We start from the raw sequence: 230686 nt of genomic DNA, 5'->3' as shown, positions 1-230686 counted from the left end.
TGGTAATGATGCTGGCTTAGGTTTAGTGGGTGAGTCTGGTGGACAAATGCCGCAACGTCGTCGTTGGTCTGATTTTGAACTCGCAACCTTGTCTTTTGGCTACGGCCTAATGGTGACGCCGCTACAGTTGGCTCAAGCCTATGCCACCATTGGCTCTGGCGGCGTTTTTCGACCCATTTCAATTATTAAATTGCAGCAAGCCTCGCCTGGCGAGCGAGTCTTTGAACAAGTTAAAGCAAATGCAGTATTAGAAATGATGGAGTCGGTTATTCAAGAAGGGGGTACCGGAAGAAAGGCCGCGGTACCCGGCTTTAGAGTAGCAGGTAAAACTGGTACCAGTCGCAAGGCTGTTCGTGGCGGTTATGGTGACGACTATGTTGCTATATTTGCAGGGGTTGCCCCTGTGAGTGACCCTAAACTGGCGATAGCTGTATTTGTCAACGAGCCGAAAAACGATCGCTATTATGGTGGTGACGTTGCTGCCCCTGTTTTTTCCAAAGTGATGCACGGTGGTTTGCAATACCTCAATGTCGCTCCAGATGACAATAGCAAGCACGTCGTTAAAGCCAAGGGAGGCAGCAACAATGAAACCTGATTTGTCTTCATTATTGGCTAAGTTTGCGATTTCTATCGCGCCAGATCTTAGTTTTAATGAGTTAACCCTGAATAGTCGTGAAGTGCTCACCGGCGATATATTTGTAGCGGTTAAAGGACATCAAGTTGATGGGCGCAATTATATTGATTCAGCCATCGATAACGGCGCGGTCGCCGTTATTCTTGATGCAGATGAAGAAAAGCACCATGGTCATATTGACTGGCAGAATAAAGTACCATGCATTCATTTTTGGCGGCTAAATAAGCAGCTTTCGCAGTTGGCCTCAGCGGCTTACTTTCCCACTGGTAACCCTTTAACTATTGTTGGGGTCACGGGCACAAACGGCAAAAGTACCGTCACCCATTATATTGCTAATTTAGCCAACTTAAGCGGTATGCGTGCTTCGGTCATGGGCACCTTAGGCAACGGAAAACCGGGTGAGTTACAAGCTACTGAGAACACTACCGCTGACGCAATAACTATTCAGCGTCAGTTAAGTGAAATGCACCAGCAGGGTTATCAATTAGTTGCGATGGAGATTTCTTCGCACGGCTTAGTGCAGCAACGGGTAGCGAGTGTGCCCTTTAAGGTGGCGATCTTCACTAACTTGAGTCGTGATCATCTCGATTACCACGGCACTATGGCTGAGTACGGGCGAGCAAAACAGGCCTTGTTCGATTGGCCAAGCTTACAATGCCGACTCATAAACGCCGATGATAGTTTTGGTAAACAGCTGTTAGAACATTACCCAACTGCTGAAGCATTGTCATTAGAAGACAGTCGAGCACAATGGCAAATTGGCGACCTTGCGTTTACTGAACAAGGTGCCAGTGGTTACATTGTTAGCCCCGAGGCCAGCCACGAAAAAGTGTTATTTACCAGTCCCTTATTAGGCCGCTTTAATGCCGAAAACCTCTTGTGTGCAGTAGCCTGCCTAAGCCACCTAGGTGTCGAGTTGTCATCGTTGGTGGAGTTATTACCAAAACTGAATGCGGTACCAGGGCGCATGGAATTGTTCGCCGGTAAATGTTCGGTAGTGGTAGATTATGCACATACCCCCGATGCATTAGATAAAGCCTTGTCTGCGTTACGCCAGCATTGCCGAGGAGCGCTTATTTGTATCTTTGGTTGCGGCGGCGATCGTGACAGGGGTAAGCGACCACTGATGGCGCAGGTCGCTGAGTTACACGCCGATCGAGTTATCGTCACCGATGACAATCCCCGCTTTGAAAATGCCTTAAGCATCGTTGAAGACATACTATTAGGTTTCTCTAAGCCTGAGGCGGTAACGGTCATCCACCAACGTGCCGACGCGATTGCCCACGCTATTACGCACTGCGGGGCTAAAGATATTATTTTGGTGGCGGGCAAGGGCCATGAAGATTATCAAATAATCGGTGCCGAAAGCTTAGATTATGACGAGCGAGTCGTGGTGCGAGACTTAGTGGGGCAGCCATTATGATCCCACTCATGTTATCTGAGCTTTTGGCGCCGTTAAATGCCCAACTAATCGGCAACGATTGTTTAATTCAAAGCGTAGATACTGATTCGCGCAAAGCCATGCCAAAAGGTCTTTTTGTTGCTCTAAGTGGTGAAAACTTTGATGGCCATCAGTTTGCTGAAGCGGCAATACAACAAGGCGCATTAGCGCTAATCGTTGAGCAAAAACAAGCCTTGCCGGTTCCGCAGTTGTTGGTGGCCGATTGCCGGCTCGCCCTCGGGCACATTGCCAGTTATTTACGAGATAAATTGCAGCTGCCTTGTTGCGCGATCACGGGTAGTAACGGTAAAACCACCGTCAAAGAAATGTGCAGTAGCATCTTATCTCAAGCAAAGGATGTGTTGGCGACCCAAGGTAATTTCAATAATGACATCGGTGTCCCCTTATCGCTATTGCGAGCCACAGAACAGCACCAAGTAGGGGTGCTTGAGTTAGGGGCAAACCATATTGGCGAAATCGCTTATACGGTGAATTTGGTTAAACCTAAAGTGGCACTGATTAATAATGTGTCGGCGGCCCATATTGAAGGTTTTGGTGACCAAGCAGGAGTGTTAAAAGCTAAATCAGAGTTGTTTCAAAATCTCAATGCTGAGCAGTTAGCTATTTGCGAAGCCGGTAGTGATTATCAGCAAACGCTGATGGATGCCGCTAAACCCGCTAAGGTGCAACTGTTTTCGCTAGATGATTGTAAGGCCGATTACTATGCCAGCGATATTGTTTCAATGGGTGTCCAAGGTAGTCAGTTTACCTTGAACACTCCTTACGGTATGCAAACCGTACAGGTCAATATGGCGGGTCAACATAACGTGAAAAATGCGGTGGCGGCGTCGGCGCTTGCGTTGGCGATGGGAGCGACCTTAAGTGAGGTTCAGCTCGGCCTCGCTCAATTGGATAATGTACCGGGAAGAGTTAACCTGCAGCCGCTTAGCCAGCAGGTTAGCCTTATCGATGATAGTTACAACGCCAATCCTGCATCCTTTAAGGCTGCCATAGATATTTTAGCCAGTTTTGAGGGGCACCGCTTTCTTGTTGCTGGTGCAATGGGAGAGATGGGGCAAGATTCTGAGCAAGCCCATAAGAGCGTCGTGCAGCAAGCGCTTGACAGTGGCATCAGCTTGTATTCTTATGGCGCGTCTTTTGAATCGGCATTGGCTGATTTAGGGCAACTAGAGCGGTTTTTTGATTCCCATGAACAGCTTGTTGAACAGTTAACTGAAGCATTAAAACAAACCAGCCAACAGCCATGTTTGATATTGGTTAAGGGTTCTCGTTCAACGCATATGGAAAAAGTCGTCCAGCACTTACAACACAATTTTAAGAAGGGTTTCGAATGTTAGTTTGGTTAGCGGAATATCTGCAGCAATACTTTGGTGGATTTTCGCTATTTGGGTATTTGACGTTTCGTGCGATTGTTAGCGTATTAACGGCTTTGGTGTTTGGTCTTTGGATGGGGCCGAAATTGATCCGCCGTTTACAACTGTTGCAAATTGGTCAAACCGTAAGAAATGATGGGCCTGAGTCTCATCTCAGTAAATCAGGCACTCCTACTATGGGCGGTGTGTTGATCATCGCTTCGGTATTTTTGTCTACCTTGCTGTGGGCTCGATTAGATAATCATTACGTGTGGGTAATGTTATTTGTATTCGGTAGCTATGGTGCGATTGGTTTTGTAGACGATTACCGAAAAGTGATTCGTAAAGATCCAGCAGGCTTAATTGCTCGTTGGAAGTACTTTTGGCAATCGGTCGTAGCCTTAGTCGTGGCCACTTATTTATTCTTTAGTGCCGATTCTGCCGCACAGACGCAATTGGTACTGCCATTCATCAAAGATATTATGCCGCAGTTAGGGTGGTTATTTATCCCCTTAACCTACTTAGTGATTGTTGGCAGTAGTAATGCAGTGAATCTGACCGATGGCCTTGATGGGCTGGCGATTATGCCCAGTGTGATGGTGGCCTCGGCATTTGCGTTAATTGCCTACCTTACGGGCCATGCTAATTTCTCCAGCTATTTATTTATTCCTTATATTCCAGAAGCCTCTGAGCTGGTCGTGGTGTGCACCGCGATGGTGGGCGCAGGTTTGGCCTTCCTTTGGTTCAATACTTACCCTGCACAAGTTTTTATGGGCGATGTGGGTTCGTTGGCTTTAGGTGCTGCGCTGGGCGCGGTGGCGGTATTAGTTCGCCAAGAGTTACTGTTGGTGATTATGGGCGGAGTTTTTGTGATGGAAACGGTGTCGGTTATTTTGCAGGTGGGCTCGTATAAGTTGCGCGGGCAACGAATATTCCGCATGGCGCCGATTCATCATCACTACGAATTAAAAGGTTGGCCTGAGCCACGCGTTATTGTGCGCTTTTGGATCATTTCCTTGATTTTAGTACTGATTGGTTTAGCTACCTTAAAAGTAAGGTAAAACAGAAGGTTGAGTTGTTATTGTGAGTAAATTGCAGCCACAAAAACGTTACGCAGTCGTTGGTCTTGGAGCCAGCGGGATGAGTAGTGTGCGCTTTTTACTTAGCCAAGGCATCTCTCCTTTAATTTGTGATACCCGTATTTCCCCTCCAGGCTTGACACAACTAGCAGACAATTTGACGGTGGTTTGTGGTGAGCTGCCTTTACTTCAATTACTCGACTGTGATGTGGTGATTGTTAGTCCAGGGGTAGCGCTGGCTCACCCTGTATTGCAAAAAATTGCCGAGGCCGGCGTATCGTTGATTGGTGACGTAGAGTTATTTTGTCACTATGCGCTGGCTCCGATAGTCGCGATTACCGGTTCTAATGGTAAAAGCACCGTCACCAGTTTAGTGGGAGACATGGCCAAGCAAGCCGGCATTAACGTGGCGGTTGGCGGTAATATTGGGGTTCCCGTACTCGATTTATTGGCTGACGATGTGCAACTGTATGTCCTCGAGTTATCCAGCTTTCAACTGGAAACGACGGATTCTCTCGCAGCTTGTGCAGCAACGGTGCTAAATATTAGCGAAGACCATATGGATCGCTATCAAGGTTTAGCAGACTACATCGCCGCTAAACAGAAAATATACCAGCACGCTACAACCGCCATTGTTAATTTGGATGATGCCGACTCGCAACCTCATGTTAATGCCAAGCAAGTCATCAGCTTCTCGTTGACCTCAGCGGGAGATTACAGCCTAAGTGATAATCAGCAGCAATTGATGAAGGGCGAGCGAGTGTTACTTGCTACCGAAGAGCTTCCTTTAGTGGGTACGCACAACTATGCAAACATTTTGGCAGCCTTAGCGCTAGCAGACGCAGCGGGCATTGCACTTGAGGCCTGCTTAATCGCTATCAAACAATTTGTTGGTTTAGCGCATCGTTGCCAACTGGTCTCGCGTAAGCGAGGCATTAGTTGGATTAACGATTCTAAAGCGACCAACGTAGGGGCTACCATTGCCGCGCTTAAAGGCCTAGTTCAAGCTCGGCAGCAGTTATGGTTGATTGTAGGCGGTGACAGTAAAGATGGCGATTTAAGCGAGTTAGCAGGGCCGCTGGCAGCTGTCGCTGGCGTGGTGGCCTTTGGTAAAGACAAACAACGCTTTAAAGATATTGCGGCCAATACTCTGTTGGTCGACAACCTTGAACAAGCGCTCACTTGGTGTAAGCAACAGGCTAAAAGCGGAGATACGGTGTTGCTGTCACCCGCTTGCGCTAGCTTAGATATGTACCGTAACTTTGAAAATCGTGGGCAGCATTTTTGTCAGTTGGTGGAGGCGCTATGAAAATAATGGCTAAACCACTATGGTTCACTCATCTACTTGCCCTCGTTAATCCTGAGGCTAAAGATGTCAAAGAACCTTTACTGTTTGACCGACAGTTACTGTGGCTAGCGTTAAGCTTGATGGTAGTAGGCTTGGTGATGGTGTCTTCAGCATCTATCCCTGAAGGCATTGCCTTAAGTGATGACCCATTTCGTTTTACTAAACGCCATGGTATCTACTTGTTGTTATGTTTGTGCACCATGGCCGCGGTGGTTCAAATACCGATGTCATGGTGGCAATCGCATAACGCAAAATTACTTTTATTGGCGGGCTTGGCCTTAGTCTTAGTCTTGCTGGTGGGGCGTAATATTAATGGCAGTAGTCGCTGGATAGGCCTAGGCCCAATCAATATTCAGCCAGCAGAATTCTCTAAGTTGGCCTTGTTTACCTATCTTGCCGGTTATTTAGTTCGGCGGCATGAACAAGTTCGTGAAAACCTAAAAGGCTTTTTAAAGCCTTTAGTGGTGTTTTTCATGCTGGCGGTATTGCTATTAGCACAGCCCGATTTAGGCAGCGTCATCGTGATGTTTGTTACCACAGTAGGCATGCTGTTTTTAGCGGGCGCGAAGCTCATTCAATTCTTTGGCTTAATGTTTACCGGCATTGTGGCGGTAGTGACCTTGATTATCGCAGAACCTTACCGAATGCGCCGCGTATCTTCATTCCTAGACCCTTGGCAAGACCCCTTTGGTAGCGGTTACCAATTAACCCAGTCGTTAATGGCGTTTGGCCGAGGCGATTGGCTAGGAGAGGGGCTCGGTAATTCTATACAAAAATTGGAATACTTGCCTGAGGCACATACCGACTTTGTGGTGGCGGTATTAGCCGAGGAGCTTGGCTTTATTGGCGTCTGCGGCGTATTGCTTCTGCTGATTTTACTGGTGATTAGAGCGATGAAAATTGGCCAAAAAGCCTTGTTGGCCGAGCAAGCATTTGCTGGCTATTTAGCTTGTGGTATCGGCATTTGGTTTAGTTTTCAAACGATGGTGAATGTGGGGGCCGCATCCGGCTTAATGCCCACCAAAGGGTTAACGCTTCCGCTAATTAGTTATGGCGGCTCGAGTTTATTGGCAATGTCGATAGCCATTGCCATGTTGTTGCGAATTGATCATGAACTTCGATTGGCGAAATGCCAAGCCTACACGAGGGAAGCCCATGGTTAAGCAAGATAAAGCAAAATTATTAGTCATGGCAGGCGGTACTGGTGGGCACGTATTTCCTGGCTTAGCGGTGGCCGATTATCTTAAGCTGCAGGGCTGGGATATTTCTTGGTTAGGCACCGCCGAGAGAATGGAAGCCCAGTTAGTGCCCAAACACGGCTACCCCATCGATTTCATTAGTATTCAAGGGGTGCGCGGCAATGGTTTACGCCGTAAATTGGCGGCACCTTTCAAATTGTTGAATGCGGTGCGCCAAGCGGTCCGTGTGATTAAGCGTTATCAACCTGATGTGGTGTTAGGCATGGGCGGTTTTGCCAGTGGCCCTGGTGGGATTGCTGCTTGGTTGATGCGCAAGCCTTTGGTATTGCACGAACAAAATGCCGCCGCTGGCTTAACCAATAGAATGTTAGCAAAAATTGCCTCGCGGAGTTTGATGGCATTTCCTGGCGCCTTGCCGTGTTCTGCCAAAGCGCAAGTGGTTGGCAATCCAGTGCGTGAAACCGTGTTAGCCCTACCGCTAAAAACGCTCAGTGAACAGCGTGATTTCAAACTGTTAGTGATTGGCGGAAGTTTGGGCGCTGAGGTGTTTAATCAACAGCTGGCAGCCGGTATAAAACAAAGCGGATTAAACCTCAATATTTGGCATCAAGCGGGCAAAGATAAGCAGCAAAGTGCCATTGATGCCTATGCGGCAGCGTCACTTGCTGAAAGTTTGAGCGAACAGCCCAAGATAGTAGAGTTTATTGATGATATGGCTGCAGCTTATCAGTGGGCTGATGTGATACTCTGTCGCGCTGGCGCGCTAACTGTCTCTGAAGTCGCTGCGGCAGGTATTCCGGCTATTTTTGTGCCCTTACCTTATGCGGTTGACGACCATCAGACAAAAAACGCCCAATTTTTGGTGGCAGCCGATGCTGCTCGATTATTAAAACAGAGTGAATTTTCAGCGCAAAATATTGCGAGCCTACTTAATGAATTTGCCGATCCTGCATTGCGTTTAGCCTGTGCTCGCAATGCGCGACAGCAGGCTACTGTAGACGCAACTGAAAAAGTGGCTGCAGTATGCCAAGCGTTAAATAAGAGTAATAGTTAGATGAGTAAAGTTGAGTTAGCCAAGTTACGAACCATGATCCCAGAGATGCGAAAAGTGAAACGTATTCATTTCGTAGGGATCGGTGGTGCCGGTATGGGCGGTATAGCAGAAGTGTTGGCTAATGAAGGCTATCAGATTTCAGGTTCCGACCAAGCAGAAAGTGCAATGACAGAGCGCTTACAAGCGGTGGGCGCCGAAGTGTTTTTCTCACATGACGCTAGCAATATCGACGGCGCTAACGTGGTGGTGGTTTCTACCGCCATTCGCGAGGACAACCCAGAAGTGCAAGCGGCTAGAGCTGCGCGTATTCCGGTGGTTCGCCGTGCTGAAATGTTGGCTGAGTTAATGCGTTATCGCCATGGTGTTGCGGTTGCTGGTACGCACGGTAAAACTACCACCACCAGTTTAATCGCCAGTATTTATGCTCAGGCCGAGCGCGATCCTACTTTTGTTATTGGTGGCCTACTAAATAGTGCCGGTACCAATGCTCGCCTAGGTAAAAGCCGCTATTTGATTGCTGAAGCCGATGAAAGTGATGCCTCATTTTTGCATCTTCAGCCTATGGTTGCAGTCGTTACCAACGTTGAACCCGACCATATGGAAACCTATGGTGGCGACGAAGCCCAATTACATGCCACCTTCATTGAATTTTTACATAACCTGCCATTTTATGGTGTCGCGGTGATGTGTATCGATGACCAAGGTGTACAAACTTTACTGCCACAAATTGGCCGCCAAATTATTACCTACGGATTCTCTGACAGCGCCGATGTGCAAATACAACAGTTTACACAAAATGGTGACCGTTGTTCATTCAGCGTATTAAGAGAAGGCCGAGCAGAACTGGCGATTACCTTAAACATGCCGGGTGAACATAATGCGCTTAATGCTGCGGCGGCTATTGCTGTGGCCACTGAAGATGGCATTGAAGATGCCGCGATAGTTGAAGCGCTAAATAGCTTCGCAGGAATTGGGCGTCGTTTTCAACAATATGGCGAATTTGCCACCGGTAATGGTAATGCACTACTGGTCGACGATTATGGTCATCACCCTACTGAAGTTCTCGCTACCTTAAAAGCGGCCCGCGCTGCTTGGCCAGAGCGCCGCTTGGTCATGGCTTTTCAGCCACATCGTTATACCCGTACTCGCGACCTGTACGAAGACTTTGTTGATGTATTGGCGCAAGTTGACAGCCTATTGCTGCTAGAGGTGTATTCAGCCGGAGAAGACCCAATAGCCGGTGCCGATAGCCGCGCTTTATGTCGTAGTCTTCGCCAGCGTGGTTTAGAGCCTATCTATGTTAAACAACCCAGTGAATTGAGTGGCTTATTAGCCGATGTGATTCAAGATGGTGACGTCGTGCTTACTCAAGGTGCAGGAAATATTGGCGTGTTAGCTCGCCAGTTGGGTGCAATGCAATTACAAATTGAACAACTTAGAGGTAGTAAGTCTTAATGGCTAGCTTAGTGGTTAACAAAGTCGCAGTATTATTCGGTGGTGATTCTGCCGAACGCGAGGTATCGCTAAAATCCGGTAATGCCGTGTTATCTGGCTTGCTTCGCGCGGGTATCAATGCCCAAGGGATTGATACTAAAGGCTTTGATTTAAACCTCTTAAAACAAAGAAAATATAGTCATGTATTTATTGCTCTGCACGGCAGAGGTGGAGAAGACGGCACCTTACAAGGGGCCTTAGAGTATTTAGCTTTGCCCTATACCGGCAGCCGAGTATTAGGTTCAGCCTTAGCCATGGACAAAATACGCTGTAAGCAAATCTGGCAAAATATGGGTTTGCCAACAGCGTCTTACAAAGTGGTCGAGAAAGGTCATTACCGGGCCGGTGAGGCTGCCGATATTTTGGCTGAGTTATCTGGTAGCGTGATTGTTAAGCCGGCCTTAGAAGGGTCTAGCATCGGCATGGCCAAAGCGGATACCGCAGAAGAGTTAGAGGAAGCCATCACTAATGCGTTTGAGTATGACTCTCGAGTGCTTATTGAACAATGGATTAGCGGCGCGGAATATACGGTGGCAATCGTTGGTGAGCGGGTATTACCGTCTATTAGAATGAGAACGCCGCATACTTTTTACGATTATAACGCCAAGTATCAAAGCTCTTCGACAGAGTATTTTTGTCCCAGTGGTTTAAGTGATGCTGCCGAACAGCTGTTGGCTGATATTGCGATGAAGGCATTTAAAGCGGCAGACTGTGAAGGCTGGGGGCGGGTTGATTTTATGGCCGACCAACAAGGCAACTGGTATTTGCTTGAAGTGAACACATCGCCAGGCATGACCGAAAAAAGCCTAGTGCCAATGGCCGCTAAGCAAGCAGGCATGAGTTTCGACCAGTTAGTGGTCAGTATTTTAGATTTGGCCCATTAATCATGGAAATGACTCCACTGCAAAAGCAGAAATTAGCCTACTGGGCTGGAGTCGCCTTTTTTGTGCTGGTGCTATTGGCTTTAAGTTGGGGGCTGCATTCAGTTTATCTGAGTATCAGTGATAAACAGCTCAGCCCGATGAATCGTTTATTGGTATCGGGCAAGCGTGAGTTTGTGTTGGACCAAGAGTTGCAACAAGCGCTGGCAGGTTTACCTGAAGCGGGGAATTTCTTTAGCCTTGACGTTTCTAAAGTCAAAGCTGAGTTAGAGCAGTTACCCTGGGTAGAACATGTAACAGTACGCAAGCAATGGCCGGATAAGTTGTCGGTAAACTTGCAAGAGCAACAAGTGGTCGCTCGTTGGAATAATGCGGCCTTATTGAATCAGCAAGGGCATATCTTTGATGCGCCTCAGCAAAGAGTCAGTGAGGTGTTGGTCAATTTAAGTGGGCCAGACGAACAGGCGGCAGTGGTATTAGCCACTTTTAAACAGCTACAGCAAGTGTTGCAGAGTGATGGTTTAAGCATTGCCAGCTTAGCGCTAAATGAACGGCATGCTTGGCAAGTTAGTTTGGCAAACGGAATAGTATTGCAGTTAGGCAAAGAAGATAAGCTCAATCGTATTGCGCGCTTTGTCTCAGTTTACCCACAGCTAAAACCAGAGGCTGTGGCTTATGTGGATTTACGGTATGACACGGGTTTTGCAGTGGGATGGAAGAAACAGGAAGGCTTGGCGATAAATGACCAAAGTAACGGATAGAAAACTGATAGTTGGCCTCGATATTGGCAGCGCTAAAATCACCGCGTTAATCGGTGAGGTACTGCCTAGCAATGAGATGAGCATTATCGGTGTGGGCAGTCATCCGGCAAAAGGCATGGACAAAGGTGGCGTAAACGACCTTGACTCAGTCGTTAAGACGGTTCAGCGTGCCTTGCAAGAAGCTGAGTTAATGGCGGATTGTAAAATCAGCTCTGTCTACCTTGGTGTTTCTGGCCGCCATATTCGCTGCTTGAACGAAAAAGGCATGGTGCCAATCAGCGACGAAGAAGTCACCCAAGACGATGTGGATAATGCTATTCATACGGCTAAGTCGGTCAAACTGCCTGACGAGCACCGTATTTTGCATGTACTGCCACAAGAGTTTGCCATCGATTTTCAAGAGGGAATTAAAAACCCAATTGGTTTATCGGGGGTGCGAATGGAAGCCAAAGTACATCTGATTGCTTGCCATAACGATATGGTAAAAAACATTGTTAAGTGTGTTGAACGCTGTGATTTGAAAGTCGACCAGCTCATTTTTTCAGCCTTGGCTTCCAGTTACGCGGTGCTTACAGAAGATGAAAAAGAGCTCGGTGTATGTGTGGTTGATATTGGTTCTGGCACCATGGATATCGCCGTTTACACCAGTGGTGCTTTACGCCACACCTCAGTGGTTCCTTTTGCGGGCACTTCAGTGACTCGCGATATTGCCACCGTATTTGGCACACCGCTAAACGATGCCGAAGCGGTAAAAGTTCGCTACGGCTGCGCGTTAGGCAGTATGGTCAGTCGCGACGATACGATTGAAGTACCTAGTGTGGGCGGAAGACCTTCACGTAGCTTGCAAAGACAGACTCTGGCCGAGGTGATTGAGCCGCGTTATACCGAGCTGTTTGGTATGATCAAAAGCAAACTCGATGAGCTGGCCGACGATCTGCAGGCGCAGGGCACAAAATTACAATTAGGCGCTGGTGTAGTGTTAACCGGTGGTGCCGCTCAAATTGAAGGTGTAGTAGAATGCGCCGAGAAAATTTTACAGTGTCAGGTACGGGTTGGTTCTGCCAACAATGTAGCTGGCCTAACAGAATACGTACAAGCACCTACTTACTCTACAGCAGTAGGTTTGTTGCATTACGGAATGGAAAATCAGACTGAAAAACCAATTGAAGTGAAAAACATCAGTAGCGTTGGCAATATTGCGAAGCGATTGCACAGTTGGTTTAAAGGTGAATTTTAGTTTTTGCTAATTGGCAAAAATAAAGCGGAGAGAGAACTATGTTTGAGATTATGGATAGTCATACCGATGAAGCGGTAATTAAAGTTGTTGGTGTTGGTGGCGGCGGTGGTAATGCCGTTGAGCACATGGTTGCCCAATCAATTGAAGGTGTAGAGTTCATCACCATCAATACTGATGCGCAGGCACTACGTAATTCAGGGGCTGACAATACTTTGCAAATTGGTGGGGCCATCACCAAAGGGCTAGGCGCTGGCGCAAACCCAGAAGTAGGGCGCGAAGCTGCTATGGAAGATCGTGATGCGATCATGAGCCAGTTGCAAGGTGCCGATATGGTGTTTATTGCTGCTGGTATGGGTGGCGGTACCGGTACGGGTGCAGCGCCAGTGGTTGCCGAAGTGGCTAAAGAGCTGGGTATTCTTACCGTAGCGGTAGTCACTAAGCCGTTTGGATTTGAAGGCAAAAAGCGTACTAGCTATGCCCAACAAGGTATTGAGCAACTGAGTAAAGATGTTGATTCATTGATCACCATCCCGAACGACAAATTGCTAAAAGTATTAGGCCGTGGCGTATCTTTACTCGATGCATTTAAAGCTGCCAATAATGTATTACTGGGTGCGGTACAAGGTATTGCCGAGCTAATTACTCGTCCAGGTTTAATTAACGTGGATTTCGCCGATGTTCGCACGGTTATGCGCGAGATGGGCACTGCGATGATGGGAACCGGTATCGCCTCTGGTGAAGATCGCGCTGAAGAAGCGGCCGAGTTAGCGATTTCAAGCCCATTGCTTGAAGATGTTGATTTAGCGGGTGCTCGCGGTATTTTGGTTAACATTACTGCTGGTTTCGACATGAGTATTGAGGAGTTTGAAACGGTAGGTAATGCGGTTAAAGGTTTCGCCTCTGAGAACGCAACTGTCGTTGTTGGTGCCGTTATTGACCCAGAAATGAGCGATGAGTTGCGGGTAACGGTCGTCGCCACCGGTATTGGTGCTGAACGTCGTCCTGATATTTCAATTGTTAAGCCGCAGGCAGCAGTTAATGCTGAGCCCGTAGCGCGTACTATGCCAGCAGATTCAGCTCCAATGATGGATGAGCCTGCAGCGGTAGTAAATGCTGAGCCTCGCAGTATCGGCGGTGATGGCGATTATTTAGACATCCCAGCATTTCTGCGTCGCCAAGCAGATTAATCTGTTGGTGGTTGGTGAAGTTTTGGTCAAAAGTTTGTGACTTACCTCAAACTTGTGGTAACATGTCAGACCATTAACGTTTAATTGGTCGTAGAGCAGAGGAATTTTTATGCTTAAACAACGGACTCTTGAAAAATCTGTACAGGCAACAGGGATCGGTTTGCACTCTGGGCACAAGGTCACAATAGTATTGCGTCCTGCTCCAGCGAACACTGGTATCTTGTTTAACCGTACTGATCTGGATCCAGTTGTAACGATCCCAGCCAAAGCCGAGCTAGTGCGCGACACCATGCTTTGTACTTGTCTTATCGATGATGCGGGCAACCGTATTTCAACGGTAGAGCATTTAATGGCTGCGCTTTCTGCCTTAGGTTTGGATAATGTAATTATCGATGTTGATGCGCCAGAACTACCGGTGATGGATGGTAGCTCAAGCCCATTTATATTCTTATTACAATCAGCCGGTATTGCTGAGCAATCTGCCGCAAAGAAATTTATCCGTATCAAGCAAGCGATTCGTGTTGAACATGAAGACAAGTGGGCTGAACTATTACCAAATAGTGAAGGCTTTAAAATTGACTTCTCTATTGATTTTGACCACCCAGCAATGGAAGGTCGCAATCAAGAAATTTCAATGTTGTTTTCTGCCGATAAGTTTGTAAAAGATATTAGTCGTGCCAGAACCTTTGGTTTCATGCGCGATATTGAGTATTTGCAATCTAAAAACCTAGCATTAGGTGGCGGATTGGAAAATGCTATTGTGTTAGACGACTATCGCATTCTTAACGAAGATGGCCTTCGTTATGACGACGAGTTTGTAAAACACAAGTTGTTAGACGCCGTCGGTGATTTATATATGGCAGGTTTGCCTATTCTTGGACACCTACGCGCTCACAAGTCAGGACATGCACTAAATAACAATTTGGTTCGTGCTTTGCTTGAACAGCAACATGCTTGGGAAATTGTCACATTTGAAGACAAAGCCGAAGCTCCAGCTGCATTCCAACAACCGGTTTACAGCTTCTAGTAAAATTTTGGTCGGCGCTGGCTAACTCTCTCCGCTCAGCGCTGCTAATTTTTCCAACTTTTCCCGTAGTTCATCAGGTACGTGTTTTGCTAATTCTGTGATATGTTTAGCTGCTTGGGTGCTTAGCTGGCGTTTTCCAGTGCTTTTTACTTCTGCTTCTGGTTTAATGCTCTTCAATTCGGGATTGATTTTTAGCTCCAAACTGACAACGCTTGGTATGGCTTTACGCAACTCAGACAGTAGTTCAAATCTGAACTGCTTTAATCTGGTTAACCAGGCTGCACTTGGGGCCTGAACAATAGCAACTCCTTGGCGCATATTGACGATACGGCATTGCTGTAGTTTGTAACGTGACAAAATATCGTTACCTAACTGTTGCAACTGCAAACGTTGCTGCAGCGGTTGTTCGATTTGAGCAAACTGCTTTTGCAGAAATATCCGCTCTATCGAAATCGGTTGGTGTTGCCGTTTGGACATTATAATTAGCATTTATCTATGAAATTAAGTTTAGTATACGCCCATAAAGGTGAGACCAGAACTGTTCGTTTTAATCCATTGCGCTTATTTTGGCTGGGTTTTCTCGTGGTCGCACTGATCTGTAGCATTGGCTTGTGGGGCGTTCAGCAATATCAAAATTTGGCTCGACAACAAATTGGCTTGTTAAGTCAGTTAGAGCGTTCGCAGGCAGAGCCGAAACTGGCCCAGTTTGAGCAATCCCTGCGTCACCAATACAGCCAACTGGCAGTGCGGGTTGGCCAAATGCAAGTTGAAATGACCCGCTTAAACGCTTTGGGTGCCCGTCTGATTGAAGATACCGAGTTAGCCGCTGAGTTTGACTTTTCTGCTACGCCACCGATTGGTGGGCCAATGTTAGATATTGATAACTCAAATCACGCCAATAGCAGTGTATTCTATGACTTGTCGCAACTTGAGCGACAAGTGGATTCGAAGAAAAAGTCTCTGGCCCTGCTTGAATCTTGGCAACAGAGTCACCATCTAGTAACTAACAGCTTTATTTCTGGTTGGCCAGCTAAAGGCCCAGGAATTTGGATATCTTCGCCATTTGGTACGCGAGTCGACCCTTTCACTAAAAGAAAGGCCCGTCATAAAGGCGTAGATATAGCAGGTAAAGAAGGTACAAAAATTCGCTCCGTAGGAGCAGGCGTGGTGGTGTGGGCAGGCAGTCGCTTTGGTTACGGTAACCTCGTCGAAATTGAGCATGGTAACGGGATGGTAACCCGCTACGCGCATGCTAAAGATGTATTAGTAAAAGAAGGTGATGTGATAAATAAAGGGGATGAGATTGCACTCATGGGCAGCACTGGCCGCTCTACTGGGTCTCATGTCCATTTTGAGGTTCTCAAAAATGGACAAGCTCTTAACCCAAGTAAATTTATTTATCGCAAAACCAAGACCTAGAAAATTGGATTTCGTCTTAGCAAAAGTAGTGTTTCATGATTAGTAAATTAGTAACGAAAATCGTTGGTACTCGAAATGACCGTACCATCAAAAAAATGCGCAAAGTGGTCACTAGCATTAATGCCTTTGAACCTGAATTTGAAAAACTGTCTGCTGAAGAAATTAAAGCCAAGGCGGGCGAGTTTAAATTACGCGTAGAACAAGGCGAGAGTCTTGAAGCTATTCTCCCAGAAGCTTTTGCTGTGGTGCGTGAAGCCTCTAAGCGGGTTTTTGGTATGCGTCACTTCGATGTGCAAATGATGGGGGGCATGGTTCTCAATGATAACCAGATTGCTGAGATGCGTACCGGTGAAGGTAAAACCTTAACGGCGACGCTTCCTGCCTATCTAAACGGGATTACCGGTAAAGGCGTCCACGTGATTACCGTGAACGATTACTTAGCCCAGCGTGATGCCGAGTGGAACCGACCTTTATTTGAATACTTAGGTTTAAGTGTCGCAGTTAATATTAGCGGTATGGACCATCAGGTTAAGAAAGAGGCTTACGCCGCTGACATTACCTACGGAACCAACAATGAATTTGGTTTCGACTACCTACGTGACAACATGGCTTTTGCGCCCGAACAACGCGTGCAACGACCATTAAACTACGCGGTAGTGGATGAAGTGGATTCGATTCTTATCGATGAGGCCCGTACGCCGTTAATTATCTCTGGCCCTGCTGAAGACAGCTCAGAGTTATACAAAAAAATTAATGACGTTATCCCCCTATTGGTGCGCCAAGAAGAAGAAGACACTGAAGAGTTGATTGGTGACGGTCACTTCACGCTTGACGAGAAAAACAAGCAAGTACACCTTACCGAGAATGGTCAGATCTTCGTTGAAGAAACGCTGCAGCAACGTGGCATGTTAGAAGAGGGTGACTCTTTATACAACGCCGCCAACATCAGCTTATTACATCACGTTAATGCAGGCTTACGCGCACACACCTTGTTTGAGCGCAACGTAGACTACATTGTTAGTGAAACGGGCGAAATTGTTATCGTTGACGAGCATACTGGCCGTACTATGCCTGGTCGTCGTTGGTCTGAAGGTTTGCATCAAGCCGTAGAGGCGAAAGAAGGGGTTAACATTCAAAATGAAAACCAAACCTTAGCCTCGATTACTTTCCAGAATTACTTCCGCTTGTATGAAAAGTTATCGGGCATGACCGGTACCGCGGATACTGAAGCTTTCGAATTTCAGTCAATCTATGGCTTGAACACGGTGGTTATTCCTACCAATAAACCGATGGTGCGTGATGACCAAGGTGATCTGGTTTATTTAACGGCAGAAGAAAAATATAACGCGATTATTGAAGACATCCGCCAGTGTGTTAAGGCCGAGCGCCCGGTACTAGTGGGTACCGTGTCTATCGAAAATTCTGAGTTATTATCCAATATTCTTAACAAAGAAAAAATTAAGCACAACGTACTCAACGCTAAATTCCATGAGAAAGAAGCTGAGATCGTGGCTTGTGCGGGTATGGCTGGCTCAGTCACTATCGCCACAAACATGGCTGGCCGTGGTACCGATATTGTATTAGGTGGCAGCCTGCAAGCCGACTTAGCCGCGCTAGGCGAAGATGCTAGCGAACAGCAAATTGCCGACGCTAAAGCCCAATGGCAAGTGCGTCACGATGCGGTGTTAGCTTCGGGTGGTTTGCATATTATTGGTACTGAGCGTCATGAATCTCGCCGTATTGATAATCAGCTACGTGGTCGTTCTGGTCGTCAAGGTGATGCTGGTTCAACCCGCTTCTACTTGTCGATGGAAGACAGCTTGATGCGTATTTTTGCCTCAGACCGGGTAACTGGAATGATGAAAAAATTGGGTATGGAAGAAGGTGAAGCCATTGAGCACCCTTGGGTGACTCGCGCTATTGAGAATGCTCAGCGTAAAGTAGAAGGGCGTAACTTCGACGTGCGTAAATCCTTGCTTGAATTTGATGATGTGGCCAACGACCAACGTAAAGTGGTCTATGAGCAACGTAATGACTTGATGGACAGTGACAGCATTACCGAGACCATCGATGTGATCCGTGAAGATGTTTATTCAGCGGTGATCGACGAGTACATTCAGCCTCAATCTCTTGAAGAAATGTGGCAAGTGAGTGAGCTTGAGCAACGCTTGAAGAGTGATTTTGGCTTAGATTTACCGATTCAGAAATGGCTAGACGAAGATGATAAACTGCATGAAGAGAAGCTTCGTGAAAAAATCCTCGAAGCGGCAGTGGCTGAGTACCAGCTTAAAATAGATAAAGTGGGTGCTGATCCGATCAAACAATTTGAAAAATCGGTGATGTTACAAACCCTTGATCAGCTGTGGAAAGAACACTTAGCGGCCATGGACCATTTGCGTCAGGGTATCCATCTACGTGGTTACGCACAGAAAAACCCTAAGCAAGAGTACAAGCGCGAATCCTATGAGCTGTTCACGCAGATGCTAGAAGTGCTTAAGTTAGACGTGATCGGCATTTTAAGCCGGGTTCAGGTACAAGATCCTGAAGAAGTCACCGCCATGGAAGAAAAACGTCGTGAAACTGAACGACGTGCCATGGAGATGCGTAATCAGCAAGCTCAAGAGCAATTGCAACAAGAGCAGCAAGCAGGGCCAAGCGGGAAACCGGTCACTCGTGAAGGCCAAAAAGTGGGCCGTAATGACCCTTGTCCTTGTGGTTCGGGTAAAAAATTCAAACAATGTCATGGTAAATTGTCATAGTTTGAAGGCCTAAGTGAAAACAACAAGGAGAGCATCAGCTCTCCTTTTTACTGTCTCAATTAAATAAGCAAACCAGGAGGGTAGCCTTGAAAACGGTCAATGTGGCGGTGGGAGTCATCGTTAAAGGTGAGCAAATATTATTAAGCTTGCGCCATCAGCAGCAACATCAAGGCGGCAAGTGGGAGTTTCCCGGCGGTAAAATTGAAGCGCAAGAAAGTGTTGTTGAGGCGCTGGCCCGCGAGTTGCAAGAAGAACTGCTCATTAATATCGCCCACGACAGCTGCGAGCCTCTAATTCGCATTGAGCACGACTATGGCGATAAACGAGTATGTTTACATGTTTATACCGTTAAACGCTTCTCAGGGGAGCCTAAAGGGGCTGAGCAGCAGGAGATACGTTGGGTCGATAAAGCCAAACTGGCAGACTACCAATTTCCGGCCGCTAATCAGGCCATTTTACAGGCCATCCAACAAAGCGAGCTGTAGCAAGCTCAAGTTAAACATGCCTATAGCACTGAATGCTTACAGCCGGCATGCTCGAAGTTGAGAAACAACACAGCTAAGGCTATTAGAAAACTAAACAGAGGGGTCGCCTGGTCGAGCAAGGCTCAAGCTTAAAACTGCCAGCTGTCGGGTTTGTCTTCGTCTTCAACCAGTTCTTGTCCAGCGATAAACTTCGCTTCACTGGCCCATTCGCCAAGATCGATCAGTTTACAACGCTCACTGCAAAAGGGGCGAAACTCACTGCTGCTATTCCACACAACATGGGTATCACAAGTGGGGCATTTAACTATTGGGTCTGATTTTTTCATTAGGCAATCTTACAGCAAAATAGGCGACAGCTAATATCTTCAACTTCTAGATTAGCGGCGCTGATAAATTTAATCGCAAAGCGGTGTTTATGACCGCTCACCGTGGGGTAGGCTTGGTATTTATTGTCTACTTCAATCCGCAGTAACCCACAATCTTGAGCCATCCCTTGGTAAAAGCCCTTGGTTGCCACTACCGCGATAGCTTGGTGCTGCTCTCTCAGTAGCTGCAGTAATTGGCTTATCGCCGCTGCGACTGGCTGCAAGGGCTTTAACCAGAGCGCAACTTGGCTGTCGATCTGTTCGGGTTGTTGATTAAGCCAATAGTGCAAATAGGGTAAATCGAAGCTGCTATTGCCACCAGGCAAACATAGTCGCTGACGAATATTAGCCAATAGCCTATCGTCTTTTAAATGATCTGATACCCGTGCGTGTTTGGCGATGGTACTGATTAAGCTTTTCACTTGCAGCAGTAACTGTTCAATTTTACTGGTATCAACATTCGGCAAGGCTGCCCATTGGGCTAACTTTTCAGCCTGTTTGCTTAAGTCTTTTTGAAGATCACTGCGCCATTCGCTGCGCTCTAATACTTCTGATACCTCAAACAGTACTCTGAAAAATTGTTGCTGCTGCAAGGGATGCTGCAAGGCCTTAGCCAGCATCAGTTGCTCAAACAATTGCTCTAAGCGTAAGTAATTTCTTACTTTCTCATTTAAGGGGTGTTCAAATATCAATGTTGCCATGTCTATTTAATAACGCTGGGTTGAAGATGACTTATCTAAACTAGTGTAACCATTGGTGTTTCAACTGTCATGGCTTTTGGCAAGATTAAGGTAAAAGCGGTGTAACTCGGCGACCTTATTGGTTAAATTCACTAGGCTGCTGTCGTTTACAATCACATCGTTGGCCGCGGCCAGCTTATCTTGGCGGCTCATTTGCGAATTGACAATTTGTTGCGCTTGTTGTTCGCTCACTTTGTCCCGTTCAATAGTGCGGTTAAGCTGAGTGGCTAGCGGCACATCAATCACTAATACTCGGTCTACCAAGGTGTGTAGTTGGTTTTCTAATAGCAGCGGCGCAACTAACAATTTATAAGGGCCGTTTACAGTGGCTAATTGCTGCTGCATCTGTTGGCGAATCAAGGGGTGTAGCAGCTGATTTAACCACTGTTTTTGGCTGGGGTGTTGAAAGATAATCTGTCGTAGCGCTGGGCGATTAAGGCAGCCATCGGCTAACAATACTGGTTTGCCAAAATGCTCGGCAATTTTAGCCAGCGCCGCTTGCCCCGGCTCAACGACCTGGCGGGCGACTACATCGGCGTCCACCACGGGCACACCTAGCCGTTCAAACTCGGCCGACACTTGGCTTTTGCCGCTGGCGATACCGCCGGTTAGTCCTACGATCATGGGGGCCTCCACCTAAATTTTTGGCTTGAGTTTTCGCTTGAGTTCAGGCTTTAGATAACACTTAGCGCGCTTCAAGCTCAAGCCAGAGGCTCAAGCTCAACACTGCTAAGGCTTAGTGTACCAAGCCAATATAGCTAAAATACCAGTGTTGTATGGCGTCGCCAAAGAATAGGTAACACACTGCGCCAATGGCTAAATAAGGGCCGAAGGGGATCGCTTGGCTTTGCTTGTGTTTAGCCAACACCATTAAGCCTATGCCAACGCTGGCACCAATCAGTGAAGACAGCAATATGGTTAAAGGCAGGGCTTGCCAGCCAAACCACGCGCCGATCATCGCCAATAGCTTAAAGTCGCCGTAACCCATGCCTTCTTTACCGGTGAGTAGCTTAAATAGCCAAAACAAGCTCCATAAAAAACCATAACCAATGGCAGCGCCGAGTACTGCATCTTGCAGGTTAACAAAGTTTGCATCCAGATTAATCAGTAAACCTAACCACAGGGTGGGTAGGGTGATTTGATCAGGCAAAAACATGGTATCTAAATCTATCAAGGCCAAGCACAGTAAAATAATGCAAAAGATACTGGCCAGTACAAACTGAATGCTAAAGTCAAATTGCCACCAACACGCCAAGGCAAAGCCAGCGCTAGCAAGCTCTACCAGCGGGTAGCGGGCGCTAATGGGGGTTTTACAATTGGCACACTTGCCGCGCAATAACAGCCAGCTTACTACTGGGATATTTTGCCAAGCGGTGATCATGCTTTTACAATTAGGGCAGCAAGAGCGTGGCACCATTAGGTTATAAGTTGCGTTGGTTTGCCGGTCTGAGGGTTCCGCTGGCTGAGCATCATCAGCCAAAAAGCTGTGGCACTCAGCCTTCCACTGGCGTTGCAGCATAATCGGCAGGCGATGAATCACCACATTAAGGAATGAGCCAATACACAGGGCGAATAATAAGCAGAAACCCAGCGCGGTGGCTGGGTAGAGTTCAATAAAAGTATCCATGTTTAACCGACAACTGATCCAAGTTTAAAGATAGGTAAATACATTGCCACTACCATACCACCTACCAATACCCCTAGCACCGCCATAATCAGCGGCTCAATCATGCTGGTTAAGCCATCTACCGCATCATCTACTTGCTGTTCATAAATGTTAGCTACCTTGTCTAACATGCTATCTAAAGACCCTGACTCTTCACCAATCATCACCATCTGGGTGACCATATCGGGGAAGACATTCACGGTACGCATCGCAATATTCATTTGCATACCACCAGTCACTTCAATGCGCACTGCATCAATGGCGTTGCGATAAACTACATTGCCCGAGGCGCCAGAGGCTGAACGCAGTGCATCAATCAACGGGATACCGGCGGCAAAAGTGGTAGACAGGGTGCGGGCAAAACGGGCCATGGCGGCTTTATGTAAAATCGGATTAATCACTGGGATTTTTAGTACAAAGCGGTCGGTGGCATCTTTCACCGCTTGTGAGCGTCTATGGGCTTGTACATATCCGACTATTATTGCGGCTATGGCGCCAAAAATCAGCGGCCAATAGTCTTGTAAGAAGCGTGATATGCCTATCACAAATTGGGTAAAGGCCGGTAGCTCAGCGTTAAAGCTGGCAAAAATCTCTTCAAATTGGGGGATCACAAATAGCAACAAAATCGTTGTCACAATAATCGCCACGATAATTACTGTCACTGGGTAAAACATCGCTTTTTTAATTTTAGATTTAAGTGCTTCGGCTTTTTCTTTATAAATGGCCACCCGGTCGTAAATAGTCTCTAAGGCGCCACTTTGCTCACCGGCTTCAATTAAATCACAATATAAACCATCAAAATAACGCGGGTGCTTACGTAGGGTCTCTGATAAGGCTGTACCCGACTCGACCTCGGCGGCAATTTCACTGATTAGCTCACGCATCGCTGGCTTTTCGACACTTTTTGAGATGATGCCAAAGCTTTGTACCAGCGGTACCCCGGCCGATAACATGGTAGCAATTTGCCGTGAGACAATTGCAATATCCATAGCATTAATCTTGTTACCCAATTGGCTAAGAAAGCCTTCACTTTTCTTTTTTACTTTAGTAACAGTAATGCCTTGACGGCGCAGTTCGGCTTTTACTTGGCTGATGCTTTCTGCTTGGTATTCCCCCCCCACCTTGCCGCCTTTACGGTTGATGCCACTCCAGTTGAAGGCGCTAATTTTTTTTACGGCGATTTTTCGTTTAGTGGGGGTTGCAGTAGCCATAACATCCTTGCTAACAAAGTAGTGCAAAACTTAAAAATTAATTCGTTAAATTTATCAGATAATTACCAAGAGAAAATAGCCAATTTATACATTTGTGACTCGCTCCACCTCTGATAAGCTAGTTACGCCTAAACGGGCCTTTTCTAAGGCGGACATGCGCAGTGAATACATGCCCTCACTAACCGCTTGTTCAGAAATTTGAATCGAGTTGCCCTCGGCCATAATGAGCTTGGCAATGGCCGAGCTCATGGGCATCACTTCATAAATACCTACTCGGCCCTTAAAACCGCCGGTGCATTTTTCACAGCCCACCGGGTCAAATAATTTTATGCCGGCTTCTACTTGGCTTTGAGTAAAACCCACTTTAGGCAGTAAGTTGGCCTCTATCATCTTGGGTTTTTTGCAATGCTCACACAGGCGGCGTGCTAGGCGCTGAGCGATAATTAAACTGACTGAGGAGGCGATATTAAAGGCTGGTACGCCCATATTTAACATGCGGGTGAGGGTTTCAGCAGCCGAGTTAGTATGCAGGGTGGATAATACCAAGTGGCCGGTTTGCGCCGCTTTAATTGAAATTTCGGCGGTTTCTAAGTCACGAATTTCACCCACCATCACTACATCGGGATCTTGGCGCAAAAATGCCCGCAGCGCACTGGCAAAGGTTAAACCAGCGCGATTATTAATTTGTACTTGGTTCACCCCTGGTAGGTTAATCTCTACCGGGTCTTCGGCGGTTGAGATGTTGATCTCGGTAGTATTAAGAATGTTTAAGCCGGTATATAAAGAGACGGTTTTACCCGAGCCGGTCGGGCCGGTGACCAATATCATGCCCTGTGGGCGGGATAAGGCATCTAAATAGAGCTTTTTCTGCGCGTCATCGTAACCGAGTATATCTATGTTTAAGTTAGCCGCTGAGGAGTCGAGAATACGAATCACGATTTTTTCGCCCCACATGGTGGGTAGCGAGTTAACCCGCATATCGATGGCTTTATTACGGCCCGTTTTAAGCTTGATGCGACCATCTTGTGGCAAACGGCGTTCGGCAATGTCCATGCGCGCCATTACTTTTAAGCGCGCTGAGAAGCGGTTGGCCAAGTTGATTGGTGGGCTGGCTATTTCATGCAAAATGCCATCGATACGAAAGCGAATCCGGTATTTCTTTTCGTAGGGTTCAAAGTGTAAATCAGAGGCGCCGCGGCGAATCGAGTCCATTAATATCTTGTTAATGTAAACAACAATCGGTGCATCATCTTGTTTGTTGTCTTGTTTCTCGTCTAGCCGGGAGTCTTCATCACTAACTTCTAGGCCACTGATGTCGTCATCAGAGATGTCGCCTAAATCAAGGTTAGCGCTATCATCAACTAAAGACTGAATCGCCTTAAATAGCTTGGCTTCTTCAACCAATAAGGCTTCAACATGTAGCCCAAAATTAAAACCAAAATCTTCTAGCGCGGCAACGTTGCTAGGATCTGCCATAGCCACATAAAGGGTTTGATTTTGACTATAGACCGGTAATACGTGATGTTTAAAGATTAATTTTTCATTGAGAAAGTTTTGCGGGATCTCAGATAATTCGATGGCATCCAAGTCTAGCAGCGGAATGCCAAACTGGCTCTCACAAAATTCAGCTAATTCTCGGCTAGAAATGAGCTCGTTTTCTACCAGCACAGTGCTAAAAGCGCGCTGTTCTTGCACACTGCGTTTATATAGTTCTAGTAGCTGGTGTTCTTTTTCTGGAAAAGAAACGGCCAAGCTAGAGGCTAGGCCGTTTATGCTAACGTTTTTCAACAAATACTACCGCTATTAATCTGATGCTGCTGCTGGGCCAGGAATGTCGAGCGTAACATCACTAGGTATTACAGTACCGCCACAAAGATCTGGGTAGCACGTAGAATCTGCTAAGGTGAACCAAGTAATACGACCAGAAGCTTCTTCGTGTGGATATATAATATAAGTTTCACCTGCTAAGCCGTTGGCTGTAACAGCAGTCGCAGTAATTCGGCCAGTACCGTCAGTTACTGCGATTGATGCAACAGAGCCTTCTGCTGCTCCAATATCCGCAGGTACTCCATTCAGTCCTTCATTACACTCGCCCGCCTGCACACTGTATCCAGTTTGATGACATAGCTCTATCGCTGTTTTATAAGGACCTGTCGAAGCCATCACTTCAGTAAAACGAGATTTGGCTGTATAAGTTTGATATGCAGGCAGTGCTACAGCAGCCAAGATGGCTACAATCGCAACTACGATCATCAATTCAATTAGGGTAAAACCTGACTGCTTGTTAGCAGCTTTGGCTTGGAGGTTTTGTAGTGTTTTCATTGCGTCTTTCCTTTACACAAGTTTTAGAAGTTGTTTTCTTTACCGTTTTTTCTATCAGGGCTGATTTGAAATTATAATTATTTCAGTATCTTCCTTGATATTACGATGCTATAAACTAGATGCTTATTAGAGCATACGTACTATATTAGTATAGTTTTTTTTAAAAAAACGCAATCAAATCGTGATCTTAGCAACACAGTTGCAGACTTAGCTGTACATAAAGCTATACAGCTAAATGTGCTTATCCACAAAAATTATGCGACAAATCTCATACTTAGGTCTAGCGCCTTGACATGTTTGGTTAACGCACCCACTGAAATGAAGTCGACCCCTGTTTCTGCATATTGGCGAATCGTGGCTAAGGTCATGTTACCTGATGCCTCTAGCTTTGCTCGGCCCTTGTTAATCGCCACTGCTTGCTGCATTAGCGCCACGCTGAAGTTATCTAACATTACAACGTCACTGCCTGCTTCTAGTGCTTGTTCAAGCTCAGCTAGGTTTTCAACTTCTACCTCAACCTTTTTACCCGGTGCCAGTTGGCGGGCCTTATCGATGGCCGCTTTAATACCACCACAGGCCATAATGTGGTTTTCTTTAATTAAGAAGGCATCGTTTAAGCCAAAACGATGATTGGTACCTCCACCACAGGTAACCGCGTACTTAGAAGCATAGCGCAAACCGGGCAAGGTTTTACGGGTATCGAGTAATTTGCAGTGAGTACCTTGCAATAAATCCATGTATTCGGCCACTTGGCTGGCAATGCCAGACAAGGTTTGAATAAAGTTAAGTGCTGAACGCTCGCCGGTTAACAAGATGCGCGCCGGCCCGGTTAAATAACAAAGGGCTTGGTTTTCTACTACCTTATCGCCGTCGGCGACCAGCCACTCAATTTCGACTTGCTCACCTAACTGGCGAAACACTTCATCGGCAAAGGCTTTACCGGCAAATATGGCGGGCTCACGGCTGATAATTTTGGCTTTGCTGATTTGGCTGTCGGGGATCAAAGCGGCGCTAATATCCAATTGTGGGTTTAGGCTACCCAAGTCTTCGATTAAAGCGGCGGTGACGTTGTCCCGTAATTGTTCGGCATTCATGCATCGGTACTCGGCGGTTAAGAAGAAGTTAATATATAGCCTATTAGGCTAATTGCGCGGCATTTTAACTCAGAAACTTGCCACTTGCATGGTCAAATCTTAGCTTTATTATAAACCCCTTATAGCGATAAGTGATCAGCGGCAAGCCATATAGAATAGAGCCTTACCTTAAGCCTTAAGTTTTAAGCCTTAAGGTAAGGCCTGTAGCGCGCTTAGTTCTTGGCTTTTAGCTTGAGGCTTATAGCTTATAACTTAAGCCTTACAGGTAAGGCCTGCAGCGCGCTTAGTTCTTGGCTTTTAGCTTAAGGCTTATAGCTTATAACTTAAGCCTTACAGGTAAGGCCTGCAGTGCGCTTAGTTCTTGGCTTTAAACTTAAGGCTTAAGGCTTATAACTTAAGACTTATAGCTGATTAACTTTTGGGCGTTCTAAGCGGATAGCTAGCTGCATTTTAGGAGTATTTATTGAAGATTAACTCGCAACACCAATTAAGCGCAGCACAGCAGGTGCCTAGCCCCTTTTATAACCAACGGCCCGGCTGTGAGCCCAGCTTGTTGGTGATTCATTGCATTAGCCTACCCGAAGGGCAGTATAACAATGGCCATATCGATGCGTTGTTTAGCGGTTGTTTGGATTGCTCACTAGATGCCAGTTTTGCCGATTTGGCGGGTTTAGAGGTGTCAGCGCATTTACTGATTACCCGCGAGGGCGAACTGAAACAATATGTGCCATTTAATCTGCGCGCTTGGCATGCGGGGGTCTCTAGCTTTGAGGGGCGCGAGGCTTGCAACGATTACTCCATCGGTATTGAGTTGGAAGGCACCGACAGCAGTGAATTTACCACTGAGCAATACCTTAGCTTGCAGCAAGTGACTAAAGCTTTGCTGGCGCATTACCCGCAACTGTCTAAACAACGCATTGTTGCCCATAGTGAGATCGCGCCGGGGCGAAAAACCGATCCCGGTAGCGGCTTTGACTGGGATGTTTATTTAAATGGGCTGTGAGTCGCTTGGTTTGCTAGGCTAATTGGCTTACTATTTATGGCGATGGAAGGCGTTTTTGGAGAGTTATCAGCTACATGTCATTAATATCACTGTTATTAGCACTCAGTTTAGAGCGGGCCAGACGCATTGGTGCAGATTGGTGGTGGCAGCATGCCTTTCATTGGTGGCTAAAACGCTTTGATAGTGCCTCGGCCTTTTGGCAAATTACTATGGCGGTGTTGCTACCTAGCTTATTAATGGTTTACCTGCAACTGAGTTTGAGCGGTTGGTTATTTGGCTTGCCCAGTTTGGCTTTGTGGATTTTTGTACCGCTTATTACCTTGGGTTGCCCGCCCTTGCAGCAAGGTTATCGTGACTACTTGCGCTCGGCTGCAGAAGGCAACGAACAAGCCTGCAGCGAATTTAATCAACAGCTATTAGAGCAAATACATCCGCTACATCAGGTAGACCCTGAAGAATCTATCGCCATTTCAACCGGTACTCAGCTAATGTGGTTAAACTATCGTTATTATTTTGCGGTGATTTTTTTCTACGTATTAGCAGGCCCAGCTGGGGCCTTGTTTTATGCTTGTAGTCGCGGCCTATACTTGCATAAGAGCATAGAGGTACAAGCTCTCTCGCCAAGCATTAACACCTTTATGCATTATTTAGATTGGCTGCCTAGCCGCTTAGCCAGTCTTTGTTATTTAGCCGTAGGCAACACTAATCAAGCCATTACGGTGTGGTTACCGTCTCTAAAAGACCGCCAGCACAGTAATGGTTACTGGTTAACTAAAGTGGCGGTAGCGGCAGAGTTATCTGAACAAGAACATGATAGCGAAATGTTATGTGTTGCTACCACCTGCCGTTTTGTTAGTTTAGCGAAACGCGGCATTATGTTGGCGATAGCGATTATCGCTGCACTCACCATTGCTGGCTGGCTAATCTAAGCCAGGGTTGCAGCGCTTCGTCGCTGCGATTTTATTTCACATTCCCTATTTATCTTCCCGCTGTTGTTTACATTGTGGCGATCTAGTTCACAAAAAAAGGTCAGACCAAGTTTATTTGTATGACAAATGTGTTTACAATACTTAGGCCTTTATGCTTACAGGTTTGATGTAGATCAATTTTTCTGGACAGGGTGTTTCGTATTTGTTAATTTGCTGCGTGTAAATTGGTAATACCAATATTGATTGAATGGAAATTGATGAACTACCAACAAATTAAACCGCCAAAACTTGCCGATGTAATTGCAAAGCAATTAGAGCGAATGATCTTAGAAGGCAGTTTACCGCCTGGAGAGCGTTTGCCCGCAGAACGTGAATTGGCTAAGCAGTTTGATGTATCGCGACCTTCGTTGCGTGAGGCTATTCAACAATTGGAAGCCAAAGGATTGGTAATACGCAAGCAGGGTGGCGGTACTTATGTACAGCAGAAACTGCGTGAAGCGCTCACCGATCCCTTGTTTAATTTATTGTCCAATCATGATGAAAGCCAACTAGACTTGCTAGAGTTTCGGCATGCAGTTGAAGGTATTTCTGCTTATTACGCCGCCTTACGAGGCACCGAAGCAGACTTAGAAAAAATACAGTTGTGCCACGAGCAAATCGAACTGGCTCAACTAGATGGTAATACTGAGCAAGAAGCAAAAGCGGTGTTGAGCTTTTATGAGGCGATTACTGAAGCATCACATAACTTGGTGTTGTTTCATCTAATCAGAGGCTTAAGTCCATTGTTGGAAAAGAACATCATGGACAACTTTAAGGTCTTGTATACCCGCCCCAGTGTGGCCGAAAAAATACGCCTTCATCGGGTATTGATGTTACAGGCCATTTTGGATGGTAAGCCGGATGATGCGCGTGAAGCTTCACATAAACACTTAGCATTTATAGAAGAAACACTATTACAAATTGAGCGAGAGGAGAGCCGCGTAGAGCGTTCTAATCGTCGTTTAAAACAATTGAAAGTTTAACTCAAATCACTAGCCTGGCTAGTGGCTTGAACAATGATAAATAACTGATAAGGAAACAGCCATGTCAGAGGTACTGAAGCATGATGTTGACTCACTAGAAACCAGTGAGTGGATCGACGCCATTGAATCTGTGATCCGTGAAGAAGGCGTTGAACGTGCCCAGTTCTTGTTAGAGCAGGTCATTGCTAGCGCTAAGATCGACGGTTTAGCCGGTCCGGGTGGAGCAATTACTAGCGATTACATTAATACTATTGCGGTAAGTGACGAGCCAGAATACCCAGGCGATAGCGTGATTGAACGTCGTATCCGTTCTATTATTCGCTGGAACGCAATTATGATTGTATTGCGTGCTTCTAAGAAAGATTTAGACCTTGGCGGCCACATGGCGTCTTATCAGTCTTCTGCAGCCTTTTACGAAGTGTGTTTTAACCACTTCTTCCGTGCGCGCAATGAAAAAGACGGCGGCGATTTGGTGTACTACCAAGGCCATATTTCTCCAGGTATTTATGCCCGTGCCTTTGTTGAAGGGCGTTTAACGGCTGAGCAGCTAGATAACTTCCGTCAAGAAGTGGGTGGCAACGGCTTAAGTTCGTACCCGCACCCTAAATTGATGCCTGAATTTTGGCAGTTTCCTACAGTATCTATGGGTCTTGGCCCTATCTCGGCGATTTATCAAGCGCGCTTCTTAAAATACCTAACCGGTCGCGGTTTGAAAGACTGTACTCAGCAGCGAGTATACGCCTTCTTAGGTGATGGCGAGATGGATGAGCCAGAATCACGCGGTGCAATTTCTTTCGCCGCTCGTGAGAAGCTAGACAACCTATGTTTCTTGATTAACTGTAACCTACAGCGCCTAGATGGCCCAGTAATGGGTAACGGTAAAATCATTCAAGAGCTAGAAGGCCTATTTAAAGGCGCTGGCTGGAATGTGATTAAGGTGGTTTGGGGCAGCGAGTGGGACAGCCTATTGGCTAAAGATAGCTCGGGTAAATTATTGCAATTGATGAACGAAACCATTGATGGCGATTACCAAACCTTTAAAGCTAAATATGGTGCCTATGTACGTGAGCACTTCTTTGGCAAATACAGTGAAACTGCTGAATTAGTTAAAGACATGTCTGATGATGAGATCTTCGCCCTGCGTCGCGGTGGCCATGATCCTGTTAAACTTTACGCAGCCTTTGATAAAGCGCGTAAAACCGCAGGTGTACCTACGGTTATCTTAGCTAAAACTGTAAAAGGTTATGGCATGGGTGAAGCGGCGCAAGGCAAGAACATTGCCCACGGCGTGAAGAAAATGGACATGAACTACGTTCAGCAGTTCCGTGACCGTTTAGGGGTTGATGTTAGCGATGCAGACTTACCTAACTTGCCATATATTGAATTGAAGCCAGGTACCGAAGAGTATGAATATTTACATGCTCGCCGTACTGAATTAAAAGGTTATACGCCAACCCGTTTACCTAAGTTCACTGAAGCCTTAGCCATTCCAGAGCTTAGCGAGTTTGATGCCTTATTGGGTGAGCAAAAACGCGAAATCTCTACCACTATGGCTTACGTTCGTGCCTTGAACGTGATGTTGAAGAACAAAGGTATTGGTAAAAATATCGTGCCAATTATTGCCGATGAAGCGCGTACTTTTGGAATGGAAGGTTTGTTCCGTCAAGTGGGTATCTACAACCCAGGTGGTCAGGTATATACCCCACAAGATAGGGAGCAAGTGTCTTATTACAAAGAAGACACCAGCGGCCAAGTATTACAAGAAGGGATTAACGAGTTAGGTGCAATGAGCTCATGGGTGGCAGCGGCTACTTCATACAGCACCAACGACGTGCCAATGATTCCGTTCTACATTTACTACTCTATGTTTGGTTTCCAACGTGTGGGTGACATGTGTTGGATGGCGGGTGACCAACAAGCGCGTGGTTTCCTATTGGGTGCTACTGCCGGTAGAACCACCCTCAACGGTGAAGGTTTGCAGCACGAAGACGGCCACAGCCTGATCTTGGCTAACACCATTCCAAACTGTATTTCTTACGACCCAAGTTTTGCATTTGAAGTGGCGGTTATCTTACAAGACGGTTTACGCCGCATGTATGGTGAGCAAGAGAATGTTTACTACTACCTGACGTTGATGAACGAAAACTACCATCAGCCAGCGATGCCTGAAGGTGCTGAAGACGGCATTCGTAAGGGTATTTATAAGTTTGAATCTAATAAGGGCAGCAAAGCTCAGGTTCAATTGCTCGGTTCTGGCACGATTATGCAACAAGTACTTAAGGCCGCTAAAATCTTGAGTGAAGAGTATGACGTTGCCTCTGAAGTATTCAGTGTTACTTCATTCAACGAGTTAACGCGTGAAGGGCAAGCGGTTGAGCGTTTCAATATGCTAAACCCAGATGCGGCCGAGCAGGTACCGTTTATCACTGAAACCTTAAGTGATTTACCTACTATTGCTGCCACTGACTATATGAAGCAATACGCTGAACAGGCGCGTGCTTATATTCCTGGTAGCTACAAAGTACTAGGTACCGACGGATTTGGTCGTAGTGATAGCCGCGAAAACTTGCGTCGTCACTTTGAAGTGAATTCAGATTACATTGTTGTAGCCTCGCTCACTGAGCTAGCTAAAGCTGGAACAATCGATAAGAAGTTAGTAGGCGAAGCCATTGAAAAATACGGCATCGACACTGACAAAGTTAACCCTCTCTACGCGTAAGGGCGAAGTGATATGAGTATTGAAATTTTTGTACCAGATATTGGCGATGATGAAGTTGAAGTGACCGAAATTCTTGTCAATGTGGGCGACAGCGTAGAGTTAGAGCAATCGCTTATTTCGGTTGAAGGCGACAAAGCTGCCATGGAAGTTCCTGCTTCTCAAGCCGGTATTGTCAAAGAAATTAAAGTGGCGGTAGGCGACAGCGTTGCCACTAACGCTTTAATTATGATTTTTGAAGCTGAAGGCGCAAGCGCAGCGGCTGAAGCTCCGGAAGCTGAGGCGCCAGCGGTGTCTGCAGCGCCAGTAGCTAGCGCTGTTGAGCTGGTACACGTACCTGATATTGGCGATGATGAAGTAGAAATTACTGAAATCACCGTCAGTGTGGGCGACGTCGTAGACGCTGAGCAAACGCTAATTTCTGTAGAGGGCGACAAAGCCGCTATGGAAGTACCCGCACCGTTCGCTGGCACGGTTAAGTCGATCAGTGTGGCTGTGGGTGACAATGTGACCACCGGTTCATTGATTATGGAATTTGAAGTGGCGGGTTCTGCTGCTTCGGCTCCCGCTCCAGTGGCAGACACGGCGCCTGCGGCACCCGCTGCTAAGCAAGAGCAACAAGTGCTGATCCCTGATATCGGTGACGACGAAGTTGAAGTGACCGAAGTAGCGGTAGCGGTAGGTGATAGTGTTGAGCTAGAGCAAACGCTGATTTCTGTAGAGGGCGATAAAGCTGCTATGGAAGTTCCGGCCCCGTTTGCGGGTGTGGTTACCGCGGTTAAGGTTGCGGTAGGTGATAAGGTGAAAACTGGTTCACTGATTATGATGTTTGAAGTGAGCGCTGCAGCGCCTGCTGCTAGTGCGCCTGCGGCGAGTGCTCCTGCAGCACCCGCGCCAGCAACTAAGCCCGCTGCCGCTCCGGCTAAAGCGGCCGCACCCGCTAAAGCTGAGGCGTTTGTAGAAAATAATGCTTACTTCCATGCATCACCGGTTATTCGCCGTTTAGCCCGTGAATTTGGCGTTGATCTAGCCAAAGTGAAAGGCTCTGGTCGTAAAGGGCGTATCGTTAAAGAAGACGTACAAGCTTACGTTAAACAAGCCGTTAAAATATTAGAGTCTGGCGCTAAAGCTGGTGGCTCAGGTATGGACGTAGCGGCTTGGCCAAGTGTCGATTATTCTAAATTTGGTGAAGTGGAAGAAGTTCCATTATCACGCATTCAGAAAATCTCTGGCCCTGCATTACATCGCAACTGGGTTAAAATTCCTCACGTTACTCAATTTGACGAAGCGGATATTTCAGAAATGGAAGCCTTCCGTAAAGAGCAAAACGTGATTGCTGAGAAGCAACAGTTAGGCTTTAAGATCACCCCATTGGTGTTCATGTTAAAAGCAGCAGCAAAAACCTTAGAAAGTTTACCTAAGTTTAATTCTGCCTTATCTGATGACGGCAACAGTCTGATAATGAAGAAATACATCAACATTGGTATTGCGGTAGATACGCCAAATGGCTTAGTGGTGCCAGTAGTACGTGATGTGAATAAAAAAGGTATTTACCAACTGTCTGAAGAGCTGGTTGAGATCTCTAAGAAGGCGCGTGCTGGTAAACTCACTGCGTCAGATATGCAAGGCGGCTGTTTCACCATTTCAAGCTTAGGTGGCATAGGCGGTACCCAATTTACGCCAATTGTAAATGCCCCTGAAGTGGCTATCTTAGGGGTGTCTCGTAGCGAGATGAAACCTAAATGGAACGGTAGTGAATTTAAGCCGAAGCTAATGTTGCCATTAGCCTTGTCTTACGACCACCGAGTGATTGATGGCGCCGACGGTGCGCGCTTCATCTCTACCTTAAGTGGTTTGCTAGGTGATATTCGCCGACTAGTACTTTAGTAATAAGAGCTGGATGTTTACCATCCGGCTCTTCTTTTTTATATCGATTAACCGTAAACTCAGTTTAGCTGTATGTATAAACAACATACCCTACAGCGGCTTAACAACATAACAATACCAAGAGGTCATCAATGAGTAAGGAAATCAAGACCCAGGTGGTAGTACTGGGTGCAGGCCCTGCAGGTTATTCTGCTGCCTTCCGTGCTGCCGATTTAGGTTTGGAAACGATAATTGTAGAACGCTACGCAACCCTTGGCGGCGTATGTCTAAACGTAGGCTGTATTCCATCAAAAGCATTGCTGCACGTAGCTAAAGTGATTGAAGAAGCTAAATCACTGGCCGAGCACGGCATTGTATTTGGTGAGCCGCAAACCGATATTAATAAAATCCGTACCTGGAAAGAGAAAGTGATCAGTCAGTTGACTGGTGGCCTCGACGGTATGGCTAAAATGCGTAAAGTGAAAGTTGTTCAGGGCCTAGGTAAATTTACCGGCGCTAACTCTTTGCAAGTTGAAGGTGATGATGGCGTTACTACCATTAATTTCGACAACGCGATTATTGCTGCTGGCTCGCGCCCAGTAAAACTGCCATTTATTCCGCATAATGACCCGCGTGTTTGGGACTCAACAGATGCGCTAGAACTTAAAGAAGTTCCAGGCAAATTGTTAGTACTAGGCGGTGGTATTATTGGTTTAGAAATGGGTACCGTTTACGGTGCGCTAGGCAGTGCCATTGATGTAGTAGAATTTGCTGACCAGCTAGTACCAGCAGCAGATAAAGATGTTGTTAGAGCTTACACCAAGAAGGTGAAAGACAAGTTTAACATCATGCTAGAAACTAAAGTTGTGGCGGTTGAGTCTAAGACAGACGGCCTATACGTGACTTATGAAGGTAAACAAGCCCCGCATGAGCCAGTGCGTTATGACGCTGTACTGGTAGCGGTAGGCCGCGTACCAAACGGCTTAGGCTTAGACGCTGAAAAAGCCGGTATTACGGTGACTGAGCGTGGCTTCATTGAAGTGGATAAGCAGCTGCGCACTAACGTGCCTCATATCCACGCGATTGGCGATATTGTGGGGCAACCTATGTTGGCACACAAAGGGGTGCATGAAGGCCACGTAGCGGCTGAAGTTATCTCTGGTAAGAAACACTTCTTTGATCCTAAAGTGATCCCTTCAATTGCTTACACCGAGCCAGAGATGGCATGGGTAGGTCTTACTGAGAAAGAAGCTAAAGCTCAAGGTATTAACTACGAAGCCTCGGTGTTCCCATGGGCTGCTTCGGGGCGTGCAATCGCTTCTGATTGCGCCGAAGGCATGACTAAGATGATTTTTGATAAAGAATCTGGTCGAGTTATTGGTGGTGCGGTCGTGGGTACTAACGGCGGTGAATTGCTTGGTGAAATTGGCTTAGCCATTGAGATGGGTTGTGATGCTGAAGACATCGCGTTAACTATCCACGCTCACCCAACCTTGCATGAGTCGGTAGGTTTAGCGGCAGAAATATTTGAAGGAAGTATTACCGACCTTCCAAATGCGAAAGCCAAGAAAAAGAAAAAATAGACTCTGATAGTGTAAAAAACTACAGTTATAAAGGCAGCTTAGGCTGCCTTTATTGTTTGTATTTCAAAGGAATGACTCTTGATGCAGCTGATGCGAAACAGTTTATTATTAATGCTGCTTTTGGTGATTACCTGCAGTGCTGTGGCTCGCCCTAAGATAGGTTTAGCTCTAAGTGGTGGGGGCGCCAAAGGCGCAGCCCATTTAGGGGTAATTCAGCTTTTAGAAGAGTATCAGATCCCGGTTGATTATGTGGCGGGGACCAGCATGGGGGCCTACTTTGGCGCAATGCTGGCAATGGGGCATAGTGCTGAAGAAATTGAAGCGATGACATTTTCTATTCACTGGGAAAGTGGCTTTGTTGATGAGGTTACTCGCAGCGAACTGTCGTTGCGTAAGAAGAAGCAGCAAGATAACTATCAAGTCGCGCTACCTTTAGGGCTTAGTCAAGAAGGCATTCAATTGCCCAAGGGCGCTGTGCAAGGCCAAACCATGGCTGAAATTTTGCGCTTTGCCACCAGTAATCTAGAAGCGTTAGCCAGTTTTGATGAGCTAGCGATACCGTTTCGAGCGGTGGCTACCGATATGGCAGAGATGAAGCCCTATGTTATACAGCATGGTGATTTAGCGGTAGCGATGCAGGCGAGCATGTCGGTGCCGGGGGCGCTACGCCCAGTTGAATTAGACGGTAAACTGTTATCTGATGGCGGAGTTGTCAATAACATGCCGGTTGATGTGCTCAAAGCCATGGGTGCAGATATTATTATTGCGGTAGATATTGGCTCACGCCTTAAATCACAGGATCAGCTTAATAGCGCTGTAGATGTGGTAGACCAGCTTTCTATCTATTTAACGCGCTCTGGCACAGAGCGGCAGATAGCGTTATTAGACGTAGGGGATTTGCTGATCTCTCCAGATATGACAGGTATTGATACCGCTGATTTTTCTGCCATGCCACTGGCTTTAGCGCGCGGTAGAGAAGCAGGCAGAGAGCCTATCTCCAAATTGGCGCAGCGGATTGGTGCCCATGACTCGCAGCAATATATAGCCTATCAACAAACGATTCAGCAGCGCAAAGCCAAGCTAAAATTACATGAACAGTTTGTGGTGAGTCGCATTGAGCTAAATAATCATTCTAGTTTGAGTGATGCGGTTATTTTAACCCGTTTACAGCTTAATCAGGGAGAATTGCTATCTAAGGCAGAGTTAGAACAAAAAATTGGTCAACTGTATGCATTAGGTACCTTTGAGCGAGTGGATTACCGAATCAGTACCGAGCAAGGCGACAATGTTATTCACCTTGATACTACCGAAAAGAGCTGGGGGCCTGGTTATTTGGATATGAAAATTGGCTTACAAGAAAACTTTTCAGATAGAACCGAAGCCAATATAGGTGTGGGGCTAACCTTAACCAATTTAAATGGGCTTGGCGCAGAATGGCGCAACGAAGTTGAAATTGGTTCGATTAAGCGGTTGTATACCGAGTTTTACACCCCGATTACCGAGAATTTAAAATACTCATGGACCGTTTCGGCAGAATATGACAAAAGAAATCGGCGTATTTATGACATCACCGAAGATTTTGATTATCTAGAAGCTGGCTTTACAGACCTAAAATTTCGCACCCATATCGCTTGGAATTACCAGCCTTGGCAAGAGTGGTCTCTAGGGCTAGCCGCCAAGCGCGGTAATATTAAAGTGAACGGTATTGCTGCGGAAGCAAATTATTGGCTTTATGGCCCCTATTTTAAATTTGATTATGACACGCTGAATAGTTGGGCGTTTCCCACGAGCGGAAAAATGTTGGATCTGAACCTCACTTTATATAACGAAGATGTGGATGATTTTTCTAGCGTATTAGCGCCAAGCTTTGAAATGCGCTGGAAGTATCCATTTGGTTGGAACAAACACCACCTCAATTGGTTTGGCGAATATGGTAGCAGTGGCAGTGATTTTATAATTCCAACGGATGCACAAGATCTTGGTGGTTTTCTACGCTTATCGGGCTTTACCTACGAGCAGCTGTCGGGACGCTATAAAGCGCTCACAGGCTTGATGTACTTTTATCAGCTGCACAGCTATCAATCGCCGCTTTTCCAAGCGCCAGTTTTTGTTGGTGGGTCTTTAGAAAATGGCGGTGTTTGGAATAGTTCCAGCGACATTTCATATAGCACTGCGTTGTGGGCCGGTAGCGTGTTTGTGGCTTTAGATACCAGCACGTTAGGACCGATAGTTTTGTCCTATGGGCACAATAAAACCGAGCAAACTTTATATTTATTTATTGGCAATGACTTCTAAATACGTAACAAATGTGAATAAATTGTAACTTTTAAGCTTGTGGCTAAAGTATAATATTGCGTTTAAGCTGCTGTTTAATAAGTGTTAAATGGTTTTTTTAGCGGCGTTAGCTAAACGTCGATATTTTAATTTATAGTTAAAACAGCTATAATCTCAGCCCGATGTGGCCAGCCAAGTCATTGGCCCACTCATATGGAAATCCCCTACGGGCATTATTACAATAAGGAGCGAGCCGTGCTAGAAAGCTACCGCAAACACGTCGAAGAGCGTGCTGTTGAAGGTATTGTACCTAAACCCCTCGATGCTGAACAAACTGCAGGATTAGTAGAGTTATTAAAAGCTCCGCCAGCGGGTGAAGAGGCATTTTTACTAGATTTATTAGCTAACCGAATTCCACCAGGTGTTGATGAAGCTGCTTATGTAAAAGCGGGCTTTCTTGCCGCCATTGCTTCAGGTGAGGTAAGTTCGCCGATCGTATCTCCTGCTTATGCTACTGAGTTATTAGGTACCATGCAGGGCGGTTACAATATCGAGCCACTGATCTCATTATTAGATAACGCAGAGCTAGCGCCGATTGCTGTTACAGCATTATCTCGCACCTTATTGATGTTTGATTCTTTTCATGATGTGGAAGAAAAAGCCAAAGCGGGTAATAGTTTCGCTCAGCAAGTTATGCAAAGTTGGGCTGACGCCGATTGGTTCTTAAAACGCCCTCAAGTGGCCGAGAAATCAACCCTTACCGTGTTTAAAGTGACCGGTGAAACTAACACCGATGATTTGTCTCCAGCCCCTGATGCATGGTCTCGCCCAGATATTCCTCTACATGCTTTAGCGATGCTAAAAAATGCCCGTGACGGTATCGAACCTGATCAAGCTGGCAGCATTGGCCCTATGAAGCAAATCGAAGCCCTTAAACAAAAAGGTCATCCTTTGGTTTATGTGGGGGATGTGGTCGGTACTGGTTCATCACGTAAATCAGCGACTAACTCTGTGCTGTGGTTAATGGGCGATGATATCCCCAATGTACCTAACAAGCGTGGCGGTGGATTCTGCTTAGGCGGTAAAATTGCACCTATCTTCTTTAACACAATGGAAGATGCCGGCGCGTTGCCGATTGAACTCGACGTAGAAACCTTGAACATGGGCGATGTTATCGACATTTACCCATTTACTGGCGAAGTGAAAAAAGCCGGAACCGATGAAGTGGTTTCAACTTTTGAGCTAAAAACCGACGTATTACTTGATGAAGTGCGTGCTGGTGGCCGTATTCCACTGATTATCGGCCGTGGTTTAACTGACCGTGCTCGTACCTCACTTGGATTGGCTCCTTCAGAAGTCTTTAAACGCCCGCAAGACGTGGCTGCTTCAAGCAAGGGCTTCACCCTAGCGCAAAAAATGGTGGGTAAAGCCTGTGGTGTAGCGGGTATTCGTCCTGGTCAATATTGTGAACCGAAGATGACGACCGTGGGTTCACAAGACACAACCGGCCCAATGACCCGTGATGAGCTAAAAGATTTAGCCTGTTTAGGTTTCTCTGCAGACTTAACCATGCAGTCTTTCTGTCATACCGCGGCTTATCCTAAGCCGGTAGATGTGACCACTCACCATACCCTACCAGACTTTATAATGAATCGTGGCGGCGTATCATTGCGTCCTGGAGATGGTGTCATTCACTCTTGGTTAAACCGCATGTTATTGCCTGATACCGTTGGTACGGGGGGCGATTCGCATACTCGTTTCCCAATTGGTATTTCGTTCCCTGCGGGCTCTGGTTTGGTGGCGTTTGCCGCGGCAACCGGTGTTATGCCACTAGACATGCCTGAATCTATTTTGGTTCGCTTTAAAGGTGAAATGAAACCAGGTATTACTTTACGTGATTTAGTACATGCCATTCCTTATGCTGCGATTAAAAATGGTTTGTTAACCGTTGAGAAGAAAGGTAAGAAAAATGCCTTCTCTGGCCGCATTTTAGAAATCGAAGGCTTAGAAAACCTAAAAGTTGAGCAAGCCTTTGAATTGTCTGATGCTTCAGCTGAGCGCAGTGCCGCAGGTTGTACCATTAAGTTGGCTAAAGAGCCAATCATTGAGTACTTAAACTCTAACATTGTTATGTTGAAGTGGATGATCGCTGAGGGGTATGGTGACCGTCGTACTATTGAGCGCCGTATCACTGCTATGCAAGAGTGGATCGCTAACCCTGAGTTGATGGAATCGGATAAAGACGCTGAATATGCTGAAATTATCGAAATCGATCTCGCCGACATCTCTGAGCCAGTATTGTGTGCGCCAAACGATCCTGATGATGCACGCTTGCTGTCTGAAGTGGCCGGTCAACAGATTGATGAAGTGTTCTTGGGTTCTTGTATGACTAACATTGGTCACTTCCGCGCAGCGGGTAAGTTACTGGATAAACATACCGGTTCTTTGCCAACACGTATGTGGGTTGCACCGCCAACACGTATGGACCAAAAGCAGTTAACTGAAGAAGGTTACTACGGTATTTATGGACGTGTAGGTGCGCGTACTGAGATCCCAGGTTGTTCACTGTGTATGGGTAACCAAGCACGAGTGGCTGATAACTCGACGGTGGTATCTACCTCTACGCGTAACTTCCCGAATCGCTTAGGTACGGGTGCCAATGTTTACCTTGCATCAGCTGAATTAGCCGCAGTGTCGGCTATTTTGGGCAAGCTGCCAACTCCTGAAGAATACCTAGAGTATGCGAAACAAATTGATGCTACCGCAGCCGATACTTACCGTTACTTGAACTTTGATCAAATTAGCGACTACACAAAAGTAGCCGATGAAGTGATTATTCAAGCAGCGGTATAGTTTTTCAGCTAGTCCAAAAAGCGTAGCCTTTAGCTACGCTTTTTTATGTCTGAAATTTGTTTACGCACCGACGGCTCCAATCGTTATACGCATCCATTACCTCAATCTTAATCCTTCCATTATCTGGTTAGTTTTCCCTTCGGCTTTAACGATATTTTTATATATAAAATGGCAAATAAAAATCATTTTAAGATTTTATACGGTGTTTGATCATGTTTTTAGGCGCTATATGCTGTTTTTGTGGATAATTACAGTTATTACTGGTATAACTTTTGCGCTACATTGTACTAGTTATTCTCTTGCGGTTGGAAAGAAGTATGTCCTTTAATGATGTTGTTATAGTTGGCCCTTTGGCCGTAGATATGAGCCAAAATAGTATTACATTTAAGGATAAAAGTGCCTATTTGGGACCATTAAGAACCCACTTGTTGGGGTATTTATGTAAACATGTCAATCAAGTTGTTGGCAGAGACGACTTGTCTGATGCAGTCTGGGGACGCAGTGTTTCAGACCATACAATTAATCAGCATATCTCTCAGCTACGAAAAGTGATTACCACTTTAAATAATACCGACTTAACCATCGCCACAATTCCTAAAAAGGGGTACATCGCGCGTTGTGAAGCCGTCGCTCAAAAAGATAAAGCTAAACCAATTTTAGTTCAGCCAAAAGTATTGCTGTTGAGTGATTCTGATACTTGCCAGGCCTTACAAGCCCAGAAGGCGAACGGCGAGCTGAAAAACGTAGAGCTCTACTCTGAGATCTCGCGGGTACAAGAAAAGCTAATGACCAGCGAGTTTCAGCTGCTAATTGTAGATGTTGATTTAGCCAATGCAGAAGGCTTTAAGTTAATCAAGGCGATCAGAACTGGCCAAACCTTAGCCAGCTCAGATGTTGCGGTAATGGCCTTGGCGGCTGAAGCAGATAAAAAGCTAATGGGCTTTAATGTGTTAATGGATGTTCAAGGCTTGGCTCTAAAACCTATAGACGGTCAGCTATTAGATAGACAAATAAAGTCTGCTCTTGGCGCTCGGTTTAAGCTCAAGCCTAATGCTGCTTATGAATTAGTGCCTACTATGTTTAATCAGTGTACCGAGCTACACTTACAGTCAACTTGTGCAAATAATTAGACTGGTAGTATGGAACTGACAATACGCCGTTCGTTAGACGGCGTTTTTTTTATCGATTGTGGCGATGAGCAAAGATGTTTTGCTATGTGGTTAGAGCGAGAGCTTAACAATGACCGTGATTTTGTAGCTCAGTTGCTTGGGCGCTTAAAGTGTTTACAAGCGCTAGACGAGCTTCGTATCGATAGTGCGGAGTTTAGGTTTGTTGCGAATCGAGATGAGGTGCTTATTAAGGTTTCCACCGATACGCTGGGTGAGGACGTCATCGACCAGCTTGATGACCTGAATCTAGATGCGGCTGAAAGTGCCTGCGGTTATGACGACTTCCTGTTGTTATTGCAAAACATCATCGATTATTAGCTTGGTGCAAGCGCGCTAAGCGTGGCTGAGCTTTTTACCGCTCCCTACTGTGTTATCTAATTTTCCATAGTCATCAAGGTACTATGGGAAATATAGGCCTTAGGTCTTACTCACTTATTCCCTCCCAAATGTTTAACTGCACTCTATTAGGGCTTTTTAGTCTCGACTGTTTAATGATTGTTCCAAGTTGGGTCAATGTTAAATTTTTGTGCTCTATATTGGTGCGCCAAGCTTTGCCGTGAAATTGCAATTTTAAATTAAGTTGTTGTTTTTAATGGTTTAAATTGTTGTGGCACACACCTTGTTAGTAACTAACTAAGACTGGTTAATCGATGACTCTTTGGAGGAGTTAAAATGAAACTAATAAGTGCGATAATTAAGCCATTTAAACTAGATGATGTTCGCGAAGCTATCGCTGAAGTGGGTGTTGATGGTTTAACTGTATCAGAAGTGAAAGGTTTTGGCCGTCAGAAGGGCCACACCGAACTTTACCGTGGTGCTGAATACCAAGTGGATTTTTTACCAAAAGTAAAATTAGAAATTGCCACTAGCTCAGAAAATGTTGACCGAATCATTGAAGCTATTTCTAGTGCTGCTTACACCGGCAAAATTGGTGACGGTAAGATTTTTGTTTATGACTTAAGTAACGTTGTACGTATTCGTACTGGCGAAATGGATGCAGAAGCTATTTAAGGGGGACCTAAATAGCTTATTAATAGGGATTACGGGGAAGTAATTATGGAAAACGAAATTTATCAACTGCAGTACGCAATGGACACCTTTTACTTTTTGGTGTGTGGTGCGTTAGTAATGTGGATGGCAGCGGGTTTCTCGATGCTAGAAGCTGGCTTAGTTCGTGCTAAAAACACCACAGAAATTCTAACTAAGAATATCGCGCTTTATTCTATCGCTTGTATCATGTACTTGGTATGTGGTTATTCAATCATGTACGGCGGTGGTATTTTCTTATCGGGTATCGAAGCTTTTGATTTAGCGGGTGTTATCGCTGATAAACAAGACGCTGGCTTTGATGGCGGCAGCGTATACTCAGGCGCTTCTGACTTCTTCTTCCAAGTAGTATTCGTTGCAACGGCAATGTCTATCGTATCTGGTGCGGTTGCTGAGCGTATGAAGCTTTGGGCTTTCTTAATCTTCGCTGTAGTGCTAACTGGTTTCATCTATCCTCTAGAAGGTAGCTGGACGTGGGGCGGTGCAGACGTATTTGGTTTATACAACCTTGGTGACCTTGGTTTCTCTGACTTCGCTGGTTCTGGTATTGTTCACTTAGCCGGTGCCGCTGCTGCATTGTCAGGTGTATTACTACTAGGTGCTCGTAAAGGTAAATACAGCAAAAACGGTTCTGTTAACCCAATTCCTGGTTCAAACATGCCGCTAGCGACTGTGGGTACCTTCATCTTATGGATGGGTTGGTTTGGCTTTAACGGCGGTTCTGTATTGAAACTGGCCGATGCTGCAAGTGCTCACTCTGTGGCGATGGTTTTCCTTAACACCAACGCAGCTGCAGCTGCGGGTGCAATTACTGCGCTTATCGTATGTAAGTTAACGTGGGGTAAAGCTGACCTAACCATGCTTCTAAACGGCGCGTTAGCAGGTCTAGTAGCAATTACTGCTGAGCCTTCTACTCCTACAGCGCTTCAAGCGACGTTATTCGGTGCGGTTGCTGGCGTATTGGTAGTGGCTTCAATCGTGTTCTTCGACAAGATTAAGATTGATGATCCAGTAGGTGCTATCTCTGTTCACGGTGTTGTGGGTCTGTTCGGTCTATTGATTGTTCCACTAACTAACGACGGTGTAAGTTTCTCTGGCCAAATCATTGGTGCATTAACCATCTTTGGTTGGGTATTTGTTTCTAGCTTCATCGTATGGAGCATTCTGAAAGCGGTAATGGGTATCCGAGTTACCGAAGAAGAAGAGATGAACGGTATGGACTTACATGATTGTGGTATCGATGCATACCCAGAGTTTGTAACAGTAAAATCTTCTAACTAAGAATATTTAATTATCAAAAAGGCCTGCATTAGCAGGCCTTTTTTTGTTTTAAAACATAGTCAATCCCTTTTACCCGTGCTAATCTAAAGCCAAATGATAACGATTTGTATTTAACTTGTTGTGAAAGGATTAATTCGTGAAAAATACACCATTCTCTTCATTAATGGCTTTAGTTGTATCACTGGTGGTTGCTATACCGGCGTTTGCTGCTGAAGAAGTTAACCTTTATTCGTACCGTCAGCAAAGTTTGCTACAACCGCTTACTGATGCGTTTACTGCAGAAACGGGCATCAAAGTAAATGTTGTTCATGCAGAGAAAGGCTTGACCGAAAAAATCAAGGCGGCGGGTGCCAATAATCCAGCCGATTTAGTGCTTACTGTGGATATTGGCCGTTTGGAAGAAGTTCGCGCAGCGGGCTTATTTGAGCCTGTTAATTCAGCTTTGATTAATGAGGTTATTCCTGCGCATTTACGCCACCCCGAAAACCTTTGGTTTGCATTGACTACCCGCGCTCGGGTTATCTATGCACATAAAGATCGGGTTGCAGCTGGGGAGTTAAACTCGCTGAATGATTTAGCGGACCCTAAGTGGAAAGGGCGTATTTGTACTCGCTCTGGTAAACACGTCTACAACATTGGGCTTATCGCTTCGGTTATCGCAGAAGACGGTGAAGCTGCTGCAGAAACATGGTTGCGTGGCGTTAAAGATAATTTGGCTCGTAAACCTCAAGGTAATGACCGCGCTCAAGCTAAGGCCATATTTGAAGGTCAATGTGATTTAGCCATCGCTAATCGTTACTACATGGGCAAAATGTATTACAACACCAAAAGCCCCGAGCAGCAGCAATGGGCAGAGAATATTCGTGTTGAATACTTGGACCAACAGGTGGGTGGTCGTGGCCAGCACATCAATATTTCTGGCGCAGGTTTATTGAAAACGGCTAAAAATAAAGCCAATGCTATTAAGTTACTCGAATTTTTAGCCGGTGAGCAAGCACAGGGCCTTTACGCTACCGCGAATTTTGAAGAGCCGGTTCGTCAGGGAATTCAAACCGATGAGTACATTGAGAGCTTAGGCGATTTTAAAGCAGACCGTATATCTTTGCAGGCGGTGGCAGAGCAGCGCGCAGCAGCAGCACGTTTAGTTGACCGTGTTGGCTTTGATATGTAAAGGTTGATAAACTTAGTTTATATTACCAAGCTTTATAAAGCTGACCTTGGGTCAGCTTTTTCTGTATTAACGACAGCCGGTCTGTTTGGAAACTATGAGTAAACCCTCTACACCCCATTCATTTGGATTGGTTACAGCTGCACCTCAATTTGACCGTTGGGTGTGGATAGCTGTAAGTATCGCTTTATTGGCCTTTGTTCCTGTTATCACTTTGGTCAAATTGTCTTGGGCGAATAACCTGGAAATTTGGCAGCATTTACTCGATACGGTGTTTTGGATTTACGTAAAAAATACGGTGTTGTTATGTATTGGGGTGGCGTTCTTTACGAGCCTAATCGGCACCGGCGCCGCGTGGTTGGTGACGCGTTTTGATTTTCCGCTTAAGTCGATGCTGGTCTGGGGCTTATTGTTACCTTTAGCCGTACCTAGCTACATCTTAGCTTTTGTTATTACCGATCAATTGGAGTATGCAGGCTTTGTACAAAAAAGCCTGAGGGCGTTATTTGGTTGGCAAACAGCTCGTGATTACTGGTTTCCTGAAATACGCTCTATTCAAGGGGCTATAGCGGTACTCAGCTTAGTATTATATCCCTACGTATACTTATTAGCGCGCGCCGCATTTGTAGAGCAGGCCGCACAACTTTTCGAAATGAGTCGCTGTTTAGGTAAAAGCCAAACGCAAAGTTTTTTCAACGTTGCCTTACCTTTAGCGCGACCCGCCATTGTTGTCGGGGTGACGCTGGCGTTAATGGAGACGATTAACGAATATGGCACCGTAGAATTTTTTGCGGTACCAACACTAACCGCTGGTATCTTTGACGTTTGGTTAAATATGAGCAGTCTCTCCGCTGCTGCGCAGATTGCAATGATGTTGGTGAGCTTTTCCATTTTGTTACTGGGCTTAGAGCGCTATAGCCGTAATGCCGGTAAGTTCTACAAGCTAACTGGCCAATCTCCAGCCATGTTTGCAGAGCCGCTAAAAGGAGCAAAAGCTTGGCTGGCAACGGGGTTATGTCTGTTGCCGATTGGTTTAGGTTTCTTATTACCGATTGCGGTGTTGAGCAATTACGCACTGCGTAATCTCGACTCTGGTTTAGAGCAATACATGAGTAGTGCTTGGAATAGCTTCTCGCTCGCGGCAATGGCAGCCATCGTTACCACGGTGTTAGGTTTATTGCTGGCTTATGGTGTGCGTCTATCGAAAAGCGCCAAGATGCGGAGCATCGCCGAGGCGGCGACCTTAGGTTACGCCATCCCTGGGGCGGTGTTGGCGGTAGGGATTCTTTACCCTTTAGGCTTGTTAGACAACGCCCTAGATCGTTTAATGACGGCGTGGTTTGATTATCCGCTTGGCTTGCTATTTACCGGTACTGGCGGGGCCTTAGTTCTGGCCTACTCGTTACGTTTTATTGCACTTAGTTATCGAACTCTGGATGCCAGTTTAAGTAAAATTACCCCAGAAATGGATGACGCTTCTCGAGTGCTGGGAGCGCAATCAGGTAGAACACTATGGCGTATTCATTTGCCATTGATTCGACCTAGTTTATTGACAGCGATGCTATTGGTGTTTGTTGATACCATGAAAGAATTGCCGATAACGCTTATTTTACGGCCATTTAACTTTAATACTTTATCCACTCAAGTGTGGGATCTTGCTTCGCTTGAACAATTGGAGCAAAGCTCATTAGCGGCTTTGACCATTTTGTTGGCGGGTATTATCCCGGTGATTATTATGAGCCGAAACATTGGTTCATCAGGCTCTGGCCGCAAAGGAAACTAAAACAACAATGAGTATTGTGTTACGTCAAGTTAATCACTTTTACGGTGAGCAACAAGCACTTAAAGACATTAATATTGAGGTTGAAGAAAACCAAATAGTCGCCTTGCTGGGGCCCTCTGGTTGCGGTAAAACCACCTTGTTACGTTTAATTGCAGGTTTAGAGCGTTTGCAAAGCGGTGAGTTGTATTTGCAAGAGGCATTAGTCGCTTCTCCTGCCACGGGGACCCACCTTCCGCCGGAACAGCGGGCTATCGGTATGATGTTTCAAGACTATGCATTGTTTCCACACATGAGTGTTAGGGCTAATATAGAGTATGGTTTGCGCAAGCAGCAAAATATTGCCCAGCGTCGCCAATGGATCGAAGACAGTATTGATAGTATGGGAATGCAAGGCCTACTAGAGCGTTATCCGCACACCTTATCTGGCGGTCAACAACAACGTGTAGCATTACTTCGCGCGTTAGCACCAGAACCTAATACCATGTTGTTAGACGAGCCATTTTCAGCGCTAGACGAACATTTGCGCCAACAGGTTAGAGAAGAAACCCTAGATATTCTTAAAAAAAGCAATACTCCAGCGGTAATGGTGACTCACGATCCCCTTGAAGCAATGTTCATTGCTGATCGCATTGTTGTTATGGAGCAAGGGCGTATTGTGCAAAATGCCTGCCCGCAAGATATTTATTTGCATCCGGAAAATGCTTTTGTTGCCGCTTTATTTGGCCCCAGTAATCGTTTTGTGGCGAAGGTTAAAGCAGGCAGCGTAATGACACCTTTGGGTGAGATTACGGTTAAGCATATTGCTGACGATCATCCGGTAGAAGTGATTATTCGTGCTAAGGATGTAGTGGTACATCAATTGGAGAACAGTGAACTTGTTGAAGCCACTGTAATATCGGTACATGCAATGGGCAATGAAACTCATTTTAGATTGCAGTTGGCCACGATGCCTGAGCGAGTTGTTCATGCGCGAATGCGGGATCACTGGCAAGCGATGTCTGGTACAAAAGTGTGGTTGTCAGTAGAAAAAGATGCGGCGTTTATTTTCCCCAAAAGCTAGCTTTTGAGGAAAACTTCAAACCGTTTACCCTATTTCAAATAGGTCTTTCACTGATTGAAATACGCTGGCGATATCAACTTGGCGAGTCGGGGTGATAAAAATGGTATCGTCGCCGGCAATGGTACCTAATATGCCCTCAGCCTTACCTAAAGAGTCAAGCAGCCTAGCAATAAGTTGGGCGGCGCCGGGGCTGGTATGAATAACGATTAAAGCATCATTAAAGTCCATTTCTAGGACTAAAATCTTTAGCTGACTAGAAACCGTCGGAACCCCTAGTTCAGCGGGTAAGCAATAAACCATTTCCATTTTGGCATTACGGGTGCGGACCGCGCCAAACTTACTCAGCATTCGTGAGACTTTTGACTGGTTTATATTTTCATAACCCTGATCTTGTAGGGCCGTTACAATTTCGGCTTGTGAGCCAAATCGCTCTTCTTTTAATAGTGATTTAAAGGCTTTTACTAATTGTTCTTGTTTGTCGCTATACTTCATCGGAGGTCCGAGCTTATAAGTCCGCGTTTATTGTCTCCAACTTTTTATGCTATATCAACTTTATTCTAGTTTTGTGCATATAAATGCATAGCTAAACACACTATTGGAGCGTGAGTTTTATCTATTAGTTGTTTGCATAGCTAAAGCTGCATTAAGATAGGGGCTACTCGCTATCATGTGTAAATGATTATGTGCTTAAAATCGCTATTATTTGTTCCGCTTTTTTTCGTTCAGCTTAGTTACGCGGCAGTGCAACCGCTACGCGTGGTCACTGAAGCCTCTTATCCGCCTTTTGAATCATTTGATGAACATAAGAGCATTGTCGGTTTCGATATTGAATTGGCGAAGGCGATTTGTCAGCAGATTAATCGCCAATGTGAATTTTATCACCAACCCTTTGACAGTCTGCTAAGCAGTATTGCTGCAGGGCATTACGATGTAGCCATCTCTGCTTTAGATATCACCGAACAGCGTAAACAGACGGTGAGTTTTAGCGATGCGTATTTTGTTAATACCGCTGTTTACTTAAGCACTGCAGGTGTTAATGTCACCGAGGGAGCGGCGGTAGCGGTGCAAAGCGGTTCGAGTTTTCAACGCTTTTTACGTAGCCAGCGGCCCGCGTTTTTATCCATTGCTTACCCCAGCTACCAGTTAGCTTTAAACGATTTGCAGCAAGCAAAAATCGATGCGGTATTTTTAGATTCTGCCGCCGCTCACTATTGGTTAGCCCAGCACCCGCAATTTGTCATTCAAACAGAAGAAAGCTACCCCGCGAGTGGTTTGGGTATGGCTGTATCACAGCAAAGTGTCGATCTGCTGAAGCAAATCAACCATGCGCTTAAAGTGTTAAAAAATAATGGTAACTACCAAACCATATACCAATCCTTTTTCTAGTGACAAACACTGTTAGACCAAGGTCTTAAGTGAGATTGTTAAAGTGTGATTAAGGCAGGCTTTTTCTGTTTTATAGTTGCTTTAAAAATGTTGCTAAATTGTATTTTGATGTGGATTCGGCTATCGTGTTTGCTGTCTGTAAAGACATCCCCTCTACAATTACAAAAAAGCATGGAGAAGTTGGATGAAAGTTGCCGTATTAGGTGCCGCTGGCGGAATTGGCCAAGCCCTTTCATTACTATTAAAAACCCAGTTACCTGCTGGTTCTGAACTTTCGCTTTATGACATCGCCCCAGTTACACCTGGTGTTGCTGTTGATTTGAGCCACATACCTACCCAGGTGGCTATAAAAGGATTTGCAGGCGAAGACCCAACACCAGCACTTGAAGGTGCTGATATCGTATTAATTTCTGCTGGGGTTGCTCGCAAACCTGGTATGGACCGCTCAGATTTGTTCAATATCAATGCAGGTATTGTTAAAAACCTGATTGAGAAAGTGGCAGTTACGAGCCCTAAAGCCTGCATCGGTATTATCACTAACCCGGTTAATACCACGGTACCAATTGCTGCTGAAGTGCTGAAAAAAGCCGGTGTTTATGACCCTGCAAAATTGTTTGGTGTAACTACACTTGATGTTATTCGTTCAGAAACCTTTATTGCTGAAGCAAAAGGTTTAAACCCTGCAGACATCAAGCTTAATGTTATCGGCGGGCACAGTGGCGTCACTATCTTGCCATTGTTATCGCAACTAGACGGTATTTCATTCACTGATGAAGAAATTGCCGCGATGACCACGCGTATTCAAAACGCTGGTACAGAGGTGGTTGAAGCTAAAGCGGGTGGCGGTAGCGCTACCTTATCTATGGGCCAAGCCGCTGCACGTTTTTGTTTGTCCTTAGTGAAAGCGGCTCAAGGCGAAGATGTGATTGAGTGCGCCTACGTAGATGGCGGTAGCGAACACGCTAAATTCTTCGCTCAACCGGTGCGTTTGGGCCCACAAGGCGTAGCTGAAATCTTACCTTACGGTGACATTAGCGCTTTTGAAAAAGCGGCTATTGACGGCATGTTAGATACCCTACATGGCGACATCGATAAGGGTGTCGAGTTTGTATAAACTCTCAGCCTAAACGATGATAAAGGAGTGCTTGCACTCCTTTTTTTATACCAGCAAAAGGGCCTTCAGCTTTTTGCCGAGGTGCCGATAGCTTAACTGTTAGCAGAACGCTGTTAAAAGATAGGAACGGCAAATGAATAAGCAATTAATTAGCTTTATGCTGGTCGCAGCATTAACCCTGCCCGTTATGGCAGAGTCCATTGATTCTCTGTCAGTGGATGATGAGCTCGATGCCGAGCAGCAAGCTGCTGTGCCAGTCGATCCAACAGAATATACTAGCCCCTCAGATATTGGTGCGGTGCAAATCTATAAACAAGCTGAGCTGATCTCATGGATTAACAATAACCAGCACTTGGCTCGAGTAAAAGCCGATGAATGCCAGTTGGTTGAAGATATTGGTGCTCGTGCAGAGAAAGTGGCTATACCGGCTTATCAATTTTTGTGGGGCGACATGTTAGCTTGGGGCGTTTGTGTTGACCCAAACCCTGAACTTGGCGTTATGTATATGTGGCGAGCGGCCAATCAAGGCTTAGCCGCGGCAATGGAGCAGCTAGGTCGCTATTACGCTACCGGTACGTTAGTACAGCAAGATTATGCCAAGGCAATTCCTTTACTGCGCGAAGCCGCTGGCCAAGGTTTTTTACCTGCACAGCTAAGATTGGTGGCCTTGTATGTTGAAGGCAAAGGCAGTCCTTATGATTACGAAGACGCCTATCGCTGGCTTCATCACTCGATCATTGCTGATAAAGCGGTGCACCGTGAAGCTAGTTTACTGCTGGCATCTTTAGCCAAGAAGATGCCCAATTATGTGGTTGATAAAGCTAAAGCAAGCAACCAACCCTACTAAAGGCCTGCCCAAAGCATTACCATAGGACTATTCTATAAAGGATAGTCCTTTATTTGTTTAATTTTGGCAGGTTAGTTAATGCAAAATCAGGCTGTGTCGGCCACCTTAAAATCGACCCTCTTGGCTGCTCTCAATGAAGAGATGGCGCCGGTGTCTAAAGATTGGTTACACGCTTTGTGTAGCCCTGAAGAAAGTGCGCAATTTGGGGCTACCTTAGCTCACTTACTTGAAGAGGGCCTCTTGGTAACCACCCGCATCGGCGCGTTTACCTTACCAGAACGACTAGGCTTAGTGACGGGGACTATTATTGGTCATAGAGACGGTTTTGGGTTTCTTAAAACCACTCAAGAAGGTAGCGATTTATTCCTACCCGCCAAAGAAATGCGCAAGGTCTTCCATAATGATTTTGTGTTGGCCGCTCCCTCGAGTATGGATAAGCGTGGTCGTAGAGAAGGACAAATTGTTAAGCTACTGAAACAGCGTAAAGTTGAATTGGTAGGGCGCTTTTTTGTTGAAGGTAACCACCGTTATGTGGTGCCTGATGATTCGCGTATTAACCAAGATATTTTAATTGCCAAAAGTGATACTGCTGGTGCTCGTCAAGGCCAAGTGGTAGTGGTTGAAGTCATTAGCCGACCCTCTGCGCCGAAATTGGCGGTGGGTAAAGTTATCGATATTCTTGGTGAGAAAATGGCGCCTGGCATGGAAGTGCAAGTGGCGCTGCGTAATCATGATATTCCCCATGAATGGCCAAAGGCTGTTAGCAAGTCCGTTAGCAAGCTTGAAGAAGAAGTCGACGAAGCCGCTAAACAACAGCGAGTAGATTTACGTGCTCTTCCATTGGTGACGATTGATGGCGAAGATGCGCGAGATTTTGATGACGCGGTCTACTGTGAAGCTAAAAAATCGGGAGGCTGGCGCTTATGGGTCGCCATTGCTGACGTGTCTTACTACGTCAGACCTGACTCTGCACTTGATAGAGAAGCCTTGCTGCGTGGTAACTCGGTCTATTTTCCTGACCAAGTCATTCCGATGTTGCCTGAACAGCTATCCAACGGATTGTGTTCGCTGAATCCACAGGTTGATCGTTTGTGCATGGTGGCAGAGATGACCATTTCCGCTGCGGGACGATTATCTGGCTATAAGTTTTATGAAGCAGTGATGCACTCTCATGCGCGTTTTACTTATAACAAAGTAGCTGCGATTTTAGAGGGTGATGAAGCCCTAATTGAACGTTATGCCCAGCAAGTGCCGCATCTAGAAGAGCTACACCGTTTATATAGCGCATTAAAAGTGAGTCGCGCGCAACGTGGTGGCATAGAGTTGGAAACCCAAGAAACCCGCTTTATTTTTAATGCACAGCGAAAAATTGAGCAAATTGTTCCGCTGACTCGTAATGATGCACATAAGATGATTGAAGAGTGCATGATTCAAGCAAACGTGGCGGCGGCAAAGTTTGTTGAGAAGCAGCAACAAGCCATTTTATACCGGGTTCACGATAAACCGGGTAAAGAGCGTTTAACTAATTTTAGAGGCTTTTTAAATGAACTTGGCCTACCGCTAGGTGGCGGGGACGAACCTCAACCTAGTGATTACTTTAAATTGGTTGCAGATATCCAACAGCGCCCTGATCTAGAACTTATTCAAACGATGTTGCTGCGCTCGATGATGCAGGCTGTTTATCAGCCCGATAATCTTGGGCATTTTGGTCTGGCACTAAAATCTTATGCGCATTTCACCTCACCAATTAGGCGTTATCCTGACTTATTGCTGCATCGAGTGATCAAGTATTTGGTCAACAAGCAAGATACCGAAGCGGCTGGTAACACCATTAGTAATAAGTGGACCCCCACTGGCGGATACAGCTACTCAGAAGATGAGATGGAAAAGTTTGGCGAAAACTGTTCAATGACCGAGCGACGTGCCGATGACGCCACACGAGAAGTGTCAGATAGTTTGAAATGTGAATATATGCTCGATCATGTGGGGATGGTTTATTCAGCGACCATTGCCGCGGTAACGGGTTTTGGCTTCTTTGCGCGTTTAGATGAGTTCCATATCGACGGCTTAGTACACATCAATTCTTTACGTGGCGATTATTATCATTATGATGCAGCACGCCAATTGTTAGTGGGAGAGAAAACCGCTAAACGTTTTCGCATTGGTGATGCGGTAATGGTGAAGGTAGCGTCAGTCAATATGGCGGACCGAAAAATGGAATTTATCTTGGTCAACAAAGACGGCCAAGAAGATGAGTTTGACCGGCCAAACCGCAGGGCTAAACCTAGCAATCCTCCTCGTGGTAAGCGTTTTGCCGCCAACCGAGAAGAAGACGCTAGCGGGAAGCCAGCAACGGCCAAGAAAAAGCCGCGCCATCGCGATACCAAAAATAAAGGTAAACGCCGCCAACCGAGTGCTGTTAGTGAGACCAATAAAGACTCTGGCACAGAAAATAAAGGGGGTTTTAGCCCTTGGCAGCAGCGTGACCCAAAAGCCAACAAAGCTAAAGGCAATAATGAGTCGGCTAGCCCTAAGCGTAAAAAACCGAAAAAGAAACGTAAGCAACGCCCTGGTAAACAAGAGCGCAGCGCCGCTAAACAACAGAAGAATCAATCATGAGCCAACAAGTAATTTATGGTTTGCACGCTGTGCAGGCTTTATTAGAACGAAGCCCAGAGCGAATTATCGAAGTATTTGCTTTAAAAGGTCGTCAAGATGAACGGCTACTTCCTTTGCTTAACGAGCTTCGTCGTTTAGGGGCATCGGTGCAGTTTATGCCACGTAAGGCCCTAGACGACAAAGCCGAAAGCACTCAACACCAAGGCATTGTGGCTCGGGTTAAAGCGGGGCGAGGGTATAACGAACACGATCTTAAGCAATTAGTTGAATCAACGACAGCACCGCTATTTTTGATATTAGACGGTGTCACCGATCCGCATAACTTAGGCGCTTGTTTACGTAATGCCGATGCTGCTGGAGTGGTGGGGGTGATTGTACCTAAAGATAACTCGGTGCAGTTAAATGCCACGGTTCGTAAGGTGGCCAGTGGCGCGGCTGAAACCGTCCCTCTAGTGGTGGTGACCAACCTCGCCAGAACGCTGCGAGAGTTGCAACAAATGGGCGTGTGGGTGGTTGGCACCGCTGGCGAGGCCGAACAGTTTATTTACGACACAAAGTTACAAGGCCCTATGGCTATTGTTATGGGTGCTGAAGGTACCGGTATGCGCCGCTTAACACGTGAAACCTGTGATGAGCTAATCAAGCTACCCATGCTAGGGGCTGTATCAAGTTTAAACGTCTCTGTCGCTGCGGGAATTTGTTTATTTGAAGCGGTTCGTCAGCGTCGCTAAGCCCCCACTTGTTTGCTGATTAAAAGCCACTGAATAGTTAATCTAGCAGTGGCTTTTATTTAGCTTGATTAAATTCTCACCTTCGCATAGAATCAGCGCCCCTAAAACAGTCATTTTACTTTTAGTTCCTTGCCTCTTCGGTTCGACTGTACCATGAACGAGGCTATAACCCGTAGGGAGCAATCATGCGTCATTACGAAATCGTATTCATGGTCCACCCAGACCAGAGCGAACAAGTTCCAGGTATGATCGAACGTTATTCTGCAGTTATCAATGATAACGGCGGAAACATCCATCGCTTGGAAGATTGGGGCCGCCGTCAATTGGCTTACCCAATTGAGAAGCTGCATAAAGCACACTATGTTCTTTTGAACATTGAAGCCAGCGCAGAAGTTGTCGATGAATTGGAAACTGCTTTCCGTTTCAACGATGCTGTTATCCGCAACATGATCATGCGCACTAAGTCTGCTGTTACAGAGATGTCTGCAATTGCTAAAGCTAGAGATGAGCGTCCAGCTCGTCGTGATGATGAGCGTCCAGCTCGTCGTGAAGAAGCTGAAACAGCAACTGAAGAAGCTCCAGCAGTAGAAGCTAAAGAAGAGTCAGCTAGCGAAGAATAAGACGCATGTCTGAAAATAGGTTGGTTTTGCAGGGGCGGGTATTACGCGCACCTAAACGCTCTACCAGTCCAGCCGGTGTTGCTCACTGCCAGTTTTGGTTAGAGCATCGTTCGCAGCAGCAAGAAGCTGGATTTTCGCGCCAAGCCTATTGTCAAATGGCAGTAGTTGCAAGTGGCGATATTTTGAAGCAAGATTCATCGCATATAAGTATGGGGTGTGAGGTAAAAGTAAGTGGCTTTTTAAGTAGCCACAAAGCGGCCAACGGTACATACCGATTGGTACTTCATGCTTCTGAAATTGATTTGTTATCACGAGGATAATGTTATGGCACGTTTTTTCCGTCGTCGTAAATTCTGCCGCTTTTCAGCGGAAGGTGTTGTAGAGATCGACTATAAAGATACTACAACATTGAAAAACTACATCACTGAAAGTGGTAAAATTGTACCTAGTCGTATTACTGGTACAAGCGCTAAATACCAACGTCAACTTGCACGCGCTATTAAACGTGCTCGTTACCTGGCTCTATTGCCATACACTGATTTACATAAGTAAATTCTTGTATGCGATTGGCCTAACTCAATCGAATATTTCGAGGAAAGGTAATGGAAATTATTTTATTAGATAAAATCGCTAACTTAGGCGGTTTGGGTGATCAAGTTAATGTTAAAGCAGGTTACGCACGTAACTTCTTGATCCCACAAGGTAAAGCTGTACCAGCAACTAAATCTAACGTAGAAGTTTTTGAAGCTCGTCGTTCAGAATTAGAAGCTAAGTTAGCTGAAACTTTGAAAGTATCTGAAGCTCGCGCTGAAAAACTAAACGCTCTAGAAGCGATTGTTATTGAAGCTAAAGCTGGTGAAGAAGGTAAACTATTTGGTTCTATCGGTACTCGCGACATCGCAGACGCTATTACAGCGGCTGGTGTTGAAGTAGTGAAATCAGAAGTTCGTCTTTCTAACGGTGTACTACGTAACACTGGTGAAGTTGAAATTGTTATTCAAGTTCATACAGACGTTAGCGCTACTGTTACTCTACAAGTTGTTGCTGCAGAATAAATTTCTGTTCAATTGCTTGATAAAACCGCGCCTCGGCGCGGTTTTTTTGTATATTAACTACTATTTTGGTTTATTGTGAAAGATAGTCAGCACTTATCCGGTTTTTGACTGTAGAAGATATTAGCGAAATATAACAAGGAGTGTGATCGTGCGTTTAATCATGGTACTGGTGATAACTTTATTCAGCCTATCATCGCTAGCTAAGAGTAGTTGGTCAGAAATAGCAGCACAGGCTAAGGGACAAACCGTTTATTTCAATGCTTGGGCTGGCGCTGATAATATTAATGCTTATATTCGTTGGGTTGCCGAACAGGTAAAGCAGCAATACGATATTGAATTAAGCCATGTGAAAATTACTGATACCGCTAATGTAGTTAGTCGAGTTTTAGCCGAAAAAGTGAGCGGAAGAAGCCAAGGTGGCAGTGTTGACTTGGTATGGGTCAACGGCGAAAACTTTCGTAGCTTAAAACAAGCAGGCTTATTATTCGGGCCATTTAGCCAACAGTTGCCGAATTTGGCATTGACCGACCAAACTAATCCCGCACTTCTCTATGACTTCACTCTTCCTGTGGAAGGTTTCGAATCGCCCTGGGGCGGAGCGCAACTCACCTTTTATTATGACAGTGAGCGCCTGAAGCAAGCGCCTAAGTCGATGGCTGATTTAGTTACTTATTTGAAGATTAACCCCGGGCTGTTCACTTACCCTGCGCCTCCTAGCTTTTACGGTTCAACCTTTATTAAACAGGCATTGTTGGAGACCATCGCTGATCCTGCTCAGTTATATCAGCCGGTAAATAAACAAACCTTTGATGATGTGACCGAAGACTTGTGGGCCTTATTGGACGAGCTGCATCCTTTGATGTGGCGTCGCGGTCAAAGCTTTCCAAGCGGCAGCGGACAAATACAACAACTGGTCAATGATGGTGAATTGAGTATTGGTTTTAGCTTCAACCCTAACGATCCTGCTGCGGGTATAGAACAAGGTTTATTACCTAACTCTATACGCAGTTATGTTCATGACAGTGGCACCATCGGTAATACTCACTTTGTTGCTATTCCTTTCAATAGTGACGCTAGCGCGGCGGCGATGGTTGTGGCGAACTTCTTGCTGTCTCCTGAAGCACAAGCTCGCAAAGCCGATTTAGATTATTGGGGTGACCCCAGCGTACTAGATCTCAGTAAGCTATCGGAACAACAGCAACAGTTTTTTGCTAAACAGCAGAGCAGCTTAGCAAGCTTAAGCGCCGAAGATAGAGCTAAAGTATTGGCTGAGCCCCACGCTAGTTGGGTGGGCTTATTGGAAGCCGAATGGTTGCGCCGCTATAGTCGATGAGTTTTTCGAGAAAAAAAACGATGGTAGTATTTCCACTGATAACCAGTGGATTGCTGCTGTTACCGTTAATTTTCGGCTTTATCGATACATTGTTACCGGCTTTTGGCTATTTTCCGTTAGCGGGACACCGCAGCTTTAGTTTCTCTGCATGGCAGAATTTGTTTGCCCAGCCTGCATTGTGGTCTGGCATTGCCTTAAGCTTGTTTAGTGGTTGGGCTGCAACCTTACTTTCCTTATTTAGCGCCTTTTGGATAGCAATGCACTGTTATCACAGCGCTTGGTGGCGGCTATTAGAAAAAAGCCTAGCGCCATTCTTAGCCATTCCTCATGCGGCAATGGCGATTGCCTTATTGTTTTTATTGGCGCCTAGCGGCTGGATTATGCGCTGGTTATCACCTTGGTTGACCGGCTTTGCTTATCCGCCAATGTGGACCACCACACAAGACAGTTGGGGGATTAGCCTTATTCTAGCGTTGTGGATAAAAGAGCTGCCATTTTTACTGCTGGTAGTGATGGGAGCCTGCTCACAGCTGCCAGTTAAATCGAGCTTAGCGATTGGTCAAAGTTTTGCCTACTCAGCAGCGCAAGTGTGGCGCAGCGTGCTGATCCCACAGTTGCTTAAAAGGATACGCTTGCCACTATTTGCAGTGTTAGTCTTCTCACTCACCGTGGTTGATGTGGCGCAAATTATCGGCCCCAGTCATCCGGCCACATTGGGTTTACTCGTGTGGCAGTGGTTTAGTGATAGCAATATAGAGATGCGTTTAACGGGCGCCGCTGGTGCTTTATTGTTGTTGGTGGTGGTGTTATTCAGTTTGGCTGGCGCTCTGCTATTGGAACAACTCTATCTTAGGTTGAATTTGCGACGGACTATGCAAGGCATTCGCCTTAAAGCATCGAGCGCGACACCTGCGCGGGTCTTCTTACTGATTACCGTGTTGATACTTGCCTTAAGTGTGCTGCTTATTGCTATTTGGTCTTTTGCGTGGCGCTGGCGCTTCCCTGAGGGGCTGCCGTCACAATGGAGCCTACATTATTGGCAGCAAGCAGAAACCTATCTCTACCAGCCTTTAAGCAGTAGTTTGTCTATCGCAATGTTATCTGCGGGGCTTAGCTTAATCTTGGTTGTAGGGTGTTTAGAATTTCAACACCAACGCCGACAACATTCAGGCTGGTGGTCGCTGGTGATGTACTTACCGTTATTGTTGCCACAAGTAGTGTTTTTGTTTGGTATGCAGGTGCAGCTATTTAAGTTCCACCTCGATGGTCTGTTTATTAGCGTGGTATGGGCACATTTGGTGTTTGTTTTACCCTATGTGTATTTATCGTTAGTCGATAATTATCAAAGCTATGATCAACGCTACGTGCAAGCGGCGGTGAGTTTGTCACAAAGCTATTGGCGTAGCTTTTGGCGGGTAAAAATCCCCATGCTAACTAAACCTTTACTGCTGGCTTTTGCGATAGGTTTTGCGGTAAGTATTGCCCAATATTTGCCGACTCTGTTTGTTGGTGGCGGGCGAATTAGCACCTTGACTACTGAAGCAGTGGCATTAGCGTCAGGGGGGGATCGCAGAGTGACTGCGGTCATGGTCATTTGGCAGATATTGTTGCCGCTAACGGTATATAGCTTTGCCATCATCTGGCCCAAATGGCGTTATCGTCATCATCGAGGAATGTAAGTATTGCTAACAATCAACAATTTTAGCCTGCAGTCAGCTGAACAGCGATTAATGGCTGACATTAACTTAAGCGTGGCGCCAGGAGAAGTGTTAACCATCATGGGGCCCAGTGGCTGTGGCAAATCTACTTTTTTGGCGGCTATTGCAGGCACCCTAGATGCTACATTTAACTGTAGCGGAAACATATTATTGGCAGGGGTGAATATTATTGATTTACCCCAAGCCCAGCGACAAGTGGGGATATTGTTTCAAGATGACTTGCTGTTCCCACATTTTAATGTAGCGCAAAACCTTCAGTATGCTTTAGCCAAGTCACAGCAGGCCGATGCTAAACGGATTATTGCTCAGGCTCTGATGGATGCGGGTATGCAGGGCTATGAATTGCGTGATATAGCGAGTCTCTCTGGTGGTCAAAGAGCCCGAGTTAGCGTATTACGTAGCTTATTGGCCCAGCCAAAACTGCTGTTACTGGATGAGCCATTTAGCAAGTTAGATAGGCCTCTGCGTAAACAATTTAGACAGTTCGTAAAAGAGAGAATTGAGCAACTTAATATTCCCGCTATCTTGGTTACCCACGATCGTGACGATAGCTTACAGGGAGCGCCTGTAGAATTGTTTAGCGGTGTTTGACGTTCTTAGTATTAAGTATTCGTTGATATTTTGCCGCAGTAGCGGGTTAAGCATATACTCTCAATGAGCCAAGCTGTTGCTGTTTAGCTTTATTTGATAAGCTAAAGTTACCTGAGGCTTATTGTTGTGGAGCATGGGCTACAGGGCTCAATTCATGGGATTTATAAATAACAATAATGAGGACGAAGATGAACAAATTGATACTTGCTATGGCAATGTTACTTCCGTTTGTTGTATCAACCGCTAATGCGGCTCCAGCCAAAGCGCCTTTGTGCGCAGCTTGTCACGGTGCTGAAGGTAAAGCGATGATACCGGGTTATCCCCACCTAGCTGGTCAGAATGAGCAATATTTGATTTCTTCTTTGAAAGCTTATAAAGACAAGCAGCGCAATGGCGGCCAAGCGGCAATAATGCAAGCCCAAGCTGCGGCACTCAGTGATGCTGAAATCGCAGAGCTTGCGGCTTACTTCTCAAAAATGTAAGTCATTCTCTTTATCACTAGGCCAGCCTTGAGCTGGCTTTTTTGTGGCGCGAGATCACAGTGTTTTAATAAGCAGCATCACAACAAAATGTTACTTGGTGTCATCTCCATAATCCCGCATAATAGGCGCCAGTAAAAGACAACCGCAATGATAGATTATGGCAGCCACAGCGCCCCCTCGTAAATATAAAGAGAAAGACAAGAAGCCTAGAGACTCTCAGGTAGATCAGCTGAAAACACCTCCTCACTCCCTTGAAGCGGAGCAGGCGGTACTAGGCGGTCTGATGCTGGACAACAATGCTTGGGATAACGTCGCCGAGCAAGTGGTTGAGCAGGACTTCTATCAGCGCGCTCATCAATTTACGTTTGCTGCTATGACTCGCCTTGCAGAGGCTGGCCAACCGATCGATTTGGTGACCGTTTCAGAAGAGTTAGAGCGACAAGAGCAATTAGAAGATATCGGTGGTTTTGCTTACTTAGGTGAAATTGCCAAAAATACACCGAGTGCGGCGAACATTCGAGCCTACGCCGAAATTGTGCGAGAGCGAGCGGTGACCCGGGAATTGATTGCGGTAGCCAATGAAATTGCTGACAGTTGTTATGAGCCGGCAGGCCGTAAGAGCAGTGATTTATTAGATTTTGCCGAGAGCAAGGTGTTTAAAATTGCTGAGTCGCGGGCTAACGCCAACGAAGGCCCAAAAGAAGTGAAGGGTCTATTAGCAGCAACCATTGATAAAATTGAAGAACTATATAAATCGCCGAACGACGGTGTAACTGGTGTCTCGACTGGTTTTGCTGATTTAGACAAGAAAACAGCAGGCTTGCAAGGCTCCGACCTAATTATTGTTGCTGCCCGTCCATCGATGGGTAAAACTACCTTTGCGATGAACTTATGTGAATACGCAGCAATGACCCAAGATAAACCCGCTCTGATTTTTAGTTTGGAGATGCCCTCTGAGCAAATCATGATGCGGATGTTGGCCTCGCTTGGGCGAATTGACCAAACTAAAATCAGAACCGGCGCCCTAGATGATGACGATTGGGCAAGATTATCTTCTACTATGGGTCTTATGGCCGAAAAATCTAAGATGTATGTGGACGACTCCTCTGGCTTAACCCCCACCGAAGTTCGCTCTCGCGCCCGTCGTGTGGCGCGAGAAGAAGGCGGGCTTAGCATGATCATGATTGACTACTTGCAACTGATGCAAGTGCCGGGTCTTAGCGACAACCGAACCTTAGAAATTGCCGAAATTTCTCGCTCGTTAAAATCTTTAGCAAAAGAGCTAAACGTGCCGGTAGTCGCTCTTTCACAGCTTAACCGTGGTTTGGAGCAGCGGGCAGATAAACGCCCAATTAACTCAGATTTGCGTGAATCAGGCTCAATTGAGCAGGATGCCGATCTCATTATGTTTATTTATCGTGATGAGGTATACCACGAAGACTCCGCGAATAAAGGCATGGCAGAGATTATTATCGGTAAGCAGCGGAATGGTCCTATTGGTAGAATTGCACTGACCTTCCAAGGCCAGTTCTCTCGCTTTGATAACTGGGCGGGTGAATTTTACGATGACGAATAAAGCTTAATGAATATAGCTAATGCTGCCGTGTCACTATCGGCACTCCAGCATAACTTAGCAGCGCTGCGCGCTTTAGCGCCAGCCAGTAAAGTGTTGGTGGTGATCAAGGCTAACGCTTATGGGCATGGCATGTTGCAGGTAGCTAAATGCTTACAACAATATGCTGATGGCTTTGCGGTTGCGCGCACGAATGAAGCTTTAACGCTGCGACAAGCGGGTATAAACAGCAAACTATTAGTCTTGGAAGGATTCTTTGACGAAGCCGAAGCATTGATATTAGCCAGCAATGATATCTCTACGGTTATTCATAGTGAGCAGCAATTAATCCAATTAGAAACACTCAGGCTGCCAAACCCTCTTGATACCTGGATTAAGCTAGATACAGGAATGCATCGTTTAGGTTTGTTACCCGAGCAGTTTACCGCGCTGATGCCTCGCATAGAGGCTTGCCACAACATTCAAACTAAGCCTACTTTTATCAGTCACTTTGCTTGCGCTGATGAGATTGAACATCCACTGAATCGTAAGCAAATCGCTGAGTTCAATGATCTCTGTGAGGGTTATGATGTCGAAGCATCGCTAGCTAATTCTGCTGGCATTTTGTTGTGGCCAGACTCACACAAAGATTGGAATCGACCTGGTATCTCTATTTACGGGATATCGCCGCAGATTGACAATACCGGCAAGGATCTTAACTTACTGCCGGTGATGACTTTGCAATCCAATTTGATTGCTGTTCGTGAGCATCCTAAGGGTGAAACGGTGGGTTATGGCGCCACCTGGCAAGCAGAGCAAGATACTCGCTTGGGCGTGGTGGCAATGGGTTATGGTGATGGCTACCCTCGAAGTGCCCCTAGCGGTACACCGGTTTGGGTTAACGGGCGTTTAGTCCCTATTGTTGGTCGCGTATCGATGGATATGTTATGTGTTGATTTAGGCGCTAAGGCCACTGATTCTGTAGGTGATAGGGTGGTACTATGGGGGGCCGAGTTACCGGTGGAGACGGTAGCAAAAGCAGTAGGAACCATCGCCTACGAATTGGTCACTAAACTTACCTCACGAGTTCGATTAAGTTATATAAAGTAGTATTTACAAGTGCTTGCTTTTAGGCTATTAATTGGGTGCTGGTTTATTAATCTATTATTCAATAGGTTTTAACTATCAAACTGATTGATTATAACAATTCGTTTGTTCGATGAAATTAGCGCATTATTTGTAGCGATATTGATAACCCAAATTAACAAGGAATACGAAATGAGTGTTTTAGTTGGTCGTCCTGCTCCAGACTTCACTGCCGCAGCTGTTCTAGGTAATGGCGAAATTGTTGATAGCTTTACGTTAAGTGAGCATATCAAGGGCAAAGCCGCAGTAGTGTTCTTTTACCCACTAGATTTTACTTTTGTTTGTCCTTCTGAGTTGATCGCTTTTGACCACCGCTTTAAAGATTTTCAAGAGAAAGGTGTTGAAGTGATTGGCGTTTCTATTGATTCTCAATTTTCTCACAATGCATGGCGTAACACTGCGATTGAAGACGGCGGTATCGGCCAAGTTCAATACCCGCTAATTGCAGACGTTAAACACGAAATCTGTAAAGCCTATGATGTTGAGCATCCTGAAGCGGGTGTTGCATTCCGTGGTTCTTTCTTGATTGATACTGCTGGTGTTGTTCGTCACCAAGTAGTCAACGATTTACCACTAGGCCGTAACATCGATGAAATGTTGCGTATGGTTGACGCATTAAACTTCCATGAGAAGCACGGCGAAGTTTGTCCTGCACAGTGGGAAGAAGGCAAAGAAGGTATGGATGCTAGCCCTGAAGGTGTTGCTAAGTACTTATCTGCAAATGCTGAAGGCCTATAAAAAGGCGTTAATTTTTACTGAATACGAAGCTCGCTTTTAGCGGGCTTTTTTTATGCCCTAAATCTCGCTTTTATCCCGATTGTCAAATAGACCGTGAGCCCTTAAAAGGTTGTTTGCGCTTAGCAACTGTACTGATATTGGTTTTTTCGCATAAGCTTATTGTGGGTGGTGGCTTGATTGCCCCCCTTTCGAGCATAGGAGATTTCAACAATCATGAATCAATCCGAATTAGCTTTAGTATTAGCAGGGCCTATTTTACGTCGCGTATCTCAACATCAAGTGGGTATTTGGTTGGCTACCTCGCAAGCCGTTTCGTTGAGTATTCGCTTTTGCCCTGAAGACCAAGCTGCGATTGAGCTTAATCCGGAGCAGATAGATGACTCAGTGCACACGCTCAAAGCAGGCGAAAACATTTACTATCACTTGTTAGACATAACACTGGCGCTGGCCTTACCCTTAGAAACATGGATTGCTTACGATTTACGGTTACAGGTAGATGGCAAGCGAGAATGGCTTTGTTGGCAAGACTGGGCGCCAAATTTGGTGTATCCAGCATATTCATTGCCTGGTTTTAGGGTACCGGGTAGGGTCAAAAACTTACTGCATGGTTCTTGTCGTAAGCCCCACCATAATAGCAGTGATGGTTTGGTGAGCGCTGATGCATGGTTGGCTAAAACACCACCACAAGAGTGGCCTAGTTTGCTAATGATGAGCGGTGACCAAATTTATGCTGATGATGTAGCTACGCCGATGTTGCTGGCGATTCACCAGTTGATTAAACGTTTGGGCTTTAGCATTGAGAGTTTCAGTGATGCCGTTATTAATGATAGCCAGCAACTGCACAATGATGAGCCATACTATTTACAACGACAACACTTGTTACCGCGCGACTCGAATCAAGAGGGGGCCTATAAGGCTCTGTTTTCAGGGGTGAAAAAGCCTATATTTACCTCTGATAATGCTAATAATCATTTGATCTCTTTGGCAGAAGTCTTAGCCATGTATTTGTTAGTGTGGTCGCCCAGTGTATGGCAAAACATAGATTTAAGCCCGCCCGAAGATTTGTTGTCAGAACATCGAGATAACTACCTTAAACAGCAGCAAGTTATCGCGAAGTTTTCAAAGGGACTCGCTAAGGTGCAGCGGCTAATGGCGCATTTACCTTGCGCCATGATGTTTGACGACCATGATGTGACCGATGATTGGAATTTGACGGCCGCTTGGGAGCAAAGCGCCTATGGTCATGCCTTTTCTAAGCGGATTATTGGTAACGCTTTATGTGGATACTTCATTTGCCAAGGTTGGGGGAATGCGCCAGAAAACTTCTCAGCGGAATTGCTTGCTCAGGTACAAGCTAGCCTGGCAAAACCCGGCGAAGACGCCCATTTGGCAATTATCGATGATTTTCTTAGCTTCCCTCATTGGCACTATCACTGGGATACTCAGCCAAGCTTAATCGTGTTAGATACACGAACCCACCGTTGGCGCTCTGAGCGTAATCTAGCCTCGCCGTCGGGGCTGATGGATTGGGAATCTTTAACCAATTTACAACAGCAGTTGCTTGGTCAAGAGGCGGTAATAATGGTGTCACCCGCGCCGGTTTTTGGGGTGAAGTTGATAGAAGTGATTCAACGGATATTTACCTGGTTTGGCAAACCCTTGTTGGTGGATGCTGAAAATTGGATGGCTCACCCAGGCTCAGCCAATGCTTTATTAAATTTGTTTCGACACCCTAAAACCCCTAATCATTTTGTTATTTTGTCAGGGGATGTGCATTACTCTTTTGCTTACCGAGTCGAATTTAGAGGGCGTCATCGTGGACCCGATATATGGCAAATAACCAGCAGCGGTATTAAAAATGAATTCCCAGCAAAGCTGTTGGATGTGTTTGATCGGCTCAATCGTTATTTGTATTCGCCTAGATCGCCGTTAAATTGGTTTACTAAGCGTAGACGGATGAAAATCATACCTCACCGTCCGCAAGGCGCAGCCCGTGGAGAGCGTTTATTAAATGCCGCTGGTATTGGTTTGTTAAGGCTAAACGCCGACGGCTCACCCAGTGAGGTATTACAATTAGTTGAAGAGGGGAAGGTGATTGCCTTTGAGTTAGAAGAGCAAGCTGCGCGCTGGGAATAGCGGCAAAATAGTATGGTGAAGCCTAGCTAGTGATTGAGCGTGCAATGCTGAGTTATCCGCGGGGTTTAAAGCGCGTCGTGGGCTTGTCTGCTGTGAACTCTCAGCGTATTTGTTCAGTTGTAAGCCACTATTGGTGAAAGCTTGTTTCATCTTTTGAGCGAAATATTTAGGCGGGTTCAAAGTTTACTCGATTGCTAATAGCTTCGCTCTGTAACAAGGCCAATTAGGTTTAAGATTACCCACTCGCTGTGCTCATTTCCGAGTGCTTATGCCTAGCCGTAACAAAAGGTGAAAAATGCAATTAAAAGATAAATGGGCGCTAGTCACTGGCGCAAGCCGCGGTGTCGGCTTGCGCGTTGCTAAAGCCTTAGCTGCCGAAGGCGCTAAAGTTATTGTGCATAGCCGACAATTAGATAGCTCTAGAGCGGTGGTTGAACAGATTGAAGCAGCTGGTGGGCAGGCTGTCGCGGTTGCGGCTGAGCTGTCGAAACGCGCCGATGTGCAGCGTTTAATTGCCGAAGTAAACACAATTACTGCTGCTCACTTGGCTATTTTGTATAACAATGCCGCAATCATGACTCCGTGGTCTGATACTTATCAAGTGAGCGCAGACGACTACGCAAACAGTTTTGAGGTTAACTGCATTGCCCCAGCCAAGTTATGTGATGCCTTTATACCACAGATGATTAAACACGCCTTTGGTCGAGTCGTGAACGTGACCTCGGGCATTGCCGACCAACCACAGTTAATGGCCTACAGTTGTTCAAAAGCTGCCTTAGACCGCTATGTTCGCGATATGTTACCTAGCATCAGTGGCACTGGAGTGGTGATGAGTCTGATGGACCCTGGATGGTTACAAACAGATCTAGGCGGTGAGCAAGCACCTAATCATCCTGATTCCGTGATCCCTGGAGCGTTAGTGCCTATTTTACTGGCCAGTGATGCGCCAAGTGGTCAGCAGTATAATGCCCAAGATTACGCGCAATAGAATGGGCTAAACCTATACGGATATCAGGGGGGAATTTGCAATCCCGCCATTTAGTTGCTTTATTGCTACTAGATGGCGTTTTTTTGTCTAAACTAAGCTCAGGTGCGTAATTTGATTACTTTACCCTGCCTTTACATGCTGATATGTTGGATATTTAAGCTGTCGGGTTGCAGGACTGCGCCTAACAGATTTTACTTTACATAGCCCTGAGCATTTTAGGGAAGCGAGTGAACGCTTTCTTATTTGGAGGTTTGGATGACCGAACGAGAATTGCTGTCCCGTGTTAACGAACTACCTAGAATATCTCAAGTGGTACAAGAGCTGGTTGATATGCTTAATCACCCAGACTGCGAATTTTCAGCACTAGCCAAAAAAATCGCGATGGACCAAGTGATTAGTGCTCGAGTACTCCGTTTATCTAATTCTGCGCATTTTGGTCGAAGTAGAACCATTGCGTCAATTAATGAAGCGGTTATCCGTTTAGGATTAGCTCCTTTAAAGACGATGATCGTTGTTTCTTGGCTTACCGGCGCTTTCCCCAAAGTTAAAAACCTTAACTTGCGTGATTTTTGGTGTGATAGCTTTGAAATCGCCACTATTGCTAGCAAAATGGCAGAAAAGCTGTCGATCGATTCAAATGAAATGTTTACCGCAGGGATCCTCCATAATATAGGCGATTTGATGATTTATACCTTGGTGCCAGATGTCGCCAATGAGATAGCGATTCGTCAGGCCAAAGGGGAAGACCGGATTGCTTTACAGCAAGAATTATTAGGTATTAGTTACGATAAATTAGGTGCCGAGTTGGCTCGTCAGTGGAAGTTTCCGCCTCGTCTGGTTGATGCTATTGAATTTCACATCACGCCTGAACAAGCAAAAATAGAACCGCTTCGAGCGTTTATATTGCATTTTTCTTGCCAAATCCATCGTGACTGGGATGCACTAGAGAGCGAAGCCGCAAAAATAGACTATTTTGCCAGCCACGCCAATACTGGACGATTGGTTTTACCCTCATCTTTTTACCTTACCATTGATAAAGTGCGAGGGCAGGGGCGAGAGATGGCGGTACAAATGACCGCTTAAACCGATTAAGCGTTTAATAGCTGACGGCGTTTATGTTTTAATAGGCGGGTACATTAGCTAGCGGAACCCCCTGTGACCTCATCAAATGAAAAGCGCCTAAATAAATTTATCAGTGACTCTGGATTTTGTTCGCGCCGAGAAGCCGACAAATTAATCGAACAACAACGAGTAACGATTAACGGACAAAAGCCCGAGCTGGGAACAAAAGTTCAAGTTGGAGACAAGGTCGCGGTTGATGGGAAGCTAATTAAAGCGATTGCCGGTAATAAATCAGACCGTGTTTATATTGCCTACAATAAACCTGTTGGCATAACCAGCACCACCGAGCTGCATGTTAAAGGTAATATGATCGATGCCATTGGACATAAACAACGTATTTTCCCGATTGGTCGCTTAGACAAACCTTCTGAAGGTTTGATTTTTCTCACTAGTGACGGCGATATAGTGAATAAGATCCTACGTGCCGAAAATGCCCATGACAAAGAATACGTAGTAACCGTAGATAAGCCCTTAAGTGAGCGTTTTGTCGAGCGAATGTCTCGTGGTGTACCGATTCTGGATACTGTTACTAAGCCTTGTAAAGTAAGAGTTAATAGTAAATTTGTATTTACCATTATTCTCACTCAAGGTTTAAACCGACAAATTCGCAGAATGTGTGAGTACTTGGGTTACGAAGTGACCAAACTGAAACGTACTCGGATCATGAATGTACGTTTAGATAATTTAAAACCGGGCCAATGGCGCAACCTCACTAGCAGTGAAATGGCCGAGATTAATCAAGCGGTCGCCCACTCAAGCAAAACCGCTCCTGAGCTAAAGCCCGCTTCTGAAAAAGTCATTGTTGTGAATAAGAATGCCACTCAGCCGAGGCGTAACAAATTGCAACAGGCCCAGGCTAAACGCAGTGGTAAGCCGATTTTGAGCTTAAAGAAAAAAGCCCCTTAGCCTTTGCTTAATGTAGCTGGAGAGAGTGATGTTCCTTTATTTGGGCCTTCTTGATGATCGATAAACAAGCGCGAAGCTATTTAGCTGAAATGGGCATTGATGTTTGGCAAACCAGGCCTACAGTTGCGAGTAAAACTATTACACCACTGCCTGCATGGCCTTTAGTGATTGTGGTTGAGCCTTTAGTGCTACAACAGCATCAAGATCTATTTAAAGGGATCGTTGCAGCAATGAAGCTGGAGTGGGAGGCTATTTGCTGCGTCAGTCAGCAACATTTCCCACAAGGATACCAAGGCTGGGTTTTATGGGCTGATGCCAATACACCGCCTGCGGCTCATCCACATGTATTACAGTGTGATCCCGAATTGTTGGCGTCAGATCGCCAAGCTAAACGTGTTTTATGGCAACAAATATGCACTCAGATCCTAGCCCCCAAATAAGCCCTTTGTCAGTGATGGATGTACCGGCGATGCTAAATATCGAGCAGCAGGCCCATACCCATCCTTGGAGTCGTCAGTTGCTAAGTAGCAATTTTGGTGGTTTATACCGAAACGTAGGTTTATGGCAACAAAACCGACTACTGGCTTATATTATTTTGCGAGTTGTAGCCGGTGACGCTGAGCTGATTAATATTGCCGTAGACCCTGAATACCAAGGTCAAGGTTTAGGCAAGCGCTTAATCTTAGAAATGCTTCAGCTGGCTAAGCAGCAGCAATGGCAGCAAATACTGCTAGAAGTGAGACAAAGTAACCATGTAGCTCAAGCTTTGTATACCAATGTTGGCTTTATTGAAATAGATCGGCGCAAAGCCTATTACCCTTGCAGCGAGCAAGGGCGAGAAGATGCGTTAATTATGCAGTTGTTCTGCGTTGACTAGGCTGAACACTTATTTACCAATGCCACTGAAAGTGCAGACCTTGGTAATTACTGCCGCCTTTAATCCGACCAAACAACGATGAATTTTCGAAAATGCCTGAGCGGTGGTGAATGTTATAACCTAGCCACATGTTTTCCATTTCAGGTTTTCTAAATAAATCACCTAAGTTTAAGTCAAGCGAGAAGTCCAAATAGTTAAGCAGCTTACTTGGCTTGTAGCCTTTACCGTCTTCGGCTAACTCTGACTCTTCAATATAGGTAATATTTGTGGTGTAAGATAAACCTTCAGCCACACCAAAACGCCAGCGCAATGGCCAAGTAAAGGTGTAGTAAGCCTTAAACGCCACAATGTATTCTAAGATAGGTTCTTGCACCTCAGAGCTGTGGTGATAAGCCAGACCCGGAGTGAGGTAAACATCAATTGGGAACCCTAATAAAGTCTCACTCAGTAGGTGACCATAGAAAATAGAACTTAACTGATTATTGTACTCATCTTTCTCTGCGTTAAACCTAATGATTTCACTTAAGTTAGAGGGAGTAGCCCAAGCATGAGAAACCCGTAAATAGCCTTTCGGCCAGTCACCTGATGTTGTTTGGTATTGTTTATTGAAAAAACTTATACCTAAGAAGGTCTCTAGCTGAAAATCTTGATCGATAATCTCAACTTTTTGGGTTTCTTGGCCAAAGTAGGTACCACCAACACGGCCTACCAAATAGAAATCGCGCCAGACTCGATAGCGCATATTGATTCCCGCTTTCAAATCGATATCGGCTTGAGTTTCAAATAGCTCCAGCCCATAGTAACGAGTATTGTAGTCACTGCTTTTTAGGTGGGCTGTCGCATAAGGGGCAAAATACCAATCTTTATAATATTTTTGCCATGTTAGCCCAAGGTTGGTGTGAAATTTACCGGTATCATCACTCAGTAATTCTACGTTAAATGAATAATCTGGTTTGAATCGCCATTGACTACGCACGCCGTAATCAATGCCATCTCCGCGAATTTGGTTTTGATAATCTGCTGGAATATCAAAGAAGCGATAGCGGCCCATGAGGGCAATATCGAAATCATCTTCTTTCCATAATTTATAACCGGCTTCTAAACCATCTAAATAAACCCGATCGCCTTTGTAAAAAAGCAAAGGCACTATATCGGCTACGCTATTGGATTCAGATTGAAAAGGAATGGTGGCGTTGCGAAAACCAAAGGCGATGCCCCAATCGTTATTCATCGGCCCTTCAAGCATTTTACTGGCGGAGCTAGTAAAGCTTATCGATAACAATGCGGCGAATAATAACTGAGTGATAATTAATTTAAGGCGGTGCTTCACCGATTGTTTCGTCCATGTTAGCGGCTTCTCGTGCCAATATTGTCGCACGGCTCACCGATAAACTAAAGCTCGCTTCAGATAAGGGCATGAAATTACCCTTTTTTAATGTTTGTTGCGCTACCCATATTTGGTTCATCTCAAGCACCAAATAGCTAGAGATTGGATATTCTTCATCAAAGATAACAAACATGGAGGGGTAGGTATAAAGCTTAAAGCGAGCGGCAAACTGTTCGTGTCGCCGGTCAGTATCGATATTCACCTGCACTTTTACGTGGTCTTTTAGTAACGTTTTTATCTGGGGATTATTAAGATAGTTCTGCTCAAATCCGATGCAGCGCTGGCAAGCTTGACGGCGTAAATAAAGAAAAACCGGTCGCTGGGTCAGTTTAGATTCACGAATTGCCGCATGATAACCGGATATGTCAAATAGCCAGCCATCTTTAGCGCTGACCCCACGGTCTTTAACGTGATAAATGAAAATATAACTCAGCGCTGCACCGCCAAGTGCAATTAGCAACAGGCTAAAGACGACCTTTTTAATCGGTTCTAAGCGCATTAGTGGATAATCCTGCCTGTCATTATTGCTCGTGAGTGGTAACAACCTTAACTAAGTTATCGGCTTAATTGTAGTAAGCTTTAATGACGTGAGTAAACCTAAGCGTAATGACGGCTTTTGATAATCTTAACTTACGCCTGTTGTAATCGTGGTTCAGGCTCTAAAGCTTAGCTGATGCTTTGGGTAGGCGAGCATTGATACTGTCGGTGATGTCCTTTCCCTTTGTCATTGAGACTATGCTTACATTGTTAATGCTGGTGCTAACTGCGCGATGAGCCGTGAAATTCATGGCACTAGTGACTGCCATTTTTAGCGCGCTTTTATCAATTTTTAGGTTTCATCCATAAATCACATTATTGGCCGGCAGAGGCAAACTTTTAGAGAACAATGAAAATAAAAAAGCCCTGTAAATACAGGGCTTGGTTTAAGCAGGTTTTAGCAATATTTTATTTACTAAACTCAAGTACTGTTAACTGCTCACCCAAGTAGGCGGTGTTGTTGCCTGGTGTTGGGTAAAGCTGAGCACTACGGCTGCCATCATCGTTGTCGGCTAGCGCGATGTTCCAGTCAATGCGTTTACCTTTTAGGCTGTCAACCGGCAGTTCAATAGCAAATTGCATAATTGTACCGTCTTCATTCCAGTTAGCTACCCGCTTACCTGGGAAGGTGTTTTTCTGGAAGTCTTGGCCGACAATGCTGCGTAACTGCACGAACTCTTCACCAACTTTAATAAAGATTTCTATGTTGTCAGCTTGCCAATCGTCGCCGCTAGTAACTGTTTTGCTGTCACGACGATGTACTACGCCATACAAGGTGTTACCAGAGTAAGCCACGCGCCAGCTGCCACTAATAATATCTTGGCTTGGAGGCGTTTGGTCTGCAGAGTTTAGCTGGTTAAAGGCAAACGGATAGTGATAAGCATTGGCCCATTGTGATGGGTCAAATGCGGTATTGGCATCTAGACCTTCTACAGGCTCTGCTTTGAAACTGACAACTTGGCCTTTTAGCTTGTCACTGATTTCGGTGTTTTGAGCAGTAAAGAATACCTCACCAAAATCGTGTCCTTGCCAACCGTTGTTAGTACCAGGTACAGGGTACAGTTGAGCGTGGCGACCAGCATCGGAGCCTGCGTCATTATCAGCTAACGCAATATTAAAACCTAATGTCGTACCTGATAAGGTATCGGTTTGCTTAGGTGTGATTGAAAACTCTAATACCGTACCGTCTTCGTTCCAGTAGTTTTTGATATCGGCTTGGAATGCAGTAGGTGCAAATTCTTCACCAACTAATGCGCGAATTTGCGCAAACTCTTCACCAAAACCTAGGAATACTTCAACAGAGTCGTTTTCCCATACTTGAGCTTTATTACTGATCACCGTTTTGTCGTCTTTACGTTCTACGCGCCCATACAAGGTGTTGTCGTCGTAAAGTAAGGCAAAGCGACCCGAAATATTACTCTCTGCAGGTAAGGTTAAATCTTTACCACCCAATTGGTTATAGGCAAATGGGTAAAATACCGCATTGACCCATTTTGCAGCGTCACCGTCTAAGGGCATTGCCTGCTTGGCTTCATTACTAATAAAGGCTTCAAAGCGACGACCTGTGTCAGCCATGGGTGCAGGTGGCTCCCAATCAAACTTACCTTGGGCTTTATCGGCGAATACTTTGTTTACGGCTAAATAAGCGGGTTTCTCTTTATATTGCTTATCAAACATTAGGCCATGGTCGTAACCTTTAAACCAAGATGGGATCCAACTGTATTTATCAGTAATACCCCAAGTGGTTAAAAAGTTAACGCTATCGTAGTAGGCGGTAAGTTTGGCCAAATCTTCATACATATTGGCTTGCTGTTGCAAGGCACGGTCTGTCGCTTCACCTTGGATTCGAATATCAATTTCGGTGAAGTGAAATTCTAAACCCAGTTCCTGAATGCGCTCGATATTAGCGGCAATATCGGCCACGCGAGGTTGAACACTCGCGACGAAGTGAGCTTGCGTACCGATACCATGAATTGGCACCCCTTGATCTTTCAATTTTTTCGCTAAGCGGTAGGCTGCATTGGCTTTAGGGCTTTTACCTTCGGTCGAGTAGTCGTTGTAAACTAAAATAGCATCAGGGTCGGCTTTGTGAGCAAATTCAAAGGCTTTGGCGATGTAATCTTCACCTATGGCGTTGTACCAAATGGTTGGCCGCCAGCCTCCGTTATCATCTAAGGCTTCGTTTACTACGTCCCAGTATTTCACCTTGCCCTTATAATGGCTAACCACTGCAGTGATATGCTCTTCCATGATTTTAAGCATTTCTTCTTTAGAGAAATTGCCTTTTTCTAGCCAGTCAGGGTTTTGAATGTGCCATACCAAGGCGTGGCCACGAACGGTCATATTGTTCTGTTGGGCAAAGTCGACCAGTTGATCTGCTTTGTCAAAGGTGAATTGACCACGCTCTGGCTGCAGGTAGCTCCATTTCATTTGGTTTTCTGGGGTGAGCTGATTGAATTCGCGCGCTAGCGTTTCGGCAAACTGCTTATCTTGTAGATGACGGGTTTCTAATGCTGCACCAATAAATGTTTTTTGGTCTTTGACCAAATCACGAAGGGGTTCGGCGTTTACTTGTAATGCACACAAAGCCGCTGCGAGTGCAGCCACTTTAATCAGTCCTGTTTTAAATGCATGCTGTCGCATGAGTCATACTCCTTAAACTATTTATAGCTTCGGAGCTACTTTAGCCTTCCATCATTATAAGTAGCACTGCGAAACTTAATAATGGGATTGCGAAAACACACTAATGTGAACTGTTTCAAATTTGTAAACAAACTGATGAAAAACTTCTATTTAATAGATGCTTAGTTTAGTTGTGTAATGCGTTTTTTATCAGGTAAGACATTTCGCTAAGAGGGAAATAACAGGCTGGAATCGAAAAAACGTATTATATTTTAGTCTTTTGTCGCGCCTTCTTCGGCATCGGCTGGCTCTACTTGGCTTAAGTTTGCTACTGCTTTTTCTGCTTCTAAGGCTGCGCGTTCGGCTTTGGAAATGTAACGAGGTTTATTGCTTTTTTGATTTTTAGCATTCATTTTTTTCTGCTTTTTCTTCAAGGTGTCGTTTATTTTCTTCTTACGATTCATAGTATTTATCTCCGCACACTTGCTTGATGGCTCAGAGCATAGCAAATTTCTGTTTTAGCTGCTCAGTAAGTTGAGTATGAATAGGTTTAGTCAATTTACCCTAGCGCTTATTAAGTCATTGTCGTTATAGTCGTACACAAGCTGGTAAATGGATCTGTCGATGAATACTCACACTCCGCTAGGTAAATTTAAGTATCGATATCAATTGGGTAAGCAAAGTTATGGTTTTCATAATTTAGCCGACTTGATGGCCGAGTTGCCGCTTAAGCAATTTTTGCAGGAACCCTTAGTGCCCTACGAGCGCGATGAGGTAAGTCGCCTAATTATTGATGAGCATAATGCTGAGGCTTTTTTAGCGATATCCCATTTTACCGTGGGGGATTTTAGAAATTGGCTACTGAGTGATCAGGCAAGTAGCGCAATGCTGGCGCAGGTCGCCGCGGGTATTACTCCTGAAATGGCCGCCGCGGTGAGTAAAATCATGCGTAATCAAGATTTGATTCTGGTGGCTAAAAAATGTCGAGTGGTTACTGCTTTTCGCTCTACCATAGGGTTAGCGGGGCATTTTTCCACGCGTTTACAACCTAATCACCCTACCGATGATGTCAGAGGTATTGCCGCGAGTATTATTGATGGCCTAATGTATGGCAGTGGTGATGCAGTAATAGGCATTAACCCTGCTAGCGATAATGTGGCACAAACGGTTAAGCTGTTACATCTCATAGACGATGTTCGAACTCACTATCAAATTCCGACCCAAAGCTGCGTATTAACCCATGTGACGAATACAATTGAAGCTATAGAACAGGGCGCACCGGTTGATCTGGTATTCCAGTCAATCGCGGGAACTGAAGCGGCCAATGCTAGTTTTGGGCTTAATCTCGATTTATTAGCCCATGCGCAGCAAGCTGCATTAAGTCTTCAGCGTGGCACCGTGGGCAATAACCTCATGTATTTCGAAACCGGCCAAGGCAGTGCTTTGTCGGCCAACGCTCATCATGGCTTAGACCAACAAACTTGTGAGGCAAGAGCCTATGCGGTTGCACGTAAATTTGATCCTTTATTGGTTAATACGGTCGTAGGTTTTATTGGACCAGAGTACCTATACGACGGAAAACAAATCACTCGAGCTGGCCTCGAAGACCATTTTTGCGGCAAATTGTTGGGCTTACCGATGGGCTGTGACGTCTGTTATACCAACCACGCTGAGGCTGACCAGAATGACATGGATAACTTATTAACCTTATTGGCGGTGGCGGGCTGTAACTTTGTGATGGGAGTACCGGGATCTGATGACATTATGCTTAATTATCAAAGTACGTCTTTTCATGATGCCTTATATATTCGGCGTGTATTGGGGCTTAAACCGGCGCCTGAGTTCGATAGTTGGTTGCAGAAAATGGCTATCAGCAACGCTGGGCAGCCGTTTAGTTTACAAGACCAGTTGCCAGCAGCGTTTAGCCAATCTTTAATCGAACTCTCTCAGCGAAGGTAAGCAATGACTAAGCAAAAAAACATAACAACCGTCAAACAGGACGACTGGCATGAGCTTAAGCAACTTAGCGATGCGCGTATCGCCTTAGGGCGAGCAGGAGTAAGTTTACCGAGCCAGCATCAATTAGCCTTTCAATTGGCCCATGCTCAGGCACAAGATGCGGTGCATTATCCTTTAGCGTTGGCCGAATTAACGAGCCAACTAGAGGATGTGTTTACTGATTCAGCCCACAGCATTATTAGTTTGCATTCTAAAGCCACCGATAGAGCGAGGTATTTACAACGGCCCGATTTAGGCCGCCGTTTAGATGCTGATTCAGTTAAACAGCTCGAGTCTGTCGCGACTAAACAGCGTGTTGACTTAGCCATCGTGATCGCCGATGGTTTATCAGCTTTAGCGATATCACAACATGCTTGCGCCTTCTTAGGTTGCCTATTTGAGCGATTTGAGCAAGATCCACAAGCTTGGACATTGGCGCCTGTGAGCATTGTGCAGCAAGGGCGGGTGGCGATTGGCGACGAAATAGGTCAGTTGCTTAATGCTGATGCAGTATTGGTTTTGATTGGTGAGCGCCCTGGTTTAAGCTCGCCCGACAGTATGGGCTTATACATGACTTGGCAGCCAAAGTTAGGCTTGAGTGATGAAGCGCGAAATTGTATCTCTAATGTAAGAACTGCCGGTCTAAGCTATCAGCAGGCGGCCAACAAACAATATTATTTATTGGCTAAAGCCAGATCGCTGAAGCTATCAGGCGTTGCACTTAAAGAAGATTATCAAGCGGAGGCATTGGTGAACTCGAGCCCGACCCAACTGGCTTCCAGTGAAGAAGATAGTTGAAGCTTGACGCAACAACTAGCTACTAGCTTCCTTGCCGGTCATCTAAATGAATATTTACGCAGCTTGACTTAGCGCCTGCTGGGCTTGTTGTTGCAGTTGCTCGGCCAAATCGAAAGGTAAGCGTAGCGCATACGCCAAGCTATCCAGATGGGCTTGTTCTGTCGCTTGGTCTAAATCGATAGCAAAGCAAGAGATTAAGTACAGTTCTGACTTTTGCTCAATGCTTGCTGCACTAGCGGCCAATTCTCCCACTGATACCGGATTGCGCATTAGTTCAAACAAGGTGTTTTTTGTTTCATTGCTTAAAGCCATTTGCTCGACCGCATCAAAGATCCGCTGTTGCTCTATTTCGTCAATATGCCCGTCGGCCTTTGCTGCTGCTATCATGGCCTTGACTAAAGTTAGCTGAAAGTCATCGCTCAAGGTCGCTGGTGAGCTAAAACTCGCCTCGTTAACTTGGCTTAGGCTCGTGCTAGAGTGGCCTTGGTCTGAGGGCTTTGACTGCTTCTTCCAATTACTGAAGGCGCTATAAGCTAAGCCGCCTAGCACTGCTGCACCCCCATAGGTGGCCGCTTTACCTGCCACTTTGCGTGCAGATTTATTACTCACCAGTAAAGCCATTAGCCCACCAGCCGCCGCGCCGCCCACTAATCCACCAGGTATATTGTTAGTGATTGAGCCCAGCACGCCGCGTTCACTTCCATTTTGCTGATTTTGTGGGGAGCCCGATGGCTGCCCTCCCATAAATTGGTTTAATAGATTTTTAATCGTCATTACGGTATCTCCTCTCGCTGAGTATTAGTCATCGCCGTTTAGGAAGCCAAGAATATGCAGCAAGCTCGTGAACAAGTTGAAAATAGCGACAAACAGCGAGGTGGTCGCCATGATGTAGTTGGTTTCTCCACCCTGAATAATGTTGCTAGTTTCATACAAGATTAAGCCAGACATAAGTAAAACAAACATGGCCGAGACACCTAAAGACAGCGCAGGAATAGCAAACACTATTGCCCCTATGCCAGCAAAAAATGCCACGATAATGCCTACCATTAAGAACCCTCCCATAAAGCTGAAGTCTCTTTTGGTAGTAATCGCGTAAGCTGATAACGATAAGAAAATTACCGCGGTGGCTACCATTGCTTGGGTTACGATCATGCCACCATTAGGCATGCTTAAATAAGCGGTTAATATTGGCCCGAGCGTTAAGCCCATAAAGCCAGTTAGGGCAAATACACAGACTAGGCCCCAGCCACTATTACGGCATTTCACAGTGGCATAGAGTAGGCCGAAATAGCCCACCAAAGTGATTATGATGCCAGGATGCGGCAGGTTTAAAGCCATCGATAGTGCAGCACTGGCACCACTAAATAGTAGAGTCATAGATAACAAGGTATAGGTATTGCGAATTACCTTGTTACTCGATAGCGCTGAGCCTCCCGCTTGTAGAACTGCATTGGAGAGCGGTTTGGTACTCATCTTGTTTCTCCTTCTTTAACTTCATCTTGGTGTTCTTCCGCGAACTCAAATAGCTGTTCGTCGATTCCTCCATACTCTGAGAACTCGTTATCCAAAGGGTCGGTTTCTTGATGTTCGTCGTCGTAGTCTGCCGAGCTAAAACTAGGGGCTCGTAAGGCTTTATTGCGCATGCGGGCAATGCGCCGAGTCACCGAGCGACTGGCTCGGCTAGCTGCTCTATCTATAGCTACGTAAAGCTGGCTTTGAATGTCTTCGATTACCACATCTGCTTGACCCGCTAATTTGACCAGTATTTGACAGCGTTTGCCGGCAGCGCCTTTGGCTTCTTTACTATCGGAAAGCTTTACCGCAATGCGCATGATGTTGTCGTATTGGGAGCCCAGCGCGAAGTTAATGCGCCGGCGAATGTACTCTTGTAAAGAGTCACCTAAGGGGAAGTGTTGGGCGTGCATATCAATTTTCATGGTGCCAGGCATAATTTGCTCCTAGGTCATTCAGGGTAATTTGAGTCACGAGCCTCTACCTTAATAGTCTTTGATACTTAGGTATACTCGAATATACTTTCCTTATGGTTCGTAAAAAACGAAGTATTTACTGATGCTTAATTACAAACACCTACATTATTTCTGGGTAGCAGCAAAGCAGGGCGGTATTGCTCGAGCCAGTGAGTTATTGCACATCACGCCGCAAACCATTAGTGGTCAAATTAGCTTATTGGAGCAGCATTTTGGGGATGCTTTGTTTCGCAAGGTAGGCCGAAACTTAGAGTTGACCGAAACCGGTCGTCTAGCCTTGAGTTATGCCGATGAAATCTTTTCGTTAGGTGATGAGTTAGAAGATGCGCTTCGCAACGGCCCAGCCGAACGACCGCAAGTGCTTAAAGTCGGTATTGCCGAAGTGGTGCCTAAAACCATTGCTTACCGTTTGTTGGCGCCAGCCTTACATTTATCGGACTCAGTGCGAATGGTGTGTAAAGAAAACACCCTGCAAAGCTTGTTGGCAGAACTGGCACTTAATCGTTTGGACATAGTATTAGCCGATGGCCCTGTACCGCCGGGTTTAGGTATTAGAGGTTTTAACCACTCGCTGGGTGAAAGCGGGATCAGCTTTGTGGCCGTGCCTGAGTTGGCCGTTACGCTAAAGGCTAATTTTCCCGCCAGTTTAGATGGCGCTCCCTTACTTATCCCGAGTGATATTAATTTGCTGCATGTGCGTTTGTTGCAATGGTTTGATAAACAAAATATTCACCCGCTGGTGGTGGGAGAGTTTGACGATAGCGCGTTAATGAAAACCTTTGGGCAAGCGGGCATCGGTGTTTTTACAGTACCTAGCGCCATCGCTGATGAAGTCGTTAGTCAATATAATGTTCAAATCATCGGCAGCACTAACGCTGTGCGCGAACAGTTTTTTGCTATTTCGGCTGAGCGGCGTATTTCTAATCCTGCCGTGGTGGCTATTACTGAGTCTGCAAGAGAGTGGTTAAAGTAGGCCCGCAACCACAAAGCGCTGCTCGAAGGTCAATGCGTGCTTAACAACAACGCTATAGGATTGCTATGGCTGGTTTGTCTTCCTTATCCACCGTTGTGTTAAATAGCCGCTTAGGCCTTGTAGGCCTTTCTTCGTTGGATGTTCTGCCGTATTATTAGCGCCCTTTATTGGTAATGGTTAAGTTTATTTTGTCGAATTCAGCTACCCTACAGCAACTACGTGCTGGCCAACTTATTGGCATTAAACGCCTCCAGTTAGCTGAAGGCTTAAAGGTATTCCCGCCCGAAATATTCACCTTAGCGGATAGTTTAGAGATCCTTGATTTATCTGATAATCAGCTGAATGACTTACCCGATGATTTACCTCGCCTAGTAAACTTAAAAATTCTATTTTTGTCGAATAATTGCTTTGAGCATATTCCTGGTGTTTTACAGCATTGCCCTAAGCTAGAAATGATAGGCTTTAAAGCGAATAAAATCAGCCAAGTAGCAGAGGGGTGTTTGCCGGTAAACACCCGATGGCTAATTCTCACTGATAACCAAATTAGTCGTTTGCCCAACTCTATGGGCCAGTTAAGCCGTTTACAAAAGCTGGCTTTAGCCGGTAATAAACTGGCAGAGCTGCCAAGTAGTATGGCGCTGTGTCGTAGTCTTGAGTTAGTACGTTTGTCTGCTAATAGCTTAAGCGCTTTGCCCGATTGGTTACTGCAGCTTCCTCGTTTAGCGTGGTTAGCTTTTGCTGGGAATCCTTTTAGTAGCAAGAACTACACCGATAGCCCGATGCGCACAGTGAATTTTGCCGATCTTGAGTTAGCTGAGCAGCTTGGTGAAGGAGCCTCGGGTTTCATTTATAAGGCGCGTTGGTTAAACCAGCCGTTGGCGTTAAGTGGTCTCAGCAAAGAAGTTGCAGTAAAGCTGTTTAAGGGAAATGTAACCAGTGATGGTTATCCAGAAGATGAACTTAAATGCTGCTTAACGGCAGGCGAACATAGCAACCTAATTAAGGTGGTGGCGCAAGTCAACGAGCCTGGAAAAATGGCCTTGGTGATGGAGCTGATCCCTAGCGATTTTTACAACCTAGGTTTGCCGCCTTCTTTGCAAACTTGTACTCGAGACACCTTTGAGCCAGTCACTCAGTTTTCGCTAGAAATACTGATGAAAGTGATCGGGAATATGGCTAAAGCCTTGCACCACTTGCATTCTAATCAGGTGAGCCATGGTGATGTATATGCTCATAACACCATGTTAAACCAGCAGGCAGAGCTATTGTTCGGTGACTTTGGTGCAGCATCGCATTTGGCAAATTTGCCAGTTTTGCAGCAAGAAGCGATGCAAGCAGTAGAGGTGCGGGCGTTTGGCTGTTTGTTAGAGGATATGTTAATCCATACCAAAGCTACTAATCATGCAGACCAAGCGCTAATCGAGACGCTGGTAGAGCTGAAAGAAGATTGTATGCAAAGTAATTTGAGTTTGCGCCCTAAGTTTGCTGAGTTAATCACCACACTTGAAAATATCTCCAGTAAAATCGCTGAGCTGCCTAGCCATTAGAGCCAACCGTAAACTGTAAGCTTTAAGTCGAAAGCTGTCAGGTTTAATTGGGTTTGGCAGATGAATGGTGTTAACGAAAATGGTCGATTTAGCTAACACCATGGCAATCAATCATTTTTGTAGACTTTTTTAGCAATATTAATAAAGTCCATTCTATTAATATGGATAATTGAATTACACTTTAAGGTAATTTTGTCCCCTTAAGGCCTGCGGCATGTCAGCCATTCAATTTCCCCACTTTGTTAAGTCAGATCCATCTTCAGCGTGCCTAGTTGAGGGTATCGCGCATATTGAGGTCATCAATCATAAGGTGATTAAAGTACGGATTACCTCCCAAGTAATCGTTAGCGATTCAACTGTGGCACAACAGCTTGTGATGATACCTCAAAGCTATATTGAGCCTGTTTCGAGTTCAGCTACGCATTTAGATACCCAATGTTTGCGGCTCAATCATAGCGGCGGACAGCTGCAGGTAAACCTGTCAAACGGCCAGCCTCTGGTAAGTATTGGTTTATCTTGTATCGAGCTGCAAGCTGATGGAGAACAGCATCTGGCTCAGCATTTTGTTAGCGATGGTGAACAAGCCTTTTATGGCCTAGGCCAATACCCTGACGGGATCTTTAACTACCACAGTCAACGCCGCGAAATATGCCAGTCAAATAAAGGCATTGCTGCCCCCTTGCTGCTTTCAACTAAGGGTTATGCCATTTTATGGAATCAACTGTCGTTTACCGAGTTTACGAGTCGAGATAATGGTTTTAATTTTAGTAGTGAAGCTGGCGACTGCATTGAGTTCTACTTTATTTATGGCCCAGAGTTTGAACAAATCATTCAGCAATATCGGCGTTTAACTGGCGCAGCGCCATTGTTTGGTCGCTGGGCTTATGGTTACTGGCAAAGCAAAGAGCGCTACGTTAATGCCGAAGACTTGCTCGCTACGGCTAGACGCTATCGTGAGAAAAACATTCCCATCGATAATATTGTGCAAGATTGGAAGTATTGGGGAGACCTAGGCTGGAGCGCCATGCAGTTTGACCCACAAACCTTTGGTGATGGAGCGGCAACTATTGCCGAGCTTCACGCCATGAACTTTAAGCTGATGGTATCGATTTGGCCAATAGTGGGTAGGGGGAGTCCGGTATTTAATCAGCTCTTAGCGCACGGCCATTTATTTGAAACCGAACATTGGGCTGATGGCCATATTTACGATGCCTATAGTCAACAAGGGCGCGACATCTATTGGCAGCATGTTAAGCAAGGCTTGATGGATTTAGGTGTGGATGCGCTATGGATGGACGGTACAGAACCTGAATTTATCTCCACTCAAAATCCAAAAGATGGCGTTGAGTTTTGTTATCAGCAGCGTGACACAGAGTTAGGTTCATGGAAAAAAGTACTTAATGGCTACTCGTTAATGACCACGCGAGGCGTTTACGAAGCACAGCGAAAAGATATAGCTGAAGGTGCTGAAGACAAACGGGTATTTACCCTTAGTCGCTCAAGTTATTTAGGGCAACAGCGTTATGCTGCGGCCTGTTGGTCGGGCGATATTAGTGCTACTTGGCAAGTATTGCGTCAGCAAATTCCAGCGGGTTTAAATTTGTGTGCTGCCGGATTACCTTATTGGACCACTGATATTGGCGGCTTCTTTACCAGTGGTTTTGGCGCTAATTTCCCAGAGGGGGTAGATGATGATGCCTATAAAGAACTCTATGTGCGCTGGTTTCAATTTGGCGCATTTTGCCCGCTGTTTCGCTCTCATGGGGCGAATACTCCGCGTGAGATTTATCAGTTTGGCGAGCCGGGTGATTGGGCCTTCGATGCTTTGTTAAAGTTTGATAAATTGCGTTATCGCTTGTTGCCTTACATCTATTCGCAGGCGTGGCAAGTGACTCAACATGGCGGCACAATGATGCGTTTGCTAGCGTTTGATTTCAGGCAGCAACGCCAGTTACACAATATTAGTGATCAGTTTATGTTTGGTCATAGCCTGATGGTTTGCCCTGTGACTCAGCCGATGTTCCACCAACAACAGCTACAGCAACAATTGATTGAATGCTCATGTCTGCAAACTGAAGAAGGGATGTCTGGGCTGATTGAGCAGCATTATCGAGATGACAGCTTTATGCAGCTCGTCAGTGAGCATAGATGTGACACCTTAGACGGAAACTGGGCGGGCGGGCCGCCAGCTGGTTTGCCCTTAAGTGGCTACAGTGTGCGCTGGGCAGCTCAGCTTACCGCGCCGGTTGATGGTCATTATGATTGGTTAATACATGCCAATGACGGAGTACGTTTTTACCTAGATGGAATACTGCTGATTGATAGCTGGCAGCAACAAGCACAAGTTAATCACAAAGCTAAAAGCCAATTACAGGCGGGTAAAAGTTATGCATTGGTGGTGGAGTATGCTCATTGGCAAGGTTCATCAAAATGCAGCCTTAGCTGGGCTCACCGTGGTTTAAGTCAAACTAAAACGCAACTGTACCCTGCTGAGCGAGAGGTGGTGCTACCGGATGGGGTCGCTTGGTACAACTACTGGAATAAACAGTGTTACCTAGGCGGACAAACCCTATTTATGGCGACCCCGATAGATAGTATGCCTTTGTTGGTAAAAGCGGGGGCCATCATTCCCCATGGCCCTGATGTGCAATATCATGATGAGCTCCCTTATGAGCCATTAAATATTCAAATCTATGCGGGTCAAGATGGCGAATTTATCCTGTATGAAGACGAAGGCGATAGTTATCGATATGAGCAAGGTAAATACAGTGAAATTAGTTTTTTTTGGCACGATGCTAAAGCCTGTTTAGAGATTGCTGAGCGCCAAGGCAGCTATAGCGGTATGCAGCAGCAACGCCATTTTGTGATTACCCTTATCAGCGCCAGCGGTACACAGCGACAAAACGTTGGTTATCAAGGAGAGGCGCTAAGTTTGCAGTTTTGAGTATCGGTTGAGTATGTTGTGGCTGGGTAGAACCGTATTTAACTGATTCAGCCATTGTTTTGTCCTTGAGGAACGATGTTATCGCAGAGTAGTTATTATTTTAATAAACTAAACAATTACTTGGCTTTTTTTCTATACTAATCGTCATCTGCTAATGGCATTTAATTGAGTGCTGAGCGTTAAATAACCAAGAGAACAGGGATATGTTGAATCAAAAAGGATTTGAACGCGGTGTGCTAGAGGCTGCGGTAAAAATAGGGTTATTGTTTGTGTTGGTGGCGTGGTGTTTTGAGATTATTAGACCCTTTATTACCCCGGTTGTTTGGGCAATGATTCTAGCGGTTGCTTTAAATCCTTTATACATAAAACTTAAAAACATTTTAGGTAAGGGCGGGCTAGCTGCCACCGTGATTGTGCTGGTCTCGCTGGCGATCATTTTGCTGCCAGGAGTAAAAATCACCACGGCAGCAGTAGATAGCATCGCTGCCATTAGCGATAAGATTCAGCAGGGTACTTTTGAAATACCGCCTCCATCGGAATCAATCAAAACCTGGCCCTTGGTCGGTGACAAATTACATCAACAATGGAGTTTAGCAGCCAGTGACCTTCAACGTTACTTAGTCGGTTATGCCAGCCAAGTGGGTGATATAGCTGGAGCGGCTTTGAGTTTTGCGGGGGGGCTTGTGAGTGGCTTACTGATGTTTTGCTTTTCGGTGATCATTGCTGGTGTATTTATGGCAAACGGTGAAAAGTCGGTACATGGTGCGACATTGCTAGCGAAAGCTCTTGCCGGTGATCACGGACCTCAGTTAACCAATTTAGCCAGCAATACCATTCAAAGTGTAGCTAAAGGGGTCTTAGGGGTAGCAGTGATTCAAGCTGCATTATTGTCTATTGGTTTTTTTGCGGTGGGTGTACCTGGCGCTGCGATTTGGTCGGTATTGGTATTAGTATTGGCCATTGCCCAGTTACCACCGATATTGGTGGTTTTACCAATAATCTTATATGTGTTTAACAATGAATCGACGACCGTCGCAGTTGTTTTCGCTATATGGAGCGTATTGGCTGGATTTAGTGAAAATGTATTAAAACCTTTGTTGTTAGGTCGCGGTGTTGATGTGCCTATGCTAGTGATTTTGTTAGGGTCACTAGGTGGAATGCTAATGTCAGGATTTGTGGGATTATTTTTAGGTGCGGTAGTTCTGGCGGTAAGCTATCGTATTCTACTCGCTTGGTTAGAATTGAATAATCAAGCTAGCACCGATTAAGTCTTTTTGTGTATTTACACGCCAATTTACAACGGAAGTAAGAGAAACATTGATGTCTGAACAAAATGAGCAAGCCCTAGCCACCACCAAGCCCAATCCCATTCGTAATAGCTCTTTAGTTGTGCTGTTACTTTGTGCGCTGGTGTTCATTGTTTATGTGGTCGCTGATCGGGTAACCCCCACAACAGATAACGCTCGGGTCTTTGGATTTGTGGTTCCAATATCTGCCTCGGTGTCGGGTAAATTGGTGAATGTGAGGGTTACGAGTAACCAGCTGGTAAAAAAAGGTCAACCTTTAGCCAAAATAGCGGAAGAAGAATACATCTTAGCAGTAAACCAAGCTGAAGCAGCCTTGGCCACTGCCGGGCAAGAAATCGGCGCAGGAACCGCGGGGGTGTCGGCTGCGCAAGCTCGCTTACTTGAGGCTACGACCTCCTATCAATCGGTGCTAAGCGATGCCAATCGTTTGTTTGCTGTAGAAGATAAGAATGTGGTGCCGCAGCAAAATATTGACCGCGCGCGCAGTGATGTGGCTAAAGCCAAAGCGGGGGTGGCTAAAGCCACCGCCGAGTTAGAACAAGCTAAACATAGTTTAGGGGCTAGCGGTGAAGACAATCCTAAGTTGCAATCGGCCATTGCTAAATTAGGTAAGGCACGTTTAGATTTGAGTAAAACGGTGATCTTAGCGCCGGCCGATGGTGGTGTGACTAATCTACAGCTAGACGCAGGCTACTATGCTAACAAAGGGCAGCCGCTAATGACCTTTGTTACCACCAAGGATGTATGGATTGAAGCGTACATGCGTGAAAATAATATCGCGCACATAAAAGAAGGGGACCCGGTGGAGATTGCGCTAGACGTAGCCCCAGGCAGAATATTTAAAGGTCAGGTTCGTTCTATCGGCTTTGCCGTCAATTTTGGGCAATCCAACAACTTGGGAAGCTTACCTTCTATCCCTCAAACTGCGGGATGGTTACGCGACCCGCAGCGATTCCCAGTGATTATTCAGTTCAGTGATGAAGATGCACATGGCCTGCGTAGAATAGGCGCTCAGGCCAATGTTACGGTATATACTGAAGGCACCGTTGTCATGAAAACTCTCGCTAAACTCTCATTACGAGTGAAAAGCTGGCTGTCGTATGTCTACTAGTTTCATGCCTGAGCAAATTCAGCATGATAGCTTGAAACGGCATATGCTGCGTTTTAGCATTACCAGCTGTTTAATATTGGTACTAGCTGTAAGCGTTGAATGGAGCATGTCGTTTGTAACCGCATTATTCGTAGCGCAGTTTTTGTTACCCGGTAAACCCCCTTTACGTCTTAAAATGGTGAAGGTTCTAGCCTTGGCTGTTTTAAGTTGTTTTGTCGCGGGGCTGGCTATTGTATTGGTGGCTCAACCCTACCCAATACTATTGATGATAATCATCGCTTGGTGCCTGTTCTATGTATTTTATCGCGCTAATACAGGCTTAAATGAGCTGGTGGTGTTGTTTTTGTTGGTGGCTATCATTGCTTTACCACTGTTAGCCAGTATTAGTCGAGCAGTTGCTTTAGGCTTTGTGGTCGATTTTATGCTGGCCTTTGTTTTTGCATTATTGATTGTTGCCTTAGTTCAATATTTAGTGCCAGTAGATGATAGTTTTGCTAGCAAAACTCCGGCTGCCCCAGTAAGTGTTGTTGGCACTGACGTAGCGATTCGCAAAGCCTTGGTCAGCACTATGGTGGTGTTCCCTTTGGTGGTTTACTTTTTTGCTTTTGATAAACTCACTGACTTATTGGTTGTTATCTTCGTGGCTATTTTGGCACAGCATCCAGAGCTATCAAAAGGTGCCAAAGCTAGTGTGGGCATCGTGTTCACTAATATTTTGGGCGGACTGATCGCCATTGCGGTGTTTAATCTATTAGTCGCCGTGCCGCACATGCTGTTTTTAACGCTGCTGGTGCTGCTCAGTTTTATGCTGTTAGCCCAAGCCATTTATTTACACCCAAAAGGGGCGATAGTTGCTGCTGGTTTATCGGCCTACCTGGTGATATTAGGTAGCACCATAGGCAGCGATGGTGGTTTAGCCAATGAAAAATTTGTCGGGCGTATTGTTCAGTTATCGATGGTGGGCTTATACATTGTTGGTAGCTTTTATTTGGTACACAAACTTGATGTTTTTAAGTTGTCTAAGCGCGGCTAAATGTTTGTGATTTAGTACCATATATAGGTGCTTATTTAAGGAGTATGTAATGTGGGATGAAAGATATAGCTCTGAAGAGTATGCCTATGGAACACAGCCAAACGAATTTTTAGCCGCTAATTTTGCCGATATTACTCGAGGTCGTGTTTTGAGCTTGGCTGAAGGAGAGGGGCGAAATGCGGTTTTTCTGGCCCAACAGGGCTTCAGCGTCACTGCCGTTGATTCTTCATTGGTGGGTTTAGCTAAAGCGAAGAAGCTCGCCGATAAACATGGGGTGAGCATTGAGCTTGTTCATGCAGACCTTGCTGATTATGATCTAGGTGAAAGCAAATGGGATGGGATCATCTCTATCTTTAACCCTTTGCCTTCAGCCTTAAGAGCTCAGCTGCATAACCAAGTGGTTGGCGCGTTAAAGGCCAATGGGGTATTCCTGCTAGAAGCTTATACGCCTAAGCAGCTTCAGTTTGCAACTGGTGGCGGTAATTCATTGGATGTAATGCAATCTAAAGAGTCATTACAGGCTGAACTAAAGGCCTTGGAATTTACACACCTTCTCGAATTAGAGCGTATTGTCGTAGAAGGTATTTATCACACTGGTAAGGGCGCAGTAGTGCAGGCGATTGCTTGTAAAACTCTTTAGATATGCCAGTAAGGTATGGCGACCTTAACCACGATATTAAGTGTGATAGCTTCCGATGTGGTATGCAATGTTTTATCGAATAAAGCCAGCGACAGTCGCTTTTAGTGATTAACTCGAACAATGGCAATAAAAAAAGGCGCTAATCTAGCGCCTTTTTTATCATCGAGCGTTTAATTTACTTGAAGCGTCGAGCAACTAATCCCAACAGCGCCAAAGCAAATAACGCAATGCTACCAGGCTCAGGAACCGAAAACTTAATGTTGTCGATAGCGCCTGAACCATTTAGCTTAATACGTATCGAAGCCACCTCCGCTACATCAAAGTTCAAGCGATCCCAAGTATTGTCTCCGCCAGTATGCGGGGTGAAAAACTCGGTAGGGAATAATTCATTATTCTGCGCATCAAATAAATGAATTGCATTTTCCGGTGTATAGCCGTTTTCAGCCAATTCGATGTCGAAGAAGTCGATGCTCTCTAAATACACCGAGCTTGAAAAATTAATAGTGAAATAACCCGCTGGGCGGCTACCTTCATCATCAGGGTTTTGACAGCTGAGAAGATCACAGGAGCTGGCGTTCTCATGGATAATTAAAATATTACCTGGGTTAGAAATGCCCAATGATGGGTTGTTAATATTAGTGAACGGTGACTCAAGGTCTGGGTCTTCTGTTTGCAGTAAACTTGAATCGAATATAACTGCCATATTATTTTGATTACGCGCCACATTCGTCGCATTAATCGTCACGCCGTAATTGAGCTGGTACTCGTTATCTACGATGGTTCCGTTGCTTAACTCGTTAAAGTCGATAATGGTTGCGTAACTAATCGTACTGCAACATAAGGCTGCAAATGACAATACAAGGTGCTTAAAATTCAAAGTAGAGTTCCTGATTTAACTGATACGACCAGTTAAAGGCAAAAACTATACCAAAGTGAATGAACCCTTGTGTGGCCGCTCTTTTCTTATTATTTTTATTGATAATAAGCGCTATTTGTAAAGAAAGCTGACAAGTTCTGGCTTCCCCGGTTTTTGCTGACTTAGCCGCTGATTATTGATGGGGTGGTACCGCGCAGGGCTGGATATACGAGCGATTTACAGTCATCAGACTAAAAGTCTAGTGAAGCGCATGCCTGCCCTTGCATTTTAACCATAGGGCTGAATACCACATCGGGTGCTGTTTCCCGCGATTGGGAGCAATATATCGGTGTTCTTAAGGGCTTTTTAGGTCTGCTGCTAAAAGCACCGATTGTTTATCAAGGCTAGATCGGCGAAAATAGCCGCCAATTACGATTAACTAAACGCTGGGTGATTGTGCTGTAAGGGCCAAGTTGCCGCTTTGCTGCATCCTCGCGTTACTCAACTAGAAGAATCTATTCGATGTCTAACGCTTCACTGTTGCATGATATTTCTTGCAGAAGAACCTTTGCAATCATTTCTCACCCGGATGCGGGTAAAACCACCATTACTGAAAAAGTATTGTTGTTCGGAAATGCGATTCAAAAAGCCGGTACGGTTAAAGGCCGCGGTAATGCTACGCATGCTAAATCTGACTGGATGGAAATGGAGAAAGAGCGTGGTATTTCGGTCACCACTTCGGTAATGCAGTTTCCCTTTAACGATTGCATCGTAAACCTACTGGATACGCCTGGACACGAAGACTTCTCGGAAGATACCTACCGAACACTTACTGCGGTTGATTCATGTTTAATGGTGATAGACGCCGCCAAGGGTGTAGAAGATCGTACCCGCAAATTAATGGAAGTGACGCGTTTACGTGATACACCGATCGTAACCTTCATGAACAAACTGGACCGTGATATTCGTGACCCAATGGAGGTCATGGACGAGGTAGAGAGTGAACTCAACATTATGTGTGCGCCCATCACTTGGCCCATCGGTTGTGGCAAGTTGTTTAAAGGTGTTTACCATATTCTGAAAGATGAAGTGATTTTATACCAAACAGGTAAAGGTCACACCATCCAAGAGCAGCAAATAATCAAGGGTTTAGATAATCCAGAGGTTGAAGCTGCAGTGGGCGAAGAGTTAGCTGAACAAATGCGTGAAGAGCTCGAGCTGGTATTGGGCGCTTCTAATGAGTTTGACCAAGAGCTATTTTTAACGGGTGAACTCACCCCCGTATACTTTGGTACGGCTTTGGGTAATTTTGGTGTAGACCATATGTTAGAAGGTTTAACTAACTGGGCGCCAGCCCCTAAACCACGTGCTACCGATATAGGTGAAGTAAGCGCAAGTGATGACAGTTTTTCGGGCTTTGTGTTTAAAATTCAAGCCAACATGGACCCTAAACACCGTGACCGTATTGCCTTTATGCGCATAGTATCAGGTGAATACAACAAGGGAATGAAAATGCGCCATGTGCGCTTAGGCAAAGACGTCAGTATTTCAGATGCGGTAACCTTTATGGCGGGCGACCGCAGCGCCGCCGAAAAAGCGATTGCTGGCGATATTATTGGCTTGCACAACCATGGCACGATTCAAATTGGCGATACCTTTAGCCAAGGTCAAGCGATGAAGTTTACCGGTATTCCAAACTTTGCCCCTGAAATGTTCCGCCGTATTCGCTTGAAAGATCCCTTGAAGCAAAAACAGTTGCTTAAAGGTTTGATTCAACTCTCTGAAGAAGGTGCAGTGCAGTTATTTCGCCCAATGCGCAATAACGATTTAATTGTTGGCGCGGTAGGTGTATTGCAGTTTGATGTGGTGGTTCATCGCCTACGTACTGAATACAAAGTAGAAGCGGTATACGAGGGTATTAGTGTAGCCACTGCGCGTTGGTGTGCTGGTGATGACACTAAGAAATTTGAAGAATTTAAGAAAAAAGCGCATGACAACTTGGCCCTAGATGGTGGTGACAACCTTACTTACCTCGCGCCTACAATGGTTAACTTAAACTTGGCCACTGAACGCTACCCTAGCGTTAAGTTTTTGAAAACCCGCGAACACTAAATTTGTCATCATTACTGACGCATAAAAAAGGTCGCAATTGCGACCTTTTTTGTGGCTATTGGATAGCCTCACACCAATACTATTGGTTCAGTGGTGATATTATTCACGTTCTTTAGTATAAGGCACACCAATCGCCTTAGGCGCTACTGCTTTGCCTATGAATCCGGCTAATAAGAACACTGTTAGCACGTAAGGTATGGCTTCAATGGCCTGTACTGGAATGGTAAAGTCGCCAATTGAAACACCTTGTAAGCGAATAGCCATGGCATCCAAAAAGCCAAATAACAAACATGCACCTAAGGCGGTAAAAGGTCGCCACTTACCAAAGATTAGCGCAGCCAGTGCCATGTAACCTTTACCTGCACTCATATTAGGGATGAATTGTGCGGTTTGCGCCACCGATAGGTAAACCCCACCAATGCCCACCAGTAAGCCACAAATAATCACCGCGCTATAACGCATCTTGACCACTGAAATACCAGCGGTATCAACCGCTGCTGGGGATTCGCCAACCGCTCTTAAGCGCAGCCCAAAGCGGGTTTTGAACATCACATACCAGGCTAATGGCACGGTAATTAGCAGCAGGTAAACTAAGGCCGAGTGGCCGCTGACCAGTTCAGAGTAAAGCAAACCAATCACTGGAATATCTGCCACTGCATCGGCACCGGGTAAATGGATTGGGGCAAATCTAGCATCACCACTTAACGCGGGCGTTTGTCCACCTTTGTGAAACCAATGGCGGCCCAAAGTCACAGTTAAGCCAGCCGCTAAAATGTTGATGGCCATGCCACTTACTACATGGTCACCGCGATGGGTAATCGTAGCGAATCCATGGAGCAGTGCGAGTAGCACTGAAATAGCCACACCGGCTAACAGGCCTAACCATGCTGAGCCTGTAACATGAGCGGTGGCTGCGCCAACAAAAGCGGCCCCCAGTAGCTTACCTTCTAGGGCAATATTTACAATGCCAGAGCGTTCGCAGAACATACCTGCTAAGGATGCAAAAATTAGCGGTGTTGCAACTCGAATAGTTGCATCTAGCATTAAGATTATCGTTTCAAACATCTTAAGCAGTTCCTTCTGAATGGCTTTGCTTTTTCCCAAAAATTTTCAGGTAGCTGCGCTCAAGTGAGGGTTTAAACATGTGCTCCAAAGCACCAGAAAATAAAATCACTAAGCCTTGGAGTACCACCACAATGTTACGGTCAACGCCGTATTCAAAGCTCAGCTCAGCACCACCTTGATAAAGAAAACCAAACAGTAAACTAGCTAACAGCACACCTAGCGGGTGGTTACGGCCCATTAATGCAACCGCTATCCCAGTAAAACCAAAACCTTCAACGAAGTTGAGTTTAATTTGGTGCAGTTCACCTTGTAAGACGTTAAGTCCAAAGAACCCCGCCAACATGCCCGATATTAGCATCGCTACTACAACAGTTTTCAGGTAGCTAATACCAGCGTAGCCCGCAGCACTGGGGTTTGACCCCACAGAGCGAACTTCATAGCCCCAACGTGTTCTCCAGATAAATAACCATACAAAGACACAACAAAGCAGCGCAAAGATGAAGCTCAAATTTAGCGGGCTACGGGACATGCTAATGCCAAACCAAGCGAGCATTTCGTGCATTTTAGGTAACCACGAAGATACCGCAAATACTCGGCTTTCAGTCGCCATGGTATCGTCTGGCTTTAATACATCTACCAGTAAGTAGGCCATTAAAGACGCTGCGATAAAATTGAACATGATGGTAGTGATGACAATGTGCGAGCCGCGTTTAGCTTGTAAGTAGGCCGGAATAAACGCCCAAGCTGCACCAAATAAACCACCAACAATAATGGCCACCGGAAACACGATATACCAAGGCATATATTCGCCCAATGTTAAGCACACTAGGCCTACGCCCAGCCCGCCTATATAGGCTTGGCCTTCACCTCCGATATTAAATAAACCTGCGTGAAATGCCACTGCTACCGCTAAGCCAGTAAAAATAAAACCGGTGGTGTAGTAGAGGGTATAACCAAAGCCCTCAGCGTAACCAAAAGCACCAGTCCACATTACTTTTATAGCGTCGATAGGCGAAATGTCTATATACATAAACAATAGCGCCGACACCAGAAAAGCTGCAAATACGTTAATAGCAGGTAATAGGGCAACACTTACCCATGCAGGTACTTGTGCTTGACTCATAACCCGCCTCCCTGAGCAGTGTGCTTAATATGCTCTGGCACAATGTTGGCCATCATTAATCCTAAGGTTTTTTCATCAGCTTGCTCGGCACTAACTTCACCGACAATAGCACCGTCAAATACCACTAAAATACGGTCTGCTAGATTGATGATTTCATCCAGTTCTACAGAAACCAGCAGTACTGCTTTACCGGCGTCTCGCGAGTGAATAATTTGCTGGTGAATATATTCAATCGCACCGATATCTACACCGCGAGTAGGCTGGCCTACTAATAAAATGTCTGGGTTTTGTTCCATCTCTCGAGCTATGACCAGTTTTTGCTGGTTCCCGCCAGAGAAATTTGCAGTTTTCAGATTGCTGTCACTGGGGCGAACATCCCATTTCTGCATGCTTTCTTGGCAGGCGTGGTCAATCGCGCTTTTATCTTGCAACAAGCCGTTGTTGTATTGTTCGAGATGATGATAGCCAAGAATGTAAGCTTCTTTTGCCGCAAACTTATTGATCAAGCCCTGTTTATGTCTATCTTCGGGAATATGACCCACCCCCATGGCTCTTACTTCACGAGGGTCTTTGGCGTGCTCATGGCTAATGTGTTTTCCATTGAGGCTAATGCTGCCGCTAGCGGGTTTAAGAATACCGCTAAGTAATGCCAGTATTTCAGATTGTCCGTTGCCCGAAACCCCAGCTATACCGACTATTTCTCCGGCTCGCACCTTGAAAGAGACCTCTTTTACTCGGGCGACACCGGCTGCGTCGGTATAGCTGAGTTGGTCCACTTCAATGAGGGCTTGTTGAGGTTTGGCTTGGCCTCGTTCTACTTGTAGCAGTACTTTTCTGCCTACCATGAACTCGGCAAGCTGTTCTTGATTGGTTTTTGCTGTGACGACATGTTCTACCATTGCACCTTGGCGCATTACCGATACGTTATCGGTAATCGCTAATACTTCGCGCAACTTATGGGTGATGATCATTATCGTCGTGCCTTGATCGCGTAATTTACCCAAAATAGTAAACAGGTGATTGGCTTCCTGAGGGGTCAACACCCCTGTGGGTTCATCAAGGATGAGGATTTTGGCATCTCGATACAGCGCTTTGAGGATCTCTACCCTCTGCTGAAGACCTACCGCTAGATCGCCAACTAAGGCATCTAAAGGCACATCTAGGCCGTAATCTTTGGCCAATTGTTCTAGTTTTTTACGCGCTTTGGAGAGGCTAATGTCTAACTGCCATCCGCCTTCTGCGCCTAAGACAATATTCTCTAATACAGTGAAGGAGTCTACCAACATGAAATGTTGATGCACCATGCCAATACCCGCGCTGATCGCTTCTTGAGAATTTTGCGGTTTATAGGGCTGGCCGTTAACTCGCATTAAACCTGCATCGGCATGATAGAAGCCGTAGATAATGCTCATTAAAGTGGATTTACCGGCACCATTTTCACCAATAATGCCATGAATTGTGCCTTTGGGAACTGCCAGATCGATACTGCGATTAGCGTGAACGCTACCAAAGCGTTTATCGATTTTTTCCAGTTCAATGGCAAAATCAGCTGCTTGTGTCAATTTAGATTTCCAATATCTAGCGAGTAAAAACACGCCAACTCGAGGTTGGCGTGGTGGCTAAGCGCTTACTTAGTAGTTACAAGTATTGTCAGACATGTAGTCATGAACGCTAATCTTTCCAGCGATAATGTCAGCTTTAATAGTCTCAACATAGGCTTCTAATTCAGGCGTGATTAACGCGGCATTGTGCTCATCTTGAGCCCAATCAACAGCATCTTCTTTTAGACCTAAGGCTTTGATACCGGGCTGCCAAGTATCGTTCATGCCTTCTTCCCAGGTGCTGTAGGCTACGGCGCCCACTTTCTTAACCATAGATGTCAGCATAGTGCCTGGCTGCAGGTGGTTTTGGTTTGAATCAACGCCAATCGCGAGTTTACCCGCGTCTTTTGCTGCTTGGTATACACCTAAACCGGTTCCACCAGCTGCTGCGTAGATGACATCAGCGCCTTGAGAAAATTGCGATTTAGCTAGTTCAGAACCTTTCGCTGGATCAGCAAAAGCCGCTGGCGTTGAGCCGGTCATGTTTTCCAGTACTTTGATATCAGCGTTGGCATACAAAGCACCTTGTTTGTAACCACAAGCAAATTTACGAATCAGTGGAATATCCATTCCACCAACAAAGCCAACGGTCGCTGTTTTAGAGGTTTTAGCTGCTAATGCGCCGACCAAAAAAGACCCTTCGTGTTCTTTAAACACCACCGATTGAACGTTTGGCTTATCAATTACCATGTCAATAATAGTGAAATTAGTGTCTGGGAACTCAGTGGCAACTTTCTCAACGGCAGATGCCATATTGAAGCCCACTGCGACAATTGGGCTAAAACCGCGGCTGGCTAGGCGACGTAAACCTTGCTCTCGTTGCGCTTCGTTTTGTGGCTCAAATTCGCGAACATCAACGCCTTTGTCTTTTTTGAATACTTCAACGCCGTTGCGGAACACTGCTTCATTGAAAGATTTATCAAATTTACCGGCGGTATCATAAACAACGGCTGGTTTAGCGGCCAAAGCGCCAAAAGATGCTACTGCTATAGCTGCAGCAGTTAGGTTGGTGGTGAATTTTTTCACGTTAAACTCCCTGTTTGTATGGAAACGTCTACTCTAATTACATCAATATGACTAGTTTGACTTGAGCGCTGTGCAGTCTGCGGTGACACCAATAGCTTGCCTAGAAGCACTTATATTCAATTGCCTATGCATTTTTGGCGATGACTTGGCCATCAATGCAGTAAGTATAATCTATAAGTAGAGGCTTGGTGCGCTGGACTAGATTGCCTGACTCATTAAGTGTAGTCCGCGTCGCGTCATGAAATTATTTTATGTTAATCCCTGCAATCACTATAAAATAGAGTGATTGAGCTTTAGGGTAGGGCTAAGGATAAGTGAATTCAATATCGTTTCCCTAGTATTTCTCTGAATCAATAGCCGAATTAAGAGATATTACCTAGTTATGTGGGTAAAATTCGCATAAACGTTGTGTTAGCCAGCTTAAGGGAAGAATATGTTTGCAGGTATGCTCAAGTTTTTTCGAGATAAGTTAGCAGGTTACGACCATTGGCTAGCGATAAATGGGTTAGATAAGCCTTGTCGTAGCTGTATACCCCAAGAGCATGATAAAACTGTTCATGAAAAAACTGATCATGAAACAATAGGGCAATAGTTAATATGGCTTGGTTTGATACGCATTGCCATTTAGATTTCTTGCCGTTTAGTGACGAGCTGGCTAAACACTTGACTGAGTTTGAGCTGCACGATATTCAGTTATGTATGGTGCCAGCGGTGGGTCCACAAAACTGGCAAACCGTTCTCTCCTTAGCTGAACATCCCATGCTCAAAGTGGGCTTAGGTTACCACCCGTGCTTTTTAGAACGGAGCGCATTATTGGGAAAGCCTGAGCAATTGCTACCGCAGCTAGATACGCTAGACCAGCTAGTTTACAAGCATCGGCAAACACTTAGCGCATGGGGAGAGTGCGGCTTAGATGGCCGTTTTCCTGAAACCCTCGCTCATCAAGAGTTTGCATTTGTTCAGCAAATTGTCGCCGCCAAAAAACATCGACTGCCTCTATTGGTGCACTCTGTTCGTTTGCACGACCGCCTTGCTCAGTTGATTAAACAGCAGCAATTTGATGTGGGGGGTATTATTCATGGTTTTAGTGGTAGCTATACGCAAGCCAGTCGGTTTGTCGATTTGGGCTTTAAGATTGGCGTGGGCGGCGGGATCACTTGGCCTCGCTCAGAAAAAACCCGTAAAGCATTGCGTCGCTTACCTATCGATGCTTTAGTTTTAGAGACTGATGCCCCCGATATGCCGCTATACCAAATGACAACAGAGCATAATACTCCGTTGCATTTGGCCGCTATTTTTCAGTGCTTGAGTGAGTTACGCAGTGAGTCACACGATCAGTTAAAACACATGCTTTGGTCTAATAGCCTTCAAGTATTAAACTTAAGCACATGATCTTGGTTGACCGCCGCGACCGCGGCATTGACTAATTCGCTACCCGTCATTAGTTTTTGGCTAGCGCCTAACCGCATTGCAGGGCTTACGCCTTGTTGATCTGGAATCACGTAATTAAAAAGGGCTCGGTTGATTTCAAATAGTGCATCGACAGAACTGGCACTTTTCAGCTGCTTCGACATATTTTCTTGCAGATGTGTGAAGTAGTTTTGGCATGCTTCTGGTTGCGGCAATGAAATAGGTGCGGGGACTTGCTGAACAGAAGTAATACCGCAAAAAGCGCCAAAGTCTGCAGGAAACCAACGGTCGTTCCACCAACCGACTTTATTGCCGGTGGTCCCCATATCAGATTGGGTACGAGGGTGGCGGTATAGGTAAAAGATTTCAGCTCTTTGCTGTTTGATTTCGTCTACACAGCACATCAATGCCGCACCTCGAATACTGCTTTCATGCTCAATATAATGATGAAAATTTTCACTATGTTGGGTAAAACCCGAGAGCAGTTGAAAGTGTGCATAAGCACAAACCGAGGGTTGCAATAGTTTGGTTCCCCGCAAGTTTACTGTAGGCCCATAGTGTAAATCTTCAAAATGATAACGGTTTAATGTGAGTTGATAACGTCGCTTTAGCGCTTCTACGATTGGGCTTTCGGTTAGCGAGGGGAGCAACGTTGAGGCTTTTTGCTGGTAATAAGCATTGTCGTTCAGTTCAAGCTGAGTTTGATTGTGGCTATGAAGTAATACGTAACCCGAGTTCACTTCGGTAGAGCATAAGGTCCAAATTTTCTTTTGTTCAGAAAATGCATGTATCTGACTTTCGGTATGAATCGCAATAAAACTACCGTTTAAGCTTTTTTGTTCTTGCTGGCGAGTATAAAAGCGTAAGCAATGAAATAGTCTTTGTAGTAATTGATAATAAATTTTGGGTGCAATACTTAGCTGCTGCATTATTTTCTGCGGGCTATGCCCCAAGCTTAAACTATTGAATAATGTAGCTAATTGCTCCTCTCCTTTGATACTGACCTGAGTAAAAACTGACTCACATTGCCGACATTGATAACGTTGGCTATTGGCACCTGTTTTACCATAGCGCTTAACGCCAACACTAGGGCCGAGGAAGAAACCGGGTTCGCAATTACCGCATCCGCAGGGCGCTTTGCTGAGGTATTGCTTAGCACGCTCGTCAATAATGCGATTAACGCTTTCACTGTCTACCAAAGGGGGATAGCTGCCACAGGCTTTGCAATGCAGGGCGGGGTAACCCAGTTGGAAGCTTTCAGCCAAATAATCAGCGCTTTCGACTAAACCAAAATTCTGGCAGCGACAGTTTTTACAACAATTGTAATGCAGCCTGAAGTGTAGGGCTGCAGAGTCTTGCACTGCTTTTGCAGTTTTCAGTTTACTACTTGGCACACAGAAGTCCTTTCAACACTTTTGGTTATCATCTTGTTGTTGCATAGTTATTAACAATAATCTGGTGACTTTCATCACAAATTTTAACCGGTTTAATACCTACACTGCCCATCGTTAACTGATTGAGTTAAAAACAAGCAGCCTCTTTTACCTCTATTTTAAAAAGTAAAAGTACTGAGCCGTTCAGTCAGTTTGTCATTACTTTGTCATCTTAGGCAATTAGTGAATACTTATCAACATATTGGGTTATTAAGCGATGGGAATGCTTATGTAAGTCATTTTGGTTTGATCTGGCTATCATTTTGGGGCAGAAGCCACGGTATGATTGCCGACGAAAATATTGCCACGTTTGGTTTTTTAAATGAGATTGTCTCAATTAGCTACGAAGCGTGAATAAATACTATATTAAATGTTGTGCTAGCTCATCGAAACATCTCGAGATCGAGCAACGCGATGTTGATTCAACTGAAAGATAACTAAACAATTAGGGACATGTATGAACAGTACAGTAATGAGCTTAGTGGGTGTGATTGCGCTACTTGGCGTTGCATTTTTGCTCTCCGACAATAAGAAAAAAATTAATAAGCGCACTGTGTTTGGTGCGTTTGCTATCCAAGCTGGCTTTGGTGCTTTTGTATTGTACCTTCCATTTGGTCAAGATGTACTTGCTGCGGTATCTGGCGGCGTGCAAGCGGTTATTGATAGTGCACAAGCGGGCATTAACTTCTTATTTGGTGGTTTAGGCACCGACGCCATGTTTGGCAACGGTGTCGGCTTTGTATTCGCAATCCGCGTATTGCCTATCATTGTATTCTTCTCTTCATTAATCGCAGTGCTGTACTACTTGGGCATTATGCAGAAGATTATTTTGGTCATTGGCGGCGCACTACAAAAAGCCTTAGGCACTAGTCGCCCTGAGTCTATGTCTGCAACGGCAAATATTTTTGTTGGTCAAACAGAAGCGCCAATTGTCGTTAAGCCGTTCATTCCAAAAATGAGTGAATCTGAATTGTTCGCCATTATGGTTGGTGGTTTAGCTTCAGTAGCAGGTTCAGTACTAGCAGGCTACGCCGGTTTAGGTGTAGAGCTTAAGTATTTGATTGCGGCTTCTTTCATGGCCGCCCCCGGCGGATTGTTGATGGCTAAGATCATCAAGCCTGAAACCGCTGCTTCAGAGCAAGATATGGAAGCCACTTTAGCCGAAGAAGAACGCCCTGCAAACGTCATTGATGCAGCAGCATCAGGTGCGTCAACGGGTTTACACTTAGCCTTAAACGTAGGTGCAATGTTATTAGCCTTTATTGGTTTAATTGCCTTGCTTAACGGTATGGTGGGTGGCATTGGTGGTTGGTTTGGTGTTGATAACCTGACGATTGAGCTTATCCTAGGCTACATTTTCGCGCCGGTTGCTTGGATTATTGGTGTGCCATGGGCTGAAGCGGTTCAGGCAGGTAGCTTTATTGGTCAAAAACTGGTGGTAAACGAATTTGTCGCTTACATCAACTTTGTCGAGATTCGTGAAACCTTATCAGAGCATACTCAAGTGATTATCACCTTTGCGCTATGTGGTTTTGCTAACCTTTCATCAATCGCTATTTTACTCGGTGGTTTGGGTAGCATGGCTCCCACCCGCCGCAGCGACATTGCTCGTTTAGGCCTTAAAGCAGTTGCTGCTGCTTCATTGGCTAACTTAATGAGTGCTGCACTTGCAGGTTTCTTTTTCAGTCTGCTATAGCTAGTAGGGCTTCTTGGTAAATTGCCAAGAAGCCGTTATCAGCCTTGTCTATTACTCGTCTAGTAATAGCTTATATCTTAAATTTTGAGGAATAGTTATGTCTCAGTCTATAAACGCTGTTGCGCGTCAGGCCCTTTCGTTGATGGACCTTACCACCCTAAATGATGACGATACGCGTGAAAGTGTCGCGGCATTATGTGCTCAAGCTAAGTCGGCTCAAGGACAAGTGGCTGCAATATGTATATACCCTCGATTCATCCCGTTTGCGCGTAAAGTATTAGCGGAACACGGCGCAAGCGATGTAAAAATAGCTACAGTGACTAACTTCCCATTGGGTGAAGATGACGTGGCCTTAGCGGTTGCCGAAACCAAGGCTGCAGTCGCTTACGGTGCTGATGAAGTAGATGTGGTCTTCCCATGGCGGGCGCTAATCGCGGGTAATGAGCAAGTAGGCTTTGATTTAGTTCAACAATGTAAAGCCGCTTGTGGCGATGCCATCAAGTTAAAAGTCATTATTGAAAGTGGCGAGCTTAAAACGTCAGCATTGATCGCTAAAGCCAGTGAGTTGGCGATTAAAGCCGGTGCAGACTTTATTAAAACGTCTACCGGAAAAGTACCGGTTAACGCAACTCCTGAAGCGGCAGAAATCATGTTAAATGCGATTGCTGAGTTTAACCCTGACTGTGGCTTTAAAGCTGCCGGCGGAGTGAAAAGTGCCGAACAAGCGAAAATTTATCTCGATATTGCCACTAAAGCACTGGGTGATGAATGGCTGAGCGAAGCGCACTTCCGTTTTGGTGCCTCAAGTTTGTTAGCTGCATTACAAGCAACAATTTCTGGTGATGAAAATGCTCAAGCAGGCGCTGGTTACTAAGGTTAGTCCCGTTTAAGGAATGCTTATGTTGTTACCTCAAGAAATAATTCGACGTAAACGAGATGGCCAAGTGCTATCTCTGGCAGAAATCCAATTCATCGTTGACGGTATTACCAATGGTCAACTGAGTGACAGCCAAATAGGCGCTTTTGCTATGGCGGTCTATTTCAACAGTATGAATGCGAGTGAAGCTACAGCTCTTACTTGTGCGATGCGTGATTCCGGCCAAGTACTCAATTGGGATCACCTCAACTTGCCAGGCCCTGTAGTCGATAAACACTCTACTGGCGGTGTAGGGGATTTAACGTCATTAATCTTGGGGCCAATGGTTGCAGCTTGTGGTGGACATGTGCCGATGATTTCGGGGCGGGGCTTAGGCCACACCGGCGGAACCTTAGACAAACTGGAAGCCATTCCTGGATATTCAATCAGTCCAAGTTCACAGCAATTTGAAACGATCGTCAAAGAGGTTGGCATTGCCATTATTGGGCAAACTGGCGAATTAGCCCCTGCCGATAAGCGTCTTTATGGGATCCGAGATGTAACCGCGACGGTAGAATCTATCCCACTGATTACTGGGTCGATTCTTAGTAAAAAGTTGGCTTCTGGCCTTCAAGCCTTAGTGATGGACGTTAAAGTCGGCAGTGGAGCCTTTATGCCTGATTATGCTCAGTCTAAAGCCCTTGCTGACAGTATTGTTGAAGTGAGTAACGCGGCGGGTGTTAAATGTTGCGCCTTGCTGACCGATATGAACCAACCTTTAGCACCTAGTGCCGGTAATGCGGTAGAAATAGCCGAGACTTTGAGGTACTTAAAAGGGGATACCTCGGCGCATCGTTTGCATCAAGTCACTACTGCTTTAGCAGCAGAAATGCTGTTATCGAGCGGCTTAGCAGAGAGCCAACAACAAGCCGAACAAAAGCTTGCCGACAGTATTAGCTCGGGAGCGGCTTTAGAGCGTTTTGCCAAAATGGTGAGCGCCTTAGGCGGCCCAAATGACTTTGTTGAGCGTAGCGAACACTATTTACCGCAAGCAAAAGTGATTAGGCCTGTAATGGCCAAGCATAGCGGTATGGTGAAACAACTGGATTGCCGAGAGCTAGGTATGGCGGTAGTCGGCTTAGGTGGCGGCAGAAGTGTGCCAGGAGCGGCGATAGATCACAGCGTGGGCATTACTGAACTCGTAGAGTTAGGGGATGTGGTTGACCAAGGGCAAAACTTATTGATGCTGCACGCCGATGACGAAAATGCTTGGCAAGCGGCAGCAAAACAAATTCAGCAGGCCATCAATCTTGATGACCCTAGCGCAGAGCTGGCCGATGTAAACCCTGTTTATCAGCGGATTGGCCCGCAGTAAGGAGTTCCTATGAAACGTGCAATTATTTTAATGCTAGATTCTTTTGGTATTGGCGCTAGCGATGATGCCGAAAAATTTGGTGACCAAGGTGCCAACACCATGCTGCATATTGCTGAGCAATGTGCCCAAGGTAACGCAGATATAGGCCGTTCAGGTCCTTTGCATATTCCTAACCTTAATCGCTTAGGATTAGGAAAAGCCTGTGGCGAAAGTGGTGGGGTTTTTCCGCCAGGTTTAGATGCTGACGTTACGCCAACCGGCCATTATGGCTATGCCGCCGAGATGTCTAGCGGTAAAGATACACCCAGTGGTCACTGGGAAATCGCCGGGGTACCGGTATTGTTTGAGTGGGGGTATTTTAGTGAGCCAGAAAACAGTTTCCCGCAGAGCTTGCTTGATGAATTAGTGGAGCGTGCGGGACTACCCGGTTACTTAGGTAACTGTCATGCCTCTGGCACTGAAGTATTAGAGCGCCTAGGTGAAGAGCACATGGCTAGCGGTAAGCCGATATTTTACACCTCTGCTGATAGTGTGTTTCAGATTGCCGCTCATGAAGAAACCTTTGGCTTAGAGCGTCTGCTTAAACTGTGTGAATTAGCCCGTGAACTGGTTGATCCTTACAACATTGGCCGAGTGATTGCGCGGCCGTTTTTAGGTAATAATGCAAGCGAATTTGCTCGTACTGGTAATCGTCGCGATTTATCGGTATTGCCGCCGGCTCCCACCTTATTAGACCGTATGGCTGAGTCGGGTGGTGAAGTGGTTAGTATTGGTAAAATTGCCGATATTTACGCTCAGCAAGGGATTACTCGCAAAGTAAAAGCGACCGGCCTTGAGGGCTTGTTTGATTTAACCTTGAGTGAGATGGCACGGCAGGTAGACAACAGTATCATTTTTACCAACTTTGTCGATTTTGATTCTTCCTATGGTCACCGCCGCGATGTCGCTGGCTATGCTGCAGCGCTTGAATATTTTGATCAGCGCTTACCTGAACTGTTAGCGCAGTTGAGTGATGACGACATTGTTATTCTTACTGCCGATCACGGTTGTGACCCTACTTGGCCTGGCAGCGATCATACCCGTGAACATATTCCGGTTATTTTCTATGGCAAAAATTTGGGCGCTAAAAATGTCGGCAAGCGTGATACTTTTGCTGACATTGGCCAAACCATTGCAGATTACATGAGATTGCCTGCCTTAGAATATGGCAGCAGCTTTTTACAAAAATAATACCGAAAGTGGTAAGCCAATGGCTTACTGCTCTCACACTAACTTTTATTAGGAGACTATATGGCTACCCCTCATATCAACGCTAATCCAGGTGATTTCGCAGAAACGGTATTAATGCCAGGCGATCCGCTACGGGCAAAACACATCGCTGAAACCTTCTTAGAAGATGTGGTTGAAGTTACAGGTGTACGTAACATGCTTGGTTATACCGGCACTTACAAAGGTAAACGAGTATCGGTAATGGGCTCAGGCATGGGCATTCCAAGCTGTTCTATCTACGCCCATGAGCTTTACACCCAATACGGTGTAGAAAATATCATTCGTGTAGGCAGTGCTGGTGCTGTGAGCAATGATATTAAGTTGCGTGACGTAGTGATCGCTATGGGCGCCTGTACTGATTCTAAAGTAAACCGTAGCCGTTTTAACGGCCACGACTTTGCCGCTATTGCCAACTATGAGCTGTTGCGTGCCGCAGTAGATAGCGCTAAAGCGCAAGGTATTGATGCCAAAGTAGGTAACATTTTTTCAGCTGATTTGTTCTATTCACCTGAGCCTGAAATGTTTGATGTAATGGAAAAACACAATGTTTACGCAGTAGAAATGGAAGCGGCAGGCCTGTATGGGGTAGCCGCAGAGTGCGGTAAAGCGGCTTTATGTGTAGTGACTATTTCAGATCATATTCGCAGTGGTGAGCAAACTACTGCTGAAGAGCGTCAAACCACCTTCAATGAGATGATCACCTTAACCCTTGAGTCTCTGCTTTAATCTTTCACTGATTGCTTCTAGCGGCGATGTCCGCTAGAAGTTTATTTGCTTGCTTGGTTTTCTTTCGTCGCGCCCTAGCGTTAATGTTGAACAGGGTCGCTAAATGGCGTTTTCGCGACAATACCCTCGTTAACAAAAATCCAATGCTAATCGACATTAAAAACATAATCATGATCTTAGATTGACCGCGAGTGATGTAAGTATTTGCTTCGGCAAGTAAGGCTGTGTGTTCAAGGGTTATTCGTAAATACCCTAAGTTGTCGCCGTTTTCTCCCCGTATTTCGGCAATATAAGGTCGCCTGCCTAATCCTTCTAAGGGAGTATGGCTATTTCCGGCCAGCGGCAAAATTTGAGACAGTGGCAAGGCCAGTTGTGAAGCGGCTAGGCGTAAACCTTGATGGTTATATATGGTAGCATCTTTAACAAAGTGCTCTTTAACTAAGGCGTTGACTAATTCAGTGAGGTCATCTTGGTTGTTTTCGCCAATATAACCGGCAGCGTTTAGGGCTGCGAGTGAAGTCAGTGAACGGGCCAGTTTTTCTGTTTGGTTTTCTATTAACTGTTCACCACTGTGTTTTAAGTCAACGTAGTAATAAAGTACCCAAACACAACACGCAATAGCTAACAGCAATTGGGTAAATTGGATAATTCGATAGCGTCTAACAGCTGATTTGGCCACAGTAACCTCTTTTTTATGCCTAAAGCCATTGTAGGTGCTTGCCAAACCAAAAAGCAATACGCTATCTTGATGCGCTGCAATTTTGTTACTAATAAGGAATTAGTTTGCAATCACCACATCTTCTAGACAGCTTGCCGCAGTCATTAACTCAATGGTCTGTGGCATTAAAGCAATTCCCTTATCAAGTTTGCCCAAATCAAGGTTTGCTTGAAACGGATGAGTCACTCTCTGGTGCCTATATATTGGTGTGGGCAAAGGATTTGCTCATTCCCGATTTCGCGGTTCTTCGCCCTTTGTTTGAAGAGTCTATGTCTTTGCATTTATGCGGCGTTATGCCCGAAGCGGGCAACATTTGCGTATTGTTGCGCAGTGAAGCCGATACTCAGTGGTGTAAACAGAAACTTAAAGACCTTGAACTGAGCTTTGACTTAGTGGTGTTGGATGCTTTACCAGACTTAAGTCAGCCGGGTGTGGTATTGATGGATATGGACTCAACCACCATTCAAATTGAGTGTATCGATGAAATCGCGGCATTGGCTGGAGTCGGTGAGCAGGTGAGCGCGGTAACCGCCGCTGCAATGCGCGGTGAATTAGATTTTGAACAAAGTCTACGTAGCAGAGTGGCCTTATTAGAAGACGCGCCAGAGAGTATTCTTAGGCAGGTGGCTGATAGTATGCCCTTAATGCCGGGTTTGGAGTGCTTAATTAAAACTGTGCATCAAGCTGGCTGGAAAGTTGCCATTGCTTCTGGCGGTTTTACCTATTTTGCAGAACGTTTACAGCAAGATTTAGGCTTTGATTTCGTACAGGCAAACTTATTAGAGATCACCAACAAAAAGTTGACCGGACAAGTACTGGGTGATGTCGTTGATGCGCAAGCAAAAGCAGATATCTTAGCTCAACTTAAACAGCAGTACTCGGTGAGTCAAACAATGGCCATTGGCGACGGCGCCAATGACTTGAAGATGTTAGCTGCTGCTGATTTTGGGGTTGCTATCCATGCTAAACCGCTAGTTCAACAGCAAGCCCAGCTAGCGATTAAACACAGTGATTTAGATGGGGTTGTCTGTATTTTGCAAGCCGCTAAATTGCTAACTCGATAAACTAAGTTCTTGCTCTGATGTAACGCTCAAATTAAAGCGTTGCATCAGTTCTTCGGTGACATCGGTCACTTCAATAACGCCTGCAACACTCCACAGCTCATCTTCTAATTGTTTGGCCCTATGTATTGCATAGTGGCTGATGTAATCAAGCTCACGCTGGATATATTCGGTGTCTGGGCGGCCAACTCTGGATAGTTGTAATGAAAAACAATGAACCAAGCCTCGCCCTAAACTTAAATTAACAAATTCCCGTAATTGGCTGGGAGAGCTAAAGCTTTCGGCGTTGCGCACCGAAACGAGTTTGTCTTTTCGCTTGTGAATGACGGCGATAATTTCAATTTTTTCTGGGTTATCGCTTGGCGCATGGCTGCGAAGTTGGGTGGCCAAGAACGAGGCTAAATTATCACTGGCTAATAACTGGCTAAGGTCAGCCTTATGGGTACTGGTGTCGATATTAAATAGTTCGTCAGCACTATGGCCTAATGAGCCATAAGCAATACAACCTACATCTAAGCTACCCGGTACCTTGTTGATGAACATGGCTCTACAAAACAGCGGTGCGCACACAATTTGCCGTAAGGCGTCAGATAATCCCGCAACTATTTTTCCTTCAGGAACGGTTGCCAATTTGTTCAGGTTATTGTCGATTAACTGTGTGAAAAAACGGCTTCCTTGGTGCGTTTGCCCTTTTTGCTCAAGCGCTTTTAAATTATAAATGGTATGGCTGACATTACAGTTGGTGACCAGATATTTTAAGTTAACTAACTCGAAGTTTTTGGCGATTTTTTGAAATTGTGGCAGCGCTAAACTGACGGTATCACCGGTTTCATAACTTAGTGGTGCTTCTACTTCTATCTTCATCCCGCTCACTGAGAAATCACTCGTCCAAGCGGCTTCTTTATTCCCTTCGAGCTCTACTTCTACTAAAGAGCGATACTGATAACGCATCTCTTTGCGAAGCTGTAAGTACTTATAGTTTACCTGCTCAAAGGGCGGAATAGCTTGCTTGCTTTGATTAAACAATGCCAACTTATTAGGGTTGCCTGTCAGTGGGTAATGATGCTGGTAGGTCTGGTCTACATACTGACTGGTAATATCACTGAGCAAGCCAACCATCGCTAAATTTTCGAGCGCTTTGGATACGCGTTCAAGTGAAATTTTAGAATCTTTTTTGGGTAGCGGTGAACTGACCTCTGCATCACTGGCTTGTGCGGTTTGCCACTGAAACTTAAATATTTTCCAGCTGGGTTTACGGCTGCCAAAGGCAAAATAGAGTTCTTTTAATTCAGGGTGTTCGGCCAGTTCTTCTGAACTGGCAGAATAGAAAAACAGCTTATTATTCGCGGTATGAGTAAAGCAATAAATCAGACTTTCACCCTGGGAGGTCGCTTGGTAACGCATCATTCGTGGTGGGTGGAATAGCTGCGAAAGGTGGCTGTTGTTGTTCTCATCTCGCCAATAAGACAGGGCATCCAAATTATTCTGAGTGGCTAGGGCATAACAGAGTTGAGCGGGTAACTCGCCGGAAAAATACAAAGGAATACTGCTGAGTCGCGGCATCAGGTATTGTTCATACCCTTTGGTGATCACTGCGGCTGTAATGTTATCCACATCAACCCGGTAGCGGCCTCGGTAGGAGTTCAAAAAGGTAGCAAAGAAGCTATTAAACTCTTCACTTGGGTCAACCACGATCATACGTACCCATTGCTGGTCATCTTTTTGGTCAATACCTACGACTTGATATTCGCAACCCGCACTAAGGATGCGATTGACGAATTCTTTCTCTAACCCTGTGAAATAGATAAAGTAATGCTCACCTGGAGTAAATACTCGCTGTCGATCAACTTTAGCGCGCAAGCCAGAAACCGACATATTTGAGGTTCTCGCATCAAACAGCACCCCATCAACGCCGGCCATTTTTAATGGCGCGGTTAAATGCATTCTCTCTTCACTACGTCCAATGTAATGACCTAAACGCACGGCACGGGCAATAATGCTTTTTTGGCGGCGAGCAGCGGCTTGTTGGGGGCTAACATTGTTCTTCTGCATCACCTTTAAGTTGTTCTCAGTGGTTTGCAGCTTCTCGTAAATACCTAGGGTGTATTGGTCTCGATATAGTTTAAGTTGTTGTTTAAATACCTTAATCGCAACGGCATCTAAAAAATGGCTGATACCTTGATAGTGAAATTCTTGGCAGTCGCCGTCTACCTTACCACGCAAGTCTATTAAACGTTGGCAGGGGGCCGACAGGCGGTTCATCTCCATTTTTAATAAAAAACGTTCGTTGTTGGATAGATCCTGAGTGGCACGACTAAACACCTGGTTAAAGTCGCTGCTTCCCATTACCGGTAATAAACGTTCAATTATCGCGTTGTGCTTGGTATCTGGCATGCCGTTAGTATTGTTCCTAACTGTGTTGTTTTTCTGTCAAATCTTTGGCTTAGTCATTAGACTAAGCAAAGTTTGTGCCCTTAGCTTGAGCTAAGGCGAGTGTTTTGAATACTATTTTAGCACTGGAAGCGTTGGTTCTTTGAAGTATGCAACAAAGTTCAGCTGATCCGGTCGCTAGCGTGGAGCGAAAATGGCAAAAGTGAAAACGGCTTATGTTTGTAATGATTGTGGAGCCGATTTTCCGCGTTGGCAAGGGCAATGCGGCGAGTGTAAAGCTTGGAATACTGTTAGCGAAGTGCGCTTAAGTGCTGCGCCCGCACGGAATGACCGTTTTAGCGGTTATGCCGGCACCAATGTGGGTAAAGTGCAAACCTTAGACAGTATTGATCTTGCCGAGTTACCTCGATTTTCTACCGGTTTTAAAGAATTTGACCGGGTGCTTGGTGGTGGGGTCGTGCCGGGAAGCGCCATTTTAATTGGTGGTAGCCCTGGAGCGGGTAAAAGTACCTTGCTACTGCAAACCATGTGTGGTCTGGCCCAAACCATGGACACTTTGTATGTCACTGGTGAAGAATCTTTACAGCAAATAGCGCTGCGTGCACAGCGTTTGGGCTTACCCAAAGACAAGCTTAAGCTGCTCGCCGAAACCAGTGTTGAACAAATTGGCCAAGTCGCGTTGGAAGTTAAACCCAAAATGATGGTGATAGACTCCATTCAGGTAATGCATATGGCGGATATTCAATCAGCCCCTGGTGGGGTAAGCCAAGTGCGTGAAAGTGCCGCATGGTTAACCCGTTTTGCCAAGCAGCACAATATCGCGATGTTTATGGTGGGTCATGTGACTAAAGATGGATCATTGGCTGGTCCTAAAGTTCTCGAACACTGCATTGATTGCTCTATCATGTTAGAAGGTGATGCCGATGGGCGCTTTCGTACCTTGCGTGGAAACAAAAACCGTTTTGGTGCGATTAACGAATTGGGTGTCTTTGCCATGACAGAGCAAGGTATGCGTGAAGTGTCCAACCCTTCAGCTATCTTCTTATCACGAGGCCAAGAAGCGGCGCCTGGCTCGGTGGTAATGGTTGTGTGGGAAGGTACTCGCCCGCTCTTAGTGGAGATACAAGCCTTGGTCGATTACAGTCAAATGGCTAACCCGCGACGGATTGCGGTTGGTTTAGAGCAAAATCGCTTGGCGATGCTGCTGGCGGTGATGCATCGCCATGCCGGTGTGCAGATGTCTGATCAAGACGTGTTTACCAACGTCGTGGGCGGTGTACGGGTGGCTGAGACGGGCGCCGACTTAGCCTTGCTGGTTGCGATGATCTCGAGTTTTCGCAATCAAATATTACCGCAAGAATTAGTGGTATTTGGTGAAGTGGGTTTATCGGGAGAGATTCGCCCAGTGAGCAATGGTCAAGAGCGCTTAAATGAAGCCGCTAAACACGGCTTTAAACGTGCTATTGTCCCCTCGGGCAATCGGCCTAAGCAGCCAATTGCTGGATTAGAGGTCATCGCTGTGGGTAAACTAGCTGAAGCCTTAGAGGCGGTTTAATCTGCTTCTTGCTGCTGGTCTACCAAGTGCTCTAATTCTCGATGTAATAAGCCATCGTCACCTAGATTTAGCTCAATTAAGCGTTTCAGATGGCTAACGCTCTCAATATCAATATGAATACAACGTAAGCCGAGCTGATCGTTACGCACGTGCTTAACTTCCACATCCATAGTGATGCTCAATTCTTCTACAGCAACATCGCTCAAACTAAAGCTTAAGGTGAGTTGCGTCAATTCCGCATCCCAGTCATTAGGCAGCGTAACTAGTGCACCTTGCAAGGATAAATCCAACAACTGGCATGACCATGACTGCTCCCCATGGTTTAGGTAGGCGGGGCGGTCAAAGAGTACTCGCAAAAATTGCCGACGCTCATGCATACAGGTTTCCTATTTGTCTTTTAATCTAAGTGTAAGCCTAGCTTAAATAGGCTTTATTTGCAGCTAGCACTTTATTGTTTGCGGCTAGGCCTCAGCAATTTTTACTCAGTATGTGATGCTAATTCGACTATCCTCGATAGGGGACATAAGGGACCGGAATTCGGCGCGGCTGCAGATATTGCTATATTAAGTTAGCCTATCGGTTAGCGGCCATTTGTAGTTTCCTTTATCTCAAATCACTCTAAACAAGGCGCTAAGCAATTGACGTAGCATTTGCCTATGCTTATTTGAGTTGCAGTGCTAAATAATCACGATATGAAGAATTCACTATGACCAAGACACGCAATCAACTGTCTATTTTACTGATTCAGATCCGCGATGATGTAGATACGCGCATTGAAGAGCTGGCGAGCTTTAGTCATTTTTGTGGTTTACCCGTAGAGCAATTCACTGTGCTCAACGTATTTGATACACCTCATTGTGAAAATTTCGCCGTGGAGGATTTTGATGCAGTACTGGTGGGAGGCTCTAGTGAGGCGAGCGTTCTGCAGCCAGAGCGTTACCCCTTTGTGCTCGATATCCAAGAATTACTGCTACGCTGCATTGAGAAAAAAATAGCGACTTTCGCATCTTGCTTTGGTTTTCAATTAGCGGTTTTGGCCTTAGGAGGAGAGATCCATCATCAGCAGCAAGGCTTTGAGATGGGAACTTTGCCAATAAAGTTAAGCGGTTCAGCGGCTAGTGATCGTTTATTTACGGATTTACCTAACCCTTTTATGGCGGTGTCGGTCCATCGTGATAGTGCTTGGCAAGTTCCTGATAGCTGCCTAGCCTTGGCCTATACTGAGCAATGCGTACACGCTTTTAAACATAGTAAGGCGCCATTTTGGGCAAGCCAGTTTCATCCAGAGGTCAATCGAAGTATTTTGGCGCAGCGCTTAACTCAATTTAGTCGGCACTATACCAAGGGTTTTCAGCACTTACAGCAGCTACTGGCTGCTGTTGAAGAAACACCGCATAGTAATGCTTTGTTAGCTAAGTTTATTGATAGGGTGGTACTTAAATGAATGTTGGCCTAAGGCCTTGGTTGCTTTTGTTAGCCGCCAGTTTGTTGATGGCGGCGAAACCAAATCTTGGGGCTTTTCGCTCTCCACAAATATGCCAAGCGGCTATTGCCAGCTTACAAGGAGTGAAAGCAAACCAAGTAAAGCTCTACCGTAATCTTAAAGAGGGCTGGCAATTTAGTTTGGATCACCTCGGTAAAACCGATAGCTATTTGTGCCAATTACAAGCCGACACGGTGCTTTGGCGGCGGTCTCAAGATAGCCGTTGGCAACACAGTCCCAGTATTCGTTATCAATTTAATAGCAGTGCTAGGCAATTGTTTATTCGCCACTATTTAGGCGAAGCACAGCTTGCTGAATTTAGTTTTCGTAGCAATGACTTTTATTAACGGCATGGCTTATCATTGACCGTTTTAGTCAGATGATGACCTTATCTGCTTATTTTTAGTTTAAAATTTTTGTTTTTGTGTTTTATATAGTTTAAAAATCTTGATTGGCTGTTCATTTACTTGTATTCTTTCGCGAAAATTTATTCACCTTTAATGAATACAATCAGCAGTTATCTTGATTAGAGTGATTTTCTATGCGTGATGCGGAGTCGGCACAGATGCCAAATACCAGCCAATTAAAGCCTCAAAAACATGCTAGCGCGTGGAAGTTCGTATTACCGTCTTTATTAGGCATTTTCCTTTTCATGTTGCCGTTACCCTATGATGGCTCTTACACCATTCCGGTGGCTATTTTAGCTAAATCCCTCGTGGCCGCCTTGGGCGATAGCGCTCTGTGGATGCTGGTTGGCTTAATTAGTATTAGCGCAGTCATGTCAAGTTATGTGCTATTCGCTAAGCCCCGCTGGTTAGGCAAAAATGCTTTGCTTACTTCGTTATTTCAAGTGTCTAAAGCTTGGTATGCAGTGAGAATGTTGGGCTGGTTGTTGGTAGTGGTATGTGCCTTTGAACTGGGTCCTGAAGCCCTTTGGTCGGGGGATACCGGCGGCCTGATATTGGGCGATTTATTACCAACCTTACTGAGCGTGTTTATTTTTGCCGGTTTGTTACTGCCTTTATTGCTGAATTTTGGTTTACTTGAGTTTGTGGGAACGTTAATGAGTAAAGTGATGCGTCCAGTATTTGGTTTACCGGGGCGCAGCGCTGTTGACTCTATGGCATCATGGCTAGGCGATGGCAGCGTAGGTGTATTACTAACCAGTAAACAATACGAAGAGAAGCATTATACTCAGCGAGAAGGGGTAGTGATAGCGACAACATTTTCAGCGGTATCCATCACCTTTAGCTTGGTCGTCTTAGCTCAAGTAAACTTAGAACATATGTTTGCGCCATTTTATTTAACGGTGTGTGTAGCCGGTTTTGCTGCAGCCATTATTGTGCCCCGCTTACCGCCCTTGTCTCGCTTTAAAGATCAATTTATCGACGGCAGTGAACGGGATAAAGACGAAGCAGTGATCCCTAGTGGTTACAACAGTGTTACTTGGGGTTGGCAGCTTGCCTTGCAACAAGCGAGTCGAGCCAGTCATCCCAAGCTGTTGTTTAAGCAGGGCATTCACAATGTATTAGACATGGTGTTAGGTGTATTACCGGTGATTATGGCAGTAGGCACTGTGGCGCTAGTGGTAGCAGAATATACACCTGTGTTTAGTTTGTTGGGTAAGCCGTTTATTCCTCTGCTGGAGTTACTGCAACTTCCTGAAGCCGCCAAAGCCTCAGAAACTCTAGTGGTTGGCTTTGCCGATATGTTTATCCCTTCGATTTTGGCCGCGTCCATTGAGGCTGACATTACTCGCTTTGTTATTGCAGCGGTATCGGTAACGCAATTGATTTACTTGTCTGAAGTGGGGGCGTTAATCATGGGCAGCCAGTTACCGGTTAAACTTTGGCAGCTGTTTGCTATTTTTCTGATTCGCACTTTGGTGACCTTGCCGATTATTACGTTAATGGCGCATCTCTTTTTTAGTTAATTAGGCTTGCTTTACCGGTGAGTAAAGTGAGTGTTTTTTGGTGCTAAAGTCGCCAAATTTTTTAGTACCGGAGAATAAATGACTTATCACGCTGCCGTGTTTGATATGGATGGACTGTTACTGGACAGTGAACGCGTATCATATGACACCTTTGCTGAGACTTGTGCTGAGCTTGGCATTGAATTTAAAGAGCAGGTTTATTTGGGAATAATCGGTACCAATGCTGGACAGATAAAACGAATTTTGTGCGCTGGCTATGGTGATGATTTCCCTTATGATGAAGTTAGGGCGTGTTGGTTGGAAAAGTATCACGCTATTACTATGCATCAAGCGCTACCGATCAAAGATGGGGTTGTAGAGTTACTGGCTTGGCTAAAAAGTCAGTCGATACCATTGGCCGTAGCGACGTCTTCAGGCAGGCCTGCAGCCGAAGCCAAATTACAGCATGCAGGCTTAAGCCAATATTTTGATAGTGTCTCAACGGGTTGCGAAGTTAGTCATAGTAAGCCCCACCCAGAAATATTTTTAATGGCCGCCAGTGCGTTAGATACACAACCACAGCATTGCTTAGCGTTTGAAGATTCTGACAATGGCGTGCGGGCGGCGGTGGCAGCTGGCATGCGGGTTTACCAAATTCCTGATCTTATACCGCCTAGCCCTCAGTTAAAGCAGCTTGGCCATCAAATTCGTCACTCCTTGGCGGACGTTTTAAGTGAATTAAGCTAATAGCGTTTTTTTGACGCTAAGTGCTGGCATTGTTTTTGCTCATTGAAGATTATTAGAATCAGCAATGAGCAAATTATGATTGAACTTCAAATCAGTAACGATGTACAAGCCTGCTTGCCGCGTGAGTTACCTTCTTTAGAAAACGCCTCAGTTCGCCACAGCTGGAGCGCCCATGCCTTTGCTGTTGGCCGCCATGAATGTTTAGCGGTTATTGAGCGCGCCAGCGGTTACGTTATGTTGTTCTTCAATCTTAGCCAAGACGATTACCAACACTTCGCGCGGGTTTGGCAACTGCGTGTTCTTACTGAAGCGATTGCTGTCGCCGATTTACAAGATGAAGAGATTGATGCCCTCAAGCAAAATATGCTAGCGGATTTTCAGAATGTCCTGGTCACTGACGGGGTTAATCACCCAGTTGCGCCTCAGTTAGCAAAAGTAAAAGCCTTGGTATTGGCCATGGCCAAACGCGAAGCAAAAATACCTCAGCAACAAATGGATGAATTTCGTTGGGGGGTCATCTTGAACGATTACGCTCAGCGTCAAGCTGGCCTGAGCCCCTATCAAAAAATGCAGCAGCAATGGCAAGCAATGGCGGCATCGGCGCAATGTCGTCAATTAGCAGCAAAGCCTGCTACTAAAATGGTCATACACTAGGCTAAAGTTGTTCAAATAACTTGCGGCCAAGTTTTATTTGCTGCTTAATCAGTTCTTTAAGCGAATGATTGAGCAGTAAATTGGCCTTATCTTCATCTCATCAAACTCAGTTTTACCTGGGCTTATTTAGCTCTGTGGCAGCCTCTTGCATGTTTGCTTTTCTGCCTTGGTATATTCATCAATTTCCTTTAGACCAAAACAGCGGTAATTGGCTGGCAGCGCAGCGCATAGTATGGAGTTGTCTGTTGATGCTGGTGGGGCTGCTATTGATGAAACAGCTGCCATTAGTGTTGAGCCAATTGAGTAAAGTAACAGCTTGGCCGCGATTGATACTGGCATCAGTACTGGTAGGTTTGCAGTTTTGGTTATTTATTTGGGCTCCAGCTAATGGTCAAACTCTTCCTGTAGCCTTAGGCTATTTTTCTTTACCTTTGGTATTGGTATTAGTAGGGCGATTTGTTTACAAAGAGCGGCTCAGTCGCTTGCAATGGAGTGCTGTGAGCATTGCCGGTGTGGGTGTTGCTTACGCCTATTTAAAGGCTGATGGTTTGTCTTGGGTGGTATTGCTGGTGGCTTTTGGTTACCCCTTATATTTTATGTTACGCCGTAAGTATCCTTTGCCTAGCCACATAGCCTTTACTATCGATAATTTGTTGTTATTACCTTTGGCTGTGCTTTATTTATTTTTTAGTGACGGTGTCAGCCCAGAACAAAGCCACATGGTCACTTTTTATCATCACTTCCCCTGGTTATATTATTTTGGGTTGGGCCTTGCTGGCACCATCCCCATGTTGTTGTTTTTATTTGCAGCTAATCGCTTGCCAATGAGTTTGTTTGGTCTAATGGGCTATTTAGAGCCCATCTTAGTATTCAGTGTCGGCTGGCTGTTGGGCGAGCGTTTGTCAGCTGAACAATGGCCAACCTATTTGCTCATCGTTGTTGCCCTAATGCTGTTGGCTATTGATGGTGTCAGACAAGGGTTTAGGCGGCGTAGGCCTAGTTAAAGTTTAGACTGACGGTTACTGGACGGTGATCACCGCCAACGGAGGCGAGTACTTTTGCCTGGGTGAAGGTAAACGTTTGGGATGCTAAGACGTGATCAATTCTAGCACCGTGCCATGAGGTGTATTTAGTGTAATTAATACTGCTACCCACCAAATCAATAGCGTTATTTAGACCCGCTAAATGGCGCTGATAAAGGTTTTCTTGGGTGGTCATATTGAAATCACCCGCAGCGACAAAAGCGATTTGCTGCTTAGCCCACGAGGCAATTAAGGATGCTTGCATGTTGCGAGCAAAGTGCAAATTCGCAAACTCTTCTGCTTCAACACTGCGATGAAGCAGTGCGTTAATGGTAGGCCTTGGCGTGTCCATATGGATATTGGCTATGCTCAGTGTTTTATTGCCAATTTGGGTATGATAGAACACCGCAAATTTACCCCAGCCGCCGAAGGTTTCTCTAGAAAGGCTGCCTTGATGTTCAAGAGGTGTTTTACTGACCGTGCATAAGTGGTCACAATGGCTATACCAGGAATCGTCAAAGACTTGCTCAACCCGTTCGGGTTTAGATTCCTGCATGAAAACAATATCGGGTTGTATCTCTTCGACCAATAAGCGAATTTTTTCAGAACTCGCACCATTGCCGTTATTTAACGACAGTATAGTGAGCTGGCCAACTTGTTGATTGGGCAGCTGTAATTGTAGATCTTGAAATTGAACAAAAATAACGCTGGTTAAGGCCCAAACCAGATATTGCCATTTAACCATCTGAGCTAACAACACTGTGGGAGCCAAAATGACCAATAAGGCCCACCAGCGAGGTGAGAACAGCATTAAGTAACTTAAGGATATGCCCCAAGTAGTATCGGGTAAATATTCTAAGGCTACAATTAGCGCGGCCAACAGTATGCTAGCTAATGAAACTAGCGTAGAGCTTGTTCTTAAAAGTGTATTCATTAAGTTACTGGAGCTTTCCCTGATCAATATAGGAGCAATGCATTTATGGCGAGCGCAACTGTCACAATATAGCAAACCGATGCCGTTTAGGTGTAATTAAAAACGCTTGTTGGTCGCCCCACTAATAACGTAAACAATTGCTAACAGTGTATATGCCGGTTTTTTGCGCTTATTGGGGGATTTGTTAAAAACTAAGTTGCTTTCATATCTTATCTAGGCAAGGATCTAGAGCGTAAATTGAACTCGACATAGAGTTCTTAAGCGATAGAAAAACCAAGGTGGCTATTTTGTTCCAACTGTTGTTGATATTGTTCGGCTCGGTGGCACTGTATTACTACAGACGGGATAGTAATGAGCGGGTTTGGTTACGTTTACCTACTTTCGAAGACTACCTGCGTCACAGTCTGCAACAAGCTGAAAATGGCGCCCAACATGCTTGTATCTATTGTCATAGCGATCAAACTTGGGAATACGGTTTAGCCAGTTTAATGGATTATCGTCGAGAGTGTGTTTGTTTAGGTTGCGGCCATCGGCTTTGGCGTAAAGAGCAACAAAGCTTGCCTCTCTAATCACTCAATCATCTCTTAGAATATTTAACAGTACCGGTGAGTTGAGTAAAGCCAAACGTTCGATTCGGCAGCTTATAAACTGATAACGCTTCCCCTGATGTTTTATCCCTAGCTCAATATTATCACTGGGCGGACCCAGCGCTTCTAAGGTATGAGGAATGCTCTCCAGCATCACATGTGCAATGTCTCGGCGAACGCGCATGCCAAATTGGGCTAATGAAGGGTCATTGGCGATAGCTTTAAATAGGTGCTGATAAATCTGGTTGATAGCTTGTATCCTGCCAGCATAAACAGAGTAAATATATAAACCGGCTGGCTCACTAGGTAACGCCAGCATCTCTGGTTTTACGTCTGTTTCATCTATTTCGCAGTGCAGTAATTGCTCAAAGTATTTTGGCTTAACCCTTAATGCATAGCTGTGCCCAGCCAGTTGCCCAAAGTAGAAGTAATAGCTAACTAATGAACTCTCGGTATTTTGCAGTTGTTGTAAGTACTGTGGGTCCCATTGCTCGCAACCAAAAGACAAATTGGCAATATAATGGCTAAGGTGTTGGCAGCTACGATCGGCCAGTTCATCAGGTGGGCATACTTGTTGGTAGCGTAGATCTTGTTGCGGCAGGTAGGGGTGTGCCCCTAGATAGTGTTTAAACTTAGCGCGAGCCACTAATAACTTATTCATCGCATCAATGGACGGTAAGTTCTTTGAGTGAAACTCAGCAGCAGTGATAATTTGGTAGGGCTCATCACCAAAATAACGAATGATTTCAAGCTGCCGATTTAAACTAGGTTCTACTTTACCACGCTCCCAGCGGCTAACCGCTAGTGGGTCTAAATCGCCAAACTCAGGGCTAAACGCGGTTAATACTTGGCACAACTGTTCCTGAGTTAAATCTGCTTTTTTACGCTGCTGCTGAATGTAATCGGATATATTTTTATAGTTGGTCATTAGATGTTAGCAAAGTATTGTTACTATTGATTTTATCTTAGCAGAACTTTTGTTCTCTCCCCATCTTGCTACGCCCATATACCTGTTGTTGGTAGCCCTAGGCATTCGCTGCATAAAACTTTTTATGGCGTGCCCTGATGTTTATTTGAGCAATTGATTATCTTTATCTCATCAAGTATTTCAATTAGCGAGAGAGATTAATGCATAAACTAGGTAGCTCTATCAGTATCATTTTATTAGCCGGCACAGTATTAGTTGGCTGCGCCTCAACCGATGATGAAGCGAATTCGAATCAAGGAATGAAAACGGGTGCAATAGGTGGAGCTCTAGTGGGCTTGGTGATGGGGGCTGTAACCGGTGAAGCTGATCTTGCTGTAAAAGGTGCCGCAGTGGGGGCTGCCGCAGGGGGGGTTAGTGGAGCGATGCGCGATTACGAAAACCAACAAGAAAATCGCCGTACAGACACCACCGCACAGGCAATCAGCCAGCCAAATACGGTTATTTTGAATGGTGATAGCAATAGCAAGCAAGGTGATCATCTTAACAAATTGTTAGGGCAGTGGCAGGTAAGCATTTGGGCTATTAAGCCTGACGGTAGCACTATTGAAGCGGAAGGTTTAGCGAGTGGAAAAATGTTACAAAGTGATACCGCTACCATCGAATTAGACCAACTACACATGGCGGGACAGCCGCTTGAACTGCAAGCGAGCACCTCCATTAGTTATAGCGAGCAACAAGGCCATCAACTTAGAGTTAATGCTTCATCTTTAGATAATGAACAGCTGTATGCTGGTGAATATCAGGCGGGCATGAATCGATTTAGTTACTATCCTTTAAGTCAGGTTAAAAACAATAATATGCGTATGGAGTTACGTGTGGTTAGCCCACAGCTCTGGTTAGTGGAAACGTACGCCCAGCAAGGTAATGAAGAAAAGATGATTCAGTCTTACCGTTTCAGTAAAGCTGGGTAAGCGGCTGACTGAATAAATAAGGCTCATTAGAGCAATGGGCCTTAGCTTGTTTACTGTCGGTTTCACGTCTCTAGGCTGGTAAACTGCACCGGCCAAGTTTGCCGGCGGCCGGCTTGTTTGGCTTGGTATAAACCTAGATCGGCTCGCTGTATCCAATCATCTATGCTTTCATCATCTTTTATGCAAGATATACCAGCACTAAAGCTTATGCTGAGTTGCAGTGGTGCTTCACGCTGCGAGATCGCCTCAACCAGCTTTTCACTGGCTTGATAAGCCATATCAAAGTCTGCGTCGTGCAATAAAATCAGAAACTCTTCACCGCCATAACGAAAAACGCGGTCGTTACCCCGAGTGTTATTTTGCAAGAAATGGGAGAACCATACCAAGATTTGGTCGCCTGCATGATGCCCATGCTGATCATTGATGAGTTTAAAGTGGTCTAAGTCCAATAAAATGAGGGTGGCTTTAATACTACTACGTTTGTGTTGTTGTTTGGCTTTTTGCAGCTCGTCAAATAAGGCGCGGCGGTTGTAACAGCGGGTTAAGGAGTCTTTGAAGGCGAGTTCTTTAAGTTCGTTGTTTTGCTTCACTAATACTCTGGCTAAGCCCCAAGCAAAAATGTGTGAAGCCACTACGCCAAGGCTAAAACGGATCCCTTGATGGATCCCAAGATGTAAGGTGCCTAGGATAATGGCGACAAGGCTAACCAATAATACTAAGCGTTCAGCAACTTTTAGAGGCAGGTGAATAAAACAAGCCAAAATTAGCGCTGGTACAAAAAACTCCCCATGCATGCTGTCCTGAGTAAGGGCCAATAATACAGGAGGGATGGCTAACAACAAAAACCAAGCATCTGCCACTTTGTAGCCCTGAGAGTTTGGCTTGGTAAAAAGAAGAAATAAGGACACCAGAATAGCCAATGCACAAGGCAGAATACTCAATCCATACCAAAAAATGCCATCAACTAAGTGGTGAATTGAAAAATAGGCACTAGGAATGAAACCCGCTAAGTGCATCACTAAGCTCATTTTTCTTTCTGTAAATTCTGCTGGAGACCAGTCAGACACCATAGAGTTGAACCTTTGCCAAACAATCTAATTGATGAGGAGGACAGCTAGCCTTATGTTATTAAAAGTAAACTCATTTTGCCTGTCCCGTCAAATAATTAGTGATGATGGTTTTTTGCTCGCACCCGTCGTGTCCCTTCTAGATGTTCTAAGGCTTGGTGTAAAACCAATTGGATAAAGGCTTGCAGGGCCAAGCAAGTATGTCGGTTTTTAGTATATGCAGCATACATTGGCCTCCATAGTGGTCGTTCAAATGAGCGTAGTTGTACAAACTGTTGCCTTGCATAGTGCTCTACGGCCCAATAAGGCATAGCTGCTACCCCCATACCCGCTGCCACCATTTGCAATAACATGGCAGGGTTGTCGGCATGTTTCCATTGCTGAACTTGGATCTTGGCTGGCTGCAAAATATGCTGATATAAGTCGAGGCGTTGTAAGGCTATGGGGTAACTAATGATGGTTTCTGATTTTAGATCCAATGCCTGAATACTGGCTTGTTTACTGAAGTGATGTTTAGGTGGAAAAATGAGTACCATTTCATATTCAAACAAGGCTTTATAATGGATTTGCTCCTCTATCTTCACGCTAGATGTAAGCAGTAAATCAGTCTCTCCTTGCTGTAGTAAGGGCAGTCCGTTGTAGTCTTTATCTTGGCAAAAGTGACTACTTATTTCAGGCCATGCTTGCTGAAATTGTTGCAAGCTGGGTAATAACCATTGAAAACAAGCATGGCAATCTACGCTTATATTGAGTCGACTCTGTTGCTGATGAGGTTGCAATAATTGCTGTTCGGCTTTTTCTATTAGCGGTAAAACATGTTCCGCTAACTTGAGTAATTGACTACCTTGTTGGGTTAGCTGCAAGGGGTGCTGTTTTCTGACAACCAATGTCGCGCCAACCCGTTGTTCCAGGTCTTTTAGTTGATGAGACAAGGCTGAATCGGTAATGAATAATTTGGCTGCAGCGGATTTTAACGAAGGACCACCAGCCAGAGCTTGTATGCTACGTAGGTGTTTCAATTCGAGCATCGTTATTTACCCTTGGCATTTTGTTAAATGTGATATCAGAGCTTAGATAGCGAGCCATAGCTTGTATAGATGACGTGATGCTTGCTTATCTTAACTTGAATATATTTCACCTGAAATTAGTCACTGTGATGAACGCGCCCCTTTTTAGACCTATAAAGCAAGGGTTGTTGAAATATATTCATTTTGGTTTGCGTTTTTTTCAATTGTGTTACTACACCTTGCTAGCCACTATTGTTCTATATACATCTAGACGGCTAAAAGGATATTCAGATGAGTACAACACATATATTAGGCTACCCACGAATTGGCAAGCAGCGAGAGCTAAAATTTGCACTAGAAGCTTATTGGCGAGGCGAATCTTCGCAGCAGCAATTACTTGAAGTGGGGAGAACAATTCGTCAGAAAAATTGGCAAGTTCAGCAAGATAGCGGTCAAACATGGGTAACCGTGGGCGATTTTGCATGGTACGACCAAGTACTTAATACGTCGTTATTGTTGGGCAATATACCGGAGCGTCATCAAGTCGATAATCTTAACTTAGACAGTATGTTTGCTATCGCTCGTGGTCAGCAAAGCTGTGCTTGTAATCATGCCGCTTCTGACATGAGCAAATGGTTTAACACTAATTACCATTACATTGTGCCTGAATTTTCCGAGAGCAGCTGCTTTAGCCTACAGTGGCAGCAGTTGTTCGATGAGATTGAAGAAGCGCTAGCACTGGGGCATGCGGTTAAGCCGGTGATTCTTGGTCCGGTATCTTACCTATATTTGGGCAAAAATGACGACGCTGCGACAGCCGGTTTTCAACGTTTATCACTGTTACCGCAGCTATTAAAGGTTTATCGTGAAATCTTTCAGAAAATGGCTGCTTTAGGTGTTGAATGGGTTCAGCTAGACGAACCCGTATTGGGTTTAGAGTTAGAGCCACAGTGGCAAGAAGCGCTTTTAGATGCTTATCGTACCCGCATTAGTCCAACTAAGTTACTGTTAACCAGCTATTTTGCCGACGTACTCGATAATGCCGATGTCATTAAACAATTAGCGGTAGACGGCTTGCATCTTGACCTGAGTGCGGCACCAGAGCAACTACAGCAAGTGCTTACTTGGTTACCTGAAAAATGGGTGTTGTCGGCAGGGATAATTAATGGGCGCAATGTATGGCGTGCTAATTTGCCAGACTTAATTGAGCGCTATCGTTCACTAAAAGTACGTTTAGGCGAACGCTTATGGCTTGCTTCATCGTGTTCTTTACTGCATAGCCCGCTAGATTTAGACAATGAAGATGGTTTGGGTGATGCCAAGTATCGTCTTGCATTTGCGCAACAAAAGTTGACTGAACTACAGCTATTGGATGACGCTATTAGTGGTGATGCTGATGCTTTACGGTTATCTCGTCAATACAGCGCAGCCTTACAAACACTTAACAAAAAGACCAACTCAGCGCTTCAGCGACGCCTTGATCAGCTTAACCCCGAACAGCGCCAACGTAAATTGACCTTTATTAAACGTCAAGCAATTCAGCAGCAAAGTCTGCAGTTACCTCTGCTACCAACCACGACTATTGGTTCGTTTCCGCAAACTGATCAAATTCGCCGCCAGCGTCGCGAGTATAGAGTGGGTACTTTAAGTCAGGTTGATTACGATGCCGCGTTGGCCAAACATATTGCTGATGCGATTAAGCGCCAAGAAAAGCTTGGCCTTGATGTATTGGTGCATGGAGAAGCGGAACGAAACGACATGGTGGAGTACTTTGCAGAGTTGTTAGATGGCTTTATTGTTAGCCGTTTTGCTTGGGTGCAAAGTTATGGCTCTCGCTGTGTTAAGCCGGCGATTATAGTTGATGATATTGAGCGTTCTAAACCGCTCACTATTGAGTGGACTCACTATGCTCAATCTCTCACCACTAAGCCGGTGAAAGGTATGTTGACTGGGCCTGTGACTATTTTAACTTGGAGTTTTGCTCGAGAAGACCTCAGTCGTGCTGAGATTGCAGAACAAATAGCTTTAGCTTTAAATGATGAGGTCAATGAGTTACAACAAGCAGGCATCAAGGTGATTCAAATTGACGAGCCGGCCATTCGCGAGGGGATGCCGCTTAAACGTAGCCAGTGGGAAAGCTACCTAGATTGGGCTGTATCAGCATTTAAATTATCAGCCGCTAGCGCTAAACCTGAGACTCAAATTCACACACATATGTGTTATAGCGAGTTTAATGACATTATGCCTGCTGTAGCTGCACTGGATGCTGACGTGCTAACTATTGAAACCTCACGCTCTGCCATGAGCTTGTTACAAGCCTTTGAGCACTTTGCTTATCCTAACCAAATTGGGCCCGGAGTATATGATATTCACTCGCCTAATATTCCAAGTGTGGCTGAGATCAAAAACTTGATTGATAAAGCTGCACAGTGGATCCCTTTGCAACGCTTGTGGGTAAACCCTGATTGCGGCTTAAAAACACGAAATTGGCAAGAAACTGAAGCGGCGTTAGAAAACATGGTACTGGCTACTAAAGAACTGCGGGTTAATTGGCCTAAGGGCCTAGCATTATGATCACTTAGTGTCACTTGCTGAAGCTTATAGCCCCTATAACTTAGGGGTTATTTGGCCAATGACTCCGGAGAGTTTTGCGCCTACACTAAACACTATCTTGTCGTGTCGTGAGTTTCTATGCCAAAGGCAAAGTTCATTTCTGGTGATATCTTCCGCCACATTGTGGTGATGTCTTCCACCAATGCTATTGGTTTAACCGCTTTATTCTTAGTTGATCTAGCCGATCTGTTTTTTATTAGTTTGTTGGGTGAAGCAGAATTAGCCGCCGCGGTCGGTTACGCTGGCACGATTGCTTTCTTTACTACCTCTATTTCGATTGGCCTATCTATCGCTATGACTGCCTTGGTCTCCAAGGCGATAGGTCAACAAGATAAGGCTCGAGCCAAACAATTAGTCACTAACATTTTATTTACCGGCTTTTTGATCAGTGCGTCTTTTGCTGGTTTGGTGTGGTATTTCTCACCCGAATTGTTAAGCCTGATTGGCGCAAAAGCTAGAACCCATGAACTGGCGGTAGGCTATTTGCGTATATTATTACCGTCATTACCTGTGCTGGGGTTAGCTATGAGTGCGGGAGCAGCCTTGCGCTCGGTTGGGGATGCTAAGCGGGCTATGTGGTCTACTCTTGCAGGTGGCGGTGTTAACGCTATTCTCGACCCGATATTTATCTTTGCTTTGGGTCTGGGCCTACCAGGCGCGGCTATCGCGTCGGTAATTGCACGGTTTGTGGTGGCAGGCGTGGCATTGTCAGGGGTGGTCTATAAGCATCAATTATTTGCTAGGTTTAGTGTTACTAAACTATTGGAAGACTTACGCGCTATTTTAAAAGTGGCTGCCCCGGCCATGATGACCAATGTAGCTACACCTTTGGGTAATGCCTACGTTACCGCAGCAATTGCGGTTTTTGGCGATGCCTATGTGGCTGGTTGGGCGGTGGTGGGACGAATAATGCCAGTGGCTTTTGGCATGATTTTTTCTTTATCGGGGGCGATAGGTCCGATTGTGGGGCAAAATTTTGGTGCGCATAATTACTCAAGAGTACGAGAAGCACTCACCAAAGCCTTGTGGTTTAACGGAGGGTTTGTGATCGCCGTGTCTTTCATTTTATTGCTTAGTCAAAATCTCATTATTAAGGTCTTTGGTGTTGGCGGTGAAGCGGCCACTGTGATTGGTTTTTTCTGTACTTGGATAAGCTTTAGTTTTGTATTTAACGGCGCCATGTTTGTGGCAAACGCTGCTTTTAATAACCTAGGTTACCCTAGTACCTCTACCATGATTAATTTCGGCAAGGCCACCTTAGGCACCATCCCCTTTGTTTATTTAGGTGGGCAGTGGTTTGGTCCCTTGGGAGTTCTTGGCGGGCAAGCTGTGGGCACTATTGTATTTGGTTTATTAGCCTTGCGAATGGCCTATTACATATTGGACCGTGTAACCAACAAACATCAAATTCACATAGCTGATCAGGAGCAAACGTTAGAGCCGAATGTTCCACTTACACCATTTAGCTCTAGTCGTGCTTATATGTGTGCAGAGGCTGAGGTAGATGGTATGAGCGCAAAGCAGACCGACGTTATAGATAGCAAAAATTAAGCGGCTGACAGTGGCTGAACATTGAAGCGGTCACCCAGCATATTAAGTAGCTCAACCTGACCGCTAATTACCGCCACTATTATCTTACCTTGCCGATGTTCAGCACTAATTACCACTCTGCCTTGCTGGTTTTTAACTTGGTTTTTAAGTAGTAAAGCGCGCAAGTGGTAGGGGTTATCATCAGGATAATAGAGAATGGTAACGTCAGTTAAATTGACTGTTTGAGTATTCATGTCTATCCCTCGGCTTTGCTTGTCTCCCTATCCAAACGTTAGCACTACAGGAATAGATCACTGCATTTATTCGCTACGAGAGACTCGTATGCTGTAAACAATCGTTGACTTATCTTTTGGGCTCGCTAATCTGGCTGAAAATTAGCGAGGCGATTTATGACACATCCAACTCCGGCGAGCATGCTGTTTTTCGATTTAGACGATACTTTGGTTGACGATACGGTGGCTACTGAAGCGGCGGTTATTGCTTTGTTTAAGCATTACCAACCCGAGCAACTGTCAGATGCCTTAAGTCACTGGAAGCGCGCACTTAAATTATATTATCCAGCATTTTTGCAGGGTAAATTACCTGCTGCAGAAATGCGTCAAGCTAGAATTCGCGAAGCTCTCCAGCTTCCAACAATCAGCAGCGAACGGGCAGAACAAGCTTTTGAGTACTTCATGCAACAATACATCGCCGCTACCCAGCTTTATCCTGATACTTTAGTCTGTTTAGAAGAACTACTACAGCATGGCTGGCGCTTAGCCTTGGTGTCTAATGGGCCTGAAGATATGCAACAGCGCAAGGTTAAGGCTGCTGGCTTACAGCCTTATTTCGAGTTTGTATTGACTGCAGAAGTCGCTGGAGCTGCAAAACCTGATGCGGCTATTTTCGAGCAGGCTTTAGCGCGCGCCAAGCTAAATGCAAACGCTGGTTGTTATGTTGGCGATAACTTAACTAATGATGCCAAGGGGGCAGTAGCCGCAGGGCTAAGCAGTGTTTGGTTGCAACGTCAATCGACAATCAGCCATGAGTTTCAGCCTTTGGCTGGCGTAACCTGGAAAATTTCAAGTTTGGCTCAGTTAACCCAGTGCATAAGCTTAAGGTAATTGTTTTGTTTTTTGGTCTGAATGGTTTGGTGAAGGGGTAACATGGCGATTAGCGGTTTATGGAATTGGTTGGCTGACAGTTTACGTTTTTATCGACAGCATTTTATCCCTTTGGCGTTGATGGTGTTGCCTTTTGCCATCCCTTTCGCCGGTATACAAAGTGGTTATGTGCAAAACTTGCCTGAGCAACCGACGACCCATTATTGGATGTTTGTGGGTTTAGGTTTGTTAATGCAACCGGTCTACCAAGGTGCCATCATCCTGTATATGCGTGGTCAAATAAAGCAACAGGTTTGGTCAATCAGTCGCTGTTTTCAAGCCTCTTTAAGCATCTGGCCAAGTTTGTTCTTGGTCGTGAGTGTAACTTTTGTTTTAGTCATGTTAGGCCTTAGTTTCTTCATTTTGCCGGGGGTTATCATTGCGAGTCGTTTGATTGTGGCTGATATACATTGCGTGTTACATAAAGCTTCACCCATGCAGGCAATTAGTCAAAGCTGGCGTCAAACCGAAGCCTATAAATGGCCACTGTTGGCTGGGGTGATTATTGTTGCGGGTATTACCACTATTCCAGTGTGGGGGATTCATCATTGGTTACTTGAACAACATGCCAGTGGCGTTTTAATATTTGCAAATCGGGTGATTGGCCAGTTGCTTGAAACACTATTATTAGTATTTGCCTATCGGGCTTACAGTGCAATTAACACTACTGCTGAAGAGTAGTCGTTTTATTATTGATACCAGCATCAAAGAAGCGAAACCCTAGACATAACTTACTCTGCAGTAAATTGTTGGTTGCTCTGCAGTGTATATCCGGCCTCAGTCAGCCGTTGTACTAGCGGTTGTGGTTCAAGTTCATAGAAGCTGCATAATTCACTAAAGCTAGAAAATTCATTTCTAATTTGCATATTAATAATACTAAGAAGAATATGAAGGTCCATGGTTTGAACCCGTTCTTGATCTAACATTTAGATGCTCCTTTAGTGAATTTGGGCTGAGTTTAAGCCCCATTTCAACCACGCTTTTTCGTGGAAGAAATAGGCCACGCTATTTACCGCTGGTTCTACGATGGCGACTAAACCGCCAATCATCATATCACCGGTCAATAACCAAGTGACCAAAAAGGCGATGGTAAAGTGCATGCTGGCAAAAGTAAGTGTTTTAGTCATCGTGTTGTTCCTCTTATTTTCTATATCTAAATGATAATCATTATCATTTAGATATTCAAGAAGTTTATCTGTTTTTTTATGTAACGCTGTGCTCATAACTTAAGCACATGTTTGATTAGTTGGCTTTGCTAAATTTTTGCTGAGTTGATGTATACTTAAAGCTCTAATAGTGGCGCATTTATGCCACTATTCGCGAAATCAGGAATGGACTATGTTTCGACGTTTTAATGTGTTCTGGGTGCTGCTGTTAGTCGCAGGTTGTTCCACCATTATTGTTAATCAGTTTGACCAGCGCTTTGGTAAAGCGTCGGTACAAACGCGTATGTATTCTGAGAGTTACCCTCCAGCGGCTGAGTTTATTAGTGATGTAAAACCGATCCTCGACCAACGCTGTGTCATGTGTCATGCCTGTTACGACGCGCCTTGCCAATTAAAGCTTACCTCAGCAGCAGGTATTGACCGCGGAGTGACAACAGCGAGGGTCTATCATGGTAGCCGGGTAACTGCAGCACCAACCACTCGTTTGTATACGGACGCTAGGTCTACTCAAATGTGGCGACAAAAAGGGTTTAATCCGGTACTGAACGAGCGCATTCAAACTGAGCACGCTAACTTGGAAGCGGGGGTTATGTACCAAACGCTTCAACAAAAGCGTGTTTATGGCGAGACCACAGACGAAATATTAGATCCTAAAGCTTATGATTTTTCACTTGATCGCGCTCAGCAATGTGTCGGTATAGAAGGTTACGCCAAGGTACAGGCCTCTCACCCTGAATGGGGCATGCCATATGGTTTACCCGCAATTAGCGATAAAGAGTTTGATACATTAACGGCTTGGTTAGCCAGTGGTGCGCCAATGGCAGATGATTTAAGTGCTCATCATAAACTCACTGATGAAGTTGAACGGTGGGAAGCTTTTTTAAATGGCGATTCTTTAAAAGAACAGCTAATGGCGCGTTATATCTACGAGCACCTGTTTATTACTCACCTGTATTTTGGTAACGATTCAAACAGTCGACCTGCATTTTTCAAAATGGTGAGGTCTCGTACCGCTCCGGGTAGCCCGATTGATGAAATTGCTACCCGCAGGCCTTACGATGACCCCGGTGTTGACAAGGTGTATTACCGCCTAGCGCCAGAGCGTGAGAGTATCGTGGTGAAAACGCATATTCCTTACCGCTTAGATCAAGCCCGTGCTGACCGCTGGACCGAGTGGTTTTTAAGCGATCAGGTGCAAGTTAGTGAATTACCCAGTTATCAGCCTAGTGTTGCGGGTAACCCTTTTGTTGCTTTCAAAGATCTCACGGTAAATGGTCGCTATCGTTTTCTGCTAGACGACGCTGAAACCTTTATTATGGGTTTTATGAAAGGGCCGGTTTGTCGCGGGCAAGTCGCGCTTAATGTCATTCAAGATCATTTCTGGGTGTATTTCGCTAATCCTGACAATGGTTATGAAAAGCAGCAGTCTCTATTTTTAGCTGACCAGAGTGAACATTTGCGCATGCCTTCTGTTGAGCAAAGTAACGTATTACCAATAAGTACTTGGGTAAGTTATTCAAAGCGCCATCATAAGTATTCGCAAGCTAAATTTAATGAAATTAAAAATTGGCTGCAAGAAGGTAAAGAATCACTCGATCTTCATTTGTTATGGGATGGTGATGGAGCGAACCAGAATGCGGCACTAACTATATTTAGGCACTTTGACAGTGCTAGCGTAGTAAAGGGGACCGTCGGAAAACAGCCTAAAACGGCATGGGTGATTGATTATTCTTTGTTTGAACGGATTCACTATTTATTAGTCGCCGGCTTCGATCCCTATGGCAATTTAGGGCATCAATTAGTGACACGCCTATACATGGACTTTTTACGCATGGAAGGTGAGTTTAACTTTGTGTCTTTGTTACCCGCTGAAGTGCGTTATGACGAAATACGTAGTTGGTATGTGGGGGCAGATAAAGAAATTATTAAATTTGTTGAAACGCGCCCAGAAGAAGCCTTTTTCAAAAGCTCGGTTCAATATACCGATGACCGCGATTACAAGAGCCAGTTACACAATCAAATTCGGCAACAACTAGCGAAGGTGCTAAGTCGTAAATACCAGATGAGTGCGCTTAACTACTCTAGGGAAGTGGCCGACTTTGCCACGCAATTAGAGGTTTGGCAAGGAGGCTCGATTAAGTGGCTACCTCAGGTAGTGTTTATTCAAGTCGATGACCCTGATGTGGCTGAACCAGCGTATTTCACGTTATTAAGGCATAACGCTCATGCTAATATTTCTAGTTTGTTTTTAGAAAATGATAACCGCTTACCTGATCAAGATACCGTGTCGGTTTTACCGGGCTTAGTGGGGGCTTACCCTGGTGCATTTTGGCAAGTCCAAAAATCTGAACTTAAGCAGTTACAACAGCAATTAGTGCAAGTGAGCAGTGAAGAAAGTTATCAAGCCTTTATGAAGCGTTATGGTATTCGCAGAACCAATCAAGAATTTTGGCCTTACAGCGATCGTTTACATAAGGCCTATTTGCAAGCTGAGCCCTTGGATTCGGGCATATTAGATTATAGCCGTTTAGAGAACCGTTAATCTCAGCGCCTCTAATCAGCTCAGGTTTACTTGGGCTTATTGGGCTTGAGGCAGTACCCAGAATAATGCCAGTGGAATAACAATTAAACTGGCTATGTTGCCTAACATTACGATTGAAGCGACCCGTTGAGGCTCAACCTTATATTGCTCGGCGACGATAAAGTTGAGCACTGCTGGTGGCAATGCGGAAAATAGAATCAGGCAAGACTGCTGTAATGGGGATAAAGGTAATACCAATATAGCGATACCCGCGCAGGCCAGGCCACTCAAGGGGCAAGCAATTGCCCCCAAGAGGCCTACTCGCCAATCTTTTAGGTTAACGTCGATTAACCTCACTCCTAGCGTAAACAGCATCAGAGGCACAGAAATTTTGCCAAGCATCTCGATAGGAATAGCCACGATGGCGGGTAAGCCTAAACCTGATGCGCTCCATAACAAGCCAGCTGCTGCGGCCACGATGACGGGAATGCGCAATGTACTGAATAACTTGGCATTTGACTCAATAAAGTACAATCCCACTGAAAAATGCAGCACCATTTCTACCACAAATAAAATCACCGCAATGGGCATAGCGGCTTCGCCAAAAGCCAGAATAATCAGCGGCAACCCTAAATTACCCGCGTTATTAAACATCATCGGAGGAAGAAAAGTACGGGCTTTTAGTTTGCAAGGTTTTAGTATGGGCCACAGAAGTAAACCTGAGCCCAGCACCACCCAAATACTGGCCACAAGTAGTTCTGAGTAATCAGCCAGCTGCAGCTCGGTGGTGGCTAATACCGAAAAAACCAGCGCAGGGCAGAATATTTCCATATTCATTCGATTAGCGGCACTAATATCAGGGCGATGTTTACGTCCATAGAGTAGTCCTAATACCACGATAAGGACTAGCGGAGCCACAATATTAATTATTTGCCAGATCACAAACTCTACCTGTAAGTAAATGCTCGCTCAGCTTAGCAGAAAAAAGATTTAACACTAGTTAGCGAAAGGGCTAATGCTTGAAGCTTGCTAGTGCAGGCGTTAAGCAGCTATGCTAAATAGTATTGTTTAATCAAAGAGGCATCGATGTTTAATCGTTCAGGTGTATTTGTGTCACTGATTATCGTTTGCATACTGGGTTTACCTTCAGCCGCAGCTGAAGATGAATTTGATATGGATATGGATATGGATTTCCCTGAGCCAGATATCAGTGAAGCTTTTCCTGAACAATACCCAGAACAACCAGAGGCGGAAGTGTTGCCTGAAATAGACGCCCCAGAAGTAGAGCTGCCGATAGCTCCTCCTCCCGGAGAAGTTATCCCGCCTGAAGAAATTTTACCGCCGATCATTGTATTGCCTCCGCCAATTTATTGGTTAGATGATCCTTGGGATAATTGGTATCCTCACGATTATCCGCGCCATTATTATCGGCCAGCGTCTATTAGTGTTCGGGTCAATGGTGGGGTGAGAATTCGTATTGTTGATAGTGAGCAGCGTACCTTGGTCAATGACACTTTGTCCGAAGGGGCTTTTATGCAATGGCAAGGCCAGGCTCCTTTTGCCGTAACAGTGAGTGACCCCGCGTTAATCGCCATTAGCTACCAAGGAAAAACAATTGATTTAAGTGCTTACAAAGAAGCTGAAAGTGCCTATTTTCAGGTGCCGCCGAATCCGTAATCGTGAATTTAGTTATAAAAAAACAGAGTTTGTGCTCTGTTTTTTTATGCTGAAGCCTCGGTCTACTTGCTTGGTGGTGTGTAGCCTTCAATATCAACTTCACCATCTTCAAATAAGTATTTTACCATTTCAGCTTGTAGTAGTTCTCGATCGTCTTGATTCATCAAATTGAGTTTCTTCTCGTTGATGAACATGGTTTGTTTTTTCTGCCAATCAGTCCAGGCTTCTTTACTGATGTTGTCGAATACGCGTTTACCAATATCACCGGGGATCAATTGAAAATCTAAGCCATCGGCTTCTTTTTTTAAACGTTGGCAAAATACTGTTCTAGCCATAATTATCCCTTATTGCTATATGGTGGCTTAAGTTGTCCCGAGCCGAGCTTATTAAACACAGCCTCAATGGAAACCGTGCTGATCTGTGAACATTTCAGTTAAAGCGCTTTAGCGGCAATGTTTAACAGTTTTTCGGTAACTGCGGCTAAGCCGACTTTCGACGGTTGTTGCATGTTATACCAAAGATGTTGATTGCCTTCCATTACTTGTAAAGTCGGCGCTTCGCTTAGCTCAATTAAAGAAGCTTGAATATCTAAATGGTAATGACTAAAAGTGTGGCGCAGTGGAGCCAATTCATAAATAGCGTCAGCGGACATATTCCGCTGGCTTAACCATTCAGTGATACTGTCTTCTAGCTCTATTTCAGGAAAACAGTATAAGCCGCCCCATAGGCCTTGCATGGGGCGTTGATACAGTAAAAATTGCTGACCCCAGTGTAAAATTAGCATTTGTACAGGTTTTTCAGGGAGTACTTTTTTAGGTTTTTTCCCTGGGAAGTCGGTTTGTCGCTGAAGCTTTAGTGCTTGGCAATCTTCGGCGACAGGACAGTCTTCACAGCGTGGTTTACTGCGAGTGCATATCATTGCCCCTAAATCCATCATGGCTTGATTATAAGCGGTGGTTTGCTGCTTGGGAGTATTCGCTTCGGCAAGCACCCATAATTGATTTTCAACGGGCTTTTTACCTGGCCAACCGGCAATGGCTTGGTGGCGCGCTAATACCCGCTTTACGTTACCATCTAAAATGGCATGTTCTTGACCTAGCGATAGCGATAACACCGCGCCAGCGGTAGAACGGCCTATGCCGGGTAGGGCAATGACTTGCTCGATACTTTCAGGAAATACGCCCTTATAGTCGTTGGCAATGGTTTGTGCTGCTTTGTGCAGATTACGCGCACGTGCGTAATACCCCAACCCCGTCCAGAGGTGCAGCACTTCGTCAGTATCGGCTTGTGCAAGGCTGGTTACGTCAGGGAAGCGCTGCATGAAACGTTCAAAATAGGGGATCACTGTGGCGACTTGAGTTTGCTGCAGCATAATTTCAGACAACCACACCTTATAAGGGGTTTTGTCTTGTTGCCAAGGCAGGTGTTTGCGTCCTGCACGATGGTACCAATCCACCACTCGTTCAGAGAAGGCTGGAATATAGTTGCTCATGATGGGGATATTAGCTCAAATAATGGGTAGGTAGGGAGGTGGTAGATTTCATAACCTCCATAGAAAAGGCCGAACTGACATCGGTAAAAGCCAAACGTTCTATCAGCTTTTTGTAAACCTTGTCGTAATCATTAATGCTAGGCACTACCACTTGCAGCAAGTAATCGATACTGCCGCTCATTCGATGGGCTTCAATGATCTCTGGAATGTCTAGAATCGCTTGTTTGAATTGATCAAGCCATTGTTGATCATGCTGTGAAGTTCGAACGCTAACAAACACGGTGACACCTAAGTTAAGTTTATTACGATCTAACAGCGCTACTTTGTGGCGAATAAAACCGGCTTGCTCAAGTTTTTGGACCCTTCGCCAGCAAGGGGTTGCAGACAACCCAACCCGCTCGGCAATGTCATTGAGCGGAATACTCACATCTCGTTGCAGCAAATCGAGTATCAACTTGTCTTTACTATCGAGTTTCATATTTTACACATTGAACAATTAGTGGAAGTAAGTTCTATTTTTACGCGCTTAGCTTGAATTAACAACCGCTAACTTTGTGAGGCTAATTGGGTTTGGAGAACAAGGCCTGCTCTAACCAAAGCGCTTTGCTTGCATCGAAGCCACCTAGCTTAACAAACTCGGCTTTGCTGAGATGGCCGCGAAACTGCTCAATCATCATTGCGGTAGAGCGTTGGTTTGCTTCAATCCAGCAATCAGCTTGACTAAACTCACCTTGGTTTTGTGGTTTATTATTTAACATGACAGGCGAGAATCGCCAAGGTCGCCCAGGAATGTACTCGCCTTCTACGGAGAGTTTTTCAGTGCCAAAAGCAATCTCTATTTGATGAAAAATACCGAGTTCTCCACCCAAAGTGAAATCGATATCTATGCGGTTGTTGGCACATTCAAGTTGCAGCGATAAGTGTTGCCCATCTGAGGTTTTACGCGTTTGCTTTGGCTGGCCAAAGCGATGTAATAACCAAGATAAGGGGTGGCTGGAGGTTTCTAAAAACCATTGCTCAAGGGTGAATTTAAGCGGCAAATTAACTTGCGAGCTTAGTGTTATATGAACGGGTTGTGATTGTTCAGCGACAATGCGATCAACTAATCTAGCGCTGGCAAGATGGCTAAAGGCGTAGTTCACCCAAAGTCTTTCTGGCCAAGTATAATCGCTTGTTGAAGGGCTCAAGCCCAGCAATGGCTTCTCGCAAATAATGGCGCAATGCTGAAAATGTTGGATAAGGGCTTGGTGAGTCACAGCAGGGCTTGCCACAATCACCAAATCCACGGTGGGGATTTGCTGAACGTCATTACAGGCGTGGGCTATGTTGTGTTGCTTTGCTAGATGTTGAGCTTTAGATAAATCTAAATCGACAATGGCGCTGACGTCAATATTGCTGTTACGCAGAGCGCCTAAATGCACCAAGCCCCAATTACAGCCAATAATCGCCGCTGAGTTAATCTGATACTTGTTATCATTTGCTACCACTGGTTTATCTCTACGTGTTGGCTTTTGCTGCAACCACAATAAAGCGAGCGCCTTTAGCTCCCGCTTTTACAAAATGGCTTTGTCCTGGATGAATGCAATGGGAGTCGCCAACTTGCAAACGCTCGGTTTGCTGCTCTTTGCCATCGACTAAGGTGATGTGTAATTCGCCACTCAGTAAGTAATAGACTTCTTCGGTGTTAATATGCTGATGCAAACCAATGCTGGCGTTCGCCTCGAGACTTGAATCCATGACTAGCTCGATACCGCTGTGTAAAATGCCTTCTGCTTTGTCTGGCTCTTCACTGTATATCCAGGTGCCATCTAAACGTCCTTCACCTTGCATATCATTGGGTGCCTCAGGGTTTAAATGGGCTGGTTGGTAAACCACAGAGGCCATATTTTTAGCTTGCTTAAAACTCTGCCCGTCACCTTGATAAGCGGGGGCGTCACCATCATGAAATTGCTGTTCGTGAAATACTCGTGAAGAGGGTTTTGATTTCATGTTTGTTTCCTTAATGGTGTTGCGTTTAGTGTAGTTCAATCGCCTAGCGGGGAGAAGTGCAAACTCAGTTTAACAATCACTGGTTTTAATGGTGACCGAAGGGCCGCTGCCATTTTCTTGATTGGTGTAAAGCGCATGGCAATTAAAAAAAACACTTTTGTCGGCTAAATCCTCAGAGTAAAAAATGTAGATACGGTTAAGTGCGGTAGATTTATCAACAAAAAATGGGGCTGCATCGTTATCTGCTATGATGGTGGTTAGCGCCACTGAGTCAATATCTAGCCAAGCTTGCACCTGTTGATTGAGTTCTTCAAAACTATCGCCACCATCTACCGCGGGGTAACCGTTGTATATCGGCAAAGGGTGACCAAGGTAGGTGATTTCAGTATTGCCCGTCGTTTTGTTTTCTAAGGCTGACTGAATATAGACCAGCCTTAAACCTTCCTGCATTGCCCCCCCAAGGGATTCCAGAATGGCCGTTTTACTATCGGTTTTTAAGTTAATAAATTTGGGCGCAACTACCACAGCCAACACGGCTAGAATAATCATCACCATAACCAGCTCAATGAGAGTAAAAGCTTGCTGGCTCCAGCTATTAATTCTCACTCCTTGAACCTCCCTTTGATTGTATAATGATCCGTTTATTGTTTTATTATAGATATTAGGTAACAAATCGGAGTATTTATGCTGGAATTACGCCCTTGTTGTGAGCACTGTAAAACAGACTTAGCTACCAATGCGACTAATGCGATGATCTGCGCTTTTGAATGTACTTTTTGCGTAGATTGTGTCGAGCAGGTATTACATAATGTTTGCCCTAATTGTGGCAGCGGCTTTTGTTCTCGGCCAATTCGGCCTAAGCACGATTGGGTAAATGGCAATAACGTGGAAAATTACCCAGCCAGCTCAGCGATGGTGTTTAAACCGGTCAACTCTGCAAGTCAGCAAGCCTTAATAAAGCGCTTGGCTGGCATCTTACCCGAGCAGCGTTAACAGAAAACTTCTCACGCTTTGGCGTGCAAAGCTTGCACAAATGTCAGAACTTTGGATAATGCCAGCCCTGTTCTACATTTAGAATGTCCCTGCAAAATCTAGTCTGGAATTATCATGAGCGAGCAAGACCAAAATTCATCTCCTGAGGCCTCTCAAGAGCAAGTCGAAGACAAACGACTTCGCAAAATTCGTAGCTTTGTAAAACGCGAAGGTCGCTTAACTAAGCGCCAAGAAAACGCGTTGACCGAGTTTTGGCCAAGCTTAGGCTTAGATTATCAAAAAACCAATTATTCGCTCGAGCAAGTGTTTGGCCGTGATGCTAAAACGGTATTAGAGATTGGTTTTGGTATGGGTGCATCTTTAGTCGAAATGGCAAAAAATGCCCCAGAGACTAATTTTATTGGGATTGAAGTTCACCGCCCAGGTGTGGGCGCTTGTATGGCCGATGCGATTGACGCAGAGATTAAAAACCTACGGGTATTTGAGCACGATGCGGTTGAAATTTTAAACGATAGCATTCCTGATAACAGTTTAGACACCGTGCAATTGTTCTTTCCTGACCCATGGCATAAATCTCGCCACCACAAGCGCCGTATTGTTCAGCTTGAGTTTGTTGACGTATTGCGCAAAAAACTAAAGATTGGTGGTGTATTCCATATGGCAACAGATTGGGAAAATTACGCAGAGCACATGCTTGAAGTAATGCAAGCAGCGCCAGGCTATAGCAATACTTCTGAAACGAACGACTATGTGCCACGCCCTGACTGGCGCCCACTGACTAAATTTGAAAACCGCGGCCATCGATTAGGCCACGGTGTATGGGATTTAATTTTCGCCCGTAAAGCGTAAGCTTAATCCGTAAAACAATTAAGGAGGTCGTTTAGAAATAAACGGCCTTTTTTTGTAACCTGCCAGTGGTCAAGATTGTCAGTTAGTAGACCCTGCTGTTTAGCATCACTTAGTGATTGCTCAAGCTCAGTCAAGCCTAAGCCCGTTAAGTCAATAAACTCAGCCTTAGGAATGTCCTCAAATAAGCGTAAGCGATTTAAGAAGAATTCAAAAGCCAAATCATCAGCGTCGACAGACCACTGTTTAAACATAAAATCACGGCTTGCTTCTAAGTAACCTTTTGGGTGTTTTACCTTCTCAGTTCTGATTAATTGCTGATTCGTTAAGTCAGTAATTTTACCGTGAGCACCACAACCAATACCTAAGTAGTCGCCAAAACGCCAATAATTAAGGTTGTGCTGTGAACGATCATTTTCACGACAATAAGCAGACACTTCATACTGATCAAAGCCAGCCTGTTGCAGTTGCTGATGACCTTGCTCATAAATATCCCACAATAAGTCTTCATTGGGCAGTTTAGGTGGGCGAGAGGCAAAGGCCGTGTTGGCTTCGATAGTGAGCTGATACCAAGACAAATGGCTAGGCCCAAGAGCAAAAGCTTGTTGTAAGTCTTGCATCGCTTGCTCAAGGCTTTGATTGGGAAGTCCATGCATCAAATCGAGATTAATTCGCTTAAAACCCGCCTGCTGAGCAAACTCAAAGGCGCGCATCGCTTCATCACCGTTATGAATTCTACCTAGCTTAGCTAAATGTTGCTGCTGAAAGCTCTGTACCCCAATGGATAAGCGATTCACTCCAGCCTGGAAATAGCCTGCGAAACGGTCTGCTTCTGCGGTACCGGGATTTGCTTCCATCGTCACTTCTGTGAGTGGGCCAAGCGTTAAGCGTTGTTTGATACCATGCAGTAAGTCATCAATGGCGTCGGCAGAGAGTAGGCTAGGCGTGCCTCCGCCAATGAAAATACTATGTAATGCCCGCCCGTTCATTGCTGGGAAACGGGCTAAGTCTGCGTCTAAGTCTGCCAGTAAGGCTTGGATGTAAGCCGTTTCAGGAAGCGCTTGTTTTAAGCCATGGGAATTAAAATCACAATAAGGGCATTTTTGTACACACCACGGTACATGAATATATAGGCTTAGCGCGGGGCTTAGCGTTAGCATATCTCGGTTTCCATCTGAGCAAGCAACTGGCGCAGCGCCTTACCGCGATGGCTGAGAGCATTTTTTTCCATTTTAGTTATTTGTGCGGAGGTAGCTTGGTGTTGTTCAACCCAAAACACCGGATCGTAACCAAAACCGCCGGCTCCGTGGATTTGTTCTGTGATAGTTCCACGCCATTTGCCATGGCAAATCAGCGGTGCGGGGTCATCGGCATGGCGCAAATACACTAATACGCAGTGAAACTCTGCACCACGTTGCTCTTTGTGAGCATCTTGCATGGCGTCAAGTAGCTTTAACACGTTGTCGTGGTCACTGGCATCGCTACCTGCATAGCGTGACGAATACAAACCTGGCGCACCATTTAAGTAATCGACCGCCAACCCAGAATCATCGGCTATGGCGGCTAAGCCGGTAATTTTTGCGGCATGACGCGCTTTAATAATGGCGTTTTCAACGAAGGTTGTACCGGTTTCTTCAGCATCCTCAATGGCAAATTCACTTTGGGCGATGATGTGTTTTTGCAAAGGCTTAAGTAGGTCTGACAATTCGGCTACTTTGCCTGGGTTACCCGTGGCGAGTACAACTTTTTGCATGAGGGATCCTATGATTGGTTTGACGGATGAGGCATATACTATGCGAGTAAATGGTTAGCAATAAGCCCTAAGTAAGTCGATCTAGTCTGATTGAAGCGCTATGGTGCTAATCAACGTAAAACTTTTGTTGAAACTCGAGTGTTTGTTGGCGTTTACCGTCATCGATGATGATTTTAAAACGAAAGGTTTCTTCATTGCTATGGCGCAGTTGTGCGATGTAGTAAACCGACTCGCCTTCACGAATTTCTTTAAATTCTAACTCGCTTTGGCTACCAATTAGGTTACGTGCGGTTCCGGAGATTTTTACCGCAACCGCGTTTTTATCTGCTGACTTGCTGTCTAACACTGAAATATTAATCAAGCCGTTATAACGGCTACGCTGTAGACCATAAATTTTGGCCACTTCAGCAGGGATAAAGGTAGAGTTAAAAGCGACATAATGCACTTCATAATCACCTAAAATGGCTTTTTGCTCTGCATGACTGGGTAGGGTAAATAACATCAAGCTAGAGATTAAGCTTATTAGCAAAAACTTACTCATAGTGGTGACCTTTTAAACAAATGTGGTTTTAGTATAGAAAGACTTTAGTCAACAATCCTTACAACAAAGCCGCAATAATCTCTGGTATTGTCGTTGGGTTGGTGATGCTCACTGTTTTGTGACGGCCAAGCTCACCGCGAACAATTTCGACGTGTGATTTAGCCACTTTACATTGCTTGGCTAAATATTTAATTAAATGTTGATTGGCTTTACCGTCAATAGGAGGCGCGGTAATGGCGATTTTTAGCGCTTCGCCATGCAAGCCTATAATACTGTCACGGCTAGCCTTAGGTTGCACGTAAACCTGTAATAGCAGGTTTACGCCATCTTGACTGACCGCGGGCATTTATAACATCTGCCAAAATGGAATCCAGCCGCTTAATAATATATTTAAAAAATTAAGGGCAATAAACAATACCAATACCGATAAGTCGAGACCGCCTAATGAAGGTAGAATTTTTCTAATAGGTGCCAACATCGGTTCGGTTAACTGACCCAGTACATATTCAACCGGGCTCCGCCCTTGGCTTACCCAACTAAGAATGGCCCGCAGTAAGAGTACCCAAAATACCATCATGCCAGCTTCTTTAAACATATTTACCACTGCTAGAATAGCTAAGGTGGGTACATCTATGCCGCCGGTCATCAGCATTAATATTGCCCATTTTGCAGCCACCACCAATAAAGCAATCACCACCGCTGCCCAATCAACACCTGCAAAGCCAGGAATAATGCGGCGTAATGGCACCACCAAAGGATTAGTCGCTTTTACTACAAACTGACTAAGAGGGTTGTAAAAATCAGCGCGAGCTAATTGTAACCAAACCCGTAGCAATACGACTATTAAATACAGGTCAAAAACTGTTTTTATAAGAAATTCAAACGCTTGCATAACTTCCTCAAAACTTATTAAAATAAACTTTCCATTTCTTTACCGCGTTCAATGGCGGCGTCCATGGCGTTAGTCACAATAGTACGTAAACCTTGTTCTTCAAATACTCGAATTGCTTCAGCAGTTGTTCCTCCCTTAGAAGTAACATTGGCCCGCAGTGTCGCTAAATCAAGGTCTGGATTAGCTGCAACGAGCTCGGCACTGCCTAAAGCGGATTGTTGCACCAACATCCGCGCTTGCTCGGGGCTAAAACCTAAGCGCTCTGCGTGTTGCTGCATGGCTTCCATAAACAAGAAAAAGTAAGCCGGCGCGCTGCCTGCTGCTGCAATGATATGATTTATTTCATCTTCTTGTTTTACCCAGCAGGTTTCACCCACGGCTTGCATCAACTGTTCAGCAGCCTGGCTTTGCTCAGCGCTAACATCACTTGGAGCATATAAACCAGTCATACCTCGGCCCACTAACGCGGGGGTATTTGGCATAGTACGCACAATCGATACCTGTTCACCGAGCAGACCTTTTAAGCGCTGTACACTAATGCCAGCAGCAATCGATACGAATAACTTGTCACTTAAGTCTGTAGCTTGCTCGGCGATGGCTTGGCATACCACAGCCATCAACTGAGGCTTTACGGCTAATACAATGAGATCACTTTGCTCAATAGCCTGACTATTATCTCCAGTGACATTTACACCAAATTGCTGTTGTAGTTTTTGTTGTTGTTCAGAATTTGGATCGCTAGCGGTAATACTGCTAGCACTTGCGCCGTTAGCGATTAGGCCGCCAATTAAACTGCTGGCCATGTTGCCGCCACCGATAAACGCAATTCGAGCTGTCATGTTGGTATTCCTTTGTTATTTATTTAGCTACGTTGGCCAAATATAGCGCTACCGACTCGTACCATGGTGCTGCCATGATTAATTGCGGTATTCATGTCGCCACTCATGCCCATGGAAAGGGTATCGACACTAGCATATTGCTGTTGCAGTTGAGAAAACTTTTTAGCCATCGCGGCAAATTGCGTCTCTAACTGTTGATTATTTTCTACCTGTTGCGGAATAGCCATTAAGCCTCGTAAGCAAAGGTTGGGTTGTTGCGCCACGTGCGCGGCGAGCTCGTCAACTTGGTCGAGGCTAAGCCCTGATTTTGTCGACTCTTGGCTAACATTAACTTGTAGGCATACTTGTAGCGGGGGCATACCCGCTGGTCGTTGTTGATTTAAACGATCCGCTATCTTGGCACGGTCTAAGGTTTGTAACCAAGCAAAATTCTCTGCAACCAAACGTGTTTTATTGGATTGTAGTGGGCCAATAAAGTGCCATTCTATGGGGTCATTTAGCCAGTCTTGCTGACGACTTTCGACAATTTTATCTACACCTTCTTGCACATAGTTTTCACCAAATAAACGCTGGCCAGCTTGATAAGCTAATCCAATATCTGACAGAGGTTTAGTTTTACTAACGGCCAATAATGCAACAGCATTAGCCGGACGATGTGCTTTATCTAACGCTTGCTGAATTTCGTGGTTAACAAATTGAAGTGCTTGGGTAATACTGCTCATAGTCTCAACGTCGAGGAATTGAATAAATGGATGTTACCGAATTACTGGCCTTTAGTGTAAAACATAACGCGTCAGATCTACACCTATCAGCTGAATTACCGCCAATGATTCGAGTTGATGGTGAAGTTAGAAAAATAAACTTACCTGCGCTTGAACATAAACAAGTTCATAGTTTGATTTATGACATTATGAACGACAAACAGCGAAAAGAGTATGAAGAGAACTTAGAAATCGATTTCTCGTTTGAGGTTCCAAGTATTGCTCGCTTCAGGGTTAACGCCTTCCAACAGAACCGTGGTGCAGCAGCGGTATTCAGGACGATTCCTTCAGAAGTATTGACCTTGGATCAGTTGGGCGCGCCTGCGATCTTTCGCACAATATCTGAGCATCCTCGTGGCTTGGTATTGGTGACAGGGCCTACGGGTTCGGGTAAATCAACCACGCTAGCGGCAATGATCGATTACATTAACGAGCAGCGCCATGAGCATATTCTTACCATTGAAGACCCGATAGAATTTGTTCACAAAAACAAAAACTGCTTGATCAACCAACGGGAAGTTCACCGAGACACCCATAGCTTTAATAACGCATTGCGTTCGGCACTGCGTGAAGATCCCGATATTATTCTGGTGGGTGAATTACGTGACTTAGAAACCATTCGTTTAGCACTAACCGCAGCTGAAACGGGTCACTTAGTATTTGGCACCTTGCACACCACCTCAGCAGCTAAAACCATTGACCGTGTTATCGATGTATTTCCAGCGGCAGAAAAAGACATGGTTCGTTCTATGTTGTCAGAGTCATTACGCGCAGTAATCGCCCAAACTTTACTTAAAAAGCTTGGCGGTGGGCGAGTGGCCGCACATGAAATAATGATTGGTATTCCGGCTATTCGTAACTTAATCCGCGAAGATAAAGTGGCGCAAATGTACTCTGTCATTCAAACTGGTATGGCGCATGGTATGCAAACCCTTGATCAAAATCTTAAAGAGTTGGTAAACCAAGGCATGGTGTCTTATGAAGACGCTAAAACTAAAGCCGCTGATCCCAACAATTTTTAGGAGGAGCTATGTTACTCGATGATCTATTAAGCGATATGTCAGAGCGCAAAGCATCAGATTTGTATCTTTCTGTGGGGGTCCCGCCGAGTGCAAAAGTGAGTGGCCGCTTAACCCCGTTAAATGAACAAAAACTCATGCCTGAGCATGTGATGGCGATGTTGGCGACTATTCGTACTCCTGCTCAGCTTGAGGCTTTTGAACATGGTCGAGAGGCCAACTTTGCTATCGCGCGCAAAGGCTTAGGCCGCTACCGGGTGAGTGCATTTTATCAACGTGAACAGCCAAGCATGGTGATTCGCCGTATTGAGACAAATATTCCCAGTTTTGAGCAGTTGCAATTGCCGCCGATTCTTAAAGAAGTTGGCTTGTCTAAGCGTGGCTTAATTTTGTTTGTGGGGGCAACGGGGGCAGGTAAGTCTACCACTCAGGCCAGTATGATTGATTATCGCAACCATAATTCTAGCGGCCATATTCTCACCATTGAAGATCCGGTAGAATTTATGCACAAACACGCTGGTTGTATTGTTAATCAGCGCGAAGTAGGCATCGATACCCCTTCGTTTGAAGAGGCCTTAAAGAACTCACTGCGTCAGGCTCCTGATGTGATTCTAATTGGCGAAATTCGTACCCGCGAAACCATGGAGTTCGCCTTACAGTTCTCTGAAACTGGTCACCTTTGTATGGCGACGCTGCACGCCAACAATGCTAACCAAGCTTTAGATAGGATCATGCACTTAGTACCAGAAGAGCGGCATCGCCAGTTGTGTTTCGATTTGTCGTTTAACTTGCGGGCAATTGTGGCGCAGCAATTAGTGCCAACAAGAGATGGCAGTAGTCGACGCGGCGTATTTGAAATTTTGCTTAATACCCCCTTAGCGGCTGACCTGATCCGTAAAGGTGAAATGCATAAACTCAAAGAGCTGATGACGAAGTCTCGTGAGCAAGGGATGTTAACTTTTGACCAAAGCTTATTTGAGCTATATGAGTCCAGTGTGATCGGTTACGCCGAGGCGATTGCGCATGCTGATTCTCCTAACGATTTACGTCTATTGATTAAATTGCATGGCACCGATAAATCGAATAGTTTAGACAGTGGTATGTTAGACGGTGTTACCGTCGATTTTTAAATGCATAAAGTAAAGGAGCATTATGTTAGCGGTTATTTCACCAGCTAAAACTCTCGATTTTAGTTCCGAGTTGCCCAGCCATAAGCATACTCGGCCAAGCCTGATAGAGCATAGCGCCGAGTTAATTGATGTGGCTCGACAGTTGAGCCCAGCAGATATAGCCAGCTTAATGAAAATCAGTGATAAATTAGCAGGCTTAAACGCCGCGCGCTTTGCTGATTGGTCTGCTGAATTGCCAGAAGAGTATGCCCGCCAAGCTATTTTTGCTTTTAAAGGTGATGTCTATACGGGGTTAGATGCCAGTAGTTTAAGCGCTCAGCAATTGGATTACGCGCAACAACATTTACGTATTTTGTCGGGCTTGTATGGTTTGCTAAAACCCTTAGATTTAATGATGGCTTATCGGCTGGAAATGGGAATTAAACTAGGCAACGCCCGAGGCAATAACTTGTACCAATTCTGGGGTGACATTATTACCGAGCAGCTGAATCAAGCCTTAGCTGAACAAGGTGATAATGTATTGGTTAATCTAGCATCGAATGAATATTTTAAGGCGGTGAAGCCTAAACGGTTAAACGGCAGTGTTATCACCCCCATTTTTAAAGATCAAAAAAATGGTCAATATAAGATTATTAGCTTTTATGCAAAGAAGGCTCGCGGACTAATGGCGCGCTATATGTTTGATAATAAAGTGTCTAATCTCGAGCAACTTTGTGCGTTTGATTCCGATGGTTACTATTTCGACGAAGTCAGCTCTAATGCGACAAACTTAGTGTTTTTACGTGACCAAGTTAACGCTTAACCAGCCTAGTTTTTACTACCTGTTTACATATCCTCAGCAAGTGAATTGATTACACTTAATAATTGATTCACTTGTGATTTACGCCAAGGCCTGCCAAAATCAGCTTTATAACCGCCAAAGAGTGGTATGAAAGGGTAAAGACTGGCTTATTTTTCTCAACGTAGTGACATGAATGTCGCATTAAGGCCATACGGAGATAGTATGAAAAATAAGATTGCATTGGTTGTAACATTGGTTGGCGCAGCAGCCTTATCGGGTTGTTCAAACGCGCCAGAAGGGGATGCTGGAATATTGTGCCCTGCTATTGGCGCAGGGTTTGGTGGTATCGTTGCTGGCGGCGCAGGGGCTGTTGGTGGCGGTATTGTCGGCGCGATGTTTTGTGCAAATCCCGACAAAGACGGTGACGGCGTAGCTAATAGCCAAGACGAGTGTCCTGATACTCCAGCTGGGGCTGTGGTGGATGAGCGCGGTTGTGAGATCGTTGAAGAAGTGGTTGTTGTCGAAGAAGTGATGGTGGAAGAAGTAGTAGTGGTTGCAGTTGCAGCAGCAGTACTTATTCCAGAATCTTGTGAGCAATACGTGATGGTTGAAGACAACCAAGTGGTTGGTTTTGAGCACATTTTGTTTGGCTTTAACAAAGATGAATACGACGCAGAAGAGCAACAAAAGGTTGAGTGTATTGCTAAAACCATTATTGCTAATGAGTTAACTATCGACGCTGTTGGTTATACCGACAATATCGGTAATGACGAATACAATATGGCATTAAGTGTACGTCGTGCAGACAACGTAGCTGATGCTTTGTTGGCCGCAGGTGTAACAGCCGACCGTGCGGTAGAAGAAGGTAAAGGCGAAGCAGCACCTGCAGCTAGCAACGCGACCGAAGAAGGACGCGCCCATAACCGTAGGGTTGAAGTTCGGGTTTATAACTAATTAAGCCATTACCATAAAAAAAGCCACGCATTGCGTGGCTTTTTGTTACTGAGTGATCGCCATTAAAACAAGGTTACTTCTTGGCTTTTTTAGCCAGTTTCTTAGCGCGACCTTTAGCGCGCTTTTTAGCGAGCTTCTTATCCACCACGGTTTTAGGTTTCTTCTTCTTAGCGGGCGCAGCTGAAATTTTGTTAGTAGGGCGCAAGCTGTCAATTACTCTGCGTTTAATGGGTTCTTCGGTATAACGTTCAGCCTTAGCTAATGCCCCCATGTCATGGGCTTCCACTAGGTTAATTGCTATTCCTTTACGTCCTGCACGAGCGGTACGACCGATACGGTGTACGTATACATCGGGGGTGCGCGGAAGGTCGTAGTTAAAGACATGACTAATTTCTGGAACGTCTAAGCCTCGTGCGGCAACGTCAGTGGCAATGAGAAACTTTACGTCACCGTCTCTAAATGCCTGCATGGCTTGGTTACGTTTATCTTGCGCCATTTCGCCGCGTAAGTATGAAGCCTTTACATCATCACTTTGTAAACGTTCTGCAAGGGCGTATAAGCGCTCGCGAGTTTTTACAAATACGACACAGCGTTCAATATCTTCATGCAGTAAATAGTGGCGAAGCAATTGATACTTGTGCTCAGCATCATCACAAAAATGCACTAATTGATGAATTTTTGCTCGCTCGCTACGTGGAGAGTTTATTTCAATCTGTTGTGGTTCTTGCATTACCTTCTCGGCAAAACGCAATAAACCGGCGCCTTCCAAAGTGGCAGAAAACAACGCTGTTTGCCCACGTTCGCTGGTGGCATCACTGATGGTTTCCATGTCTTTAATAAAACCCATGTCTAACATGCGATCGGCTTCGTCAAGGATCAATACTTCGATAGCTTGGCAATCGAACACTTTGTAGGTGATGTATTCCATTAAACGACCAGGGGTCGCAATCACAATGTCGATATTGCTTTTGAGTTGTTCAGCATGCACATCGTATTTGACCCCACCGGTGATATCGATAGTGGTAAGGTTAGTATGGGCGGTGGCTAGACGAGCTTGCTCGGCGACTTGCATCGCTAATTCACGAGTCGGGGTTAATATGAGTACTCTACCTGGTCCAGCTTTGCGGCGTGGGTAATCCAATAAGTGTTGGATTGCCGGCAATAAAAAAGCCAAGGTTTTGCCGGTACCGGTTGCGGCACTGGCTAATACATCTCGACCGTCTAGCATCGCAGGGATCGTTTGCTGCTGGATCAATGTGGCTTTAGTTAAGCCCATCTCGCTAACAGCTTGTAAAATTTGAGAGTCTAGGTCGAGGTCTTCAAAGGTCATTAGAAAATCTACCAATTTGTGAGGCGCCATCGACTTGAATCAAAAGCGCGGGTCATTTACATTCGCGGCATAGTATAGCGCCAAACAGAGGCAAGCAAGAAGTGATCATGCATAAACAACGTTCAGGCTTCACTTTTAAGCAGTTTCATGTAGCACATGATCAGTGTGCCATGAAAGTGGGAACCGACGGGATCTTATTAGCGGCTTGGTTGCCTATGGAAGCAGCCTCGCTAATTTTGGACGTGGGAACGGGCACAGGCCTGATCAGTTTAATTTTGGCTCAGCGTACTAAGGATAGCGTGCAGATTGACGCGATTGACATTGAAGCAGATGCTTGCCGGCAGGCGCAACAGAATGTTAAACATAGCCCATGGCCGAATAAAGTGATGGTACGCCAACAAAGTATGCAGTTATTCAAGCCCAGTTATGCCTATGATCTTATCGTGTCTAACCCCCCCTATTTTCCTGCAGGGCAAGAATTTGACAAAAAGCGGCAATTGGCTCGCCATAGTGGTGAGTTGAATGCGCAACAGTTTTTTGCGGCCGCTGAAAGCTTGTCGCATAACGACACCCATATTGCCTTGGTATTGCCTTGTGATGTTGCTGCCCGCTGGTTGCTTTGTGCAGAAAGTCACCAGTGGTATCTTGAGCGGCAAGGCGTGGTAAGTTCGGTTATGGGTAAAGCGCCGATCCGTAATCTTCTGCTGTTGTCTCGTAACAGTAAAGCGATAGCTGTTGTCGAGCAAATCCTTATCTATCAAGAAGATAAACGCTACTCATCGCAGTACGTTAATCTTTGTGGTGAATTATATTTAAAAATGTAGGTTATTTGGTTGTTGAGTTGGATCAATTGCCGTTAATGTAGCCTAATGTTCTGGTTTATTGTTTATATCTCGTGCTATATACTGCTTCGCTTAAAATTATAATCGATAGCAAACTACAACGGGGAAAACACATGACCAAAGCGCTTGGATCATGGAATACAATTAGTTTAGGGATGATGGTATTTGCCTTCTTTTTAGGCGCAGGCAATTTGATATTTCCACCTATGGCTGGGATGTTAGCAGGTGATAACCTGTTAGTGTCTATGTTAGGTTTTTTGGTTACCGCTGTAGGCTTACCACTACTGGGTTTACTGGCTATCGCTAAAGCGGGTGGTGGTATTGTTGAATTAGGGCGTTATTTGCCGAGTAAAGCGGCTAATGCCATCGCACTCGCCATTTACCTGGTGTTAGTACCTATGTTTGGTATTCCCCGAACCTGTTTGGTCGCTTATGAGCTGGGTTTAGTGCCGTTAGTGGAGAATGCAAACCAGTTAACGCTAATCGGGTATTCACTGTTTTACTTCTCTGCAGCTTTGTTTTTTATCTTACGCCGTGGTGGCCTGATAGACAGTGTGGGTAAGGTGATTACTCCTTTATTGGTGATGTGTATTGCAGCCATAGGTTTTGCGGTTTTTAAGCAACCTTTTGCAGAAATAGCGCCAGCTCAGCAAAACTTTGCCTCAATGCCATTTGGTCAAGGTTTCATTGATGGTTACAACACTATGGATGCCTTAGCAGCCTTGATGTTCGGGGTGTTGATGATTGACGCCCTAAATAGTAAAGGTGTTACCGGAAAAGCTGAGCAGTTTGGCTATTTAGTTAAAGCCAGTTTAATTGCGGCCACTGGCTTAACGTTATTCTACGTGGTGTTGTTTTACCTAGGTGCTACGGCGACAGGGGTCGCACCCGAAGCGAACAATGGTGGTGAAATTATCGTCGCTTATGTTGGCTTTTTGTTTGGGCCTAAAGGCCAATTGTTGTTATCAACCGTGGTTGGTTTAGCCTGTTTTACCACGGCAATTGGCGGTATTTCATCGTTCTCAACCTATGTTAATAATAACTTTAAGCTATCTTACAAAGTGACGGCTATTGTTACCGCTGCATGTTGCGCATTGGTTGCTAATATCGGTTTAACGCAATTGCTGGTAGTGTCTATTCCTATTCTTATTGGTATATACCCAGTGGCGGTTGCGTTGATTGCGTTTAATTTGATGGTGTCTTTGTTTAAACGTCCAGAGATGTCAGCGCGATTAATCGTGGGGGTAGCTGCAGCGTTTGGTTTGTTAGATGCGATTAAAGCCGCAGGTGTGGACATGGACGCGTTTAATATTTTGCCTGGGTTCTCGCAAGGCTTTGCATGGCTGCTACCAACCTTAGCGGCGGTAATTGTTAGTGTTCTAGCACGCCCAGTAAAAGAGCAGGTAGTCGAAACAGCTTAAGCTACTGAAAGACAATATAGCCGCATTTATTGGGCGGCTATATTGTGAAAGAGCGTTAGTTAACACCGAGTTGCTTTAGCTCTAAGCGTATTTGTTCACACCAACGTTGAATACGACTATCACTGGCGTCATATTGGTTTTCGTCATCTATGGCTAAACCGTAAAAAAATTCACCGTCTTCGGTTAGCGCTTTAGAGGCTTCAAACTCATACCCTTGATTAGGCCAGAAACCGATAAAGTTGGCCCCTGAGGGCGCGAGCTGTTCGAACAGCATGCCCATGGCATCTAAAAACCACTCGCTATAACCCACTTGGTCACCCAAACCGAACAGAGCAATGGTTTTATTTTTTAAATCAAGACTTTCTAGGTTATCCCAGACTGCTTCCCAATCTTCTTGTAATTCGCCATAATCCCATGTGGAGATCCCAAGAATCAGTAGCGAATACTCGGACATTTTATTTATATCGCAGTCTTTGATGTTAAACATGTCGACCTGGTCTTCGCCAAATTCAGCCTGAATTTTTTCGGCCACTATCTCGGTGTAGCAGGTAGAAGAACCATAGAAAAGGCCAATACGCATGGTTAAACATCCTTTAGGGTTGATAAATTTCGCGGGCAGTGTACCAAAAGCCTTAACTAACACCAATATACAGGCTGTGTTGCTCAGGCTTACAGTGGAACAATATGCCAAATAAACAGATAAGTGACGGCTCTAGCATCCATGTCGATCGCTTTATAGAACAATTGTGGTTTGAACATGGTCTCGCTGACAATACCCTGAATTCTTACCGTAATGATTTGCAACAATTAGCCAGTTTCTTAGCCCTGAAAGATATTAAGCTTGAGCTGGCAACAGCCATAGAACTGCAGAGTTTTATTGCCTCACGCTATGAACTCGGCCAAAAAACAAGCACAGCGGCTAGGCAGCTTTCAAGCTTACGACGTTTTTATCGATTTCTAGTACAGCAGCAATTTAGGGCTGATGATCCGACTGCTTTATTGACCCAGCCCAAATTAGAGAAAAAGTTACCGGGCACATTAAGCGAAGCTGAAGTTGATGCCTTATTGGCTGAGCCGCAGATTGAAGACCCGATCCAGCATCGAGATTTAGCGATGTTGGAAGTGCTGTATGCTACCGGTCTTAGGGTAACAGAATTGGTGAGTTTGCAAATGGAGCAAGTAAGCTTACGTCAGGGCTTAGTGAGAGTCATCGGTAAGGGGGGCAAAGAGCGTTTAGTCCCTTTAGGCGAGCAAGCTGTGGACAGCATAGAGCAATATCTACGTCAGGCTAGGCCGATGCTTCTCAATAGCGAGAGTGATGTATTGTTTCCTAGCTCACGTGGTCGTCAAATGACTAGGCAGACCTTTTGGCATCGAATCAAGCGTTATGCGAGTTTAGCGGGGATTGCGAGTGATATATCCCCCCATACACTGCGTCATGCTTTTGCTACTCACCTATTAAATCACGGTGCAGATTTAAGAGTGGTGCAGATGTTATTAGGACATAGCGACCTATCTACTACCCAAATATATACTCATATCGCAAACCAGCGTTTGCGTTCGGTTTATCAACAGCATCATCCTCGTGCTTAAGCGAGATGAGAATAAGTTTGTAATTAAATTTTGCAATTACATTATAGAGGCGGTAAGTTTTGCAGGGTTTGCACGGTCTGCTTAAACACCCCTAATTCGGAGAAAATTTAATGAGATTATCCAAGGCCTTATTGTTGTCGTTCAGCCTTTTCGGTTTAAGCTTAAATAGCGCGTGGAGCGACGACAGTGCAGAGCTAAGCAGTGAGCAGCAAATTAGTGTGTTGCAACAACAGGTAAAAACCTTAGAAAGCCAGCTTAATACATCTGCAAAGTTGGATAGCAGCAAAACTAAGCACGTCATTGAGGCGCGTCTAGGGGTAAAAGTTGATGCAATAGCCGAAACACCATTAGCGGGCATCTATGAAGTAGCAACTAGCCAAGGTATGTTTTATGTCAGTAATGATGGCCAGTATCTGATTCAAGGTAGCTTGTTTGATTTGGTTAACCGCGTAAATCTAACCGATGCAAGTATGGCTAAAGTTCGGATTAAACAGCTCGCTAGCTTTGAAGACGACATGATTGTGTTTAAAGCTAAAGATGAAAAACACGTGATTACGGTATTTACTGATACTAGCTGTGGCTACTGTCGTAAGCTGCATAACGAATTGTACACCTACAAAGATAAAAACCCTCAAACTAAGAAAATTGAAGAGTTACCCGGTTACACCGATTTAGGCATTACGGTACGTTATTTAGCCTTTCCTCGCGGTGGGGTCGATTCACCAGTATATGGTGAAATGCAAAGTGTGTGGTGTGCTGACGATAAAGCGGCTGCCATGAGCTCGGCCAAAAATGGCCGCTCCATTGCCAACGCTAGCTGCAATAATAATGTTATTCAGCAATACCAATTAGGCGAAGCCTTTGGTGTGCGTGGTACCCCTGCCATGGTGTTAGAAGATGGCACCATGCTGCCAGGTTACCGACCTCCTGCAGCACTACTTGACTATTTAAACCAAGGTTAAGCTTTTTTGCTGCTATCAGGCTCCTGCTTTTTGTTATAAAGGGGAGCCTTTTTTATTTCACTTAAATAGAGTAGCCAATTACGTGTTATTACGCCGCCGAGACAATTTCGATACCCAATCACTGCCCGCTGAGTGGCCAGAACTGATTAAACAAGTGTATGTGCGTCGCGGCGTAAAAACAGCCGCCGACGTTGAGCGCCGAGCCCAAGCCTTGCTGCCGTTTCAAGGCTTACAGGGTATGGATGATGCCGTTAATCTACTTATTGATAATTTACAGACAAGAAAAAAAATAGTTATTGTTGGTGACTTCGATGCCGACGGTGCCACCAGTACCGCGGTGTTAATGGCAGGCTTGCCGCAGTTTGGTTTTCGCGGCGTAGGTTTTTTAGTGCCCAACCGTTTTGAATATGGCTATGGCTTAAGCCCCGAAATTGTCGAGCTAGCTGCCGCCAAGGGAGCAGAGCTAATTATCACTGTCGATAATGGTATCTCGAGTTTATCTGGGGTTGATAAAGCGCAATCACTGGGTATTCCAGTGTTAATTACCGATCACCATTTACCCGGTGAACAGTTGCCCAAAGCTGCAGCCATTGTTAACCCCAATTTATCTGCTTGTGCTTTTCCTAGCAAAAACCTTGCAGGGGTAGGGGTGGCATTTTATCTGTTAATGGCTTTACGCAGTAAAATGCGTCAGCAAGACTTATTTGCCAAACAAGGCTTGCTAGAGCCTAATATTGCCAGTTTATTGGATCTTGTGGCCCTCGGTACGGTTGCAGATGTGGTGCCGCTAGACAGCAATAATCGCATCTTGGTGCATCAAGGAATACAGCGGATTAGAGCGGGGGCCTGTCGGCCTGGCATTCAAGCATTAATCGAAGTATCGGGCAGAAATAAAGCCAATATGGTGGCCAGTGATTTAGGTTTTGCTATTGGCCCACGCTTAAATGCAGTAGGGCGGCTAGATGACATGAGCTTAGGGATCCACTGTTTACTGAGTGATGACATCCATCACGCCCGTCAATTGGCCAGTGAAATGGATAGTTTAAACAGTGAGCGTAAAGACATAGAACAAAGCATGCAGCAAGAAGCGCAAGTCAGTGTTAGTCAGCTGAGCCTAGATGCTGAAAGCTTGCCTAAGGCGCTGTGTTTGTATCAAGCTGACTGGCATCAAGGCGTAGTGGGGTTGGTGGCTTCTCGAATCAAGGAGCAGCATTATCGGCCGGTATTCGCCTTTGCCGATGGTGATAATGGCGAAGTGAAGGGCTCTGGTCGTTCCGTGGCGGGGGTGCATCTGCGAGATTTATTAGAGCGGATAGATACTCAACACCCAGGCTTAATTAGCAAATTTGGAGGCCATGCCATGGCTGCGGGCTTATCACTACCCCAGTCGCGTTTTGCCGAGTTTAAAGCGTGTTTGGAAGAAACCGCCAAAAGCTTCATAGATGAAGACTGCCTGACTCATACTTTACTGAGTGACGGTGAATTACTCCCTGAGCAATTGGTCTTAGCCTTTGCCGAAATGCTACGCGAATCAGGGCCGTGGGGACAGGGTTTTCCAGAACCCTTGTTTGATGGTTATTTTGAGCTGTGTAGCCAGCGAGTGGTAGGCGAAAAGCATTTAAAGATGAGCGTTAAATTACCAGGCATGAATAATGAAATTGATGCCATTGCCTTTAATGTTGACCGCAATATTTGGCCCAACGCTAGCTTAAAACAGGTGCAGCTAGTGTATAAGTTAGATGTGAATGAGTTTAGAGGTCGCCGCAGTGTGCAGCTAATGGTAGAGCATTTAGCCCCTGCGTAAACTTACTATATTTGGAGAACAGTAGATGTCTGAATCGTTAATAGTTATTTGCCCAAGCTGTAAAGCGGGTAACCGTTTGCCTCTATCACGTATGGGGGAGCAAGCTAAATGTGGTAAATGTAGCCAAGCCTTGTTTAATGGCCAGCCTATTGAGGCTGATGAGGCGAGTTTTGCCCGCCACATTAGTGGTGATTTACCGGTAGTGGTCGATTTTTGGGCACCGTGGTGTGGCCCTTGTAAAAGCATGGCGCCGGCTTACCAGCAAACAGCGGAGCAATTTGCCCATAAAGCGCAGTTTTTAAAAGTGAATACTGAAGAGCAACAAGCGCTAGCGCAGCGCTATCAAATTCGCTCTATCCCTACGTTAATGTGTTTTAGAGGCGGTAAACTACTTGGCCAACAAGCGGGTGCTTTACCTGCACAAGCGATGCAGCAATGGATTGAGCCGTTTATACAGTCTTAAGCGCTAAATGTAGACAAAAATGCCCAAGCTAATTGCTGGGCATTTTTAGGGTTAACCGCGCACTAAGTTTTGTAAGTGGATGATCGCCTTTATCGCATTCTCAAAAGAAAAAACAATATTAGGCTCTGCTAGCTGAAGGCTTTCGAAGTGTTCAGGCTCAATAAGTACGGCTTCGTGTATCGCACCTTGATAATCTATTAAAGCCCAGTCCAATAAACTGTAGGCGCCGGCATAGGCATAAGAAGAACTAATTCTGATGACATTTAGGTTTGCTACCGTGTCATGCTTCACCTTCCAAGTAAATTCACCCACACGGAAAGCGTCATCACCAACAAGCTCATAGGTGGCGGGTTGAGGTATGATTAGTTGCGCTATCTGGTCGACCGTTTTATCGGTAATTGAGCCTTCAGCAATCAAACTATCCTCGCTATCAACCACGATCAGTGCTTGCGTGGGGACCGATATTACCTTGTAACCAAAGCCTTCAAAGTGCGCGTTGTTCCAACTCCAGGAAACGTCTTCAATATTCAGTGCCTTATTTAGTGCGCCGTCTTTTGAAAGGTCAATTTGCTCAGCGTAAAGCTTGAAATTGGTATCGATACTTGCGCTGGTTATAAATAAGTGGTCATCCATTACTTGCATTTGGTCGCTTGAGCTAAGCCAAGACGCGTTATCGACTAGATTCCAAGATGTTCCATTCCAGATGTCTGAGCGAGTTGACTGGGTATAGCTAATCTCTTCTTCGAAGGTGTTATTTTCAGGGGAGTATTTGACTGAGTATGGCTGTGGGTCGTTGGCAAATACATCAATGTTTATGGTATTTTCTTCGAAATGGTTCGCTGCATCGTCGGAGCTGTTAACAATGTAGCTATTTTCCCAGCTTAGTATTTGCTGGTATTGTTCAAGGGTTAACTGACTAGGAGTTAACACCGGGGGATTGGTAGTTGGAGGATCGATAGGGTCTAATTTACTGCCGTCTCCGTTGTCACCACCTCCGCAGCCAGCTAACGATAAACCAAAAGAGAATGTCAAACAGACTAATAACGTGCGCATCCTATATCCTTATATAATCAAATGACTTCATTGTCACTAACGATGAAGTGCGCAGATAATGACATAAAACATATTAATGTTTAAGTTATATTTTCATCAAGGGATTATAATTAGGTGCTGTCGGTACAGTTATTTTTCTTTAGTTGTTTTGGGGTCGTTCGAGCTAGCTTTCATTAAGATTAAAGTTAGCATGATTTTACTAGGGACCAGCAACAGTAAGCCCAGACCGATGATTCCGGCGATAATCTGCACGCCTTGTACGCCCATGCTAACGCTAATATCAGTAAACATAGCCAGGCCAACCCCGCCAATAACTAACATTAGCCCAAGGGTCATCACGCTATACAGCACATACTTCCAAGATTGTTGAGTCACCACTAGCTGCCATTTGTCTTAGGTTATGAGTGTATTATTCAGCAGGCCTTGCTTTGCTATATTGCGCTAGCGCAGTTTATTGAAAATCTTTTGCATCGGCCGCTGTAAATGATGCTTTGTCTAGGGTTGTGTCTACAATTGCTTGGTTGTTCCATCTCAGCGAACCTCGCACTAACCAGTGTGAATTAATTAGTGGGGCTTGTGGCATAGAAACAATCACCTGCAGTTCTTGTTGGTCGGCAGTTTTGGTATCAAGTAAAAAACGAGAAGGGCTTAAGGGATGAACGGCAGAAATTAACACTATGCCTTTTATGTAGGCGGGCTGTTGTTTGTTTAACGCGTCCTCAAGTTGTTGTTCATCGACAGTAATAAAAGGGCTATTAGGCGACCATGTATAATAGCAAAAAAGGGCGATCAGTAGCGCCATGACTATCGGGATTCGCTTATCGATATTTTGAGGGTCTTTTGCCAAAATGATCCACCTGTTTGCTGATATTTTCTTAGCCTAACATAAGTGCACTGAGGCTAGAGGGATGTTTAACGTTATTATCCCTATACCTGTGATATAACAGACCTAGTCTGATAATACCCGCTTTGGCTTGCGCTAATTTTTTATCTGTTCTACCGCTGGTTGATTTACTCAATCGCATTCTGCCGGATTAAGTGGCGATAATCAGTACTAAAGTGCGAGGTAATTGAGCCTAAGCTATTGGCATCGGCGTTAATCCTTTTTAGACTCAAGCCACTATTTTTACTTATAGAGACTTCTTATGGATATTAGTTTTGATCATGCCAGTACTTTAATTCAGCAAGCTTTGAGCTTAGCCAGTCAGCAGCAAGTAAATATTGCAGTGGCTGTCGTAGATGCCCACGGCGAATTGGTGAGTTTTGCGCGCATGGATGGGGTCGCTTTTCATGCCGCGGTGTTGGCGCAAAACAAGGCTTACACCTCGGCGCGTGATCGCCAGCCCACGGCAAACTTGGCAGCTTGGGCTCAAGATACAGGTAAAGACCTTGGGTATTGGAGTGATCCCCGTTTTACTGGTATTGCAGGTGGTGTCCCTATTTATTTGCAAGGGCAAGTAGTTGGTGCAATTGGTGTCAGCGGCATGAGTGAGCAAGACGATGCCGCTTTGGCGCAGGCGACTATTGATGCTTTAGCCTAACAGAGTTCAAACTTTACCGATTAGTGTGGATCTTTGGTTTGCGCTATTGAGTTATCTCTCATACTATTTCCCGTCAATCTATTTGACACTACTCAAGCGTGGTTCAGTATCTCGCTGCTTAGCTTGAGGGGAAGGCCCATCTGAAAGCTCAGCTTAACCAATCCTCAATTATCCATAGATATGGGGTGATTTGTGAATAGACTGTTTTGCTTAAGCTTAAGCTGAATAGGTTTAGATGCTGCTATTAACAAAGCGGCTAAGGCCATTTGGCTTAATGGCACCCGCTTATATTTAAGCAGAAGTTAACATTAAGCTTGCTCAGATTGAGTTTTAGTCGCTCAAGTCATAGGGCGAAAATGCTTTTCGAAGCAAAATGAAAAATACAGGGAAGTAATATGAGTGTTGGAATGAACAAGCCTTTGGCTCAATCTATCAAGCTAAGCTTTTTGGCTTTGCCGTTGTTATTGAGTGCCTGTGCTGGCGGTGATGAAGAGTCCGCAGCGTTTGTTTCTGAACCAGCGGTTGTAGCTAAAAGCCTTAGCCTAGATGAAGGTAATACGCACTTAGTTGAGGGCGACACCAGCCAATTACAGATAAATATCGAATATGAGAATGGTACGAGCAAGCGTCTAGCAGCTTCTGACATTAGTTGGGCATGTGACTCATCAGCGGTGAACATAAATAACAAGAGCTTTTTAACGGCTTATGAAGTCGGTGAAGCGACATGTACCGTGACTTGGGAAAAGTTAAACCTAGCGGTAGGTTTTACGGTAAGCGCGGAACAAATTTTGGTGGATTATATCGCCATTTTGCCGCAAGGATCGTTGGTTATGCCTTTGGCTACCAAGCAAAGTATTCAACTTATTGGCTATTTTTCAGATGGCTCAAGTGAAGCATCTCCGAGTGATAGTCAGTTTAGTTGTGATAGCGATGTAGTAAGTGTTGATGCCAAAAATGTACTCACCAGTAACAGTGTCGGGCAGGCAACTTGCACCGCTACGTGGCAAGGAAAGAGCAGCGACTTATTGGTTACTGTGCTTGCGCCATCAGCAGATAACCATAAACTTTCTTTATCTTTTCTCGACCATTTACGTTACTCCGATAAAGATTACAGCCGTTTTTCTGCTTGGGTTGATCAAGCGGTAGCAGGTAACCCCGGTTATGGCTTTTCTCCTGTTGATGCTGTCTATATGTTCTACCTCACTCAAGATAAAAAATATATCGATCTAGCGATTGAGGATGTGGAAGCTCAGGTTGTTGCGGCTGAACAAAAGATGGCCGAGAACGACAAACCAAAAACCAGCTTTGACTCTTACTTATATGTTGGTGATTTCATCTCTGAGTTAGCCTATACCTACGATTATGGTTATGACTTACTCACCGAAAGTCAAAGAACACGTTGGAGAAACTACGCCGAACAAGCTATCTGGAATGTGTGGAATCATAAAGACGCTCAGTGGGCGGGGAACGCTTTCCCATGGAGCGGTTGGGCTACGACTAATCCCGGTAATAACTATCACTTTAGTTTTTTGAAAGCGACCATGACTTGGGCCTTAGTTGATGAAAATGAGACTTGGTTAGCGCTGCTAAACGATGACAAATTACCTAAGTTGGTTGAGTACTTTGCTCAATTTGAAGGAGGAGGTAGCCGAGAGGGCACCGGTTATGGTGTCGCTCAGGGTAAACTATTTGAGCTTTATCTTATCTGGCGTGATTCGGTCGGTGTTGATTTGTCTGCAGAGTCACAGCATACCAAACAGACTATCGATTATTGGATCCATGCTACAACGCCAGGTCTAGAAAACTTTGCGCCAATAGGCGACCAATCTCGAGTCTCATTTCCGGTTTTCTTTGATTACCATGAAAATCTAGTGCACCGTGCGGCATCACTGAACATTGGTAGCGATGAAGCTAAACGTGGTAAGTGGTGGTTAGACAATAATTCTGTAGAGCAAATACGCTACGGCTTTAATTTGCATACCACCTTGTTGCAGCAAGAACTAAATGAGTTGGTCCCCAGTGATTTGATTTACCATGCAACCAGTGCAGGACACATATTTGTTCGCTCTTCTTGGAATGATGATGCGACTTGGTTATCTGCAGTGGCTGGCATCTATGATGAGTCTCATGCTCATCAAGACCAAGGCGCATTTAGCCTGTTCAAAGATGAGTGGTTAGCGGTTACCCAAAATATTTGGTCGCACAGCGGTATTCATCAAGAAAGCGCAGTACACAACATTATACGCTTTGAAGAAGCGGGTGAAATTATTCCCCAAAAACGGGGTACCGAAGCCAGCATGACTTACAGCGTTGATGGCGCAGACACCACCATTAACATGGACCTGAGCCAGATATACCCAGCCTATGACTCGATTACTTCTTGGCAACGAGAAATTCGCTTTAGCGATCGCCAAGTGGTGGTGAGTGACCAATGTGTTGTGGCAAATACTGTCTCTGCTATTTGGCAAATTAATTTGCCAGTAGAGCCAATCGTACAAGCTAATGGTTCGATACTCGCAGGTAACTTATTGATAACTCCAATTAGCCCCGCCAAACCTTCGGTGAAAATCGTGAATTGGCAGGACGTGGATGCAAAAGAGTACCTAGAACCACGCTATAAGTTAGAGCTAGAAAGTGCTGACTGTAGCTACCAAGTGCAGTTAGACATAGTCAATTAGTCGCTAACTAAGCAAATCAACTAAAATGGGAGCTCAGAGAGTTCCCTTTTTTACTTGTGCTTAAAGGCTAAAATAAAACAACAGCAATAGCAGTAAGGCCGCCAGCAATAGCAGATTACCATCGCGTTTTGCTTGTTGTATTTGAGTGGTATCAGTCACTCGCATCGGCGTATGTTTAAGGTAGATAAATTCGATTAGAAACCATGCCATCGGCAACAGCAATAAGGGGTAAGCGCTATTAAGGCGATGTGCTAAATAGCCTGTGGTAACTAGGTTTAGCAAATGAAATGAATATCGAGCTATCGCTCGCCAACCAAAGCGCCTACTGCTGTGTATATAACTGAGTTGGCCACAGTATTTACAACAGCAAGGCGACGCAGAGCCTGACAAATACTTAGACCAAAATTTGATGCCGCACTGTTGGCAAGAGGCACATAAAAACATCCAATACCGCTCACTTTCTCTGTAAACATATAGTCATTAACACTAAAGCTAAGCAAACTGTGACGAACAGTCAAGGGTGTTGTATTTACGCCAAGCTTATCTATTTGTAACCACTTTCTCGCAAACGCTTGTACACGGTATTACGGCTCACACCAAGCTGTTGTGCGGTTTTAGATATGTTGCACGACAGTGATTGGTATAGCGCTACGATGTCATCATTGGTGGCGGTTTTATGAGTGTCTGCCTCATTATTAAGTGGCGCAACCGAAGGAGTAAACGCTTCAACATTCGTGGCTTTGCTGGCTAAATCAGCAAAGAAGTCGTCGGGTAAGTGAGGTAAGTCAATCGCTTGATTGTCTGACATGGCTTGAGCAATTTGAATCACACTGACTAACTGACGAATGTTACCCGGCCAGGGATGCTGACAAAAGCTATGCATTGCCCGCTCGGTGATCAGCGCATCTTGCGGGGATTCGGCGTAGTAATTAAGTAAAAACTGGATCAGGTGTTGGCGGTCACTACGATGGCGTAAGGCTGGCAGTTCGATGTTTAAACCGCTTACTCGGTAATATAAATCTTGGCGAAAACTACCCGCTTCTACGTCGTCTTTTAGATTGCGGTTGGTAGCCGATACCAGTTTAAAGTCCACTGGATAAGACTCTGTACTGCCTAAGGGATTAACTCGACGCTCTTGTAATACACGCAGTAATCGCGCCTGCACGTTAAGTGGCATGTCGCCAATTTCATCTAAAAATAGGGTGCCTTTGTCGGCCTTGCGAATTAGGCCAATATAGCCCTTGCTGCTAGAACCAGTGAAAGCCCCTTTTTCATAGCCAAATAGTTCTGATTCAACCAATTCTTGCGGAATAGCTGCGCAGTTTACCGTTACCATATTCTGTTTACTGCGTTGACTCGATTGATGTAGCGCTTTGACAAACACTTCTTTACCAACACCGGTTTCTCCGCGAATGAGAATGGGGATGTCTTTGTCTACAATGCGTTTACTTTGCGCGACGGCTTTGGCCATTACCGGGTCACCTAAGCTTAAATCATCTAGCAAGAAGGATTGTTTTTCAGAACGATGTTGCGGCTTGGCGGTCGAGTTACTGTTTAGCAGAGTTCTAAAGTCGAGTACTCGTGGTTTGGCTTGTTTAGGCTTGTGTAAAATACCATGAACTCGGAACTGTTGACGGGTTAACAAGGGAACTTGAAAGCTCTCCGGTTGGTTAATTAATTGACCAACGCTCACATCAAAAAGCTCACTGATATTCACTAACTTTAAGTCGGTCGCCAATACTAACTCAGCGCGCCGGTTGGCTGAGATAACCAAACCTGTTTCGTCAAAAACGATCAGTGCAGACCACTGGCTATCAATGTTTTCTGGGCTGGTATTAAACCGAAGCAAAAAGTGTTCATTATTGAAATGAGATATAATCAGTTGGTTTTCAACTGCCTGCGACATGATTTTTACCATGCCCAAAGTATGAGACTCAGGTAAGTAGGTATCACTGGATATATCAATCACCCCGACCATCTCCCTATCTACACCGTATATAGGTGCAGCTGAGCCAGTCATAAAGCGATTAGCGACTAAGAAGTGTTCGTCGTGATGAATTTGTACCACACTACCGGTTTTTATGGCTGTACCAATGGCATTGGTGCCTAACACCGGCTCTTGCCAGCCAGTGCCAGGGGAAAATATCTCGTGGTGTTGTTGTTTAAATCGTTGTTCACCCCAGCTTTTTAGCACGTAACCTTGATGGTCTGCCAGCATCACTTGACTGTTACTATTGGCTAATAAGTTTTCGTAATAGGGCAAGACTTGGTGATGAGTGGTTTCGAGTAATTGATGATGTTGTTCCAGTAAACAAGATAGATCTCCGACAGATTTATGCTCAAGCTCGGGCTCACTGTGATGGGTTAGGCCTGACTCACGGCAGCGCTGCCAAGAATGTTTAATTAAGGCTTCATGCTCCAAATACCACTGCGATTTTTCGCTCATCATCGTCCCTTCATCAGCATCACATCTGCTTGTATGACCTGTATCCGGCCTGAACTTTCGCATACGAACATTAACTGGTCAAAGTTTATTAACAAAATGTTCACATTGATCACGTTTTATGAACATGTTTATTTTCAATAAAAAACGTAAATATTTTAATTTTATTTTAAATCAGTGGTTTAGTTTCATTTGGTGAATGTGGCATGGCTCTAGCAATACCTTTCGTAGATTTGCGTATTTGAACACAGTGCGAACATTGTTCAGCACGAACGTTAAAGGAGAGCCCCCACCCATGTCACTGACATTGGAAAATGTAACAAGGATGGTTGATGGCCAATACTACATAAATAAAGCCAGCCTCAATTTTGAGCCGGGTTCGTTTAATGTATTACTTGGTCGCACCCTGTCGGGTAAAACCAGTTTGATGCGATTAATGGCCGGATTAGATAAACCTAACTCTGGTCGTGTGCTGATGAATGGTTTAGACGTCACTGGCGTGTCGGTACAAGAACGTAATGTATCGATGGTTTATCAGCAGTTCATTAACTACCCCAATATGACGGTGTACGACAATATTGCCTCGCCATTGCGTTTGGCTAAAGAATCAGAAGCCACCATTAAGAAGCGGGTAATGGAAACCGCCGAGATGTTGCGGATTACCGATTATCTTTCACGCTTGCCTTTAGCGCTTTCTGGCGGTCAGCAGCAACGAACCGCGATGGCTCGAGCGTTGGTAAAAGATGCCGATATCATTTTATTTGATGAGCCCTTAGTTAACTTAGATTACAAGCTGCGTGAAGAGTTACGTCAAGAAATGCGAGACTTGTTTGCACAGCGTAACACCATCGCGATTTACGCGACCACAGAGCCCAACGAAGCCTTAGCGCTGGGTGGCACCACCACCATATTGCATGAGGGCTGTGTGGTGCAAAGTGGTCCCACCGCAGAAACTTATCATTCGCCTTGCAACGTAACAGCCGCCGCGTTGTTTAACGAGCCGCCAATTAATTTGATTAGCGGAAAAATGAGCACCACTGAAGTGACCTTTGATGACAAGGTGCACTTCCCACTAAATGCCGATCTTAAAGCCTTGGGCGAAGGCGATTACCAGTTTGGTATTCGCCCTAGCCATTTAAGCTTACTCCCTAAAAATGATGATGACCTAGAGATTTCAGTGCAGGTGGAACTCGCCGAAATTTCGGGCTCAGAAACCTTCTTACATGTACGTAACGAGCATTTTCAATTAGTGCTGCATCTCTCTGGCGTGCATTCCTACCAGGTGGACGAAAAAATTAAAATTTATGTGCCTACCCACAAGCTGCATGTATTTGACCAAGCAGGGCAACTCATTCAGGCCTCGAGCCGCCGCATAGAGGATCATTATCATGGCTGAGATCCAACTCAAATCACTGGCTCACTGCTATGACAAAAATGCCGAGCAGCCGCAATACGCTATACGAGAAATGAACCACGTATGGCACAAAGGCGGAGCCTATGCCCTGTTGGGGCCATCGGGTTGTGGCAAGTCAACCTTGTTAAATATTATTTCAGGTTTGTTAGAGCCATCAGACGGTGAGGTATTGTTTGATGGAGTGCGAGTGAATGACATTCCACCGCAAGAGCGCAACATTGCCCAAGTGTTTCAGTTCCCCGTGGTGTACGACACCATGACCGTATATGACAACCTCGCTTTCCCGCTGCGTAACATGGGCGCGAGTAAGGCCAAGGTGCAATCAAAGGTGGGTGAAATTGCCGAAATCCTTGAGCTTACCGCGGTACTCAATAAAAAAGCCGCCAACCTGAGTGCCGATGAAAAACAAAAAGTCTCTATGGGGCGGGGCTTGGTGCGAGATGATGTATCCGCCATTTTGTTTGATGAGCCACTTACGGTTATCGACCCGCATTTAAAATGGAAGCTACGCCGAAAGCTTAAGCAAATTCACGAGCAGTTCAACATAACCATGGTCTACGTGACCCACGATCAACTTGAAGCCTCTACCTTCGCCGACAAAATTGCGGTGATGTACAACGGCCAAGTGGTGCAATTTGGCACGCCCCGAGAGCTGTTTGAGCAACCTAACCATACCTTTGTGGGGTATTTCATCGGTAGCCCCGGCATGAACCTGCTGGAGGTTGAGCGTTGCGAGCAAGGTGTGTGTTTTGGCGAGCAAAAGATAGCCCTTAGTCATAATGAGCTGGCCGCGGTTAACGCCACTACCTCAACCAACCTAAAGGCGGGTATTCGCCCCGAGTTTGTGCATGTATGGGACAAACCCAATGGTAATGCATATCAAGCCGAAGTGCTGTTTGTTGAAGATTTGGGTACTTATAAAATTCTCAGTTTACAGCTGGGAGAGCAGGTTATTAAGGCTCGCCTGCAAGAAGACCAAAGAGTACCGCAGCAACTTGCTTACATCAGCTTTCCTGAACAATGGCTGATGTTATACATCGACGAATACTTGGTGGCCAAGGAAGATAATCATGATTAAACCCTATACCAATAAGGCGTGGTACTTGGTATTGCCAGTGTTTGCGCTGGTTGCCTTTAGCGCCATTATCCCCTTAATGACGGTAGTGAATTACTCCATTCAAGACATTTTTGATGCCAATACGCGTTATTTTGTGGGCACTGAGTGGTACCGAGAAATCCTTAACGATACGCGCTTGCATGATTCACTGTTACGCCAATTTATTTTCTCTGGCTCGGTGCTGTTAATCGAAATTCCTCTAGGTATTTTGGTGGCATTAATGATGCCGGCTCGAGGCCCTGGCTCGGTGGCATGTTTGCTCACCTTAGCGCTGCCTTTGCTGGTGCCACTTAACGTGGTGGGCACCATTTGGCAGATCTTTGGTCGAGCTGATATTGGCTTATTTGGTTGGGCGCTTAATAGCTTGGGTATTGACTACAACTATGCCTCTAATCCGATGGATGCGTGGTTTACCGTATTGCTCATGGATGTATGGCACTGGACCTCGCTAGTGGCCTTGCTGTGTTATTCAGGCTTGCGTGCGATTCCTGATGCTTATTATCAAGCGGCCCGTATTGACCGCGCTTCAAACTGGGCTGTATTTCGCTTTATTCAATTACCGAAGCTAAAAAATGTGCTGCTGATTGGTGTACTGCTGCGCTTTATGGACAGCTTCATGATTTATACCGAGCCCTTTGTGCTTACCGGTGGTGGCCCAGGTAACTCAACCACTTTCTTAAGCCAAACCCTAACCAAAATGGCTGTAGGCCAATTTGATATCGGTCCGGCTGGGGCGTTCTCGATCATTTACTTTTTAATCATCTTGTTAGTCAGTTGGCTGTTCTACACCGCCATGACCCATAACGACGGTAAGTAAGCACTAGCGAAAGGATGCAACTATGAATATCAAAAAAACACTGGGAATGAGCCTATACATATTGTTCCTACTGTTACCCATTTATTGGCTAGTGATTATGTCGTTCAAGGGTAATCAAGAAATTTTGGGTGGCTTAAGTTTTTGGCCTGAACATTTCACCGTAGCCAACTACGTGACCATTTTCAGCGATGCCAGCTGGTATATGGGTTACGTTAATTCGATTTACTACGTGTCGCTGAATATGGTGATCACCTTGGCGGTGGCTTTGCCAGCGGCTTATGCCTTTTCGCGATTTCGCTTTATTGGTGATAAGCACTTGTTCTTTTGGCTGCTTACTAACCGTATGGCACCACCGGCGGTATTTTTGCTGCCGTTTTTCCAGCTTTATTCTTCGGTGGGTTTATTCGATACCCACATTGCGGTGGCCTTGGCGCACTGTTTATTTAATGTGCCATTAGCGGTGTGGATTTTGGAAGGATTTATGTCGGGCGTACCCAGAGAAATTGATGAAACCGCCTACATAGACGGTTATAGCTTCCCCCGCTTTTTTGCCAAAATTTTTATCCCACTTATTCGCTCGGGCATTGGGGTTACGGCTTTCTTCTGCTTCATGTTTAGTTGGGTAGAGTTGCTATTAGCCAGAACGCTTACCTCGGTAGATGCTAAACCGATTGCTGCAGTCATGACCCGCACCGTGAGTGCCTCGGGGATTGATTGGGGCGTATTAGCTGCGGCAGGGGTATTAACCATTTTACCCGGCGTATTGGTTATTTGGTTTGTAAGAAACCATGTGGCAAAAGGTTTTGCCCTCGGACGGGTATAGGAGAAACAACATGAATTGGATGGCATGGACTACTCCATCAGCATTATTTTTTACCGGCATTGGTTGCATTTTATTTGCCATGACCTGCTGGGAATTAAAGAGCCCTTGTGTAGCAAGAAAAGGGTTTTTACCGATCACTACCACCCGTGGTGATCGATTGTTTATTGGTTTATTGACCAGCGCGTTTATTCACCTTGGCTTTATTGGGATGACTGAACTGAGCATCTGGTTGCCGTTTTCGGTAGCGGTGGTGTGGCTGATTATTGTAATGAAATGGGGGTGACCAGCACAAAATTTGAGAGCAAAAAGGATGTGCGATGGCATCAAAAAATGCCTTAGAAAAACAACATGCACTTTAAAAAACAAAAGGAATGAAGAAATGCCCTACAACAGAAAATCAGTGTTTAAGCTGGCTCGCCTGAGTGTAGCCATGGTTATTGCCGGATGCAGCAGCTTAGCCCTAGCAGATCAATACAGCGATGCTGCCAAACAATGGGTAGGAGATGAGTTTACGCCTTCAACCTTAAGCCAGCAGCAGCAAATGGATGAGATGGCATGGTTTACCGAAGCGGCAAAACCATTTCGCGGTATGGAAATCAATGTTGCCTCAGAAACCATTACCACCCATGAATATGAAAGTAAGACCTTAGCCAAGGCGTTTTTCGAGATTACTGGGATCAAGGTTAATCATGACTTGATCCAAGAAGGTGACGTGGTAGAAAAACTGCAAACGCAAATGCAGTCGGGTCGTAATATTTATGATGCCTACGTAAACGATTCAGACCTAATTGGTACCCACTTCCGTTACGGTAAAGTGGTGCCCATTAGTGATTTTATTAAAGGCGAAGGTAAAGAGGTGACCTTGCCAACCCTAGACTTAGAAGATTTTATTGGTTTGAGCTTTACTACAGGCCCAGACGGAAAAATCTACCAACTGCCAGACCAACAGTTTGCCAACCTTTATTGGTTCCGCGCCGATTGGTTTGAACGTAGCGATCTAAAAGACAAATTCAAAGCCGAGTATGGTTATGAGTTAGGCGTGCCACTTAACTGGTCAGCCTATGAAGACATTGCCGAGTTCTTCTCTGAGAAAGTAAAAACCATTGATGGCGAGCGAGTCTATGGCCACATGGATTACGGTAAAAAAGATCCATCTTTGGGCTGGCGCTTTACCGATGCTTGGTTATCAATGGCGGGTGCCGGCGATAAGGGTATTCCAAATGGTATACCGGTAGACGAGTGGGGGATTCGTGTTGAAGGGTGTAACCCTGTTGGCTCAAGTGTTGAGCGGGGTGGTGCTACCAATGGCCCTGCGGCCGTTTACGCAACATCTAAGTACGTTGAGTGGCTTAAAAAATATGCGCCACCAGAAGCGCCCGGTATGACCTTTGGCGAAGCAGGCCCAGTGCCAGCTCAGGGGGCGATTGCTCAACAAATCTTCTGGTACACCGCCTTTACCGCGGATATGACCAAACCGGGTTTACCGGTGGTGAACGAAGATGGTACGCCAAAATGGCGTATGGCACCTTCGCCACGCGGCCCCTACTGGGAAGAGGGTATGAAGTTGGGGTATCAAGATACCGGCTCGTGGACGTTCTTAAACTCCACTCCGCTAGACAGACGCCAAGCAGCTTGGTTGTATGCGCAGTTTGTGGTGTCTAAATCAGTATCACTTAAGAAAACCTTAGTGGGCTTAACGCCTATTCGTGAGTCAGATATTAACTCGCAAGCGATGACCGACGCCGCGCCTAAACTAGGTGGTTTGGTCGAGTTTTACCGCAGTGATGCGCGAGTACAATGGACACCCACCGGCACCAACGTACCAGACTATCCAAAACTGGCACAGCTTTGGTGGCAATATGTGGCTGAAGCCGCCAGTGGTGAGAAAACTCCGCAACAAGCCATGGACGGCCTAGCCGCAGCGCAAGACAAAGTGTTAACCCGTTTAGAGCGCAGCGGTGCGCAAGGCGAGTGTGGTCCGAAGCTTAATCCTAAGCAAGACGCCTCTTACTGGCTAAACCAACCTGGCTCACCCAAAGCCAAGCTAGCCAACGAGAAGCCGCAAGGTAAAACTATTGCTTATAAAGATTTAATCGCCCAATAAGCAAGCGTGTAAGTTAAAAGACTCAGCCTTGGCTGGGTCTTTTTTTTTAGCTTTTAAAGTTGGGATAAATAGCAAGTCTGGTTTTAAATAAGAGTCAACACTTTTGAACTTGCTAGGTATATTTATTCAATCTTTCTTCGTGTGCCTTTATAGGTCTCCTTCTGTCTTTGTTGGGCTCACGTAACTGCAGTCTTGCTATTTCTTTTTCTATAGAATTTATATTTTTGACCTTCCCAACCTTTACACTCTCAGCCAACTTCCTTCTAAAGCAAAAAACTGTATCAGACCCTTTTCTTGAGAGGCGCTTTACCAAACTTACCCTAAGTTCACAGTGATGAGTTTTGTGGTGTTTTGGCTTGCGCTTGCCTTAAGGCTGGCCAAGCCTGTGCACCATTTTTTACAGACCTGGGGATAAACTCATTAACAAAAAGCTGCTTCTATTAGCCTATTCAGGTTTTGTCAGCTATTAGTTTATTTTTAGCTTGGGCTCAGCTTTCGTCAGTATTCTCACGACTTAGCGGTGTGGCGTCTTGTAGCTCTCTTTAACATTTCTATGACAGCCCGTATTTAATGCGAGATAAGAGGAATATGTCTTATGTCACGCTCTTCCAGCTTTACTCGAATGATGGATCCGTTGATTACTCTGGAGTCACTGCCGGGGATTAGCCATGGCGATATAGCAGCGCTGCGGCAAATAAATATCTTCTCGGTGAGCGATTTATTGCACTTTAAGCCTGTTCACTATGCCCAGATTCTAAAAGCATATAGCCAAGGTTTGATTAATCACCATATAGAGCGGGCGGCCTACTTGAAGGACGAGTTTGCTGTAGTTGAAGCGTCTGCCGTTGGTTATTTACCTCCAAATTCCTTGCGCGAACTAAGCGCTATGTCAGCGCAAATCTTGGAAAGCTTCTTCGGTATTGTGTCAATTAATGAACTGGCAGAGTTTGGGCTTTATCATGCCGCTCAGCATTATTTAAAGCAACCAGAACAAGGCTTCGATGAGGCCCCTTCTGCGCCTGATGAGCTTATGCCTGGGATGATTGGTAGCACTCATAGTAGCGTTCGTTTCTCTAGCTACGTGAAGGGACAGAGATATCAACTGCAAGGGTTACGCATAGATGCTCAAAGCTCTGATAATAGCTTTGCCGGCCAGTTGATGAGTGAAAGCGTGTCGGCGCTCATGGAACAAAAGCCACCGCTAAGTTTCTATCTTGGATACATTGTTCACCTTAAGCAATATTGGCGCAACATGGGGACACATTTAGGCGAGGTTATTCACTCGTTGGCGCTAGCACCCGGCGAGTCGCGCAATATTGCCGTGATTGACTGGTATCGCAAACAAAGCTCTAGTAGAGGCGAGACCACGCGGATTGACGAGCAACTAAGCAATAGCATGACCCACACTCGGGCCCTAGATGAAGTGACTCAAGCTACGGCTTTGGAGCATCAACGTGGGCAAACCAATAGCGAGGCCTCTACCAGCTCGGTGGGTACTGGTTTGTCTGCCGGTGTCGGAGGTGGACGCTCCGGTGGGGGCAGCGCCAGCGGCACCTTGCCACTCAAAGAGCTGACCGGTATTCCGATGGATCTAGACCTCTCTGCTGCCAGTATTTTATCCAGCGCTGGCGGTGCAGGGGGCTCTGCAGTGTTTTCGCATGTGGCTCAAGAAGGGGTGGTGCAAACCGAGACCAACTCTACCCGGCAACTGGTGTCTGAGTTGCAGCAGAACATTACCGACCGCAGCGTGCAAAACGCCTCATCAATGCGCTCTATTCGCTCTTCGGTGGTGGTGACCGATGAACAACAAGAATCTGAGCAAATCACTACCCGTAATGTTACCAATTACAATCATATGCACGCCTTAACCGTGCAATATTTTGAGGTGCTACAGAAGTATCAAGTAGAAATAGATACGCTCGATTACACCCCGATCATGTACTTGCCCTATCGCCCCATCACTTTTGACTTCGAGTTTATCCGTGCCCATTGGCGGGTATTGCAAGCCTTAGTGAAACAGGATTCAGCACGGCTCTATCAGCGTTTTGCTTCAATCATAGAGCGGCCTGATTATTCGACAGAAGTGATTGATATCAGCAGCGATCTTTCTGTTACGGCGATCACCGCTCATATTGTCACCCTTGAAGATAGTCATTGGGCCTTGATCTACCGTAACAGTAGCTCGGTTGAACACCGGGTGACGGGACTCGGGCCTAAAATATCTCGCGATGTTGATTTCAGTGGTCGCGACCGCATGCGCTTGGGTGACTTAGTTTCATTGGAAGTGACGGCTGTTTTACCTCCAGTAGCAGGTAGCCCGGATTTATCTCATATTCAATTTATCAAAGCTGAATTGGATATGACCATAGTCGATGAGGGGGGGGACCAAACTAAGGTGAGTCTATCCGTCCCGCATACTTCGCTTGCTCGGGACTCTAAAGTACTGTTTTCTGATTTGAAATCTGAAGTGATTAGTGCGCTTGAGCAGCAAGCGAGCATTGTCCCCTTGGATTACATTAAAGAGATTGAGTTGTTTTTTAATCGACAGCGTTATGCTGCTACGCGTTTATTGATTTTTACGACCGAACGCGAGCAGTTAAGTGCGGTGCTAGAAAGTCTCCACATCCAATCGGATCTTCATCCACCATTACCCTTGATGGAGTTGGCTTCCGCCACACCGGTGGGCTTCACCGAGAACTTCATCATTCTTAAGCTTCATCAGTCGGAACAACAAGCGGTAGAGCAGTCTTTGGTGCTGAGTGAAGCCGTGAGTACGGTTCACGGTAAGGATCAGCAAGCTTCTTTTAATCGGCCACTATCTGGGCGCATAAAAGTACGAAAGCAGGGAGAGTGTTGTCAAATAGAAATAGAGTTGATGTCTTCAGCGGAGCGCAGCAGTGATGACATCATTGCAGAAATTACCCTACGGCTGCATGGCCAAGGTCCGAGTTATCAGGGAAGTGGCTTTATCCGAGAACCTAGCCCTGACGGAGAACTAAGCATTTCACTTCACAAGGTTAGCTTGGATTGGCAGGACACTAAATTTGAGCTTTATAGTGAGTTTCTGAATCAGGGTAAAGTGACCCACTATGACTTAGAGGGCGTCATTAGCCCCGCTGTTGCCGAGCCTCATCCTTTACGTTCAAGCATCGACTGTTATTTAAGAACACTGCGTAGCAGCTTTGTAGATCTCATTGGCCAACAGCGCGTTACCGACACCATTTATCTTCCTTCGGCCGGTGTCTTTGGGGAAGCAATACTAGGGCGGGCAAATAGCGCAGAGAAGATAGATGCCAGTCGTTATTTCAATTGGCAAGACTCGCCTATCCCGCACACAGCCTCAGAGATAGCCGCCATTCAAGCGGGGAGCCGTGACAGCGGTATCCCCGATATGAATGCCACGGTAACCGACGGCAATCTCAGCATTATGCCGCCCACGCCTTTGCCCAACTCACAGACCGCCGCCGCGACGTTAGCCGCACTGGGCACGCCAGGACTATTCCGCGATGCTTCAGGCAGTGCCTTATTAAGCTCAACTTTATCTACCTTGGCCGAGGTGGCACTGCAAACCGCACAACACGCTGGAACACTGGCGGGCGATGCGCGCAGTGATGCTTTAAATAGTGCGGTTTCGCTAGGTCAACAAGTATCCGATGTGTTGGCCAGTGTTAACTCCAAGCCATCTGGTCCATTAGCCAATCCTAGCAATGTGACAGAAGCGGGAGCGGGAATTAACCAGGGGTTGGGAATTAATAACAGTAATCAAAATGCCTTTAATGGTGAGAATTCTAGTCAAAACAATAACCATAACCAAAATGCCAATGCCGCGAACAATGAAACTAACGTTGCTACCGGTGCTAGTGCTGGTGCTAGTGCAGGATCAGGAGCTAATGCAGGCGCAAATGCCGGGGCGGGAAGCGCTTCAGGTGGTGGCTCAGGAGGGAGTGGCGGAGCTGGACGTGGTGGAACACAAACGGAAACCGTAAATGTCACGCTAAGGGGCTTTGTGCCCAGCCAGTTATGGGCTCTGTCAAACGCCTTTGATATAAACGAAATGTCAGTCACATCCGTGGCGAGCACTTTGGTCGATATGAAAGACTTTATCACGACGTTGATCAGTGAGGGCTGGGATAAAGCGGTAGCCAAAAGTGAGCTTGGCAACACTGAGTGCGCCGATTTGTTACGAGCAATATTCCGATTTGAAGGCGATGACCGAGGGTTTAGCGAAGGTGATGCCCAGGGTATCGGTTCCATGTTCGAGTTGAGCGCCCAAGTTAAGTTGAATAAGGCGACGGGCGAAATTAGGCAAGTGACAGAACAAAATAAGGCCTTTGGAACTCCAGGCTTATATACGCAGTTAGACTCTACGGGGGATGTTGGTGACGTTTGGTGGGCTGAAGGTAAGGAGGCTGACGCGACGGTATTCGATAAAACCGACGTTCATCTTGACGACAAATCGCTGCTAGAGCTAGGGGCCAACGGAAGGACTTTGACTTTGGCAGTGTTAGGGGCGCGGCCTTACGCACCTTATGATGGCGCGAGTTTTGGCGAAATGAAGAGCACCATAAAGTTAGGCGATTATGTGGACTTTGAGTTGCCCTTAAAAGATGTGTTTACCGCCGTAGTCGACCGAATTGGTCTTGGCTCTGTTCACGCGCTGTTTGAAGTGAGTTTCAATTGGGAGCATGGTCAACTGAGGGTGTCTGTCGCCGCGGAACACCAGTATTTTCCTTGTTATGAAGTTATCGTTGACTACGCTGGTGAGTCGACCACGGTTTATACTTTTGATGCGAGACAACATGGTCAAGGGCCGAGCTCATTATCTCGCTCAAAACAAAGCCAAGAAGGTAAAGTTACGAGGCTGTAAGAAGTTTCATCGGTGGGCTAGGGTGGTTTGGTGGAGTTTTACCGCAGCGATGCACGGGTACAATGGACACCAACCGGTACTAACGTGCCAGACTATCCAAAACTGGCGCAGCTTTGTTAGCAGTTAAGTTCAAACTGTAGGAGGCATGTATCTGGAAAGAAGGGCTTAGATAACGAAGTGACTCAGCCTCGTCATAAGCTAAATGGATTTTTATTAAAAGTTAGGTGAAAAAGCTAAATGCCGATATCGAAGAAACTACGACTGAAATTAAGCCTAAGGTAATATATTTTTCGCGCCTTCTAAGGCCAAATAAAAAGAGTGTTATAACTATAAGTATACTGGCTATGCCAAATATAGCTCCTACACCAGCTGCACCTATAGCTCCCCAACCGTCAACATTTGCCAATTCCAATAAAACTGTCGCTTGAAAGATAGACATAATGAGAGAAATACTGAAAGTGAAATTTTTCTTTTCTTTTCTATTTACGTGATTCATACCATATATTCTTCATGAAATCTCACTTAGAGGAAACTAACTGTTGGACGAAATGTTAGACGCATCGTCAAGGGTGAGAGCTTGTGCGACCCAATAGTCTTGATTCTCCGTGTACCAATTTACGTGCCTTGACAAGCCGTCTAAGTCAGGGAATGTAAAAGCATCATTTATGCCATAGTGATTCAGTTCGAACCCTAGTTCTTTGACATAATTTTTATCAATAACGATTAATTCAAGCTCGTCTTCGTAATGTAAAACCTCTCCTAAAGGTTTATTGGGTTGACCATGAGTTGTAAAAACACCACCTTGCCTTGCAATTCTTGGGACGACACCATTTGGCTTAAATAGCGAAATGCTATCGTAGTCTTTGGGGGGGACATGTTGTGGAATGAGTATCTTATGAGGTTTATAGCAATAGATATGAGAGTCAGATTCATACTGATGTGTGGTAGCGAAATACGCGGCAACCATAGGATTGTAGCTCCAATCTAATAGCCTAGTTGCCAAGCCATGATGTTGTGCTGTTGCCAACCAATCCCAATCATTTTCAGGAGCATTTGTAACATATTCTACAGCTCGCCTTTTCCAGGCTTGAAGAATTGTCAGGTCATCAGATTTGTTGTAGGGCTCTCTCCCTGCTTTAGGTGTCAAAACCCAATGTGGGTCGGCGTGCCCTCGAAAAACCCAACGATTGGATTTGCGGTAAACCGACAGTATTTCGTGTAGTTCAGAAAAACTAGACACATTGTGAATCTTCAATATTACCTCCTGAAATTTAACCCGTGTCTACTTTATCGGGGGAAGATCACTTCCTTGCTTAAACATGGAAATCACAGCCTCTTTATTCATATGATTAAAAGCAGACTACCACCTTTCCTAAACTACATCAGCCATCTAGCTCTAAAAGTAATAAAAATATCATCAATAAAGACGGAATGCATTTGGGGAAAGAAAGAAAAGCAATTTACGTGTATACAATCACAGTGCTTTGTTGGTTTGAGCTTACTAAAGCTAAGAGTAAGCAGGAGTTTGTTTGCTGCTTAGTGTCGCCGAAACTACATGCGTTTAATCAAATACACTGCCGATATTGGCGCTAGAGATAAATCGGGGGTTTTGCTTTAAGCGTTGATGCAAACGCTCTAGTTGGATAGCGTCACTGTATTTGGGGAATACACTCACATCGGCCAGTTGCTGGTGGCTTAATTTGCTCTGTCGCCATTGACTCCATGCCGAGTTAAGCAATAGTCGTTCAGTGTCGCGGATAACGCTTTTAAACCGATAGCGTAAAATAATGTTACGAAGTACTCGGCGTAAACTGTGGTGTTGTTGCTTAATGGCCAAGCGATGCAGGTACTCGTAAAACGATAAGTCTTCTTCGCTTTTGGGGCTTAGTTGTTTTATTGCTGAATGGCTAACAACCTGTGAAAAGTGAAAGTTAGAGATGTTGTTTAGCTGCATAGCCATATAGGTGCGGTAACATTTGGCGCAGCGTCCGCAGTTACTGCGTGGATCCTTCCAGCATACCCATAAGTTATTTAGTGCCTCTGGCTTGCCTTTAATTACGGCAATTTTGGCGGCGCGGTCAGCCTCTAAACCTAGGTGCAAAATTTGGCATGATTCAGTAGACCAAAGCGGGTCTAGCAAGGGGTGACTATTGGATGGGTGAATGGCGTCGTAGGTTACCGCCCCACTTAAAATCATGCTGTTAGGGTTGAGTAGTAAACTAACACTGGCTAAAGATGCGCCAAAGTTGGCAAAGCGAGCTAGGCCTGTCCATCCGGTAAATTCTTTTAAATTGCTTTCAACACATATCAGCCGTTTATTGAATAAATCAGCGGTTTTTTGGCAACGGTTTACTAAGTGTTGCCAAGAGGCAAGCGGCATTGAAAAATCAAAACCATTAATCAGTACTAGGTTGTCTAGCCTATTGGCATGTTGGATAAGGTTGTAGGTGCCGTCGACCCCACCAGAAAAAAAAGCGCTGTGGCCAAGCTGGGTGGTAGAGGTATGAAAGGCTTGGCTGGTGGCCGATATTTTAATGCGCTTAAAGATGGGGTTCCAAGCGTGCATGATGGTTTGAATGTGTGGCAGCTTTTCTAGCAAGCTTGCCGATACATAATATTGCCGATCAATCTCGATATCTTCGCCTAAAAACATCGCGGGTATGAGTGCTGAGCATAAAAAGGGGCTGGCATCGTTGCAGGCTATTAAGCAGTCGCTACTGGTTTTAAACCACAATGGAAACGGCCCTAACATGGCAGATATTTTCTGGTATTTAGCGTGTTTTTTTAGCTCAAGCTGATGGATGCGCATAGGGCTTAATGCCGTATAACCATTTGCTTAAGTTTGTGGGCATACCCATGTAAAATGAGTTCATCAAATTGGTTTGCAAGCTCCCGTAGTTGGAAGTTTCGTTTTATATGTTCTAAAGCCTTAATCATTACGGTGTCGTTAATGGCTTTGGCTTGCTCTATATTTTCGTCTAAAAATTGCAAGTCGTGCACATTGTAGAGCTTTAAGCCGCTGAGTTTCTGCTTAACCATTTGGTCGGTGAGAGTGGGGAAGGTGTCGGTGTGAATGCCTAAAGTGCGAAGGCTGCTCATGGTTCGTAGGCATTTTTCGCATTCGCCGCAATTGTAGCCATCATCGTGCCAACATACTCGCAAAATGGCCAAGTAATCGGGGTCATTGGCTAAGGTTTTTAATTTATCAATTCTACGAGTATTCGCACCATGATGGATAATGTGGGTATGCTGGTTACTCCAGAGACGATCGGTAATATAGTTTGACCCTTCAGGTATGTTGTTTTGATAGGTCAAGCCTGCCGCAATAAAACACTTCTTAACGCCAAGCGCTAAGGCAATGCTAGATAAACCACCGCCAAAACATACCCCCCAATTAAGTTTGTTTTTATAGCCTAAAAATCTCACATTGGTTTCACAAGGGATCAGTTGCTTGCCTTGTTTTGCTAGGTATTGTTTATTGCAGGCGAATGCTTGTTGGTAAAGCGCATCGCTGTTGAGTTGCATGTCGATACCTTTAGCAAACAGTAAGTAGTCTATCTCTTGTTGTTTTTGCTTGTAGGTGTAGGTGCCATCGATTCCTCCTGAGAAGAAAGAGACCGTATCGTTGCATGTATTGGCTTGTTCGCAGGGAGTGCCGCCAATAATGTTTACGGGGTATAAGCGATGGCCTAGATAGGGTTGCCAATGACTAAAAATGCGTTGTAGTTGCTCTAAATTCTCGACAAGTTTGGGAGAATAGTAGGCGCTACTTTCTAGCTCGATGTCTTGATTGTTCGCCATGCTAATCAATAAACTAGCAGCGATGAAGGGGTCGGCACTGTTGGTGAGCGGCACGTTTTCTGGAAACTTGTACCACAAGTCAAAGCCGTTACAGTTTGCGCGTAAAATGGAGTAGCCCGAATGCTGCTCTGTGCGAATGGAAGAAATCTTCATGAAGCCCCCTTGCTTAACTGTAAAGCCTAGTGCTTTTAAAGAAAGTTACCAATCTGTTAGCCGAAAAGCCGCGTTAAGGAGGAATATAAAGTGTTATCAGAGTCTGTTGTTGTTTACAGCTGTCAGGTGATTTTAATCGTCAATCAGAAAACATAAATGTCTTCCTTGGTCATCGGCTTTCTTTAGGCGTTAAGAGGTTGGATTGCTGGGGGGCGACAAACCAATGCTGAACCACAGCAATGATTAACAAAAGACATGTTAATCATTATTGGGCAGCAGTGGCAGATTACGACGCAGTGCTTATATATCGTTTAAATAGGCTAAGCAGACCGCGGTGGCACTGGTTCGGTTTTCTACAGCAAGCTTTTGGAACACCGGTTCAAGGTGCTTGTTTACGGTGCGCGGACTCATGGTCAGTATTTGGGCAATTTCTCGATTGGTTTTGCCTTGGGCTAACCAAAATACCACTTCAGACTCTCGCTCGGTTAAGTTAAACCGTTGCCGCAGTGAATCGCGAATGCTCTGTTCGTCGTTATCGACTAAGCGTAATAGATGTTCACCGGGTGACGATTGTCCCAAGTAACGCACTTGCAGAGGCTTAGATATTTTTTTTACAGATAAGAGGCTGTGCTTTTCGGGGGCGTGAGTGAGCCATTGCCTCAGTTGTTGGCAAACTATGTCGGCAGTTTCGCTTGCTTCAAAGTCAACTGAAGAGAGGATTAGTTTGGCCTTCGAACTCGTCCAAATCACTTGCCCTTTGCTACTGAAGGTAAACGTAGCTTGACCCATTTCATCTAGGGCTCCATGGGCACTGCGTGTTAGCCGGGCATTGTGTAAATGCACGGTTATCCGGGCAAACAGTTCATCGAGTTTTATCGGTTTGTGAATATAGTCGACGCCGCCAGATTCTAGGCCTTTGATCACTGACTCGCTGTCGCTTAAACCGGTCATGAATATTACCGGTATATCACTAGAATCACTGTTTTTCTTCAGTAATTGGCAGGCTTCAAAACCGTCCATGTTAGGCATTAATGCGTCCATCAGAATTAAATCTGGATTAATCCGTTGGGTAATATTTAAGGCTTGTTGTCCGTCCATGGCAACCAGTACGGTGTAACCTTGTTCGATTAAGGCGGTGTTTAACATGCCTAAAGATTCGGCAGCGTCGTCGACGACTAAAATAATACCTTTTGAATCTGTTGTACTCATACGGCTAGTACCTTCTTACAAAAATTCTCGATGTTGGTGACGTTATATTGGGCTAAATCTTTTCTTAGCTCGCTGGTAATGTTGACCGCTGTTGAGTCTTGTTCCAGAACATCAAGCAGCTTATCGATGCCTTGAATAAAGCCCAGTTGCGCCATGTCTAATATTTCTTGTAATTGTTGGCGGTGTTGATCGCTTAGCGCAGTCTTAGAGCCTAAAGCTTGATAGTCGCTTGCTTGATGCTGTTTAACTGGGTGGTAGTTCCAGCCAATGGCTAAGGCCTTGGCTATTTTTTCTAACAGCGCATTGTCGCGTATTGGTTTTGCTAAATAGTCATCGTGAAGTGGTCGTGCGTTCGGGCTTGTACTCGGTCCTAACTGAGGTGCTTCGGTCGCATCGGCAGAAACCATAATAATGGGGGTGTTTATTCCCTGTTCACGTAATTTTTCGAGCAGCTGCCAACCATTCATTCCTGGCATAGAAATATCAAGTAAAAATAAATCAATGGTTGATTTATCAAGGGTGTTTAAGCAGGCATGAGCGTCGGTCGCCTCGAGCACCACAAAGCCTAAGGGGGAGAGTATTTCGGCCACTAGGCCGCGATGGTTAGGGTCGTCATCCACGACCATTACTGTTTTACTGGAACCATTAATTGAACTAATTCTGGCTTGAGCGGGAGGCTGACAGGTGTCTTTGTCAATGCTAGACAGCATTAAGCTTAATTTGAAGCAACTGCCTTCACCCGGCGTGCTGCTTAAGCTGATATTTCCTCCCATGATGTCAGTGAGCAGTTGGGTGATAGTTAGCCCAAGCCCAGTGCCTGGTATTTGCGGCAAACCGGGTTTACGGACCCGTTCAAAAGGCTTGAAGATCCTATTTTCATCTTCTTGTTCAATGCCCACTCCGCTATCTTGGATAACAAATTCGGCTACTTGGCTACGATAGCTAACGCTGAGCGATACACCACCTTGTTGAGTAAACTTCACCGCATTAGAGAGTAAATTTATGAGTATTTGGCGCAGGTGAGTTTCATCAGCGACTACCCAGTGGGGTAAAAATGGGCTTGGCGTATAGCTGAAACTAATGCCTTTTTCCTGAGCTTGCAGGCTAAACATATCGACCAGGTCGTCAATTAACTCGCCAATGGCCACTTGGTCGCGTTGTAGCTCCAATCGGCCCGCTTCAATACGTGATATGTCTAGCAAGCCTTCAATGATGTCGGCTAAGTGCTCGCCACTGCGTTTTATTAGCGATATTTTTGCCGCATGCTCGCTGGATAGCCCGGCTGCTTTTTCTAGTAGCTGGGCATACCCTAATATTGAGTTGAGTGGCGTTCTCAGTTCATGGCTAATACCTGTGAGGTAACGGCTTTTCGCTTGGTTAGCTGATTCAGCAGTATCCTTGGCTTGCTGCAGGGCTTTATCGGTGGCTTCATGGGCCGATATCTCGTGACTCAGCAGTTTAGTTTGGCGCATCGACTCATCTAACGCGAACTGACGGCTGTCGTTAGCTAAAACAAATAGCCACACTAATACCCCAACAATAATCATCAATAAAAAGAATACTTGGCTGAGGGTTGCCGAAATGGCTGCTTTGGTGGTGAGGTCTGTAATAGGAATGCGCAAATAGACTAAGTAAAACAAACCGGCAATCAGTGTGGCTATCAGCCCTAATAGTCCAGAGAATTGTAGTAGCCGGGTATTCATTAAAGACGACACCGCCTTAGGAAGAATAAGCGCCATGAATTGACTGAGTTGCTCACCAAATCGGGCTTTTTCTTTGCACTGATCATGGCAGCGGGCATCCAAGGTGCAGCACAATGAACAGATGGCGCCACCATAAGCGGGGCAACTGGCTAAATCTTCAATCTCGAATTGGTTTTGGCATACCGTACATTCGCCTTGGTGTTTAAATTGCAGGCTTGATTCTCGTGCAATGTAGTAGCGACCCTTGGTGGCAATGGCGATCAGTGGCGAGCAGATAAATGCCACCGATAGGCCGATAAAAGGCGACAAAGCCTGAGCGGTATCACCTAGGTTTCCGGTATAGCAAACAATGCCAAAAAATGAGGCAATAATCATCGAACCCACCCCCACTGGATTTATGTCGTAGAGGTGTGCACGTTTAAATTCTATGTGCTTGGGGCTATAGCCAAGCGGTTTGTTAATCACTAAATCGGCGACCAGTGCACCTACCCAAGCGACCGCGACATTTGAATAAATTCCTAGTATGTCTTCGATAGCAGAGTAGATCCCCAGCTCCATAATCAGCAAGGCGATGATCACGTTAAAGACTAACCAAACCACTCGGCCGGGGTGGCTATGGGTTAGGCGAGAGAAAAAGTTAGACCAAGCAATAGACCCAGCATAGGCGTTAGTAACATTAATTTTGAGCTGGCAAATCAACACAAATATCCCCGCTAACGACAGAGCAACGATCGGTGATTGGGTCACATAGGAAAAAGCGACTTGGTACATTTGAATAGGATCGCCCGCCACGTCGGCACCCACACCAGCATTAATGGCCAATACCACTAAAAATGAACCCAAGAGTATTTTTATTGCCCCTACGATTATCCAACCAGGGCCTGCACTAAGTAGCGCTACCCACCAGCACGCGCGGTGTTTTTGTTTCTTCTCAGGCATGAACCTTAGGAAGTCGACTTGTTCGCCAATTTGCGCCATCAAGGAGAATAAGACTCCTGAAGCTGCACCAAACAAATGCAAATCAAACTGGCCTGGCGAAGCCTCTTGGTGACCTTGGTATTGCAACCAGTTGTCTATTGCGCTTGATTCGTGCCACAGAATAAATATAAAAGGGGCAATCTGCAGAACTAACCATAGCGGTTGGCTCCATAGTTGAAAGCGGCTAATGAAGGTGATCCCATGGGTGACTAAAGGGATCACTACAATAGCGCTGATCAGGTAACCAATACTTAAGGGGATGCCAAATAACAACTCAAGAGCAGAGGCCATGATCGCCGCTTCAATAGCAAAAAATATGAAGGTAAACGAGGCATAAATAAGTGAGGTAATGGTGGAGCCAATATAGCCGAAACCTGCACCACGAGTGAGCAGATCAATATCTACCCCGTAACGCGCCGCATAGTATGAAATTGGTACACCACAGAAAAAGATGATGGCGGATACCACCAGTATCGCCGCGATAGCGTTATTAAAACCAAAGTTGAGCATCAGTGCGCCACCAATGGCTTCTAATGCGAGGAACGAGATAGCGCCTAAGGCGGTATTGGACACTCGGGCTACCGACCATTGCCGCGCACTTTTAGCGGTGAACCTAAGCGCATAATCTTCTAGCGTTTGGTTTGCCACCCAGCGGTTATAGTTTCTCCGTGCTTTGAATACGTGCTGGTCTTTCATCCTTGAAGTGCCTTTTCAATGGTTGCCTAATTACCTTAAGCATTAATCAGGCCGTTGCTACCTGTCTATAATGTTAAAAATGTTATCAAATCAGTTGCTTACAGATTTTCTATTATCTTTATTATCACTAATTAGTCTTTGCATTAATGGATATCTGACACTAAAGCAATCTCTCCGATTCTGGTATGCGTCAAATGACGTAGGGCGCTAGAGCAATTGGCTCATTTTGCTCGGCGTTTAAGTTTTGCATGATGGTAATCACCAAGTACGGACACTTTGTCTTACAACCTCAGTAGGGATACCACTATGCAAAAACTCGACAAATCAGGCTTAAGCAATTCGCTGCGCCGCCAAATTTTAAAGGGAATGATGGCATTGCCTGCTGCCATGCTGGTTTCGCAGCTCAGTTTTGCGGCTGCTTTAAGTACTGCAGAAGTGAATACCACCGGACTAGCAGTGACTGACGATACCGTTAAAGTGGGTATCCTGCACTCGGTAACCGGCACCATGGCGATTAGTGAAACAGGCTCGGTGCAAGCAGAAATGTTAGCCATTGAGCAAATCAACGCAATGGGAGGCGTGTTAGGCCGTCAGATTGAATATGTGCAAGAAGATGGCGCCAGTGATTGGCCGACCTTTGCTGAAAAATCTAAAAAATTGTTAGTTAAAGACAAGGCCGCAGCCGTTTTTGGTTGTTGGACATCAGCCTCTCGTAAAGCGGTATTACCCGTGTTTGAACAGTATAACGGTATGTTGTACTACCCGACTTTTTATGAAGGTTTGGAGCAATCACCTAACGTTATTTACACCGGCCAAGAAGCTACTCAGCAAATTATTGCAGGTATTGATTGGGTAACAAAAACCAAAGGCGCAAAAAGTTTCTTCCTACTGGGCTCTGATTATATTTGGCCACGAACCTCTAACAAAATTGCCCGCAAGCATATTGAAAAATTGGGTTTGAAAGTCGTGGGCGAAGAGTACTACCCGCTTGGACATACTCAGTTTAACTCGGTGATTAACAAAATTAAGCTGAAAAAACCTGATGTGATTTACGCCATTGTAGTGGGGGGGTCTAACGTTGCCTTCTACAAGCAGCTTAAAGCCGCGGGCATTGACATGACTAAGGAAAAACCACTGGTACTCACCATTTCAGTGACTGAAGACGAAATCTTAGGTATTGGCGGTGAAAACATCCAAGGTGCTTACGCAGCGATGAAGTACTTCCAAAGCTTAACCAACCAAAATAACGAAGAGTTCGTAGCTGCCTTTAAGAAACGTTGGGGCGACGACATTGTGATTGGTGATGTAACTCAAGCGGCTTACTTAGGCCCTTGGTTATGGAAGGCAGCAGTAGAAAAAGCCGGTTCATTCGACATTGATAAAGTACGCGCAGCGTCTCCTGGTTTAGAGTTAAAAACCGCTCCAGAAGGTTACGTACGAGTACATGAAAACCATCACTTATGGTCAAAAACTCGAATTGGCCACGCTAAAGCCGATGGTCAGTACGAAATCGTCTATGAAACTGAAGAACTGATTGAGCCTAATCCATTCCCGAAAGGTTACCAATAAGCAATCGTAGTGGCCTGCACTCGCAGGCCACGCTCTCTTTTCGCTTAATTTCATGAGGGATTTGAAATGTTTGCCGATTATACCAGTACAGAGCTTACCGCTATTTTTGCTATGCAGGGATTTGCCGGTCTTATCTTGTTTTCTGTTTTTGTTCTTATGGCGTTAGGGCTTGCCATCATATTCGGCCAAATGGGTGTGATAAACATGGCGCATGGCGAGTTTATGATATTAGGCGCCTATATCACCTACTTATGCTCTCAATTATTTAGTAATTATATGCCCGGTTTGTTTGATGGTTACTTTTTTGTAGCCATGATTTTGGCCTTCTTTGTCACCGGAGCCTTAGGAGCGCTGGTTGAATGGGCAATGATTCGCCACCTTTACAAACGCCCATTAGATACCTTACTAGCCACCTGGGGTTTGAGCCTCATTCTACAGCAGCTTTATCGTACCGTATTTGGCGCGCGTGAAGTTGGCGTAAGCCTACCGGATTGGTTGATGGGGTCGTACGCCATAACAGACATTATCGAAGTGCCAATAAACGGCATATTTGTGATGGGGCTAACCATTGTTATTACCTTTGGCGTTTACCTATTAATGCAAAAGTCACGCTTAGGTAAACAAACTCGTGCGGTTGTGCAAAACCGCGCAATGGCCGGGGCTGTCGGAATTAATACCGAACGCGTAGACCGCTATACCTTTGCGCTAGGTTGCGGCATCGCTGGGGTGGCCGGTTCTGCTTTCACCATGGTGGGGTCGACCGGACCAACTGCTGGCCAGCTATACATTGTGGATACTTTCTTAGTGGTGGTATTTGGCGGTGCATCTAGTTTATTAGGCACCGTAGCGTCAGCGTTCACCATTTCTCAGGCGCAATCCACCATGGAGTTTTTCCTCAGTGGTTCTATGGCCAAAGTACTGACCTTGTTAACCGTTGTGGGCATCTTAATGTTGCGCCCTCAGGGTTTGTTCTCATTAAAAATACGTCGATAGGGAGAGCTATTTATGTTGTTAACTCAAATACGTGCCCAATCCAATAAAGTGCTCGCCAGTAATGACCTTTGGAAGTACTTGCTATTAGCAGCGATCCTGTTTGTGGTGCTGCCATTAGCCTTAGATATATTTCGTTTAAACCTCATCGGCAAATACCTTACTTACGCATTTGTCGCCTTAGGCCTAGTGCTATGTTGGGGCTGTGGCGGAATTTTAAGCCTAGGACAAGGGGTATTTTTTGGCCTAGGTGGTTATTGCATGGCAATGTTTCTTAAATTAGAAGCCTCTAGCCCTGAAGCTACTGCGATTCAGTCTACACCGGGTATTCCTGATTTCATGGATTGGAACCAGCTAAGCGAACTGCCGTGGTTTTGGCAGCCATTCCATAGCTTTGGTTTTACCCTGTTCGCGGTGATTGCAGTGCCCGTTATATTTGCCTTTATTATTGGTATTGCGATGTTTACCCGTCGCGTTGGCGGTGTATATTTTGCAATTATTACCCAGGCCATCGCTGCCATTTTGACTATCTTGATTATTGGTCAGCAAGGGTATACCGGTGGTGTTAATGGTATTACCGATTTACGTACCCTGATGGGCTGGGACATTCGTAGTGAGTCTGCCCAATACATATTGTATTTCATTAACGCTTGTTTGCTGTTCACCTGCTTGTTTATTGGGCTGTACGTTAAGAAATGTAAGTTAGGCCGTTTACTGGTCGCCATGCGTGAGAAAGAAGATCGGGTAAGGTTCTCTGGTTATAACGTGGCAAGCTTCAAAATTTTCATCTTTTGTTTAGCTGCTGCCTTTTCGGCAATTGGCGGTGCCATGTTCACCTTACAAGTGGGCTTTATGTCGCCATCATTTGTTGGGATTGTGCCATCCATTGAAATGGTCATCTTCTGTGCGGTCGGTGGGCGCTTATCACTACTGGGAGCCATTTACGGCACCTTAGTGGTTAATTTAGCCAAGACCAGCTTTTCTGAATCCTTTCCTGAGCTGTGGCTATTTGCCATGGGAGCCTTGTTTATTGGCGTAGTGATGGCTTTTCCTGATGGCTTAGCCGGACTTTATCAAACCTACATTCAACCTTGGTTTAAGCACTTCATTAATCGCGACAAAGTGGGGTTGAAACCGCCTACAGCGACCTTGGATGCAACACCACCTGCGCCAAGTGCTGAACCCGCTTCAACCACGGGGAGTTATCAAAATGCCTCAGCCTAAACAAAAAACCAATAGTAAAGATTTTGTATTGAGTATTGAAGATCTCACTGTGTCTTTCGACGGATTTAAAGCGGTAGACAATCTGTCTTTATATGTTGAGGAGCAGGAGATTAGAGTAATTATTGGGCCCAATGGTGCCGGTAAAACAACAGTACTGGATTTGATCTGTGGTCGAACTAAAGCAACCACTGGCTCAATAAAATTTAAGCAAAAAGAGCTAACCAAGCTTAAAGAACACCAAATTGTTCATGCAGGAGTAGGGCGCAAATTTCAAACCCCGTCCATTTACGAAGACTTGAGTGTGTTTGAAAACCTAGAAATTTCTTACCCCAAAGGGCGTAACGTCTGGGGCGCATTAACCTTTGTGCGAGACCAAGCAGTCAAAGACAAAGTGCTTGAGATTGCTGAAATGGTGTTTCTTAGTGACAAATTACACGAGTCGGCCGATTTACTCAGCCACGGTCAAAAACAGTGGTTAGAGATAGGCATGTTGCTGATTCAAGACCCTGAACTATTGATGTTAGACGAACCGGTTGCGGGGATGTCGGTGGCCGAGCGCAAACAAACCGCCTCATTATTGCAGCGTATTACTAAAGACCGTTCGGTATTGGTGATAGAGCACGATATGCAATTTGTTGAAGACATTGCTGATCGGGTAACGGTATTACACCAAGGAAAGGTGTTGTCTGAAGGCTCGATGCAGCGGGTGAAAAACGATCCCAAAGTGATTGAAGTTTACCTAGGACATTAAGGAGAGAGTGAATGCTTGAAATAACTGATTACCACGTGGCCTATGGCCAAAGTGAAGTGATATCGGGGATGAACTTTAGCCTAGAAAAGAACGAAATCGTGGCGATTTTGGGGCGCAATGGCATGGGTAAAACTACCTTGATGAAATCGCTAATTGGCATGATTGGCAGCCGAAGTGGCGAAGTGAAGCTAGATGGTAAGGAACTGAGTGGCCAAAAAAGTCATCAGCGAGTGGCCTCTGGCTTGGGCTTTGTGCCTCAGGGGCGGATGATTTTTTCTACCATGACGGTGCAAGAGAATATCGAAACGGGGTTAACCAGTGTTGGTAAAAGCAGTGTGCCCGATGACCTTTACAGCATCTTTCCGGTGTTATGGGAAATGCGCCATCGACGCGGTGGCAATTTGTCTGGAGGGCAGCAGCAACAATTAGCCATAGCCCGAGCCTTGGCCAGTAACCCAAGTGTGCTGCTACTGGATGAACCTACCGAAGGTATCCAACCCTCCATTATCAAGGACATGGCCAAAACCCTTAAACAAATTCGCGATCAGCGTGGGCTATCGATAGTGGTGTCTGAGCAGGTATTAAGTTTTGCGCTTGATGTTGCAGATCGCATTGTAGTGATAGAGAAAGGCAAAATTGTGCACGACGTAAAGCGTGACGAAGTAGATGAGCAACAAGTTGCCGCCTATTTGTCTGTGTAACGGGCTATTAGGCGTAGTTTATATTCAAGGAGAATAATCATGGCAGAAACAATAATTAAAGTGGACTTAAAACAATCGGCATACGATAACGAAAAATTGCATAATCGTTGGCATCCCGATATTCCTATGGCGGCTACAGTAAAGCCGGGCGATGACTTTATTCTGGAGTGTATCGACTGGACTGGTGGCCAAATCAAAAACAATGATGACGCTTCGGATGTGCGCGATGTTGATTTATCTCAAGTACACTTTTTAACTGGACCTGTCGGTGTAGAAGGGGCAGAACCCGGTGATTTGTTAGTGGTTGATATTCTAGATATTGGCACGTTTGATGATTCACAGTGGGGCTTTAATGGCTTCTTTTCTAAACAAAATGGTGGCGGGTTTTTAGATGAACACTTCCCCGAAGCGCAAAAGTCGATTTGGGACTTTAACGGCATGTTTACCAAGTCTAGGCATATCCCTGGGGTAGAGTTTGCAGGCTTGATACACCCCGGTCTGATTGGCTGTTTGCCCGACAAAAAAATGTTGGATGAATGGAATCGCCGCGAAAAAGAGTTATTTGATACCAATCCTGAGCGGGTGCCAATGTTAGCCGCCTTGCCTTATGCGCCTACTGCCCACATGGGACAAATGAAGCCTGATGAGGCTAAAGTAGCGGCCGAAGAAGGCGCTAGAACCGTGCCACCACGTGAACACGGCGGCAACTGTGACATTAAAGACTTATCGCGCGGTTCGAAAATCTATTTCCCTGTTTATGTTAAAGATGCGGGCTTGTCTGTAGGCGATTTACACTTTAGCCAAGGCGACGGCGAGATCACCTTCTGTGGTGCAATTGAAATGGCCGGATGGATCCATTTACGCGTTAATTTAATTAAAGATGGCATGTCCAAGTACGCGATTAAAAATCCTATTTTCAAACCGAGTCCAATTACTCCGCGTTACGACGATTACTTGATTTTTGAAGGTATCTCAGTGGATGAACATGGCAAACAGCATTATTTGGATGCCAACGTGGCTTATCGACAAGCGTGTTTGAATGCCATTGAATACCTCAAAAAGTTTGGTTACAGCGGAGCGCAAGCCTACTCATTGTTGGGAACCGCGCCAGTGCAAGGGCATCTTAGTGGGGTAGTCGATGTGCCGAACTCCTGTGCCACTTTATGGTTACCTACCGACATATTTGAGTTTGATATTAAACCCAATGCTGATGGTCCCACTAAATACTTAGATGGCAGCATCGATATGCCCTTAGCGCCAGACCTAGATAAGTAAGGAGCACTTATGCCTGTTTATGACTATAAATGTGCCGATCATGGTTTGTTCTATGAACTGGCGGCGATGGACGACAGCGCTAAGCCGGCCGAATGTCCGCAGTGTGCGGCCCTTTGTGCACGAGTGATTGTTCTACCGCCATCAGTATTAGATATGGCGGCAGAAACTAAACAAGCCATCGAGCGCAATGAAAAAGCACGTCACGAGCCGCAGCACTCTACCAGTGATACTCGGGCAGAGAATGCTGAGAAGCTTAAGAAAGGGTGCGGTTGTACTCATACCAAGCGAGGTGGGTCTAAGCTGCTCTATACGGCTAGCGGTGAGAAGATGTTCCCATCAATGCGACCTTGGATGATTAGCCACTAGAACAGTAGGTCGTCGTATACAAAAGTAGGCCTTGGCCTACTTTTTTTATGGCCTTATTTAAACATGGCTAAGTTAAGCGGCACGGCTTCACCCAACCAATAAGCGTGCTCGGTGTGGTCTTTTAAATCATCACCGGTTTGACCATGTACCAATATAGTCAAACCTTGTCGCTGGGCATCTAAGTAAGCAATTAGCCTATCAAAGTGCTGGTGGTTGAAGCTGATTTGGCAGCTCCAGCGCGGGTGAGGCCCCACTTCAGTTTGGTGTAGACGGCCTATTTTTAATTTGAACCGATCTGCTACTTCGAGACATAGGTGTTGAGCTATGTTGAGCGTATTTGCGTCATAGTAAATATGCGCGTGGTAATGTTGGTAAAGGTTCTGGGGGTAAGTATTCACTTTAGGAGCTCCTAGCAGGGCAGTGATAGAGCGTTCGCTTTTTTGTGTGGTTGATTTATACTAGCGAGCATTAATGGCCATAGGGGCCGTTTGATAGTCATTATGAGGGGTTTTATGGCTAAGAAACAAGTCACACCGTCGGTGCTGGTGCATGACCATGGTCGCGGACAAATTAACGACAACGCGATAAAAGCTTTGGTCACCAGTTCGCTGTTTAAAAGCAAAGTGGAACGGCCGAAAAAAGGTAAAGGTTCATATAATAGAAAGGGGCATAAGCTGAAGGGCAATGCCCCTTTCGACATCTTGGCGTTCAGATTTATTTAAACGCCTGTTAATAGGCTTTGTAGCTGTTTAAGTGAACTCACCTCATGATGAGGCTCGATTCCTTCAGGTTTGGCTTGCCCATGGCGATTCAGCCAGCAAGTATCAATACCCGCGTTAATCCCACCTTGAATATCCGAATGCGGATTATCACCGACCATTAAAATAGCGTCTTTTGCAGGATATTGCATGTGCTTAAAAGCATGCTCAAAAATCGCTACATGTGGCTTAGCAACACCGACTTGTTCTGATATTACCAGCGGGAAGAAATAATCTTTTAAACCTGTTCGCTCCAAGCGAATGGTTTGTAAGGCAGTAAAACCGTTAGTGATAATGCCCATATTCACCTTTCCTAATAAGGCGTCTACCAAATCTTTGGCACCCGGTAGCAGGCGACATATTTCGGCCATAGCGCTTAAAAATGCACTGTTTAATTGCTGAGGGTGAATATTTAACTTGCGAGCCCAATGACTAAAGCGTTGTTGTTGTAGGTCAGTGGCCGAAATTTTACCCGCTTGATAGTCAACCCAAAGCGGTAAATTTTTGGTTTGGTAAACATGATAGTCTTGCTCACTAAAGTCGACGTTATAACGAGAAAACATTAATTTGAGCCCCGCAAAGGCGTCAAAATCAAACAATGTCTCGTCAGCATCAAACAGTACCCATTGATACCTCATCTAACCCTACCTAAGTGTATGTATAAGAAGCCTATCATGGTGGGGCAAGCGATGAAGCTTGTCAAAGTGACTTAATCGTTCTCTGGTATTAAGGCATTGGCGATTAGGCTCTTTCTGTTCAGCTAAATGTTTGACCTTATTATTGTTGAGTCTCGAGTTCTGACTGACACCTTGCTTGGTGACCAATTGAACTCGCTTGTAGCGCTTGCAATTAACCAAGAAAGGAGTACAATTCCGCGGCTTCAATTAGCGGGGATCCCATTTAGGGACCTTACATTTTATAAACTAGTATGAGGACGATATGGTTACCATTCGTTTGCAACGTGGCGGCGCAAAAAAGCGTCCATTCTATCAAGTAGTTGTTACTGATAGCCGTAATTCACGTGACGGTCGCTTCATTGAAAAATTAGGTTTTTTCAATCCGATAGCTCGTGGTCAAGAAGAGCGTATTCGCTTGGAACAAGACCGCATTGATCACTGGGTTAGCCAAGGCGCTGCGGTTTCTAACCGTGTAGCTAAGCTAATCAAAGACTCTAAAGCAGCATAATTCAGTTTTTTGGTGGAGTTAAGATGAGCAATACAGAACAGCCCATCGTTATAGGTCGCTTAGGTGCCGTATACGGTATTAAAGGTTGGCTTAAAGTTAACTCGTTCACTGAAGACGCAGAAGCTGTATTTAACTATCAGCCTTGGTTGATAGGTCGTTCTGGCGAATATACTTCAATTGAAGTGACAGAATGGCGGCGACACAGCAAATCTTTCATCGTTAAGCTTGCGGGCTTTGATGTAAGAGAACAAGCTCAAAGTTTGACCGGAATGGATATTGCGGCTTTGCCGGACGTTCTACCGGAGCTGGCTGATGATGAATATTACTGGCGTGATCTTATGAACATGCAAGTGGTTAATCGCAGTGGCTATAACTTCGGACATGTAACCGATTTAATGGAAACAGGTTCTAATGATGTCTTGGTTGTGAAAGCCAATTTGAAAGATGCCTTTGGCAAAAAGGAACGGTTAATTCCGTTCATAGAGTCTCAGATAATTGATAACGTCGATCGCGAGTCTCAAACTATTACTGTTGATTGGGACCCTAGTTTTTAGGTTCCTTTATGGCTGAACAGACACCACAATTGTGGGTGGGAATAGTCAGTCTATTTCCTGAAATGTTTAATGCTATAAGCGAGTATGGTGTAACTGGGCGTGCGGTAAAACGCGGCTTAATAAAGATTGAGTGTTGGAATCCTCGTGATTTCACTCATGATCGTCACCGTACGGTGGACGACCGGCCTTACGGCGGTGGCCCTGGTATGTTAATGATGGTGCAGCCCTTACGGGATGCTATTCATGCTGCCAAACAGGCTGCTGGTGATGGGGTTAAGGTGATTTACATGTCACCGCAAGGGCGTACCTTGAAGCAAGATGGAGTAATGGAGTTAGCTCAACAGCAAAAGCTGATTATAGTTGCTGGTCGCTATGAAGGCATTGATGAACGCTTGATTCAAGCTGAAGTTGATGAAGAATGGTCGATTGGGGATTATGTGTTAAGTGGTGGTGAGCTGCCAGCAATGAATATGATAGACGCCGTCTCACGGTTAATTCCGGGAGTTCTGGGGGATAAAGCTTCAGCTGAGCAGGATTCATTCTCTGATGGATTATTGGATTGTCCACACTATACTCGTCCAGAGGTTTTGGATGGGCAAGCAGTGCCCCAGGTATTGCTAAGTGGTAACCATAAAAAAATCGATGAATGGCGCTATAAACAGGCACTTGGGCGAACCTACTTGAGGCGACCGGAGTTATTGGAGAATCTAGCTCTGACTGACAAGCAAGAAAAGATTCTTGCTGAGTTCATCCAAGAGCAAACGCCCTTGGATAATAAATAAAGATTCAGTTAATTCTAGGAAATAGTAATGAGCAATATCATTAAACAGCTCGAAGAAGAGCAATTGAAGCAAGACGTACCTGCGTTCGCCCCTGGTGACACAGTAGTCGTTCAAGTTAAAGTAAAAGAAGGTAACCGTGAGCGTTTACAAGCGTTTGAAGGTGTAGTAATTGCTAAGCGTAACCGCGGTTTACACTCTGCATTTACTGTACGTAAAATCTCAAACGGTGAAGGCGTTGAGCGTGCATTCCAAACTCACAGCCCGATAGTTGACAGCATTACTGTTAAGCGTCGTGGTGACGTTCGACGTGCTAAGCTTTACTACTTGCGTGAACTTTCTGGTAAGAAAGCACGTATTAAAGAAAAGTTGGCGACTAAATAAGTCTACTTCTTCGAGAATAAAAAGCCCGCTAATGCGGGCTTTTTTTATGTTCGTTAAAAGGTTTAGGCGACAACTTGTAATACTGAGTTTTCGCCATCAACACCATTGGCTTCGTAACTGTCGGCCACCCAGTCATTATCGTAAGCTTCTGTACCATCACTTAGGCATAACTTGTATTTGAACTGGTAACTGGTCTGCTGGTCGGTTGGCACGTTTACTACCACCTTGAACTTACCGTTTTTTAGTTTGGTTAGTTCGATAGGCTCCCATTGATTAAACTCTGCCAGCAAGAAAATTTGCTGAGCGTCTTGGCTGGCTACTTTTTCAATTTCAAAGGTAACTTTTACTTCAGGCTTCGATTTAAGATACTGTTTTTTTAACGGCATGGTGTCTCCTCCCAGAGATATTGTAAATCCGTATACAATGTGACCAAGTTGATTCTTTCAAAAAAGTGAGAGCTAGGTCAACTGTTGATTAATATTTTTACAGTTGAAAGTGCTGCTTAAGTATCTGCCCTGTGAAAATGGTTTTTAGATAATAACCCCTTGGTAGTGTTTCAATTAGCCCTCCATTGGGGCCTATTGCAGCAGTGCGAGCCTTGTTATTAGCGGCCTTAGGACGTAATTGCAGTACTTGTCCGTGGCGGGCTGTTATTTGATCTATTTGGCCAAAAGTGATCATTTCCATCAATTCTTCCCAATCTGATCGGAGCAGTTGCTCTTGCTCGACATTTGGGCTCCATAGGATCGGATTTGCCACAATGCGTTGATCGATAGGGATCTCTCGCTCCGCTAATATTGGGATCCACAATACCCGCGAAAGCTTATTGTATACATTGCTGTTGTGCCAAGTTAAACCTGCAACATTGGTGAGGGGGGTAATACATACATAGGTGCTTTCTAGTGGCTTGCCCTTTGAGTCAATAGGGATTGTTTTCAGCTCTATGCCTAGTTCAGGAAAATCTTGAATAGGTTTACTGCCAGCGCTTGCGCCTAAGCACCATTCAATCAGTTGACCTCCCCAGCCTTTTTCGCGCTTAAAGTCAGCGGGCACCTTAAAGCCTTGTTGTTGCGCTAGTTCTCCTAGAGTTAATCCAGCTAAAGATTGCGCGCGTTGATAGAGTTCGGCTTCACTATTAGGTTTATTTGTCATGCTTAATTCAAGCTTGCTAAAAATACTATTGTATAGAAGCTAGTCAGTAATTGCAGTACCAAGAATAAAGCCTGTTTTTCTTTGTTAAGTTATTGAATTAAATAGCTTTAGCGCTTTTTGTTCGTGGCGTTGACTTGAATGATGACAGTTATTCATGGCTATCTATGAGTTACACACAGGTTTATGCACATAATCTTTGGATAACTATGGCTAATTGTTATTAACTTGGTTTTTATTAACAGCTAAGGCTGATTTAACTAAGAATGACGATAATTGAAACAGAATTTTAAGACTAAATGCTGTTAGTTCTAGATTGTTTGTTTTTTGAGCGTTTAAACTTATGTACAAGTCTAAGCCTGTATTATTTACTGCTAACAGTTGGTGTTTGTGTTTAACTTGTTGTATTTAATCATTTTTATTGCATTTTCTTTTGTTGGTTTTAGAGGCTTAGTTACTTATTTGTAGTCGTTACTGGCTTTTACCCCAAGTTATCCACAGACTTTCTCACAGATAAATCGAATAACTTCACTAAACCTTTGTTATTACAATTTAACGCCTTTGTGATTGCTGTATTTGCCGCGCTAGACGATCTGTGAAAGAATCAGTTTATCTATAGTTTTTTAGCTGAAGGTTGTTTCAGTGATTGATGGGGATGGTTATCGTCCCAACGTTGGCATCGTTATTTGTAATCAGCGTGGTCAGGTATTGTGGGCACGTCGATATGGTCAACATTCATGGCAGTTTCCTCAAGGTGGTGTAGATGAGGGTGAATCTGCTGAACAAGCGATGTATCGTGAGTTACATGAAGAGGTCGGCTTGTTGCCGCAAGATGTAAAAATTCTAGCAACAACCAGACATTGGCTACGTTATAAATTACCGAAACGCCTAATTCGTTGGGATAGTCCGCCGGTTTGTATCGGACAAAAACAAAAATGGTTTTTACTGCGTTTAGTGGGTAAAGAATCGAGTATTAAATTTGATTGTTGTGGTCATCCTGAATTTGATGATTGGCGCTGGGTAAGTTTTTGGTATCCGGTTCGGCAGGTGGTGTCGTTTAAACGCGAAGTGTATCGCAGAGCGTTAAAAGAATTTGTGAATATCGCTATGCCTTATACACGACCTGAAAGAACGCCACCAAAGGACAAAAGACGACGTTTTAAGAAACGCAAAGGAGCTTAACGAGTGCTAGGAGAGTTACGAGCCATTGTTGAACAGGTAAGCAATGCCGATACTCTCGACGGTGCTCTGGCGATCCTTGTAGAGAAAATACGTTTTACTATGCAAACTGATTGCTGCTCAGTTTATGTTACAGATGAGCAGCAACAAAACTTGGTGTTACGGGCTACCGATGGCTTAGCATTAGAAGCTGTTGGGAAAGCGTTTGTGCCGCTCGGAGAAGGCGTTGTTGGCCAGGTCGCTGTTCGCGAAGAGCCGATAAACTTAGCTGATGCTCGATTAAACCCGCATTTCAAATATCTTCCCGAAACCGCTGAAGACGGTTTTTTCTCATTTCTTGGTACTCCGATCACCCACCAGCGCAAAGTACTGGGCGTATTGGTGGTGCAACAGTCTGAAACTCGAAGTTTTGACCAAAGTGAAGAATCCTTTTTAGTGACTTTAGCCGCCCATCTGGCGGGGGTGTTAGCCAATACTGATATTCAAGCAGTCCTTAGTGAACCAACTAAACACAAGTGGACTCACGCCATTAAGGCGGGATCTAGCTCTAGTGGAATTGCGATTGCTAAAGCGTGGATAAATCGCTCTACAGCTGCTTTAGAGCAACAACAAGTAGACGTGTGTGACGATATTCCCCATCAAATAGAGCGCTTCAATTCAGCGCTTATTGTCACTCGTGAAGAGTTTCATAGTCTTGCCATTAAATTGTCCGAACAATTACCTAAAGACGTAGCGTCTATTTTTGATGTTTATCAGCATATGCTCGCTGATGCGAGTTTGGCCGGCGATATTCGCAACAAAATTGAAGAAGGTTATCAGGCGGAAGGGGCTTTACGCTTAGTGATTGAACACTATGTTAAGCAGTTTCAAGAAATGAATGACCCTTATTTAAAAGAGCGTGCGGTAGATGTTAAAGATGTTGGTTTACGTTTATTACACGCTTTAGAACTTGGCCCTGATGTCGAGTTATTACCCACCGAGCCGGTTATTGTTGTGGCCGAAGAAGTCACTGCCACCATGTTTGCACAGATACCTCGGCAACTTTTAGCCGGTGTTGTGTCTCAACGGGGGGCCGCTAATTCTCATGCGGCTATTTTGGCCCGAGCCATGGGGATCCCTGCATTAATGGGGTTAAGTTTTAATGTTAATAAGCTGCGCGGTTGTGAATTAGTGTTGGATGGGTATTCAGGTGAGCTGTTTGTTGAACCTGAACAAATTATTAAAGATGAATACACTGCTCTATTAGTGCAAGAAAGCGAAATTAATAGTTTAGTGCAGCTGGATTTAGATAAGCCTGCAATAACGAAAGATGGTTTACGGCTTGAGTTGTTAATTAATGCAGGGCTAAGTGCAGATAGCGATATTGCAATAAATGCCGGGGCTGATGGCGTGGGGTTGTATCGCACAGAAGTGCCTTTTTTAATGCAAGATCGTTTCCCTTCTGAAGAAGAACAATTTGTTCGCTATCGCGATATATTGAGCCGTTACCAAGGGAAAGATGTTTGTATGCGAACCCTGGATGTTGGGGGCGACAAGCAATTACCTTATTTTCCTATTGTTGAAGAGAATCCTTTTTTAGGCTGGCGTGGGATTAGACTGACACTTGATCATCCAGAAATATTTTTAGTGCAAGCCCGAGCAATGTATCGCTCATCCATTGAGTGCGGTAATTTGTCGATCATGTTACCGATGATTAGTTGCCTAAATGAAGTTGACGAAGCGTCTCGTTTACTGGAGCAAGCTTGGGCAGAAGTTGTTGAAGAATTGCAGCTGAAAGAGCCCCCGATTAGACCTAAACACGGGGTAATGCTGGAAGTGCCTTCAGTATTATTTCTGTTACCAGAGTTAGCCCAACGGGTCGATTTTTGGTCGGTAGGTAGTAACGACTTAACCCAATATTTATTGGCTGTAGATCGTAATAATACTCGGGTCGCTGAGCTATTTGATACTTTTCACCCGGCCGTGGTTAGGGCGCTTAACCAAATCATTGAGCAAGCCAATGTATATAATACACCGGTTAGCTTTTGTGGAGAGTTGGCTGGCGATCCGGTTGGGGTTCTATTGGTCATTGCGTTGGGGTATCGTCGCTTGAGTATGAGTAGCTTCAATTTGGCAAAAATCAAATACATTATTCGTCATATAGAACATAGCGATTTGTTTGATATGAAGGAAAAAATCCTTAAATGTCAAAGCGGTTCGGCTATTTATACTTTGTTATATGAGTATTTAGAACAACAACAAATGTCACAGTTAGTACGTGTTAGTAAACATTAACCTTCTTCGCATGCGTGAAAGCTTGTTTCATGGCGTAATTCGCTGCAAAATGCCCATTCTTTTTAATTCTTAAATAGAGCAATTTATCGTGTCTACACCTTTGCAATTCCCTGAGATTGACCCGATCGCTATTAGCATCGGTCCCTTAGACATACGCTGGTACGGTTTAATGTACTTATTCGGCTTTCTATTTGCGATGTGGCTGGGTAATCGTATGGCCGATAAACCCGGCAGCGGTTGGACGCGTGCTGAAGTCAGTGACTTATTGTTCTATGGTTTTGTGGGAGTGATTATCGGCGGCAGAGTCGGTTATGTGATGTTTTACCAATTCCCTCAATTTTTAGATAATCCTTTATATTTATTTAAGATTTGGACTGGCGGAATGTCTTTCCATGGCGGCTTGTTAGGTGTGATTACCGCGATGCTGTGGTTTGCTCGCCATACTAAACGGCACTTCTTTACGGTGGCTGATTTCATTGCTCCCCTGATCCCCTTTGGCTTAGCCACTGGTCGCTTGGGCAACTTTATGAATGGCGAGTTATGGGGGCGGGCCACCGATATGCCTTGGGGGATGATTTTCCCTACAGGCGGTGCGGTAGTTAGACACCCTTCGCAACTGTACGAAGTGGTTTTGGAAGGGGTTGTACTACTGATTATTTTGCTGGCTTACGCAAAACGTAAACCGCCGATGGGGGCTATTTCAGGCGCGTTTTTGTTAGGTTATGGTAGCTTCCGATTTATTATCGAATTCTTCCGTGAGCCAGACAGCCATTTAGGTTTGTTGAGTTTAGGCATGAGCATGGGGCAGATTTTGTCATTGCCGATGATCATATTCGGAGCCTTGTTTATCGCATGGGCTTACCGTCGCAACACCACAGAGAGTAAAGCATGAAACAGTATTTAGATCTTTGTCAACGAATCGTGGACCAAGGTACCTGGATCGAAAATGAACGTACCGGCAAACGTTGCTTAACCGTTATTAATGCTGATTTAGAATACGATGTGGCGAATAATGAGTTTCCGTTGGTCACCACGCGGAAGAGTTATTGGAAAGCGGCTATCGCAGAGTTACTGGGCTATATTCGAGGCTTGGATAACGCGGCTGATTTTAAAGCCTTAGGAACACCAACATGGTTAGCTAATGCTAATGAAAATGAAGCATGGTTAAACAACCCCGCGCGTAAAGGCGATAACGATATGGGGCGTGTTTATGGTGTTCAAGGGCGGGGGTGGCGCAAGCCAGAAGGTGGTACTGTAGACCAACTTAAAAAGATTGTGGATGACTTATCAAATGGCATTGATGACCGTGGTGAGATTTTGTCATTCTATAACCCCGGTGAATTTCATTTAGGCTGCTTACGCCCTTGTATGCATACCCATACTTTTTCGTTGTTGGGTGATACTTTGTACCTTACCTCGTCTCAGCGCTCGTGTGACGTGCCGCTTGGCCAAAACTTTAATCAGATCCAAGTGTTTACATTTTTGGCTTTGATGGCTCAGATTACCGGGCATAAACCTGGTAAGGCTTACCATAAAATTGTGAATGCACATATCTACGAAGATCAGCTTCAGCTAATGAAGGATGTTCAGTTAAAACGTGAGCCTTTTGCTGCCCCCAAATTGCATATAAACCCCGATATAAAGTCGCTGAAGGACTTGGAGACATGGGTCACATTAGATGATTTTGAAGTGACGGATTATCAATTTCACGACCCTATCGCTTACCCCTTCTCGGTGTAGCCCCTTTTAAATCGCAGCTGAGTTATTTGTTAACTCAGCGATGTCTACTTCTCAGTTTTTCTGTTAACCAATGGTTAAACTGTTGTTTTTCTGCCTTATCATCGGAAATTCCGATGATAAGCGTAGCTACAAGTGAATATCTTTCATTACATCACTGAGTAAAATACTTAGTTCATTTTACTCAGTGAGCTGTTATGAAATCATTTATTGATCGTTTTCTTCGAATGGAAGCTGCCGGCGGCATATTATTAATGCTTGCTGCTGTGGTGGCTTTGTTTATGGCCAACAGCGCTTGGTTATCTCCAGCCTATTTTGCTTTTCTAGATACGCCTTTTCAGGTGCGTATTGCTGAACTCGATATTAATAAGCCATTGTTGTTATGGATTAACGACGGCTTAATGGCCATTTTCTTCTTGGTCATTGGCTTGGAAGTTAAGCGCGAAATGGTTGAGGGGGCACTCTCTTCGAAAGAGAGGGCTTTGTTACCGGTAGTTGCTGCCGTTGGTGGCATGGTTGTCCCTGCTGCTGTATACCTTCTGTTTAATATTGGGGATGCTGAACTCGCCAAAGGCTGGGCAATTCCTGCTGCTACAGATATTGCTTTTGCACTGGGAGTCATGGCTTTATTAGGTAAGCGTGTGCCTGCCAGCTTGAAAGTATTCTTATTGGCATTGGCTATTGCTGATGACTTGGGAGTTATCGTGGTTATCGCCTTATTCTACACCAGCGAAGTCGCGATTATGCCGTTGGTGTGGGCTGTTGCGGCAACGCTAGGTTTGTGGATGCTAAATAGGCGTGGCCACGCAGGCTTAAGCGCCTATATGTTGCTTGGCCTAGTGCTGTGGGTTGCGGTACTTAAATCTGGGGTACACGCTACCTTAGCCGGTGTGATTGTAGGCTTTATGATTCCAATTAAGGCAAGCACCGGTGGCTCTCCCTTGAAGAAGTTAGAGCATGCTTTACACCCCGCCTCTAGCTTCTTCATTGTGCCTATTTTCGCGTTTGCCAATGCGGGAGTGCCGCTGGCAGGTATTAGCTTAGAAAGCTTTCAAAGCCCGCTTGCTTTAGGTGTTATCCTTGGCCTGCTGGTTGGTAAACCTCTAGGTATTTACACTTGCAGTCGCTTAGCGATTCGCGCAGGTTGGGCTAAGCTGCCAGAGGGCGCGAATAATACCCAATTACTCGCCACTTCTATGTTGTGTGGTATTGGCTTTACGATGTCTATTTTTATCTCTTCACTTGCCTTTGCTGGCCAAACTGATTTGATAGGGCTATCGCGTTTAGCTATATTGGCTGGGTCGGTTACTGCAGCGTTGCTTGGCTATGGTTTATTGCATTGGTCAACCCGTGAAGAAGCCGCCAAGTTGGCTAGTAGTCAGTCGGGAGAAAACAACAAATCTCTCAGTGCGTCTTCCGTTTAGATTCGTGAAGGCCGAACGTTATTAATCATGCAAACCCCGTCAAGGGGTTTGCTGTTAGGTAAGGCATGTCACATTTAAACTATAACCACTTATATTATTTTTGGATGACCTATAAGCGCGGCTCCGTGACCGCGGCAGCTGAAGCTTTATTTCTCACCCCCCAAACAGTTACTGGCCAGATCAAGCAGTTAGAGCAACGCTTAGCGGGAGAATTATTCATTCGCCGTGGCCCTAAAATTACGCCTACAGAATTAGGCCAATTGGTCTACAAATACGCGGATAAAATGTTTAGCCTTAGTTACGAGATGCTGGATATTGTTAACTACTCTCAACAAGAAAAATTGTTGTTTGAAGTTGGGGTGGCTGACGCACTATCTAAACGTTTAGCAAGTCGAATTCTTTTATCGGCAGTGCCCGCTGATGGAAATATTCGATTGCGTTGCGTTGAATCAACCCACGAATTATTGTTATCTCAACTGGCAGAGCACAAGTTAGACATGATCCTTTCTGATTGTGGCTTAGACCATGCTCAGCAAGATGGCGTATTAAGTAAAAAACTGGGTGAAAGTGGTATCGCCTTTTTTGCTAATGAACCTTTACCCTTGTTACCCTTTCCTGCATGTTTAGAGCAACGTAGTTTACTGTTGCCAGGTCGACGTAGTTCCTTGGGCAGAAAACTTTGGGCTTGGTTTGATGAGCTAGGGTTAAAAGTATCGGTATTGGGTGAGTTTGATGATGCTGCCTTAATGAAAGCTTTTGGCGCTTATACCGATGGTATTTTTGTTGCCCCCGCTATTTATACAGAAGAAATTTTGGCTAACCCTAATACCCACTTATTAGGTATCACTAATGAGCTAACAGAAGAGTACCACCTGTTGTTTGCTGAGCGCATGATTCAACACCCTTCGGTTAAGCAGCTATGTAATAGCGATTTCTCTACCTTGTTTTCTGGGAAACAGCAGTTACAGAATGTCGATGAAATTCTGAATTTTAGTCGCCGCTAAGCAACGCGCAGCGGTAAATATTCTTATAATATTTATGAACAAATTTAACTCAATAACAAGAAGATATGTCTGCGCTTGTTAGTGAGGCTTATATCAAATAAATTGGTTTGACCTTGGTTGTTTATTTGAAGCTAAGCATGTTTAACACTTATCTTGCTTAATTATTGCTCTCCCAAGCGTTAGTCTACGCGTTAGCAAAATCACAAAACAATATGTTGAGTCGTCGTGCAATTGCCTAAGCGCGTTTCGCTGCGAACTCCCTACAATAATAATTGTTGGCATAAAGACCAACATCAAATGTTTCTGGTAACTCTTTGTCTTGGTTGTATTTAAGTTTCCATTCATTGAGCTGTATTACAGAAGCCTTGTTAAGCCTAGGTCCATCTCAACCTGGTTTAACGAGTGATGCCTAGGCATCTGCGCGCAGAAACAAACGGTAGTTGGGTAATAAAAATTCGGTTAACACTAAACTTTCCCATGTTTGGCTTCTGTATTTTAATCAGCGAGTAAGCGTATGAGTGGCCTAAGGGCTACGAGTACGGGAAAGGAAGCAAATCATGAAAAAGGTGTTCGCCATCAGTATGGTGGCTGCGTCGATCTCTGCGCAAGCAGAAATAGCCGCTACCCATATATATCATAATCACATGCCAAATTTTTGGCCTTACTACGACATTAGCCAATATGACGGTTTATCTATCGGGGAGCCGGTTCGTTATACCTACGATGGGCAAGTCATTAATCTAAAAAATAATCCTCCTGCTAATTACACATTTTTTATACCAGGTAGTGGCGCTCCGATGCCACATGATGATTTAGTCTCGTATTATCAGCATCATGCGAAGAAAGGGGCGTATTTAAGCTGGCCCATGGATACCGCCAAAGGCAACAATGGTAATCATCCGCAAAGCCAAACGCACGTTACCATGTCTGCATCGGTGATCAATAACGTGCAAAGTTTTGCCGAACTTGGCAATTTAGACGGCTACAATTCTGGGTGGGGGGCATATTGGCGTGATACCCAAAATAGTACTAAAACCAGTGGTGGGTTTAATGCTTTAGATACGATTCACTTTTCTGGGCACCATACGATGGGGCCGCTGGTAGGTAATGAATATTTCTTAAAAGATTTAATCTACCAAAACGTAACACTTGCCCAAGACTATTTTTTGGGAGATTCATTTAAATCTTCCAAGGGCTTTTTCCCGACAGAGTTGGGTTTCTCTGAGCGGATCATTCCGGTATTAACCAAGTTAGGTATTGAATGGTCGGTATTAGGCAACGTGCACTATTCAAGAACCCTGCGAGACTACCCTTACTTAAATGACCCCGGCAAAGATACCCTAATCTCCCCTCCTAACCGTGCTGATTTACAAAATGTCAGTGATATTGGTTCATGGGTAGATCTGCACATGTTTAACGAACAACAAGTTACCCATAATAAGTTTCCGTTTGCTTCTATTCCACATTGGGTGCAATACGTCGATCCTAATACTGGTGAACAGCATAAAGTAGCGGGTATTCCTGTAGAGCAAGCTAGCTCTTGGGAAGAGGGCTATCAATGTAAAGTGACGGCTGATGCGATAAAAGCGTTTGAAGGGGATGCCGCATCTATTGGCAGAACCCAATACTTTACTATCGCCCACGATGGCGATAATTCTGCTGGCTGTGCGGGTGATGGTAATACTTGGGCAAATTCGGGTAATGTCACTTATGCCGACAGCGCAGTGCGAGGCATGGGAGTAGATGAGTATCTACAAGCTTACCCTATCCCCGCGGATGATGTGGTGCATGTGCAAGACGGATCTTGGATTGATACCCGTGATTCGTCGGCAGATCCAACGTGGTATCACTGGCATATTCCTATGGGGGTTTGGCGTGGCCAAATGGCCGAGTTTAATACAGCTAATGGCACTGATTTTGTCGCTAGTCGTGAGCATATGGTGTCGCTTGAACTCGGTTACCATTATTTAGAGCGCAACTTTGCTTTATTACAGGCCGCAGAAAACTATGCTAAAACCGCAGAGCAAATTTGGTTGGACAATAATCCAAATTATTGGAGCCCAAGTACCGCTCGCGATAATGAAGTGACCTACCCAGGTAATCAATTAAACCCCTGGATGATGTCTTTTCCAGTAAAAGGCGACGTCAACAACAACTACGCGGGTGGGGCAAACCCTGCTGAATTAGGCTGGTATTTCTTACTTGCTTCTATTGATTCAGGCTTTGGTTACTACGACGAGAATGTTGATGATGGTGTAAAACCGACGGTTTCGTTTAACCAGTCTTTGCATTTCACTACACCTTACGTAAACGCCAATATTAGCCAAGATAAAACCGGCCCGTCTCTTTGGTGGCCGCAACGTTATCCTTATAACCCCGGCAGTGCCAACTCAAGTAAAGCGGAAGGGTGGGCAACGGTTTATGCCGATACCAAGTTTGCTATTTACACCTACGGCTATGATGTGAGCAATATTCAGGACATTCAAGTCAAGGTTCGAGTGCACAAAGACAAATGGGCAACGGCTACCGATAAAACCTTTAAGTTATATGACCCTAGTGCGCATAGTACCGATCCAAATGTTGACCCCTCTAGAGTGGGTGAATGGCAAAGCTTCAGCATGAACGAGCGTGACTTAAGCGGAGATATTAATGGTGTAGATTGGCAACCCTCTGGTAAAGAAATGTTTGAAGTGGTGCCCGCTGAAAAAATCGGCAACATGTATTTCACCTACATTGATCAATACCAAGAGCAGTTATTGGATTACTACATTGAAGCCACTGATAGTAAGGGGAATGTTACCCGTTCTGACATTCAGCAAGTGTATGTGGGGGCTGGTCAGTTTAGCAGTGTAGGCGGAAAAACCGTTGAAGACGTAAACGGCGCGATTGCGGGCGAAGCGGTATTCTTTACCGATACTGTGGTTATTGGTGATAAACGTCCTGTGGCGGTGATTGATGCGGTTGGTGGTGACGTGGACTTAGGCACTGTAGTGACCTTAAGCGCTGCAGGATCTAGCGATGAAGAAGGCCCCATTGCTAGCTATTTATGGAGCACTGGCGAAACGACCCCTTCGATTACTCTGACTCTTGATGAACGTAAAACCGTATCAGTTACGGTAACCGACAGTGTCGGGCAAAAAGCGTCAACCAGTATCACTTACCGTATCATTGGCCAGTCGGTAACTACGACTCTTTATTACCAAGACAATAGTGGTTGGGGACAAGTATGTTTGCACTACACTATAGACGGCGCAATCACTTGGACAACTGCGCCAGGCGATCCAATGCACAGTTTGGCTGACAACTGGTATAGCTTAACGGTTGATTTAGAAGATGGAAGCCAACTAGAGTTTGCTGCCAATAATTGTAATGGGGTGTGGGACAGTAACGGTGGTCAAAACTACCAGGTTGAAGAAGGCAGCTGGAATGTTGCTGCGGGTGCTATTGCTGCGGGTATTCCAGATGGTTTAGACTCAAACGTGGCTCCGGTTGCACGCATTAGCCCTGCTAGCCAAACAGTGGCTAAAGGCACAGTGCTAACGCTAAGTGGCGCGGGTTCGACTGATAGTGATGGTTCCATTGCTAGTTACAATTGGAGTACGGGAGAATCTACCGAGTCAATTTCAGTGACCGTTAATGAGACTCAAACCATTAGCCTATCGGTGAGTGATAACCAAGGAAAAACAGCGAATACTTCAGTAACCTTAACGGTTGTACCTAATAAAGCGCCTGTAGCGAGTATTTCACCTGCGAGCCAAACCGTTGCAGTGGGAACTACCGTAAACTTAAGTGCTGCGGATTCAAGTGATGAAGATGGAGCTATTGCCAGCTACTTGTGGAGTACCGGTGAAACGACGAGCAGTATCCAGGTCGTTGTTGATGTGTCTAAAACCTTGAGCGTAACGGTTACCGACAATGAAGGCGCCACCGCTACTGCTGAAGCAGTATTAACGGTGGAAAGTGATGAGAACGCTAAAAACTTCAATCAACTTAACTTCCGTGGTACTGCAAACGGTTGGGCTGCAGCTGCGATGAACTTGGTTGCCGATAATACTTGGCAGTTAGTGGTTGAATTTGATGGTCAAGCTAATCAACGCTTTAAGTTTGATGTGAGCAATGACTGGAGCCAAAACTACGGTGATAGCAACGCTGATGGAGTATTAGAGCAAACGGGTGGAGATATCTTCACTACGGTATCAGGTTCTTATTTGGTTGAAGTGAACGATCAAACTTTGGCGTATAGCCTTACAGAGTTGAACGCAAACCAAGCGCCAAGCGCAATTATTGGCGCCTCTGCGACTCAGGTAGATATTGGTCAAAGCATTACTTACAGCGCTGCTGGCTCTAGTGATAGTGACGGTACTATTACCGGTTACCTATGGAGTAATGGCTCTGTAAGCGAAACCACTACGGTTACTTACAGCACGCCAGGCTCACACGACATGAGCCTAACAGTGACTGACGATGGAGGTAAAATCGGCCAAGCATCGGTAGTGGTAGAAGTGGTTGACCCTAACGCTAATTATACGGCTAACTTAGCTCAGTTATATTTCCGTGGTACTGCCAATAATTGGCAAACCACGGCAATGACATTAGTGGCTGATAACACTTGGCGAACTACGGTGAGTTTTGATGGCCAAAATGATCAACGTTTTAAGTTTGATGTAAATGGTGACTGGTCAACTAACTTTGGTGATAACAACAATGATGCAGTGTTAGATCCGTCCGGTGGAGACATCTTCACAGAAGTGGTAGGCAGTTACCTTGTTGAGGTGAATGACACCACCATGCAATATACGATTGTTGCGCAATAGCAATACTTGTATATAAGCCCTTAAGCCGCTAAATAGCGGCTTTTTTGTCGGCTAAAGAAGGGCTGAAAATGGGGTTTATCTAGCGAGCGTAAATCATTTCACGTATAGTTTGCTCAACCAATGTCATTGAGTATGAAGATGAATATACAAGACATGCAGAAAAATGCTGAACCGGCATTAAAACTACTTAAAGCGCTGGCTAATGAAAGTCGCTTGATGATTTTATGTAATCTGTTAGAAGGCGAATTAACGGTAGGCGAATTGAACCAGCGCGTTGAATTAAGCCAATCGGCCTTATCACAGCACCTAGCTTGGTTACGTAAAGATAATTTGGTGGCTACCAGAAAAGAATCGCAAACGGTCTATTATTCGTTAGCGAGCGACGAAGCAACCGCCATATTGGCACAGCTTCATAGCATGTACTGCCCAGACTAAGTCTGTTTGATAGATATAAAAAAACCGGCATAAGCCGGTTTTTTTTCAAGCGCTTTAAATTAAAGTGCGTTGATTTTAGCAACAATGCGGCTCTTATGACGAGCGGCTTTGTTTTTGCTGATCAAACCTTTAGACGCGTAACGGTCTAAGATAGGTTGAGCAACAGTGTATGCTGCTTGAGCTGCATCTTTATCGCCTGCTTCGATAGCTGCAATAACTTTTTTCAAATTAGTGCGCATCATAGAGCGGCGGCTAGCGTTATGCTGACGACGCTTTTCAGCTTGGATAGCGCGTTTTTTAGCTGACTTAATATTAGCCAAGGTTAACTCCTGAACTTTGTCTTGGAATTATGAATTTTAAGGCCGTGGAATATGCCCGTTTTTCATGTTTATGTCAAACAATTTTTAACCAACTATAAATATCCAAGCAAGTAAAACCTAACTAAACGTTACGGTCGTAGCATCGATCTCTATAGGCGGGTAAACTGTGGCGCGATTCTACCAGCATTTTCTATGTTAGGGCAGAGGAATTTGTATAAATTGGCTACAGGACAGTGCATTGAGTAAATCCTTGTTAAAATCAGGCGCCATTGTGAGCGGTATGACCTTGATCTCTAGGGTGTTAGGTTTGGTTCGTGATGTTGTTATTGCGAACCTAATGGGGGCCGGTGTTGCTGCCGATGTATTTTTCTTTGCCAACAAAATCCCTAATTTTCTACGTAGGCTATTTGCCGAAGGGGCATTTGCTCAAGCTTTTGTCCCGGTACTGACAGAGTACAAGCAAAACAGCAGCGAGGATGAGGTTAGGCAACTGGTCGCCAAGGTGAGCGGAACCTTAGGTTTGATTGTCACCGTTGTCACTCTGCTGGGGATTGTCGGCTCACCGATAGTAGCGGCATTGTTTGGTACCGGTTGGTTTATTTCTTGGTTACAAGATGGACCAGATGGCGCAAAATTTGAATTGTCAGCCTTTCTTTTAAAAATAACCTTTCCTTATTTGTGGTTTGTTACCTTTACTGGTTTGTCGGGGGCTATTCTCAATGCCTTTGGTCGGTTTGCGGTCGCCGCTTTCACTCCGGTATTGCTCAATGTGGCGATTATCGGTTTTGCCTTAGTCGTCTCTCCCCACCTCGAGCAACCTGAAATTGGGTTAGCAATGGGGGTGTTTGTTGGTGGTTTGATTCAATTATTATTTCAGCTGCCATTTATATATAAGCTCAACTTACTGAGTAAGCCTAAGTGGGGCTGGAAGCATCCTGGCGTAACTAAAATTCGTACCTTGATGATTCCGGCTTTGTTTGGCGTGTCGGTCAGCCAAATCAATTTGCTGCTGGATACTTTAATCGCCAGCTTCTTAGTGACGGGCTCTATATCTTGGTTGTATTACTCTGATCGCTTACTGGAGTTTCCTCTGGGACTATTTGGGATCGCCATTGCCACAGTCATATTGCCGAGCCTCTCTCAGCGTCATGTGGATAAGAATCCAAAGCAATTTCAACAAACCATGGATTGGGCAGTGCGTATGGTTTGCTTTTTGGGCATTCCTGCCACGGTGGGTATGGCTTTGCTGGCTCAGCCCATTTTACAGGTATTATTTATGCGCGGTGCGTTTGATCAGCAAGACGTGCTTAATGCTTCGTATAGCCTAATAGCGTATAGCGGTGGTTTGCTGTTCTTTATGCTGGTGAAGGTGCTCGCGCCAGGCTATTACTCACGTCAAGATACTAAAACGCCGGTGAAAATTGGCATTATCGCCATGGCAAGCAACATGGGATTTAACCTTATTTTTGCCATTCCCTATGGTTATGTAGGGCTGGCTATTGCTACGGCATTATCTGCCATACTGAATGCTAGTTTGTTGTATCGAGGCTTATATAAGCAGGGCGTGTATAAGCTCAGTTCTCCAACCACGGTATGTATAGCCAAAATTGTGGCTGCATCTTTGGTCATGGGAGGGCTTATTGTTTGGCTTTCACCCATTGCTGAGCAATGGTTTGCATTGTCGTGGTTTGACAGTGTGTTGCAACTTTTAATCTGTATTGCAGTTGCTGTAGTCAGCTACCTGGTTTTGCTATTTTGTTTAGGGATTAGATTAGCGCACTTGAAAAGCAGTTTCGGGGCTGTAACTGCGGACTAAACAAGCTATAATCCGTCGGTTTTTGATGAAATAGGCGCCGGAATGGAGTTAATTCGCGGTATTCGCAACATTAAAGCGCGTCATTATGGCTGCGCTTTGAGCATTGGTAACTTTGATGGAGTGCATTTAGGCCATCAACAAGTTATTAAAAGTTTAGTTGAACAGGCTCGTCAGCGGGGCTTACCTGCTGTTGTGATGATTTTTGAGCCACAGCCTTTAGAGGTTTTTGCTAAACACCAAGCTCCCGCTAGAATTAGCCGATTTCGTGACAAATACCAACAGCTGAAGAGTTTAGGTGTTGATCGTTTATTAGTGGTACGTTTTAACGATCAATTTGCGCAACAAAGCGCTGACTATTTTGTACGTCAGTTATTGGTTGAGTTACTCGGTATAAAATACTTAGCAGTGGGTGATGACTTTCACTTTGGTAAGGGCCGAGAGGGTAACTTTGCAAGCTTACAAGCAGTGAAAGAGCGCTATGGTTTTGAGCTTACCGCGACAGACTCTTTTTGTATGAATCAATCGCGGGTAAGTAGCACCTTACTGCGTCAGTATTTGGCTGATGCGGATTTTAATACGGTGGCGCAATTATTAGGGCGCAAATTTGCTTTTAGTGGCAAAGTCATTCATGGGCAAAAACTTGGCCGTCAGTTAGGTTTTGCTACGGCAAACCTTAAAGTGGCGCGCAATGTTTGCCCTATTCACGGGGTGTTTGCCATTAAAGCTTATGTGCAAGGTCAGCCAGAGCATCGATTCTCTGGTATCGCCAACATTGGTTGGCGACCTACTGCCGCTGGAAAAGATTTACTGGTAGAAGCTCATTTATTTGAGTTTGATGCCAACCTGTATGGTCAACGCTTAGTGGTTGAACCGCAGTTAAAAATACGAGATGAACAAAAGTTTGATTCACTGGATGCGCTTAAAGCTCAGGTGAATCTCGATATTAAGCGAGCAAAAGCCTACTATGGCCTTGCTGAGTAAACGACTGGAAAAGTAATTCGATGAGCGACTATAAAGATACTCTTAATCTACCCGATACCGAATTCCCAATGCGAGGTAATTTAGCCAATCGCGAACCTGCGATGCTAAAACGTTGGGACGAAAAAGATCTGTACGGAAAAATTAGACAGGCCAAAAAGGGTAAAAAGAGCTTTATTTTGCATGATGGCCCTCCCTACGCCAACGGCAATATTCACCTTGGTCACGCCGTGAACAAAGTGCTTAAAGATATCATTATTAAATCGAAGACTTTGTCTGATTTTGACTCACCGTACATTCCTGGTTGGGATTGTCATGGTCTGCCTATCGAGTTACAAGTTGAGAAGAAAGTAGGTAAGCCCGGTAAGAAAGTCACGGCGGCTGAATTTCGTCAAAAATGCCGTGATTACGCGACTAAGCAAATTGATGGTCAGCGCAACGACTTTATCCGTATGGGCATTTTAGGTGACTGGCAAAACCCTTACCTAACCATGAACTTTAATACCGAGGCGAACATCATTCGTTCTTTGGCTAAGATCATTGATAACGGTCACCTGTTGCAAGGCTCTAAGCCTGTGCATTGGTGTACTGATTGTGGCAGTGCCTTAGCAGAAGCGGAAGTTGAATACGAAGACAAAACTTCGCCTGCTATCGATGTGCGATTTACAGCCGTTGATGAAGCTGCAGTATTAGCTAAATTCGACCACCCTGAAGGTGTTAGTGGTGAAGGCCCTATCTCTGCGGTTATTTGGACTACCACCCCTTGGACCTTACCTGCTAACCGTGCGGTAGCGGTAAACGCCCATCTAGAATATGTATTGGTTCAAATTGAAACAGAGAATGGCAAAGAGCGTTTAATTCTTGCTCGTGACTTAATGGAGCAATGTGTAGAGCGTTTTGGCGCCACCCATTTCCATGCTTTAGGTTACTGTCAGGGCGAAGCGCTTGAACTGATTAAAGTGAAGCATCCGTTCTATGACTTTGAGGTTCCCGTCATCCTCGGAGACCATGTAACAACTGAGTCTGGTACTGGTTGTGTGCATACTGCACCAGGCCATGGCCAAGAAGATTTTGCGGTAGGTCAAAAATACCAGCTTGAAGTTGCCAACCCCGTCGGTGATAACGGTGTGTTCTTAGCCGATACCCCGTTCTTTGCTGGCCAGCACGTATTCAAAGCCAACGACAAGGTAATTGAACAGCTGAAACATACCGGTGCCTTGTTACACCATCATGCTATTCGTCACAGTTACCCGCATTGCTGGCGTCATAAAACACCGATTATTTTCCGTGCTACGCCGCAGTGGTTTATTAGCATGGATCAAAATGGTTTGCGTAAGCAAGCTATGCAAGAAATTGAAAAAACCCAATGGATCCCTGATTGGGGCCAAAGCCGTATTGAAAGTATGGTAGAAAACCGTCCTGATTGGTGTATCTCTCGCCAGCGGACTTGGGGCGTGCCTATCGCGTTGTTTGTGCATCGCGAGACCAACGAGTTACATCCTCGCGCGGTAGAGTTAATGGAAGATGTTGCTAAGCGTGTTGAGCTAACCGGTATTCAAGCATGGTGGGACTTAGACGCCGCAGAGCTATTAGGCGATGAAGCAGCGCAGTACCGTAAGGTAGAAGATACTTTAGATGTTTGGTTTGACTCGGGTTCGACTCACTCAAGTGTGGTCGCTGCGCGTAAAGAGTTTAATGGTCAAGCGGCCGATATGTACTTAGAAGGCTCTGATCAACACCGCGGCTGGTTCCAATCGTCGTTAATGATTGCCACGGCTATGACTGGTAAAGCGCCATACCAACAGGTATTAACTCACGGTTTCACGGTTGATGCTAAAGGGCATAAGTTTTCTAAATCATTGGGCAATGGTATTGCACCACAAGATATTTGGAACAAACTAGGTTCTGATATTTTACGCTTGTGGATTGCTTCAACTAACTACACCGCTGAAATGAGTGTATCTGATGAGGTATTTAAGCGCAGTGCCGATGCCTACCGCCGTATTCGTAACACCTCGCGCTTCTTACTCGCTAACTTAGCGGGTTTCGACCCCAAACAGCACCTAGTGGCTGCTGAAGATATGGTTGAGCTAGATCGCTGGGTAGTGGGGCGGGCTGCTGCTGTTCAACAAGAAATTGTTGAAGCTTATGAGCAATATCAGTTCCATGTGGTTTACCAGAAACTAATGCACTTCTGCTCAATTGAGTTGGGGAGCTTTTACTTAGATATTATTAAAGATCGCCAGTACACCGCCAAATCTGACGGTTTAGCGCGTCGTTCTTGTCAGACCGCGTTGTATCAAATTGCCGAAGCATTAACTCGTTGGATTGCGCCTATTTTAAGCTTTACCGCCGATGAGATTTGGCAAGCTCTGCCAGGTGAGCGTAGTGAATTTGTGTTTACCGAAACATGGTATGAAGGTTTAACCCCGTTAGCTCAAGACAGTGCGATGAATGATGCTTTTTGGGCGAAGTTAATCACTGTTCGTGATGAAGTGAATAAAAACTTAGAGCAAGCTCGCCGTGATAAGAAAATTGGTGGCACTTTAGAAGCTAAGGTCACTTTGTATGTTGATCAAGAATTAGAGCAAGTGTTGAGCCAGTTAGGTGATGAGTTGCGATTTGTTCTTCTTACCTCTGGCGTAACGCTAAAAGCCATCGACACTGCCGATGAGTCAGCTGCTGCTACCGAATTGGCCAATATGAAGGTGTTAGTTGAAGTCGCTGAAGCAGAGAAGTGTGATCGTTGTTGGCACCACCGAGAAGATGTAGGCCAAAATACCGAACACCCAAGCCTATGTGGTCGCTGTGTGACTAACGTTGCAGGAGAAGGTGAGTCTCGTCATTATGCATAGTGATATCACCGCAGAAAAAAACACCACGAGCGGTTTGCGATGGATTTGGTTGAGTGTATTGGTTTTTGCTGTTGACCAAATCACTAAATTGGCCATTGCTAAAACCTTTGATTTGTATGAGTCGGTAGCAATAACACCGTTCTTTAACTTGGTTTCGGTGCGTAATTATGGCGCAGCGTTTAGCTTTTTAAGTGATGCGGGGGGCTGGCAACGCTGGTTTTTTACCGCGATTGCTTTGCTCGTGAGCGGCTTGTTATTGTGGTGGATGAAGCAAACACCAGCCAAGCAGAAATGGCAGGCGATTGCTTACGCTTTAGTACTTGGTGGCGCACTGGGTAATGTATTTGATCGAGTGGTATTTGGTTACGTGATCGACTTTTTAGATTTTTATGTAGGCAGCTATCATTGGCCTTCATTCAACGTAGCGGATTCAGCGATATGTGTTGGTGCAGTGTTGTTGGTGTTAGATAGTATTTTCTCACCGCAATCAAAGGATGCGAAATGATTCAGCAAGGAAGCAAAGTAGAACTTCACTTTGTGTTGAAGTTAAGCGATGGCTCTATTGCCGAAAGTACTTACAATTACCCCAAGCCCGCTCAGTTGGTCATGGGGGATGGTAGCTTAACCGACGGTTTTGAAGCATGTTTGTTGGGTTTAAAAGTCGGCGATAAAAGCCAGTTTGAACTTAATGCCGAACAAGCGTTTGGGCCTAGCAACCCGGATAATATTAAGTACTTCGAACGCAGCAAGTTTGGTGATGAAGCGCCTGCCGAAGAAGGCAGTATTATTGCGTTTACTCAGCCTGATGGTAGCGAAATTCCTGGGATTGTTCGGGAAATTATCGGCGATTCAGTCACGGTTGATTTTAATCATCCTTTAGCTGGGCAAACAGTGATTTTTGAAGTGGATATTCTTGCGGTTAATTAAGGAACAATAGTGGAAATACTGTTAGCTAATCCTCGTGGTTTTTGCGCTGGTGTAGACCGAGCCATTTCTATTGTTGAACGTGCCTTAGAAATGTTTGGCGCACCTATTTACGTGCGTCACGAAGTGGTTCATAACCGTTACGTGGTTGATGGTTTGCGTAAACGTGGTGCCGAGTTTGTTGATGAACTGAGCGATGTTCCTGAGGGGAGCATTTGTATTTTTAGTGCACATGGTGTGTCTCAAGCAGTAAGGGTTGAAGCGAAACAGCGAGCCCTGAAAATATTTGATGCTACATGCCCTCTAGTGACTAAGGTTCATATGGAGGTCACCCGCGCTAGCCGTAAAGGTATTGAGTGTGTCTTGATTGGCCACCACGGTCATCCTGAAGTCAACGGTACTATGGGCCAATACGATAACGCTGAAGGGGGGATTTACTTGGTTGAAACCGTTGATGACGTCGCCCACTTACAGGTGAAAAAACCTGAGCAGCTGTTTTATTGTACTCAAACTACTTTATCAGTTGATGACACTTCAGCGATTATTGATGCATTGCGTGTCAAGTTTTCTAAGATCCAAGGCCCGCGTAAAGATGATATTTGTTATGCCACGCAAAACCGTCAAGATGCAGTGAAAGATTTAGCTGAAAAATCTGATGTGGTGTTGGTGGTAGGGTCGAAGAACTCATCCAACTCTAATCGATTACGCGAAAAAGCCGAAAAATCTGGCGCGGCAGCCTACCTCATTGACGGCGTGAGTGACATCAATGGCCAATGGTTTAAAGCCGATAGTCGCGTCGGTGTCACCGCTGGTGCCTCTGCACCTGAAGTATTAGTCCAAGAGGTTGTTTTTGGCCTGAAAGCCATGGGTGGGGTGACGGTTACTGAAAATCCAGGCCGTGAAGAAAATACCATTTTTGAAGTCCCTGCTGAGTTACGCGTCGTTCAGAAAAACTAATCCCTTTCTCGCAAATCCCCTAAAAAAGAAGGCATGGCCTTCTTTTTTGCGCTATACCCTAAATAACTAGGTGCAAAAGGAGTGTGCATCTAACAAGTGCTAGTTAATGCATCAGGGATAGGTAGGTTTAGATGCGAAATAGAATAACTCCACAATGCAGAGGTTTTACTCTGATAGAAGTGATCGTCACTTCATTTATATTAGCTATTGGTTTGTTAGCGGTAGTCGCTATGCAAGCGGTGGCCAAACGATCTAGTTTTGAAACTCACCAAAGAACCCTCGCCATGTTAGCTGCTGAAGATATGGTTGAGCGAGTTCGTTTAAATCACTTGGCGTGGCAAGCGAATAACCCAGCCACAGTTACAGTTGGCGATGGGCAAGCTGCCAGAAGTAAGCCTAGTTGCGCTGAAGATAGTGGTGTGATGAGCAACTGCAGCCTAGCCGATGTGGTTAATTATGATTTGTACCATTGGGAATACGCCCTCTATGCCAAAGCCGCGCACAGTAAAGGTGGTTTAGTCAAACCAAATGGTTGTGTGCTGCTGAGTGCCAATGGTGAGCTAACCGTGGTAGTGACTTGGCAATCAAGAAAGTCTTTCACCGGGATTGATAGTACCAACACTGTGGTGAGTAACTGTCAATCTCAGTCTGAGGACCGCCGGAAAATGGCGCTCACTACTTGGGTGGCATCATGACTATATCTAGGCAACGTGGCTTTACCTTAGTCGAATGGATGATCGCCATCGTAATTGGCCTATTTCTCACTGCTGGTATTGGTAGCTTCCTTGTGGCATCGCAGCGTAGTACCGAGTCTACTTACCATAGTGAACAACTGATGGAGAGCGGGCGTATCGCCATGCACCTCATTACCCGCGATTTGAAAATGGTAGGTTTTTTTGGTGAATACACGGGTAACCCTATGGTTAGGGGAGCGGGTGTCACTTTACTTGCTAACGATATTAGCGCAGCAAATGATTGTAGGATTGATTGGATTGGTGGTTCCCCTGAAGGATCTTTTCCATCCAGTGAAGGGCGTTTCAGCTCCTTATTTGTCGGCCAAGTAAGTAGTTCTAATTCTTTAAGTGGGCAATATGCTTGTGTTAGTGATCGCAGTAATTTAGTGGTTGATTCAGATGTCATCGGCATAAAACGGGTGATTGGCTCTCCTAAGCAAAGCGCGGCTGACTTAGACGATGACCGGTATTATTTTGCCGCTAATACTGCCGGTGCGCAGATTTTCACCGTTAGTGACCCTTGGCCAACCGAAGTGGCTATGCCGGGGCGCCAGATATGGGAATACCAACATATCGTTTATTACTTAGATGTGAGCGCTCAGTCTGGATTGCCGGTTTTACGTCAGCTATATCTTGATAATGATAGCGGTATGAAGATCCTTGGCAATGGTCCGCTAGTTGAAGGGATAGAGCGAATGCGGGTGTTACTTGGGGTTGATACCGATACCGCTCAAGATGGAGTGATCAATGATTTTGTTGCCGCTAATAGCATAAGCCCGCAACAGTGGAGTGAAGGACGGGTTATTGGGGCTAAGCTTTTTTTATTAGTTCGCTCGTTAACTGAAGATCAAAACTATACTAATACAAACAGCTATACCTTAGGTGATATGCCGGTTGCTGCCGCAAATGATCATTACCGAAGGGCGTTATTCGAATCAGTCGTGTCGTTAAGGAACATGGTGTACTAATGATCAAGACTACTCTGCCTCTTAAGCAACAAGGAGCCGCCTTATTCGTTGCAATGCTGTTTTTGCTTATTTTGAGCTTTTTAGGCGGCGTTCTATTAACCAGTGCCAATCAGGGCTTGAAAGTCGTTTCTGCCATGAGCGATCGCTTGGGGGCAGAACATGTTTTGGAAGGTGATATGAACGAATTAGTCATAGAGCCCACTTTGCAAGGCGTTATTGGCTCGATGTCACCCGCATCCTCAATGGCCGTGGCCACCATGGTTGCCGATGCTGATGGAACCTTAAGCCACAATGTAGATAGTGTATGTGCGCGCAGTTTTAACGCCAGTAGTAATAACGCCATTACTGAGTGTCGTTATGTCAGGGTGCAGGTGACTAAGCACTATGGGAAATCTAAGCGTTCTGCTACTTCACTCGCTGCAGGGCTAGAACAACCACTGTTATAAATAATGGGTCAATGGTGTCTGTTTTTCTGTCGCCATAAGTTAAATTCGAGGAGAGAGTTATGAATGGTCGATTAAGCGCTGGACTGCTTGCAGTGGTTCTCTCGGCTGGTGTGACCCTTCCTGTATGGGCCGATGACACTGAATTATTTTTATTTGATTTTAATAGCCTAAGCTCAGCAGACCCTAAAGTACTGATTATTTTTGATACCTCTGGCAGCATGGCGTGGAATATCACCACGCGTGAAGGCTATAACCGTGATGCTAGTGGTGATGTTAGCTACCAAAACTACCCGATTGCGATTAACTCACAAAATAGCCTAGATAACGACTTTATTTATTTCACGGTTAACGGTGTCGACGGGTCTTATATCCCCACGGGTGCAAATGATGACCGTCGGTTTATCTGGGACATTAACAATTGCGCGGCGTCTTATGAAGCTTTGGCCAAAAATGGCATTTTTACCGGGTATTTCAGAGAGCATCGCACTCAAGGGCAAACCGGTTCTTGGGATGACGTTCGGCTTAATAATGGTGCCAATTACACGGTCTTAGACTGCCTAGATGATTATGAATTAGCCAGTGATGCGACAGATGGTAAGCTGCTAGACGATAGCGGTAACGAACGCTCCTTTACCGTTAAGTTGCAGGCTGATGACGGTACGTTCTACGACAAAATTGTCTCTACCATTAATCCTGGCCAATACCGTGAAAGTAATAATTCTTATGTGGCTGCTCCGCAAGGACATCCAATTAATGGGGCGGCAAACAATACTGAAGATTTTTACACCTTAGTGAAAGCCGATGCAGAACAAACCACTAAAGATAGTTTTGATGATGGGTATTTGATAACGCTCTATTCAGCAAACTATTTACGCTGGTATCACCATAGTGATGCCACCACCACTCGCCCGCGTATCGAAATCGCGCAAGAGGCGATGGAAAATGCACTAAGTACCATTAACGGGGTTAAATTTGGTTTGATGGTATTTAATCGGTCCAATGATGGTGGTCGAGTTATTCGCGGTATTCAAGCCTCAGATGATAACGACGATTTAATCTCTGACATTGTTGAGTTAACTGCAAACGGCGGCACTCCCTTAGTTGAAACATTGATGGAAGCTAAGCACTACTTTGCTGGTGAAGCGGTTGATTACGGCAAGAGTGGCAATAACAATGAGCGTAATGATCGAGATACTAGCATTGAGTCTGGCAACAACTACATTTCGCCCTACGAAGTAGGCTGTGATAGCTCAATTAATATTATCTATGTCACCGACGGCACGCCGAGTGTTGATGCCGACGAAAACAGCAATGTTACCGCATTACCTATTAATACCGCCAATGTACCTGGCTGTGATAATGCCACCACGGTCGCCGCTTGTACTTGGAAAGATCCGGTCGGTTTTGGTACGGGGAGCGCAACCAGTTATTTACCTGTTTTGTCTAAATGGATGAATACCAATGATATCAATCCTAATATGACGGGACGGCAATACGCCAAAATATCAACCATTGGTTTTGGTGAAGATGTCATTGAAGGTGGCACTGCGATGCTTACTGCTACCGCAGAGAATGCGCAGGGGAGCTTTTATCCCGCAGAAGATGGGGTAGCGTTAGAAGCGGCTTTTCGCCAAGCGCTGATCGGTATCTATGAAGAAAGCTCTTCATTGGTATCTCCTGCGGTCACCAGTAATAACTTCGACCGCACTCGCACCTTAGATCGTATCTATTATGCGATGTTTAAGCCTTCTTTAAATCCAAGGTGGCGCGGTAACCTTAAAAAATTAGAACTTTCATCAGCTGGGTACATGGCTGATCAAAACGGTAATCCTGCCATCGGCGCCGATGGTTCGATTATCGATGAAGCTAAAACCTTCTGGTCGACAGTGAAAGATGGCAACAATGTTGAGTTAGGCGGAGTGTCAGAAACACTCGCCAGTAACAGTGCAAGGATGGTTTATTTTAATCAAAGTAACAGCGGTAACTTCTCTCAACTAAACCTGACGAATTTAACCAGTAAAGCTGGGACTGCGGATGCCTTAGCCAATCACTTAGGGGTAAACGGTGATGATATCGCAGAACATGTTAATTGGATCCGCGGTCAAGACGTTGACAATGATGATGGAGATACTAGCACAACCATTCGTCGAGACTTGATGGGAGATCCTTTGCATTCTCGACCTCTAGTGATTAACTATGGTTTACGTTCTGGTGTGGCTGAGGACAGCACCGACGCCGATGATATGGATATTCGTATTTTAACTGGGACCAACGGCGGTGCTTTACACATGTTCAAAGATACTGGCTCGTCAGTGTCTGAATCATGGGCCTTGTTTCCTTATGAGTTATTAGGCAGGCAACTATCGTTACGTAATAACATTGCTAGCTCTCAGCATATTTATGGGGTTGATGGTACCCCGGCTGTATTTCTTAAAGATACCGACAATGATGGTAAATATACGTCTAGCGGAGACAAAGTACTGGTATTTACAGGTCTACGTCGAGGGGGGGCGGTTTATTACGGTATGGACTTAACCAATCCAGATTTGCCTAAAATGTTATGGAAGATCGACAGTTCTAATGACAACTTTTCTGAGCTTGGCCAAAGTTGGTCTCAACCTCAGGTAGGTTATGTACCAGGGCATACAAATCCGGTGGTTATTTTTGGTGCGGGTTACGATGTTAATCAAGATTTAACCACCCCTGCTGCTGATACTAAAGGACGAGGTTTATATATTGTAGATGCTATAAGCGGGGCGTTAGTCTGGAGTCTCACTAATGCGAGAGATGATCGCCTAACACATAGTGTGCCAGCTAAAATAGCCACCTTAGACAGTAATGGCGACGGTAACTTTGACCGTCTGTATTTCGGTGATATGGGAGGTCGAGTGTGGCGTGTTGATTTACATTCTTCCGATCAAAGTAAATGGAAAATGACCGCCTTAGCGAATATCAGTGACCCGACGGTCGCTACTGATAAACGTAAGTTTTTTACCGAACCAGTGATTGTTAGAACCTACCTGAAGAGACTCACTCGGGTTACCACCGGCGAAGGCGAAAACGAAGTGACTATTACCGATTCGCAACAAGTGCCTTACGATGCGGTGCTGATAGGCACGGGTGATAGAACTAAACCGGTTAGTGATAAAGATCCTGGTGGGGTTGATAATCGATTTTATATGTTCCGTGACTACAATGTTCAGTCGACAGATTTCACCGCAGTCGCTTCTGGCAGCCAACCTGTAGCGATTAGTTCTAGTGAGCTATACAACATAACCAGTGACCCTATTGGATCTTTAACCGATGAATCTGCGATTGAAACTCAGCTTATTGCCTTAGGCTCAACGAATGGCTGGGTATATAACCTGGTTGAAGATGGTGAGAAATCACTCGGCGCCGCGATTGTACTCGCCAGTGAAGTGTATTTCACTTCGTTCATCCCCGAAACCACCAACTCGCAGACCTGTACCATTCCAACGATAGGGAAAGGCCGAACATATGCAGTAGACATGCACATAGGCGCGAGTATCAATACCAATCGTTATTATGATGTTGCTAACAAAGTACCTGATGATCTTATTATTCACTCAGGTGAAGATGAAGAGGGTGAATCCGTTATTCGGGTATTTGGTGGAGATCCTGGTGATGAATTGGTGTATGACGACCAAAATGACGATCAAGACCATACTTGTGAAGAGACGGGTGCTTGTATGCAGGGTTCAAGAGAAGCCAATATGGATATGAGTCCGAAGCAAATTTACTTTTATTATGAAGAGGATTAAATGCGCCATTATTCACGTGGAGTCACCCTTATTGAATTAATGATAGCGGTAGCTATTGTCGCTATTTTAGCGGCGGTAGGGTACCCAGCCTACACCTCATTTGTGGTTGAATCTCGTCGAGCAGAGGCAAAGAAAGAGTTGAGCACTCTCGCGGTTTTACAAGAGCAATATTATGCAGACAACGCAGAATATAGCGCAAGTTTAGCCGACTTAGGTCTAGCGGGGGCTGGTGCGTCGAGTTATAACACCGAAAGTGCTTATTACTCGGTGACCTTAACGGCCTCTGCTGCCGCTGGCACTTTTAGCGCCAAGGCTACGGCAATAGGCTCACAATTAAGTAGTGATACAGATTGCAAAAGTTTTTCAATTAATGAAGAAGGGGCAAAAAGCGCCGTGAGCTCTACGGGTACCTCAAGCACTGATTGTTGGTGAAATTATGAAAAAAAGCATATTATTTTTGATCTTGGCTTTACCTTGTTCTTTAGGGTTTAGTCAAACTGTTAAGTGTTATATGGCCGGTGATAGCGGTCAAAGTCAGGTGATTATTGCCAGCCCAAAACCGCTTAATGTGAGTGACAGTGACTACCTTGAAGTTGCTACAGCTGAACTGGAAAGTCGTTACCTTAATCACCCGAAAACGCTGCAAAAGTTAGGTACAATCAATCAGTTTGAATGCGTGTATTTGGATCAGCTTTTCAATACTGAAGAAGCTAATACTCAGTTTTCTGAATTAGTACATTAGGATAACTATAGGGCTAGAGCGGACTAGATAGGGCAGCTCGCTTTTTCACTGTCGGTGACAAAGCGAATATTGCCAGCCAATGAAATTTTGACTCCATCTATATAACTGTTGTCATTGGAGCAAAAATATATACTCCCCGAGTTTCCTGATATGAGACCATCACTGCCAAAGGTCAGTGAATTTATATTACCGCTGAAATCTACCTTTCCCGCTTTGCTAAAAGGTTCTGCCGCTAACAATACTTTTTCGCTAGTATCTAGTTTGCCATTATTATTGTCATCGCCAAACACGGTTAAACCCGAGTTTACCCCTCCCCCGCAGTCGCTAGCATTAGATTGAAGTGCACAAATGACAACTCTTTGATTAAGGTTGATGGCTTGGCTTCGAGCGAAACGGACTTCACGCATTATTCTATTGGTCGACGCGTCTGCGGCCATAAATTGAAATAGGTTAGACAGATTAGGTAAACCAATACCTAACAATATAACCGCAATAGCCACGGTGATGAGTAGCTCTAGAAGTGTAAATCCCGCTTGTTTCATATATAGATACAATCCCTATGAATCTATTACTAATTTAAGTGTATACCTTATTGACTAAGCTGCAGGAATTATTGTGTAGGATGGGCGAATGGCTGAAATAATAATTATACCGCTTCAATAAACTAGAGCCTTTAAGTTGACGCATCACCATTGAGAGTTCGCGACATCTTTATTACTACGATTTTAGGGCTGCCTTATTTTGCCATCAACCACTTCATGGCGTGCCATGTAGGACGGTATGATTTTATTGCTTAATGTGGTTTTTTGGTGCCCGATTAAATATTTTTTTGACTAAAGCTGCGGTTAGGTATGTATTGGCTTTCTGTAAGATATTGATTTATTTGGTGGTTAGTTCATCTCAAAGCTACATTAATGTGACGTTTTTCTTACATAATTCGACCTTTTAGCCAGATTTATTGATTAAGCTCTCTTCTCAATATTGTTAGTTGGCTGCGCTTGGCTTAAAGTAAGACATAGTAGATTTACAAAAATGATAAATATAAGGAAGTACAAATGAAGCAAGTAACAGCCATTATCAAGCCATTCAAGATGGATGATGTTCGCGAAGCCTTAGCTGAGATTGGTATTACCGGTATGACAGTGACTGAAGTAAAAGGCTTTGGTCGTCAAAAAGGTCACACTGAATTGTATCGTGGCGCTGAGTACAAAGTCGATTTCTTGCCTAAAATGAAATTAGAGCTGGTGGTTCAACAAGACGATTTAGAACGTTGTATTGAAACTATTGTGCAAACGGCACAAACCGGCAAAATTGGTGATGGTAAAATCTTTGTTCGCGACGTAGATAGAGTGATTCGAATTCGTACTGGCGAAGAAAATGAAGATGCCATTTAATTTGATGTATCTATAAAAAAGGCGAGCTAACTAAGCTCGCCTTTTTTATTGGAATAATTTTACAAATTAGCAGCAGAAATCTGTTCTGCTTGAGCGGCCATATCGTCTACTCCAAGGGCTTTATAGCCTTGCGCCATTACATCCAAGGCTTCTCTCGCCGATGGTGTATCTGGGAAGTTTTCGATAATGTAACGCGCACGGTTAATCGCTCCAATATAGGCTTCACGTTTTATGTAGTAACGTGCCACCGCTATCTCGTGTCGAGCGATGTTATCTTTTAAATAAACCATTCGCTGTTTGGCATCGGCTGCATAATCGCTATTAGGGTATCGATTGATCAAGCGACCAAAATCACGAAAGGCTTGGCTAGAAAAACTTGGGTCGCGATCATAGCGATCAATGCCAACCACACTCTGGAACAAGTTATAGTCAGCAGCCATGTTAGTTAAACCTCGCATGTAATAAACATAGTCAAGATTATCATGGGTTGGATTATTACGAATGAAACGATCAGCACTGGCTAATGCCATGGCTGTATCACTCCGTTTGTAATAAACGTAGAGTAAGTCTAATTGAACTTGACTAGAATATGGCCCAAAAGGGTAGCGGGTATCTAAAGCTTCTAAGTTGTCTACAGCATCGCCAAAGGCGCCATTGTTGATGGCTGTTTGCGCTTCAGCATAGAGCTCTGATGCAGGTTTATCAGGGATTTTAGGCTTTTCTTTGGAAGAAGAACAAGCACTTAGCATTAGGCCAAGCAATACTACAGAAATTGTTTGTTTATATACGCGCTTCATTTGATTACAAATCATCTTGGTTATAAATGTGACGGTAACAAAGCAACGCTAGGTTGGATTTAGAATAAAATCCCTGCCGACTCGACTGTTTAAGCGTTAAACCAATCACCATTAAATAATGGGCAAACAGTATCCTCTATGCTACCTAAACCGTCAATCATCGAGTGATATATATAGTGGGAGTCTGATCGAACAAACAATTTTCTTCTATGCTTTAGGCTGAGAATGATTACAATAGCCGGTTTTGGCCTTCCCGTTAGAGGTAATACCTAAGATGAGTCAACAATTAGAGTTGCATGCAATCGTCGATGAAGAGCTTGCAGGCGCACGCTTAGACCAAGCTCTAGCAACGTTATTTCCCGATTACTCTCGTTCTCGGATAAAAGAATGGATATTGGGTGAGTGTGTTCGTTTGGATGGCGAACTTAAGGTTAAGCCTAGGGAAAAGGTCGTGGGCGGTGAAGATGTTGTATTAAGCACCGTGTTAGAAGATGTGGTTGAAGCGCAAGCAGAAAACATTGAGCTAGACGTGGTTTACGAAGACGATGATATTCTAGTCATCAATAAGCCGATCAATATGGTGGTGCACCCAGGTGCAGGCAACAACAGTGGTACCATCCTAAATGCTCTATTGCATCGTTACCCAAGTATTGCTGAAGTTGCTCGTGCCGGGATTGTGCATCGGCTTGATAAAGATACCTCGGGTTTAATGGTTGTCGCTAAAACAGTACCTGCTCAAACTCATTTGGTCGAGGCTCTGCAAGAGCGTCGAGTAACACGTGAATATGAAGCCATTGTAACTGGGACCATGACAGCGGGAGGGTTAGTTGATGAGCCAATCGGCCGCCACCCCACCAAACGAACCCATATGGCCGTAGTTGAAAATGGCAAGCCTGCAGTCACTCACTATCGAGTCGCAGAGAAGTTCCGCCAACATACGCGTATCCGCCTTCGCTTAGAAACGGGTCGAACACACCAAATTCGGGTGCACATGGCGCACCTTGGCCATTCATTATTAGGTGACCAAACCTACGGGCGCTTGCGTTTACCTAAAGGTTCAAGCCCTGAGTTGATTGAAATAATGCGTGGGTTTAGGCGTCAAGCACTACACGCTGTGATGTTAAAATTGGAACATCCAATTACTGGCGAGATGATGGAGTGGCACGCTCCTGTTCCTCAAGATATGTTAGACGTTGCTCAGGCATTGCGTGACGACCATAAACTTAATCCTGATTTAGGCTAAGTTGTGGCTATCCATTCGGTTAACTGGCCTTGCCCTGATAATGTTACTGCTATATACAGTGATAGATTAGGTGGGGTAAGTTTACCGCCCTTTGATTCCTATAATTTGGGCGATCATGTGGGTGACTGTGAGCTGGCGGTTCAAGCCAATCGCCTTGCCTTTCAGCAACACATGCCCACTAAAGTATGCTGGCTAAAACAAGTGCATAGCACCAAAGTGGTGGATGCAACTCGTTGCGCTGGTCAGCAGATTGAAGCTGATGGCAGTTATACCAGCCGCCCTGGCGCTTCATGTGTGGTGATGACCGCAGACTGTTTGCCTATTTTATTGTGTGATCAGCAAGGAACGGTTGTCAGTGCTGTTCACGCAGGTTGGCGAGGCTTGGCCAACGGGGTGGTAGAAAATGCGGTGGCTAAGATGAATAGAGATCCGGCAACGTTGATGGCGTGGATGGGGCCTGCGATAGGCCCTAGTGCTTTTGAAGTGGGTCAAGAGGTGAAAAGAGAGTTTGAGAAGCATGACCCTCAGGCGCAGCTAGCATTTAAACCTAGCTTTCATCCTAATAAGTATTTAGCCGATATTTTTGCCCTTGCCGAGCTTCGTTTCAAGCGCGTAGGGCTGACAGAAATTTACTCTGATCGCCAATGTACATTTACATCCCCGCAGCAATTCTACTCTTACCGACGCGAAGCCACTACAGGCAGAATGGCAGCAGCTATTTGGCTACGTTAATTACTCGTTAGCGTCACAAAGTTGCTATTTAGCTTAAATATTAAACGCTCTAAATCTTGAAAACTCGTCTTGTTACACCAACATAATAGGTAATAGCGTACTTAACTTTAGTGGAGGTGTTGTATGCGCCTAGATCGATTTACCAGCAAATTTCAATTAGCTATATCTGACGCTCAGTCTTTGGCATTAGGTAGAGATCATCAATTCATCGAGCCTGTGCATTTAATGTCGGCGATGTTAAACCAAGATGCGGCTTCTTTACGTCCTTTGTTAGTTGAAGCCGGTATTGAAGGCAGCGCCTTACGCTCACAGTTATCTCAAGCTTTAGAACAATTGCCTAGAGTGGAAGGTAGTGGTGGAGACGTGCAGCTTTCAAGCCAATTGGTGGTGTTACTAAACTTGTGCGATAAGTTAGCCCAAAAGCGGAAAGACAAGTTTATCTCTTCAGAGATTTTCTTTTTGGCGGTCACTGAAGATAAAGGCAAGCTTGGCGATATTATGCGCGGCTTGGGAGCGAATAAAGAAAATATCAATAAAGCGATTGAGAAGTTACGCGGTGGTCAAAAAGTGGATGACCCCAATGCCGAAGATCAACGCCAAGCCTTAGAAAAATTTACTATCGACCTCACCGAACGGGCAGAGCAAGGCAAGCTTGATCCTGTGATTGGCCGCGATGATGAAATTCGCCGCACCATCCAAGTGTTGCAAAGACGAACCAAAAATAATCCTGTATTAATCGGCGAACCGGGTGTGGGGAAAACCGCTATTGCAGAGGGGCTTGCTCAACGAATTATTAACCACGAGGTGCCTGAAGGCTTAAAAAACAAACGTGTGCTTTCTCTTGATATGGGCTCGTTGGTTGCAGGAGCTAAATACCGAGGCGAGTTTGAAGAACGACTTAAAGCGGTGCTTAATGAGCTTTCTCAAGAAGAAGGCCAGGTGATTTTGTTCATTGACGAATTACATACCATGGTTGGCGCCGGTAAAGGTGATGGTGCAATGGATGCCGGAAACATGCTAAAGCCGGCGTTAGCAAGGGGAGAATTACACTGTGTGGGAGCGACGACCCTGAATGAGTATCGCCAATATATAGAGAAAGATGCAGCACTCGAAAGGCGTTTTCAAAAAGTATTGATTGAAGAACCCAGTGTCGAAGATACCATTGCCATTTTACGTGGCCTAAAAGAACGGTATGAGTTACATCATTCGGTAGAAATTACTGACCCTGCGATTGTAGCCGCAGCCAGCCTGTCTCACCGTTATATTTCAGATAGACAGCTTCCCGATAAAGCGATTGATCTGATTGATGAGGCCGCGTCGAGTATTCGCTTACAAATTGATTCTAAGCCCGAAGCTTTAGACAAGCTAGAACGAAAAATAATCCAGCTTAAATTAGAAAGTCAGGCACTACAAAAAGAGTCTGATAGCGCGAGTTTGAAGCGTTTAGGCTTACTCGATGATGAACTTGCCGACAAAGAACTTAAGTTTAAAGAGCTTGATGAAGTGTGGAAAGCTGAAAAAGCCGCACTCACGGGGACTCAGCACATTAAAGCCGATTTAGAACAAGCTCGTTTAGATATGGACATTGCCCGTCGAGCCGGTGATCTAAATCGTATGTCAGAGCTACAGTATGGGCGAATTCCTGAATTAGAACGACAATTAGACCTTGCCTCGCAAGCAGAAATGCAAGACATGACCTTGTTACGTAACAAGGTCACTGATGCTGAAATTGCCGACGTGCTTTCACGTTGGACCGGCATACCAGTCAACCGGATGTTAGAAGGTGAGCGTGAAAAACTATTGCGTATGGAGGACAAATTACACTCACGGGTGATTGGTCAAGAAGAAGCGGTCGAAGCTGTATCTAATGCCATTCGTCGTAGCCGAGCCGGTTTATCAGATCCTAATCGACCGATTGGTTCATTTTTGTTCTTAGGACCAACGGGAGTGGGTAAAACCGAACTGTGTAAAGCCTTAGCTGAATTCATGTTTAATACCGAAGACTCAATGGTACGCATCGACATGTCCGAGTTTATGGAAAAACACTCTGTCGCGCGTTTGGTAGGGGCGCCTCCTGGGTATGTGGGTTACGAAGAAGGCGGCTATTTAACGGAGGCGGTGAGACGACGTCCGTACTCAGTGATCTTGCTCGACGAGGTCGAAAAAGCGCACCCCGACGTATTTAATATTTTGTTACAAGTATTGGATGATGGTCGACTAACCGATGGCCAAGGTCGCACCGTTGATTTTAGAAACGCCGTTATCATTATGACTTCTAATCTTGGTTCCGACATTATCCAAGAACGACACGGCGATATGACTTACCAAGAAATCAAAACGGCATTGATGGAAGTATTAACTCAGCAATTCCGACCTGAGTTCATCAACAGAATCGATGAGTCTGTAGTATTTCATCCCTTGGCTAATCAACAAATTCGCCAAATTGCCAGTATTCAAGTACAACGCTTGGTTCCTCGCCTCGAAGAAAAAGGCTACAAGTTGGAATTTAGCGAAGCAGTACTAGATAAGCTCGGTCAAGCTGGCTTTGACCCAGTATATGGTGCGCGTCCACTCAAACGGGCTATTCAACAACAGTTGGAAAACCCATTAGCGCAAGCCTTATTAGCCGGGAAACTAGAACCGGGGAAAACCATTCGTATCGATGTAGTTGACGGTGAATTGTCATTTGGCTAAGTATCTGTAGAGTGTAACGGGCAGTGAGTGACAAGAACGCTAACTGCCCCGTTTTCGCTGTTGTTGTTGGGCTGATTTAAACGAGAGGTAACTTTCTATTTGGCTGTTGCTCAGTAGCTTAATTATCTCACCGTCTTTTTCTTTCATCAGGTCTCGCATGGCTTTCCACATGTGTTTTCTATCGCCGTCAAAGCTAAACAGCTGATCCATCATAAAAGAGTACTCAGTCTCTAAATGGATGAATTTTTCAATTTGTTCAGTGCTTAATTGTAAGCATTCGGTCAACCGTTCTATATTCATGCCTAACCACCAACTAAAATGACGTTTGCCTTTGGCTTATACCTGTCTGCCTAGATAGCCTCAGTTGCTATAACATATAGTTCATCTGCGTCGATTTGTCTGTCAGTCGCTATTAACAGTTAGGGTGATATGCTATTTTTAGCCTTGTATTTTTTAGGCAATTTCACAGAGTAACTTAATGACAGAACAAAAAATTAGTGATGGGGCCCGCCAGAAAGGCATTTTCTTGCTTCCTAACTTATTCACTACCGCCGGTCTTTTTTCAGGATTTTACGCCGTAGTTGCATCGATGAATGGGCAGTTCGAGGCTGCAGCAATTGCCATATTTGTCGCAATGATTTTTGATGGTGTAGACGGAAGGGTTGCACGTTTAACCAATACAGAAAGTGCCTTTGGCGCAGAATATGATTCAATGGCCGATATGGTATCGTTTGGCATTGCACCAGCGTTAGTTGTTTATAATTGGGCCTTGCATGACCTAGGTAAAATTGGTTGGCTAGCCGCTTTTGTCTATACCGTAGGCGCCGCGTTGCGTTTAGCTCGCTTCAATACGCAAGTTGGTATAGCGGATAAACGGTTCTTCCAAGGTTTAGCTAGCCCTGCTGCTGCTGCGTTGATTGCTGGTATGGTGTGGTTTGCCCAAGACATGGAGTTCTCTGGTAATAGCTTAGAATACTTAGCCTGCTTCATTACCGTCATGAGTGGTCTACTAATGGTTAGTAACTTTAAATACCATAGCTTCAAAGGTATCGACCTGAAAGGTAAGGTTCCCTTCTTTGCAATATTGCTGGTGGTGTTAGTGTTTATCGTTGTAGCGGTGAAACCAGCACTTATTTTGTTTGCCTTATTTGCCGCCTACGCAGTGTCGGGACCTATATATACTATCCGTACGGTAAATGAACTTAAAATTGAACATGTGGTGGGTGATGAAGAAGACCACGATGAAGTTGTAGCAAAACCTACCAAGGTGAGTGACAACAAAAAAGATATTGAGCAAACAGAAACCGAACAAACAGCGG

General features: G+C 45.2%; 211 protein-coding genes (2 of these 211 only partly in view). 143 read left to right on the top strand and 68 right to left on the bottom strand.

Going from position 1 to position 230686, the window contains the following annotated elements; translation table 11 throughout:
* The 13 genes from M0C34_RS17180 to lpxC form a co-directional block, all read left to right on the top strand.
* Positions 1 to 595, top strand: partial view of a penicillin-binding transpeptidase domain-containing protein gene (locus M0C34_RS17180; protein WP_248712895.1) — the final stretch only. 1136 nt of this gene lie to the left of the window's left edge; 595 of the gene's 1731 nt are visible here — the last part of the coding sequence; its start codon lies off the left edge, out of view; it ends in the stop codon at positions 593 to 595.
* Positions 585 to 2057, top strand: a complete 1473-nt coding sequence (gene murE, locus M0C34_RS17175; protein ID WP_248712894.1) for a UDP-N-acetylmuramoyl-L-alanyl-D-glutamate--2,6-diaminopimelate ligase — start codon at positions 585 to 587, stop codon at positions 2055 to 2057. The genes M0C34_RS17180 and murE overlap by 11 nt, the downstream gene beginning before the upstream one ends.
* Before the next feature lie 8 nt (positions 2058 to 2065).
* Positions 2066 to 3433 carry a UDP-N-acetylmuramoyl-tripeptide--D-alanyl-D-alanine ligase gene (locus M0C34_RS17170; protein WP_248712893.1) on the top strand — a complete coding sequence of 456 codons (1368 nt, stop codon included), beginning with the start codon at positions 2066 to 2068 and terminating at the stop codon, positions 3431 to 3433.
* Entirely contained in the window at positions 3427 to 4509 is a 1083-nt protein-coding gene (gene mraY / locus M0C34_RS17165) for a phospho-N-acetylmuramoyl-pentapeptide-transferase (protein WP_248712892.1), read from the top strand. Before M0C34_RS17170 ends, mraY begins: the two co-directional genes overlap by 7 nt.
* 22 nt (positions 4510 to 4531) lie before the next feature.
* Entirely contained in the window at positions 4532 to 5836 is a 1305-nt protein-coding gene (murD, locus tag M0C34_RS17160; protein WP_248712891.1) for a UDP-N-acetylmuramoyl-L-alanine--D-glutamate ligase, read from the top strand.
* The gene (gene ftsW / locus M0C34_RS17155; RefSeq protein WP_256469283.1) at positions 5833 to 7038 is read left to right on the top strand and encodes a cell division protein FtsW; all 1206 of its coding nucleotides are present in this window, start codon (positions 5833 to 5835) and stop codon (positions 7036 to 7038) included. The genes murD and ftsW overlap by 4 nt, the downstream gene beginning before the upstream one ends.
* On the top strand, positions 7031 to 8128 hold the full coding sequence (gene murG / locus M0C34_RS17150) for an undecaprenyldiphospho-muramoylpentapeptide beta-N-acetylglucosaminyltransferase (protein ID WP_248712890.1): 1098 nt from the start codon (positions 7031 to 7033) through the stop codon (positions 8126 to 8128). Before ftsW ends, murG begins: the two co-directional genes overlap by 8 nt.
* Positions 8129 to 9583, top strand: a complete 1455-nt coding sequence (gene murC / locus M0C34_RS17145) for a UDP-N-acetylmuramate--L-alanine ligase (RefSeq protein WP_248712889.1) — start codon at positions 8129 to 8131, stop codon at positions 9581 to 9583. It abuts the gene before it with no gap.
* Complete coding sequence (locus M0C34_RS17140; RefSeq protein WP_305883137.1) at positions 9583 to 10506, top strand: D-alanine--D-alanine ligase; 924 nt, start codon at positions 9583 to 9585, stop codon at positions 10504 to 10506. The genes murC and M0C34_RS17140 overlap by 1 nt, the downstream gene beginning before the upstream one ends.
* A gap of 2 nt (positions 10507 to 10508) precedes the next feature.
* The gene (locus M0C34_RS17135) at positions 10509 to 11264 is read left to right on the top strand and encodes a cell division protein FtsQ/DivIB (RefSeq protein WP_248712888.1); all 756 of its coding nucleotides are present in this window, start codon (positions 10509 to 10511) and stop codon (positions 11262 to 11264) included.
* Positions 11245 to 12501: a cell division protein FtsA gene (ftsA, locus tag M0C34_RS17130; protein WP_248712887.1), complete on the top strand. Its 1257-nt coding sequence runs from the start codon at positions 11245 to 11247 to the stop codon at positions 12499 to 12501. Before M0C34_RS17135 ends, ftsA begins: the two co-directional genes overlap by 20 nt.
* Positions 12502 to 12539: 38 nt before the next feature.
* Positions 12540 to 13688 (top strand): cell division protein FtsZ, encoded by a 1149-nt coding sequence (gene ftsZ, locus M0C34_RS17125; protein ID WP_248712886.1) that lies wholly within the window; start codon positions 12540 to 12542, stop codon positions 13686 to 13688.
* 109 nt (positions 13689 to 13797) lie between these two features.
* Complete coding sequence (gene lpxC / locus M0C34_RS17120) at positions 13798 to 14715, top strand: UDP-3-O-acyl-N-acetylglucosamine deacetylase (protein ID WP_248712885.1); 918 nt, start codon at positions 13798 to 13800, stop codon at positions 14713 to 14715.
* Between the two features lie 21 nt (positions 14716 to 14736).
* On the opposite strand, the gene M0C34_RS17115 is transcribed toward lpxC, so the two are convergent.
* Complete coding sequence (locus M0C34_RS17115; RefSeq protein WP_248712884.1) at positions 14737 to 15192, bottom strand: DUF721 domain-containing protein; 456 nt, start codon at positions 15190 to 15192, stop codon at positions 14737 to 14739.
* Between the two features lie 18 nt (positions 15193 to 15210).
* Between M0C34_RS17115 and M0C34_RS17110 the strand changes: the two genes are divergently transcribed.
* The 3 genes from M0C34_RS17110 to mutT all read left to right on the top strand — a co-directional run bounded on the left by M0C34_RS17110 (position 15211) and on the right by mutT (position 19378).
* A complete protein-coding gene (locus M0C34_RS17110) occupies positions 15211 to 16134 on the top strand; it encodes a M23 family metallopeptidase (RefSeq protein WP_248712883.1) in 924 nt (307 codons plus the stop codon).
* Positions 16135 to 16169: 35 nt separating this feature from the next.
* Positions 16170 to 18893: a preprotein translocase subunit SecA gene (gene secA, locus M0C34_RS17105; protein ID WP_248712882.1), complete on the top strand. Its 2724-nt coding sequence runs from the start codon at positions 16170 to 16172 to the stop codon at positions 18891 to 18893.
* Between the two features lie 86 nt (positions 18894 to 18979).
* On the top strand, positions 18980 to 19378 hold the full coding sequence (gene mutT / locus M0C34_RS17100; RefSeq protein ID WP_248712881.1) for an 8-oxo-dGTP diphosphatase MutT: 399 nt from the start codon (positions 18980 to 18982) through the stop codon (positions 19376 to 19378).
* A gap of 128 nt (positions 19379 to 19506) precedes the next feature.
* Here mutT and yacG read toward each other — a convergent pair whose 3' ends face one another.
* The 8 genes from yacG to nadC all read right to left on the bottom strand — a co-directional run bounded on the left by yacG (position 19507) and on the right by nadC (position 26776).
* On the bottom strand, positions 19507 to 19704 hold the full coding sequence (yacG, locus tag M0C34_RS17095) for a DNA gyrase inhibitor YacG (protein ID WP_248712880.1): 198 nt from the start codon (positions 19702 to 19704) through the stop codon (positions 19507 to 19509).
* Complete coding sequence (gene zapD, locus M0C34_RS17090; protein WP_248712879.1) at positions 19704 to 20444, bottom strand: cell division protein ZapD; 741 nt, start codon at positions 20442 to 20444, stop codon at positions 19704 to 19706. The genes yacG and zapD overlap by 1 nt, the downstream gene beginning before the upstream one ends.
* Positions 20445 to 20504: 60 nt before the next feature.
* On the bottom strand, positions 20505 to 21107 hold the full coding sequence (gene coaE / locus M0C34_RS17085; protein ID WP_248712878.1) for a dephospho-CoA kinase: 603 nt from the start codon (positions 21105 to 21107) through the stop codon (positions 20505 to 20507).
* A 112-nt stretch (positions 21108 to 21219) separates the two neighbouring features.
* Complete coding sequence (locus tag M0C34_RS17080) at positions 21220 to 22110, bottom strand: prepilin peptidase (protein WP_248712877.1); 891 nt, start codon at positions 22108 to 22110, stop codon at positions 21220 to 21222.
* A gap of 2 nt (positions 22111 to 22112) precedes the next feature.
* The gene (locus tag M0C34_RS17075) at positions 22113 to 23360 is read right to left on the bottom strand and encodes a type II secretion system F family protein (protein ID WP_305883136.1); all 1248 of its coding nucleotides are present in this window, start codon (positions 23358 to 23360) and stop codon (positions 22113 to 22115) included.
* 84 nt (positions 23361 to 23444) lie between these two features.
* Positions 23445 to 25148, bottom strand: a complete 1704-nt coding sequence (gene pilB / locus M0C34_RS17070) for a type IV-A pilus assembly ATPase PilB (RefSeq protein WP_371923088.1) — start codon at positions 25146 to 25148, stop codon at positions 23445 to 23447.
* Positions 25149 to 25163: 15 nt separating this feature from the next.
* A complete protein-coding gene (locus M0C34_RS17065; protein WP_248712876.1) occupies positions 25164 to 25682 on the bottom strand; it encodes a pilin in 519 nt (172 codons plus the stop codon).
* Positions 25683 to 25936: 254 nt separating this feature from the next.
* Positions 25937 to 26776 carry a carboxylating nicotinate-nucleotide diphosphorylase gene (nadC, locus tag M0C34_RS17060; protein ID WP_248712875.1) on the bottom strand — a complete coding sequence of 280 codons (840 nt, stop codon included), beginning with the start codon at positions 26774 to 26776 and terminating at the stop codon, positions 25937 to 25939.
* A gap of 463 nt (positions 26777 to 27239) precedes the next feature.
* Here nadC and ampD point away from each other — a divergent pair, with 463 nt between their 5' ends.
* The 15 genes from ampD to M0C34_RS16985 all read left to right on the top strand — a co-directional run bounded on the left by ampD (position 27240) and on the right by M0C34_RS16985 (position 48530).
* Positions 27240 to 27779 carry a 1,6-anhydro-N-acetylmuramyl-L-alanine amidase AmpD gene (ampD, locus tag M0C34_RS17055; protein ID WP_248712874.1) on the top strand — a complete coding sequence of 180 codons (540 nt, stop codon included), beginning with the start codon at positions 27240 to 27242 and terminating at the stop codon, positions 27777 to 27779.
* Between the two features lie 74 nt (positions 27780 to 27853).
* Positions 27854 to 28708, top strand: coding sequence for a regulatory signaling modulator protein AmpE (ampE, locus tag M0C34_RS17050; RefSeq protein ID WP_248712873.1), 855 nt, complete (start codon positions 27854 to 27856; stop codon positions 28706 to 28708).
* 257 nt (positions 28709 to 28965) lie between these two features.
* The gene (gene pdhR, locus M0C34_RS17045) at positions 28966 to 29730 is read left to right on the top strand and encodes a pyruvate dehydrogenase complex transcriptional repressor PdhR (protein WP_248712872.1); all 765 of its coding nucleotides are present in this window, start codon (positions 28966 to 28968) and stop codon (positions 29728 to 29730) included.
* Positions 29731 to 29791: 61 nt separating this feature from the next.
* The gene (gene aceE / locus M0C34_RS17040; protein WP_248712871.1) at positions 29792 to 32449 is read left to right on the top strand and encodes a pyruvate dehydrogenase (acetyl-transferring), homodimeric type; all 2658 of its coding nucleotides are present in this window, start codon (positions 29792 to 29794) and stop codon (positions 32447 to 32449) included.
* A gap of 12 nt (positions 32450 to 32461) precedes the next feature.
* The gene (gene aceF, locus M0C34_RS17035) at positions 32462 to 34333 is read left to right on the top strand and encodes a pyruvate dehydrogenase complex dihydrolipoyllysine-residue acetyltransferase (RefSeq protein ID WP_248712870.1); all 1872 of its coding nucleotides are present in this window, start codon (positions 32462 to 32464) and stop codon (positions 34331 to 34333) included.
* Between the two features lie 131 nt (positions 34334 to 34464).
* The gene (lpdA, locus tag M0C34_RS17030; RefSeq protein ID WP_248712869.1) at positions 34465 to 35895 is read left to right on the top strand and encodes a dihydrolipoyl dehydrogenase; all 1431 of its coding nucleotides are present in this window, start codon (positions 34465 to 34467) and stop codon (positions 35893 to 35895) included.
* Positions 35896 to 35976: 81 nt separating this feature from the next.
* Complete coding sequence (locus M0C34_RS17025) at positions 35977 to 38190, top strand: patatin-like phospholipase family protein (protein ID WP_248712868.1); 2214 nt, start codon at positions 35977 to 35979, stop codon at positions 38188 to 38190.
* Positions 38191 to 38424: 234 nt separating this feature from the next.
* Positions 38425 to 41022 carry a bifunctional aconitate hydratase 2/2-methylisocitrate dehydratase gene (gene acnB / locus M0C34_RS17020; RefSeq protein WP_248712867.1) on the top strand — a complete coding sequence of 866 codons (2598 nt, stop codon included), beginning with the start codon at positions 38425 to 38427 and terminating at the stop codon, positions 41020 to 41022.
* Between the two features lie 317 nt (positions 41023 to 41339).
* Positions 41340 to 42152, top strand: a complete 813-nt coding sequence (locus M0C34_RS17015) for a winged helix-turn-helix domain-containing protein (RefSeq protein WP_248712866.1) — start codon at positions 41340 to 41342, stop codon at positions 42150 to 42152.
* A 9-nt stretch (positions 42153 to 42161) separates the two neighbouring features.
* Positions 42162 to 42509, top strand: a complete 348-nt coding sequence (locus tag M0C34_RS17010) for a YacL family protein (RefSeq protein ID WP_248712865.1) — start codon at positions 42162 to 42164, stop codon at positions 42507 to 42509.
* 354 nt (positions 42510 to 42863) lie between these two features.
* Positions 42864 to 43202 (top strand): P-II family nitrogen regulator, encoded by a 339-nt coding sequence (locus tag M0C34_RS17005; RefSeq protein WP_016400812.1) that lies wholly within the window; start codon positions 42864 to 42866, stop codon positions 43200 to 43202.
* Between the two features lie 45 nt (positions 43203 to 43247).
* Positions 43248 to 44519: an ammonium transporter gene (locus tag M0C34_RS17000; protein WP_248712864.1), complete on the top strand. Its 1272-nt coding sequence runs from the start codon at positions 43248 to 43250 to the stop codon at positions 44517 to 44519.
* Positions 44520 to 44655: 136 nt separating this feature from the next.
* Complete coding sequence (locus tag M0C34_RS16995) at positions 44656 to 45690, top strand: extracellular solute-binding protein (protein ID WP_248712863.1); 1035 nt, start codon at positions 44656 to 44658, stop codon at positions 45688 to 45690.
* A 94-nt stretch (positions 45691 to 45784) separates the two neighbouring features.
* A complete protein-coding gene (locus M0C34_RS16990; RefSeq protein WP_248712862.1) occupies positions 45785 to 47470 on the top strand; it encodes an ABC transporter permease in 1686 nt (561 codons plus the stop codon).
* Between the two features lie 7 nt (positions 47471 to 47477).
* Positions 47478 to 48530, top strand: coding sequence for an ABC transporter ATP-binding protein (locus tag M0C34_RS16985; protein ID WP_248712861.1), 1053 nt, complete (start codon positions 47478 to 47480; stop codon positions 48528 to 48530).
* 24 nt (positions 48531 to 48554) lie between these two features.
* Here the strand turns inward: M0C34_RS16985 and argR are convergent, their stop codons facing one another.
* Positions 48555 to 49022, bottom strand: a complete 468-nt coding sequence (gene argR, locus M0C34_RS16980; protein WP_248712860.1) for a transcriptional regulator ArgR — start codon at positions 49020 to 49022, stop codon at positions 48555 to 48557.
* Positions 49023 to 49271: 249 nt separating this feature from the next.
* On the opposite strand from argR, the gene M0C34_RS16975 reads away from it, so the two are divergent.
* The 22 genes from M0C34_RS16975 to rimI all read left to right on the top strand — a co-directional run bounded on the left by M0C34_RS16975 (position 49272) and on the right by rimI (position 70491).
* Entirely contained in the window at positions 49272 to 49916 is a 645-nt protein-coding gene (locus M0C34_RS16975; RefSeq protein WP_248712859.1) for a transporter substrate-binding domain-containing protein, read from the top strand.
* A 184-nt stretch (positions 49917 to 50100) separates the two neighbouring features.
* Positions 50101 to 51030: a malate dehydrogenase gene (mdh, locus tag M0C34_RS16970; protein WP_248712858.1), complete on the top strand. Its 930-nt coding sequence runs from the start codon at positions 50101 to 50103 to the stop codon at positions 51028 to 51030.
* A 133-nt stretch (positions 51031 to 51163) separates the two neighbouring features.
* The gene (locus tag M0C34_RS16965) at positions 51164 to 51877 is read left to right on the top strand and encodes a tetratricopeptide repeat protein (RefSeq protein ID WP_248712857.1); all 714 of its coding nucleotides are present in this window, start codon (positions 51164 to 51166) and stop codon (positions 51875 to 51877) included.
* A 78-nt stretch (positions 51878 to 51955) separates the two neighbouring features.
* Positions 51956 to 54496 (top strand): ribonuclease R, encoded by a 2541-nt coding sequence (rnr, locus tag M0C34_RS16960; RefSeq protein WP_248712856.1) that lies wholly within the window; start codon positions 51956 to 51958, stop codon positions 54494 to 54496.
* A complete protein-coding gene (gene rlmB / locus M0C34_RS16955) occupies positions 54490 to 55227 on the top strand; it encodes a 23S rRNA (guanosine(2251)-2'-O)-methyltransferase RlmB (protein WP_248715656.1) in 738 nt (245 codons plus the stop codon). Before rnr ends, rlmB begins: the two co-directional genes overlap by 7 nt.
* 185 nt (positions 55228 to 55412) lie before the next feature.
* Positions 55413 to 55847, top strand: coding sequence for a 30S ribosomal protein S6 (gene rpsF, locus M0C34_RS16950; protein ID WP_248712855.1), 435 nt, complete (start codon positions 55413 to 55415; stop codon positions 55845 to 55847).
* A 5-nt stretch (positions 55848 to 55852) separates the two neighbouring features.
* Positions 55853 to 56167: a primosomal replication protein N gene (gene priB / locus M0C34_RS16945; protein ID WP_248712854.1), complete on the top strand. Its 315-nt coding sequence runs from the start codon at positions 55853 to 55855 to the stop codon at positions 56165 to 56167.
* A gap of 4 nt (positions 56168 to 56171) precedes the next feature.
* On the top strand, positions 56172 to 56399 hold the full coding sequence (gene rpsR / locus M0C34_RS16940; RefSeq protein WP_137673721.1) for a 30S ribosomal protein S18: 228 nt from the start codon (positions 56172 to 56174) through the stop codon (positions 56397 to 56399).
* A gap of 50 nt (positions 56400 to 56449) precedes the next feature.
* Positions 56450 to 56902, top strand: coding sequence for a 50S ribosomal protein L9 (rplI, locus tag M0C34_RS16935; RefSeq protein ID WP_248712853.1), 453 nt, complete (start codon positions 56450 to 56452; stop codon positions 56900 to 56902).
* Positions 56903 to 57050: 148 nt separating this feature from the next.
* Positions 57051 to 58235, top strand: a complete 1185-nt coding sequence (locus M0C34_RS16930; RefSeq protein ID WP_248712852.1) for an ABC transporter substrate-binding protein — start codon at positions 57051 to 57053, stop codon at positions 58233 to 58235.
* A gap of 20 nt (positions 58236 to 58255) precedes the next feature.
* Positions 58256 to 59914, top strand: a complete 1659-nt coding sequence (locus M0C34_RS16925; RefSeq protein WP_248712851.1) for an ABC transporter permease — start codon at positions 58256 to 58258, stop codon at positions 59912 to 59914.
* A 3-nt stretch (positions 59915 to 59917) separates the two neighbouring features.
* Positions 59918 to 60544: an ATP-binding cassette domain-containing protein gene (locus tag M0C34_RS16920; RefSeq protein ID WP_248712850.1), complete on the top strand. Its 627-nt coding sequence runs from the start codon at positions 59918 to 59920 to the stop codon at positions 60542 to 60544.
* Between the two features lie 188 nt (positions 60545 to 60732).
* Positions 60733 to 61026: a c-type cytochrome gene (locus M0C34_RS16915; protein ID WP_248712849.1), complete on the top strand. Its 294-nt coding sequence runs from the start codon at positions 60733 to 60735 to the stop codon at positions 61024 to 61026.
* A 157-nt stretch (positions 61027 to 61183) separates the two neighbouring features.
* Positions 61184 to 62602 (top strand): replicative DNA helicase, encoded by a 1419-nt coding sequence (dnaB, locus tag M0C34_RS16910; RefSeq protein ID WP_248712848.1) that lies wholly within the window; start codon positions 61184 to 61186, stop codon positions 62600 to 62602.
* Between the two features lie 6 nt (positions 62603 to 62608).
* Positions 62609 to 63688 carry an alanine racemase gene (gene alr / locus M0C34_RS16905; RefSeq protein WP_248712847.1) on the top strand — a complete coding sequence of 360 codons (1080 nt, stop codon included), beginning with the start codon at positions 62609 to 62611 and terminating at the stop codon, positions 63686 to 63688.
* A gap of 168 nt (positions 63689 to 63856) precedes the next feature.
* A complete protein-coding gene (locus tag M0C34_RS16900; RefSeq protein ID WP_248712846.1) occupies positions 63857 to 64462 on the top strand; it encodes a peroxiredoxin in 606 nt (201 codons plus the stop codon).
* A gap of 213 nt (positions 64463 to 64675) precedes the next feature.
* Positions 64676 to 66598 carry an alkaline phosphatase D family protein gene (locus tag M0C34_RS16895; protein WP_248712845.1) on the top strand — a complete coding sequence of 641 codons (1923 nt, stop codon included), beginning with the start codon at positions 64676 to 64678 and terminating at the stop codon, positions 66596 to 66598.
* Positions 66599 to 66893: 295 nt separating this feature from the next.
* A complete protein-coding gene (locus tag M0C34_RS16890; protein WP_248712844.1) occupies positions 66894 to 67586 on the top strand; it encodes an SDR family NAD(P)-dependent oxidoreductase in 693 nt (230 codons plus the stop codon).
* A gap of 255 nt (positions 67587 to 67841) precedes the next feature.
* Positions 67842 to 68669, top strand: coding sequence for an HDOD domain-containing protein (locus M0C34_RS16885; RefSeq protein WP_248712843.1), 828 nt, complete (start codon positions 67842 to 67844; stop codon positions 68667 to 68669).
* Positions 68670 to 68741: 72 nt separating this feature from the next.
* Entirely contained in the window at positions 68742 to 69614 is an 873-nt protein-coding gene (rluF, locus tag M0C34_RS16880) for a 23S rRNA pseudouridine(2604) synthase RluF (protein ID WP_248712842.1), read from the top strand.
* A gap of 53 nt (positions 69615 to 69667) precedes the next feature.
* The gene (locus tag M0C34_RS16875; protein WP_248712841.1) at positions 69668 to 70054 is read left to right on the top strand and encodes a DNA polymerase III subunit psi; all 387 of its coding nucleotides are present in this window, start codon (positions 69668 to 69670) and stop codon (positions 70052 to 70054) included.
* The gene (gene rimI / locus M0C34_RS16870; RefSeq protein WP_248712840.1) at positions 70027 to 70491 is read left to right on the top strand and encodes a ribosomal protein S18-alanine N-acetyltransferase; all 465 of its coding nucleotides are present in this window, start codon (positions 70027 to 70029) and stop codon (positions 70489 to 70491) included. Before M0C34_RS16875 ends, rimI begins: the two co-directional genes overlap by 28 nt.
* Before the next feature lie 13 nt (positions 70492 to 70504).
* On the opposite strand, the gene M0C34_RS16865 is transcribed toward rimI, so the two are convergent.
* The 4 genes from M0C34_RS16865 to M0C34_RS16850 all read right to left on the bottom strand — a co-directional run bounded on the left by M0C34_RS16865 (position 70505) and on the right by M0C34_RS16850 (position 75501).
* Positions 70505 to 71821 (bottom strand): MipA/OmpV family protein, encoded by a 1317-nt coding sequence (locus tag M0C34_RS16865; RefSeq protein WP_248712839.1) that lies wholly within the window; start codon positions 71819 to 71821, stop codon positions 70505 to 70507.
* Positions 71805 to 72377, bottom strand: coding sequence for a thioredoxin family protein (locus tag M0C34_RS16860; RefSeq protein ID WP_248712838.1), 573 nt, complete (start codon positions 72375 to 72377; stop codon positions 71805 to 71807). The genes M0C34_RS16865 and M0C34_RS16860 overlap by 17 nt, the downstream gene beginning before the upstream one ends.
* Before the next feature lie 446 nt (positions 72378 to 72823).
* Positions 72824 to 75058, bottom strand: a complete 2235-nt coding sequence (locus tag M0C34_RS16855) for an endo-1,4-beta-xylanase (RefSeq protein WP_248712837.1) — start codon at positions 75056 to 75058, stop codon at positions 72824 to 72826.
* Positions 75059 to 75309: 251 nt separating this feature from the next.
* Positions 75310 to 75501 (bottom strand): DUF2986 domain-containing protein, encoded by a 192-nt coding sequence (locus M0C34_RS16850; protein ID WP_248712836.1) that lies wholly within the window; start codon positions 75499 to 75501, stop codon positions 75310 to 75312.
* A gap of 160 nt (positions 75502 to 75661) precedes the next feature.
* On the opposite strand from M0C34_RS16850, the gene M0C34_RS16845 reads away from it, so the two are divergent.
* Positions 75662 to 76996, top strand: a complete 1335-nt coding sequence (locus M0C34_RS16845) for an ethanolamine ammonia-lyase subunit EutB (protein ID WP_248712835.1) — start codon at positions 75662 to 75664, stop codon at positions 76994 to 76996.
* 3 nt (positions 76997 to 76999) lie between these two features.
* Complete coding sequence (gene eutC, locus M0C34_RS16840) at positions 77000 to 77833, top strand: ethanolamine ammonia-lyase subunit EutC (RefSeq protein WP_248712834.1); 834 nt, start codon at positions 77000 to 77002, stop codon at positions 77831 to 77833.
* Positions 77834 to 77887: 54 nt separating this feature from the next.
* On the opposite strand, the gene M0C34_RS16835 is transcribed toward eutC, so the two are convergent.
* From M0C34_RS16835 to M0C34_RS16825, 3 genes are read right to left on the bottom strand one after another with little or no spacing between them, the layout of a single operon-like run.
* On the bottom strand, positions 77888 to 78607 hold the full coding sequence (locus M0C34_RS16835; protein ID WP_248712833.1) for a tellurite resistance TerB family protein: 720 nt from the start codon (positions 78605 to 78607) through the stop codon (positions 77888 to 77890).
* 24 nt (positions 78608 to 78631) lie between these two features.
* Positions 78632 to 79306, bottom strand: coding sequence for a Bax inhibitor-1/YccA family protein (locus tag M0C34_RS16830; RefSeq protein WP_248712832.1), 675 nt, complete (start codon positions 79304 to 79306; stop codon positions 78632 to 78634).
* Positions 79303 to 79782, bottom strand: a complete 480-nt coding sequence (locus tag M0C34_RS16825) for an HPF/RaiA family ribosome-associated protein (protein ID WP_248712831.1) — start codon at positions 79780 to 79782, stop codon at positions 79303 to 79305. The genes M0C34_RS16830 and M0C34_RS16825 overlap by 4 nt, the downstream gene beginning before the upstream one ends.
* Positions 79783 to 79903: 121 nt before the next feature.
* Between M0C34_RS16825 and nhaR (M0C34_RS16820) the strand changes: the two genes are divergently transcribed.
* The 7 genes from nhaR (M0C34_RS16820) to M0C34_RS16790 all read left to right on the top strand — a co-directional run bounded on the left by nhaR (M0C34_RS16820) (position 79904) and on the right by M0C34_RS16790 (position 89376).
* Positions 79904 to 80794: a transcriptional activator NhaR gene (gene nhaR, locus M0C34_RS16820; protein WP_248712830.1), complete on the top strand. Its 891-nt coding sequence runs from the start codon at positions 79904 to 79906 to the stop codon at positions 80792 to 80794.
* 173 nt (positions 80795 to 80967) lie between these two features.
* Positions 80968 to 82341 carry a leucine-rich repeat-containing protein kinase family protein gene (locus M0C34_RS16815; protein ID WP_371923086.1) on the top strand — a complete coding sequence of 458 codons (1374 nt, stop codon included), beginning with the start codon at positions 80968 to 80970 and terminating at the stop codon, positions 82339 to 82341.
* A 214-nt stretch (positions 82342 to 82555) separates the two neighbouring features.
* Positions 82556 to 85285, top strand: coding sequence for a TIM-barrel domain-containing protein (locus tag M0C34_RS16810; protein ID WP_248712828.1), 2730 nt, complete (start codon positions 82556 to 82558; stop codon positions 85283 to 85285).
* 203 nt (positions 85286 to 85488) lie between these two features.
* Entirely contained in the window at positions 85489 to 86553 is a 1065-nt protein-coding gene (locus M0C34_RS16805; protein WP_248712827.1) for an AI-2E family transporter, read from the top strand.
* 52 nt (positions 86554 to 86605) lie between these two features.
* On the top strand, positions 86606 to 87703 hold the full coding sequence (locus M0C34_RS16800; RefSeq protein WP_248712826.1) for an HlyD family secretion protein: 1098 nt from the start codon (positions 86606 to 86608) through the stop codon (positions 87701 to 87703).
* Positions 87693 to 88736 (top strand): DUF2955 domain-containing protein, encoded by a 1044-nt coding sequence (locus M0C34_RS16795; RefSeq protein ID WP_248712825.1) that lies wholly within the window; start codon positions 87693 to 87695, stop codon positions 88734 to 88736. Before M0C34_RS16800 ends, M0C34_RS16795 begins: the two co-directional genes overlap by 11 nt.
* 49 nt (positions 88737 to 88785) lie before the next feature.
* Positions 88786 to 89376, top strand: coding sequence for a class I SAM-dependent methyltransferase (locus tag M0C34_RS16790; protein WP_248712824.1), 591 nt, complete (start codon positions 88786 to 88788; stop codon positions 89374 to 89376).
* A gap of 175 nt (positions 89377 to 89551) precedes the next feature.
* Here M0C34_RS16790 and M0C34_RS16785 read toward each other — a convergent pair whose 3' ends face one another.
* A complete protein-coding gene (locus M0C34_RS16785; RefSeq protein WP_248712823.1) occupies positions 89552 to 90253 on the bottom strand; it encodes a PEP-CTERM sorting domain-containing protein in 702 nt (233 codons plus the stop codon).
* A gap of 501 nt (positions 90254 to 90754) precedes the next feature.
* On the opposite strand from M0C34_RS16785, the gene prfC reads away from it, so the two are divergent.
* On the top strand, positions 90755 to 92344 hold the full coding sequence (gene prfC / locus M0C34_RS16780; protein ID WP_248712822.1) for a peptide chain release factor 3: 1590 nt from the start codon (positions 90755 to 90757) through the stop codon (positions 92342 to 92344).
* 99 nt (positions 92345 to 92443) lie between these two features.
* Here the strand turns inward: prfC and M0C34_RS16775 are convergent, their stop codons facing one another.
* From M0C34_RS16775 to M0C34_RS16760, 4 genes are all read right to left on the bottom strand, one after another.
* Positions 92444 to 93409 carry an ABC transporter permease gene (locus M0C34_RS16775; RefSeq protein WP_248712821.1) on the bottom strand — a complete coding sequence of 322 codons (966 nt, stop codon included), beginning with the start codon at positions 93407 to 93409 and terminating at the stop codon, positions 92444 to 92446.
* Between the two features lies 1 nt (position 93410).
* A complete protein-coding gene (locus tag M0C34_RS16770) occupies positions 93411 to 94532 on the bottom strand; it encodes an ABC transporter permease (RefSeq protein ID WP_248712820.1) in 1122 nt (373 codons plus the stop codon).
* Positions 94529 to 96094: an ABC transporter ATP-binding protein gene (locus M0C34_RS16765; RefSeq protein ID WP_248712819.1), complete on the bottom strand. Its 1566-nt coding sequence runs from the start codon at positions 96092 to 96094 to the stop codon at positions 94529 to 94531. The genes M0C34_RS16770 and M0C34_RS16765 overlap by 4 nt, the downstream gene beginning before the upstream one ends.
* A gap of 69 nt (positions 96095 to 96163) precedes the next feature.
* On the bottom strand, positions 96164 to 97159 hold the full coding sequence (locus tag M0C34_RS16760; RefSeq protein ID WP_248712818.1) for a BMP family lipoprotein: 996 nt from the start codon (positions 97157 to 97159) through the stop codon (positions 96164 to 96166).
* Between the two features lie 597 nt (positions 97160 to 97756).
* Between M0C34_RS16760 and M0C34_RS16755 the strand changes: the two genes are divergently transcribed.
* The gene (locus M0C34_RS16755) at positions 97757 to 98551 is read left to right on the top strand and encodes a TatD family hydrolase (protein WP_248712817.1); all 795 of its coding nucleotides are present in this window, start codon (positions 97757 to 97759) and stop codon (positions 98549 to 98551) included.
* On the opposite strand, the gene M0C34_RS16750 is transcribed toward M0C34_RS16755, so the two are convergent.
* Entirely contained in the window at positions 98527 to 99963 is a 1437-nt protein-coding gene (locus M0C34_RS16750; protein ID WP_248712816.1) for a hypothetical protein, read from the bottom strand. The genes M0C34_RS16755 and M0C34_RS16750 overlap by 25 nt on opposite strands.
* Positions 99964 to 100459: 496 nt before the next feature.
* Between M0C34_RS16750 and M0C34_RS16745 the strand changes: the two genes are divergently transcribed.
* The 5 genes from M0C34_RS16745 to deoD all read left to right on the top strand — a co-directional run bounded on the left by M0C34_RS16745 (position 100460) and on the right by deoD (position 105924).
* A complete protein-coding gene (locus M0C34_RS16745; RefSeq protein ID WP_248712815.1) occupies positions 100460 to 101698 on the top strand; it encodes a NupC/NupG family nucleoside CNT transporter in 1239 nt (412 codons plus the stop codon).
* A gap of 97 nt (positions 101699 to 101795) precedes the next feature.
* On the top strand, positions 101796 to 102572 hold the full coding sequence (deoC, locus tag M0C34_RS16740) for a deoxyribose-phosphate aldolase (RefSeq protein ID WP_248712814.1): 777 nt from the start codon (positions 101796 to 101798) through the stop codon (positions 102570 to 102572).
* A 25-nt stretch (positions 102573 to 102597) separates the two neighbouring features.
* Positions 102598 to 103929, top strand: coding sequence for a thymidine phosphorylase (gene deoA / locus M0C34_RS16735; protein ID WP_248712813.1), 1332 nt, complete (start codon positions 102598 to 102600; stop codon positions 103927 to 103929).
* 9 nt (positions 103930 to 103938) lie between these two features.
* Complete coding sequence (locus tag M0C34_RS16730; protein ID WP_248712812.1) at positions 103939 to 105159, top strand: phosphopentomutase; 1221 nt, start codon at positions 103939 to 103941, stop codon at positions 105157 to 105159.
* 60 nt (positions 105160 to 105219) lie between these two features.
* Positions 105220 to 105924, top strand: a complete 705-nt coding sequence (deoD, locus tag M0C34_RS16725; protein WP_248712811.1) for a purine-nucleoside phosphorylase — start codon at positions 105220 to 105222, stop codon at positions 105922 to 105924.
* A 4-nt stretch (positions 105925 to 105928) separates the two neighbouring features.
* Here the strand turns inward: deoD and M0C34_RS16720 are convergent, their stop codons facing one another.
* Entirely contained in the window at positions 105929 to 106603 is a 675-nt protein-coding gene (locus tag M0C34_RS16720; protein WP_248712810.1) for a YtjB family periplasmic protein, read from the bottom strand.
* A 104-nt stretch (positions 106604 to 106707) separates the two neighbouring features.
* On the opposite strand from M0C34_RS16720, the gene serB reads away from it, so the two are divergent.
* Complete coding sequence (serB, locus tag M0C34_RS16715) at positions 106708 to 107706, top strand: phosphoserine phosphatase SerB (RefSeq protein WP_248712809.1); 999 nt, start codon at positions 106708 to 106710, stop codon at positions 107704 to 107706.
* On the opposite strand, the gene M0C34_RS16710 is transcribed toward serB, so the two are convergent.
* Entirely contained in the window at positions 107695 to 110097 is a 2403-nt protein-coding gene (locus M0C34_RS16710; RefSeq protein ID WP_248712808.1) for a PilZ domain-containing protein, read from the bottom strand. The two genes, serB and M0C34_RS16710, sit on opposite strands and share 12 nt — an antisense overlap.
* Positions 110098 to 110287: 190 nt before the next feature.
* On the opposite strand from M0C34_RS16710, the gene radA reads away from it, so the two are divergent.
* The gene (radA, locus tag M0C34_RS16705) at positions 110288 to 111649 is read left to right on the top strand and encodes a DNA repair protein RadA (RefSeq protein WP_248712807.1); all 1362 of its coding nucleotides are present in this window, start codon (positions 110288 to 110290) and stop codon (positions 111647 to 111649) included.
* Here radA and M0C34_RS16700 read toward each other — a convergent pair.
* Positions 111646 to 112026 (bottom strand): PilZ domain-containing protein, encoded by a 381-nt coding sequence (locus M0C34_RS16700; RefSeq protein WP_248712806.1) that lies wholly within the window; start codon positions 112024 to 112026, stop codon positions 111646 to 111648. The genes radA and M0C34_RS16700 overlap by 4 nt on opposite strands.
* 329 nt (positions 112027 to 112355) lie before the next feature.
* Here M0C34_RS16700 and M0C34_RS16695 point away from each other — a divergent pair, with 329 nt between their 5' ends.
* The 6 genes from M0C34_RS16695 to rarD all read left to right on the top strand — a co-directional run bounded on the left by M0C34_RS16695 (position 112356) and on the right by rarD (position 117449).
* Complete coding sequence (locus M0C34_RS16695; RefSeq protein ID WP_248712805.1) at positions 112356 to 113093, top strand: type 1 glutamine amidotransferase; 738 nt, start codon at positions 112356 to 112358, stop codon at positions 113091 to 113093.
* The gene (locus M0C34_RS16690) at positions 113090 to 113479 is read left to right on the top strand and encodes a hypothetical protein (RefSeq protein WP_248712804.1); all 390 of its coding nucleotides are present in this window, start codon (positions 113090 to 113092) and stop codon (positions 113477 to 113479) included. The genes M0C34_RS16695 and M0C34_RS16690 overlap by 4 nt, the downstream gene beginning before the upstream one ends.
* Positions 113480 to 113673: 194 nt before the next feature.
* Positions 113674 to 115065, top strand: a complete 1392-nt coding sequence (locus M0C34_RS16685) for a YjiH family protein (protein WP_371923085.1) — start codon at positions 113674 to 113676, stop codon at positions 115063 to 115065.
* 78 nt (positions 115066 to 115143) lie between these two features.
* Positions 115144 to 115791 carry an HAD family hydrolase gene (locus tag M0C34_RS16680; RefSeq protein ID WP_248712803.1) on the top strand — a complete coding sequence of 216 codons (648 nt, stop codon included), beginning with the start codon at positions 115144 to 115146 and terminating at the stop codon, positions 115789 to 115791.
* A gap of 75 nt (positions 115792 to 115866) precedes the next feature.
* Entirely contained in the window at positions 115867 to 116445 is a 579-nt protein-coding gene (locus tag M0C34_RS16675) for a DUF6933 domain-containing protein (RefSeq protein WP_248712802.1), read from the top strand.
* 68 nt (positions 116446 to 116513) lie between these two features.
* Positions 116514 to 117449 carry an EamA family transporter RarD gene (gene rarD / locus M0C34_RS16670; RefSeq protein ID WP_248712801.1) on the top strand — a complete coding sequence of 312 codons (936 nt, stop codon included), beginning with the start codon at positions 116514 to 116516 and terminating at the stop codon, positions 117447 to 117449.
* Here the strand turns inward: rarD and M0C34_RS16665 are convergent.
* Positions 117442 to 118401 carry an endonuclease/exonuclease/phosphatase family protein gene (locus tag M0C34_RS16665; protein WP_248712800.1) on the bottom strand — a complete coding sequence of 320 codons (960 nt, stop codon included), beginning with the start codon at positions 118399 to 118401 and terminating at the stop codon, positions 117442 to 117444. The two genes, rarD and M0C34_RS16665, sit on opposite strands and share 8 nt — an antisense overlap.
* A gap of 287 nt (positions 118402 to 118688) precedes the next feature.
* On the opposite strand from M0C34_RS16665, the gene M0C34_RS16660 reads away from it, so the two are divergent.
* Positions 118689 to 118970, top strand: coding sequence for a hypothetical protein (locus M0C34_RS16660; RefSeq protein ID WP_248712799.1), 282 nt, complete (start codon positions 118689 to 118691; stop codon positions 118968 to 118970).
* Between the two features lie 4 nt (positions 118971 to 118974).
* Here the strand turns inward: M0C34_RS16660 and M0C34_RS16655 are convergent, their stop codons facing one another.
* Positions 118975 to 119916, bottom strand: coding sequence for a helix-turn-helix transcriptional regulator (locus M0C34_RS16655; RefSeq protein ID WP_248712798.1), 942 nt, complete (start codon positions 119914 to 119916; stop codon positions 118975 to 118977).
* A 200-nt stretch (positions 119917 to 120116) separates the two neighbouring features.
* Here M0C34_RS16655 and M0C34_RS16650 point away from each other — a divergent pair, with 200 nt between their 5' ends.
* On the top strand, positions 120117 to 120887 hold the full coding sequence (locus M0C34_RS16650; RefSeq protein WP_248712797.1) for a YMGG-like glycine zipper-containing protein: 771 nt from the start codon (positions 120117 to 120119) through the stop codon (positions 120885 to 120887).
* 62 nt (positions 120888 to 120949) lie between these two features.
* Here the strand turns inward: M0C34_RS16650 and M0C34_RS16645 are convergent, their stop codons facing one another.
* Both M0C34_RS16645 and M0C34_RS16640 read right to left on the bottom strand, forming a co-directional pair.
* Positions 120950 to 121957, bottom strand: coding sequence for a GGDEF domain-containing protein (locus tag M0C34_RS16645; protein WP_248712796.1), 1008 nt, complete (start codon positions 121955 to 121957; stop codon positions 120950 to 120952).
* Positions 121958 to 122052: 95 nt separating this feature from the next.
* Positions 122053 to 122982, bottom strand: a complete 930-nt coding sequence (locus M0C34_RS16640; RefSeq protein ID WP_248712795.1) for a LysR substrate-binding domain-containing protein — start codon at positions 122980 to 122982, stop codon at positions 122053 to 122055.
* Positions 122983 to 123252: 270 nt separating this feature from the next.
* On the opposite strand from M0C34_RS16640, the gene metE reads away from it, so the two are divergent.
* A complete protein-coding gene (gene metE, locus M0C34_RS16635; RefSeq protein ID WP_248712794.1) occupies positions 123253 to 125535 on the top strand; it encodes a 5-methyltetrahydropteroyltriglutamate--homocysteine S-methyltransferase in 2283 nt (760 codons plus the stop codon).
* A gap of 117 nt (positions 125536 to 125652) precedes the next feature.
* Entirely contained in the window at positions 125653 to 127125 is a 1473-nt protein-coding gene (locus M0C34_RS16630) for an MATE family efflux transporter (RefSeq protein WP_248712793.1), read from the top strand.
* Here the strand turns inward: M0C34_RS16630 and M0C34_RS16625 are convergent.
* Entirely contained in the window at positions 127122 to 127358 is a 237-nt protein-coding gene (locus M0C34_RS16625) for a DUF2375 family protein (RefSeq protein ID WP_248712792.1), read from the bottom strand. The genes M0C34_RS16630 and M0C34_RS16625 overlap by 4 nt on opposite strands.
* Positions 127359 to 127514: 156 nt before the next feature.
* Between M0C34_RS16625 and M0C34_RS16620 the strand changes: the two genes are divergently transcribed.
* Positions 127515 to 128228: an HAD family hydrolase gene (locus M0C34_RS16620; protein ID WP_248712791.1), complete on the top strand. Its 714-nt coding sequence runs from the start codon at positions 127515 to 127517 to the stop codon at positions 128226 to 128228.
* Positions 128229 to 128270: 42 nt separating this feature from the next.
* The gene (locus M0C34_RS16615) at positions 128271 to 128948 is read left to right on the top strand and encodes a YciC family protein (protein WP_248712790.1); all 678 of its coding nucleotides are present in this window, start codon (positions 128271 to 128273) and stop codon (positions 128946 to 128948) included.
* A gap of 50 nt (positions 128949 to 128998) precedes the next feature.
* Here the strand turns inward: M0C34_RS16615 and M0C34_RS16610 are convergent, their stop codons facing one another.
* Positions 128999 to 129193, bottom strand: coding sequence for a DUF4250 domain-containing protein (locus M0C34_RS16610; protein ID WP_248712789.1), 195 nt, complete (start codon positions 129191 to 129193; stop codon positions 128999 to 129001).
* A gap of 12 nt (positions 129194 to 129205) precedes the next feature.
* Positions 129206 to 129394, bottom strand: a complete 189-nt coding sequence (locus tag M0C34_RS16605; protein WP_248712788.1) for a DUF2061 domain-containing protein — start codon at positions 129392 to 129394, stop codon at positions 129206 to 129208.
* A gap of 211 nt (positions 129395 to 129605) precedes the next feature.
* On the opposite strand from M0C34_RS16605, the gene M0C34_RS16600 reads away from it, so the two are divergent.
* Complete coding sequence (locus M0C34_RS16600) at positions 129606 to 131975, top strand: fatty acid cis/trans isomerase (protein WP_248712787.1); 2370 nt, start codon at positions 129606 to 129608, stop codon at positions 131973 to 131975.
* A gap of 36 nt (positions 131976 to 132011) precedes the next feature.
* Here the strand turns inward: M0C34_RS16600 and M0C34_RS16595 are convergent, their stop codons facing one another.
* Complete coding sequence (locus M0C34_RS16595; protein ID WP_248712786.1) at positions 132012 to 132896, bottom strand: AEC family transporter; 885 nt, start codon at positions 132894 to 132896, stop codon at positions 132012 to 132014.
* A gap of 144 nt (positions 132897 to 133040) precedes the next feature.
* Between M0C34_RS16595 and M0C34_RS16590 the strand changes: the two genes are divergently transcribed.
* On the top strand, positions 133041 to 133631 hold the full coding sequence (locus M0C34_RS16590; RefSeq protein ID WP_248712785.1) for a DUF4115 domain-containing protein: 591 nt from the start codon (positions 133041 to 133043) through the stop codon (positions 133629 to 133631).
* Between the two features lie 62 nt (positions 133632 to 133693).
* Here M0C34_RS16590 and M0C34_RS16585 read toward each other — a convergent pair whose 3' ends face one another.
* The 6 genes from M0C34_RS16585 to M0C34_RS16560 all read right to left on the bottom strand — a co-directional run bounded on the left by M0C34_RS16585 (position 133694) and on the right by M0C34_RS16560 (position 137718).
* A complete protein-coding gene (locus M0C34_RS16585) occupies positions 133694 to 133966 on the bottom strand; it encodes an oxidative damage protection protein (protein WP_248712784.1) in 273 nt (90 codons plus the stop codon).
* Positions 133967 to 134064: 98 nt separating this feature from the next.
* A complete protein-coding gene (gene mutY, locus M0C34_RS16580; RefSeq protein WP_248712783.1) occupies positions 134065 to 135123 on the bottom strand; it encodes an A/G-specific adenine glycosylase in 1059 nt (352 codons plus the stop codon).
* A gap of 10 nt (positions 135124 to 135133) precedes the next feature.
* Positions 135134 to 135601 carry an Lrp/AsnC family transcriptional regulator gene (locus tag M0C34_RS16575; RefSeq protein ID WP_248712782.1) on the bottom strand — a complete coding sequence of 156 codons (468 nt, stop codon included), beginning with the start codon at positions 135599 to 135601 and terminating at the stop codon, positions 135134 to 135136.
* Between the two features lie 82 nt (positions 135602 to 135683).
* Positions 135684 to 136649, bottom strand: a complete 966-nt coding sequence (locus M0C34_RS16570; RefSeq protein WP_248712781.1) for a Gfo/Idh/MocA family oxidoreductase — start codon at positions 136647 to 136649, stop codon at positions 135684 to 135686.
* The gene (locus tag M0C34_RS16565) at positions 136621 to 137112 is read right to left on the bottom strand and encodes a cupin domain-containing protein (protein ID WP_248712780.1); all 492 of its coding nucleotides are present in this window, start codon (positions 137110 to 137112) and stop codon (positions 136621 to 136623) included. Before M0C34_RS16565 ends, M0C34_RS16570 begins: the two co-directional genes overlap by 29 nt.
* A gap of 69 nt (positions 137113 to 137181) precedes the next feature.
* Positions 137182 to 137718, bottom strand: a complete 537-nt coding sequence (locus M0C34_RS16560; protein WP_305883135.1) for a type II secretion system protein — start codon at positions 137716 to 137718, stop codon at positions 137182 to 137184.
* A gap of 78 nt (positions 137719 to 137796) precedes the next feature.
* Between M0C34_RS16560 and M0C34_RS16555 the strand changes: the two genes are divergently transcribed.
* On the top strand, positions 137797 to 138105 hold the full coding sequence (locus M0C34_RS16555) for a DUF1272 domain-containing protein (RefSeq protein ID WP_248712779.1): 309 nt from the start codon (positions 137797 to 137799) through the stop codon (positions 138103 to 138105).
* Between the two features lie 114 nt (positions 138106 to 138219).
* The gene (trmB, locus tag M0C34_RS16550) at positions 138220 to 138954 is read left to right on the top strand and encodes a tRNA (guanosine(46)-N7)-methyltransferase TrmB (protein ID WP_248712778.1); all 735 of its coding nucleotides are present in this window, start codon (positions 138220 to 138222) and stop codon (positions 138952 to 138954) included.
* Between the two features lie 2 nt (positions 138955 to 138956).
* Here trmB and hemW read toward each other — a convergent pair whose 3' ends face one another.
* The 7 genes from hemW to M0C34_RS16515 all read right to left on the bottom strand — a co-directional run bounded on the left by hemW (position 138957) and on the right by M0C34_RS16515 (position 143698).
* The gene (gene hemW, locus M0C34_RS16545) at positions 138957 to 140111 is read right to left on the bottom strand and encodes a radical SAM family heme chaperone HemW (RefSeq protein WP_248712777.1); all 1155 of its coding nucleotides are present in this window, start codon (positions 140109 to 140111) and stop codon (positions 138957 to 138959) included.
* Positions 140105 to 140704: an RdgB/HAM1 family non-canonical purine NTP pyrophosphatase gene (gene rdgB / locus M0C34_RS16540; RefSeq protein ID WP_248712776.1), complete on the bottom strand. Its 600-nt coding sequence runs from the start codon at positions 140702 to 140704 to the stop codon at positions 140105 to 140107. The genes hemW and rdgB overlap by 7 nt, the downstream gene beginning before the upstream one ends.
* A 106-nt stretch (positions 140705 to 140810) precedes the next feature.
* Positions 140811 to 141245 (bottom strand): DUF4426 domain-containing protein, encoded by a 435-nt coding sequence (locus M0C34_RS16535; protein WP_248712775.1) that lies wholly within the window; start codon positions 141243 to 141245, stop codon positions 140811 to 140813.
* Positions 141246 to 141303: 58 nt separating this feature from the next.
* Positions 141304 to 141591, bottom strand: a complete 288-nt coding sequence (gene yggU, locus M0C34_RS16530; RefSeq protein WP_248712774.1) for a DUF167 family protein YggU — start codon at positions 141589 to 141591, stop codon at positions 141304 to 141306.
* Positions 141592 to 142137, bottom strand: a complete 546-nt coding sequence (locus M0C34_RS16525) for a YggT family protein (RefSeq protein ID WP_248712773.1) — start codon at positions 142135 to 142137, stop codon at positions 141592 to 141594.
* Between the two features lie 17 nt (positions 142138 to 142154).
* Complete coding sequence (proC, locus tag M0C34_RS16520; RefSeq protein WP_248712772.1) at positions 142155 to 142976, bottom strand: pyrroline-5-carboxylate reductase; 822 nt, start codon at positions 142974 to 142976, stop codon at positions 142155 to 142157.
* Positions 142977 to 142999: 23 nt separating this feature from the next.
* Positions 143000 to 143698 carry a YggS family pyridoxal phosphate-dependent enzyme gene (locus M0C34_RS16515; protein WP_248712771.1) on the bottom strand — a complete coding sequence of 233 codons (699 nt, stop codon included), beginning with the start codon at positions 143696 to 143698 and terminating at the stop codon, positions 143000 to 143002.
* A 26-nt stretch (positions 143699 to 143724) separates the two neighbouring features.
* Here M0C34_RS16515 and M0C34_RS16510 point away from each other — a divergent pair, with 26 nt between their 5' ends.
* From M0C34_RS16510 to M0C34_RS16495, 4 genes are all read left to right on the top strand, one after another.
* Positions 143725 to 144759, top strand: coding sequence for a type IV pilus twitching motility protein PilT (locus tag M0C34_RS16510; RefSeq protein WP_248712770.1), 1035 nt, complete (start codon positions 143725 to 143727; stop codon positions 144757 to 144759).
* An 8-nt stretch (positions 144760 to 144767) separates the two neighbouring features.
* Positions 144768 to 145886 (top strand): PilT/PilU family type 4a pilus ATPase, encoded by a 1119-nt coding sequence (locus M0C34_RS16505; protein WP_248712769.1) that lies wholly within the window; start codon positions 144768 to 144770, stop codon positions 145884 to 145886.
* Between the two features lie 22 nt (positions 145887 to 145908).
* Positions 145909 to 146688, top strand: coding sequence for a peroxide stress protein YaaA (yaaA, locus tag M0C34_RS16500; protein WP_248712768.1), 780 nt, complete (start codon positions 145909 to 145911; stop codon positions 146686 to 146688).
* 201 nt (positions 146689 to 146889) lie between these two features.
* Positions 146890 to 147621: an OmpA family protein gene (locus M0C34_RS16495; RefSeq protein ID WP_248712767.1), complete on the top strand. Its 732-nt coding sequence runs from the start codon at positions 146890 to 146892 to the stop codon at positions 147619 to 147621.
* 73 nt (positions 147622 to 147694) lie between these two features.
* Here M0C34_RS16495 and srmB read toward each other — a convergent pair whose 3' ends face one another.
* Entirely contained in the window at positions 147695 to 148951 is a 1257-nt protein-coding gene (gene srmB, locus M0C34_RS16490; protein WP_248712766.1) for an ATP-dependent RNA helicase SrmB, read from the bottom strand.
* Positions 148952 to 149058: 107 nt separating this feature from the next.
* Between srmB and M0C34_RS16485 the strand changes: the two genes are divergently transcribed.
* A complete protein-coding gene (locus tag M0C34_RS16485) occupies positions 149059 to 149775 on the top strand; it encodes a tRNA1(Val) (adenine(37)-N6)-methyltransferase (protein ID WP_248712765.1) in 717 nt (238 codons plus the stop codon).
* 131 nt (positions 149776 to 149906) lie between these two features.
* On the top strand, positions 149907 to 151214 hold the full coding sequence (gene brnQ, locus M0C34_RS16480; RefSeq protein ID WP_248712764.1) for a branched-chain amino acid transport system II carrier protein: 1308 nt from the start codon (positions 149907 to 149909) through the stop codon (positions 151212 to 151214).
* Positions 151215 to 151269: 55 nt separating this feature from the next.
* Here brnQ and fldB read toward each other — a convergent pair whose 3' ends face one another.
* Positions 151270 to 151794: a flavodoxin FldB gene (fldB, locus tag M0C34_RS16475; protein ID WP_248712763.1), complete on the bottom strand. Its 525-nt coding sequence runs from the start codon at positions 151792 to 151794 to the stop codon at positions 151270 to 151272.
* Positions 151795 to 151898: 104 nt separating this feature from the next.
* Here fldB and xerD point away from each other — a divergent pair, with 104 nt between their 5' ends.
* From xerD to trxC, 4 genes are all read left to right on the top strand, one after another.
* Complete coding sequence (gene xerD / locus M0C34_RS16470) at positions 151899 to 152807, top strand: site-specific tyrosine recombinase XerD (protein ID WP_248712762.1); 909 nt, start codon at positions 151899 to 151901, stop codon at positions 152805 to 152807.
* Positions 152808 to 152917: 110 nt separating this feature from the next.
* Complete coding sequence (gene dsbC, locus M0C34_RS16465) at positions 152918 to 153769, top strand: bifunctional protein-disulfide isomerase/oxidoreductase DsbC (RefSeq protein WP_248712761.1); 852 nt, start codon at positions 152918 to 152920, stop codon at positions 153767 to 153769.
* Positions 153770 to 153851: 82 nt separating this feature from the next.
* Positions 153852 to 155573: a single-stranded-DNA-specific exonuclease RecJ gene (gene recJ / locus M0C34_RS16460; protein ID WP_248712760.1), complete on the top strand. Its 1722-nt coding sequence runs from the start codon at positions 153852 to 153854 to the stop codon at positions 155571 to 155573.
* Between the two features lie 25 nt (positions 155574 to 155598).
* Positions 155599 to 156036, top strand: a complete 438-nt coding sequence (trxC, locus tag M0C34_RS16455; RefSeq protein ID WP_248712759.1) for a thioredoxin TrxC — start codon at positions 155599 to 155601, stop codon at positions 156034 to 156036.
* Between the two features lie 51 nt (positions 156037 to 156087).
* On the opposite strand, the gene M0C34_RS16450 is transcribed toward trxC, so the two are convergent.
* The 3 genes from M0C34_RS16450 to M0C34_RS16440 all read right to left on the bottom strand — a co-directional run bounded on the left by M0C34_RS16450 (position 156088) and on the right by M0C34_RS16440 (position 157936).
* Positions 156088 to 157089, bottom strand: a complete 1002-nt coding sequence (locus M0C34_RS16450; RefSeq protein ID WP_248712758.1) for a hypothetical protein — start codon at positions 157087 to 157089, stop codon at positions 156088 to 156090.
* A gap of 129 nt (positions 157090 to 157218) precedes the next feature.
* Positions 157219 to 157464, bottom strand: coding sequence for a hypothetical protein (locus M0C34_RS16445; RefSeq protein ID WP_248712757.1), 246 nt, complete (start codon positions 157462 to 157464; stop codon positions 157219 to 157221).
* Positions 157465 to 157540: 76 nt separating this feature from the next.
* Positions 157541 to 157936, bottom strand: a complete 396-nt coding sequence (locus tag M0C34_RS16440) for a hypothetical protein (protein WP_248712756.1) — start codon at positions 157934 to 157936, stop codon at positions 157541 to 157543.
* Positions 157937 to 158234: 298 nt separating this feature from the next.
* On the opposite strand from M0C34_RS16440, the gene M0C34_RS16435 reads away from it, so the two are divergent.
* Together M0C34_RS16435 and M0C34_RS16430 are read left to right on the top strand one after the other, a co-directional pair.
* Entirely contained in the window at positions 158235 to 158630 is a 396-nt protein-coding gene (locus M0C34_RS16435; RefSeq protein WP_248712755.1) for a GlcG/HbpS family heme-binding protein, read from the top strand.
* 395 nt (positions 158631 to 159025) lie between these two features.
* Positions 159026 to 161308 carry a DUF4962 domain-containing protein gene (locus tag M0C34_RS16430; protein ID WP_248712754.1) on the top strand — a complete coding sequence of 761 codons (2283 nt, stop codon included), beginning with the start codon at positions 159026 to 159028 and terminating at the stop codon, positions 161306 to 161308.
* 60 nt (positions 161309 to 161368) lie between these two features.
* Here M0C34_RS16430 and M0C34_RS16425 read toward each other — a convergent pair whose 3' ends face one another.
* Together M0C34_RS16425 and M0C34_RS16420 are read right to left on the bottom strand one after the other, a co-directional pair.
* Positions 161369 to 161518: a hypothetical protein gene (locus M0C34_RS16425; protein ID WP_248712753.1), complete on the bottom strand. Its 150-nt coding sequence runs from the start codon at positions 161516 to 161518 to the stop codon at positions 161369 to 161371.
* A gap of 334 nt (positions 161519 to 161852) precedes the next feature.
* Entirely contained in the window at positions 161853 to 163757 is a 1905-nt protein-coding gene (locus tag M0C34_RS16420) for a sigma-54-dependent Fis family transcriptional regulator (protein ID WP_248712752.1), read from the bottom strand.
* A 289-nt stretch (positions 163758 to 164046) separates the two neighbouring features.
* On the opposite strand from M0C34_RS16420, the gene M0C34_RS16415 reads away from it, so the two are divergent.
* The 7 genes from M0C34_RS16415 to M0C34_RS16385 all read left to right on the top strand — a co-directional run bounded on the left by M0C34_RS16415 (position 164047) and on the right by M0C34_RS16385 (position 174893).
* Complete coding sequence (locus tag M0C34_RS16415) at positions 164047 to 165147, top strand: ABC transporter ATP-binding protein (RefSeq protein ID WP_248712751.1); 1101 nt, start codon at positions 164047 to 164049, stop codon at positions 165145 to 165147.
* The gene (locus M0C34_RS16410) at positions 165140 to 166243 is read left to right on the top strand and encodes an ABC transporter ATP-binding protein (RefSeq protein WP_248712750.1); all 1104 of its coding nucleotides are present in this window, start codon (positions 165140 to 165142) and stop codon (positions 166241 to 166243) included. Before M0C34_RS16415 ends, M0C34_RS16410 begins: the two co-directional genes overlap by 8 nt.
* Positions 166236 to 167099: a carbohydrate ABC transporter permease gene (locus M0C34_RS16405; protein WP_248712749.1), complete on the top strand. Its 864-nt coding sequence runs from the start codon at positions 166236 to 166238 to the stop codon at positions 167097 to 167099. Before M0C34_RS16410 ends, M0C34_RS16405 begins: the two co-directional genes overlap by 8 nt.
* Positions 167100 to 167121: 22 nt before the next feature.
* Positions 167122 to 167922 carry a carbohydrate ABC transporter permease gene (locus M0C34_RS16400; RefSeq protein ID WP_248712748.1) on the top strand — a complete coding sequence of 267 codons (801 nt, stop codon included), beginning with the start codon at positions 167122 to 167124 and terminating at the stop codon, positions 167920 to 167922.
* Positions 167923 to 167932: 10 nt separating this feature from the next.
* Positions 167933 to 168205: a DUF2160 domain-containing protein gene (locus M0C34_RS16395; protein WP_248712747.1), complete on the top strand. Its 273-nt coding sequence runs from the start codon at positions 167933 to 167935 to the stop codon at positions 168203 to 168205.
* A gap of 96 nt (positions 168206 to 168301) precedes the next feature.
* A complete protein-coding gene (locus M0C34_RS16390; RefSeq protein ID WP_248712746.1) occupies positions 168302 to 170026 on the top strand; it encodes an ABC transporter substrate-binding protein in 1725 nt (574 codons plus the stop codon).
* A gap of 595 nt (positions 170027 to 170621) precedes the next feature.
* Positions 170622 to 174893 carry a hypothetical protein gene (locus M0C34_RS16385; protein ID WP_248712745.1) on the top strand — a complete coding sequence of 1424 codons (4272 nt, stop codon included), beginning with the start codon at positions 170622 to 170624 and terminating at the stop codon, positions 174891 to 174893.
* A 220-nt stretch (positions 174894 to 175113) separates the two neighbouring features.
* On the opposite strand, the gene M0C34_RS16380 is transcribed toward M0C34_RS16385, so the two are convergent.
* The 6 genes from M0C34_RS16380 to M0C34_RS16355 form a co-directional block, all read right to left on the bottom strand.
* The gene (locus tag M0C34_RS16380; protein WP_248712744.1) at positions 175114 to 175389 is read right to left on the bottom strand and encodes a hypothetical protein; all 276 of its coding nucleotides are present in this window, start codon (positions 175387 to 175389) and stop codon (positions 175114 to 175116) included.
* A gap of 36 nt (positions 175390 to 175425) precedes the next feature.
* The gene (locus tag M0C34_RS16375; RefSeq protein WP_248712743.1) at positions 175426 to 176148 is read right to left on the bottom strand and encodes an FRG domain-containing protein; all 723 of its coding nucleotides are present in this window, start codon (positions 176146 to 176148) and stop codon (positions 175426 to 175428) included.
* Positions 176149 to 176454: 306 nt separating this feature from the next.
* Positions 176455 to 177702 carry a hypothetical protein gene (locus M0C34_RS16370; protein WP_248712742.1) on the bottom strand — a complete coding sequence of 416 codons (1248 nt, stop codon included), beginning with the start codon at positions 177700 to 177702 and terminating at the stop codon, positions 176455 to 176457.
* Between the two features lie 5 nt (positions 177703 to 177707).
* Positions 177708 to 178847, bottom strand: coding sequence for a hypothetical protein (locus M0C34_RS16365; RefSeq protein WP_248712741.1), 1140 nt, complete (start codon positions 178845 to 178847; stop codon positions 177708 to 177710).
* Between the two features lie 300 nt (positions 178848 to 179147).
* Positions 179148 to 180056, bottom strand: coding sequence for a response regulator (locus M0C34_RS16360; protein WP_248712740.1), 909 nt, complete (start codon positions 180054 to 180056; stop codon positions 179148 to 179150).
* Positions 180053 to 183433: a hybrid sensor histidine kinase/response regulator gene (locus tag M0C34_RS16355; protein ID WP_248712739.1), complete on the bottom strand. Its 3381-nt coding sequence runs from the start codon at positions 183431 to 183433 to the stop codon at positions 180053 to 180055. The genes M0C34_RS16360 and M0C34_RS16355 overlap by 4 nt, the downstream gene beginning before the upstream one ends.
* Positions 183434 to 183739: 306 nt before the next feature.
* On the opposite strand from M0C34_RS16355, the gene urtA reads away from it, so the two are divergent.
* The 7 genes from urtA to M0C34_RS16320 all read left to right on the top strand — a co-directional run bounded on the left by urtA (position 183740) and on the right by M0C34_RS16320 (position 190309).
* A complete protein-coding gene (urtA, locus tag M0C34_RS16350) occupies positions 183740 to 185002 on the top strand; it encodes an urea ABC transporter substrate-binding protein (RefSeq protein WP_248712738.1) in 1263 nt (420 codons plus the stop codon).
* Positions 185003 to 185068: 66 nt separating this feature from the next.
* Positions 185069 to 185995 (top strand): urea ABC transporter permease subunit UrtB, encoded by a 927-nt coding sequence (gene urtB / locus M0C34_RS16345; RefSeq protein WP_248712737.1) that lies wholly within the window; start codon positions 185069 to 185071, stop codon positions 185993 to 185995.
* A 12-nt stretch (positions 185996 to 186007) separates the two neighbouring features.
* Positions 186008 to 187216: an urea ABC transporter permease subunit UrtC gene (urtC, locus tag M0C34_RS16340; protein ID WP_248712736.1), complete on the top strand. Its 1209-nt coding sequence runs from the start codon at positions 186008 to 186010 to the stop codon at positions 187214 to 187216.
* Positions 187203 to 187967 carry an urea ABC transporter ATP-binding protein UrtD gene (gene urtD, locus M0C34_RS16335; RefSeq protein WP_248712735.1) on the top strand — a complete coding sequence of 255 codons (765 nt, stop codon included), beginning with the start codon at positions 187203 to 187205 and terminating at the stop codon, positions 187965 to 187967. The genes urtC and urtD overlap by 14 nt, the downstream gene beginning before the upstream one ends.
* 11 nt (positions 187968 to 187978) lie before the next feature.
* Complete coding sequence (urtE, locus tag M0C34_RS16330; protein WP_248712734.1) at positions 187979 to 188668, top strand: urea ABC transporter ATP-binding subunit UrtE; 690 nt, start codon at positions 187979 to 187981, stop codon at positions 188666 to 188668.
* 39 nt (positions 188669 to 188707) lie between these two features.
* Positions 188708 to 189943, top strand: a complete 1236-nt coding sequence (gene fmdA / locus M0C34_RS16325) for a formamidase (protein ID WP_248712733.1) — start codon at positions 188708 to 188710, stop codon at positions 189941 to 189943.
* Positions 189944 to 189952: 9 nt separating this feature from the next.
* Positions 189953 to 190309, top strand: coding sequence for a zinc ribbon domain-containing protein (locus M0C34_RS16320; protein ID WP_248712732.1), 357 nt, complete (start codon positions 189953 to 189955; stop codon positions 190307 to 190309).
* Between the two features lie 53 nt (positions 190310 to 190362).
* Here M0C34_RS16320 and M0C34_RS16315 read toward each other — a convergent pair whose 3' ends face one another.
* The gene (locus tag M0C34_RS16315; protein ID WP_248712731.1) at positions 190363 to 190707 is read right to left on the bottom strand and encodes a DOPA 4,5-dioxygenase family protein; all 345 of its coding nucleotides are present in this window, start codon (positions 190705 to 190707) and stop codon (positions 190363 to 190365) included.
* A gap of 114 nt (positions 190708 to 190821) precedes the next feature.
* Here M0C34_RS16315 and M0C34_RS16310 point away from each other — a divergent pair, with 114 nt between their 5' ends.
* Positions 190822 to 191031, top strand: a complete 210-nt coding sequence (locus M0C34_RS16310) for a ribosome alternative rescue factor ArfA (RefSeq protein ID WP_248712730.1) — start codon at positions 190822 to 190824, stop codon at positions 191029 to 191031.
* Here M0C34_RS16310 and yjjG read toward each other — a convergent pair.
* Positions 191028 to 191705 carry a pyrimidine 5'-nucleotidase gene (gene yjjG / locus M0C34_RS16305; RefSeq protein ID WP_248712729.1) on the bottom strand — a complete coding sequence of 226 codons (678 nt, stop codon included), beginning with the start codon at positions 191703 to 191705 and terminating at the stop codon, positions 191028 to 191030. The two genes, M0C34_RS16310 and yjjG, sit on opposite strands and share 4 nt — an antisense overlap.
* 301 nt (positions 191706 to 192006) lie before the next feature.
* On the opposite strand from yjjG, the gene rpsP reads away from it, so the two are divergent.
* From rpsP to rplS, 4 genes are read left to right on the top strand one after another with little or no spacing between them, the layout of a single operon-like run.
* Positions 192007 to 192252, top strand: coding sequence for a 30S ribosomal protein S16 (gene rpsP / locus M0C34_RS16300; RefSeq protein WP_248712728.1), 246 nt, complete (start codon positions 192007 to 192009; stop codon positions 192250 to 192252).
* Between the two features lie 23 nt (positions 192253 to 192275).
* Positions 192276 to 192806: a ribosome maturation factor RimM gene (gene rimM, locus M0C34_RS16295; protein WP_248712727.1), complete on the top strand. Its 531-nt coding sequence runs from the start codon at positions 192276 to 192278 to the stop codon at positions 192804 to 192806.
* A gap of 8 nt (positions 192807 to 192814) precedes the next feature.
* A complete protein-coding gene (gene trmD / locus M0C34_RS16290; RefSeq protein WP_371923084.1) occupies positions 192815 to 193588 on the top strand; it encodes a tRNA (guanosine(37)-N1)-methyltransferase TrmD in 774 nt (257 codons plus the stop codon).
* A 27-nt stretch (positions 193589 to 193615) separates the two neighbouring features.
* Positions 193616 to 193969: a 50S ribosomal protein L19 gene (gene rplS / locus M0C34_RS16285; protein WP_248712726.1), complete on the top strand. Its 354-nt coding sequence runs from the start codon at positions 193616 to 193618 to the stop codon at positions 193967 to 193969.
* 62 nt (positions 193970 to 194031) lie between these two features.
* Here rplS and M0C34_RS16280 read toward each other — a convergent pair whose 3' ends face one another.
* Together M0C34_RS16280 and mutH are read right to left on the bottom strand one after the other, a co-directional pair.
* Entirely contained in the window at positions 194032 to 194355 is a 324-nt protein-coding gene (locus M0C34_RS16280; RefSeq protein WP_248712725.1) for an isoamylase early set domain-containing protein, read from the bottom strand.
* A 97-nt stretch (positions 194356 to 194452) separates the two neighbouring features.
* On the bottom strand, positions 194453 to 195121 hold the full coding sequence (mutH, locus tag M0C34_RS16275; RefSeq protein WP_248712724.1) for a DNA mismatch repair endonuclease MutH: 669 nt from the start codon (positions 195119 to 195121) through the stop codon (positions 194453 to 194455).
* A gap of 639 nt (positions 195122 to 195760) precedes the next feature.
* Between mutH and rppH the strand changes: the two genes are divergently transcribed.
* The 8 genes from rppH (at position 195761) to M0C34_RS16235 (ending at position 207985) form a co-directional block, all read left to right on the top strand.
* The gene (gene rppH / locus M0C34_RS16270) at positions 195761 to 196300 is read left to right on the top strand and encodes an RNA pyrophosphohydrolase (protein ID WP_248712723.1); all 540 of its coding nucleotides are present in this window, start codon (positions 195761 to 195763) and stop codon (positions 196298 to 196300) included.
* Between the two features lie 3 nt (positions 196301 to 196303).
* The gene (gene ptsP, locus M0C34_RS16265) at positions 196304 to 198571 is read left to right on the top strand and encodes a phosphoenolpyruvate--protein phosphotransferase (RefSeq protein ID WP_248712722.1); all 2268 of its coding nucleotides are present in this window, start codon (positions 196304 to 196306) and stop codon (positions 198569 to 198571) included.
* Between the two features lie 85 nt (positions 198572 to 198656).
* Positions 198657 to 199463 carry a prolipoprotein diacylglyceryl transferase gene (gene lgt / locus M0C34_RS16260; protein WP_371923138.1) on the top strand — a complete coding sequence of 269 codons (807 nt, stop codon included), beginning with the start codon at positions 198657 to 198659 and terminating at the stop codon, positions 199461 to 199463.
* A complete protein-coding gene (locus tag M0C34_RS16255; protein ID WP_248712720.1) occupies positions 199460 to 200311 on the top strand; it encodes a thymidylate synthase in 852 nt (283 codons plus the stop codon). The genes lgt and M0C34_RS16255 overlap by 4 nt, the downstream gene beginning before the upstream one ends.
* A gap of 194 nt (positions 200312 to 200505) precedes the next feature.
* Entirely contained in the window at positions 200506 to 201732 is a 1227-nt protein-coding gene (gene nhaA / locus M0C34_RS16250; protein ID WP_248712719.1) for a Na+/H+ antiporter NhaA, read from the top strand.
* A gap of 65 nt (positions 201733 to 201797) precedes the next feature.
* Positions 201798 to 202736, top strand: coding sequence for a transcriptional activator NhaR (gene nhaR / locus M0C34_RS16245; RefSeq protein WP_248712718.1), 939 nt, complete (start codon positions 201798 to 201800; stop codon positions 202734 to 202736).
* Positions 202737 to 203293: 557 nt separating this feature from the next.
* Complete coding sequence (locus tag M0C34_RS16240; RefSeq protein WP_248712717.1) at positions 203294 to 207550, top strand: PKD domain-containing protein; 4257 nt, start codon at positions 203294 to 203296, stop codon at positions 207548 to 207550.
* Between the two features lie 138 nt (positions 207551 to 207688).
* Positions 207689 to 207985, top strand: coding sequence for an ArsR/SmtB family transcription factor (locus M0C34_RS16235; protein ID WP_248712716.1), 297 nt, complete (start codon positions 207689 to 207691; stop codon positions 207983 to 207985).
* 59 nt (positions 207986 to 208044) lie between these two features.
* Here M0C34_RS16235 and rpsT read toward each other — a convergent pair whose 3' ends face one another.
* On the bottom strand, positions 208045 to 208305 hold the full coding sequence (gene rpsT / locus M0C34_RS16230; RefSeq protein WP_248712715.1) for a 30S ribosomal protein S20: 261 nt from the start codon (positions 208303 to 208305) through the stop codon (positions 208045 to 208047).
* Positions 208306 to 208543: 238 nt separating this feature from the next.
* Between rpsT and murJ the strand changes: the two genes are divergently transcribed.
* The 12 genes from murJ (at position 208544) to M0C34_RS16165 (ending at position 222507) form a co-directional block, all read left to right on the top strand.
* Positions 208544 to 210121 carry a murein biosynthesis integral membrane protein MurJ gene (gene murJ, locus M0C34_RS16225; protein ID WP_248712714.1) on the top strand — a complete coding sequence of 526 codons (1578 nt, stop codon included), beginning with the start codon at positions 208544 to 208546 and terminating at the stop codon, positions 210119 to 210121.
* 42 nt (positions 210122 to 210163) lie between these two features.
* Positions 210164 to 211102, top strand: a complete 939-nt coding sequence (gene ribF / locus M0C34_RS16220; protein WP_248712713.1) for a bifunctional riboflavin kinase/FAD synthetase — start codon at positions 210164 to 210166, stop codon at positions 211100 to 211102.
* Positions 211103 to 211122: 20 nt separating this feature from the next.
* Entirely contained in the window at positions 211123 to 213954 is a 2832-nt protein-coding gene (ileS, locus tag M0C34_RS16215; protein WP_248712712.1) for an isoleucine--tRNA ligase, read from the top strand.
* The gene (gene lspA, locus M0C34_RS16210; protein ID WP_371923083.1) at positions 213932 to 214459 is read left to right on the top strand and encodes a signal peptidase II; all 528 of its coding nucleotides are present in this window, start codon (positions 213932 to 213934) and stop codon (positions 214457 to 214459) included. Before ileS ends, lspA begins: the two co-directional genes overlap by 23 nt.
* Positions 214456 to 214881: an FKBP-type peptidyl-prolyl cis-trans isomerase gene (fkpB, locus tag M0C34_RS16205; RefSeq protein WP_248712711.1), complete on the top strand. Its 426-nt coding sequence runs from the start codon at positions 214456 to 214458 to the stop codon at positions 214879 to 214881. The genes lspA and fkpB overlap by 4 nt, the downstream gene beginning before the upstream one ends.
* Positions 214882 to 214890: 9 nt before the next feature.
* On the top strand, positions 214891 to 215835 hold the full coding sequence (gene ispH, locus M0C34_RS16200) for a 4-hydroxy-3-methylbut-2-enyl diphosphate reductase (RefSeq protein WP_248712710.1): 945 nt from the start codon (positions 214891 to 214893) through the stop codon (positions 215833 to 215835).
* A gap of 131 nt (positions 215836 to 215966) precedes the next feature.
* The gene (gene pilV, locus M0C34_RS16195) at positions 215967 to 216530 is read left to right on the top strand and encodes a type IV pilus modification protein PilV (RefSeq protein WP_248712709.1); all 564 of its coding nucleotides are present in this window, start codon (positions 215967 to 215969) and stop codon (positions 216528 to 216530) included.
* A complete protein-coding gene (locus M0C34_RS16190) occupies positions 216527 to 217537 on the top strand; it encodes a PilW family protein (RefSeq protein ID WP_248712708.1) in 1011 nt (336 codons plus the stop codon). The genes pilV and M0C34_RS16190 overlap by 4 nt, the downstream gene beginning before the upstream one ends.
* The gene (locus M0C34_RS16185; RefSeq protein WP_248712707.1) at positions 217537 to 217983 is read left to right on the top strand and encodes a hypothetical protein; all 447 of its coding nucleotides are present in this window, start codon (positions 217537 to 217539) and stop codon (positions 217981 to 217983) included. The genes M0C34_RS16190 and M0C34_RS16185 overlap by 1 nt, the downstream gene beginning before the upstream one ends.
* 59 nt (positions 217984 to 218042) lie before the next feature.
* Positions 218043 to 221765, top strand: a complete 3723-nt coding sequence (locus tag M0C34_RS16180; protein ID WP_248712706.1) for a pilus assembly protein — start codon at positions 218043 to 218045, stop codon at positions 221763 to 221765.
* On the top strand, positions 221766 to 222197 hold the full coding sequence (locus tag M0C34_RS16170) for a type IV pilin protein (protein ID WP_305883133.1): 432 nt from the start codon (positions 221766 to 221768) through the stop codon (positions 222195 to 222197).
* Between the two features lie 4 nt (positions 222198 to 222201).
* Positions 222202 to 222507, top strand: a complete 306-nt coding sequence (locus M0C34_RS16165) for a hypothetical protein (RefSeq protein ID WP_248712705.1) — start codon at positions 222202 to 222204, stop codon at positions 222505 to 222507.
* A gap of 23 nt (positions 222508 to 222530) precedes the next feature.
* Here M0C34_RS16165 and M0C34_RS16160 read toward each other — a convergent pair whose 3' ends face one another.
* Entirely contained in the window at positions 222531 to 223049 is a 519-nt protein-coding gene (locus tag M0C34_RS16160; RefSeq protein WP_248712704.1) for a GspH/FimT family pseudopilin, read from the bottom strand.
* Positions 223050 to 223562: 513 nt separating this feature from the next.
* Between M0C34_RS16160 and M0C34_RS16155 the strand changes: the two genes are divergently transcribed.
* Positions 223563 to 223901 carry a P-II family nitrogen regulator gene (locus tag M0C34_RS16155; protein ID WP_137674920.1) on the top strand — a complete coding sequence of 113 codons (339 nt, stop codon included), beginning with the start codon at positions 223563 to 223565 and terminating at the stop codon, positions 223899 to 223901.
* Between the two features lie 59 nt (positions 223902 to 223960).
* Here M0C34_RS16155 and bamD read toward each other — a convergent pair whose 3' ends face one another.
* Complete coding sequence (bamD, locus tag M0C34_RS16150) at positions 223961 to 224698, bottom strand: outer membrane protein assembly factor BamD (protein ID WP_248712703.1); 738 nt, start codon at positions 224696 to 224698, stop codon at positions 223961 to 223963.
* Positions 224699 to 224972: 274 nt separating this feature from the next.
* On the opposite strand from bamD, the gene rluD reads away from it, so the two are divergent.
* The 3 genes from rluD to clpB all read left to right on the top strand — a co-directional run bounded on the left by rluD (position 224973) and on the right by clpB (position 229367).
* Positions 224973 to 225941 carry a 23S rRNA pseudouridine(1911/1915/1917) synthase RluD gene (gene rluD / locus M0C34_RS16145; protein ID WP_248712702.1) on the top strand — a complete coding sequence of 323 codons (969 nt, stop codon included), beginning with the start codon at positions 224973 to 224975 and terminating at the stop codon, positions 225939 to 225941.
* Positions 225942 to 225944: 3 nt separating this feature from the next.
* Positions 225945 to 226673 (top strand): peptidoglycan editing factor PgeF, encoded by a 729-nt coding sequence (gene pgeF / locus M0C34_RS16140; protein WP_248712701.1) that lies wholly within the window; start codon positions 225945 to 225947, stop codon positions 226671 to 226673.
* Between the two features lie 123 nt (positions 226674 to 226796).
* Positions 226797 to 229367 (top strand): ATP-dependent chaperone ClpB, encoded by a 2571-nt coding sequence (clpB, locus tag M0C34_RS16135; protein WP_248712700.1) that lies wholly within the window; start codon positions 226797 to 226799, stop codon positions 229365 to 229367.
* A 39-nt stretch (positions 229368 to 229406) separates the two neighbouring features.
* Here the strand turns inward: clpB and M0C34_RS16130 are convergent, their stop codons facing one another.
* Positions 229407 to 229667 (bottom strand): hypothetical protein, encoded by a 261-nt coding sequence (locus M0C34_RS16130; protein WP_248712699.1) that lies wholly within the window; start codon positions 229665 to 229667, stop codon positions 229407 to 229409.
* Positions 229668 to 229845: 178 nt separating this feature from the next.
* Between M0C34_RS16130 and pssA the strand changes: the two genes are divergently transcribed.
* Positions 229846 to 230686 carry the 5' portion of a CDP-diacylglycerol--serine O-phosphatidyltransferase gene (pssA, locus tag M0C34_RS16125; protein WP_248712698.1) on the top strand. It continues 20 nt past the right edge of the window, so 841 of the gene's 861 nt are visible here — the first part of the coding sequence; the start codon lies at positions 229846 to 229848; its stop codon lies beyond the right edge, outside the window.

The organism is Agarivorans sp. TSD2052 (genome assembly GCF_023238625.1).
Lineage (GTDB): Bacteria > Pseudomonadota > Gammaproteobacteria > Enterobacterales > Celerinatantimonadaceae > Agarivorans.
The sequence above is the reverse complement of the archived record's forward strand: the minus strand, read 5'-3'. Positions and strand labels throughout refer to the sequence as shown.

Bases quoted from the DNA above. Each gene is read 5' to 3' on its own strand.
- murE (WP_248712894.1), top strand. From the start codon at position 585: ATGAAACCTGATTTGTCTTCATTATTGGCTAAGTTTGCGATTTCTATC.
- M0C34_RS17170 (WP_248712893.1), top strand. From the start codon at position 2,066: ATGTTATCTGAGCTTTTGGCGCCGTTAAATGCCCAACTAATCGGCAAC.
- mraY (WP_248712892.1), top strand. From the start codon at position 3,427: ATGTTAGTTTGGTTAGCGGAATATCTGCAGCAATACTTTGGTGGATTT.
- ftsW (WP_256469283.1), top strand. From the start codon at position 5,833: ATGAAAATAATGGCTAAACCACTATGGTTCACTCATCTACTTGCCCTC.
- murG (WP_248712890.1), top strand. From the start codon at position 7,031: ATGGTTAAGCAAGATAAAGCAAAATTATTAGTCATGGCAGGCGGTACT.
- murC (WP_248712889.1), top strand. From the start codon at position 8,129: ATGAGTAAAGTTGAGTTAGCCAAGTTACGAACCATGATCCCAGAGATG.
- M0C34_RS17140 (WP_305883137.1), top strand. From the start codon at position 9,583: ATGGCTAGCTTAGTGGTTAACAAAGTCGCAGTATTATTCGGTGGTGAT.
- M0C34_RS17135 (WP_248712888.1), top strand. From the start codon at position 10,509: ATGGAAATGACTCCACTGCAAAAGCAGAAATTAGCCTACTGGGCTGGA.
- ftsA (WP_248712887.1), top strand. From the start codon at position 11,245: ATGACCAAAGTAACGGATAGAAAACTGATAGTTGGCCTCGATATTGGC.
- ftsZ (WP_248712886.1), top strand. From the start codon at position 12,540: ATGTTTGAGATTATGGATAGTCATACCGATGAAGCGGTAATTAAAGTT.
- lpxC (WP_248712885.1), top strand. From the start codon at position 13,798: ATGCTTAAACAACGGACTCTTGAAAAATCTGTACAGGCAACAGGGATC.
- M0C34_RS17115 (WP_248712884.1), bottom strand. From the start codon at position 15,192: ATGTCCAAACGGCAACACCAACCGATTTCGATAGAGCGGATATTTCTG.
- M0C34_RS17110 (WP_248712883.1), top strand. From the start codon at position 15,211: ATGAAATTAAGTTTAGTATACGCCCATAAAGGTGAGACCAGAACTGTT.
- secA (WP_248712882.1), top strand. From the start codon at position 16,170: ATGATTAGTAAATTAGTAACGAAAATCGTTGGTACTCGAAATGACCGT.
- yacG (WP_248712880.1), bottom strand. From the start codon at position 19,704: ATGAAAAAATCAGACCCAATAGTTAAATGCCCCACTTGTGATACCCAT.
- zapD (WP_248712879.1), bottom strand. From the start codon at position 20,444: ATGGCAACATTGATATTTGAACACCCCTTAAATGAGAAAGTAAGAAAT.
- coaE (WP_248712878.1), bottom strand. From the start codon at position 21,107: ATGATCGTAGGACTAACCGGCGGTATCGCCAGCGGCAAAAGCCAAGTG.
- M0C34_RS17080 (WP_248712877.1), bottom strand. From the start codon at position 22,110: ATGGATACTTTTATTGAACTCTACCCAGCCACCGCGCTGGGTTTCTGC.
- M0C34_RS17075 (WP_305883136.1), bottom strand. From the start codon at position 23,360: ATGGCTACTGCAACCCCCACTAAACGAAAAATCGCCGTAAAAAAAATT.
- M0C34_RS17065 (WP_248712876.1), bottom strand. From the start codon at position 25,682: ATGAAAACACTACAAAACCTCCAAGCCAAAGCTGCTAACAAGCAGTCA.
- nadC (WP_248712875.1), bottom strand. From the start codon at position 26,776: ATGAATGCCGAACAATTACGGGACAACGTCACCGCCGCTTTAATCGAA.
- ampE (WP_248712873.1), top strand. From the start codon at position 27,854: ATGTCATTAATATCACTGTTATTAGCACTCAGTTTAGAGCGGGCCAGA.
- pdhR (WP_248712872.1), top strand. From the start codon at position 28,966: ATGAACTACCAACAAATTAAACCGCCAAAACTTGCCGATGTAATTGCA.
- aceE (WP_248712871.1), top strand. From the start codon at position 29,792: ATGTCAGAGGTACTGAAGCATGATGTTGACTCACTAGAAACCAGTGAG.
- aceF (WP_248712870.1), top strand. From the start codon at position 32,462: ATGAGTATTGAAATTTTTGTACCAGATATTGGCGATGATGAAGTTGAA.
- lpdA (WP_248712869.1), top strand. From the start codon at position 34,465: ATGAGTAAGGAAATCAAGACCCAGGTGGTAGTACTGGGTGCAGGCCCT.
- M0C34_RS17025 (WP_248712868.1), top strand. From the start codon at position 35,977: ATGCAGCTGATGCGAAACAGTTTATTATTAATGCTGCTTTTGGTGATT.
- M0C34_RS17015 (WP_248712866.1), top strand. From the start codon at position 41,340: ATGTCCTTTAATGATGTTGTTATAGTTGGCCCTTTGGCCGTAGATATG.
- M0C34_RS17010 (WP_248712865.1), top strand. From the start codon at position 42,162: ATGGAACTGACAATACGCCGTTCGTTAGACGGCGTTTTTTTTATCGAT.
- M0C34_RS17005 (WP_016400812.1), top strand. From the start codon at position 42,864: ATGAAACTAATAAGTGCGATAATTAAGCCATTTAAACTAGATGATGTT.
- M0C34_RS17000 (WP_248712864.1), top strand. From the start codon at position 43,248: ATGGAAAACGAAATTTATCAACTGCAGTACGCAATGGACACCTTTTAC.
- M0C34_RS16990 (WP_248712862.1), top strand. From the start codon at position 45,785: ATGAGTAAACCCTCTACACCCCATTCATTTGGATTGGTTACAGCTGCA.
- M0C34_RS16985 (WP_248712861.1), top strand. From the start codon at position 47,478: ATGAGTATTGTGTTACGTCAAGTTAATCACTTTTACGGTGAGCAACAA.
- argR (WP_248712860.1), bottom strand. From the start codon at position 49,022: ATGAAGTATAGCGACAAACAAGAACAATTAGTAAAAGCCTTTAAATCA.
- mdh (WP_248712858.1), top strand. From the start codon at position 50,101: ATGAAAGTTGCCGTATTAGGTGCCGCTGGCGGAATTGGCCAAGCCCTT.
- M0C34_RS16965 (WP_248712857.1), top strand. From the start codon at position 51,164: ATGAATAAGCAATTAATTAGCTTTATGCTGGTCGCAGCATTAACCCTG.
- rnr (WP_248712856.1), top strand. From the start codon at position 51,956: ATGCAAAATCAGGCTGTGTCGGCCACCTTAAAATCGACCCTCTTGGCT.
- rpsF (WP_248712855.1), top strand. From the start codon at position 55,413: ATGCGTCATTACGAAATCGTATTCATGGTCCACCCAGACCAGAGCGAA.
- priB (WP_248712854.1), top strand. From the start codon at position 55,853: ATGTCTGAAAATAGGTTGGTTTTGCAGGGGCGGGTATTACGCGCACCT.
- rpsR (WP_137673721.1), top strand. From the start codon at position 56,172: ATGGCACGTTTTTTCCGTCGTCGTAAATTCTGCCGCTTTTCAGCGGAA.
- rplI (WP_248712853.1), top strand. From the start codon at position 56,450: ATGGAAATTATTTTATTAGATAAAATCGCTAACTTAGGCGGTTTGGGT.
- M0C34_RS16925 (WP_248712851.1), top strand. From the start codon at position 58,256: ATGGTAGTATTTCCACTGATAACCAGTGGATTGCTGCTGTTACCGTTA.
- M0C34_RS16915 (WP_248712849.1), top strand. From the start codon at position 60,733: ATGAACAAATTGATACTTGCTATGGCAATGTTACTTCCGTTTGTTGTA.
- dnaB (WP_248712848.1), top strand. From the start codon at position 61,184: ATGGCAGCCACAGCGCCCCCTCGTAAATATAAAGAGAAAGACAAGAAG.
- alr (WP_248712847.1), top strand. From the start codon at position 62,609: ATGAATATAGCTAATGCTGCCGTGTCACTATCGGCACTCCAGCATAAC.
- M0C34_RS16900 (WP_248712846.1), top strand. From the start codon at position 63,857: ATGAGTGTTTTAGTTGGTCGTCCTGCTCCAGACTTCACTGCCGCAGCT.
- M0C34_RS16895 (WP_248712845.1), top strand. From the start codon at position 64,676: ATGAATCAATCCGAATTAGCTTTAGTATTAGCAGGGCCTATTTTACGT.
- M0C34_RS16890 (WP_248712844.1), top strand. From the start codon at position 66,894: ATGCAATTAAAAGATAAATGGGCGCTAGTCACTGGCGCAAGCCGCGGT.
- M0C34_RS16885 (WP_248712843.1), top strand. From the start codon at position 67,842: ATGACCGAACGAGAATTGCTGTCCCGTGTTAACGAACTACCTAGAATA.
- M0C34_RS16875 (WP_248712841.1), top strand. From the start codon at position 69,668: ATGATCGATAAACAAGCGCGAAGCTATTTAGCTGAAATGGGCATTGAT.
- rimI (WP_248712840.1), top strand. From the start codon at position 70,027: ATGCACTCAGATCCTAGCCCCCAAATAAGCCCTTTGTCAGTGATGGAT.
- M0C34_RS16860 (WP_248712838.1), bottom strand. From the start codon at position 72,377: ATGCGCTTAGAACCGATTAAAAAGGTCGTCTTTAGCCTGTTGCTAATT.
- M0C34_RS16855 (WP_248712837.1), bottom strand. From the start codon at position 75,058: ATGCGACAGCATGCATTTAAAACAGGACTGATTAAAGTGGCTGCACTC.
- M0C34_RS16850 (WP_248712836.1), bottom strand. From the start codon at position 75,501: ATGAATCGTAAGAAGAAAATAAACGACACCTTGAAGAAAAAGCAGAAA.
- M0C34_RS16845 (WP_248712835.1), top strand. From the start codon at position 75,662: ATGAATACTCACACTCCGCTAGGTAAATTTAAGTATCGATATCAATTG.
- eutC (WP_248712834.1), top strand. From the start codon at position 77,000: ATGACTAAGCAAAAAAACATAACAACCGTCAAACAGGACGACTGGCAT.
- M0C34_RS16835 (WP_248712833.1), bottom strand. From the start codon at position 78,607: ATGACGATTAAAAATCTATTAAACCAATTTATGGGAGGGCAGCCATCG.
- M0C34_RS16830 (WP_248712832.1), bottom strand. From the start codon at position 79,306: ATGAGTACCAAACCGCTCTCCAATGCAGTTCTACAAGCGGGAGGCTCA.
- M0C34_RS16825 (WP_248712831.1), bottom strand. From the start codon at position 79,782: ATGCCTGGCACCATGAAAATTGATATGCACGCCCAACACTTCCCCTTA.
- nhaR (WP_248712830.1), top strand. From the start codon at position 79,904: ATGCTTAATTACAAACACCTACATTATTTCTGGGTAGCAGCAAAGCAG.
- M0C34_RS16815 (WP_371923086.1), top strand. From the start codon at position 80,968: ATGGTTAAGTTTATTTTGTCGAATTCAGCTACCCTACAGCAACTACGT.
- M0C34_RS16810 (WP_248712828.1), top strand. From the start codon at position 82,556: ATGTCAGCCATTCAATTTCCCCACTTTGTTAAGTCAGATCCATCTTCA.
- M0C34_RS16805 (WP_248712827.1), top strand. From the start codon at position 85,489: ATGTTGAATCAAAAAGGATTTGAACGCGGTGTGCTAGAGGCTGCGGTA.
- M0C34_RS16800 (WP_248712826.1), top strand. From the start codon at position 86,606: ATGTCTGAACAAAATGAGCAAGCCCTAGCCACCACCAAGCCCAATCCC.
- M0C34_RS16795 (WP_248712825.1), top strand. From the start codon at position 87,693: ATGTCTACTAGTTTCATGCCTGAGCAAATTCAGCATGATAGCTTGAAA.
- M0C34_RS16790 (WP_248712824.1), top strand. From the start codon at position 88,786: ATGTGGGATGAAAGATATAGCTCTGAAGAGTATGCCTATGGAACACAG.
- prfC (WP_248712822.1), top strand. From the start codon at position 90,755: ATGTCTAACGCTTCACTGTTGCATGATATTTCTTGCAGAAGAACCTTT.
- M0C34_RS16775 (WP_248712821.1), bottom strand. From the start codon at position 93,409: ATGTTTGAAACGATAATCTTAATGCTAGATGCAACTATTCGAGTTGCA.
- M0C34_RS16770 (WP_248712820.1), bottom strand. From the start codon at position 94,532: ATGAGTCAAGCACAAGTACCTGCATGGGTAAGTGTTGCCCTATTACCT.
- M0C34_RS16755 (WP_248712817.1), top strand. From the start codon at position 97,757: ATGGCTTGGTTTGATACGCATTGCCATTTAGATTTCTTGCCGTTTAGT.
- M0C34_RS16745 (WP_248712815.1), top strand. From the start codon at position 100,460: ATGAACAGTACAGTAATGAGCTTAGTGGGTGTGATTGCGCTACTTGGC.
- deoC (WP_248712814.1), top strand. From the start codon at position 101,796: ATGTCTCAGTCTATAAACGCTGTTGCGCGTCAGGCCCTTTCGTTGATG.
- deoA (WP_248712813.1), top strand. From the start codon at position 102,598: ATGTTGTTACCTCAAGAAATAATTCGACGTAAACGAGATGGCCAAGTG.
- M0C34_RS16730 (WP_248712812.1), top strand. From the start codon at position 103,939: ATGAAACGTGCAATTATTTTAATGCTAGATTCTTTTGGTATTGGCGCT.
- deoD (WP_248712811.1), top strand. From the start codon at position 105,220: ATGGCTACCCCTCATATCAACGCTAATCCAGGTGATTTCGCAGAAACG.
- M0C34_RS16710 (WP_248712808.1), bottom strand. From the start codon at position 110,097: ATGCCAGATACCAAGCACAACGCGATAATTGAACGTTTATTACCGGTA.
- radA (WP_248712807.1), top strand. From the start codon at position 110,288: ATGGCAAAAGTGAAAACGGCTTATGTTTGTAATGATTGTGGAGCCGAT.
- M0C34_RS16700 (WP_248712806.1), bottom strand. From the start codon at position 112,026: ATGCATGAGCGTCGGCAATTTTTGCGAGTACTCTTTGACCGCCCCGCC.
- M0C34_RS16695 (WP_248712805.1), top strand. From the start codon at position 112,356: ATGACCAAGACACGCAATCAACTGTCTATTTTACTGATTCAGATCCGC.
- M0C34_RS16690 (WP_248712804.1), top strand. From the start codon at position 113,090: ATGAATGTTGGCCTAAGGCCTTGGTTGCTTTTGTTAGCCGCCAGTTTG.
- M0C34_RS16685 (WP_371923085.1), top strand. From the start codon at position 113,674: ATGCGTGATGCGGAGTCGGCACAGATGCCAAATACCAGCCAATTAAAG.
- M0C34_RS16680 (WP_248712803.1), top strand. From the start codon at position 115,144: ATGACTTATCACGCTGCCGTGTTTGATATGGATGGACTGTTACTGGAC.
- M0C34_RS16675 (WP_248712802.1), top strand. From the start codon at position 115,867: ATGATTGAACTTCAAATCAGTAACGATGTACAAGCCTGCTTGCCGCGT.
- M0C34_RS16665 (WP_248712800.1), bottom strand. From the start codon at position 118,401: ATGAATACACTTTTAAGAACAAGCTCTACGCTAGTTTCATTAGCTAGC.
- M0C34_RS16655 (WP_248712798.1), bottom strand. From the start codon at position 119,916: ATGACCAACTATAAAAATATATCCGATTACATTCAGCAGCAGCGTAAA.
- M0C34_RS16650 (WP_248712797.1), top strand. From the start codon at position 120,117: ATGCATAAACTAGGTAGCTCTATCAGTATCATTTTATTAGCCGGCACA.
- M0C34_RS16645 (WP_248712796.1), bottom strand. From the start codon at position 121,957: ATGGTGTCTGACTGGTCTCCAGCAGAATTTACAGAAAGAAAAATGAGC.
- M0C34_RS16640 (WP_248712795.1), bottom strand. From the start codon at position 122,982: ATGCTCGAATTGAAACACCTACGTAGCATACAAGCTCTGGCTGGTGGT.
- metE (WP_248712794.1), top strand. From the start codon at position 123,253: ATGAGTACAACACATATATTAGGCTACCCACGAATTGGCAAGCAGCGA.
- M0C34_RS16630 (WP_248712793.1), top strand. From the start codon at position 125,653: ATGCCAAAGGCAAAGTTCATTTCTGGTGATATCTTCCGCCACATTGTG.
- M0C34_RS16625 (WP_248712792.1), bottom strand. From the start codon at position 127,358: ATGAATACTCAAACAGTCAATTTAACTGACGTTACCATTCTCTATTAT.
- M0C34_RS16620 (WP_248712791.1), top strand. From the start codon at position 127,515: ATGACACATCCAACTCCGGCGAGCATGCTGTTTTTCGATTTAGACGAT.
- M0C34_RS16615 (WP_248712790.1), top strand. From the start codon at position 128,271: ATGGCGATTAGCGGTTTATGGAATTGGTTGGCTGACAGTTTACGTTTT.
- M0C34_RS16610 (WP_248712789.1), bottom strand. From the start codon at position 129,193: ATGTTAGATCAAGAACGGGTTCAAACCATGGACCTTCATATTCTTCTT.
- M0C34_RS16605 (WP_248712788.1), bottom strand. From the start codon at position 129,394: ATGACTAAAACACTTACTTTTGCCAGCATGCACTTTACCATCGCCTTT.
- M0C34_RS16600 (WP_248712787.1), top strand. From the start codon at position 129,606: ATGTTTCGACGTTTTAATGTGTTCTGGGTGCTGCTGTTAGTCGCAGGT.
- M0C34_RS16590 (WP_248712785.1), top strand. From the start codon at position 133,041: ATGTTTAATCGTTCAGGTGTATTTGTGTCACTGATTATCGTTTGCATA.
- M0C34_RS16585 (WP_248712784.1), bottom strand. From the start codon at position 133,966: ATGGCTAGAACAGTATTTTGCCAACGTTTAAAAAAAGAAGCCGATGGC.
- mutY (WP_248712783.1), bottom strand. From the start codon at position 135,123: ATGAGCAACTATATTCCAGCCTTCTCTGAACGAGTGGTGGATTGGTAC.
- M0C34_RS16575 (WP_248712782.1), bottom strand. From the start codon at position 135,601: ATGAAACTCGATAGTAAAGACAAGTTGATACTCGATTTGCTGCAACGA.
- M0C34_RS16565 (WP_248712780.1), bottom strand. From the start codon at position 137,112: ATGAAATCAAAACCCTCTTCACGAGTATTTCACGAACAGCAATTTCAT.
- M0C34_RS16555 (WP_248712779.1), top strand. From the start codon at position 137,797: ATGCTGGAATTACGCCCTTGTTGTGAGCACTGTAAAACAGACTTAGCT.
- trmB (WP_248712778.1), top strand. From the start codon at position 138,220: ATGAGCGAGCAAGACCAAAATTCATCTCCTGAGGCCTCTCAAGAGCAA.
- hemW (WP_248712777.1), bottom strand. From the start codon at position 140,111: ATGCTAACGCTAAGCCCCGCGCTAAGCCTATATATTCATGTACCGTGG.
- rdgB (WP_248712776.1), bottom strand. From the start codon at position 140,704: ATGCAAAAAGTTGTACTCGCCACGGGTAACCCAGGCAAAGTAGCCGAA.
- M0C34_RS16535 (WP_248712775.1), bottom strand. From the start codon at position 141,245: ATGAGTAAGTTTTTGCTAATAAGCTTAATCTCTAGCTTGATGTTATTT.
- yggU (WP_248712774.1), bottom strand. From the start codon at position 141,591: ATGCCCGCGGTCAGTCAAGATGGCGTAAACCTGCTATTACAGGTTTAC.
- M0C34_RS16525 (WP_248712773.1), bottom strand. From the start codon at position 142,137: ATGCAAGCGTTTGAATTTCTTATAAAAACAGTTTTTGACCTGTATTTA.
- proC (WP_248712772.1), bottom strand. From the start codon at position 142,976: ATGACAGCTCGAATTGCGTTTATCGGTGGCGGCAACATGGCCAGCAGT.
- M0C34_RS16515 (WP_248712771.1), bottom strand. From the start codon at position 143,698: ATGAGCAGTATTACCCAAGCACTTCAATTTGTTAACCACGAAATTCAG.
- M0C34_RS16510 (WP_248712770.1), top strand. From the start codon at position 143,725: ATGGATGTTACCGAATTACTGGCCTTTAGTGTAAAACATAACGCGTCA.
- M0C34_RS16505 (WP_248712769.1), top strand. From the start codon at position 144,768: ATGTTACTCGATGATCTATTAAGCGATATGTCAGAGCGCAAAGCATCA.
- yaaA (WP_248712768.1), top strand. From the start codon at position 145,909: ATGTTAGCGGTTATTTCACCAGCTAAAACTCTCGATTTTAGTTCCGAG.
- M0C34_RS16495 (WP_248712767.1), top strand. From the start codon at position 146,890: ATGAAAAATAAGATTGCATTGGTTGTAACATTGGTTGGCGCAGCAGCC.
- srmB (WP_248712766.1), bottom strand. From the start codon at position 148,951: ATGACCTTTGAAGACCTCGACCTAGACTCTCAAATTTTACAAGCTGTT.
- M0C34_RS16485 (WP_248712765.1), top strand. From the start codon at position 149,059: ATGCATAAACAACGTTCAGGCTTCACTTTTAAGCAGTTTCATGTAGCA.
- brnQ (WP_248712764.1), top strand. From the start codon at position 149,907: ATGACCAAAGCGCTTGGATCATGGAATACAATTAGTTTAGGGATGATG.
- fldB (WP_248712763.1), bottom strand. From the start codon at position 151,794: ATGCGTATTGGCCTTTTCTATGGTTCTTCTACCTGCTACACCGAGATA.
- xerD (WP_248712762.1), top strand. From the start codon at position 151,899: ATGCCAAATAAACAGATAAGTGACGGCTCTAGCATCCATGTCGATCGC.
- dsbC (WP_248712761.1), top strand. From the start codon at position 152,918: ATGAGATTATCCAAGGCCTTATTGTTGTCGTTCAGCCTTTTCGGTTTA.
- trxC (WP_248712759.1), top strand. From the start codon at position 155,599: ATGTCTGAATCGTTAATAGTTATTTGCCCAAGCTGTAAAGCGGGTAAC.
- M0C34_RS16450 (WP_248712758.1), bottom strand. From the start codon at position 157,089: ATGCGCACGTTATTAGTCTGTTTGACATTCTCTTTTGGTTTATCGTTA.
- M0C34_RS16435 (WP_248712755.1), top strand. From the start codon at position 158,235: ATGGATATTAGTTTTGATCATGCCAGTACTTTAATTCAGCAAGCTTTG.
- M0C34_RS16430 (WP_248712754.1), top strand. From the start codon at position 159,026: ATGAGTGTTGGAATGAACAAGCCTTTGGCTCAATCTATCAAGCTAAGC.
- M0C34_RS16425 (WP_248712753.1), bottom strand. From the start codon at position 161,518: ATGGCATGGTTTCTAATCGAATTTATCTACCTTAAACATACGCCGATG.
- M0C34_RS16420 (WP_248712752.1), bottom strand. From the start codon at position 163,757: ATGATGAGCGAAAAATCGCAGTGGTATTTGGAGCATGAAGCCTTAATT.
- M0C34_RS16415 (WP_248712751.1), top strand. From the start codon at position 164,047: ATGTCACTGACATTGGAAAATGTAACAAGGATGGTTGATGGCCAATAC.
- M0C34_RS16410 (WP_248712750.1), top strand. From the start codon at position 165,140: ATGGCTGAGATCCAACTCAAATCACTGGCTCACTGCTATGACAAAAAT.
- M0C34_RS16405 (WP_248712749.1), top strand. From the start codon at position 166,236: ATGATTAAACCCTATACCAATAAGGCGTGGTACTTGGTATTGCCAGTG.
- M0C34_RS16400 (WP_248712748.1), top strand. From the start codon at position 167,122: ATGAATATCAAAAAAACACTGGGAATGAGCCTATACATATTGTTCCTA.
- M0C34_RS16395 (WP_248712747.1), top strand. From the start codon at position 167,933: ATGAATTGGATGGCATGGACTACTCCATCAGCATTATTTTTTACCGGC.
- M0C34_RS16390 (WP_248712746.1), top strand. From the start codon at position 168,302: ATGCCCTACAACAGAAAATCAGTGTTTAAGCTGGCTCGCCTGAGTGTA.
- M0C34_RS16385 (WP_248712745.1), top strand. From the start codon at position 170,622: ATGTCACGCTCTTCCAGCTTTACTCGAATGATGGATCCGTTGATTACT.
- M0C34_RS16380 (WP_248712744.1), bottom strand. From the start codon at position 175,389: ATGAATCACGTAAATAGAAAAGAAAAGAAAAATTTCACTTTCAGTATT.
- M0C34_RS16370 (WP_248712742.1), bottom strand. From the start codon at position 177,702: ATGCGCATCCATCAGCTTGAGCTAAAAAAACACGCTAAATACCAGAAA.
- M0C34_RS16365 (WP_248712741.1), bottom strand. From the start codon at position 178,847: ATGAAGATTTCTTCCATTCGCACAGAGCAGCATTCGGGCTACTCCATT.
- M0C34_RS16360 (WP_248712740.1), bottom strand. From the start codon at position 180,056: ATGAGTACAACAGATTCAAAAGGTATTATTTTAGTCGTCGACGACGCT.
- M0C34_RS16355 (WP_248712739.1), bottom strand. From the start codon at position 183,433: ATGAAAGACCAGCACGTATTCAAAGCACGGAGAAACTATAACCGCTGG.
- urtA (WP_248712738.1), top strand. From the start codon at position 183,740: ATGCAAAAACTCGACAAATCAGGCTTAAGCAATTCGCTGCGCCGCCAA.
- urtB (WP_248712737.1), top strand. From the start codon at position 185,069: ATGTTTGCCGATTATACCAGTACAGAGCTTACCGCTATTTTTGCTATG.
- urtC (WP_248712736.1), top strand. From the start codon at position 186,008: ATGTTGTTAACTCAAATACGTGCCCAATCCAATAAAGTGCTCGCCAGT.
- urtD (WP_248712735.1), top strand. From the start codon at position 187,203: ATGCCTCAGCCTAAACAAAAAACCAATAGTAAAGATTTTGTATTGAGT.
- urtE (WP_248712734.1), top strand. From the start codon at position 187,979: ATGCTTGAAATAACTGATTACCACGTGGCCTATGGCCAAAGTGAAGTG.
- fmdA (WP_248712733.1), top strand. From the start codon at position 188,708: ATGGCAGAAACAATAATTAAAGTGGACTTAAAACAATCGGCATACGAT.
- M0C34_RS16320 (WP_248712732.1), top strand. From the start codon at position 189,953: ATGCCTGTTTATGACTATAAATGTGCCGATCATGGTTTGTTCTATGAA.
- M0C34_RS16310 (WP_248712730.1), top strand. From the start codon at position 190,822: ATGGCTAAGAAACAAGTCACACCGTCGGTGCTGGTGCATGACCATGGT.
- yjjG (WP_248712729.1), bottom strand. From the start codon at position 191,705: ATGAGGTATCAATGGGTACTGTTTGATGCTGACGAGACATTGTTTGAT.
- rpsP (WP_248712728.1), top strand. From the start codon at position 192,007: ATGGTTACCATTCGTTTGCAACGTGGCGGCGCAAAAAAGCGTCCATTC.
- rimM (WP_248712727.1), top strand. From the start codon at position 192,276: ATGAGCAATACAGAACAGCCCATCGTTATAGGTCGCTTAGGTGCCGTA.
- trmD (WP_371923084.1), top strand. From the start codon at position 192,815: ATGGCTGAACAGACACCACAATTGTGGGTGGGAATAGTCAGTCTATTT.
- rplS (WP_248712726.1), top strand. From the start codon at position 193,616: ATGAGCAATATCATTAAACAGCTCGAAGAAGAGCAATTGAAGCAAGAC.
- M0C34_RS16280 (WP_248712725.1), bottom strand. From the start codon at position 194,355: ATGCCGTTAAAAAAACAGTATCTTAAATCGAAGCCTGAAGTAAAAGTT.
- mutH (WP_248712724.1), bottom strand. From the start codon at position 195,121: ATGACAAATAAACCTAATAGTGAAGCCGAACTCTATCAACGCGCGCAA.
- M0C34_RS16255 (WP_248712720.1), top strand. From the start codon at position 199,460: ATGAAACAGTATTTAGATCTTTGTCAACGAATCGTGGACCAAGGTACC.
- nhaA (WP_248712719.1), top strand. From the start codon at position 200,506: ATGAAATCATTTATTGATCGTTTTCTTCGAATGGAAGCTGCCGGCGGC.
- nhaR (WP_248712718.1), top strand. From the start codon at position 201,798: ATGTCACATTTAAACTATAACCACTTATATTATTTTTGGATGACCTAT.
- M0C34_RS16240 (WP_248712717.1), top strand. From the start codon at position 203,294: ATGAAAAAGGTGTTCGCCATCAGTATGGTGGCTGCGTCGATCTCTGCG.
- M0C34_RS16235 (WP_248712716.1), top strand. From the start codon at position 207,689: ATGAATATACAAGACATGCAGAAAAATGCTGAACCGGCATTAAAACTA.
- ribF (WP_248712713.1), top strand. From the start codon at position 210,164: ATGGAGTTAATTCGCGGTATTCGCAACATTAAAGCGCGTCATTATGGC.
- ileS (WP_248712712.1), top strand. From the start codon at position 211,123: ATGAGCGACTATAAAGATACTCTTAATCTACCCGATACCGAATTCCCA.
- fkpB (WP_248712711.1), top strand. From the start codon at position 214,456: ATGATTCAGCAAGGAAGCAAAGTAGAACTTCACTTTGTGTTGAAGTTA.
- pilV (WP_248712709.1), top strand. From the start codon at position 215,967: ATGCGAAATAGAATAACTCCACAATGCAGAGGTTTTACTCTGATAGAA.
- M0C34_RS16190 (WP_248712708.1), top strand. From the start codon at position 216,527: ATGACTATATCTAGGCAACGTGGCTTTACCTTAGTCGAATGGATGATC.
- M0C34_RS16185 (WP_248712707.1), top strand. From the start codon at position 217,537: ATGATCAAGACTACTCTGCCTCTTAAGCAACAAGGAGCCGCCTTATTC.
- M0C34_RS16180 (WP_248712706.1), top strand. From the start codon at position 218,043: ATGAATGGTCGATTAAGCGCTGGACTGCTTGCAGTGGTTCTCTCGGCT.
- M0C34_RS16170 (WP_305883133.1), top strand. From the start codon at position 221,766: ATGCGCCATTATTCACGTGGAGTCACCCTTATTGAATTAATGATAGCG.
- M0C34_RS16165 (WP_248712705.1), top strand. From the start codon at position 222,202: ATGAAAAAAAGCATATTATTTTTGATCTTGGCTTTACCTTGTTCTTTA.
- M0C34_RS16160 (WP_248712704.1), bottom strand. From the start codon at position 223,049: ATGAAACAAGCGGGATTTACACTTCTAGAGCTACTCATCACCGTGGCT.
- M0C34_RS16155 (WP_137674920.1), top strand. From the start codon at position 223,563: ATGAAGCAAGTAACAGCCATTATCAAGCCATTCAAGATGGATGATGTT.
- bamD (WP_248712703.1), bottom strand. From the start codon at position 224,698: ATGAAGCGCGTATATAAACAAACAATTTCTGTAGTATTGCTTGGCCTA.
- rluD (WP_248712702.1), top strand. From the start codon at position 224,973: ATGAGTCAACAATTAGAGTTGCATGCAATCGTCGATGAAGAGCTTGCA.
- clpB (WP_248712700.1), top strand. From the start codon at position 226,797: ATGCGCCTAGATCGATTTACCAGCAAATTTCAATTAGCTATATCTGAC.
- M0C34_RS16130 (WP_248712699.1), bottom strand. From the start codon at position 229,667: ATGAATATAGAACGGTTGACCGAATGCTTACAATTAAGCACTGAACAA.